The organism is Limnohabitans sp., from assembly GCF_036804465.1.
In the GTDB taxonomy this organism is placed as follows: Bacteria; Pseudomonadota; Gammaproteobacteria; order Burkholderiales; family Burkholderiaceae_C; genus Limnohabitans.
In genome coordinates this window covers 57,092-241,208 of record NZ_DAIRSK010000001.1, presented here as the reverse complement: position 1 = coordinate 241,208, position 184,117 = coordinate 57,092, and the positions used below count along the sequence as shown (strand labels likewise).

At 56.7% G+C, this 184,117-nt stretch carries 172 protein-coding genes and 1 pseudogene (1 of these 173 only partly in view); 91 read left to right on the top strand and 82 right to left on the bottom strand.

Going from position 1 to position 184,117, the window contains the following annotated elements; genetic code table 11:
• Nucleotides 1–583 precede the first annotated feature (583 nt).
• Complete coding sequence (cysM, locus tag V7Q41_RS01130) at nucleotides 584–1,486, top strand: cysteine synthase CysM (protein WP_333841685.1); 903 nt, start codon at nucleotides 584–586, stop codon at nucleotides 1,484–1,486.
• Nucleotides 1,483–1,710 (top strand): sulfurtransferase TusA family protein, encoded by a 228-nt coding sequence (locus V7Q41_RS01125; protein ID WP_333841683.1) that lies wholly within the window; start codon nucleotides 1,483–1,485, stop codon nucleotides 1,708–1,710. The genes cysM and V7Q41_RS01125 overlap by 4 nt, the downstream gene beginning before the upstream one ends.
• Here the strand turns inward: V7Q41_RS01125 and galU are convergent.
• Nucleotides 1,697–2,596: a UTP--glucose-1-phosphate uridylyltransferase GalU gene (gene galU, locus V7Q41_RS01120; RefSeq protein WP_333841681.1), complete on the bottom strand. Its 900-nt coding sequence runs from the start codon at nucleotides 2,594–2,596 to the stop codon at nucleotides 1,697–1,699. The two genes, V7Q41_RS01125 and galU, sit on opposite strands and share 14 nt — an antisense overlap.
• A gap of 39 nt (nucleotides 2,597–2,635) precedes the next feature.
• Nucleotides 2,636–5,704 carry a valine--tRNA ligase gene (locus V7Q41_RS01115; protein WP_333841679.1) on the bottom strand — a complete coding sequence of 1,023 codons (3,069 nt, stop codon included), beginning with the start codon at nucleotides 5,702–5,704 and terminating at the stop codon, nucleotides 2,636–2,638.
• A gap of 138 nt (nucleotides 5,705–5,842) precedes the next feature.
• Between V7Q41_RS01115 and yaaA the strand changes: the two genes are divergently transcribed.
• Both yaaA and queF read left to right on the top strand, forming a co-directional pair.
• The gene (gene yaaA, locus V7Q41_RS01110; RefSeq protein WP_333841677.1) at nucleotides 5,843–6,625 is read left to right on the top strand and encodes a peroxide stress protein YaaA; all 783 of its coding nucleotides are present in this window, start codon (nucleotides 5,843–5,845) and stop codon (nucleotides 6,623–6,625) included.
• On the top strand, nucleotides 6,622–7,467 hold the full coding sequence (gene queF / locus V7Q41_RS01105; RefSeq protein ID WP_333841675.1) for an NADPH-dependent 7-cyano-7-deazaguanine reductase QueF: 846 nt from the start codon (nucleotides 6,622–6,624) through the stop codon (nucleotides 7,465–7,467). The genes yaaA and queF overlap by 4 nt, the downstream gene beginning before the upstream one ends.
• A 24-nt stretch (nucleotides 7,468–7,491) precedes the next feature.
• Here queF and V7Q41_RS01100 read toward each other — a convergent pair whose 3' ends face one another.
• The 7 genes from V7Q41_RS01100 to argH all read right to left on the bottom strand — a co-directional run bounded on the left by V7Q41_RS01100 (nucleotide 7,492) and on the right by argH (nucleotide 16,223).
• Nucleotides 7,492–8,565 carry an HD domain-containing phosphohydrolase gene (locus tag V7Q41_RS01100; RefSeq protein ID WP_333841673.1) on the bottom strand — a complete coding sequence of 358 codons (1,074 nt, stop codon included), beginning with the start codon at nucleotides 8,563–8,565 and terminating at the stop codon, nucleotides 7,492–7,494.
• Nucleotides 8,566–8,567: 2 nt separating this feature from the next.
• Nucleotides 8,568–9,989 (bottom strand): sensor histidine kinase, encoded by a 1,422-nt coding sequence (locus V7Q41_RS01095; protein ID WP_333841671.1) that lies wholly within the window; start codon nucleotides 9,987–9,989, stop codon nucleotides 8,568–8,570.
• A 1-nt stretch (nucleotide 9,990) separates the two neighbouring features.
• Nucleotides 9,991–10,818 carry a phosphate/phosphite/phosphonate ABC transporter substrate-binding protein gene (locus tag V7Q41_RS01090; protein WP_333841669.1) on the bottom strand — a complete coding sequence of 276 codons (828 nt, stop codon included), beginning with the start codon at nucleotides 10,816–10,818 and terminating at the stop codon, nucleotides 9,991–9,993.
• Between the two features lie 83 nt (nucleotides 10,819–10,901).
• Nucleotides 10,902–12,161, bottom strand: coding sequence for a DNA polymerase IV (gene dinB / locus V7Q41_RS01085; protein ID WP_333841667.1), 1,260 nt, complete (start codon nucleotides 12,159–12,161; stop codon nucleotides 10,902–10,904).
• A gap of 34 nt (nucleotides 12,162–12,195) precedes the next feature.
• Nucleotides 12,196–13,350, bottom strand: coding sequence for an alpha-hydroxy acid oxidase (locus tag V7Q41_RS01080; protein WP_333841664.1), 1,155 nt, complete (start codon nucleotides 13,348–13,350; stop codon nucleotides 12,196–12,198).
• A 91-nt stretch (nucleotides 13,351–13,441) separates the two neighbouring features.
• Nucleotides 13,442–14,626, bottom strand: a complete 1,185-nt coding sequence (locus V7Q41_RS01075; RefSeq protein ID WP_333841661.1) for a hypothetical protein — start codon at nucleotides 14,624–14,626, stop codon at nucleotides 13,442–13,444.
• A gap of 148 nt (nucleotides 14,627–14,774) precedes the next feature.
• Complete coding sequence (gene argH, locus V7Q41_RS01070) at nucleotides 14,775–16,223, bottom strand: argininosuccinate lyase (protein WP_333841659.1); 1,449 nt, start codon at nucleotides 16,221–16,223, stop codon at nucleotides 14,775–14,777.
• Between the two features lie 140 nt (nucleotides 16,224–16,363).
• On the opposite strand from argH, the gene hemC reads away from it, so the two are divergent.
• From hemC to V7Q41_RS01050, 4 genes are read left to right on the top strand one after another with little or no spacing between them, the layout of a single operon-like run.
• Nucleotides 16,364–17,275, top strand: coding sequence for a hydroxymethylbilane synthase (hemC, locus tag V7Q41_RS01065; RefSeq protein ID WP_333841692.1), 912 nt, complete (start codon nucleotides 16,364–16,366; stop codon nucleotides 17,273–17,275).
• Nucleotides 17,276–17,290: 15 nt separating this feature from the next.
• Nucleotides 17,291–18,136 (top strand): uroporphyrinogen-III synthase, encoded by an 846-nt coding sequence (locus V7Q41_RS01060; RefSeq protein WP_333841657.1) that lies wholly within the window; start codon nucleotides 17,291–17,293, stop codon nucleotides 18,134–18,136.
• Complete coding sequence (locus V7Q41_RS01055; RefSeq protein ID WP_333841655.1) at nucleotides 18,133–19,233, top strand: uroporphyrinogen-III C-methyltransferase; 1,101 nt, start codon at nucleotides 18,133–18,135, stop codon at nucleotides 19,231–19,233. Before V7Q41_RS01060 ends, V7Q41_RS01055 begins: the two co-directional genes overlap by 4 nt.
• Before the next feature lies 1 nt (nucleotide 19,234).
• Nucleotides 19,235–20,533, top strand: coding sequence for a heme biosynthesis protein HemY (locus V7Q41_RS01050; RefSeq protein WP_333841652.1), 1,299 nt, complete (start codon nucleotides 19,235–19,237; stop codon nucleotides 20,531–20,533).
• Between the two features lie 74 nt (nucleotides 20,534–20,607).
• Here the strand turns inward: V7Q41_RS01050 and V7Q41_RS13325 are convergent.
• A pseudogene (locus V7Q41_RS13325) lies at nucleotides 20,608–20,832 on the bottom strand (hypothetical protein); the annotation flags it as partial.
• 802 nt (nucleotides 20,833–21,634) lie between these two features.
• Between V7Q41_RS13325 and V7Q41_RS01040 the strand changes: the two are divergent.
• The gene (locus V7Q41_RS01040) at nucleotides 21,635–22,189 is read left to right on the top strand and encodes a heme biosynthesis protein HemY (RefSeq protein WP_333841647.1); all 555 of its coding nucleotides are present in this window, start codon (nucleotides 21,635–21,637) and stop codon (nucleotides 22,187–22,189) included.
• 74 nt (nucleotides 22,190–22,263) lie between these two features.
• On the opposite strand, the gene V7Q41_RS01035 is transcribed toward V7Q41_RS01040, so the two are convergent.
• Nucleotides 22,264–25,197, bottom strand: coding sequence for an Rne/Rng family ribonuclease (locus V7Q41_RS01035; protein WP_333841645.1), 2,934 nt, complete (start codon nucleotides 25,195–25,197; stop codon nucleotides 22,264–22,266).
• 124 nt (nucleotides 25,198–25,321) lie between these two features.
• Nucleotides 25,322–25,501 (bottom strand): hypothetical protein, encoded by a 180-nt coding sequence (locus V7Q41_RS01030; RefSeq protein WP_333841642.1) that lies wholly within the window; start codon nucleotides 25,499–25,501, stop codon nucleotides 25,322–25,324.
• A 256-nt stretch (nucleotides 25,502–25,757) separates the two neighbouring features.
• Between V7Q41_RS01030 and V7Q41_RS01025 the strand changes: the two genes are divergently transcribed.
• The 4 genes from V7Q41_RS01025 to V7Q41_RS01010 are packed head-to-tail and all read left to right on the top strand — an operon-like array spanning nucleotide 25,758 to nucleotide 28,809.
• Nucleotides 25,758–26,771, top strand: a complete 1,014-nt coding sequence (locus V7Q41_RS01025; protein ID WP_333841640.1) for an RluA family pseudouridine synthase — start codon at nucleotides 25,758–25,760, stop codon at nucleotides 26,769–26,771.
• Entirely contained in the window at nucleotides 26,768–27,433 is a 666-nt protein-coding gene (locus tag V7Q41_RS01020) for an HAD family hydrolase (protein ID WP_333841638.1), read from the top strand. Before V7Q41_RS01025 ends, V7Q41_RS01020 begins: the two co-directional genes overlap by 4 nt.
• Before the next feature lie 5 nt (nucleotides 27,434–27,438).
• On the top strand, nucleotides 27,439–27,822 hold the full coding sequence (locus tag V7Q41_RS01015; protein ID WP_333841636.1) for a Rieske (2Fe-2S) protein: 384 nt from the start codon (nucleotides 27,439–27,441) through the stop codon (nucleotides 27,820–27,822).
• A gap of 18 nt (nucleotides 27,823–27,840) precedes the next feature.
• Entirely contained in the window at nucleotides 27,841–28,809 is a 969-nt protein-coding gene (locus V7Q41_RS01010) for a S49 family peptidase (RefSeq protein WP_333841633.1), read from the top strand.
• 3 nt (nucleotides 28,810–28,812) lie between these two features.
• Here V7Q41_RS01010 and V7Q41_RS01005 read toward each other — a convergent pair whose 3' ends face one another.
• Both V7Q41_RS01005 and V7Q41_RS01000 read right to left on the bottom strand, forming a co-directional pair.
• Nucleotides 28,813–29,583 (bottom strand): SAM-dependent methyltransferase, encoded by a 771-nt coding sequence (locus V7Q41_RS01005; protein WP_333841630.1) that lies wholly within the window; start codon nucleotides 29,581–29,583, stop codon nucleotides 28,813–28,815.
• Nucleotides 29,580–30,185, bottom strand: a complete 606-nt coding sequence (locus V7Q41_RS01000; protein WP_333841627.1) for a Maf family nucleotide pyrophosphatase — start codon at nucleotides 30,183–30,185, stop codon at nucleotides 29,580–29,582. The genes V7Q41_RS01005 and V7Q41_RS01000 overlap by 4 nt, the downstream gene beginning before the upstream one ends.
• 26 nt (nucleotides 30,186–30,211) lie before the next feature.
• Here V7Q41_RS01000 and V7Q41_RS00995 point away from each other — a divergent pair, with 26 nt between their 5' ends.
• The 20 genes from V7Q41_RS00995 to V7Q41_RS00900 all read left to right on the top strand — a co-directional run bounded on the left by V7Q41_RS00995 (nucleotide 30,212) and on the right by V7Q41_RS00900 (nucleotide 47,149).
• Nucleotides 30,212–30,751, top strand: coding sequence for a YceD family protein (locus V7Q41_RS00995; RefSeq protein WP_333841624.1), 540 nt, complete (start codon nucleotides 30,212–30,214; stop codon nucleotides 30,749–30,751).
• Nucleotides 30,752–30,851: 100 nt separating this feature from the next.
• The gene (gene rpmF, locus V7Q41_RS00990; protein WP_324498126.1) at nucleotides 30,852–31,034 is read left to right on the top strand and encodes a 50S ribosomal protein L32; all 183 of its coding nucleotides are present in this window, start codon (nucleotides 30,852–30,854) and stop codon (nucleotides 31,032–31,034) included.
• 75 nt (nucleotides 31,035–31,109) lie between these two features.
• Nucleotides 31,110–32,141 (top strand): phosphate acyltransferase PlsX, encoded by a 1,032-nt coding sequence (plsX, locus tag V7Q41_RS00985; protein WP_333841616.1) that lies wholly within the window; start codon nucleotides 31,110–31,112, stop codon nucleotides 32,139–32,141.
• 12 nt (nucleotides 32,142–32,153) lie between these two features.
• Entirely contained in the window at nucleotides 32,154–33,155 is a 1,002-nt protein-coding gene (locus V7Q41_RS00980; protein WP_333841614.1) for a beta-ketoacyl-ACP synthase III, read from the top strand.
• A 42-nt stretch (nucleotides 33,156–33,197) separates the two neighbouring features.
• On the top strand, nucleotides 33,198–34,148 hold the full coding sequence (fabD, locus tag V7Q41_RS00975) for an ACP S-malonyltransferase (RefSeq protein ID WP_333841612.1): 951 nt from the start codon (nucleotides 33,198–33,200) through the stop codon (nucleotides 34,146–34,148).
• A gap of 16 nt (nucleotides 34,149–34,164) precedes the next feature.
• Nucleotides 34,165–34,908, top strand: coding sequence for a 3-oxoacyl-ACP reductase FabG (gene fabG, locus V7Q41_RS00970; RefSeq protein ID WP_333841609.1), 744 nt, complete (start codon nucleotides 34,165–34,167; stop codon nucleotides 34,906–34,908).
• A gap of 91 nt (nucleotides 34,909–34,999) precedes the next feature.
• On the top strand, nucleotides 35,000–35,239 hold the full coding sequence (gene acpP / locus V7Q41_RS00965; protein WP_104801359.1) for an acyl carrier protein: 240 nt from the start codon (nucleotides 35,000–35,002) through the stop codon (nucleotides 35,237–35,239).
• A 17-nt stretch (nucleotides 35,240–35,256) separates the two neighbouring features.
• On the top strand, nucleotides 35,257–36,501 hold the full coding sequence (gene fabF / locus V7Q41_RS00960; protein ID WP_333841596.1) for a beta-ketoacyl-ACP synthase II: 1,245 nt from the start codon (nucleotides 35,257–35,259) through the stop codon (nucleotides 36,499–36,501).
• Between the two features lie 10 nt (nucleotides 36,502–36,511).
• Entirely contained in the window at nucleotides 36,512–36,949 is a 438-nt protein-coding gene (locus V7Q41_RS00955) for a hypothetical protein (protein ID WP_333841593.1), read from the top strand.
• A 10-nt stretch (nucleotides 36,950–36,959) separates the two neighbouring features.
• On the top strand, nucleotides 36,960–38,486 hold the full coding sequence (locus tag V7Q41_RS00950; RefSeq protein WP_333841590.1) for a DegQ family serine endoprotease: 1,527 nt from the start codon (nucleotides 36,960–36,962) through the stop codon (nucleotides 38,484–38,486).
• A gap of 457 nt (nucleotides 38,487–38,943) precedes the next feature.
• Nucleotides 38,944–40,752: a translation elongation factor 4 gene (gene lepA, locus V7Q41_RS00945; protein ID WP_333841588.1), complete on the top strand. Its 1,809-nt coding sequence runs from the start codon at nucleotides 38,944–38,946 to the stop codon at nucleotides 40,750–40,752.
• A complete protein-coding gene (gene lepB, locus V7Q41_RS00940) occupies nucleotides 40,752–41,747 on the top strand; it encodes a signal peptidase I (RefSeq protein ID WP_333841586.1) in 996 nt (331 codons plus the stop codon). Before lepA ends, lepB begins: the two co-directional genes overlap by 1 nt.
• Nucleotides 41,744–42,472, top strand: a complete 729-nt coding sequence (rnc, locus tag V7Q41_RS00935; RefSeq protein ID WP_333841583.1) for a ribonuclease III — start codon at nucleotides 41,744–41,746, stop codon at nucleotides 42,470–42,472. The genes lepB and rnc overlap by 4 nt, the downstream gene beginning before the upstream one ends.
• Nucleotides 42,473–42,516: 44 nt before the next feature.
• Nucleotides 42,517–43,476, top strand: coding sequence for a GTPase Era (era, locus tag V7Q41_RS00930; RefSeq protein ID WP_442918767.1), 960 nt, complete (start codon nucleotides 42,517–42,519; stop codon nucleotides 43,474–43,476).
• 16 nt (nucleotides 43,477–43,492) lie between these two features.
• Entirely contained in the window at nucleotides 43,493–44,260 is a 768-nt protein-coding gene (gene recO / locus V7Q41_RS00925) for a DNA repair protein RecO (protein WP_333841577.1), read from the top strand.
• Between the two features lie 8 nt (nucleotides 44,261–44,268).
• Entirely contained in the window at nucleotides 44,269–45,018 is a 750-nt protein-coding gene (locus V7Q41_RS00920; RefSeq protein ID WP_333841574.1) for a pyridoxine 5'-phosphate synthase, read from the top strand.
• Nucleotides 45,015–45,413 carry a holo-ACP synthase gene (gene acpS / locus V7Q41_RS00915; RefSeq protein WP_333841571.1) on the top strand — a complete coding sequence of 133 codons (399 nt, stop codon included), beginning with the start codon at nucleotides 45,015–45,017 and terminating at the stop codon, nucleotides 45,411–45,413. The genes V7Q41_RS00920 and acpS overlap by 4 nt, the downstream gene beginning before the upstream one ends.
• Nucleotides 45,414–45,426: 13 nt before the next feature.
• Nucleotides 45,427–46,509, top strand: a complete 1,083-nt coding sequence (gene nagZ, locus V7Q41_RS00910) for a beta-N-acetylhexosaminidase (RefSeq protein ID WP_333841569.1) — start codon at nucleotides 45,427–45,429, stop codon at nucleotides 46,507–46,509.
• Nucleotides 46,510–46,546: 37 nt separating this feature from the next.
• The gene (locus V7Q41_RS00905; RefSeq protein ID WP_333841567.1) at nucleotides 46,547–46,744 is read left to right on the top strand and encodes a hypothetical protein; all 198 of its coding nucleotides are present in this window, start codon (nucleotides 46,547–46,549) and stop codon (nucleotides 46,742–46,744) included.
• 15 nt (nucleotides 46,745–46,759) lie between these two features.
• A complete protein-coding gene (locus V7Q41_RS00900; RefSeq protein ID WP_333841564.1) occupies nucleotides 46,760–47,149 on the top strand; it encodes a hypothetical protein in 390 nt (129 codons plus the stop codon).
• On the opposite strand, the gene lysS is transcribed toward V7Q41_RS00900, so the two are convergent.
• From lysS to leuC, 13 genes are all read right to left on the bottom strand, one after another.
• A complete protein-coding gene (lysS, locus tag V7Q41_RS00895) occupies nucleotides 47,146–48,687 on the bottom strand; it encodes a lysine--tRNA ligase (protein ID WP_333841562.1) in 1,542 nt (513 codons plus the stop codon). The two genes, V7Q41_RS00900 and lysS, sit on opposite strands and share 4 nt — an antisense overlap.
• 73 nt (nucleotides 48,688–48,760) lie before the next feature.
• Entirely contained in the window at nucleotides 48,761–49,633 is an 873-nt protein-coding gene (gene accD / locus V7Q41_RS00890) for an acetyl-CoA carboxylase, carboxyltransferase subunit beta (protein WP_333841560.1), read from the bottom strand.
• Nucleotides 49,634–49,705: 72 nt separating this feature from the next.
• Nucleotides 49,706–50,527, bottom strand: coding sequence for a tryptophan synthase subunit alpha (gene trpA / locus V7Q41_RS00885; protein ID WP_333841558.1), 822 nt, complete (start codon nucleotides 50,525–50,527; stop codon nucleotides 49,706–49,708).
• Nucleotides 50,524–51,813 carry a tryptophan synthase subunit beta gene (gene trpB / locus V7Q41_RS00880; RefSeq protein ID WP_333841555.1) on the bottom strand — a complete coding sequence of 430 codons (1,290 nt, stop codon included), beginning with the start codon at nucleotides 51,811–51,813 and terminating at the stop codon, nucleotides 50,524–50,526. Before trpB ends, trpA begins: the two co-directional genes overlap by 4 nt.
• An 80-nt stretch (nucleotides 51,814–51,893) precedes the next feature.
• Nucleotides 51,894–52,574 carry a phosphoribosylanthranilate isomerase gene (locus V7Q41_RS00875; RefSeq protein ID WP_333841553.1) on the bottom strand — a complete coding sequence of 227 codons (681 nt, stop codon included), beginning with the start codon at nucleotides 52,572–52,574 and terminating at the stop codon, nucleotides 51,894–51,896.
• Complete coding sequence (gene truA / locus V7Q41_RS00870) at nucleotides 52,571–53,368, bottom strand: tRNA pseudouridine(38-40) synthase TruA (RefSeq protein WP_333841551.1); 798 nt, start codon at nucleotides 53,366–53,368, stop codon at nucleotides 52,571–52,573. The genes V7Q41_RS00875 and truA overlap by 4 nt, the downstream gene beginning before the upstream one ends.
• A 5-nt stretch (nucleotides 53,369–53,373) precedes the next feature.
• Entirely contained in the window at nucleotides 53,374–54,999 is a 1,626-nt protein-coding gene (locus V7Q41_RS00865; RefSeq protein WP_333841548.1) for a type IV pilus assembly protein FimV, read from the bottom strand.
• A gap of 24 nt (nucleotides 55,000–55,023) precedes the next feature.
• On the bottom strand, nucleotides 55,024–56,154 hold the full coding sequence (asd, locus tag V7Q41_RS00860; RefSeq protein ID WP_333841546.1) for an aspartate-semialdehyde dehydrogenase: 1,131 nt from the start codon (nucleotides 56,152–56,154) through the stop codon (nucleotides 55,024–55,026).
• 245 nt (nucleotides 56,155–56,399) lie between these two features.
• A complete protein-coding gene (locus V7Q41_RS00855; protein ID WP_333841544.1) occupies nucleotides 56,400–57,401 on the bottom strand; it encodes an XdhC family protein in 1,002 nt (333 codons plus the stop codon).
• Between the two features lie 24 nt (nucleotides 57,402–57,425).
• Nucleotides 57,426–58,085 carry a nucleotidyltransferase family protein gene (locus V7Q41_RS00850; protein WP_333841542.1) on the bottom strand — a complete coding sequence of 220 codons (660 nt, stop codon included), beginning with the start codon at nucleotides 58,083–58,085 and terminating at the stop codon, nucleotides 57,426–57,428.
• 32 nt (nucleotides 58,086–58,117) lie between these two features.
• The gene (gene leuB, locus V7Q41_RS00845; RefSeq protein ID WP_333841539.1) at nucleotides 58,118–59,203 is read right to left on the bottom strand and encodes a 3-isopropylmalate dehydrogenase; all 1,086 of its coding nucleotides are present in this window, start codon (nucleotides 59,201–59,203) and stop codon (nucleotides 58,118–58,120) included.
• Nucleotides 59,204–59,231: 28 nt separating this feature from the next.
• On the bottom strand, nucleotides 59,232–59,897 hold the full coding sequence (gene leuD / locus V7Q41_RS00840) for a 3-isopropylmalate dehydratase small subunit (RefSeq protein WP_333841537.1): 666 nt from the start codon (nucleotides 59,895–59,897) through the stop codon (nucleotides 59,232–59,234).
• Between the two features lie 23 nt (nucleotides 59,898–59,920).
• Entirely contained in the window at nucleotides 59,921–61,342 is a 1,422-nt protein-coding gene (leuC, locus tag V7Q41_RS00835; protein ID WP_333841535.1) for a 3-isopropylmalate dehydratase large subunit, read from the bottom strand.
• A 125-nt stretch (nucleotides 61,343–61,467) separates the two neighbouring features.
• Here leuC and V7Q41_RS00830 point away from each other — a divergent pair, with 125 nt between their 5' ends.
• Entirely contained in the window at nucleotides 61,468–62,670 is a 1,203-nt protein-coding gene (locus tag V7Q41_RS00830; RefSeq protein WP_333841533.1) for a CaiB/BaiF CoA transferase family protein, read from the top strand.
• A gap of 45 nt (nucleotides 62,671–62,715) precedes the next feature.
• On the opposite strand, the gene V7Q41_RS00825 is transcribed toward V7Q41_RS00830, so the two are convergent.
• On the bottom strand, nucleotides 62,716–63,042 hold the full coding sequence (locus V7Q41_RS00825; RefSeq protein ID WP_333841531.1) for a bactofilin family protein: 327 nt from the start codon (nucleotides 63,040–63,042) through the stop codon (nucleotides 62,716–62,718).
• A 116-nt stretch (nucleotides 63,043–63,158) separates the two neighbouring features.
• On the opposite strand from V7Q41_RS00825, the gene V7Q41_RS00820 reads away from it, so the two are divergent.
• Nucleotides 63,159–63,785, top strand: a complete 627-nt coding sequence (locus V7Q41_RS00820) for a ParA family protein (RefSeq protein ID WP_333841529.1) — start codon at nucleotides 63,159–63,161, stop codon at nucleotides 63,783–63,785.
• On the opposite strand, the gene acs is transcribed toward V7Q41_RS00820, so the two are convergent.
• The 8 genes from acs to recC all read right to left on the bottom strand — a co-directional run bounded on the left by acs (nucleotide 63,786) and on the right by recC (nucleotide 79,245).
• Entirely contained in the window at nucleotides 63,786–65,750 is a 1,965-nt protein-coding gene (acs, locus tag V7Q41_RS00815) for an acetate--CoA ligase (RefSeq protein ID WP_333841527.1), read from the bottom strand.
• A 124-nt stretch (nucleotides 65,751–65,874) separates the two neighbouring features.
• Nucleotides 65,875–67,302, bottom strand: a complete 1,428-nt coding sequence (locus V7Q41_RS00810) for an EH signature domain-containing protein (RefSeq protein ID WP_333841525.1) — start codon at nucleotides 67,300–67,302, stop codon at nucleotides 65,875–65,877.
• A gap of 21 nt (nucleotides 67,303–67,323) precedes the next feature.
• Nucleotides 67,324–68,076, bottom strand: a complete 753-nt coding sequence (locus V7Q41_RS00805; protein WP_333841523.1) for an OmpA/MotB family protein — start codon at nucleotides 68,074–68,076, stop codon at nucleotides 67,324–67,326.
• 17 nt (nucleotides 68,077–68,093) lie between these two features.
• The gene (locus V7Q41_RS00800) at nucleotides 68,094–69,638 is read right to left on the bottom strand and encodes a hypothetical protein (RefSeq protein ID WP_333841520.1); all 1,545 of its coding nucleotides are present in this window, start codon (nucleotides 69,636–69,638) and stop codon (nucleotides 68,094–68,096) included.
• Between the two features lie 24 nt (nucleotides 69,639–69,662).
• A complete protein-coding gene (gene recD, locus V7Q41_RS00795) occupies nucleotides 69,663–71,495 on the bottom strand; it encodes an exodeoxyribonuclease V subunit alpha (protein ID WP_333841518.1) in 1,833 nt (610 codons plus the stop codon).
• A complete protein-coding gene (locus V7Q41_RS00790) occupies nucleotides 71,492–71,824 on the bottom strand; it encodes a type II toxin-antitoxin system HicB family antitoxin (RefSeq protein ID WP_333841515.1) in 333 nt (110 codons plus the stop codon). The genes recD and V7Q41_RS00790 overlap by 4 nt, the downstream gene beginning before the upstream one ends.
• Nucleotides 71,825–71,986: 162 nt before the next feature.
• Nucleotides 71,987–75,601: an exodeoxyribonuclease V subunit beta gene (recB, locus tag V7Q41_RS00785; protein ID WP_333841513.1), complete on the bottom strand. Its 3,615-nt coding sequence runs from the start codon at nucleotides 75,599–75,601 to the stop codon at nucleotides 71,987–71,989.
• Complete coding sequence (gene recC / locus V7Q41_RS00780) at nucleotides 75,598–79,245, bottom strand: exodeoxyribonuclease V subunit gamma (protein ID WP_333841511.1); 3,648 nt, start codon at nucleotides 79,243–79,245, stop codon at nucleotides 75,598–75,600. The genes recB and recC overlap by 4 nt, the downstream gene beginning before the upstream one ends.
• Nucleotides 79,246–79,378: 133 nt before the next feature.
• Between recC and V7Q41_RS00775 the strand changes: the two genes are divergently transcribed.
• Both V7Q41_RS00775 and V7Q41_RS00770 read left to right on the top strand, forming a co-directional pair.
• Nucleotides 79,379–80,308, top strand: coding sequence for a hydroxymethylglutaryl-CoA lyase (locus tag V7Q41_RS00775; RefSeq protein ID WP_333841510.1), 930 nt, complete (start codon nucleotides 79,379–79,381; stop codon nucleotides 80,306–80,308).
• On the top strand, nucleotides 80,301–81,527 hold the full coding sequence (locus V7Q41_RS00770) for a CaiB/BaiF CoA transferase family protein (protein WP_333841508.1): 1,227 nt from the start codon (nucleotides 80,301–80,303) through the stop codon (nucleotides 81,525–81,527). Before V7Q41_RS00775 ends, V7Q41_RS00770 begins: the two co-directional genes overlap by 8 nt.
• Here V7Q41_RS00770 and V7Q41_RS00765 read toward each other — a convergent pair.
• Nucleotides 81,508–82,509, bottom strand: coding sequence for a Bug family tripartite tricarboxylate transporter substrate binding protein (locus tag V7Q41_RS00765; protein WP_333841505.1), 1,002 nt, complete (start codon nucleotides 82,507–82,509; stop codon nucleotides 81,508–81,510). The two genes, V7Q41_RS00770 and V7Q41_RS00765, sit on opposite strands and share 20 nt — an antisense overlap.
• 249 nt (nucleotides 82,510–82,758) lie before the next feature.
• Here V7Q41_RS00765 and V7Q41_RS00760 point away from each other — a divergent pair, with 249 nt between their 5' ends.
• Both V7Q41_RS00760 and V7Q41_RS00755 read left to right on the top strand, forming a co-directional pair.
• Nucleotides 82,759–83,733 (top strand): Bug family tripartite tricarboxylate transporter substrate binding protein, encoded by a 975-nt coding sequence (locus V7Q41_RS00760; RefSeq protein ID WP_333841503.1) that lies wholly within the window; start codon nucleotides 82,759–82,761, stop codon nucleotides 83,731–83,733.
• Between the two features lie 70 nt (nucleotides 83,734–83,803).
• On the top strand, nucleotides 83,804–84,769 hold the full coding sequence (locus tag V7Q41_RS00755) for a cation diffusion facilitator family transporter (protein ID WP_333841501.1): 966 nt from the start codon (nucleotides 83,804–83,806) through the stop codon (nucleotides 84,767–84,769).
• A 16-nt stretch (nucleotides 84,770–84,785) separates the two neighbouring features.
• On the opposite strand, the gene V7Q41_RS00750 is transcribed toward V7Q41_RS00755, so the two are convergent.
• From V7Q41_RS00750 to V7Q41_RS00685, 14 genes are all read right to left on the bottom strand, one after another.
• The gene (locus V7Q41_RS00750; protein WP_333841499.1) at nucleotides 84,786–85,400 is read right to left on the bottom strand and encodes a flavin reductase family protein; all 615 of its coding nucleotides are present in this window, start codon (nucleotides 85,398–85,400) and stop codon (nucleotides 84,786–84,788) included.
• A gap of 69 nt (nucleotides 85,401–85,469) precedes the next feature.
• Nucleotides 85,470–87,071, bottom strand: a complete 1,602-nt coding sequence (locus tag V7Q41_RS00745) for an ion transporter (RefSeq protein ID WP_333841496.1) — start codon at nucleotides 87,069–87,071, stop codon at nucleotides 85,470–85,472.
• Nucleotides 87,072–87,096: 25 nt separating this feature from the next.
• On the bottom strand, nucleotides 87,097–87,669 hold the full coding sequence (locus V7Q41_RS00740) for a DUF4337 domain-containing protein (protein ID WP_333841494.1): 573 nt from the start codon (nucleotides 87,667–87,669) through the stop codon (nucleotides 87,097–87,099).
• A 12-nt stretch (nucleotides 87,670–87,681) separates the two neighbouring features.
• Nucleotides 87,682–87,891, bottom strand: coding sequence for a hypothetical protein (locus V7Q41_RS00735; protein ID WP_333841491.1), 210 nt, complete (start codon nucleotides 87,889–87,891; stop codon nucleotides 87,682–87,684).
• A 14-nt stretch (nucleotides 87,892–87,905) separates the two neighbouring features.
• A complete protein-coding gene (locus tag V7Q41_RS00730; protein WP_333841489.1) occupies nucleotides 87,906–88,865 on the bottom strand; it encodes an ion transporter in 960 nt (319 codons plus the stop codon).
• 8 nt (nucleotides 88,866–88,873) lie between these two features.
• Complete coding sequence (locus V7Q41_RS00725) at nucleotides 88,874–89,785, bottom strand: ion transporter (RefSeq protein WP_333841487.1); 912 nt, start codon at nucleotides 89,783–89,785, stop codon at nucleotides 88,874–88,876.
• A gap of 122 nt (nucleotides 89,786–89,907) precedes the next feature.
• Nucleotides 89,908–91,551 carry an ion transporter gene (locus V7Q41_RS00720; protein WP_333841486.1) on the bottom strand — a complete coding sequence of 548 codons (1,644 nt, stop codon included), beginning with the start codon at nucleotides 91,549–91,551 and terminating at the stop codon, nucleotides 89,908–89,910.
• 8 nt (nucleotides 91,552–91,559) lie between these two features.
• On the bottom strand, nucleotides 91,560–92,135 hold the full coding sequence (locus tag V7Q41_RS00715) for a hypothetical protein (protein WP_333841484.1): 576 nt from the start codon (nucleotides 92,133–92,135) through the stop codon (nucleotides 91,560–91,562).
• A 204-nt stretch (nucleotides 92,136–92,339) separates the two neighbouring features.
• Nucleotides 92,340–93,107 (bottom strand): ABC transporter permease, encoded by a 768-nt coding sequence (locus tag V7Q41_RS00710; protein WP_333841482.1) that lies wholly within the window; start codon nucleotides 93,105–93,107, stop codon nucleotides 92,340–92,342.
• 15 nt (nucleotides 93,108–93,122) lie between these two features.
• Nucleotides 93,123–93,947, bottom strand: coding sequence for an ABC transporter ATP-binding protein (locus V7Q41_RS00705; RefSeq protein ID WP_333841479.1), 825 nt, complete (start codon nucleotides 93,945–93,947; stop codon nucleotides 93,123–93,125).
• A gap of 15 nt (nucleotides 93,948–93,962) precedes the next feature.
• Nucleotides 93,963–94,997, bottom strand: coding sequence for an ABC transporter substrate-binding protein (locus V7Q41_RS00700; RefSeq protein WP_333841477.1), 1,035 nt, complete (start codon nucleotides 94,995–94,997; stop codon nucleotides 93,963–93,965).
• A 185-nt stretch (nucleotides 94,998–95,182) separates the two neighbouring features.
• On the bottom strand, nucleotides 95,183–95,872 hold the full coding sequence (locus V7Q41_RS00695; protein WP_333841475.1) for a TerC family protein: 690 nt from the start codon (nucleotides 95,870–95,872) through the stop codon (nucleotides 95,183–95,185).
• A 197-nt stretch (nucleotides 95,873–96,069) separates the two neighbouring features.
• Complete coding sequence (locus V7Q41_RS00690; protein WP_333841473.1) at nucleotides 96,070–97,557, bottom strand: nucleobase:cation symporter-2 family protein; 1,488 nt, start codon at nucleotides 97,555–97,557, stop codon at nucleotides 96,070–96,072.
• A 150-nt stretch (nucleotides 97,558–97,707) separates the two neighbouring features.
• Complete coding sequence (locus V7Q41_RS00685; protein ID WP_333841471.1) at nucleotides 97,708–98,619, bottom strand: LysR family transcriptional regulator; 912 nt, start codon at nucleotides 98,617–98,619, stop codon at nucleotides 97,708–97,710.
• A 110-nt stretch (nucleotides 98,620–98,729) separates the two neighbouring features.
• Between V7Q41_RS00685 and gcl the strand changes: the two genes are divergently transcribed.
• The 3 genes from gcl to glxR are packed head-to-tail and all read left to right on the top strand — an operon-like array spanning nucleotide 98,730 to nucleotide 102,248.
• Nucleotides 98,730–100,529 (top strand): glyoxylate carboligase, encoded by a 1,800-nt coding sequence (gene gcl, locus V7Q41_RS00680; RefSeq protein WP_333841469.1) that lies wholly within the window; start codon nucleotides 98,730–98,732, stop codon nucleotides 100,527–100,529.
• Between the two features lie 24 nt (nucleotides 100,530–100,553).
• Nucleotides 100,554–101,333 carry a hydroxypyruvate isomerase gene (gene hyi, locus V7Q41_RS00675; RefSeq protein ID WP_333841467.1) on the top strand — a complete coding sequence of 260 codons (780 nt, stop codon included), beginning with the start codon at nucleotides 100,554–100,556 and terminating at the stop codon, nucleotides 101,331–101,333.
• A 12-nt stretch (nucleotides 101,334–101,345) separates the two neighbouring features.
• The gene (glxR, locus tag V7Q41_RS00670; protein WP_333841465.1) at nucleotides 101,346–102,248 is read left to right on the top strand and encodes a 2-hydroxy-3-oxopropionate reductase; all 903 of its coding nucleotides are present in this window, start codon (nucleotides 101,346–101,348) and stop codon (nucleotides 102,246–102,248) included.
• Between the two features lie 139 nt (nucleotides 102,249–102,387).
• On the opposite strand, the gene V7Q41_RS00665 is transcribed toward glxR, so the two are convergent.
• Nucleotides 102,388–103,119 carry an aspartate/glutamate racemase family protein gene (locus V7Q41_RS00665; protein WP_333841462.1) on the bottom strand — a complete coding sequence of 244 codons (732 nt, stop codon included), beginning with the start codon at nucleotides 103,117–103,119 and terminating at the stop codon, nucleotides 102,388–102,390.
• Between the two features lie 230 nt (nucleotides 103,120–103,349).
• Here V7Q41_RS00665 and V7Q41_RS00660 point away from each other — a divergent pair, with 230 nt between their 5' ends.
• Genes V7Q41_RS00660 through V7Q41_RS00635 form a run of 6 tightly spaced genes read left to right on the top strand, consistent with a single transcriptional unit; the run spans nucleotide 103,350 to nucleotide 108,131 of the window.
• Complete coding sequence (locus V7Q41_RS00660) at nucleotides 103,350–104,540, top strand: ABC transporter substrate-binding protein (RefSeq protein ID WP_333841459.1); 1,191 nt, start codon at nucleotides 103,350–103,352, stop codon at nucleotides 104,538–104,540.
• Nucleotides 104,541–104,598: 58 nt separating this feature from the next.
• Nucleotides 104,599–105,474, top strand: a complete 876-nt coding sequence (locus V7Q41_RS00655; protein WP_333841456.1) for a branched-chain amino acid ABC transporter permease — start codon at nucleotides 104,599–104,601, stop codon at nucleotides 105,472–105,474.
• Between the two features lie 13 nt (nucleotides 105,475–105,487).
• Entirely contained in the window at nucleotides 105,488–106,417 is a 930-nt protein-coding gene (locus tag V7Q41_RS00650) for a branched-chain amino acid ABC transporter permease (protein ID WP_333841453.1), read from the top strand.
• Complete coding sequence (locus V7Q41_RS00645; RefSeq protein ID WP_333841450.1) at nucleotides 106,414–107,202, top strand: ABC transporter ATP-binding protein; 789 nt, start codon at nucleotides 106,414–106,416, stop codon at nucleotides 107,200–107,202. Before V7Q41_RS00650 ends, V7Q41_RS00645 begins: the two co-directional genes overlap by 4 nt.
• Nucleotides 107,199–107,933, top strand: coding sequence for an ABC transporter ATP-binding protein (locus V7Q41_RS00640; protein WP_333841447.1), 735 nt, complete (start codon nucleotides 107,199–107,201; stop codon nucleotides 107,931–107,933). The genes V7Q41_RS00645 and V7Q41_RS00640 overlap by 4 nt, the downstream gene beginning before the upstream one ends.
• Nucleotides 107,934–107,963: 30 nt before the next feature.
• A complete protein-coding gene (locus V7Q41_RS00635; protein ID WP_333841444.1) occupies nucleotides 107,964–108,131 on the top strand; it encodes a GntR family transcriptional regulator in 168 nt (55 codons plus the stop codon).
• Here V7Q41_RS00635 and V7Q41_RS00630 read toward each other — a convergent pair.
• Genes V7Q41_RS00630 through V7Q41_RS00615 form a run of 4 tightly spaced genes read right to left on the bottom strand, consistent with a single transcriptional unit; the run spans nucleotide 108,114 to nucleotide 112,905 of the window.
• Nucleotides 108,114–109,364, bottom strand: a complete 1,251-nt coding sequence (locus tag V7Q41_RS00630) for a M20 family metallopeptidase (RefSeq protein WP_333841441.1) — start codon at nucleotides 109,362–109,364, stop codon at nucleotides 108,114–108,116. The two genes, V7Q41_RS00635 and V7Q41_RS00630, sit on opposite strands and share 18 nt — an antisense overlap.
• Before the next feature lie 33 nt (nucleotides 109,365–109,397).
• Nucleotides 109,398–111,188 carry a 2-oxo-4-hydroxy-4-carboxy-5-ureidoimidazoline decarboxylase gene (uraD, locus tag V7Q41_RS00625; protein WP_333841439.1) on the bottom strand — a complete coding sequence of 597 codons (1,791 nt, stop codon included), beginning with the start codon at nucleotides 111,186–111,188 and terminating at the stop codon, nucleotides 109,398–109,400.
• Nucleotides 111,189–111,204: 16 nt separating this feature from the next.
• Nucleotides 111,205–112,182 (bottom strand): allantoinase PuuE, encoded by a 978-nt coding sequence (puuE, locus tag V7Q41_RS00620; protein ID WP_333841436.1) that lies wholly within the window; start codon nucleotides 112,180–112,182, stop codon nucleotides 111,205–111,207.
• Nucleotides 112,183–112,236: 54 nt separating this feature from the next.
• Nucleotides 112,237–112,905: a GntR family transcriptional regulator gene (locus V7Q41_RS00615; RefSeq protein ID WP_333841434.1), complete on the bottom strand. Its 669-nt coding sequence runs from the start codon at nucleotides 112,903–112,905 to the stop codon at nucleotides 112,237–112,239.
• Between the two features lie 108 nt (nucleotides 112,906–113,013).
• Between V7Q41_RS00615 and uraH the strand changes: the two genes are divergently transcribed.
• The 4 genes from uraH (at nucleotide 113,014) to xdhC (ending at nucleotide 118,161) form a co-directional block, all read left to right on the top strand.
• Nucleotides 113,014–113,370 carry a hydroxyisourate hydrolase gene (gene uraH / locus V7Q41_RS00610; protein WP_333841432.1) on the top strand — a complete coding sequence of 119 codons (357 nt, stop codon included), beginning with the start codon at nucleotides 113,014–113,016 and terminating at the stop codon, nucleotides 113,368–113,370.
• 93 nt (nucleotides 113,371–113,463) lie between these two features.
• Nucleotides 113,464–114,936: a xanthine dehydrogenase small subunit gene (gene xdhA / locus V7Q41_RS00605; protein WP_333841430.1), complete on the top strand. Its 1,473-nt coding sequence runs from the start codon at nucleotides 113,464–113,466 to the stop codon at nucleotides 114,934–114,936.
• Complete coding sequence (gene xdhB / locus V7Q41_RS00600) at nucleotides 114,937–117,312, top strand: xanthine dehydrogenase molybdopterin binding subunit (RefSeq protein WP_333841428.1); 2,376 nt, start codon at nucleotides 114,937–114,939, stop codon at nucleotides 117,310–117,312. It abuts the gene before it with no gap.
• Nucleotides 117,313–117,357: 45 nt separating this feature from the next.
• Nucleotides 117,358–118,161 (top strand): xanthine dehydrogenase accessory protein XdhC, encoded by an 804-nt coding sequence (gene xdhC, locus V7Q41_RS00595; protein ID WP_333841424.1) that lies wholly within the window; start codon nucleotides 117,358–117,360, stop codon nucleotides 118,159–118,161.
• Between the two features lie 4 nt (nucleotides 118,162–118,165).
• Here the strand turns inward: xdhC and V7Q41_RS00590 are convergent, their stop codons facing one another.
• Both V7Q41_RS00590 and V7Q41_RS00585 read right to left on the bottom strand, forming a co-directional pair.
• Entirely contained in the window at nucleotides 118,166–118,984 is an 819-nt protein-coding gene (locus V7Q41_RS00590; RefSeq protein ID WP_333841422.1) for a PPK2 family polyphosphate kinase, read from the bottom strand.
• A 30-nt stretch (nucleotides 118,985–119,014) separates the two neighbouring features.
• Entirely contained in the window at nucleotides 119,015–119,524 is a 510-nt protein-coding gene (locus V7Q41_RS00585) for a hypothetical protein (RefSeq protein ID WP_333841419.1), read from the bottom strand.
• Nucleotides 119,525–119,700: 176 nt separating this feature from the next.
• Between V7Q41_RS00585 and V7Q41_RS00580 the strand changes: the two genes are divergently transcribed.
• The 5 genes from V7Q41_RS00580 (at nucleotide 119,701) to V7Q41_RS00560 (ending at nucleotide 124,536) form a co-directional block, all read left to right on the top strand.
• Entirely contained in the window at nucleotides 119,701–120,912 is a 1,212-nt protein-coding gene (locus V7Q41_RS00580; protein WP_333841416.1) for a urate hydroxylase PuuD, read from the top strand.
• A gap of 9 nt (nucleotides 120,913–120,921) precedes the next feature.
• A complete protein-coding gene (modA, locus tag V7Q41_RS00575; RefSeq protein ID WP_333841414.1) occupies nucleotides 120,922–121,668 on the top strand; it encodes a molybdate ABC transporter substrate-binding protein in 747 nt (248 codons plus the stop codon).
• Between the two features lie 9 nt (nucleotides 121,669–121,677).
• Nucleotides 121,678–122,370: a molybdate ABC transporter permease subunit gene (gene modB, locus V7Q41_RS00570; RefSeq protein ID WP_333841411.1), complete on the top strand. Its 693-nt coding sequence runs from the start codon at nucleotides 121,678–121,680 to the stop codon at nucleotides 122,368–122,370.
• The gene (modC, locus tag V7Q41_RS00565) at nucleotides 122,367–123,443 is read left to right on the top strand and encodes a molybdenum ABC transporter ATP-binding protein (RefSeq protein ID WP_333841409.1); all 1,077 of its coding nucleotides are present in this window, start codon (nucleotides 122,367–122,369) and stop codon (nucleotides 123,441–123,443) included. The genes modB and modC overlap by 4 nt, the downstream gene beginning before the upstream one ends.
• A gap of 97 nt (nucleotides 123,444–123,540) precedes the next feature.
• Nucleotides 123,541–124,536: a Bug family tripartite tricarboxylate transporter substrate binding protein gene (locus V7Q41_RS00560; RefSeq protein WP_333841407.1), complete on the top strand. Its 996-nt coding sequence runs from the start codon at nucleotides 123,541–123,543 to the stop codon at nucleotides 124,534–124,536.
• An 85-nt stretch (nucleotides 124,537–124,621) separates the two neighbouring features.
• Here V7Q41_RS00560 and V7Q41_RS00555 read toward each other — a convergent pair whose 3' ends face one another.
• On the bottom strand, nucleotides 124,622–125,512 hold the full coding sequence (locus V7Q41_RS00555; RefSeq protein WP_333841404.1) for an NAD(P)-dependent oxidoreductase: 891 nt from the start codon (nucleotides 125,510–125,512) through the stop codon (nucleotides 124,622–124,624).
• A gap of 149 nt (nucleotides 125,513–125,661) precedes the next feature.
• On the opposite strand from V7Q41_RS00555, the gene V7Q41_RS00550 reads away from it, so the two are divergent.
• Together V7Q41_RS00550 and V7Q41_RS00545 are read left to right on the top strand one after the other, a co-directional pair.
• Nucleotides 125,662–126,828: a mandelate racemase/muconate lactonizing enzyme family protein gene (locus V7Q41_RS00550; RefSeq protein WP_333841402.1), complete on the top strand. Its 1,167-nt coding sequence runs from the start codon at nucleotides 125,662–125,664 to the stop codon at nucleotides 126,826–126,828.
• A 245-nt stretch (nucleotides 126,829–127,073) separates the two neighbouring features.
• A complete protein-coding gene (locus V7Q41_RS00545) occupies nucleotides 127,074–127,361 on the top strand; it encodes an addiction module antidote protein (protein WP_333841400.1) in 288 nt (95 codons plus the stop codon).
• Between the two features lie 3 nt (nucleotides 127,362–127,364).
• Here the strand turns inward: V7Q41_RS00545 and V7Q41_RS00540 are convergent, their stop codons facing one another.
• From V7Q41_RS00540 to V7Q41_RS00530, 3 genes are all read right to left on the bottom strand, one after another.
• A complete protein-coding gene (locus tag V7Q41_RS00540) occupies nucleotides 127,365–128,795 on the bottom strand; it encodes an 8-oxoguanine deaminase (protein WP_333841398.1) in 1,431 nt (476 codons plus the stop codon).
• Between the two features lie 96 nt (nucleotides 128,796–128,891).
• Nucleotides 128,892–130,880 carry a transketolase gene (tkt, locus tag V7Q41_RS00535; RefSeq protein WP_333841396.1) on the bottom strand — a complete coding sequence of 663 codons (1,989 nt, stop codon included), beginning with the start codon at nucleotides 130,878–130,880 and terminating at the stop codon, nucleotides 128,892–128,894.
• Between the two features lie 68 nt (nucleotides 130,881–130,948).
• A complete protein-coding gene (locus V7Q41_RS00530) occupies nucleotides 130,949–131,842 on the bottom strand; it encodes a LysR substrate-binding domain-containing protein (protein WP_333841394.1) in 894 nt (297 codons plus the stop codon).
• A 143-nt stretch (nucleotides 131,843–131,985) separates the two neighbouring features.
• Between V7Q41_RS00530 and V7Q41_RS00525 the strand changes: the two genes are divergently transcribed.
• The 10 genes from V7Q41_RS00525 (at nucleotide 131,986) to V7Q41_RS00480 (ending at nucleotide 142,139) form a co-directional block, all read left to right on the top strand.
• Entirely contained in the window at nucleotides 131,986–132,735 is a 750-nt protein-coding gene (locus V7Q41_RS00525) for an SDR family NAD(P)-dependent oxidoreductase (RefSeq protein ID WP_333841392.1), read from the top strand.
• 63 nt (nucleotides 132,736–132,798) lie between these two features.
• Entirely contained in the window at nucleotides 132,799–133,782 is a 984-nt protein-coding gene (locus tag V7Q41_RS00520) for a TRAP transporter substrate-binding protein (RefSeq protein ID WP_333841389.1), read from the top strand.
• Between the two features lie 67 nt (nucleotides 133,783–133,849).
• Nucleotides 133,850–134,356: a TRAP transporter small permease gene (locus tag V7Q41_RS00515; RefSeq protein WP_333841386.1), complete on the top strand. Its 507-nt coding sequence runs from the start codon at nucleotides 133,850–133,852 to the stop codon at nucleotides 134,354–134,356.
• A 13-nt stretch (nucleotides 134,357–134,369) separates the two neighbouring features.
• Nucleotides 134,370–135,629 carry a TRAP transporter large permease gene (locus V7Q41_RS00510; RefSeq protein WP_333841383.1) on the top strand — a complete coding sequence of 420 codons (1,260 nt, stop codon included), beginning with the start codon at nucleotides 134,370–134,372 and terminating at the stop codon, nucleotides 135,627–135,629.
• Between the two features lie 48 nt (nucleotides 135,630–135,677).
• On the top strand, nucleotides 135,678–136,517 hold the full coding sequence (locus V7Q41_RS00505) for a transketolase (RefSeq protein WP_333841381.1): 840 nt from the start codon (nucleotides 135,678–135,680) through the stop codon (nucleotides 136,515–136,517).
• A gap of 16 nt (nucleotides 136,518–136,533) precedes the next feature.
• On the top strand, nucleotides 136,534–137,538 hold the full coding sequence (locus V7Q41_RS00500; protein WP_333841379.1) for a transketolase family protein: 1,005 nt from the start codon (nucleotides 136,534–136,536) through the stop codon (nucleotides 137,536–137,538).
• Between the two features lie 107 nt (nucleotides 137,539–137,645).
• On the top strand, nucleotides 137,646–138,713 hold the full coding sequence (locus V7Q41_RS00495; RefSeq protein WP_333841376.1) for a tartrate dehydrogenase: 1,068 nt from the start codon (nucleotides 137,646–137,648) through the stop codon (nucleotides 138,711–138,713).
• A gap of 21 nt (nucleotides 138,714–138,734) precedes the next feature.
• Nucleotides 138,735–139,694 (top strand): tripartite tricarboxylate transporter substrate binding protein, encoded by a 960-nt coding sequence (locus tag V7Q41_RS00490; protein ID WP_333841374.1) that lies wholly within the window; start codon nucleotides 138,735–138,737, stop codon nucleotides 139,692–139,694.
• Between the two features lie 31 nt (nucleotides 139,695–139,725).
• Nucleotides 139,726–141,042 (top strand): glycerate kinase type-2 family protein, encoded by a 1,317-nt coding sequence (locus tag V7Q41_RS00485; protein WP_442918765.1) that lies wholly within the window; start codon nucleotides 139,726–139,728, stop codon nucleotides 141,040–141,042.
• A 47-nt stretch (nucleotides 141,043–141,089) separates the two neighbouring features.
• Nucleotides 141,090–142,139, top strand: coding sequence for an adenosine deaminase (locus V7Q41_RS00480; protein WP_333841371.1), 1,050 nt, complete (start codon nucleotides 141,090–141,092; stop codon nucleotides 142,137–142,139).
• Between the two features lie 18 nt (nucleotides 142,140–142,157).
• Here V7Q41_RS00480 and V7Q41_RS00475 read toward each other — a convergent pair whose 3' ends face one another.
• The 5 genes from V7Q41_RS00475 to V7Q41_RS00455 all read right to left on the bottom strand — a co-directional run bounded on the left by V7Q41_RS00475 (nucleotide 142,158) and on the right by V7Q41_RS00455 (nucleotide 147,377).
• Nucleotides 142,158–143,141: a Bug family tripartite tricarboxylate transporter substrate binding protein gene (locus V7Q41_RS00475; protein WP_333841368.1), complete on the bottom strand. Its 984-nt coding sequence runs from the start codon at nucleotides 143,139–143,141 to the stop codon at nucleotides 142,158–142,160.
• A 35-nt stretch (nucleotides 143,142–143,176) separates the two neighbouring features.
• The gene (locus V7Q41_RS00470) at nucleotides 143,177–144,100 is read right to left on the bottom strand and encodes a fumarylacetoacetate hydrolase family protein (protein ID WP_333841365.1); all 924 of its coding nucleotides are present in this window, start codon (nucleotides 144,098–144,100) and stop codon (nucleotides 143,177–143,179) included.
• A 38-nt stretch (nucleotides 144,101–144,138) separates the two neighbouring features.
• The gene (locus V7Q41_RS00465; RefSeq protein ID WP_333841362.1) at nucleotides 144,139–144,912 is read right to left on the bottom strand and encodes an enoyl-CoA hydratase/isomerase family protein; all 774 of its coding nucleotides are present in this window, start codon (nucleotides 144,910–144,912) and stop codon (nucleotides 144,139–144,141) included.
• Nucleotides 144,913–145,003: 91 nt separating this feature from the next.
• Nucleotides 145,004–146,374: an MmgE/PrpD family protein gene (locus V7Q41_RS00460; protein WP_333841358.1), complete on the bottom strand. Its 1,371-nt coding sequence runs from the start codon at nucleotides 146,372–146,374 to the stop codon at nucleotides 145,004–145,006.
• A gap of 28 nt (nucleotides 146,375–146,402) precedes the next feature.
• Nucleotides 146,403–147,377, bottom strand: a complete 975-nt coding sequence (locus tag V7Q41_RS00455; protein WP_333841356.1) for a Bug family tripartite tricarboxylate transporter substrate binding protein — start codon at nucleotides 147,375–147,377, stop codon at nucleotides 146,403–146,405.
• Between the two features lie 118 nt (nucleotides 147,378–147,495).
• On the opposite strand from V7Q41_RS00455, the gene dcd reads away from it, so the two are divergent.
• Nucleotides 147,496–148,071, top strand: coding sequence for a dCTP deaminase (dcd, locus tag V7Q41_RS00450; protein WP_333841353.1), 576 nt, complete (start codon nucleotides 147,496–147,498; stop codon nucleotides 148,069–148,071).
• A 3-nt stretch (nucleotides 148,072–148,074) separates the two neighbouring features.
• Nucleotides 148,075–148,896: a Rossmann-like and DUF2520 domain-containing protein gene (locus V7Q41_RS00445; RefSeq protein WP_333841351.1), complete on the top strand. Its 822-nt coding sequence runs from the start codon at nucleotides 148,075–148,077 to the stop codon at nucleotides 148,894–148,896.
• A gap of 46 nt (nucleotides 148,897–148,942) precedes the next feature.
• Here the strand turns inward: V7Q41_RS00445 and V7Q41_RS00440 are convergent, their stop codons facing one another.
• Complete coding sequence (locus tag V7Q41_RS00440) at nucleotides 148,943–149,755, bottom strand: hypothetical protein (RefSeq protein WP_333841348.1); 813 nt, start codon at nucleotides 149,753–149,755, stop codon at nucleotides 148,943–148,945.
• Between the two features lie 170 nt (nucleotides 149,756–149,925).
• Here V7Q41_RS00440 and V7Q41_RS00435 point away from each other — a divergent pair, with 170 nt between their 5' ends.
• From V7Q41_RS00435 to V7Q41_RS00420, 4 genes are all read left to right on the top strand, one after another.
• Nucleotides 149,926–151,386: a DEAD/DEAH box helicase gene (locus V7Q41_RS00435; RefSeq protein WP_333841346.1), complete on the top strand. Its 1,461-nt coding sequence runs from the start codon at nucleotides 149,926–149,928 to the stop codon at nucleotides 151,384–151,386.
• 179 nt (nucleotides 151,387–151,565) lie between these two features.
• Entirely contained in the window at nucleotides 151,566–151,715 is a 150-nt protein-coding gene (locus V7Q41_RS00430; RefSeq protein ID WP_333841343.1) for a type II toxin-antitoxin system RelE/ParE family toxin, read from the top strand.
• On the top strand, nucleotides 151,712–151,885 hold the full coding sequence (locus tag V7Q41_RS00425) for a hypothetical protein (RefSeq protein ID WP_333841339.1): 174 nt from the start codon (nucleotides 151,712–151,714) through the stop codon (nucleotides 151,883–151,885). The genes V7Q41_RS00430 and V7Q41_RS00425 overlap by 4 nt, the downstream gene beginning before the upstream one ends.
• Nucleotides 151,864–151,998: a helix-turn-helix domain-containing protein gene (locus V7Q41_RS00420; RefSeq protein ID WP_333841337.1), complete on the top strand. Its 135-nt coding sequence runs from the start codon at nucleotides 151,864–151,866 to the stop codon at nucleotides 151,996–151,998. The genes V7Q41_RS00425 and V7Q41_RS00420 overlap by 22 nt, the downstream gene beginning before the upstream one ends.
• 72 nt (nucleotides 151,999–152,070) lie before the next feature.
• Here V7Q41_RS00420 and V7Q41_RS00415 read toward each other — a convergent pair whose 3' ends face one another.
• Nucleotides 152,071–152,928, bottom strand: coding sequence for a symmetrical bis(5'-nucleosyl)-tetraphosphatase (locus V7Q41_RS00415; protein ID WP_333841335.1), 858 nt, complete (start codon nucleotides 152,926–152,928; stop codon nucleotides 152,071–152,073).
• A gap of 13 nt (nucleotides 152,929–152,941) precedes the next feature.
• Here V7Q41_RS00415 and V7Q41_RS00410 point away from each other — a divergent pair, with 13 nt between their 5' ends.
• On the top strand, nucleotides 152,942–154,243 hold the full coding sequence (locus tag V7Q41_RS00410; protein ID WP_333841332.1) for a hemolysin family protein: 1,302 nt from the start codon (nucleotides 152,942–152,944) through the stop codon (nucleotides 154,241–154,243).
• A gap of 30 nt (nucleotides 154,244–154,273) precedes the next feature.
• On the opposite strand, the gene V7Q41_RS00405 is transcribed toward V7Q41_RS00410, so the two are convergent.
• Nucleotides 154,274–155,029: a class I SAM-dependent methyltransferase gene (locus tag V7Q41_RS00405; RefSeq protein WP_333841330.1), complete on the bottom strand. Its 756-nt coding sequence runs from the start codon at nucleotides 155,027–155,029 to the stop codon at nucleotides 154,274–154,276.
• Nucleotides 155,030–155,115: 86 nt separating this feature from the next.
• Between V7Q41_RS00405 and V7Q41_RS00400 the strand changes: the two genes are divergently transcribed.
• Nucleotides 155,116–156,813, top strand: coding sequence for an NADH-ubiquinone oxidoreductase-F iron-sulfur binding region domain-containing protein (locus V7Q41_RS00400; RefSeq protein WP_333841328.1), 1,698 nt, complete (start codon nucleotides 155,116–155,118; stop codon nucleotides 156,811–156,813).
• The gene (gene fdhF, locus V7Q41_RS00395; protein WP_333841326.1) at nucleotides 156,814–159,777 is read left to right on the top strand and encodes a formate dehydrogenase subunit alpha; all 2,964 of its coding nucleotides are present in this window, start codon (nucleotides 156,814–156,816) and stop codon (nucleotides 159,775–159,777) included. It abuts the gene before it with no gap.
• On the opposite strand, the gene purT is transcribed toward fdhF, so the two are convergent.
• On the bottom strand, nucleotides 159,774–160,913 hold the full coding sequence (gene purT, locus V7Q41_RS00390) for a formate-dependent phosphoribosylglycinamide formyltransferase (protein ID WP_333841324.1): 1,140 nt from the start codon (nucleotides 160,911–160,913) through the stop codon (nucleotides 159,774–159,776). The two genes, fdhF and purT, sit on opposite strands and share 4 nt — an antisense overlap.
• Nucleotides 160,914–161,061: 148 nt before the next feature.
• Here purT and V7Q41_RS00385 point away from each other — a divergent pair, with 148 nt between their 5' ends.
• From V7Q41_RS00385 to V7Q41_RS00365, 5 genes are read left to right on the top strand one after another with little or no spacing between them, the layout of a single operon-like run.
• Nucleotides 161,062–162,246: an ABC transporter substrate-binding protein gene (locus tag V7Q41_RS00385; protein WP_333841322.1), complete on the top strand. Its 1,185-nt coding sequence runs from the start codon at nucleotides 161,062–161,064 to the stop codon at nucleotides 162,244–162,246.
• Between the two features lie 2 nt (nucleotides 162,247–162,248).
• Nucleotides 162,249–163,169: a branched-chain amino acid ABC transporter permease gene (locus V7Q41_RS00380; protein ID WP_333841320.1), complete on the top strand. Its 921-nt coding sequence runs from the start codon at nucleotides 162,249–162,251 to the stop codon at nucleotides 163,167–163,169.
• A gap of 22 nt (nucleotides 163,170–163,191) precedes the next feature.
• Nucleotides 163,192–164,166 carry a branched-chain amino acid ABC transporter permease gene (locus tag V7Q41_RS00375; protein ID WP_442918764.1) on the top strand — a complete coding sequence of 325 codons (975 nt, stop codon included), beginning with the start codon at nucleotides 163,192–163,194 and terminating at the stop codon, nucleotides 164,164–164,166.
• Nucleotides 164,163–164,915, top strand: coding sequence for an ABC transporter ATP-binding protein (locus V7Q41_RS00370; RefSeq protein ID WP_333841318.1), 753 nt, complete (start codon nucleotides 164,163–164,165; stop codon nucleotides 164,913–164,915). The genes V7Q41_RS00375 and V7Q41_RS00370 overlap by 4 nt, the downstream gene beginning before the upstream one ends.
• The gene (locus tag V7Q41_RS00365) at nucleotides 164,912–165,622 is read left to right on the top strand and encodes an ABC transporter ATP-binding protein (RefSeq protein WP_333841316.1); all 711 of its coding nucleotides are present in this window, start codon (nucleotides 164,912–164,914) and stop codon (nucleotides 165,620–165,622) included. Before V7Q41_RS00370 ends, V7Q41_RS00365 begins: the two co-directional genes overlap by 4 nt.
• Before the next feature lie 201 nt (nucleotides 165,623–165,823).
• Here V7Q41_RS00365 and V7Q41_RS00360 read toward each other — a convergent pair whose 3' ends face one another.
• The 6 genes from V7Q41_RS00360 to V7Q41_RS00335 all read right to left on the bottom strand — a co-directional run bounded on the left by V7Q41_RS00360 (nucleotide 165,824) and on the right by V7Q41_RS00335 (nucleotide 173,350).
• Entirely contained in the window at nucleotides 165,824–166,765 is a 942-nt protein-coding gene (locus tag V7Q41_RS00360) for a dihydrodipicolinate synthase family protein (RefSeq protein WP_333841313.1), read from the bottom strand.
• Between the two features lie 78 nt (nucleotides 166,766–166,843).
• Nucleotides 166,844–167,857 carry a class 1 fructose-bisphosphatase gene (locus V7Q41_RS00355; RefSeq protein WP_333841310.1) on the bottom strand — a complete coding sequence of 338 codons (1,014 nt, stop codon included), beginning with the start codon at nucleotides 167,855–167,857 and terminating at the stop codon, nucleotides 166,844–166,846.
• A 9-nt stretch (nucleotides 167,858–167,866) separates the two neighbouring features.
• The gene (gene pepN / locus V7Q41_RS00350) at nucleotides 167,867–170,581 is read right to left on the bottom strand and encodes an aminopeptidase N (RefSeq protein ID WP_333841308.1); all 2,715 of its coding nucleotides are present in this window, start codon (nucleotides 170,579–170,581) and stop codon (nucleotides 167,867–167,869) included.
• A gap of 90 nt (nucleotides 170,582–170,671) precedes the next feature.
• A protein-coding gene (gene prfB / locus V7Q41_RS00345) for a peptide chain release factor 2 (protein WP_333841306.1) occupies nucleotides 170,672–171,776 on the bottom strand; the annotation gives its coding sequence in 2 pieces (ribosomal slippage) (nucleotides 170,672–171,694 and nucleotides 171,696–171,776; 1,104 coding nt in all).
• 61 nt (nucleotides 171,777–171,837) lie between these two features.
• The gene (locus tag V7Q41_RS00340; protein ID WP_333841303.1) at nucleotides 171,838–172,392 is read right to left on the bottom strand and encodes a hypothetical protein; all 555 of its coding nucleotides are present in this window, start codon (nucleotides 172,390–172,392) and stop codon (nucleotides 171,838–171,840) included.
• Nucleotides 172,393–172,432: 40 nt separating this feature from the next.
• Nucleotides 172,433–173,350: an alpha/beta fold hydrolase gene (locus tag V7Q41_RS00335; protein ID WP_333841301.1), complete on the bottom strand. Its 918-nt coding sequence runs from the start codon at nucleotides 173,348–173,350 to the stop codon at nucleotides 172,433–172,435.
• Between the two features lie 26 nt (nucleotides 173,351–173,376).
• Between V7Q41_RS00335 and V7Q41_RS00330 the strand changes: the two genes are divergently transcribed.
• From V7Q41_RS00330 to plsY, 3 genes are read left to right on the top strand one after another with little or no spacing between them, the layout of a single operon-like run.
• Entirely contained in the window at nucleotides 173,377–175,188 is a 1,812-nt protein-coding gene (locus V7Q41_RS00330; protein ID WP_333841299.1) for an acyl-CoA synthetase, read from the top strand.
• Nucleotides 175,189–175,239: 51 nt separating this feature from the next.
• Nucleotides 175,240–176,307: an aldo/keto reductase gene (locus V7Q41_RS00325; RefSeq protein ID WP_333841297.1), complete on the top strand. Its 1,068-nt coding sequence runs from the start codon at nucleotides 175,240–175,242 to the stop codon at nucleotides 176,305–176,307.
• 12 nt (nucleotides 176,308–176,319) lie between these two features.
• Nucleotides 176,320–176,961 (top strand): glycerol-3-phosphate 1-O-acyltransferase PlsY, encoded by a 642-nt coding sequence (gene plsY, locus V7Q41_RS00320; protein WP_333841295.1) that lies wholly within the window; start codon nucleotides 176,320–176,322, stop codon nucleotides 176,959–176,961.
• Here plsY and V7Q41_RS00315 read toward each other — a convergent pair.
• Entirely contained in the window at nucleotides 176,958–177,443 is a 486-nt protein-coding gene (locus V7Q41_RS00315; protein WP_333841292.1) for a YajQ family cyclic di-GMP-binding protein, read from the bottom strand. The two genes, plsY and V7Q41_RS00315, sit on opposite strands and share 4 nt — an antisense overlap.
• 39 nt (nucleotides 177,444–177,482) lie before the next feature.
• Between V7Q41_RS00315 and murB the strand changes: the two genes are divergently transcribed.
• A complete protein-coding gene (gene murB, locus V7Q41_RS00310) occupies nucleotides 177,483–178,535 on the top strand; it encodes a UDP-N-acetylmuramate dehydrogenase (RefSeq protein WP_333841289.1) in 1,053 nt (350 codons plus the stop codon).
• Here murB and argG read toward each other — a convergent pair whose 3' ends face one another.
• The 4 genes from argG to V7Q41_RS00290 all read right to left on the bottom strand — a co-directional run bounded on the left by argG (nucleotide 178,536) and on the right by V7Q41_RS00290 (nucleotide 181,280).
• Complete coding sequence (argG, locus tag V7Q41_RS00305; RefSeq protein ID WP_333841286.1) at nucleotides 178,536–179,873, bottom strand: argininosuccinate synthase; 1,338 nt, start codon at nucleotides 179,871–179,873, stop codon at nucleotides 178,536–178,538.
• Nucleotides 179,874–179,888: 15 nt separating this feature from the next.
• A complete protein-coding gene (gene ppnP, locus V7Q41_RS00300; RefSeq protein WP_333841283.1) occupies nucleotides 179,889–180,206 on the bottom strand; it encodes a pyrimidine/purine nucleoside phosphorylase in 318 nt (105 codons plus the stop codon).
• Between the two features lie 115 nt (nucleotides 180,207–180,321).
• On the bottom strand, nucleotides 180,322–180,861 hold the full coding sequence (locus V7Q41_RS00295) for a glycine zipper 2TM domain-containing protein (protein ID WP_333841282.1): 540 nt from the start codon (nucleotides 180,859–180,861) through the stop codon (nucleotides 180,322–180,324).
• Between the two features lie 59 nt (nucleotides 180,862–180,920).
• Complete coding sequence (locus tag V7Q41_RS00290) at nucleotides 180,921–181,280, bottom strand: arsenate reductase (protein WP_333841279.1); 360 nt, start codon at nucleotides 181,278–181,280, stop codon at nucleotides 180,921–180,923.
• A 56-nt stretch (nucleotides 181,281–181,336) separates the two neighbouring features.
• Between V7Q41_RS00290 and folC the strand changes: the two genes are divergently transcribed.
• The 4 genes in view from folC to purF are tightly spaced (at most 12 nt apart) and all read left to right on the top strand, a layout consistent with a single transcriptional unit that may run on beyond the window.
• The gene (gene folC, locus V7Q41_RS00285) at nucleotides 181,337–182,635 is read left to right on the top strand and encodes a bifunctional tetrahydrofolate synthase/dihydrofolate synthase (protein WP_333841275.1); all 1,299 of its coding nucleotides are present in this window, start codon (nucleotides 181,337–181,339) and stop codon (nucleotides 182,633–182,635) included.
• 12 nt (nucleotides 182,636–182,647) lie between these two features.
• Nucleotides 182,648–183,400, top strand: coding sequence for an SPOR domain-containing protein (locus V7Q41_RS00280; RefSeq protein WP_333841273.1), 753 nt, complete (start codon nucleotides 182,648–182,650; stop codon nucleotides 183,398–183,400).
• Between the two features lie 10 nt (nucleotides 183,401–183,410).
• Complete coding sequence (locus V7Q41_RS00275; RefSeq protein ID WP_333841271.1) at nucleotides 183,411–183,905, top strand: CvpA family protein; 495 nt, start codon at nucleotides 183,411–183,413, stop codon at nucleotides 183,903–183,905.
• Nucleotides 183,905–184,117 carry the start of an amidophosphoribosyltransferase gene (gene purF, locus V7Q41_RS00270; protein ID WP_333841270.1) on the top strand. It continues 1,302 nt past the right edge of the window, so the window shows 213 of its 1,515 coding nt (coding positions 1–213); it begins with the start codon at nucleotides 183,905–183,907; its stop codon lies off the right edge, out of view. The genes V7Q41_RS00275 and purF overlap by 1 nt, the downstream gene beginning before the upstream one ends.

Below are 184,117 nucleotides of genomic sequence, written 5' to 3'. Positions count from 1 at the left end.
TAGTACTAAGGGTTTCAACTTTTTGAGTCCCCTGCGTCTACCAATTTCACCACCCGGGCACGGGAGAGAAGAGCGAGATTATGGCATAGATTTTCCAAACACCTTCCTGTGGCTGAGATTGTGGGTCGACTAGGTTGCTCAATGCCGCAGAGCTGAGATGCTTTGCTTTTTAAGAATGTTTATTAACAATGTTTGAGTAGTGGTTAATGGATGTTCATTTTTAATAAAATAATATAAACTGTTTATATCTTTTAAAAGGGGGTTGATGATGACTTCTATCAAATTAGTTTGGATCGCAGTGTTGAGCCTGCATCGCCGTTTGACAGATGCGTTGTATGTTCCCAGTCAGACTGGGTCACACGCCATGGGCGATCAATACATGGGTGACTATGCCAGCTCGTACGTGGAAAACAACAACTTCCCAGAATCTGCCAGGGCACCTTTCAAGGGCGTTCAAATCCACAGGAAGACCTCTTGATTGAGCTAAACAAACTTGCAATCATGTGTGTTGGGGTGAGACGCAAACCCTCTTGAGGAGCGACAAGCGCGACTTGTGGCACAGTAGTGGTCTATGAATTCAGACATGATTTACCCCACGATCGAAGATGCAGTTGGTAAGACGCCCTTGGTGGCTTTGCAGCGCATAGGCGCTGCCGACCGAGCCCTGCGCGGCAATGTGCTTTTGGGCAAATTAGAGGGCAACAACCCCGCTGGGTCTGTCAAAGATCGACCAGCTTTGTCGATGATTCGGCGTGCTCAGGAGCGCGGCGAGATTCAGCCCGGGGACACCTTGATCGAAGCCACCTCGGGCAACACTGGCATTGCCTTGGCCATGGCGGCGGCCATCAAAGGCTATCGCATGGTGTTGATCATGCCCGAGGACTTGTCAATTGAGCGTGCGCAAACCATGAAGGCTTTTGGCGCCGAGCTCATCCTGACACCGAAGAGCGGCGGCATGGAATACGCCCGCGACTTGGCCGAACGCATGCAAACCGAAGGCAAGGGCCGCATGCTCGACCAATTCGCCAACGAAGACAACCCGCGCATCCATTTTGAGACCACCGGCCCAGAGCTGTGGGAACAAACCCAGGGGCGCATCACACATTTCGTGAGCGCTATGGGCACCACAGGCACGATCACGGGTGTGTCGCGCTTTTTGAAAGAAAAGAACTCGGCCATTCGCATCATTGGTGCGCAGCCTTCGGAAGGCTCGCGTATTCCTGGCATTCGCAAATGGCCGCAAGCGTATTTGCCCAAAATTTACGACCCAAGCCACGTGGACGAGTTGGTCTACGTCAGTCAAGACGATGCCGAAGAGATGTGCCGTCGCTTGGCGCGAGAAGAGGGTATTTTTGCGGGCATTTCGGCCGCTGGTGCCTGCTGGGTGGCTTTGCAAATTGCGCAGCAGGTGGAGAACGCGACGATTGCTTTTATTGTGTGCGACCGCGGCGACCGGTACTTGTCAACAGGGGTGTTTCCCGCATGAACATTGACCTAGAGCTAGACACGCGCGGCCTCAACTGCCCGCTGCCTATTTTGAAAGCAAAAAAGGCGCTGACTGCGATGGAGAGCGGTCAGGTGCTCAAGGTGCTGTCGACCGATACGGGCTCAGTCCGCGACTTTGCTGCGTTTGCCAAGCAGACGGGCAATGCGTTGTTGTCTCAAACCACCGAGGGCAGCGACTTTGTCCACATCCTTAAGCGGCGTTGAATGACGCGATGTTGAGTTGCTCGAGGTAGTCACGGAACTCAGCGCCCACTTCGTGGTTTTCTAAGGCCAACTCGACGCTGGCTTGTAAAAATCCCACTTTGCTGCCGCAATCAAAGCGCTTGCCTTCGTAGGCGTAGGCCAATACTTTTTCGGTGGCCAATAAACCAGCGATGCCATCGGTCAGCTGGATCTCGCCTTGCACACCGCGTCCGCCTGCGCGGATGCGCTCGAACACCGCAGGGGTCAGGATGTAGCGTCCTGCCACGGTGGTGCGCGAGGGGGCAACTTCTGCTTTGGGCTTTTCGACCATCTGCTCAATGTCTACCAAGCGGTTCCCAAGGTCCTTGCCAGCTACCACGCCGTAGCGGTGGACGTGCGCAAGGGGGACATCTTGCACCGCCAGCACCGATGACTGGGTACGGGCAAATACTTCAGCCATCTGCTTCAACACGCCAGGGCCGCCAGCTTTGCCGCGCATCAAATCGTCGGCCAGCAGCACGGCAAAAGGCTCGTCGCCCACCAAGTGCTCGGCGCACAGCACTGCGTGGCCCAAGCCGAGTGCACGCGCTTGGCGCACGTAGACGCACTGCATGTCGTCGGGTTGCACGCTGCGCACGATGTCGAGCAGGGCGAGTTTGCCTGCGGCTTCGAGTTCGGTCTCCAATTCGTAAGCCATGTCGAAGTGGTCTTCGATGGCACGTTTGCTGCGACCCGTGACAAAGATCATTTCTCGAATGCCCGCTTCGTAGGCCTCTTCTACTGCGTATTGGATCAGTGGCTTGTCCACCACCGTCAGCATTTCTTTGGGGCTGGCTTTGGTGGCAGGTAAGAAACGTGTGCCCATGCCTGCCACGGGGAAGACGGCTTTTGTGAGTGGTTTTGTCATGGATTTAAATTCTATGTTTGTGACAATTCTAGGGAATCTTTATGACTTTAATTTGACAATTTGGGCTTGCACCTGGGTCAAAGTGGCGGTGAAATCGGCCACTCGTTTCTTGGCTTCGTCAATCACGGCTGGGGGAGCTTTGGCGACAAAGGCTTCGTTTTTGAGCTTAGCGCCTGCCTTTTCGATTTCGTTTTGTAGCCGTTCCACTTCCTTGCCCAAACGAATCTTTTCGGCAGCCACATCCACTTCGATGAACAAACACGCACGCAACTCGCCAATCACCGCCACAGGCGCGGCTTGTGCGGCAGCTGACCAAGCCGCTTCGTCGTCAAACACTTTGACCTCGCTGAGCTTGGCCAAGGCCTGCAAGACAGGCGCCACGTCTTGCATGAAGGCATGTTCTTGTTCGCTGCCCGCGAGCGCAAACAAAGGCATGCGTGTGGCGGGTGACACACCCATCTCGCCACGCAAGTTGCGACAAGCATCCACCAAGGACTTCACGCGCGCGACATAGGCCTCTGCTTGCGCGTCAATGCGATCAGGCTGGCTCACGGGGTAGGCTGCGATGCTGATGGACGCAGTTGCGTCGCCCGCCTTGGCACGACCCGCCACCACCGCCACGGTTTGCCATAACTCCTCGGTGATGAAGGGTGTGATGGGGTGGGCCAAACGCAGAAGGGTCTCTAGCGTGCGAATCAGGGTGCGGCGCGTGGCGCGTTTCTGAGCGTCGTCGCCTGTGTTGATTTGCACCTTGGCGATTTCCAAATACCAATCGCAGAACTCGTTCCACACAAAGTCGTAAATCGTGTTGGCCACGTTGTCCAGTCGGTACTCGGCAAAGCCTTTGGCCACTTCGGCTTCCACACGTTGCAGCTTAGACACGATCCAGCGGTCGGCTTGACTGAACTTCAAATAGCCATGGGCGGGGCCACCCACCACGCATTCGGCTTTGGTGTGCTCTTTCAAGCCGCAGTCCTGGCCTTCGCAATTCATCAAGACAAAGCGCGAGGCGTTCCACACTTTGTTGCAAAAGTTGCGGTAGCCCTCGCAGCGCTTGCTGTCAAAGTTGATACTGCGGCCCAATGACGCGAGTGCGGCAAACGTAAAGCGCAGCGCATCTGCGCCGTAGGCAGGTATGCCTTCAGGAAATTCTTTTTCGGTCTGCTTGCGCACCTTGGGCGCTGTCTCGGGCTTGCGCAAACCTTGGGTGCGCTTGTCGAGCAAAGGCTCCAAGGTGATGCCATCAATCAAGTCCACCGGGTCCAGCACGTTGCCCTCCGACTTGCTCATCTTCTTGCCTTGCGCATCGAGCACCAGGCCGTGGATGTAGACATGCTTGAACGGCACGCGCCCCGTGAAGTGCGTGGTCATCATGATCATGCGGGCGACCCAGAAGAAGATGATGTCGTAGCCGGTCACTAAAACAGATGATGGCAAATACAAATCGTAATCAGAGGATGCACCATGGCTGCTGCCGTGAGCGTGGGGGGCGTAGGCAGGCGCAGCAACAATCTGAGCATCGCGAAGAGGAGCAAGACTGTCTGCGCCCCCCGCGCTCGCGGCATTAGCCTGCCAGCCTAGCGTGGAGAAGGGGACCAGGGCTGATGAGTACCAGGTGTCGAGCACGTCTTCGTCGCGCTTGAGTGTCTTGCCAGGCGAAACCTTGTCCGCTTGTGCTTGCGCCTCAGCTTCATCACGCGCCACATACACCTTGCCGTCTTCGTCATACCAAGCGGGAATTTGATGGCCCCACCAAAGCTGGCGGCTGATGCACCAGTCTTGGATGTTGTTCATCCATTGGTTGTAGGTGTTGACCCAGTTCTCGGGCACAAAGCTCACTTGGCCAGACTGCACCGCGTCGATGGCTTTTTGCGCAATGCTCTTGCCGGTGGCATCGCCTTTGCCGACTTGGTTCATGGCGACAAACCATTGGTCGGTCAGCATGGGCTCAATCACCTGGCCAGTGCGGGCGCAGCGGGGCACCATGAGTTTGTGTTTTTTCACCTCGACCAAATGGCCTGCGGTTTCTAGGTCGGCGACCACGGCCTTGCGGGCCACGAAGCGGTCGAGACCTCGGTATTTTTCAGGGGCGTTGCTGTTGATGGTCGCGTCTAGGTTCAGCACGCAGATCATCTCTAGCTTGTGACGCTGGCCCACAGCGTAGTCGTTGGTGTCGTGCGCGGGCGTGACCTTCACCACGCCCGTGCCAAAGGCTTTGTCCACATAGTCGTCGGCGATCACGGGGATGGTGCGACCGCACAGGGGCAAATTCACTTGCTTGCCAATCAGTGCGCTGTAGCGCTCGTCTTCGGGGTGCACCATCACGGCCACGTCGCCCAGCAGGGTTTCGGGGCGGGTGGTGGCGACGACCAGGCCTTGAAGGCTGTCGCCGTTGACGGATTGCGGGCCATCGGCAAAGTCATAGCGGATGTGCCACATCGAGCCGTCTTCTTCCTCGCTCTCGACTTCAAGGTCAGACACCGCGCTCATCAGCACGGGGTCCCAGTTGACCAAGCGTTTGCCGCGGTAGATCAGGCCTTGCTCATAGAGCTGCACAAAGGTTTCGGTCACGGTTTGGGACAGCTTGGGGTCCATCGTAAAGTATTCACGGCTCCAGTCCACGCTGTCACCCATGCGGCGCATTTGGTGGGTGATGGTGCTGCCAGATTCCTCTTTCCACTCCCATACTTTGCTGACAAAGTTTTTGCGCGCTTCGGCGGGGCTGGTGCCCATGTCGTGGCGACTGATGCCTTGGGCCTGCAGCTGGCGCTCCACCACGATTTGGGTGGCAATGCCGGCGTGGTCGGTGCCCGGAATCCAGGCGGTGTTGAAGCCCGACATGCGGTGGTAGCGCGTCAAACTGTCCATGATGGTCTGGTTGAACGCGTGGCCCATGTGCAGGGTGCCCGTGACGTTGGGTGGTGGCAGTTGGATGGCAAACGCAGGCGCTTGAGCCAAGGGTGTGCCTGTGCCACGGAAGCCGGCCACACCATAGCCGCGCTTTTCCCACTCGGGGCCCCAATGGGCTTCAAGGGCTGCGGGCTCGAACGATTTGGACAGGCGCTCAAGGCCGGGTTGTTCGAGGTGGGGGGCTGGCGTGTTGCTCATGGGACGTGCTTTAGACAATAGAAAAACGGCATACATCAGCTGCCGCTTGGCCCGGTGGGCAAAAAAACACATTTTACCTAGGGGATGATGCCGCCTCACCCGATAATTCAGGCTTCCTTGCAAAGGCCGCTGTCAACGATGTTGTTCTTACTCTCCCCCGCCAAAGCCCTTGACTACGACACGCCCTCGGGTGACGTGCCTCACACGCAGCCCTTGTTTGTGAAGCAGTCGGCTGAATTGATTGACATCTTGCAAGACAAATCACCGCAAGAGATCGCCAGCTTGATGGATCTCAGTGATGCACTGGCCAGCCTGAATGTGGCGCGCTACCAAGCTTGGAGCCCCAAATTCACGAGCAAAAACGCCAAACAAGCTGTGTTGGCTTTCAACGGCGATGTCTACGAAGGCTTGGACGCTAAAACCCTCAAGCCCAAAGATTTGGATTGGGCGCAAGACCATGTGGCCATTTTGAGTGGCCTGTACGGCGTGCTGCGCCCCCTTGATTGGATGCAGCCTTACCGCCTGGAAATGGGCACCACATTGGCCAACAACAAGGGCAACAACCTGTACAAATTTTGGGGCTCGCAGATCGCCAGTTATTTGAATGAACGCCTGAGCGCCGAGCAAGAACCCATCATCGTCAACCTCGCCTCGCAAGAGTATTTCAAGTCGGTAGACCGCAAAGCCTTGAAGGCCCGCGTGATTGAGTGCGTGTTTGAAGACTACAAAGGCGGCAAATACAAAATCATCAGCTTCAACGCCAAGCGAGCGCGTGGTTTGATGACGCGCTACGCCGTCACCCACCAAGTCAAAACACCCAAGGGCTTAGAAGGCTTCAACCTCGAAGGTTATGCGTTTGATGCCACTGTCTCCGAGCCAGACCGCAAAGTGTTCCGTCGTCAATTGGAGGGAGGCAAATGAGCACCCCTGAGCAATCCCAGCTGGGTAAAACATCGTCGTATGCCGATCAATACGATGCGTCGCTGTTGTTTCCCATACCTCGCCAAGCCAAACGTGACGAAATTGGCGTCACGGGGCAGCCGCCCTTTTTTGGCGCCGACTTGTGGACGGCTTATGAACTGAGCTGGCTCAACACGCGCGGCAAGCCCCAAGTGGCGCTGGCGCGCATCACCGTCCCCGCTGAGTCGACGCACATCGTGGAGAGCAAGTCGTTCAAGCTCTACCTCAACAGCTTCAACAACACCCCGATCGACAACATCAGTGATTTACAAGCCCGTCTGCGCCAAGACCTGAGCTCGGCCATTTGGCATGGCGAGCCCATCCAATCAGGCGTGGGCGTACAGCTGGTGCTGCCCGAGCAGTTTGACCGCGAGCCCATTCACGAGTTAGACGGCTTGAGTTTGGACCGTTTGGATTTGGAATGCGATCAGTACCAGCCCAACCCAGAGCTGCTCACTGCTCATTTCAACGAAGCACCCACCACCGAAACCTTGACGAGCAATTTACTCAAAAGCAATTGTTTGGTCACTGGCCAACCCGACTGGGGCAGTGTGCGTATCCGCTACACCGGCCCACAAATTGACCATGCAGGTTTGCTGCGCTACATCGTGAGTTTTAGAAACCACAACGAGTTTCATGAGCAATGCGTGGAGCGCATCTTCATGGACATCACGCGCCGCTGCCAACCGCTACGCTTAGAGGTGTATGCGCGTTACACCCGTCGGGGCGGGCTCGACATCAACCCCTGGCGCACCAGCCACCCGCAAGCCGTCCCAGCCCATGTGCGAACTGCACGTCAATGATCTTTTCGAGCAACCCTTGGCAACTTAAGCACTGCGAAGCGCTTTGATAAAAAGGTCGGCCATCGCAGGGCAAAACAAAATACCCCGGTTGCTGCTGATCACACGCACAGCATCTGCGGGTGTGCTATGCGCTTTGGCGTAGTCGCCTGATTGCAACTCTTCAAAAGCTTCCGCAATGGCCACGATGCGAGCGCCAATGGGGATCGCGTCGCCTTCTAAGGCATCTGGAAATCCTGTGCCATTGAAGTACTCGTGGTGGGAGCGAATGATGGAGGCCACTTCATTCATATCAGGCAGCGCTCGCAAGGTGGCCTCGCCCATGGTGGTGTGGGTACGGTAGACCTTGGCATCGGCTAGGGGGAGTTCAATGAATTTGGTGTTCAAAACCCGGTCACTCAAGCCAATCTTGCCAATGTCATGGAGCAATCCGGCGATGAAGATGACTTGGCATTCATCTTCCTCCAAGCCAGCCAACTTGGCAATTTTCATGGACAAAGTGGCCACACGGCGAGAGTGCGGCAGCAAGTCGGGTCGGCGCAGCTCCAATAAATTGGAGAACGATTTGATCGACGCCACATAGGCATCGCGCAAATCTTTGGTGCGCTCCTTGACGCGCGATTCGAGGGTGTCCACCATCTCATTGAGCGACTCTTTCTGCGCCTCAGTCAGCGCTTGCAGCCGATCGTGCTCATTGACCAAAGTGCCATACACAATGGCCGATTTGATGGTGCTGAGCAGTTCATCATCATTCCAAGGCTTGGCGATGTAGCGGTAAATCGCGCCTTGGTTGATGGCGTCAACCGCCCCCGTCAAATCCGAAGTCCCAGTCAGCAGCAGCCGCATGGTTTGCGGCCATTCCTGGGTGACTCTTTCGAGTAATTCTGCGCCATCCATGTGAGGCATTTGCATGTCAGAGATGATCACATCGATAGATTGCTTCGCGAGTTGCTCTAAGGCCTGTGCACCGCCCTCAGCCGTGACCACCTCGAAGCCCTCAAGAGACAACATTCTGCGCAGCGCAGACAAAATATTGGGCTCATCGTCCACGCACAACACCTTGTATTGGCTAGCGTCAAATGATTCGTTGGAGGAGGTCATGGTCATCCTTGGGCCACATGGCGTTTGATGGGAAGTGTGATCTTGAATGTCGTGCCAACACCCACCGTGCTGATGGCACTCAGCGTGCCACCGTGTTGCTGAATGATGCTGTGAGAGACAGACAAACCAAGCCCTGTGCCCTTGCCTGGGCCTTTGGTGGTGAAAAAGGGATCAAATATTTTTTCCAAAACAGCGGCGGTCATCCCCGAGCCGTTGTCTTGCACTTCGATCCAAGCTTGTTCCTCGTTGCAATCGGTTTTGATGTGAATCAGGCCTTGCTTGCCTTCGGGCATGGCCTGCGCAGCGTTGACGATGAGGTTTAAAAAAACTTGGTCAATTTGTGAGGGAGAACACTCAATCATTGGCAAGTTGCCCAATGACAAATGCACATCGGCCCGATGTTTGAGTTGATTGCGTGCAATGTTCAGGATCGATTTGAGCCCGACGTGAATGTCTGCGCTCACATAGTTTGTCGAGGCATTGGTGCGGGCATAATCTTTGAGGTCTTGGATGATGATCTTGACGCGTGTCAAGCCCTCGAGTGTTTCGTTCATCAGGGCGTGGACTTCCTCGCGGATGAATGCGTATTTATGCTTTTGCTTGAGAGCTGCCATCTCGCTGGTGTTGACTTCAGGCGCATCCAAGACGCGGTCAAAGATGCCTAAGTACTTTTTCAGCGTGTGAAGGTTCGACGACACGTAACCCACAGGGTTATTGATTTCATGCGCCACACCGGCTGCCAATTCTCCGAGTGAGGCCAGTTTTTCAGATTGCATCAAACGCTGCGTGGCTTCGTCTAACTTGACCTCGATTTGGTGTTCGCGCTGGACCACCACAAAATAACTGCGCCACAAAAAAATGCCCAAAAGAAGGATGCCAGACACCACAGATAGCGCTGACAAGATCAAGGTCTGTTGGCGCAAACCCACCAAATCAGCGTTGTCTAGTTCGCTGTAAGTTTGCACACGCGCCCAACCTAAATCTTGCCCCAGACTCACCTTGTTCCAGGTGGTGATGAATTGCGCATCCTGCACCTGCAAGGTGGCTTCTTGCGTGTCTGGCAGGGTCAAGTGGCTGGGTTCAAAGATCAAGCGCGGCTCTTTTTTGGTGTCGCGTTGGAGGTGGGTCAGGACCTTGCCTGTGAGGTCGGTCAACAAGGCCGATGCCACCTGTTCGTTGGACATGGTTTGTGCGATGCGTGACTCCAAGCCCGCGTAGTCTTTGAGCACCACTTGGTCAGCCACCGCCACCACAAGGCCGTGCGTGAGGTTTTGGGCGGTTTGAAATTTACCTTCCCAGAGGATATTTTTGGATTGGTGATAAGTCGCCAAGCCCGAGCCAATCTGCAGCAGTGCCAATGCCAGCCCAATGAAGAGGGCTGGCTTGATGCTTTTCCAGTCTGAGGTGCTCAGGCGTTGGGACATGTCATGGCGCCATCAAGACCAAAAACTTTTCTAGTTGCAAGGACTCCAAGGGCTTGTAGTGTTTGGCGTACGTCACGGCTTGAGGTTTGCTGAGGTTGATGCCGTCCAGCAGCTTGCGACCCTCTTCGTCTTGTGTGAGCTTGAGCATGGCTTTTAAGAATCGCTCGCGCACAGCGCCAGCAACGGAGGGGTGTGTGGCCACAGGATGCGGGGTGTAGGCCTGTGTTTCAAACAGCACGCGCAATTGTTGGCGCACTTCAGGGGCTTCGTTGTCGAGTGTGTTGTTCACGCCACCGCCAGCGATGGCGTCTTTGCCAATGACGGAGCGGTACACATTGCTGTGTGTTTTCACGAACACAGGATTGGTGTCGATTTTTCGTTTCGCCAACTCAGCGCGTATCAACAGCGAGGCTGCAAATGAGTTGGGCGCTGGAAAGGAAATGTTTTTACCCTTGAGTTCATCCAAGCTCTTAATGGGGCTGTCCGCGCGCACCACCAAGATGCCCGTTAGCAAATCTTCACTATCAGCCAACAGTGGTTGGTACTTTTTCTTTTGGTGCGCTAGCACCGCGTGATATGGGTTGAGAAACACAAACTCTGGCTCGCCTTTGAGCAGTTTTTGTTCAAACTCGGGAATGGTGGAAGACACCCGTAATTCAAAACACAAGCCAGCCTCTTGGCCCACGCGTTGCAGCAAGGGTGACCATGTGGTGTAAATTTTTGCAGCTGTCAGCTGCGGCACCACATCAAAGGTGTAGACCTTGGTGCTGCTTTGCTCTCCCAAGCAGGCTGCGTTGGCCGCACCCGTTGCGAAACATACGAGGGACATAAATCTGCATAAATGTCGTCTGAGCGTGTGCATGTGCAAAGTCCAAAGTTATTGATTTTGTTATTTTCGCCTGAGCTTTGCTTTTATTGCTTTCGATGTAAATCGTCCCTAAACAAGGATTCGGTGTAGGGCTGGGGTGGTGACTCTTCGGTTTGGCTGCTTTGCGCTTGCCAGTCTGCGAGTTTCATCAAAGAACCCACGCGTACGCCGAGCAAACGCAAACGGCGTGAAAGGTCCACGCGCTTGAGGGATTGCCCAGCGGCGGCGCGAATGGCATGGGCTTGGTTGGCATAGGTGCTGAGCGTTTGGTCACGCGTGACGCTTTGAAAGTTGTCGTAACGCAGCTTGATGCCAATGGTTTTACCCACATAGCCTTTGCGCTGCAGATCAGCAGCCACTTGCTCGCAGAGCCTAGTGAAGATGGCGCTCAGTGCCTCGCGGTCGTGCACGGCGTGGAGGTCACGCTCAAACGTCGTTTCGCGGCTGATGCTGACGGGTTCACTGGATGTTTCAATGGCTCGGTCGTCTTTGCCGTGGGCTGCATCGTGCAGCCAAGCACCGTAACTCTTACCAAAGTGCTGCATGAGCCAGACGCGATCACGCTGGGCCAGTTCGCCAATGGTGTGAATGTGGTGTGTGGCTAACTTGGCTTCGGCCTTGGGGCCAATGCCATTGATTTTGCGGCAGGGCAGAGGCCAAATCATGGTTTCCAAATCGTCGATGTGCACGATGGAAATGCCATTGGGCTTGTTGAACTCGCTGGCCATTTTGGCCAGCAGTTTGTTAGGTGCCACGCCGACCGAACAAGTCAGACCGGTGTCCTCAAAGATGGCTTTTTGAATCAACCGAGCCAACACGCGTCCGCCTTCGCGTTGGCCGCCAGGCACCTCGGTGAAGTCGATGTAGACCTCGTCCACGCCCCGGTTTTCGATGCGCGGCGCAATGTCGGTGATGATGGCTTTGAAACGCTGCGAATAATGTCTGTATTGCTCAAAGTCGACGGGCAGCAACAGGGCGTCTGGGCACAGCTTGGCGGCCTTCATCACGCCCATGGCCGAGCCCACCCCAAACTGCCGCGCTGCGTAAGTGGCGGTGGTGATGACGCCGCGCCCGCTGTAGCCTGAGATGCGCGGAAAGAAGTCAAGTGGAATTTCGTGCAGCTTGTCTTGTGACCACGGGTAGTCGGGCTGCGCTTGGCGCAAGCGGCTCAGCATGTCGTCTATGCCGCGGCGACCTCCGCCAATCACCACCGGCAAGCCCTTGAGTTGCGGGTATCGCAGCAGTTCGACGGACGCATAAAACGCATCTATGTCGAGGTGCGCAATACGCCGCATGGGGCTCATATGACCCACCCGTGTCCGTGACTCAAGCCACCGTTCAAGCGGTGGGAAACGTGCCTGGCAGCAAGATGTTGGTGTTCACCTGATGAATGTCGGTGTGGCCACAAAACGCCATCGTCACATCCAGTTCTTTGTGAAGGATTTGCAGCACTTTGCTCACGCCCTCTTCACCCATGGCACCCAAGCCATAAGCCATCGCGCGGCCAATCAACGTGCCGCGTGCCCCCAAGGCCCAAGCCTTGAGCACGTCTTGGCCTGAACGAATGCCGCCGTCCATCCACACCTCAATCTGGTCGCCCACCGCGGCCACGATGGCGGGTAGGGCTTCGATGCTGGACTGCGCACCGTCCAACTGGCGACCGCCGTGGTTGCTGACCACCAGGGCGTCCGCGCCGCTTTGCACGGCCAACTTGGCGTCTTCTACGTCTTGAATACCTTTGAGGATCAGTTTGCCGCCCCATTGCGCTTTGACCCAAGCCACGTCCTCCCACGACAAGCGTGGGTCAAATTGTTCATTGGTCCAAGAGGACAAGGACTTCATGTTGCTCACGCCTTTGACGTGACCCACCAAGTTGCCAAAGGTGTGGCGTTTTGTGCCCGCCATGCCTAAGCACCAACGCGGCTTGGTCATGAGGTTGAGGATGTTGGCGATGGTGGGGCTAGGCGGCGCGGTCAGGCCGTTCTTTAAGTCCTTATGGCGTTGGCCAATGACTTGCAAGTCAAGCGTGAGTACCAAGGCGCTGCACTTGACTTGGCGGGCACGCTCAATCATGTTGGCCATGGCCTGACGGTCGCGCATCATGTAGAGCTGGTAGATGAAGGGAGCCGTTGTGTGCGCGGCCACGTCCTCCATGGAGCAAATGCTCATGGTGGACAAGATGAATGGGATGCCAAATTTTTCAGCGGCACGGGCAGCTTTGATTTCCCCATCTGCGCTTTGCATGCCAGTCAGGCCCACAGGGGCAATGGCCACGGGCATCTTCACATCAAGGCCAACCATTTGGGTCGCGGTGCTGCGGTTTTCCATGTTCACAGCCACGCGTTGGCGGAGCTTGATTTTTTGAAAGTCCGTTTCGTTGGCGCGGTAAGTGCTTTCGGTCCAACTGCCAGAGTCGGCATAGTCATAAAACATGCGGGGCACGCGTTTCTCGGCTAACACGCGTAAATCTTCGATGTTGGTAATCACGGGCATAAAAGGACTCCTGTCTATCAGCCGCATGGTAGCCCGTGGTGCGGCAGAGTGCTGTGAAGAGTGCGACAGCTGGGATGAAAAAAATTAAATCTTAGAACTGCAAGCCCAGCCTCAAGCCCAGGGCTTTGCCATGGGATGAAAAGTGTTGGTTGTCAAAGCCGTTTTTTTGCTGGGCTTGAATGAACTGAAGAATGCTGAAAAGCCCTGCTCCCCAGTCGTGTCGCCAAGCTGCACCGAATTGGCGGGTTTCAATGTAGAAGGGCTGGTCCTGCACATGAAAGCTATCATGCAAAAAAAAATCTCTCGCTGTGTCAAAGGTGGTTTGACTCAAGCCAAAGCAGAGCAAATCCACCGCAGTGACTCTGTGGGCCAGTTCTATGGCAGTCGCGCTCTTTTTTTGAACCACTTTTAAATTGCACCAATATCCTGGGTTCAAGGCGGACCAGCATTCAATGTGTTGATGTTGGATGAGTTGGGTCAGCCTTGCAGTGAGTCTTGGCGTCAATGGGGCACTCAACCCCAGGTACAACATGTCGGCCTTTTGTGGGGCTTCACCGAGGATGTTGGGCTCTGGAAGTTGGGCGCCTTGGTTGGCGCGGATGTATGACAAACGCCCCTCGATGCCCGTCACCAGGTTGAGCACGTTGGCATTGACACCAACTTTGTTATTTTTTGTCACTTTGAAATCGGGGCTCGGAAAGTAATTACCAAACTCTCTTTTTGCATAGTTCAGCGCCAGCGGTCGATACATGCCAATTTGGCTTTGAACCAAATAGTCTCCCCAAGCTTGGTGGGTGAAAATTTGCAAGCCTGGCGCACCACCCGTGACATCTCGAAATCCTTTGGTGACACAAATCGTCTCCACCTCTCGAATCCATCCGCTGTCCGGTTCGTAAGTGCGGCACCAGCTGCTTTTGTAATTGACCACGCCAAATCTCAAGCCCAAGGAGGGCGAAATCATGTGTTGGACCATGGCTTCATCCAGCCTTAAACCCATGGTTTGATCCGCCCGGGACTTCAAGCTCACATGGGTGTCTGAGCTAATGGGCTGATAGCCAATGACGCTGGCAAAAGCAGAGCTGGGCTGGTATTGCCATTTGGTGACTGCATTGGGCAGCAGCAAATTGGTGTTTTGTGCGTTCCAAGGTTGTGGGTCTTTTGCCACAGATGCATCGAGTTGCCAGGTGTCCACGCCAACTTGGAAGATCCAATCCCCAGTGGAGCCATCGGTCATCGCGCTGGCAGAGCTGAGGCAGCCTGCCAACAAAAGGCCCATCACCGCTCGCCTGAGACTTGGTAATCGATCACAAATAGTCTTTACAAAAAACATGCATAGATTTTATGCAATGAAGAGTACTAATTTATTAAAAGATGTTCATGCGCAGTCGTTGATTGACCGCATGGTTGACGTGGAAGACTTGGCTTTAGCCCAGTCGTCGGTGATGACGGGCAATTTGTGCCCTTACCTGCACCGGCGCGGTGCCTCCCAAGGTGTTGCGGGCATTGAGTGAGCCGTGCAGGCTCAAACAGTCGTAGACGTCTTTTTCAATGGCGGGGTGAAAACTTTGCAGCACGTCGAGCGGCAACTCTGACAAGTCGCAGTGGTGGCTGGCAGCCGCCTTGACGGCGTGGGCCACGGTCTCGTGTGCATCGCGAAAAGGCTGGCCTTTTTTTACCAAGTAGTCCGCCAAGTCGGTGGCGGTGGCAAACCCCTTTTTGGCGGCTTCTTCCATGGCTTGGGGGTTGACGGTGATGCCACCTTCTTTTTGACCCGTGCTTGGATTGACTTGCCCGCCCACCATTTCGCTGAAGATGCGCAGTGTGTCTTTGAGTGTGTCTACCGTGTCAAACAAAGGCTCTTTGTCTTCTTGGTTGTCTTTGTTGTAAGCCAGCGGTTGACCTTTCATCAAGGTGATGAGACCCACGAGATGGCCTACCACACGGCCTGTTTTGCCGCGTGCGAGCTCGGGCACGTCGGGGTTTTTCTTCTGCGGCATGATGGACGAGCCGGTGGTGAAGCGGTCGGCAATTCGGATGAAACCAAAGTTTTGGCTCATCCACAAAATCAACTCTTCAGACAATCGGCTGATGTGCACCATGCACAGGCTGGCGGCGGCGGTGAACTCAATGGCGAAGTCGCGGTCGCTCACGCCGTCCAAGCTGTTTTGGCAAACTTGGGGCTCGCCGTGCTCGTCCACCATACCCAAGGTGCGGGCCACGCGTTCGCGGTCCAGCGGATAAGTGGTACCAGCCAAAGCAGCGCTGCCCAAGGGCAGGCGGTTGGTGCGCCGGCGCACGTCGCTCATGCGTTCGGCATCGCGGGCAAACATTTCCACGTAGGCCAAGAGGTGATGCGCAAAGCTCACGGGCTGGGCCACTTGCAAATGGGTGAAGCCGGGCATGATGACTTCGACGTTTTTCTCAGCAACTTGCACGAGTGACTTTTGCAAATCGACCAGTAAGTCGATGATGAGGTCCATCTCGCCGCGCAGCCACAGGCGCACATCGGTGGCCACTTGGTCATTGCGGCTGCGTCCCGTGTGAAGGCGTTTGCCAGCATCGCCCACGAGTTGGGTCAGGCGCGCTTCGATGTTGAGGTGCACATCTTCCAAGTCGAGTTGCCACTCGAACTGGCCTGATTCAATCTCGGTCCAAATTTGCGCCATGCCTTTTTCAATGGCAGCTTGGTCGTCTTGGCCGATGATGCCTTGGTGACCCAGCATTTCGGCATGGGCCAAGCTGCCCGTGATGTCGGCTTGCCACAAGCGCTTGTCAAAGAACACGCTGGCGGTGTAGCGCTTGACCAACTCGCTCATGGGTTCAGAAAACAGGGCGGACCAGGCTTGGGATTTTTTGTCGAGTTGGTTTGTCATAGGTATGAGATTTTATCGGGCTGGCAGCGACTTGTTGCTGAGCTGGGCCTGCTAACATTTGTGGCAACTGATGACGCCACGCACTTGGTGGCCCTGAATAAGCGAGTTTTGTTTTGTCTCAAGCTTCTACCCCTCCCGTGATGTTGACCATCGCCACCCGCGAAAGCCGCTTGGCCATGTGGCAAGCCGAGCATGTCAAATCTTTGTTGGAATCGCGGGGGCACCGCGTCACGCTTTTGGGCATGACCACACAGGGTGACCAAATCTTGGACCGCAGTTTGAGCAAAGTGGGCGGCAAGGGCCTGTTTGTAAAAGAACTCGAAGTCGCGCTCGAGGAAGGCCGAGCCAACTTGGCCGTGCATTCGCTCAAAGATGTGCCCATGGATTTGCCCGAAGGCTTTGACCTCGCTTGTGTGATGACCCGTGAAGATCCGCGCGATGCGTGGGTGTCTTCCACTTATGCGCAGCTCAATGACTTGCCTCAAGGCGCAGTGGTGGGCACGTCTAGCCTGCGCCGCACGGTGTTGCTGCGAGCCTTGCGTCCTGATTTGAGGATCGAGCCTCTGCGAGGCAATCTTGACACCCGTTTGCGCAAGCTCGACGAAGGTCAGTATGACGGCATTGTCTTAGCCGCTGCGGGTTTGAAGCGCTTGGGTCTGGGTGAGCGCATTCGCCACATTTTTGAAATCACCGACATGTTGCCTGCGGCTGGGCAGGGCGCGTTGGGCATTGAGGTGCGCAGCCATCGTCTCGACGTGGCCCAAGCTTTGGCACCGCTTGCCGATGCCGCCACTTGGCTGACGGTGACTGCCGAGCGCGCTGTGAGTCGCGCGATGGGCGGCAGCTGTTCGATGCCTTTGGCTGCACACGCTACCTTGACCGATGGTGTGCTGCATCTGCAGGCCGCATGGGGCGATCCATCGGGCGCGCCCGTGTTGTTGCGGGCTGAGGTGAAGCAAGCCTTGGATGCCGCAGACCCTCAGTCACGCCATGCTGCCAACTTGCTCGGCGAATCGGTGGCTGGTCAGTTGCGCGCCCAAGGCGCCCACTGAGCCTCAGCCTCAGCCATGCGCATCGTCATCACCCGACCCGCAGGCGATGTGCAAGTGTGGGTGAATGCCCTGCAAGCCGCAGGTTATGAGGTGCTGGCCTTGCCTTTGATTGAGGTCAGGTCTGTCGCGCAGCGCCAGCCTGTGACGCAAGCGTGGAACCATTGGGCTGACTTTCAAGCGGTGATGTTTGTCAGCGCCCAGGCTGTGCGCTATTTCTTTGCATCTCGGCCAGGAGCCATGCCTGCAGACGCGCAGTGCGCAGGCGATCCAGCGCAAGCCAGCCCTGCGGCGACCTCAACAGCGTGGGCGGATGGCCCGCGCTGCTGGGCCACGGGTCCTGGCACACACAAAGCCTTGCTGCAAGCCGGCGTTCCCGAGGCATGCATTGACAGCCCGTCTGCCGACGCCGCGCAGTTTGACTCTGAGGCGTTGTGGCAACGTGTCGCTGACCAAGTGCAAGTGAGCAAGCCCGTGTTGATCGTGCGCGGCCAAGATGTGGATGCCCAACCCGAGGCTGCGCTGCATGGCACAGGCCGCGATTGGTTGGCCCAGCAGCTCAATGCGGCAGGCGCATCGGCCCAGTTTGTGGTGGCTTATGAGCGATTCACACCCACTTGGACTCGGCATCAAAAAACAAATGCCATCCACGCTGCAACCGATGGCAGCCTGTGGTGCTTTAGCAGCTCGCAAGCCATTGAAAACCTCGCTCAGCTGTTGCCCACACAAAGTTGGGCCACAACCCGCTGCATCGCCACCCATCCTCGCATTGCCCAAACAGCACAGACTTTGGGTTTTGGTGTGGTGCACATGGCGAAGCCGTCATTGCCAGACGTGCTAGCCTCATTAGAATCGTTGGCATGAAGCCAGAGCAAGACGACACCTACCAACTCCCACCTGGGGGCCCAAAGACGGAGCCCCTTGTCAGCGCCAGTGAGCTCAACAGAGCCGATCGCGTTCACGTCACTGGCCCGAGTCCGTGGTGGATGCGCAGCATCGGCGTCTTGGCCGTCGTGGGTGTTGTGGGTTCGGGTCTGATGTGGGTCAAGCTGTCTGGTATCCAAGAGCAGTTGGCACGTCAAAGCGCCGACTCGGGCAGCCAAGCGACACAGGCCCGCATGACCTCCAAACAAGCTGAAGAGCTGGCGCGCGAAACCGCAGCCCGCTTGTCGGTGACCGATGCCAAGCTGAGCGAAGTGGCCTTGCAGCGCAGCCAACTCGAAGAGTTGATGCAAAGCCTCTCGCGTTCGCGTGACGAAAACTTGGTGGTCGACATTGAGTCCGCGATTCGATTGGCCCAGCAACAGGCCCAACTCACTGGCAGCGTGCAGCCTTTGTTGGCAGCTCTCAACTCGGCCGAGCAGCGTTTGATCAAAGTCGCGCAGCCGCGTTTGGCCCCCGTGCTGCGTGCGGTGACTCGCGACATGGAACGCATCAAGGCCACCGCGGTGGCTGACACACCCGCACTGCTGTTCAAGCTTGATGAGTTGGTGCGCGCGGTGGACCGCTTGCCTTTGCTGAACGCGGTGGGTGTGGTCAACACAGAAAAGCCGCCTCAAGTGGTGCCCGCCACGAGTTGGGCCAAAGCCATCAGCATGGGCTGGTGGGAAAAAGTGATGTCCGATGTGTGGGACGACGCCAAAAACCTGATTCGCGTCAGCCGTATCGACAAGCCCGAGGCCAGCATGCTGGCGCCTGACCAAAGCTACTTTGTGCGCGAAAACCTCAAGCTGCGTTTGCTCAACGCCCGCTTAGGCTTATTGGCCCGTCACTTTGATGTGGTGCAGTCGGACATGAAGCAAGCCAACGACGATTTGGCTCAGTACTTCGACATGCAAACCCGCCAAGGCCAAACCACATTGGCACTGGCGCGGGAGGTGCTGGCACAGTCCAAGCAAATTGAGATTCCGCGCGTGGACGACACCATCGCTGCACTCACCACTGCTGCAGCGGGGCGTTGATATGAAAGCCGCTTTGTGGTTTGTGGCCTTGTTCGGTGTGGCGGTGGCATCAGCCTTGTTTGCTGGGGGAAACCAAAGCACGGTCACGGTTTTTTGGTCACCACACCGTGTGGACCTGTCGCTCAACTTGGTGCTGCTGCTGTTGTTGTTGTTGTTTGTCATGTCGCACTTGGCTTGGCGAGCGATGTCGGGCTTGTTTGAATTGCCCCACCAAGCGCGCCGCTGGCGCTTGCAACAAAAAGAGCGAGCCATGCATGCGGCTTTGTTGGATGCGTTGTCTGAGCTTTGGAGTGGCCGCTATGTGCGCGCCGTCAAGTCAGCTGAAAAAGCGTTGGCATTGGAAGCTTTGCTGACCTCGGTGCGCACCGCCGACGATGCGCCTTTGAAATACACACAACAGCTGCGTGCTTTGTCGCATTTGGTGGCGGCAGAAAGCGCTCACGCCCTGCGTGACCGCGATGCCCGAGGCGCGCATCTGCAAGCGGTGATGGCCTTGGGGAACGATCCACAAGACAAGGCGGTGCAAGCCGCTTTGGAGTCGGCCTCTCTGGGTGCTGCCCGCTGGGCCTTGAGCGACCATGATGCGCCCGAAGCTTTGCGCTATTTGGATGGCCTGGGGCAGGGCCCCTCGCGCCGCATCTTGGCGCTTCGCATGCGCCTCAAAGCCACACGTTTGGACCAGCAGCACACCTTGGCCTTGGATGCCGCGCGGTTGTTGGCCAAGCATGGTGCGTTCTCAGCGACGGCTGCTCAAAGTTTGTTACGCGAGCTGGCCTTAGCCAGCTTGAACGAAGCCCACGACAGCGCGCAGTTGCAAGGCGCTTGGGATGGTCTAGAAGACGCCGAGCGCAGCCAACCTGAAGTGGTGCTTCACGCCACCCAGCGCATGCTCAAACTGAGCGGCGAAGCCGCCGCTGTCATGCCTTGGCTTACGCCCATGTGGAACCGCATGGTGCAGCAACCTGACAGTTGCACGCCTGCCATCCGTGAACGCGTGGCCCAAACTTTGGCGCGTGTACTCGTGATGCTGCCTGCCGACCTTGAATGGCTGGCCAGTATCGAACGCGCCCGTCAAACTTATCCACGTTGGGTGGAACTGCAGTATTTGGCTGGCGTGGTGTGCTGGCATCACGCCTTGTGGGGCAAGGCGCAGCAGATACTGGAGCAAGCCGCACCTCAACTCAACAATGCCGACATGCAGCGGCACGCTTGGCGAACCTTGGCTCATTTAGCTGAGCAAAAGGAAGACCAAGCGCGTGCCCAGTTGTGTTGGAAGCGTGCCGCGCAAGTAGCTGCATAAACAGCTAGCGTGTTTGCTTGACTGGCAAGGGGGCGTGCAAAGCATCGCACCACCCCTTGCAGGGCGCTGGCGGTTTACAGATCCTTGCGTGTTTCAACCAAGACCAGGGGACCTTCATCCAAGATCACCAGCGGTGGTCGTTCACGAGGCACATGCACAGGCTTAGGTTCGGCTGCAATGGCGGCTTGCACGGCAGCGATGCTGTCTGGATTGGAATTGACCCATTCCAAACCGCTGCTTTGGGCAATTGCTTGAATCTCGGCCAATGGCAAGGAGAACGATTGAATGAGCGGCATGCCTTGGCGCTTTGAACGCTCTGGGCTGTCACCGTGCGCTTCGCGTCGCGCGCGTGATTCACGCGGTTGACGTGGCTGATGTGGCTCATCGGACGGGTGTGTTTCGTGTGTCTGATGTGGGGCTTGTTCATCAGACGCAGGGTCATGCGCAGCGAGATTGAGCTCGGCTTGTTCAGGCGTGCTTTCATCTCGCGGTCCGCGCTCGCCACGCTCACGGCGGTCACGGCCGTAGCGGTCGCGCGAGCGGCGCTCACGACGTTCACCACTGTTGTCGTCGGTTTGTGGTGCTTGGACTTCTGCGCCTGTCGCATTGTCAAGTGGCAAGGCTTCTGGGTTACCGTTTTCGTCTAAACGAGGGGCGCGTTCGCGTCGGCCATCGTTGCGTTCGCCACGTGGACTGCGTTCGCGACGACCTTGGCCACCTTCACCACGCTCACCACGCTCTGAACGTTCAGCGCGGGGTTCGCGTGGATCGTTACCGTCTTGAGCGCTTTCGCCGCGCTCTTCGCGGGCCATGCGTTCGTTGCGTGCTTTGGCGCGAGCTTCGGCTTGGGCTTCAGGGGAGGCGTTGGTGTCGATGGCGGTTTGCCCTTCGAGTTGGCGGCCCTCACTCGAGCGGCCTTCGCTGCGTCCACCGCGGTTGCGGTCTTGGCGTGGGCCACGGGCTTCACGACCCCCTTCGCTGCGAGTTCCCTCGTTGCGTGACTCCGCATTGCGCTCACCACGCTCTGCACGCTCGCCACGGGCTGGGCGTTCGCCACGGTTCTCAACGCCATCGGCGTTGCGCTCATTGCGGCCTTCGGCGTTGCGTCCCTCTGGACGACGCGAGCTGGCCTTAGCCAGCTTGAACGAAGCCCACGACAGCGCGCAGTTGCAAGGCGCTTGGGATGGTCTAGAAGACGCCGAGCGCAGCCAACCTGAAGTGGTGCTTCACGCCACCCAGCGCATGCTCAAACTGAGCGGCGAAGCCGCCGCTGTCATGCCTTGGCTTACGCCCATGTGGAACCGCATGGTGCAGCAACCTGACAGTTGCACGCCTGCCATCCGTGAACGCGTGGCCCAAACTTTGGCGCGTGTACTCGTGATGCTGCCTGCCGACCTTGAATGGCTGGCCAGTATCGAACGCGCCCGTCAAACTTATCCACGTTGGGTGGAACTGCAGTATTTGGCTGGCGTGGTGTGCTGGCATCACGCCTTGTGGGGCAAGGCGCAGCAGATACTGGAGCAAGCCGCACCTCAACTCAACAATGCCGACATGCAGCGGCACGCTTGGCGAACCTTGGCTCATTTAGCTGAGCAAAAGGAAGACCAAGCGCGTGCCCAGTTGTGTTGGAAGCGTGCCGCGCAAGTAGCTGCATAAACAGCTAGCGTGTTTGCTTGACTGGCAAGGGGGCGTGCAAAGCATCGCACCACCCCTTGCAGGGCGCTGGCGGTTTACAGATCCTTGCGTGTTTCAACCAAGACCAGGGGACCTTCATCCAAGATCACCAGCGGTGGTCGTTCACGAGGCACATGCACAGGCTTAGGTTCGGCTGCAATGGCGGCTTGCACGGCAGCGATGCTGTCTGGATTGGAATTGACCCATTCCAAACCGCTGCTTTGGGCAATTGCTTGAATCTCGGCCAATGGCAAGGAGAACGATTGAATGAGCGGCATGCCTTGGCGCTTTGAACGCTCTGGGCTGTCACCGTGCGCTTCGCGTCGCGCGCGTGATTCACGCGGTTGACGTGGCTGATGTGGCTCATCGGACGGGTGTGTTTCGTGTGTCTGATGTGGGGCTTGTTCATCAGACGCAGGGTCATGCGCAGCGAGATTGAGCTCGGCTTGTTCAGGCGTGCTTTCATCTCGCGGTCCGCGCTCGCCACGCTCACGGCGGTCACGGCCGTAGCGGTCGCGCGAGCGGCGCTCACGACGTTCACCACTGTTGTCGTCGGTTTGTGGTGCTTGGACTTCTGCGCCTGTCGCATTGTCAAGTGGCAAGGCTTCTGGGTTACCGTTTTCGTCTAAACGAGGGGCGCGTTCGCGTCGGCCATCGTTGCGTTCGCCACGTGGACTGCGTTCGCGACGACCTTGGCCACCTTCACCACGCTCACCACGCTCTGAACGTTCAGCGCGGGGTTCGCGTGGATCGTTACCGTCTTGAGCGCTTTCGCCGCGCTCTTCGCGGGCCATGCGTTCGTTGCGTGCTTTGGCGCGAGCTTCGGCTTGGGCTTCAGGGGAGGCGTTGGTGTCGATGGCGGTTTGCCCTTCGAGTTGGCGGCCCTCACTCGAGCGGCCTTCGCTGCGTCCACCGCGGTTGCGGTCTTGGCGTGGGCCACGGGCTTCACGACCCCCTTCGCTGCGAGTTCCCTCGTTGCGTGACTCCGCATTGCGCTCACCACGCTCTGCACGCTCGCCACGGGCTGGGCGTTCGCCACGGTTCTCAACGCCATCGGCGTTGCGCTCATTGCGGCCTTCGGCGTTGCGTCCCTCTGGACGGTCACCGCGCTCGGCGCGGTCACCCCCACGGCCGCCGCGACCCCCACGGCCTCCTCGGCCATTGGTGCTGCGGCCATCGCGGCGTTCGCCACGTTCGCCTGGCTTTTTGTCGTCTAGGGCTGGCTTGGCTTTTTCTGGAGGGTTGGCGCTGAACAAGCCAGTGAACCAAGCCCACAAACCGCCCGATTTGGCTTCGGGTGCCTTGGCCGCAGACTTAGCGCCGCGAGCATGTGCGGGTGAGGCAGCGGTTTTGGCAGCGGCAGCTGGCTTGGGCTCATGTGCAGGCGCTGGTGCATCGGGCAACACACCTTTGATGACGGGCGTTTGCTTATTGGTGGGCTCTTGTGAGCGACGTGTCACGGCGGTGGGGTCTTCAAACTCCTCGGCCATTTTGTAGCTGGCTTCCACGCGGTCGAGGCGGGGGTCGTCATGCTTCAAGCGCTCCAACTTGTAATTGGGTGTTTCCAGCGTCTTGTTTGGCACCAGCAACACGTTCAAGCGCTGTTGGATTTCAATCTTGGCAATCTCCGTGCGCTTTTCGTTCAACAAGAACGAGGCCACTTCGACGGGCACTTGGGCGTACACGGCAGCCGTGTTGTCCTTCATGGCCTCTTCTTGGATGATGCGCAAGATTTGCAGCGCCGAGCTCTCGGTGTCACGCACGTGGCCAGAACCACCGCAGCGTGGGCAAGGAATCGAAGCACCTTCGCTCAGCGCGGGGCGCAGACGTTGGCGGCTCATTTCCATCAGGCCGAACTTGCTGATGGTGCCAAACTGCACGCGGGCGCGGTCATGGCGCAGCGCATCGCGCAAGCGGTTTTCCACGTCGCGGCGGTTGCGGCTTTCGTCCATGTCAATGAAGTCGATGACGATCAGACCACCCAAGTCGCGCAAGCGCATTTGGCGGGCCACTTCGTCGGCGGCTTCGAGGTTGGTGCGGGTCGCGGTTTCCTCAATGTCGCCGCCTTTGATGGCGCGGGCTGAGTTGACGTCCACCGACACCAAGGCCTCGGTGTGGTCAATCACAATCGCGCCGCCAGACGGCAGGTTGACGGTGCGGGCGTAGGCCGACTCGATTTGGTGTTCGATTTGGAAGCGGCTGAACAGCGGGGTTTCGTCGCTGTAGCGCTTCACGCGAGCCGCGTGCTCAGGCATGACGTGGGCCATGAACTGGTGCGCTTGCTCGTAGATGTCATCGGTGTCGATCAAGATGTCGCCGATGTCGTGGTTGAAGTAGTCGCGGATGGCGCGGATGACCAAGCTGGATTCTTGGTAAATCAAGAACGCGCCTTTGCCACCCTTGGCACCGTCGATGGCAGTCCAGAGTTTGAGCAAGTAGTTCAAGTCCCATTGCAACTCTGGTGCGCTGCGGCCAATGCCTGCAGTACGCGCGATGATGGACATGCCCTTGGGGTATTCCAATTGGTCCATCGCCTCTTTGAGTTCTGCGCGGTCGTCGCCCTCAATGCGGCGGCTCACGCCACCGCCGCGTGGGTTGTTGGGCATGAGCACAACATATCGACCAGCCAAGCTGATGAAGGTGGTCAGGGCGGCGCCTTTGTTGCCACGTTCTTCTTTCTCCACTTGGACCAAGAGTTCTTGGCCTTCTTTGATGACGTCTTGGATGCGCGCTTGGCTCACCGACACGCCTTCCATGAAGTACTGCTTGGAGATTTCTTTAAATGGCAAGAAGCCGTGGCGGTCTTCACCGTAGTCCACAAAGCAGGCTTCGAGAGACGGCTCGACGCGGGTGACGACGGCTTTGTAGATGTTGCCTTTGCGCTGTTCGCGGCCTTCGATTTCGATTTCATAGTCGAGCAGCTTTTGGCCGTCGACGATGGCCAGGCGGCGTTCTTCCGACTGGGTTGCATTGATAAGCATCCGTTTCATGATGCGGTTCCTTCACGTGTCAAATCATCACAGGCCCATGACGGGCCAACGATGCCTGAGGGGACGTCAGAGAACGAAGGGAATTGCCGCTGAAACCGGTACCGCCGCGCGAATCAAAAAGTGATCAGCGCAGGGGACGGTGGGTGGGCGCGTGGATAAGGGCAAGAATTCGCGGTTGTCCTGTTGTCGAGTGCGAGGCGTGATCGGCCAGTGCAGGGGAGACAGGGCTGGTCCAGCGGGCATGGGTTTGACGTGCAACGTAGCACACCGTCGGCGGTAAAAGCCACTTGGTGCAGAGTTCCATCAACATCATCATTGCCACAACCATCGTTTTTGCTTCTTGCAGTCATCCGTTATGAAGGCTTTTCAAAAGAGCCTCCACAACTTGGGGTATTCCATTTCGGTGTTTTCTGAGCGTCGGCTCAACTTTTGGGGCGAGGGCCACGCAGTCTCTTGGGTACTGGGTCTGCGTCTCGGGCACAAAAGGGGCATCGACCTTACCGCGTTTGTCAGTACATGGTCTAATCTGTGATAAATCAAGCACTTAGAGCAAAACGCTGGTGAATCACATTATAGGGGCTTCGGCCCCAAACCCCGCTCCTTCGGTAAAAACACTGACGGTCGACGAAGATTCGACCGGTCAGCGCTTGGACAATTTTCTCATGCGCCACCTCAAGGGTGTGCCGAAAACTCACGTGTATCGCATCATTCGCTCTGGCGAGGTGCGGGTCAACAAGGGCCGTGCCTGCGCTGAGCAGCGTGTGGAGACGGGTGATTTGGTGCGTTTGCCGCCTGTGCGCATTTCGGCTCAAGTTCAGGCCAAGGCCGATTCACCGGCCCCAGCCAGAGAGTTTCCCGTCTTGATGGAAGATGAGGCCTTGATAGCCATTGACAAGCCTGCTGGAGTTGCCGTGCATGGAGGCAGCGGCGTGAGCTTTGGCGTGATTGAGCAACTGCGCCGCGCTCGCCCGGCCTCGACCAATTTGGAGTTGGTGCACCGCCTAGACCGCGAGACCTCGGGCGTGCTGTTGGTGGCCAAAAAGCGCAGCGCACTTAAAAACTTGCAAGACCAGTTTCGCGACCGCGAAACGGGCAAAACTTATTTGGCCTTGGTGCTGGGTCTTTGGCCATCCAACAAGAAGGTGATTGACTCGCCTCTGTTCAAGTACACGGTCGAAACGGGAGTGGGCGAGGGAGAGCGCCGCGTCAAGGTGGTGGACAAAGATGACCCCAACGGCATGCGATCCATCACTTTGGTGCGTGTGGCGCGCACGGTGGGGCCTTACACCTTGCTTGAGGTGACCATCAAGACCGGACGCACCCACCAAATTCGTGTGCATTTGGCCAGTCAAGGCCACCCGATTGCGGGTGATGACAAATATGGTGACTTTGATCACAACAAACTGCTGCACAAAATGGGCCTCAAGCGTATGTTTTTGCACGCATGGCAGCTCAAGTTTCAGCACCCACAAAGTCACCGTCCTGTGAGCCTGCAAGCACCGTTGCCGCCGGAGCTCAAAAATTTTGTGGATGGCATTCAACCGCCCATCATTCAACCGCACCCAGACCTATGACCGCACGGCCTCGCCAATTTGATTTGATTGCCTTCGATTGGGACGGCACGCTGTTTGATTCCACGCAAATCATCACCCGCTGCATCCAATCAGCCGTGGTCGATGTGGGTGGGGCCAGGCCAACGGACGCGGCCGCTTCTTATGTGATTGGCATGGCGCTCATGCAGGCATTGGCCCATGCCGCGCCAGATGTGCCGCAAGACAAATACCCGCTTTTGGGCGAGCGCTATCGGTTTCATTACACCAAACACGTCAACGACATTGCCTTGTTTGATGGCGTGCTCCCTTTGTTGGCTGCTTTGCGCGAACGCCAGCACTGGCTGGCTGTGGCCACAGGCAAAAGCCGCCGCGGTTTGGACGAGGCCTTGCAAACGGCCGAGCTCAGAGGCGTGTTTGATGGATCGCGCACGGCAGACGAGACGGCTGGCAAGCCCGACCCACGCATGTTGCATGAGCTGATGCGTGAGTTTGGTGTGGCGCCCGAGCGTACCTTGATGATTGGTGACACCACGCACGACTTGCAAATGGCCGTCAATGCAGGCTGCGCCAGTGTGGGCGTGAGCTACGGCGCGCATGACCATGGCCAGTTTGAACCTCTTCATCCACGCTTCATCGCCCACTCGGTTCCGGCGTTGCAGGACTGGTTGTTGGCGAATGCATGATGGCGATGACTGACTTTGCTTCTCAAGTGACGCCCTTGTGCAACAGCGCCGACTTGACCGAAGGTGGCCGCGCCGTATCTTTTGATGTGGTGTTCGCCGGCCAAACTTGTCGCGCCTTTGCCATTCGCTTTGAAGGCCGACCGCACGCCTACCTCAATCGGTGCACCCATGTGGCGATGGAGATGGATTACCAGCCTGACCAATTTTTTGATGCCTCAGGCCGCTGGCTGCTGTGCGCCACCCACGGGGCCGAATACGCGCCCGACACAGGGGCGTGCGCAGGTGGGCCATGCCGAGGAGGCTTGGTCAAAATTGAGCTTTCCGAAGCTGACGGCGTTGTCCACTGGCATACTGCTTACAACTTGAAACCGTTCGAGTTTTTAGAATAATTTTCGAAAACCACTGACATGTCTGACCAACCCACACACCCCGAAAGCCCCAGCCACAAAACGGTGTGGGAGCGCGATACCTTAGAGCGCTTGGCGTTTGCCACCTTGGCTGAGCAACGAGCGAGTCGCCGATGGCGCATCTTTTTCCGTTTTGCGTGGCTGTCCTTGGTGGCGGCATTGCTTTGGACAGGCATGCACAAAGGTGGCGTGACAGGAGCCAGTCCGAGCCAGCCACACACTGCCGTCGTGGCGATCAAAGGTGAAATCGCTGATGGGGCTGATGCCAGTGCTGAGTGGGTGGTCACGGCCTTGCGCGCTGCGTTTGAAGACGAAGGGTCTCAAGCCGTGGTGTTGCAAATCAATTCGCCTGGCGGCAGCCCTGTGCAAGCGGGCATCATCAACGATGAAATTCGCCGTTTGAAAGCCAAGCATAAAAAGCCGGTGTATGCCGTGGTGGAAGAGTCGTGCGCCTCGGCGGCCTACTACATCGCTGTGGCGGCGGATGAGATTTATGTGGACAAGGCCAGCATTGTTGGCAGCATTGGTGTCTTGATGGATGGCTTTGGTTTCACGGGATTGATGGACAAATTGGGTGTCGAGCGTCGTTTGATGACAGCCGGTGTCAACAAAGGTTTCTTGGACCCCTTCAGCCCACAAACCAAAAACCAACGCACGCATGCGCAAACGCTGCTGGATCAAATTCATCTGCAATTCATCCAAGTGGTTCGCGAAGGCCGTGGCAAGCGTTTGAAAGAGACGCCGGAGCTTTTTAGCGGTTTATTTTGGAGTGGTGAACAAGCGGTTAGCCTAGGCTTGGCCGATGGCTTGGGCAACCTGGACTACGTGGCCCGCGAAGTTGTGAAAGCCGAAGACATCATCGATTACACCCGCCACGAAAACGTGGCCGAGCGTTTGGCCAAGCGCTTTGGGGCTGCGATTGGTGAAGGTGCCGTGCGTGCGATGCAAACCATGCCCGTGCTGCGCTAACCCCTAATTGCCGATCAAAAACACCGTGGGTTCGCTCGAAATTTCAACCTTGCCCGCACTGCGCCAAGCCTGAACAGTTTTGCAGTGCACTTGCATGGTGTCCATGGTCAATCCACTGGCTCGAGCCAGCCTTGTGGTGCCTTGAAGGCCATTCACCAAAGCCTCCCATACCGCTTGGTTGCGGTAGGGCGTTTCAATGAACAATTGGGTTTGTTTGTGTTTGGCAGCAAGGCTCTCCAACTCACGCAAACGCTGGCTTCGAGCCGCACTGTCTTGTGGCAGGTAACCTACAAACGCAAAGTTTTGGCCGTTCAAACCACTGGCAGCGAGTGCCAGCAAGAGCGACACAGGGCCCACCAAGGGCACCACCCGAATGCCCAACTCATGCGCCGCGCGCACCACCGATGAGCCGGGGTCAGCCACCGCGGGCATGCCAGCTTCGCTGACCAAGCCCACATCGTGGCCCGCCAAAGCTGCTTTGAGCATGGGCTTGGCATCAAACTCACCTGTGTGATCGCCCTTTTTGTGCACCTCGCGGGGAAGTTCGGTGATGGTGTTTTCTTGAATGGTGTTGGCCAGTGCAACATGGGCATCGACGCGCTTCAAAAAGGCACGGGTGCTTTTGGCGTTCTCGGTAATCCAATGCGTCACGCCCGCCGCCACATAGAGGGTTTTTTGCGGCAACACATCGGTGATGGCGGCTTGGGCATCGCAGCCAAAATCGAGCGGGGTGGGCACCAAGTAGAGCGTCCCTTTTGGGGTGACTGCGCTCATGGTTTCATGGCTCCCAGTAGTTCAATGCCTGCCGCGCGCAGCAGGCGAGCCGTGCGAATCAGGGGCAGGCCAATCAGGGCGGTCGGGTCATCGTTGTCGATGGCCTCTAGCAGGGCAATGCCCAGGCCTTCGCTTTTGGCGCTGCCCGCGCAGTCGTAGGGCTCCTCGGCGCGCAAATAAGTTTCAATCTCGGCGTCACTCAGGTCACGAAAGCGCACCTTGATTTGCGCGAGTTCGGTTTGTTCAAACTGGGTGTCCACGCAGACCACAGACACGGCGGTTTGAAACACCACCGTTTGGCCACGCATACGCAGTAGTTGCGCAACGGCGCGTTCATGGCTGCCGGGCTTGCCCAGGGGTTCGCCATGGAGGTCAGCCACTTGGTCTGAACCAATCACCACGGCGTTGGGGTGCAGGGCTGCCACGGCCTTGGCTTTGGCTAGACTCAGGCGAGTGGCGAGGTCGTTTGGGGCTTCGTCAGCAAGCGGCGTTTCGTCTACTTCGGGGCTGACCACGTCAAAAGGCACGCGCAGACGTTGTAGCAATTCACGGCGATAGCGGGAGGTGGAGCCCAAAATCAGGGCACGTTGGATGTTCGACATGGCTCGATTCTCTTACACTGGCACGCATGCAAACCCCTAAGAACCTTCACAACCTGGATATCAAAGCCTTTGCCAAAGCGCAGACCCACCTCACGGGCGATACACCCGTGGCAGCGTTCGAGCGCTTGGCGGCTGACTGCAGTGGTGAGTTGACAGGCCATGTGTCGTGGGTAGCGCAAGGTGCTATTGATCCAGAACAACGTGGCAAAGAGGATGTTTGGCTGCACCTAGAAGCCAAAGCCACGGTGCCCTTGACCTGCCAGCGTTGCTTGCACCCTGTGCCCGTGGCGTTGTTGATTGAGCAAGATTTCCGCTTTGTAGCCGATGAGGCCACGGCCTTGGCCCAAGACGATGCGTCAGACGAGGATCTGTTGGTGCTGGAAGACAGCTTCGATTTGATGGCCTTGATTGAAGATGAGTTGTTGATGGGTTTGCCATTGGTCCCCATGCATGAGGCTTGTCTGAGTGAGCGGGCGCCAACTTCTGAGGAAGAAGAGGCCATCTTGGCTGAAGTCAAGCCCAACCCGTTTGCCGTGCTGGCTTCGCTTAAAACGGGCCGGCATTGAAATCCGAGTAGTTGCGCTACAATAGTAGGCTAAGTGCCACGCTAGCCCAAGGTTGGTTTGTGGCCCAACGGTTTAACCTCATCAGTTCTAGGAGCCAACCATGGCTGTTCAACAAAATAAAAAATCTCCTTCCAAGCGCGGCATGCACAACTCACATGCAGCATTGACAGCGCCTGGTACCGCCGTCGAACCAACGACGGGTGAAATCCACTTGCGTCATCACATCAGCCCCACAGGTTTTTACCGTGGCCGCAAGGTGTTGAAGACCAAGTCTGAAGCTTAATTACTTCACTCTTCATTGGCCCGTGGCTGTCTTTGGCGCCTCGGGCTTTTGTTTTTTTGACGAGAAGAAACCTGCATGACCACTCTGGCTGTTGATTGCATGGGTGGCGACCATGGCCCGCGAGTCACACTGTTGGCTTGTCGCCGTTTCTTGGACCTGCACCCAGACGCCAACCTATTGCTGGTGGGCCTGCCAGAAGCACTCTCTTCTTTCGTACACCCTCGGGCTCAGGTGGTTGCAGCCTCCGAAGTGGTGACCATGGATGACTCCATCGAAGTAGCCTTGCGGCGCAAAAAAGATTCGTCCATGCGTGTGGCGATTGAGCAAGTCAAGAGCGGGTCTGCTCAAGCGGTCGTATCTGCTGGTAACACGGGCGCTTTGATGGCTATCGCACGTTATGTGCTCAAAACGATTGATGGCATTGATCGGCCAGCCATTGCCGGTCGCATGCCAGACTTCAAAGGCGGCGGCACCACCATGCTTGATTTGGGTGCCAACGTCGATTGCACCCCTGAACATTTGCTTCAATTTGCCGTCATGGGATCTGCCTTGGTCTCGGTGCTCGATAACGTCGAAAACCCCACCGTTGGTTTGCTCAACATTGGCCAAGAAGATATCAAAGGCAGCGAAGTCATCAAAAAAACTGCTGATTTGTTACGAAATGCAGCTAAATCTGGCGATTTGAATTTTGTGGGCAATGTGGAAGGCACTGACATTTACGAAGGTGTCGTGAATTTGATCGTGTGCGACGGATTTGTGGGCAATGTGGCTTTGAAAGCCAGCGAAGGCTTGGCGCGTAAAATCAGTGAAACCCTTAAAAATTCATTTACGCACAACATTTTCACGAAAATTACAGGTATCTTTGCTTATCCTGTTCTATCTGACTTCAAAGACAGGGTGGACCACCGCCGCTACAACGGTGCAGCGCTGCTGGGCCTCAACGGCATTGTTTTCAAGAGCCACGGCGCAGCAGATGATGTGGCCTTTGGTACTGCTTTGAACCGCGCGTATGATGCAGCTCACCATAACTTGCTCGAACGTGTGCGTTCTCGCATTGCCCATGCGGCTCCTCTGTTAGCCCTAGGACAATCAGACGTTTCGGCCTGAGCCACTTGATTAATGACCCTTTTCTCCCGAATCACTGGCACCGGAAGTTTTCTCCCTCCCCGCCGGCTGACCAACGCAGACTTGGTTGCTGAGCTTGCCACACAAGGTGTGGAAAGTTCAGATGAATGGATTGTTGAACGCACGGGCATCGGTGCTCGCCACTTTGCTGCATCAGACGTCAACAGCAGTGATTTGGCATTTGAGGCCTGCAAGCAAGCTTTGGCTGCCGCTGGACGCCGCCCCCAAGACATTGACCTCATCATCGTTGCCACGTCCACACCCGACATGGTGTTTCCTTCGACGGCAGCGATCTTGCAGCACAAACTTGCCCAGCTAGACGCTGAGGCTTCAGGCATTGCGGGCGCCCCCGCCTTTGACGTGCAAGCGGTGTGCAGCGGCTTCATTTATGCGCTGACCGTGGCTGACGCGATGATTCGTGCTGGCAACGCCAAACGTGCCTTGGTGGTGGGTTCTGAAGTCTTCTCGCGCCTGCTTGATTTCAAAGATCGCACCACGTGTGTGCTCTTTGGTGATGGTGCTGGTGCAGTGGTGTTGGAGGCCTCAGACACCCCCGGCATTTTGGCCACCGACATCCATGCGGACGGCAAATATGTGGGCATCTTGTGTGTGCCGGGCCACGTGTGTAACGGCAGTATTTTGGGCGATCCTGTCCTCAAGATGGACGGCCAAGCCGTGTTCAAGCTGGCGGTGGGCTTGCTTGAAGGCGCTGCCCGCGCCGTGCTCGACAAAGCTGGCTTGACGGAGGCCGACATCGATTGGCTGGTGCCGCACCAAGCCAACATTCGCATCATTCAAAGTACGGCCAAAAAGCTCAAACTTTCGATGGACAAGGTGGTGCTGACGGTTCATGACCATGGCAACACTTCGGCAGCCTCGATTCCGCTGGCCTTGGACCATGCGGTGCGTTCAGGTCAAGTCAAGGCTGGCCAAACGCTCATGCTTGAAGGTGTGGGCGGTGGCTTTACTTGGGGCGCTGTGCTCGTCAAGATGTAAGTCTGTCCCAAACTTGCTTCGTCCATCCTCTAGAGACCTCTTATGAATTCATTTGCCTTTGTATTTCCTGGCCAAGGCTCTCAATCGGTTGGCATGCTCGACGCTTGGGGTGACAACCCTGCAGTGGCTCAGACCTTGGTCGAAGCCTCAGACGCTCTGGGCGAGGACATGGCCAAGCTCATTCACCAAGGTCCTAAAGAGGCTTTGGGGCTGACCACCAATACCCAGCCCGTGATGTTGGTGTCAGCTGTGGCGGCTTACCGTGCGTGGTTGGCTGAAGGTGGCGCTGTTCCTAGCGTGGTGGCTGGGCACTCGTTGGGTGAGTACTCTGCTTTGGTCGCCTCTGGCGTGTTGACACTGACCCAAGCCGCGCCTTTGGTGCGTTTTCGCGCCCAGGCCATGCAAGAGGCTGTGCCTGTGGGTACAGGCGCTATGGCAGCTATTTTGGGTATGACGGCGTCACAAGTGGTGGCGGGTTGCGCCGAAGCACAAGCCACCTTTGGCGCAGGCTCAACCGAAGTGGTAGAGGCTGTGAACTTCAACGACCCAGGCCAAACCGTGATTGCTGGCAGCAAAGCCGCTGTGGAAAAAGCCTGCGACGTACTCAAAGCCAACGGCGCCAAGCGTGCCTTGTCGTTGCCTGTGTCCGCGCCATTCCATTCCAGCTTGATGAAGCCAGCGGCCGAGCGTTTGAAAGAAAAACTCGCTGCCACTGTTTTTGCTGCTGCGCAAATTCCGTTGGTCAACAACATTGATGTGGCGGTGGAAACCGATGCCCAACGCATGCGCGATGCGTTGTATCGCCAAGCGTTTGGCCCCGTGCGTTGGGTTGAGTGTGTGGCGGCTATCAAGGCGCGAGGTGTTAGCACCTTGGTCGAATGTGGACCAGGCAAGGTTTTGGCTGGCATGGTCAAGCGCATCGACGCAGACTTAACGGGCTGGCCTTTGTTTGACCCCGCCACCTTGGCTGACGTCAAAACTGCATTGGCCTAATTCAAAGAGAACAAACATGAGCGACAACACACAACACATTGCCTTGGTCACGGGCGCTTCGCGCGGCATCGGTGCAGCCATTGCGCAAGAGTTGGCCCAGCAAGGCTACTTGGTTATCGGCACGGCCACATCAGATGACGGTGCTGCCAAAATTTCTCAAGCTTTGTCTGCGCACGCGGGTTGCCGAGGTGCCAAGCTGAATGTCAACGATGCAGACGCAATCGACACTTTGTTAGAGCAAATCACCCAAGACCACGGCGCCTTGCATGTGTTGGTGAACAACGCGGGAATCACCCGCGACACCTTGGCCATGCGTATGAAGGACGACGATTGGGACGCCGTGCTCGACACCAATCTCAAAGCTGTGTTTCGCATGTCACGCGCCGTGATGCGCCCCATGATGAAGCAGCGCTATGGCCGCATCATCAGCATCACCAGTGTGGTGGGCGCTTCTGGCAATGCGGGCCAGGCCAACTACGCTGCGGCCAAGGCAGGTGTTGCTGGCATGACCCGCGCTTTGGCGCGTGAGGTGGGCAGCCGCGGCATCACAGTCAATTGTGTGGCCCCAGGCTTTATCGAAACAGACATGACGGCTTCGTTGCCCGAAGCACAACAAAAAGCCTTGCTGGGTCAAATCCCTCTGGGACACCTAGGCAAACCTGCAGACATTGCACATGCCGTGGCCTATTTGGCTGGTGCACAGGCCAGTTATGTGACGGGTCAAGAATTGCATGTCAACGGCGGCATGTTCATGGCTTGAAGCCATTTACGTCAAAACCTCATACAGAATCAATACGGTCAGTCCGTCCGGTTAAAATAGCGGTCTTATTCACAACCCTTAGAGGGAATCCATGAGCGATATCGAACTGCGTGTCAAAAAAATCATTGCTGAACAACTCGGCGTTGAAGAGTCTCAAGTGACCAACGAAAAAGCCTTTGTGGCTGATTTGGGTGCCGACTCTTTGGACACAGTGGAATTGGTGATGGCATTGGAAGATGAGTTTGGTATTGAAATCCCAGACGAAGATGCCGAAAAAATCAACACCGTGCAAAACGCGATTGACTACGCGTTGACTCACAAAAAAGCCTAACCAATAGGAACTACTGCATGAGCCGTCGTCGCGTCGTCGTGACAGGCCTAGGCTGTATCAGCCCCGTGGGTAACACGGTGGCCGACGCTTGGGCCAATCTTTTAGCCGGGCAATCCGGCATTGCCAACATCACGCGTTTTGATGCGTCTGGCATCAACTGCCATTTTGGTGGTGAAGTTAAAGATTTAGATCTTGATCAGTACATCGCCCCCAAAGAGGCGCGTGCCATGGACAAGTTCATTCACTATGGCATTGCTGCGGCGGTCCAAGCGGTTCAAGACTCAGGGCTTGCCACTGGCCAAGCCCTAGGCGAAGAAGAAGCGACGCGCATTGGTGTCGTGATCGGCTCTGGCATTGGCGGCTTGCCCTTGATCGAAAGCATGCATGACGAAATGCTGGCCAAAGGCCCACGACGCATTTCGCCATTCTTTGTGCCAGCCTCCATCATCAACATGATTTCTGGACACGTGTCCATGCGGTTTGGCTTCAAAGGCCCGAACTTGGCCGTGGTCACCGCGTGCACCACAGGCTTGCACAGCATCGGCGAAGCAGGGCGTCACATTGAGTACGGCGATGCCGATGTCATGATTGCAGGCGGCTCTGAGGGTTGTATTTCTCCCTTGGGTGTAGGCGGCTTTGCCTCTATGCGCGCTTTGTCAACACGCAATGATGACCCAGCCACCGCTTCGCGTCCTTGGGATCGCGACCGAGATGGCTTTGTCTTGGGAGAGGGCGCTGGCGTTCTGGTCCTCGAAGAATATGAGCATGCCAAAAAGCGTGGTGCCAAAATTTATGCAGAGTTGGGTGGCTACGGCTTGAGCGCGGATGCAGGTCACATGACAGCGCCCAATATGGACGGCCCCCGTCGCGCCATGCTCAGTGCACTTCGTAACGCGGGTGTCAATGCAGACCAAGTCGACTACTTAAACGCGCACGGCACCTCCACGCCCCTGGGCGACATCAACGAAACCAATGCCATCAAAGCCGCATTGGGCGATCACGCCAAGAAGACGGTGGTTAACTCGACCAAATCAATGACAGGGCATTTGTTGGGCGGCGCTGGCGGCATTGAGAGCGTGTTCACCGTGTTGGCCATCCACAACCAAAAGAGCCCACCCACCATCAACATCTTTAACCAAGATCCCGCGTGTGACTTGGACTACTGCGCCAACACCGCGCGTGACATGAAGATCGATGTGGCCCTCAAAAACAATTTCGGATTTGGCGGCACCAACGGCGCTTTGGTTTTCAAACGCATCTGAGGTTTCTGTCATGCACAACGCCCCATCGGTTTCTTATCCGCTGGGGCGTTGTGCTTTTCAGCGTTGGCTGTATGCGTGTTTTGTCGTGCTGACGTCGGCGGTGTTGTTCGCTTGGGCTATTCACCAAGAGGTGACCTGGGTCTGGGGCATGGCCGCTCTGGCCGCAGCGATGGGCGGCTTGTTAGGTTGGCGTGCACTGGGCCAAGTCGGCATGCTCACATGGAATGGCCAAGTGTGGTGCTTGCAGATCCCGGGCGATGGGTGTCGAGAAGTATGGGGTGAGGTCAGTGTGGCGTTGGATGTGCAAAAAGCCTTGCTTTTACGCTGGCAACCCGCATCTGACACACTGAAGGCAAAACCACTGTGGTTGTGGCTGGGCTCAGAGGGGGCCCGCCACCATTGGCAAGATTTGCGTCGCGCGGTGTATCAACGCGACGGTATGTATTGAAGGAAGAAACATGGCTCGTTCATTCTCATGGGATCGTTCTGTCTTGAAGTCGCATTGGCATGCTTGCCGAGCCTCTTTGGTTGCAGGCCTGTGCGTCTCGGCCCTCAGTGCAGCGCTTGCGCAGCCGGCTTTGGCGCAGAATGCTCAGTCTTCGGGCAGCGGCGCCATGGTCAAAGGCTTGCCAGACTTCACAGAATTGGTGGAGCAAGTCGGCCCTTCAGTGGTGAACATTCGCACGCTCGAAAAAGCAGCGGTGCGTGACCCCCAAGGCGGCGAGCCTGATGCTGAGATGCAAGAGTTCTTCAGGCGTTTTTTTGGCGTGCCCATGCCTTCGCCCAATGCTCCCAATGCGCCGCGTCAGCAGCGGCCTAACCGAGGTCAGCCAGATGAGCAACCCAGAGGTGTGGGCTCGGGCTTTATTTTGTCAGCCGATGGCTTTGTGATGACCAACGCCCATGTGGTCGAAGGTGCTGACCAAGTGTTGGTCACCTTGCCAGACAAGCGCGAGTTCAAAGCCCGCATCGTGGGCTTAGACAAGCGCACTGACGTGGCGGTGGTGAAGATTGACGCCACCGGCTTGCCCGCTGTGAAGATTGGTGATGTGAACCGTCTCAAAGTGGGTGAGTGGGTCATGGCCATTGGTTCACCTTTTGGTTTGGATAACACCGTGACCGCTGGCATTGTGAGTGCCAAGCAGCGCGATACCGGTGACTATTTGTCGTTCATCCAAACCGATGTGGCCATCAACCCCGGCAACTCGGGTGGCCCGCTCATCAACATGCGTGGTGAGGTGGTGGGCATCAACAGCCAAATCTATTCCCGCTCGGGCGGTTTCATGGGCATTTCTTTCGCCATTCCGATTGACGAAGCCGTTCGTGTGAGCGAGCAACTGCGTGCCACAGGCAAGGTGCAGCGTGGTCGCTTGGGTGTGCAGATTGACCAAGTCACAAAAGAAGTGGCCGAGTCTTTGGGCTTGGCCAAAGCGCAGGGCGCTTTGGTCCGCGGGGTCGAACAGGGCTCACCTGCTGAAAAGGCGGGCATAGAGCCGGGCGACATCATTTTGAAGTTTGAGGGCAAAGCCATTGAAAAGTCGAGCGATCTGCCGCGCATGGTGGGCAACACCAAGCCCGGCACACGTAGCACGATTCAGGTTTGGCGCCGTGGCAACCTCAAAGACATGTCCATCAGCGTGGGAGAGTTTGAAGCCGATAAGCCAGTGAAGAAGGCGGCCGCTCCCGAGAAGCCACCAGCCGGCATCGTCGCCAAGGTGCTGGGCCTGACGGTCAGTGAGATGACAGACGCACAGAAAAAAGAACTCAAACTGCGCGGTGGTGTCCGGGTGGATGCTGTGGCTGAGCCGGCCTCGCGTGCAGGCATTCAAGAGGGTGATGTGATTTTGAGCTTAGCGAACATTGAAACCCCCACAATGCAGGCGCTAGAGGCAATGGTTGCTAAGCTAGACCGAAGCAAACCTGTCAGTTTGTTGATCCGGCGTGGCGAATGGGCTCAATACACCGTGATTCGTCCTGTGCGATAAACCCCTTTGCCAGAGTCGGGAATCATGGGAGATAAAAAATATTTTTGTGGCTTCAAAAATTCTTTATAAGTTAGTGTTTACAAACTTAAGTAATGTGCTCAAGCCCTTTTTGTATAGAATCCAATCGCTGAATGCGTTTTTGCGATATATCGCAAGCCTAAAACTCCACGATACGGGATTGGTTGACCGACTCCACAGGTGATCCACAGATCACCCACAAGTTATCCCACCACCCCTTTGTCAAATTGTTAATAAGTTGTGGATAGATTCATGTTGCGAACCCGCAACGAGGCCTCATCCGAGTTGAGACCTCTATTCAAATCGGGGTTTTTGCCTACAATGACCTTCCAACTTATGCAGTTGCCATTGCTTGTTGGTTCTGGGCGCGTCAGCGAATGACGCGCCCTTTTTTCTTGGCGCTCTCCCTTTGAATTCAATCACTTAAGTGTTCCCGTTGATGAACAACATCAGAAACTTCTCAATCATTGCCCACATCGATCACGGCAAATCTACCTTGGCAGATCGTTTGATTCAGCGTTGCGGTGGGCTGGAAGAACGTGACATGTCTGCGCAAGTTCTTGACTCGATGGACATCGAGAAAGAGCGTGGGATAACTATCAAAGCGCAGACCGCTTCGCTGCAATACAAAGCCAAAGACGGTCAGATTTACAACTTGAATTTGATCGATACACCCGGTCATGTGGACTTCTCCTATGAGGTGTCGCGCTCGCTCTCTGCATGCGAAGGTGCGTTGCTGGTCGTCGATGCCAGTCAAGGCGTAGAAGCACAGACGGTTGCCAACTGCTACACCGCGCTCGACTTGGGTGTGGAAGTGGTGCCTGTGCTCAACAAAATGGATTTGCCCAACGCCGATCCTGAGAATGCCAAAGCTGAAATTGAAGACGTCATTGGCATTGATGCCACCGACGCCATTCCGTGCTCAGCCAAAACAGGCATGGGCATTGATGAGATCTTAGAAGCAGTGGTCGCCAAAATGCCGCCGCCACAAGGGCAACAAAACGCGCCCTTGCGCGCCATGATCATCGACAGCTGGTTTGACAGCTATGTCGGCGTGGTGATGTTGGTCCGCGTGGTGGATGGTCGCCTAGGTAGAGGCGAACGCTTCAAGATGATGGCCACCGAGGCCGTCTACAACGCTGACAACTTGGGCGTGTTCACGCCTGCCAACGAGCCACGCCAGTCGCTCGAAGCTGGACAAGTGGGCTACATCATTGCGGGCATCAAAGAGCTGCAAGCCGCCAAGGTGGGCGACACCATCACCTTAGAAAAGAAGCTGCCCAACAACCTAGGCCCGGCCGAGCAAGCCTTGCCCGGTTTTAAAGAAATTCAGCCCCAAGTGTTTGCGGGCCTCTATCCCACCGAGGCCAACCAATACGATGGTCTGCGCGACGCGTTGGAAAAGCTCAAGCTCAACGATGCGTCCTTGCAATACGAGCCCGAAGTCTCCCAGGCGTTGGGCTTTGGTTTTCGTTGCGGCTTCCTTGGCCTGCTGCATATGGAAATCGTGCAAGAGCGTTTGGAGCGGGAGTTTGACCAAGACCTCATCACCACCGCCCCCAGCGTGGTGTATGAAGTGAAGATGCCTGACGGCGAAGTGGTCATGGTCGAAAACCCTGCCAAGATGCCCGAACAAGGCAAGCTGCACGAAATTCGTGAGCCCATTGTGACCGTGCATTTGTACATGCCGCAAGACTACGTGGGCGCGGTGATGACACTGGCCAACCAAAAGCGCGGCGTACAAATGAACATGGCGTACCACGGTCGCCAAGTCATGCTGACCTATGAGATGCCTTTGGGCGAAATCGTGCTCGACTTCTTTGACAAGCTCAAATCGGTCTCTCGCGGTTATGCCTCGATGGACTATGAATTCAAAGAGTACCGCGCCTCAGATGTGGTGAAAGTCGACATTTTGCTCAACGGCGAAAAGGTCGATGCCTTGTCCATCATCGTGCACCGTTCACAGTCGCAGTACCGCGGCCGTGCGGTGGTGGCTAAGATGCGTGAAATCATCAGCCGCCAAATGTTTGACGTGGCAATTCAAGCGGCCATTGGCTCCAACATCATTGCGCGCGAAAGCATCAAGGCCTTGCGTAAAAACGTGCTGGCAAAATGCTACGGTGGTGACATCAGCCGCAAACGCAAGCTGCTTGAGAAGCAAAAAGCAGGTAAAAAGCGCATGAAACAAATTGGTTCAGTTGAAGTTCCGCAAGAAGCCTTCTTGGCGATTTTGCAAGTGGAGGATTGATGGCTACGTTGACCGCATTCGTATTGGCAGCCTTTGTGGGCTACGCTGGGTTTTGGTATGTGGGCATGATTGAGGGCAACTTTTCCTTGCTCATGTTCATGGCCACCGTTGTCACTGGTGTTTACTGGTTGGCCGAAAAGTTTTATTTCTTGCCTCTGCGCCAAGCAGCCGCGGATCGTTTGCAAGCCAAGGCTGACAAACGCACGGCTGAGTTGCATGGCCAAGGCATTACCCAAACCGATCTGAACGTCAAAGAAGCCAAAGAGCGTTTGTACATGCAGCCTTGGTGGCTGGACTGGACGGCGGGATTGTTCCCCGTCATCGCCGTGGTGTTTGTGTTGCGCTCTTTTCTTTTTGAGCCATTCAAGATTCCGTCCGGTTCGATGATTCCTACCTTGCATGTGGGCGACCTGATTTTGGTGAACAAGTTTCACTACGGGGTGCGCCTGCCTGTGATCAACACCAAGCTGACCGACGGCAACCCCGTGCAGCGCGGCGACGTGATGGTGTTTCGCTACCCACCCAAGCCCAGCCTTGACTACATCAAGCGCGTCATTGGCGTACCCGGTGACGAGGTAGCTTACTTAAACAAACAACTCACCATCAATGGCCAAGCGGTCAACAAAGACCCGCGTTCTGACTTCTTTGAGCAAGACAGCATGCGCTACATCACCCAGTTTGAAGAAAAGCTGCCATTGGGCACGCAGCCGACTGAGATGACAGGCGTGCGCTCGCACAACTTGTTGAACGACAAAGACCGCCCATCGTTCATCCCGGGTGCGGAAGACTTTGCCTTCAAAGACAACTGCCAATACACCGTCGAAGGCGTGACCTGCAAAGTGCCTGCTGGCCACTACTTCATGATGGGTGACAACCGCGACAACTCACTTGACTCGCGCTACTGGGGCTTTGTGCCTGAGAAAAACATTGTGGGCAAAGCCTTCTTTGTGTGGATGAACTTTGGCAGCCTTGCGCGCATCGGCGCCTTTCAATGACAGCACGCGCGCGTTCAGACCGACCCAGCCCGTCTCAACAACAAATTCTTGAGACGCTCCAAGCGCGCTTGGAATACACCTTTCAAAATCCAGCGTTGCTCACGCAAGCCTTGACGCACCGTAGCTTCAGTGCCGACCATTACGAGCGCTTGGAGTTTTTGGGCGACTCCGTACTCAATTTGGCGGTGGCCAATTTGCTCTACCAACGTCTGCACACCTTGCCCGAGGGCGACCTCTCGCGTGTGCGTGCCAACTTGGTCAAGCAAGACACCTTGCACCATTTGGCCGTTGAGCTGGGTTTGTCGGGCATCCTTCGCTTGGGCGAGGGCGAGATGAACTCGGGGGGGCAAAAGCGCCCCTCCATCTTGGCCGATGCCTTAGAGGCCGTGCTGGGTGCGGTCTACCTCGATGCAGGCTACGCCACCGCAGATGCTTTGGTGCAACGCATTTTTGCCAAAGTCGAAGTCAACCCCGACATGCAAGCGGTGGGCAAAGACGCCAAAACCGAATTACAAGAATGGCTGCAAGCGCGCAAGTGCAAACTGCCCATCTACCGTGTGGTGGGCACCTTGGGTGCGGCACACAAACAAACCTTTGATGTGGAATGTGAAGTTCCAGAACTGGCCCGCTGCGAGCGCGGCATTGGCGCTTCGCGCCGCGCTGGGGAGCAAGCCGCCGCAGCAGCCATGCTTCAATTCATCAAAGACAACGGGCTCACACCATGACGACTCTTCCCAATCCCGACCAAACGCTTCAAGACATCGACGCCATGCTGGCTGCCAGCAAAGGCAACCGCGTGGTGGCCAGCCAAGCGCTGGTGGCGCCTGCCGACCAGCGCTGTGGCCTGATTGCAATTGTGGGCAAACCCAATGTGGGCAAGTCAACCTTGCTCAATGCTTTAGTGGGTCAAAAAATCAGCATCACCTCGCGCAAAGCGCAAACCACACGCCACCGCATCACGGGCATGCACACCCAAGGCGCGTCGCAGTTTGTGTTTGTGGACACGCCTGGTTTTCAAACCATCCACGGCAACGCCTTGAACAAGTCGCTCAACAAAACGGTGCAAGGCGCGGTGGGCGATGTGGACTTGGTGGTGTTGGTGGTGGAGGCGGGCAGCTTCACACCTGCCGACGAACGCGTGCTGTCGTTGTTGGCCAAAGGTATTCCCACGCTGTTGGTGGCCAACAAACTCGACACCATGAAAAACCGTGCCGACATCATGCTGTGGTTGCAAGCCATGCAAGACCGTCACCCCTTTGCCGAAATCGTGCCCATGTCGGCCAAGAACGACAAAGACGTGCAACGCCTGTTGGGCATTTGCGAAAAGTACCTGCCCGCGCAAGCCTGGATGTATGCGGCCGACGAGCTGACCGACCGCAGCGAAAAATTCATGGCCGCCGAGATGGTGCGCGAGAAATTGTTCCGCTTGACTGGGGATGAGTTGCCCTACACCTCGACCGTCATCATCGACAAGTTCGAAGAAGAAAAGGGCAAAACCAAAGGCGTCAAACGCTTGGTGCGCATTGCCGCCACCATCGTGGTCGAGCGCGATGGCCACAAAGCCATGGTGATCGGTGACAAAGGCGAGCGCTTGAAGCGCATGGGCATGGAAGCCCGTACCGAGCTTGAGAAACTCTTTGACGCCAAAGTGTTCTTGGAACTGTGGGTCAAAGTGCGCTCAGGTTGGGCCGACGATGCAGCGCGGGTGCGTAGCTTTGGCTACGAGTAAGTCCAGCCCGTCCTCTATGTCGCGGGGCATCCCCCGCATCCACGACGAGCCCGCGTTTGTGGTGCATCGCTATGACTGGAGCGAGTCCAGCCTGATTTTGGAAACCTTCACCCGTCATCATGGGCGGGTCGCCTTGGTGGCCAAAGGCGCGAAAAAACCCAGCTCTAATTTTCGACCTGTGTTGTTGCCCTTGCAGCCGCTGAGTGTGAGCTATTCGGGAGACGCCGAAATTCGCACCTTGAAGGGTGCCGAGTGGGTGGGCGGTCACATCATGCCCACGGGTGAGGCCTTGCTGTCGGGCTACTACCTCAACGAGCTGCTGTTGCGTTTGCTTGCGCGGGACGACCCGCACACCCGTTTGTTTGACCTGTACCGCCAAGTCGTGCAAGTGCTGGCCTCGGGACACGAGGGAACCATCAACCCTGCGCTGCGTGCCTTTGAGTTGCTGCTGTTGCGCGACATTGGTTTTTTGCCTCAGCTCAACGTCCAAACGCTGACGCTTGAAGCCCTGCTGGACGATGTTTTGTATGTGCTGGTCCCGGAAGGCGGCCTGCGCACCCACAACTTGCAAGACCGCACGGGTTTGGCAGCCTGTGTGTGGCTGCAGCTGCACGACAGCCTGGCCACAGAGTCGCCATTCACCGCCACGCTGCGTGTGTGTGCCGAGATGCCCACCGAACAGCGCAACGCCTTGCAGGGCCAGCTCAGGGCCTTGCTGCACTACCATTGCGGGGTCAAAACGCTGCGCACCCGGCAGATGATGATTGACCTGCAATCTCTTTGAGTAACTCAATGCCTCACGCCCACACCAAAACTGCCCTGTCAGTCAACCTCAACAAAGTAGCCTTGGTGCGCAACACGCGCCATTTGGGCGTACCCAGCGTCACGCGTGCAGCCACCCTTTGCCTCGAGGCGGGCGCTGCGGGCATCACCGTTCATCCACGCCCTGATGAGCGCCACATCCGCGCTGGCGACGTGCACGACTTGGCTGCCTTGCTCCTAGCATGGCCTGAGCGCGAATTCAACATTGAAGGCAACCCCTTCCACAACCTGATGGACTTTGTGCGCCAAGTGCGCCCCCATCAAGTGACCTTTGTGCCTGACAGCGAAGGCCAGTTCACCAGCGACCACGGTTGGACCTTTGCGCAAGACGCCGAGCGCTTGAAGCCGCTCATTGATGAGGCCAAAGCTTTGGGGGCGCGTGTGAGTTTGTTCATGGACCCCATTCCTGAAGCCATGGCCGCGGCCAAAGCGGTGGGCGCTGATCGCGTGGAGCTGTATACCGAGACCTATGCCTCTGCCTACGGCACATCCAAACAAGCTGAGGTTTTGGCTGCATTCAAAGCCACAGCCCAAGCTGCTTTGGCTGCAGGCCTTGGCATCAACGCCGGGCACGACTTGAACCGCCTCAACCTGCACACGTTTCTCAGCAACGTTCCCGGCGTGCAAGAAGTGTCGATTGGCCATGCTCTGATAGCCGACGCTTTAGAGATGGGCTACACCGCAACCATTCGCGCTTACAACGCGTGCATGCCTGCATGATTTACGGCATCGGCACAGACATTTGCGACATTCGTCGCATCCGTGCGTCGTTGCACAAGCATGGCGAACGTTTTGCGCAAAAGGTACTGAGCGACAACGAAATGCAAACCTACCGCGCCCGCAGCCAACGCTGGCCCGAGCGCGGTGTGCGCTATGTGGCCACACGCTTCTCGGCCAAAGAAGCCTTCAGCAAAGCCATTGGGTTAGGCATGCGCATGCCCATGACCTGGCGCTTGTGCGAAGTGGCCAAGCTGCCCAGCGGCCAGCCCACCCTTGTGTTGCACGGCGTGCTCAAAGAGTGGTTTGAAGCCAAAGGCCTGAGTGCCCACGTCAGCGTGAGCGACGAGTCCGACTATGCCACCAGCTACGTGGTGGTTGAATCACACAACGCCTAAGACCATTCGATTGATGTCTCACCACGCCCCCCTCATACTTGACATTGCGGGTACCCAGCTCAGCGCAGCTGATCACCAGCGCTTGAAACACCCGCTGACTGGCGGCGTGATTTTGTTTGGCCGCAACTGGTCCAGTCGCGCACAGCTCACGCAACTGTGCGGTGACATCAAGACGGTGCGCGACGATTTGCTGATCTGCGTAGACCACGAAGGTGGGCGCGTACAGCGCTTTCGCACTGACGGCTTTACACACATTCCCCCCATGCGCGCTTTGGGCGAGTTGTGGATGAAAGACAAAAAGAAGCAAGCTGGCAGCGGCGCGATGGCAGCCATGGAAGCCGCCACCGCCTGCGGCTATGTGTTGGCCAGCGAGTTGCGCGCGTGTGGTGTGGACTTCAGCTTCACCCCTGTGCTAGACCTAGACCACGGCGAGAGCGGCGTGATTGGCGACCGTTCTTTTCACCGTGACCCACGCGTGGCCACCACCTTGGCCAAGAGCCTCATGCACGGATTGTTGCTGGCGGGCATGGCCAACTGCGGCAAACACTTTCCAGGCCATGGCTTTGTGAAGGCTGATTCGCATGTGGACATCCCCGTTGACAAACGCAGCCTCAAAGCCATCATGGGCGACTGCGCTTTGCCTTACCCTTGGCTCACCACCACGCTCACCAGCGTCATGCCCGCGCATGTCATCTACCCCAAGGTGGATGCGCTGCCCGCGGGCTTTTCAGCGCGGTGGCTGCAAGACATCTTGCGCGGTCAGCTGCATTTCAATGGTGCGATCTTCAGCGACGATTTGTCGATGGCGGGCGCACGCCGCATCGAAGACCGTTCGGTTAGCTTTGCGCAAGCGGGTGTCGCGGCGCTCAACGCTGGTTGCGACTTGGTGCTCTTGTGCAACCAAAGCCTGGGCGACGGACATGGGGTTGACGAGATGCTCGAAGGATTGACCGAATGCCTGTTGAAAAACCAATGGCACGCCAGTGACGCCAGCGAACAGCGTCGCCGCGCACTGCTGCCCACCACTTCGCCGCTAGCTTGGGACGCGCTGATGACTCATCCTGCATACTTGCGGGCATTGGACTTGTTGCCTTAACCTGCACCCATGTTCACCACCACCCACGAAAGCTCTCATGGCAACGCCCAATTACAACTACGAAAAACGCCAACGCGAGTTAGCCAAGAAAAAGAAAAAAGAAGACAAACTGCGTGAGCGGGATGCGCGCAAAACATCGCCCGATGGTGAGTTGGGCGACAACCCACCCATGGACCCCGATCATGCGTCTGGCCCTGAAGGCGATTCGCCTGAGTCGGGTGTAGAAAAAATTTAACCAAAGGTTTTTTCAATGGCAATCCCTTGGCTCTCCGCGCTCAAAGTCATCCCTTGGGGTGACGTCATTTCTCACGCACCCAGCGTGCTTGAAAAAGCCCGTGATCTCATGTCCCGCAAGCCAGCCGATGCAGCACCGCCGCCGCCCATGGCCACGCCCAATGCGCATGATGAAGTGCCGAGTTTGGGCGAGCTGAAAAACCGTTGGCTGGCTGCGAATGTGCAAATTGACGCGCTGCAACATCGCCAAACGCAGCTCATGCAAACCGTGAGCGCCTTGGCCGAGCAAAACGCCGCTTTGCTGTCTGCCGTGAGTGGCTTGCGTCAAACGCTTCGCTGGGTGGTGCTTGGCTTGACCCTGGCTTTTGTGGGCTTGGGCGCTGTGGTTTACACCCAGTTGTTTTAATTTTCCCGGCGCAACGCGGGGAACAAAATCACGTCGCGAATACTTGGGCTGTCGGTCAGCAACATCATCAAGCGGTCAATGCCAATGCCGCAGCCGCCCGTGGGAGGCATGCCGTATTCGAGGGCACGCACAAAGTCGTGGTCATAGAACATGGCTTCGTCGTCGCCGCTGTCTTTGGCGGCCACTTGGGCGTGGAAGCGGGCGGCTTGGGTCTCGGCGTCATTCAACTCACTAAAGCCGTTGCCAAACTCGCGGCCTGTGATGTAGAGCTCAAAGCGTTCGGTCACATCAGGCTTGCTGTCGCTGGCGCGGGCCAAAGGTGAAATTTCTACCGGGTGCTCGCAAATGAAGGTGGGCTGCCACAGCTTGTCTTCCACCGTCTCTTCAAAGTACATCACTTGCAGGCTGGCCAAGCTGCGTGTGCTGAGCTTGTCTTTTTCTTCTTTGAAACCGAGTTGTTGCAAGGCGTTGATCAACCAGGTGGTGTTGTCCACGTTCTCGCCCGCTTCGGTGTGCTTGAGGATGGCTTCACGAATCGTGAGGCGCTCAAAAGCTGGAGCCAAGTCCACGGCCTTGCCGCCGTAGGTCAGCAACAAGGTGCCAGCGGCTTTCATGGCGGCGTCGCGCACCAGCTCTTCGGTGAAATGCATCAGGTCTTGGTAGTTCCAATACGCCGCATAGAACTCCATCATGGTGAACTCGGGGTTGTGACGCACCGAGATGCCTTCGTTGCGGAAGTTGCGGTTGATCTCAAACACCCGCTCAAAGCCACCCACGATCAAGCGCTTCAAATACAACTCAGGCGCGATGCGCAAGAACATTTCTTGGTCCAGCGCGTTGTGGTGCGTGGTGAACGGCTTGGCGTTGGCCCCGCCTGGAATGGGGTGCAGCATGGGTGTTTCCACTTCGAGGAAGTTGTGTTGCACCATGAAGTCGCGAATACCGCTGACCGCTTTGCTGCGCGCCACAAAGCGCTTGCGTGCGGTCTCGTCTGTCATCAAATCGACGTAGCGTTGGCGGTATTTGATCTCTTGGTCAGCCACGCCGTGGAACTTGTCGGGCATGGGGCGCAGGCTCTTGGTCAGCATGCGGATGCTGGAGGCGTGAATCGACAGCTCGCCTGTGCGTGTTTTGAACAACTTGCCTTCGCACGCCACGATGTCGCCCAAGTCCCAGTGTTTGAAATCGGCGTAGAGGTCTTCGCTCACGTCATCGCGTGTCACGTAAATCTGAATGCGGCCCGTGCTGTCTTGCAGCGTGGCAAAGCTGGCCTTGCCCATCACGCGCTTGAGCATCATGCGGCCCGCTACTTTGGCGAACTGACCCTCTTCGGTCAACACCTCGGCGGTCTTGTCGCCATGCAACTCGTGCAAGGTAGCGGCATGGTGCGCGGGCTTGAAATCGTTGGGAAACGCCACGCCAAGGCCTGCAGCCTGACGCTCACGCATGACCTTGAGCTTGTCGCGGCGCTCGGCCACGAGTTGGTTTTCATCGACGGGAGCGGCTTCGGGCGTGGCGGGGGTGTGGTTGTTGGACATCTAAAGGGGCTGAGTAGGGGAGGGGCTGCCTAAAAGAGGAAGAGCAGCAAATATTGGAATAAAAAAACCAGCGTCAAGCCACCGCATCCGCAGGCTGGCGCTGCAACATCGCCAAAGTGCTGGCAATGGTTTTGCGCAGTTCGCGGCGGTCGCAAATCATGTCGATGGCGCCTTTTTCTTGCAAGAACTCGGCGCGTTGGAAGCCTGCAGGCAGGGTCACGCGCACGGTGCTTTCAATCACGCGGGGGCCGGCAAAGCCAATCAGGGCGTTGGGCTCGGCGATGACGATGTCACCCACAAACGCAAAACCTGCCGACACGCCGCCCATGGTGGGGTCGGTCAACACGGCGATGTAGGGCAAGCCTTTTTTGGCCAAGCGGGTGAGCGAGGCGTTGGTTTTGGCCATTTGCATCAGCGAGAGCAAGCCCTCTTGCATACGCGCGCCGCCGGTGGCGGTGAAGCAGATGAACGGCACTTTTTGTTCGATGGCAGCGTGCACACCGCGCACAAAGCGCTCGCCCACGACCGAGCCCATCGAGCCACCCATGAAGTCGAATTCAAAACAGGCCACCACCACATTGATGTTGTGGACCGCGCCGCCCATGACCACCAAGGCGTCTGTTTCGCCAGTGTTTTGCATGGCTTCTTTGAGGCGCTCGGGGTACTTGCGGCTGTCTTTGAATTTCAAGGCGTCCACAGGCAGCACTTCTTGACCGATTTCATAGCGGCCTTCGGCGTCGAGGAACATGTCCAAACGGTCGCGCGCGCTCATGCGGTGGTGGTGGCTGCAAGTGGGGCAAACATTTTGGTTGGCTTGCAAGTCGCTTTTGTACAGAACCGTCTCACAGCTGGGGCACTTGACCCAAACACCTTCAGGCACGCTGCGGCGGTCCGAGGGGTCGGTGTGTTGAATTTTTGGGGGCAGCAGTTTTTCGAGCCAACTCATGGTGAGCCTTTCGTCAGTTCTCTTGGAATACTTTGATTTTAACGGGCCAGTTAGGTGTGGCTCAAAAGGCGCTTAAGACGCGCTTGATGCATCCAAAGCGCTGCGAATACCTGTCAAAAACGCATGTGCAGCCGCCACTTCCTGGCCAGCTGGGGCGGCTTCTAACAATTGAATGATGCGGCTGCCAATCACCACCGCATCGGCCACGCGGCCCACAGCAGTTGCGGTGGCCGCGTCGCGAATGCCAAAGCCCACGCCCACGGGAATGTGCACATGCTGGCGAATGCGCGGGAGCATGGCCTCCACGGCGTCGGTGTCGAGGTTGCCTGCGCCGGTCACGCCCTTGAGCGAGACGTAATACACATAGCCGCTGGCAATGCGAGCCACTTGCGCCATGCGTTGGTCGGTGCTGGTGGGTGCGAGCAAGAAGATCAAGTCCATGTGGTGCGCATGCAGGGTGGCGGCGAACTCTTCGCATTCTTCGGGGGGGTAGTCCACCACCAGTACGCCGTCCACGCCAGCAGCCGACGCGTCTTTGACAAATGAGTCTGCACCGTGCTTGAGGTTGTAGCATTCCACAGGGTTGGCGTAGCCCATCAGCACCACGGGGGTGGTGGTGTTGGTTTGGCGGAACTCGCGCACCATATCCAGCACTTGGGTGGTGCCAACGCCAAAACGCAGGGCGGCTTCACCTGCTTTTTGAATCACGGCGCCGTCGGCCATGGGGTCGCTGAACGGAACGCCCAGCTCAATGATGTCTGCACCCGCATCCACCATGCCGTGCATGAGTGCTGGCGTGATGTGGGCTTGTGGAAAGCCTGCCATCACATAAGGAATGAGGGCTTTGCGGCCTTGGGTCTTGAGGTTTTTAAGCGTAGGTTCGATGCGGCTCATTTCACAACTTTCATGATGTGTTCGGCAGGGCCACCTTTGACCGATTGGCCTTGGCAGCTGGGGCGGCAGAAAAAGTCTGCGCCGCTCAGATCGGCCACGGTGCCAATGTCTTTGTCGCCACGGCCCGAGAGGTTGATCAAGATGGACTGTTCGGGCTTCATGGTTTTGGCCAGCTTCATGGCGTAGGCCACGGCATGGCTCGATTCCAGCGCAGGGATGAGGCCCTCGGTGCGACAGAGGTAATGAAAGGCGTCCAGCGCCTCGGTGTCGGTGATGCCCACGTACTCGGCGCGGCCAATGTCTTTGAGGAACGCGTGTTCAGGGCCCACGCCAGGGTAGTCGAGGCCAGCGCTCACGCTGTGCGTTTCTGTGATTTGGCCGTTTTCATCTTGCAAGATGTAGGTGCGGTTGCCGTGCAACACGCCGGGTGCACCCATCTGCAACGAGCACGAGTGACGGTCGGTGTGCATGCCTTCGCCTGCGGCTTCGACACCAATCAGGCGCGTGTTGGCATGGTTGATATAAGGGTAGAAGATGCCCATGGCATTGCTGCCGCCGCCCACACAGGCCAGCACCGCATCTGGCTGTTGTTCGGCCATCTGCAAACTCTTGAACATGGCTGGCATTTGCGTGAGGCATTCCTCGCCAATCACGCTTTGAAAATCACGCACCATCATCGGGTAGGGGTGTGGACCAGCCACTGTACCGATGATGTAGAAGGTGTTGTCCACGTTGGCCACCCAGTCGCGCATGGCTTCGTTCAGCGCGTCTTTGAGGGTGCGGCTGCCACTCTCCACGGGTACCACCGTCGCGCCCAGCAGCTTCATGCGGTACACATTGGGACTTTGACGTTTCACGTCTTCTGCACCCATGTAGACCACGCATTCCAGGCCGTAACGAGCACAAATGGTGGCAGTGGCCACGCCATGTTGGCCCGCGCCTGTTTCGGCAATCACGCGCGGCTTGCCCATGCGCTTGGCCAGCATGGCTTGGCCAATGGTGTTGTTGATCTTGTGTGCGCCTGTGTGATTCAAGTCTTCCCGTTTGAAGAAGATTTGCGCCCCGCCCATTTCGCGGCTCATGCGGGCGGCGTGGTAGATGGGTGAGGGGCGGCCCACAAAGTGCGCCAACTCGTTTTTGAATTCGGCGATGAAGGCTGGGTCGTGTTGGTATTTGGCGTAGGCCTCTTTCAGCTCTTCGATGGCGTGGGTCAGGGTTTCGCTGATGAAGCTGCCACCGTAAATGCCAAAGTGGCCGCGTGCATCGGGTTGTTGGTAGTTCGACATAGTTGCCTGCTAAAAATGTGTTGGAAGAACTGCGTTAGCAACAACGCGTCCCCATGTTTCAAACAAAAAAGGGAGAGGGCTTAGAGCGGGTGCTCTGCGTCGGCTGCGCGGACGGCTCTGACGAATTCAACCATCTTGGCCACATCTTTGATGCCTTTGGCCGATTCCACGCCCGAGCTCACGTCAACTGCCAATGAAAGGCCGTGGTGACGCAGCGCGCGAATGCCATCGGTCACGTTGGCAGCGTTGAGTCCACCAGACAAGACGAGGTGAGCGTTGACGTTTAGAGGCAGCTGTGACCAATTGAATGTTTTGCCGCCGCCGCCGTAGCCGTCGACATGGGCGTCGAGCAGCACAGCTTGGGCGTCTGAGTAATCTTGTGCGTATTTTAAGAGGTCAAAGGGTTCTTCGCCCGCTGGGGTTTCTAGCGGGATGCGGGCCGCGCGAATCCAGCGTCGACCCAAGGCACGGGCAATTTTGCGGCAGTGGTCGGGCGTTTCGTCGCCATGAAACTGCAGCCATGCGCCCGGGACTTGGGCTGCCGTGTGTGCGATGGTCTCGGAGGTTTCGTTGACAAACAGCAGCACGGGTGTGACAAAGGTCGGTAGGCGTTTGGCCAATTCGACTGCGCGTTCCACTGAGACTGCACGTGGACTGGGCTCGTACATGACAAAGCCAATCGCGTCCACACCCGCGGCCACCGCATCGGCGACGTCTTGTTCACGGGTGAGTCCACAAATTTTGATACGTGTGCGGTTCATGGCAGCCCATCATACGCAGGGGTTCGGTCGGGCAAATCCCAGTGCGCGTCATAGCGGGGGCCCAAAAAGTACAAACCATCGGGGCTGAAGGTGGGGGCCGCAGCATCGCGATCGCGGGCGGCCAGCACGTCGGCCATCCACTGTGGCGGTTTGTCACCTGTGCCAATTTTGACAAAGCAGCCCATGAGGTTACGAATCATGTGGTGCAAAAAAGCAGTGGCTTCAAACTCAAAGCGCCACACCGCCGAGCCCGCGTTCGTGCTTTTGCGGGTGATGGCAATATGCGTCATGTTTTTGATCGGCGTGAGGGCCTGACAACTGGAGGCGCGAAATGAGGTGAAGTCATGCTCACCCATCACATGCTGTGCAGCTTGTTGCATGGCTTGAAGGTTCAGCGGTCGGTACACCCAGCCCACGCGGCCGAGCTCAACACTGGGGCGCACGGCTGATTCGAGCAACACATAGGCATAACGTCGCGAAATGGCGCTGCTGCGGCAGTGAAATTCGCGCGGCACCTCGCGCGCCCATTGAACCGCAATGTCGAGTGGCAAATAGCGGTTGGTACCGCGCAACCAAGACTGTGGGGTGCGCGCAAGCTCCGTGTCAAAGTGAATGACTTGCATCAGGCCATGCACGCCAGCATCGGTGCGACCTGCACACAACGTGGAGATGGAGGTTTGGGTGAACTTGGCAAGCGCATTTTCTAGCTTGTCCTGTACTGTTTTGCCTGAAGACTGGCTCTGCCAACCTTCGTAGGCTTGGCCGCTGTAGCTCAAGCCCATCGCCATCCGCATGGGGTTTAGCCTCGTTCAGCCAGCCACTGGAGGGCTTTTTCTTTGTCAGCGCCAGAGGCTTCGTTAGCCACCTCTTCCATCAAAGCACGGCTGGTGTGCAGCTGCCCCAAGTTCCACAACTCGTCAGCCAAGTCAATACGCACTTGGTAGGGGCCTGGGTTGCCCATATCGTCCAAGTCCAGAGAAATGTTAGGCATTTCCATCGTGGGGCGAGCAGGGGGTGCGCTGCTGCGGGTGTGTTGTTCCCTTAGGTCATGCTCATCCAGGTCATGTTGTTCATGGTCGTGTGCATGCATGGCCACATCGTGGATGTAGGCGCGTTCAATTGGTTCTTGGCGATCATGCTCTGGCAAGTCCAAATTGAACTTCACATTCAATGGGGGCAAGCCTTGGATGTCGTCTTGTTGCGAACCCACAGCACGACGGCGCCACAGACCCAGCAACACCAACAGCGCAATCAAGGCACCAGCACCCACAGGTGTGAGGCTGTGTTCGCGTAGCTCATTGATCCAATCGTTGCTGGTCTGTGCGGCGCTGGCTGGCACATCTGCAGCGATGACGCCGCCTGCAGATGCAGCATCAGTTGCGCCGGTCACTGTGGCGGCTGCAATTTTGCCAAGTTCGGCAATGTTGCGGCTTAATTCGGCAGCGCGGCTCGCCACATCTTGGGCTTCGCGTTGCTGCGCAATGTTGTCTTCAACGGCGGCTTCTTTGCTGCCGGGTTTGGCCAAAGTCAACTTGTCTTGGTTGGTCTTGGCATTTTTGTTTTGAACTTTGGCGTCGAGCTTGCCAGCAGTGTCGCGGGCCACTTTGGGCACGGTTCCACCCGGGGCGCGAGCTGCCAGTTCGGCTCGGTAGGCGTCAAAGTCTTTGGTTTGAATTTGAATTTCGCGGCGAGCCTCGTCGCGTGAAATAGCTTTGGCCTCTTGCTCGGTGGGCAAGGTCAGCAAAGCGCCCGCTTTCATGCGGTTGACATTGCTGTCCACAAATGCATCTGGGTTGCTGCGTAGCAAAGCCACCAACATTTGATCGAGTGAGACCCCCTCGGGTGTCTTGCTCACTGCCAGTTCACTTGCCGTGTCACCTTTTTTTACTGTGATGGGGCCTGAATTTCCATCCACAGATGTTTGTGAATTGGACGGTTTGGAAGTCGTTGCAGTGGCTGCCAGGCTCGGCATGACAGGGCTGACTTTTTTGCTGGCGCTGGCATCGTCCAAAGATAAATTGAAGTCGCGTAACAAACGCCCTGTTGCCCAGCGCAAATCAATCAGCAAATCGATGGTGTTGCCATTGATCGGCTGTTTGCTGGTAATTTTGAGATATGGTTTTCCGTTGTCACGGCGCAACAGTTGAACCTGAATATCGACAGGCATGCCGTTATTGGCAGGTATTTCGATTTTGGCGGCCTTATAAATCTCTTGACTGGCCAAGTCGGCTTGAAAGTCGACTTGCTCCGTTGGGGAGATGTCACTGATGTCGATTTCGGCGCGCAAAGCTTCGCCCTGCTTGCTTTGCACCACAGGACGGCTCAAAGTGAGCGCCTGCGCACTGCCGAAAACCGACAGGCACAGGGCTGCCCACAAAGCAGTTCTCTGGAACAAACGTGAAGCGTTGCGTGTAGCTTGGGTCATAGCCAGAGATATTACTTTGTTTTATCAAGCTTCTAAAAGGATGCGCAACATTCGTCGCAAGGGCTCGGCGGCCCCCCACAAGAGTTGGTCACCCACGGTAAAGGCACCCAGATAGTCGTTGCCCATGGCCATTTTGTGCAGACGGCCCACGGGCACGGTCATGGTTCCCGTCACAGCTGCAGGGGTGAGGTGGCGTTCGCTGAGTTCACGTTCGTTGGGCACGACTTTGACCCAGTCGTTGGCTTGCGCCAAGATACTTTCGATCTCGTCCATCGGCACGTCTTTTTTCAGCTTGATGGTCAAGCCTTGAGAGTGGCAGCGCATGGCGCCAATGCGCACACACAAACCGTCGATAGGAATCGAGCCCGCAGAGCGGAACGCGGGCTTACCCAAAATCTTGTTGCATTCTGCGCCGCCCTTCCACTCTTCCTTGCTTTGGCCGTGCTCTACAGGCACGTCAATCCAAGGAATCAAGCTGCCAGCCAAGGCCGTGTTGCGAAAGTTTTGGGTGGGAAACGCTGCGCTGCGCATGGTGGCCGACACTTTGCGGTCAATGTCCAAGATGGCAGAGGCGGGGTTGGCCAAGTCGTCTTTCACGGCAGCGTGCAAAGCGCCCATTTGGCTCAGCAACTCGCGCATGTTTTGTGCACCCGCGCCCGAGGCTGCTTGGTAAGTCATGGCGCTGACCCACTCCACCAGATTGTGTTGGAACAAGCCACCCAAGCCCATGAGCATCAAGCTCACGGTGCAATTGCCACCAATCCAATTTTTACCGCCTTGGCCCAGGGCTGTGTCGATGACGTTGCGGTTGACTGGGTCTAAGATTATGACCGCGTCATCCGCCATGCGCAGGCTAGAGGCTGCATCAATCCAGTGGCCGTTCCAGCCCGCTGCGCGAAGTTGGGGGTAGACCTCTTTGGTGTAGTCACCGCCTTGGCAAGTGAGCACGATGTCGCACTTCTTTAAGGCCTCAATGTCGTTGGCATCTTTGAGCGTGGTTTCGTTTTTGGCTTGCGCAGGGGCTTGGCCACCCGCGTTGGAGGTAGAGAAGAAAACGGGCTCAATCAGATCAAAATCATTTTCTTGAACCATGCGGTCGATCAATACCGAGCCGACCATGCCGCGCCAACCGACTAAACCCACTAACTTGCTCATTTTTTAACGCCTTTTCAAATTAAAAACAGTGCCAGACCTGACTGTTTGCCCGGCTCGTCTGGCCGGGAGGCGCACGACGAACCAGAGCTGCTTAGCCCTTTGTGATCGTGGTTTTGATGGTGATCACGCGCGCGCATGCCGCCAGCGTTGCTGGGGATGGTGAGTTCGCAGAGAAACAGCGGGCGTGAATCATGGCCAATATTATATCGGATGGGGCCTTGCGCCTAAATGACCCAATGAAATGATTAGGCCAATCCACACCATGTTTTTGAGCTTTCCCAATTGCTGAGTGTTTGGCTCAAGTCCACACCGTGTCGCATGGCGGTCATCTCGGCCACGATGCTCATGGCGATTTCTGGGGGGGTCAAGGCGCCCAAATTCAAACCCACGGGGCCACGCAATTGGTCGGCCTCGGCTTGCGACACATCAAAGTCCAACAAGCGCTTGCGGCGTTGTGCGTTGTTGTGGCGCGAGCCCAAAGCGCCCACATAAAACGCAGGCGTGCGCAACGCTTCCATGAGAGCCAAGTCATCGAGCTTGGGGTCATGCGTCACCGCCACCACAGCGCTGTTGTGGTCCAGGTTCATGGCCAGCACCAAGTCGTCGGGCATTTGGGTGGACAAGGTCACGCCGGCCAGGGCTTGCCAGCCCTCGTGGTACTCGGCACGCGGCTCGCACACCGTGACTTGGTAATCCAGCATGACGGCCATGGCAGCCAAATAACGCGACAACTGCCCCCCGCCAATGATGAGCAAACGCAAGCGTGGCCCATGCACGGTGGTGAGGCTCTCGCCATCAAACTGCACCTTGTCGCCCTCGGTGGCAGCTTGCATCTTGACCACGCCTGTGGCCATGTCTAGTCGGCGCTCCACCCGCTGGTGCTGCTCAATCAGCACCAACAATTCGCGCAAGTGAGACTGAGGCGACAAAGGCTCGAGCACCACTTGCACTGAGCCGCCACAAGGCAGGCCAAACCGGCGCACCTCTTCAGCCGTTTGACCATAGGTGGTGGTCTCAGGCATGCGCATGGCCAACTCGCCTGCGGCCACCCGGCGAATCAAATCGTCTTCAATGCACCCGCCCGACACCGATCCAGCCACTTGGCCATCGTCGCGAATGATCATCAGCGAGCCCGGTGGTCGCGGCGCTGAACCCCAGGTGCGCACCACGGTGCCCAACACCACACGGTGGCCTTTGTGTTGCCAGTCCAGGGCCGTGCGAATCACGTCAATGTCGATGCTGTTCATGGGAGTGGGTGAAATCAATGGGTATCAATTGGGGCGATGGGGCCAGCGTAATTGGAGGCCTGTGTGCTGCTCTAGTGTTTGTATGTCCTGCGGAGTATCCACATCCCAGCGGTAATGCGGGTTGGTGTTTACCCAGTGGTGGACCTGGTCGGGGTGGCGCTGTTGCCACTGGCGACAGCCAAAGTTACTGTCAGCAGCCAAGATGTGTTGACGCACCTTGGCGCTGAACATCACGGGATTGCCGGGTAATCCGTCCACCAAGGGTTGAACCACTTGCATGCCGCTCGGGCGTTGTGCATAAGCACGCATCAGATCGGCGATATCTTGAGACACGATCAGCGGTTGATCGGCCAAGGCAACCACAACGGCCGAGTGATGGGGTGACAAAGCCCTCAGCCCCACATGCAGTGACGCGTTTTGTCCGTCGTCTGGTTGCGGGTTGAGAACCTGCTTGATCGGCCATTGTGTGATGGCACGCTGAATATCTTGCGCGAAATGCCCCAAGACCACCACCACATCCTCTACCCCAGCGTGCGACAAGGCCATCAGCTGTCGGCAAATCAGTGGCACGCCGTTGAGTTCGAGCAGGCATTTGGGCCGATGCCCCATGCGTGAGGCTGAGCCAGCAGCCAAGACGACCGCACCGACGGTGTTTGGGGCGTTGGGGCCGCGATCGGTCGCCATGTGCATCAGCAAATGGGCTGGGTCAGGTTGTTTTAACCCAAGGCCTTCACCACCGCATCACCCATTTGCGCGGTGCCCACTTTCGTGGTGCCAGCGCTGTAGATATCGCCCGTGCGCAGCCCTTGTGCCAGCACGTGTTGCACGGCTGCTTCGATGCGGTCGGCGGCTGCGGCTTGGTTCAAGCTAAAGCGCAGCATCATGGCGGCGCTCAAAATAGTGGCCAAGGGGTTGGCCACGCCTTTGCCCGCGATGTCAGGGGCACTGCCGTGGCTGGGTTCGTACAGGCCTTGGTTTTTGCTGTTCAACGAGGCGGAAGGCAACATGCCAATCGAGCCCGTGAGCATGGAGGCTTCGTCGCTCAAGATGTCGCCAAACATATTGCCCGTCACCACCACGTCAAAGCGCTTGGGCTCTTTGACCAGTTGCATGGCCGCGTTGTCGACGTACATGTGGTCCAGCGCGATGTCTGGGTACTCATGGCCCACTTCGCTCACCACGTCTTTCCAGAACTGGAAGGTTTCCAGCACGTTGGCTTTGTCCACGCTGGTCACGCGGCCCTCAAAGCCTGCCGCTTTGCGTTTGCGGGCAGCTTGAAAAGCCACATGGGCAATGCGCTCGATCTCGGGCTTGCTGTAGCGCATGGTGTCAAACGCTTCTTCAGCACCGGGAAAGTGGCCGTCCGTGGCCACGCGGCGGCCGCGCGGTTGACCAAAGTAAATGTCGCCTGTGAGCTCGCGGATGATCAAAATGTCCAAGCCCGAAATCAACTCAGGCTTCAAGCTCGAAGCGCCCACCAACTGCTCGTAACAAATAGCTGGGCGAAAGTTAGCAAACAGCCCCATGTTTTTGCGCAAACCCAAAATAGCTTGTTCGGGGCGCAGCGGACGGTCGAGGGTGTCGTATTTCCAGTCGCCCACCGCGCCGAACAACACGGCATCCGCATCCATCGCCAGTTTCAAGGTGGCTTCAGGCAACGGGTGGCCGTGCGCGTCAAACGCGGCGCCGCCCACCAAGGCGGTTTCCATCTCGAACTTCAAGTCAAGCGTGTTCAAAACCTTGACGGCTTCTGCGACGATTTCGGTACCGATGCCATCACCGGGGAGAACTGCAATTTTCATGTGGGCTTTCTAGATTCTTGAACAAGCATTACATCGTGTGCGCCAACCAAGGCTTGGTGGCCAAGCGCTCGGCTTCAAAGGCTTTGATCTTGTCGGACTGGCGCAGGGTCAGGCCAATGTCGTCGAAGCCGTTGAGCAAGCAGTATTTGCGAAAAGCTTGCACTTCAAACGCAATGGTCTCGCCTTGGGGGCGCACGATGACTTGGTTCTCCAAGTCAATCGTCAACTCATAACCAGGGAAGGCGTGTACTTCGTTGAACAACAGGTCGATCGTGGCTTCGGGCAACACGATGGGCAGCAAGCCGTTTTTGAAACAGTTGTTAAAAAAGATGTCGGCAAAGCTCGGTGCAATCACCGCGCGAAAACCGTATTGGTCAATCGCCCAAGGCGCGTGCTCGCGTGACGAGCCACAGCCAAAGTTCTTGCGGGCCAACAACACCGATGCGCCCTCGGGGCGGTACGCACCTGGCAGGTACCGCGGCTGGTTCAGCACAAAGTCAGGGTTGGGTTTGCGGCTGGCGGGATCTTGGCCAGGTTCGCCGTGGTCGAGGTAGCGCCACTCGTCAAACAAGTTGGGACCAAAGCCCGTCTTGCGGATGGACTTCAAAAACTGTTTGGGGATGATGGCGTCGGTGTCGACGTTCTCGCGGTCCATGGGGGCCACGATGCCTTTGTGGAGGGTGAATTTCTGCATATTTTTATCCCTTAACTGGCCGGTTACGCGAACTTGCGCACGTCCACAAAGTGGCCGTGAATCGCGGCGGCAGCCGCCATGGCGGGGCTGACCAAATGGGTGCGACCCCCGTTGCCTTGACGACCTTCAAAGTTGCGGTTGCTGGTGGAGGCACAGCGCTCACCTGGCTCGAGCTTGTCAGCATTCATGGCCAAGCACATGGAGCAGCCTGGCTCGCGCCATTCAAAGCCCGCCGCTTTGAAGATTTCGTGCAAGCCTTCGCTTTCCGCTTGGGCTTTGACCAAGCCAGAGCCAGGCACCACCATGGCCAGCTTGATGTTCTTGGCCACTTTTTGGCCGAGTTTTTTCACTACCGCAGCAGCTTCGCGAATATCTTCGATGCGGCTGTTGGTGCATGAGCCAATGAACACTTTGTCCACAAACAAATCGTTCAGCGCTTTGCCCGGTTGCAGATTCATGTATGTCAAGGCGCGTTCGATGGCGCTGCGCTTGTTGGCGTCTTTTTCTTTGTCGGGGTCGGGCACGATGCCGTTGATGTCCAAGACCATTTCGGGCGAGGTGCCCCAAGTGACTTGCGGCAAGATGTCCTCGGCCTTGAGTTCGACCACCGCGTCAAACTTGGCATCGGCATCGGAGTGCAAGGTTTTCCAATACGCCACGGCGTGGTCCCATTCAATACCTGTTGGTGAGAGCGGACGGCCTTTGACGTACTCGATGGTTTTGTCATCCACCGCCACCAAACCCGCGCGCGCGCCGCCTTCGATGGCCATGTTGCACACCGTCATGCGGCCTTCCATGCTCAGTGCGCGAATGGCAGAGCCTGCGAATTCGATGGTGTAGCCTGTGCCGCCTGCCGTGCCAATCTTGCCAATGATGGCCAGCACCACGTCTTTGCCGGTCACGCCTTTGGCCAAGCTGCCTTCGACTTTGATGAGCATGTTTTTGGCTTTTTTGGCCAACAAGGTTTGGGTGGCCATGACATGCTCGACCTCTGAGGTGCCGATGCCGTGGGCCAGAGCAGCAAACGCACCGTGGGTGGAGGTGTGGCTGTCGCCGCACACCACGGTCATGCCGGGCAGGGTGGCGCCGTTTTCAGGGCCAATCACATGGATGATGCCTTGGCGCTTGGACATGAACGGAAAGAACGCGGCAGAGCCAAACTCGGCTATGTTGGCGTCAAGCGTGGTGATTTGTTCTTTGCTAACGGGATCGGTGATGCCGTCATAGCCCAGCTCCCAGCCGGTGGTGGGGGTGTTGTGGTCGGCGGTGGCCACGATCGAGCTGACACGCCAAACTTTGCGACCCGCTTGGCGAATGCCTTCAAATGCTTGGGGGCTGGTGACTTCGTGCACCAAATGGCGGTCAATGTAGAGGATGGAGGTGCCATCTTCTTCGGTGTGGACGACGTGTTCGTCCCAAATCTTGTCGTAAAGGGTGCGTCCCATGTGTGTTCCTTTGTGCAGCATTTGATTTTATGCGGTCTTGTGCAGCTTGTACTCCGCGTTGGACGTGTCTCGTGTGTGCCGCTGCGTTTGAAGGTGAGTAGCCAGTCTTGGCACAATCTCAGCGCATGATCAGTCCATCCCAAACTCCCCTTCACGGTCTTCGCGTGGTCGAACTCGGCCAACTCATCGCGGGACCTTTTGCTGCCAAAACGCTGGCCGATTTCGGTGCCGACGTGGTGAAGATCGAAACCCCCAAGACAGGCGATCCGTTGCGCAAATGGCGCTTGCTCAAAGACGGCACCTCGGTGTGGTGGCAAGTGCAGTCGCGCAACAAACGCTCGGTGGCACTGGACCTCAAAGACAAAGCCGCACAAGACATCGTGCGCCAACTTGTCAAGGACGCCGATGTATTGATTGAAAACTTTCGCCCCGGCGCCATGGAAGGCTGGGGCTTAGGCCCCGACGACTTGTTGGCCCTCAACCCACGCCTCATCATGTTGCGCATCAGTGGCTACGGGCAAACGGGGCCGTATCGCGACAAGCCTGGCTTTGGTGTGGTGGCCGAGGCCATGAGTGGTTTGCGCCACCTCACCGCCGAGCCAGGCCGCGTGCCCGTGCGCGTGGGGGTGAGCATTGGCGATACCTTGGCGTCGCTGCACGGCGTGATTGGCATATTGACAGCCTTGCACGAGCGCGAGCGAAGTGGGCAAGGCCAAGTGATTGACGTGGCTTTGTACGAGGCGGTGTTCAACTGCATGGAAAGTTTGTTGCCAGAGTACAGCGCGTTTGGTGCAGTACGCGAAGCCGCTGGCAGTGCTTTGCCTGGCATTGCGCCCAGCAACGCGTATCGCTGCCAAGACGAAGGCTATGTGCTGATTGCAGGCAATGGCGACAGTATTTTCAAACGCCTCATGCACACCCTTGGCCGTGACGATTTGGGTGCTGACCCCGCGCTCGCCGACAACGCAGGCCGTGTGCAACGTGTGGCCGAAATTGACGCTGTCATTGCTGCGTGGACGGGGCAAATGACGGTGGCACAAGTGCTTGATGCGCTAGACAAAGCAGCCGTGCCAGCAGGCCGCATTTACACGGTGGCTGATATTGCCGCCGACCCGCACTACCAAGCACGCGGCATGATTCAACAGGTGCAGATGGAGGATGGCACATCGCTGGCAGTGCCTGGCATCATTCCCAAACTCTCCCGCACCCCAGGCAGTCACCGCCGCAACGCACCTGCCATCGGGCAAGACACGGATGCGGTGTTGAGTGAGATCGGTTTAACCGCAGCGCAAATTCAAGCGCTCAAGGACAAAGGCATCGTGGCTTGATGACCCTTGTTGCTAGGGGCATGCCGGCAGCGAAGTTCGAGCCGCTCAGACCTGTTTCATGGCGCCTTTGACTTTGCCGCCACGTTCGATCTCGATCTCTCCGTAAGTCACATCGCCCGTTACTTTGCCACTGCTTCGCACAATCAAGACATTCTTGCTGGTGATCGATTGGTTTAACTCGCCTTTGACATCGATGAAATCGGCCTCTGTGGTGCCAGTGACGACGCCTGCAGCGCCAATCAGCACGTCTTTGGCCACCAACTCACCCTCCACCGTGCCAGAAATAATGGCTTGGTTGGGCGCGTTGATCGAGCCTTTGAAGACCACGCCAGCGCCAATGAAAATGCTTTTGTCTTTGTTGCCTTCGCTCATAAGCTTGTCTTTCTGGAATATGAATGCTTTTGAGTTTATATCGATATTGTCAATTTTTCCAATTAAATACGTCATTTGGCGTATTTGAAGCTATTTATCAGATGAAAATAACAACTATGAAAGTCATCGTCGTTGCCAATCCAAAGGGTGGTGCTGGCAAATCCACCTTGTCCACCAACATCGCAGGTTACTTTGCGTCGCAAGGCCATCAGGTCATGCTGGGCGATGCGGACACCCAGCAGTCCTCCAAATTTTGGCTGACTCAGCGGCCCGACACGCTGCCGCGCATTGCGACTTGGGAGTTTCAGCCTGACTTGGTGCTCACGGCCAAGCCGCCGCGTGGCACCACGCATGTGGTGATTGACACGCCGGGCGGCATCCATGGCTGGCGTTTGCAAGAGGTGATTGAGCGTGCCGACAAAGTGATCGTGCCCGTGATGCCCAGTGTGTTTGACATGCAGGCCACCAACGAATTCTTGAATCAATTGGTGCAAATCACGGCCAAGTTACCCACACAAGTGGGCGTGGTGGGCAACCGCGTGGACACGCGCACCATCTCAGCGGGGAACTTGCGCACTTTCATCGAGTCATTGCAAGTCCCTGTGCTGAGCTATCTGCGTGACACCCAGTACTACTTGCACATGGCGGCGCACGGTTTATCCATGTTTGACGTCACGCCCTCCAAAGTCCAAAAAGATTTAGAACAGTGGGGGCCTATTTGCCACTGGCTTGATCAAGATTGATCAGTGGTTGTCTGTCAACTGGTCAAGAATGGCTGGATTTTCCAAGGTTGAGGTGTCTTGAGTAATCGCCTCGTTCTTGGCCAAGCTGCGCAACAAGCGGCGCATGATCTTGCCAGAGCGGGTCTTGGGCAAGTTGTCACCAAAGCGGATGTCTTTGGGCTTGGCGATGGGGCCAATTTCTTTGCCCACGTGGTCGCGCAAGATTTTGGCAATCGCTTTGGCTTCGTCGCCCACAGGACGCGAGCGCTTTAACACCACAAACGCGCAGATGGCCTCGCCCGTGGTGTCGTCAGGACGGCCCACCACCGCGGCTTCAGCCACCAATTCGGTGCAGCTGACCAAGGCCGATTCAATTTCCATGGTGCCCATGCGGTGGCCCGACACATTCAACACGTCGTCGATTCGGCCGGTGATGGTGAAGTAGCCGGTTTTCTCGTCGCGGATTGCGCCGTCGCCAGCCAAGTAGTATTTGCCCTTGAATTCTTCGGGGTAGTAACTTTTCTTGAAGCGCTCTGGGTCACCCCAAATGGTGCGAATCATGGAAGGCCAGGGACGCTTGACCACCAAGATGCCGCCTTGGCCATTGGGCATGTCATGACCTGCTTCGTCTACCACTGCGGCTTGAATGCCGGGGAAGGGCAAGGTGCAAGAGCCGGGCACCATGGGCGTCACGCCAGGCAGAGGTGTGATCATGTGGCCACCCGTTTCGGTTTGCCAAAAGGTGTCGACCACAGGGCAACGGCTGGCGCCCACGTGTTTGTAATACCACTCCCAAGCAGCAGGGTTGATGGGTTCGCCAACGGAGCCCAACAAGCGCAGGCTCGACAAGTCGTAGCTTTTTGGATGCACCGCATCGTTGGCTTCTGCCGCTTTGATGAGTGAACGGATGGCGGTGGGCGCTGTGTAGAAGATCGAGACTTTGTGGTCTTGAATCATCTTCCAGAAACGGCCAGCGTCTGGGTACGTGGGCACGCCTTCAAACACAATTTCAGTGCCGCCCAAAGCCAAGGGGCCGTAGGTGATGTAGGTGTGGCCAGTGACCCAGCCGATGTCGGCGGTACACCAAAACACGTCGTTGTCCTTCAAGTCGAAGGTCCACTTGGTGGTCAGGGCTGCATGGAGCAAATAGCCGCCGGTGCTGTGTTGCACGCCTTTGGGTTTGCCTGTCGAGCCTGAGGTGTAGAGCAAGAACAAGGGATGCTCAGCGCCTACCCATTCGGGTTCGCAGGTGCTGGCTTGCAGGGCCGCCAAGTCGCCCAACCATTGGTCGCGTCCTGCGACCATGGCCACGTCACCACCGGTGCGCTTGACCACCAACACGTTTTTCACAGAGTCGCAGCCACCCAAGCTCAGGGCTTCGTCGACGATGGCTTTCAAGGGCAGGTGCTTGCCACCGCGCACCTGTTGGTCCGCTGTGATGATGGCCACCGCGCCAGTGTCTTCCACGCGGTCACGCAAAGACTGGGCAGAAAAGCCTCCGAACACAACAGAGTGGGTGGCACCGATACGGGCGCACGCTTGCATGGCGGCCACGCCCTCGATGGACATGGAGATGTAGATCATCACGCGGTCGCCTTTTTTCACGCCGACAGATTTCAGGGCGTTGGCGTATTGGCAAGTCTTGGCCAGCAATTGGCTGTAGGTCGTGCGGGTCACTTCGCCGCCATCGGCTTCAAAGATGATGGCGGTCTTGTCGCCCAAGCCTTTTTCGATGTTGCGGTCCAAGCAGTTGTAAGAGGCGTTCAAGGTGCCGTCTTCGAACCATTTGAAAAAGGGTGCGTTGCTCTCGTCGAGTACTTTCGTGAAGGGGGTCTTCCAGCTCAGCATCTCGCGCGCTTGCTCGGCCCAAAAGCCTTCGTAATCTGTGTCAGCTTGTTTGCACAGCGCTTCGTAAGCGGCCATGCCGGACACGTTGGCTTGTTTAACGAATTCAGCTGATGGCTGGTGAATGGTGATCTCGCTCATGAACCTGTCTCCTCTTGATTGGCAGTATTTGTCAAAACCCCGTGACTGTGGGGTGGTGCTCTTACAAGGGTCTGACTGATTCGAAGCTGACAAACCCTGGCTGTTGTCTGTCGACAATGTAGTGTTAATTAGCTCCTAAATCGCTGGGCATCAGCGCCTTGAGCTCTAGGTGAATACCCAGGTGCAGCGCGATGAAGTGCCGAGCCGCGTCCTGCCAGCCACCCAGTTCGGACTGGAGGTGCAGCAGACCCGGGTCGTCCAACAAACCATCGTTGAAATCCAGCGGTGTGGCAAAGCGCAGTTGGAAGAGTTCATATTCAGACTGGTACAGCTTGGGCGCTTGTTTGGCCGCGCTGGAGATGGCGCGCAAGCGGCCTTGGTGGCTCCAGTCACAAAACACGATGTGGCCCATGCGCAGCATCAGCACACACTGGTTGGGCGCGATTTTGCCCAAAATCTTGGCGTAGTTCAGCTCGCCCGTCGGGTCGATTTTTTGCAGTTGTTCAACCGCTTGCTCGCCCAAGGCAATCCAAGCTTCCAAAATATGGCCAGCATGGAAATAGGCTTCCCAAAAGCGGCGGCGGTAGGGGCCGATGTCGTCGTCGGTGTGGCGCAAGATTTCAAAAAACGCGTCCATGGTGCGGCTGGTCAACCAGCGGCTGGCGGTTTCGATGGCTTCGCGGCGCACACCCAGCCAGCCTGCGTGGTTGTGGCGCGGGTCGCCTAGGGTGCGCAGCAGCTCAGACAACAACGCGTTCTTCAGGGCTTGCGGCGGGTTGCGCTCAAACCAAGGCGAGAGCAGGCTGTAGGCAAACTCGTCGCGGCACAGCGGGTAGCGCAGACGTTGCGAGGGCAGGCCCTTGTCGTGTACTGCCCATTCACACATGCGCAACACGTAGCCAAGGGTGCTGCGCACCTCTTGAGGCGCTTGCAGGGCTTCTAAAAATGCTTGCTTGCAAAATTTGTTCAGCCAAAAACCTGGGGTCAGTGCATGGCGCTCTTGCCATTGCGTCAGGCTTTTATCGGCGGGCATACCCAGAATATCGTTGGCCACACGCACGGGGCCATTCAGTGGGTCCAGCACATCGAGGGTGCTGATCAGCCGCTCCAAGCCATTGGCTTCGGTCTGCGACAAAGAAGCCAGCACGCGCGGGTCTAAAAAGAAGGCACGGGCCGTGTGAGCCAGCTTCATGAACACGGGCTTGTCTGGGCTGAAGCTCTGTAAATACGTGTGCAGCAAACCGCGCCCCCACTTGAGGGGGCGCCTTGAATGGAGCGCCTCGGGCACAGCGACCTCAAAGTAGCGGTCGGTCAGCGTGGTGTGGGCGTGCAGGCCACGTTCGGCATTGAGCCACAGCGCGTAGGGAATGTGGCGCCAATCGCGTTGTCGTGGTGCCGTGCTGTTGGGCGCAAACTGCACGCGTTCAAACGCGCTGAAGGTGCGCTCACCCACGGTGCGCAAATCGGGGTCTTTGCCCAAGCCGCCGCCGCGTTTGGTTCGCGCGGCATGGGCCAGTTGGTCAAAGTCGGGTGGCAGGGGGGCGAAAAACATGTGCATTTTTTGAGCGCGGGCTTAGCGCACAGTCTCTTGCATCTTCTTCAAGGTGCTACTCGGGCCTTTGGTCGCGCCTGTTTCGGTGGGTTGAAACGCCAACACAAAGCGAAGCTCCACACGTCGGTTTTGGCTGTCGTTGTCCTTGCGGCTGGGGCGCTCATTGGCATAAGAGCTGATACCAAACACCGGCTGCTCACGCTCGTTGCGGTAGCTTTGCATGCCTTCTGAGCCCAGCACTTTGTAGACCGCACGTGCGCGGTCAAGGCCCAAGTGCCAGTTGTTGTAGTCGCCGCGGTTGAGCGGGACCGAGTCGGTGTGGCCCTCGATCAAAATGGTTTCAATCTCCACTTGCTGCGGGTTGGGCGGACAGTCTGGGGGCAACTGGCGGCGCTGTGAGTAGATGTAGCAAGGCAAAACTTGCTGCAGTTGCTCGGCCGATTGGCGCAGCGTGCGCACGCCCAAGCCTTCTAGCTCGGCGCTGCCGCGCGCAAACAGCGTGTCAGCAGGCAAGCTGATGACGCCTGAGACTTGGTTGATGGTCACGGGCACGCCTGCGTTTTGCAGCTTGGTGCCAATGGTGTGCACGACAGTGGCCAGTGGATCGGCGGGTGGCTCGGGCGGCTGCTCGGGTTTGCGTGAGAGCAGCACCATCACCATCACGATGAAGATGAACAGCAAGCCAATCATCAAGTCACTGGCCGAGGCCATGTAACCCGATTCCTCCACCTGCTCATGGGTGGCGGCGGTGTGGCGGCGTGATTTGATGAACATGGTGGATGCGCCCAGGGTTAAGCCTTGGGAGGCAATGCTTCGATGAACTCGTCCAACACCTCTTCGAGGTTGGTAATGCTGCCGCCAAGTTGGTTCACCGCGCTGGCCAAGTGTTGGTCCATCTTGGTGTGCAGGTTGGCAATTTGGGTGCTGTAGCCCGACACGCCTTGGGTGAGTGCGTCCACCGTGCCAGTGAGCGCTTTTTGTGCGTCTTGCAAATGCGTTCTCACATGGCCCAGGGCTTCTTCGGCAGACGCCGTGCTTTGTTTGAGCGTGTCCACGGTTTGGCCCAAGGCTTGGTTCATGGGCACCAAGGCCTCTTTGAAGTCATTTGCGGCGGAGCGTTGCAAGTGGACCGAGCTTTCAATCGCGCTGGCACTGTCTTTGAACTTGTCAGCCACTTGGTCAATTTGGTCAACCGTGCCTTGCAAACCCGACACAGCGCCTTGCACGCTGGCAAGGGTTTGGCCAAAGCTGGCGAGCAAGGTTTCTAGCTGTTGCGTGCCCTGGTTGCCCGCCGTGGCAGCACGGCCAATGGCCCCGTCGAGTTCGGTCACGGTGGCGCGCGTGGTCTGAATGGTTTGTGCCAAAGTGCTGACCGCGTTGTTAAATGAGGCCAAGCCGTTTTCAATGCCTTGCGACATGGCCGCGCCCGCTTTGCTCAGCTCGCCAGCCGCTTGGCTACCAGCATCGCCAAAACTTTGGCTTGAGGTTTGAATGCTGTCGGCCAGTTGGGCCAGCTTGTCAAACGCGGGCTGCATATTGCGCGCCAGCGCATCACCGATGGCGTTGGCAAAGTCCCCCTCGAAGCGGCGCAGCTGGCTCACCTGTGCGCGGTTCTCGTCCAAGATGTCTTGGAACAAAGCCAGCTGCATGCGCACACTGGCTTCGGCTGCGTTGTCTGGCACGCGTGCGCGCAGCGTGTGACACAGCGTGTCAATGCTGGATTGCAAGTTTTCCAGCGCCACTTTGGCGCGCCAGTTCCACACCAGCGAACACAACAAGCCTGCGATGGAAGTGATGAACTTACCGCCCGCCGTGGCGATGAGCGACTGCAAGGCTTGGTCTTGTTGGCGTGCCGACACATCCAGCGCATTGAGCGCCAAGCCCGCTTGCTGCAAAGCCACGGCCAAGAAGATAAAGGTGCACATCAAGCCAAAACCAATCAACAAGTTAGGCATGGTTTCGAACAAGGCCAAGTTCATGCGGCCACCGAGCACGCTGCGCACCGTCCAGGTGTCGGCATGGCTGCGAAAGCTGTAGCTGATGCGAGGCCCTGGGCTCATGCCGTGTTGCGTGGGCAGGTCAATCAAGCCCGCCTCGGTTTCCCGCAGCAAGAACTTCAACTCGATGTCGGTGGTTTGGGCCTCAGCCAAAGTCAGCGCGTCGCGGCTGCTGCCTTTGCTTGATTGCAGTCGGGCATCCAGCCCCACCACATCGGCACGCACTTGGCGTATGCGCCAAGCCCACACGCCAAAGCTGATGAGCGAGAACACAACAATCACGGCCGCAATGGCCAGGGGCACAGCCAACTGTTCGAGCTGAAGGAGGTATTGATTCATAGGCATGGCGCTATTGTGAACAAGTTAATCCCCCAAACCCCCACTGCGCAACACGCGTCTCGCACAGCCGTTCCACAACACGCCCAGCTGCGGGGCCCACAGCGTGAGGCGCTGTTTGGCGCGTGTGAGGCCGGTGTACACCAGCTCGCGGGTGAGCACGGGCGACTCTTGGGCGGGAATGATGAGCAACACATGCGCAAACTCTGAGCCCTGCGATTTGTGCACCGTCATGGCAAACACAGTCTCCACGCTGTCAAGGCGCGAGGGCATGACCCAACGCACGCCAGCGTCTGGCGCAGGGAAGGCCACGCGCATCACGCCATCTGGGCTGGGCAGGCACAGGCCAATGTCGCCATTCATCAGCTCTAGTGTGTAGTCGTTGCGCGTCACCATCACGGGGCGGCCTGCATACCAAGTGCTTTTGCCCAAGCCCAGCGCTTGCTCAACCTGTGTGTTGAGCTGCGTCACACCCAGCGGGCCTTCGCGCACGGCACACAACACGCAAAATTCGGTGAAGGCCTTGAGCAAGGCCAAGGCTTGTGCATCGTTGCAGGGCGCGGCTGGCGCAGTTTTGCTGGGGCGGTGCGCATCGAGCAAAGCCAACCAGTTGTGCCAACCGTAGCGCAGGCCCACGGCCAGCTTGGGGTCGCTGGCGCTGCTCAGTTGCAGGCGTGTGACGTCTGGCTCTGATGCGTCACCAACTGGGTCAAGGTGGATGCTTTGTTGCAGGGGCAGGGTGGCTAGCCAATCGGGTGCGTTGTTCCACAGTGCTTGGAGGGCGGGCGTGTTGTCGGTCGCGTCTGCATTCACGGCGCGTGCCCATTGGCCAATGCCGCTCTTGGCATCGAAGCGATGGCTGTGCGTGAGGGTGACGGTTTGGTGCTGCAGCAAGCTGCCTGTGCACAGTTGTGACATCACCGCACCCGCTTCGACAGAGGCCAGTTGGTCTTTGTCACCTAGCAAAATCAAGCGCGCTGTGGGCGGCACAGCCTGCAGCAAGCGGGCCATCATTTCTAGGTCAATCATGGACGCTTCGTCGACCACCACCACATCGGTGGCGAGCTGATGCACCTGCGATGTGGTGCGGTGGGTTTGTAGCAGTCGGTGCAGCGTTTGCGCTTGGGTGGGGATACGTGTTTGCACATCTGCTGGCATTTGGGTCAGCGCGTTGCTGATCGACTCGCTCAAGCGCGCCGCCGCTTTGCCTGTGGGCGCGGCGAGGTGAATTTGCAATTCGTTTGAAGACGTGCCTACCAAGAGCGACAGCAGCTTGACCACCGTGGTGGTCTTGCCCGTGCCGGGCCCGCCGGTGATGAGCGTGATGCGGTTTTGTGCAGCCACCTCGCAGGCCAAACGTTGCATGTCGGGCTCGCCATCGGTGGTGGGTGTGAACAACGCATCCAAGCGTTGCTGCAAATCAGCAGGCACATCGCAAGGCAGTGCCAAACGCTGCGCGATGTTGCGTCGAATGTGTTGCTCTGCCGTCCATGCGCGGCGTAAATACAAACGTGCGCCTTGTTTGTCTTCGGTCAGCACCAGCGGCGAAGCATCGCCTTGCGTCCACGGCAGGGTGGCGGCGGCCTCATGCAGTTTGCTGGGGAGTGTGGCGGTGTGTTCGTCGGTCCAGCCCAGCAGCTCAGCGGCTTGCGTTTGCAAAGCGGCAAGGTCTAGGCATGCATGGCCGCGCCCCCATTGGTGGCTGGTGAGGGCTGCTAGCCAAAGGTGGCGCGGGTCATCGCTGGGTTGTTTGCTTTGGAGCAAGTTGGCCAGTGATTTGTCCAAGCCCGTCAGGGGCGTGGATTGGGCCCATGACGCTTGCAACAGAGGCAGCATGGTGGCGGTGGCGGCTTGGGTCATGCAGCCACGCGTTGAACCAAAGCCTCTTGCGCCACAGTGTTGATGCTCTTGCCTTCTGCTTGTGCGACGATGGCCAGCTTTTCGTGCAGCTCGGTCGGAATGCGCAAATTGAACTTGCCCGAGAAATTGCGGCGCGGCTCAATGCCTTTTTCGCGGCACACCTCTAAAAACACTTCGAGCGATTTTTTAAATTCAGCGCGCAGCTCTTTGGGGTTCTTGCCGTAAAAATCTGCACCTCCTGTGAGGCCTAAGATTTCACCTCTGAACATGTCCAGCTCGGCGTCGTATTCAATCTTGGCGTTGTAGCCGTCGTAGGTCATCAAATTCATGGGGCGACTCCGTGTTGCTCAAACCACTTGCTGGCGTCTCAGGTTTTCTGGTGTTTTCGTTTCATTTGTATGGTACCAGTATTTAGTACTGGATGCATGGGATGGATGAAGCAAATGGTTTGACCAGTGCGTGCAGTTTAGTGCTGGTGCGGCTTAGGATTTTTACAAGCCGTTTGCAAACAAATCATCCAGCGCTTCAATCAGCGCCTGCGGTGGGCGCTGCAAATGCACACCCGCGCCTTCGGCGTGAATGCCACGCAAGAACATGTACACCGCACCACCCATGTGTTGGGCGTAGTCGTAGCCAGACAAGCGAACTTTGAGCAAGCGGTGCAGCGCCAAGGTGTAGAGCACGTATTGCACGTCGTAGCGTTTGTGCAGCACGGCGTCTTGCAAAGTCGCGCTGTCGTAGCTGGGTAGTTTGTTGGATTTGTAGTCCACCACCCAGTAGCGGCCATCGTGTTGCAGCACCAAATCCATCGACCCCGTGAGCATGCCTTGCATCACACGTGCTTGCAGCGCAGGGCGGGGCGAGCCCTCCAACACATGGGCTTGAATGAGTTGGTCCAGTGCGGCAGCGCTGACGTGGGCCACCTCGAGGTTGAACTCCATCTCGGGCCACATGTGCTCGGTGCTGAGTTGGCACAGCGTGAGTGGTGCAGCGTTGAGCGTGTGCAAGGGCAGCGGGGTTTGCACCACAGCTTTGAGCCAAGGCTCTAGTTGCGCACGTGGCGCGTCTTCGAGTTGCAGCCAGTGGGCCTTGTGCGCCAGCAAATCGCTCCACGCCGATTGAGACCAAGCAGGCGCGTTGTGATGGGCCAGGGGCCAATCGTTTTGTGACAGCCATTCCAGCAAGTCGTGCAGCAGTGTGCCGAAGCGCGCACCGGCCGGAAAGGTTTGCCACGCGCTGATGCTTTCGGGCTCTGGCGCAGGGGCGGCTACAGCTACGGCATAGGGCTGCGCTTCGGCTACCCCGTCACTGGCGTCTGTGATGGCGTCGGCCACCGACTCGTCGCGTTTCGATTCAGACACCAGCCCGCGCGTGATGGCACTAAAGCTCGCCGTCCACCACAGGCTGTGGTGGGTGCGTGTGGGTGTCAGGGCATCTTTGGGTGCGCTGATGGCAGCGGGTGCGTGGTAGTGAATGCCTTGCAGCTCTGGCAAGTCTGCGACTTGGATGTGATCACATGTGCCCCACAAGGCGTGCAACTGATTGCCTAGATCACCGCGTTCTTTGCGCATCAGCAATTGCGACAAGGCGCTCAGTTTCAAATCACTCTTGGAGCTGGCCTTGCTCAAATCATGTTTGGTTTCGGCCACGCCCATCCACAAACCACGTTGCGCACGGGTGAGGGCCACATACAACAAGCGCATGTCTTCTTCTACCGAAGTGGCGCTTGGGTCGCTGTCGTCGTCGCCTTCGTCGTCTTGTGCGAAGTTGGTCTTGGCTTTTTTCTCCACCGAAAATGCGCCTGCAAATGGCACAAACACCAGTGGATACTGCAAGCCCTTGCTCTTGTGATAGGTGATGACTTTCACGCACAGCGCATCGGTTTCTAGGCGGGCTTGTTGGGCTTCTGTGTCGTGGTGCTGGTTTTGAATTTGTTCGCCTAGGTAGCGCACCAGCGCATGTTCGCCTTGCAGGCTTTGCGCGGCATGTTGCAGCAGTTCGCCTAAGTGCAACAGGTTGCTCAACCGCCGTTCTCCATCGGGCTGGGCCAACATGCGCTGCGCCACCTGTTGGCTGTGCAGCCACTGGTGCAGCATGGGCAGCACGCCGTGTTGTTGCCACAGACCGTGCCATTGGTGGAACTGTTCTAGCAGTTGCTCCCACTGCGCTTCGTCTTGGGTGGTGGCCAGTACCTCGTGCAAGTCCAGCGCCCATAGTCGGCTGCCCACTGCGGCACGCACCCAGCCCGTTTGGCGGGGCGAAGCCACTGCGCGTAACAAACGCCACAAGTCGGCGGCCTCGGTCGCTTGGTACACGCTGGTGTGGTCCGATAAATACACGCTCGGTATGTGTCGCGCACGCAGGGCGTGACGCACGGCATCGGCTTGTTTTTGGTTGCGCACCAAGACGGCCATCTCGCCGGGGGTGGCTACTTTCTTGTTGAGCAAGTCAGCCATTTGGTCGGCAAACACTTGGGCGGTGTGGTGCAAGTAGCTGGTGCTGCTCACTACATCTGCTTCAGTTTGCGGGTGCATTTGCCACACGGTGAGAGGCGGGTATTCTTCGCCGTTCACCACCAAAGCAGGCTCTTTGCCTTGGGCGGATACCTCTACAAATTCAATCTCGCCTTGCGCCGATGCAAAAGGATGCGGGGTTTGCATGAACACATGGTTGACAGCTTGGACTAGGCCCACGCTTGAGCGGTGGTTGCCGGTGAGGGTGTGCAACGCATCATCATTTGTCGCTTGTGCATCGCTGCGCGCTTGCAAGTAGGTGCCCAAATCCGCACCACGGAAACTGTAGATGGCTTGCTTGGGGTCGCCAATCATCACCAACGCGTTGGCTTGGTTGCAGGCGTCTGGCGCATAAATGCGGTTGAGCGTGCCGTATTGCCAAGGGTCGGTGTCTTGAAACTCGTCCACCAAGGCCACAGGGTATTGCTGGCGAATGGCGGTGGCCAATCGGCCATCGTTGGCCATCACCGCGTGATGCAGGTTTTGCAACAGGTCTGAGAAGTCAAACGCGGCGCGTTGTGTTTTGGCGGCTTGATAGGCTTCGCCCACCGCGTGTGCGGCGTGCAGGGCAATGTGCTTCTCGGTGCTTGGCGTGGCGTCAAACAATTCAATATAGGTTTGCATCGCCGCAAAGAAAGCAAAGCCCTCCGCCTCGGCCCAGCCTTTGTCTTTGAGGGCTTGGGTGGTGAAGCGCTCTAGCACTTTGAATTCTTCTTTGCTGACTTGAGCCTTCGCACTTTGCGTGGCCCACGCTTGCAGCGCTTTGAGCCAGTTGGCAAAGTAGTCGGCGCGCAAGCCTTTGATTTTTTTCTGTGCTCCTGCTTCTTGCAGCGCTTGCAACACGGCGTCGCTCCAGGCCTCACGCGCAGCAAGTGCCACAGCTGTTACTTGTGCCTGCCACGCCATGTGTGTGTCAATGGCTTGCGTGGGCGTGATGTCGGGCGCAACCAATGCGCGTGGTTTGCGCTCTTGTTCCTTCCACATCTCGCTCAAGGTTTTCAGCAGCTTGTCAGGGTCTTGGCCCATCAGCGGTGTGATGTGTTGCAGCGTGTCGCCACTCAGTGGGTAAAACCATTCGCGCCAATAGTCTTGCACCAGGGTGAGCTTGAGTTGGTCAGCATTCTCAAGCCGGGTTTGCTCAAACAGGTTGTGGCTCTCTAGCGCGTGTTGTGTGAGCATGCGGCGCGACCAACCGTGAATGGTGTAGATGGCCGCATCGTCCATCCACTCGGCCGCACAGTTGAGCTGCAAGGCGCAGCGCGGCCAAAGCGTCTGATCAAAACTGTCACGCAGTGTGATTAAAAAAGCATCTACTTTCAAAGAGGCGGGACAGTCACGGCCTTGTGCGCTCAAGTCAAAGAAGGTGGCGGCTTGGCTGAGGCGGGTTCGAATACGGTCACGCAACTCGGCGGTGGCGGCGTCGGTAAACGTCATGACCAAAATTTGCGGCGGCAACAAAGTCTCGGTGCGTTCGTGACCTAACACGAGGCGCAAATACAGTGCAGCGAGTGTCCAAGTTTTGCCCGTGCCAGCGCTGGCCTCAATCACTTGTCGGCCTTGCAGCAGCAGGGTGTGTGCGTTGAGGGCTTTCATGCGTCCGGCTCCTGGGCACGCTCGTCACTGTCGTCTCTGTCGGTACGCAGGTGAATCACTTGAGCGGCTGTGAGCATGGGCGCGTAGAGGCGAACCGCCCAATCAGCCAATGTGGGTTCGATGTCTTCAAAGCGGGTGAACACGCGTTGCAGTGCGGGGGAGTCTTGGTACTCACCGCGTTTTTGGTGTGCACCATTGAATGCGGTTTGTGCTTTGACCATGGGGTCTTTGTGTTGTGCGGCCACACCCGACACATACGCGCACGCTGTTTTGGCAGCCACGGGCAAGGGCTGGGCCCAAGCTTGTAAATAAGCATCGCAGAGGTTTTGCAAATGGGATTGGGCCGTCTCGGCGGGGATGGGTGCAAGTTCAACAGCGGCATCCAAGCCAATTTGCACGCTGGTGGTGGGCACGCCACTGGCACATGCAGCCAAGTGGTGCAGCCACAGTTGGCTGAGTGTGTCGAGCCGCACATATTGGTTTTCTTTTTTGCCTTCTGTCACCGCGCCAGGGCGCAGGCTGACTTGCAGCCAAGTGCTGTGTTTGGCTGTGTCCGCGCTAGATGCTGCGGGGTTGCTGCGCCACAGGTGGTGGCCATTGGCCCACTCGGCGCTCAGGCGTGTGTGACCCATTTGCCAGTGTGCTGACTGCACGCTCAAGGTGTGCGGCCATTTGAGCAGCAGCGCATCGAGTTGTTTGCGCAAGGTGTCGCGGTCACGCAGCAGGGCGTTTTGTTGGGCTTGACCAAAACCTGCCAAAGCCAGTTGGCCGCTCAAGCGCAGTTGGGCCAAGGCGTGTGTCGCATCGTCGGCTTGTGCAAGGCTTTGGTTGAGTTTGTATTTCTCTAAACCGTCGAGCGCGAAGGGTTCTTCCTCCTGTGCGGCCTCTTGCGGCTGGTCTAAGCGCAGACGCAAACGCGCTGTCAAAAACACCTCGACGGGTTGACGCAGCAAGCGCTGCAAATCTTGCAGCGTCAGCTCGGTAGGGGCGATGGCAAAGGCCGGCACAGCGTTGCTGTGCGCTGACGCGGTGCGACTGTCCATGGTGGCTGCGCTGGACGACAGAGCGCTTTGCCAATCGTGTGCATAGGTTTGAAACGGGGAGGCTTGCGTGAAGTACTGGTGCGAAAACGCATGCAGCGGTTGCAGCGGTGCATCGCATGCGGGTATGGCGTCGCCCTTGTCATTGCGCTGTGTCCACACCGCATCAAGGTAGTCCATCAGCTGCGCCACCAGCACTGATGGGGGTTTGATTTCATGGTCGGTCGTGCGGCGACCTTGCCAGCTGATGTAGAGCTTGTGGCGGGCCGAGAGCAGTGCTTCTAAAAACAAATAGCGGTCGTCTTCGCGGCGCGAGCGGTCGCCAGCGCGCCAGTGTGACTGAGCGCTGCCTGCGTGTGCGGCCTCGCTCATCAAATCAAAGTCGCGTGGGGTTTGGCTGCGTGGGTAGTCGCCATCGTTCATGCCCAGCAAGCAAACGCACTTGAACGGTATCGAGCGCATGGGCATGAGTGTGGCGAACTGCACGCCACCGCCAAAAAAGCGGCGTTGCATGGCGGGCTGTTGCAGCTGCGCCATCCAGTGTTCGCGCACCACCACCAAGGGCAGCGGGGTATCGAGACGGGCCAGTTGGCATTCGGCCAACCAGGTTTCGAGTGGGGCCATCACGCGCTCTATCAATCGCTCGTCGGCTTCGTCGCTGGGCTTGAAGAATAAGGCCAGCAACTGCTGCAACACCGCCACCCATTCGGTGGGTGTGTGGTCTTGGCGCAGTTGCAGCAGCGCCATTTGTGTGTGGCGCAGCCATTGCAACAGGCCATCCATCACGCGGGCGTCGAGGCCGCCCACGCCGGCTTGCGGCAGTGTGTTGGCCCACGGCGTGGCCAGCTCGTCTGTTGAGCCCGTGGCGTAGCCCAACAGCAAACGCTCGATGCCAAACAGCCAACTGTTTTGGTTGGCGTCGGGCATGTCGGGCGCAATGCCCCAGGGCTTGCGTTGTGATGCGTCCAGGCCCCAACGCACGCCTGCGTCGGCCAACCAAGTGTCGAGCAGTGCCACGTCGTGTTCTTGTAGGCCAAAGCGTTTGCGCACGGCGGCCACTTCAAACAGGCTTTGCCACTCCACGCGCGTCACGCGCAGCTGGGGCAGTTGCAGCAGCGTGTCGAGCGCTTGCACCAAGGGCTCGGTGCGTGGTGTGGTGTCGGCCACGCTGTAGGGCAGATGGCGCGGATCATGGCTGGCAAAGCGGCTAAACACCGCATGGATGTGCGGCGCAAAGTTGGCCATGTCGGGCACCATCACCATGATGTCGGCGGGCGTCAAGGTGGGGTCGGCATCGAGCCACGCCAGCAGGCGGTCGTGCAGCACCTCGACCTCGCGCTGGGCCGAGTGCGTTTGCACAAAGCTCAGGCTGGTGTCGTGGGCGGGCACCTGTGTGGGTGTGTCTGGCAGAGGTTCTAGGTGGAGCAGGGCCGACTGCAAGTGCTCCAGCATGGTGGGCGCACGGCCTTGGCTGGCGGCTGCCTGGGCAGGATCGACAAACACATCCACGCGACTGAACTGGCCTTTGTATTGGTCTACATCGTCAAAGCCATCGAGCAAGTGCAAATAGTCGCGTCCATGTTTGCCCCATGCAGCCAGCAGCGGGTGCGTGTCGGTGTGCAGGGTGTATTGGTCGGCTTCGCTCAGCGAGCCATCGTCTTGCGGCACGGGCAAACCAGCTTTGTGTGCTTGGCGTTGCTTGGCGAGTTTGGCCAATGGCACACGGCTTTCCACCACATGGCCCCAGTAGTGCTGACAGGGGTTTTGCACCAGCATCAGCACTTGGCATACGCGGCCCAACGCAGCCAGCGCTTGCACGGTTTGCATGGGCAGCGAGGTCACGCCAAACACCATGATGCGATGCGGCACACCCGCAGGGCGATGGCCCTCTGGGATGGATGCCATCTTGACCATGAAGGCCTCGTGCACTTTGGCGCGCGAGCTGAAGCTGTGCGGCGCATGGGCACTGAGAGCGGCTTGCACCTGGGCATCAGCGGCGAGGTCAGCCAGCAATGCGCGCCACAGCAAGGGCTGCCAGCTTTGTGAGACGGGCAGCGGTGTGGTGAATGCGCCCGCGTTTGTGCCCGCTTGTGTGCGCAGTTGGTCTCGGGCATGGGCCCAGTCTTCTAGCCAATCGGCGCGGTAGTTTTGGTAGCCGTCCAGCACGTCGGCCAATTGCGCGGCCAGCTGATACGCGCGGCGGTTCATCGGGGAGGCATCGCCGTCGGCTTGGCCGAGGTAGTTGTTGAGCGGCGCAAAGCTGGGCTGTGCCAATAAATGGGGCAGCAAACGCATGATGCGCCACACCAGTGGCGACTTGTCGAGCGGCATGTGCGCGGGCACATGGCTGGGGCCCAGCACAGCACGGTAAATCTGCCAGAGCTTGGTCGACGGCAGCTCGAGTTGTGTGGCGGCGCAAACCCCTAAGTCTTTGGCCAAGGCCAGCTCGAGCCAATGCTTCATGCCGTTGCTTTGCACCAGCAGCACCTCGGGCGCGAGCACGGGCAGCGGGTGGTTGCGGATGAACTGCACCGCCAACTCGCGCAGGCCCTCTAGCTGGTTGCTATGAAGCACCATAAAACCGGTGGCGTGGGGGCTAGACATGGGGGGCAGAACGAGCGAAAAAGGGGGCTAAATATTTGGGGGTGTCAGTGAGCATACTGGGTGCCTTGGCCGTCCACGTTACCAAAAAGCGCTGACAATCATTTGATCGTTCGCTTCTACCAGGAAAAAAACTGTGTTGCCTCAGTCCGTTTTAATCAGCGAAGTCGGCCCGCGTGATGGCTTGCAAAGTGTCAAGGCCACCATGCCCACGGCACACAAGCTGGCTTGGATCACCGCGTTGCACGATGCGGGCTTGCGCGAAATCGAGGTGTGCTCGTTTGTGCCGGCCAAGCTGCTGCCGCAGATGGCCGATGCGGCTGAGGTGGTGCGTCATGCCGTGGCTTTGCCCAACTGGACGGTGATGGCTTTGGTGCCCAACCTCAAAGGCGCTGAGGCCGCATTGGCAGCGGGGGTGCACAAGCTCACCATTCCTGTGTCAGCCAGTGAGGCGCATTCGTTGGCGAATGTGCGCAAGTCACGCGCCGACATGGTGGCCGAGGTGCGCAGCATCGTGGCCATGTCGCACGAACGTGCACCCCATATCAAAGTAGAGGTGGGCATATCCACCGCATTTGGCTGCACCTTGCAAGGCCATGTGGCCGATGACGATGTGATGTGGCTGGCCACCGAATTGGCCGAGGCGGGTGTGCACGAGGTGGGCTTGTCCGACACCACGGGCATGGCCAATCCAGCGCAGGTGCGCCGCTTGTTTCAAAAGCTTCAGCAGGCCGTTGGCCCCAAGATGGGCGCAGCGCACATGCACAACACACGCGGTTTGGGTTTGGCCAACTGCTTGGCTGCTGTCGATGTGGGCGTGACCACGTTTGACAGCTCGCAAGGCGGCTTGGGTGGCTGTCCTTATGCGCCAGGTGCGTCGGGCAATGTGGTGACGGAAGACTTGGTGTTCATGTTCGAGGCCATGGGTGTGCGCACGGGCGTGGACCTCGACAAGCTCATGGCGGCACGCGTGCACTTGCAAACGGGCCTGCCCAACGAACCCATTTACGGCATGACCCCGCTGGCGGGCTTGCCCAAGCACTGGAAGACCCACACACATGCGTGATGCCAAGACCTTGCCCCTAGCGGGTATTCGGGTGGTGGAGTTCACCCACATGGTGATGGGCCCCACCTGCGGCATGATCTTGGCCGACTTAGGCGCCGAGGTCATCAAGGTCGAACCTTTAAGCGGTGACAGCACACGCAGGCTGATGGGCTCAGGTTCTGGGTTTTTTGGCATCTTCAACCGCAACAAAAAAAGCTTGGCGGTGGATGTGAAAAGCGCCCAAGGCCAAGAACTGGTGCTGCGCTTGGTGGCTGGGGCAGATGTGTTCAGCGAGAACTTCAAAACAGGCACGATGGACAAACTTGGCTTGGGCTACGCAGCCTTGTCCAAGCTCAACCCGGGGCTGATTTATGTGTCGCACAAAGGCTTTTTGCCAGGGCCCTATGCGCACCGCACCGCACTGGATGAAGTGGTGCAAATGATGGGTGGCTTGGCCTACATGACGGGGCCTGAGGGTCGCCCCTTGCGCGCAGGCGCGAGCGTGAACGACATCATGGGCGGTATGTTTGGCGCGATTGGGGCTTTGGCTGCACTCGCGCAGCGCCATCAAACGGGCAAAGGCCAAGAGGTGCAAAGTGCCCTGTATGAAAACAATGTGATGTTGGTTGCGCAGCACATGATGCAGTTTGCTGTCACGGGCAAAGCCGCTGCGCCCATGCCCAGCCGCATCAGCGCATGGGCGGTGTATGACGTGTTCACGGTCCAAGACGATGCGCAAATATTCTTGGCGGTCGTGAGCGACACGCAATGGCATGTGATGTGCGATGCGTTTGGTTTGGCCGATCTCAAGGCCGATGTGCGTTTGGCCTCAAACAACGACCGCGTGAAGGCACGTGATTGGATGATGCCCATCTTGCGTGAGCATTTTGCAAAGCTGAGCGCCACAGAGCTGAGCTCGCGTTTTGAAGCTGCTGGTTTGCCTTATGCGCCCATCACCAAACCGCAAGATTTGTTTGAGGATCCGCATTTGCTCGCCACAGATGGCCTCACGCCGATCACGTTGCCCAGTGACGCCAGCAGTGCGGGGCAAGAGGTGCACACACGCACCCCTTTGCTGCCTTTGCGCATGGATGGCGAGCGTTTGCCAATGCGCCACGCGCCCCCCAGCATTGGCCAAGACACCGAGGCACTGCTGCGTGAACTGGGCTACGACAGCGCCCACATTCAACGCATGGTGCAAGACGGTGTGGTGAAGGTGATCACACCCCCTCAGGCTTGATCTGTGCACGAGCAATGACGGGCTTCCAACGCGCTTGCTCAAGTTTGATGAAGGCTTCAAATTCCGCATGCGTGTTGCCCACTGCCAAGGCTGTGTCTTGACTGAGTTTTTCTTGCACCAGTTTGCTGCGGGTCGCAGCAATGGCTTCTTTCTCAAGCTTGTCGAGGTTGGCCTTGGCCATTTTGCTGGGGGCCATCAGGCCGTACCACTGCGTCATCTCGAAGCCTTTGAAACCTTGCTCTGCCACGGTGGGCACGTCGGGCAACTGCGGCAAGCGTGCGCTGGTGCCGGTGGCAATGCAACGCAGCTTGCCCGCTTTGATGAACTGCAACAGCGCAGGGGCGCCGACAGACGCCGCATCTAAGCGGCCTGCCATCAAGTCGGTGAGCATGGGGCCTGTGCCACGGTAGGGCACGTGCAAGATGAATGTCTCTGACACCATCTTGAGGTATTCAAACGCCAAGTGGCCCGCGCTGCCGTTGCCTGCCGAGCCGTAATTGAGCTTGCCAGGGTTGGCTTTGGCGTAGGCCACAAATTCTTTGAGGTTCTTCACCGGCAAGTCGGGGTGCACCACATAGAGGCTGGGCACTTTTGAGATGAGCGTGATCGGCGTGAAGTCTTTGGCTGCGTCATACGACAGCTTCGAAAAGATGAAGGGGTTCACGGCCAAGGTGCCAATGTGGCCCAAGATGAGCGTGTGCTCATCGGTTGAATTGGCTACTTCTTGCATGGCAATGTTGCCAGCCGCACCGGGCTTGTTGTCCACAAACACGCTTTGTCCAATCGTTTTGCCCATCTCGCCTGCCAAGGCGCGCGCCACAATTTCAGAGCTGCCGCCAGGTGCAAACGGCACGACCAAGCGCAAAGGTTTAGAAGGCCAAGCAGCTTGTGCATGGGATAGCGCGGGCGAAAAAGCCAGTGCGCTGGCTGCGGTACTGGCCAGCAGTTGGCGGCGCGTGAGGGTGGGGTCGTTGAAGTTCATGTGTCTCTTTCGCTTGGGTGATTCGGTGGCAATATCGCGTTCTTTGATGACGCGGCTGCACTGGTTGATCTGCTACGCAATGAATTTTTGCGTCATCGGGTGAACCCTTTTGGATGTCACCACCCAACTATGCCACACGGGCTTTCACCTCGGGTGAATCTCAAGCCTGTTGCAAAATTCCCAGAATTAGCACTGGCGTGACGTCAGTTCGCTGTAGCATCTGTCGGCAAAACTTATTGGAATTGAATGATGAAACGATCGACGTTCTTGATAGCACTCGCCAGCTTGGCTAGTGCCCCCGCTTGGGCTGACCCCAGCTATCCCAACAAACCGATTCGCATCATCGTGCCATTCACACCGGGTGGCAGCCCTGATGTGTTGGCGCGCACCATTGGCCAAAAAATTTCTGAGAGCACGGGCGCACCTGTGGTGATTGAAAACGTGGCTGGCGCGGGCGGTACGGTGGGTGCTGATCGTGCTTCCAAAGCGGCGCCTGATGGTTACACCTTGCTCATGGGCCACGTGGGCACTCTGGCCGTGGCGCCTGCCGTGTACCCCAATTTGCCATATGACCCCATCAAATCGTTTGTGCCCGTGGCCTGGGTGGCCAAGGTGCCCAATGTGTTGGCAGTTCATCCTTCCATGCCTGTCAACAACGTGACCGAGCTGGTGAAATACCTCAAGGCCAATCCAGGCAAGGTCAACTACGGCTCGGGTGGCAATGGCAGTGCGGCGCATTTGGCCATGGAGTATTTCAAACTCTCCACCCAAACCTTTGTGGTGCATGTGCCTTATCGCGGCACCGCCCCCTCGGTGACCGATGCCATCGCCGGACAAATTCAAATGGTGTTCACCGGTGCGCCTGCGCTGGTGCCGATGGTCAAGGCTGGCAAATTGCGCGCGATTGCCGTCTCTAGCCCCAAGCGTTTGGACTTGTTGCCGGATGTACCGACATTGGCAGAGTCGGGCGTCAAAGGCCTAGAGGGTTTTGAAGCGGACCAGTGGTATGGCTTGGTGGCCCCTGCGGGCACGCCCGCTGCCGTGGTGCAAAAACTCAACCAAGTGGTCAATGCCAACTTGACGGCACCTGAGATGGTCGCCCGACTCAAAACCGAAGGGGCCACTGCCACGCCCGCATCGCCTGAGGCCTTTGGGCAACTCATTCAACGCGAGATCAAGCGCTGGCGCCCCGTGGTGTTGAACGCAAAAATCTCTGCAGATTAAGCGGCGGCTTGTTCATTTTTAGGTGTTGAAAACCAAGCCACCAATATTTGAATTGAATGGGCCATAAGACATGCGCTTGCACGAACACCACCACCCACATGGTCATTCATCAGGCCATTCTCATGTCCACGCGCCCAAAGACTTCAGTGGTGCATTTGCTTTGGGTATTGCATTGAATTTGGGCTTTGTGGCGGTCGAGGCGTTTTATGGCTGGCGCGTGGACTCACTGGCGCTGCTCGCTGATGCCGGCCACAACCTCAGTGATGTGGCAGGCTTGGTATTGGCTTGGGCAGGCGTATGGGCCACCAAGCTGCGGCCCAATCCGCGGCACACCTATGGCTGGCAACGCGCCACCATCTTGGCAGCTTTTGCCAATGCGTTGTTGCTCTTGGTGGCCATGGGTGGTTTGGCTTGGGAGGCAGTGGGTCGCCTGATGTCTGCCGAAGTGCTGAGCCTGCGAGGGCAAAGTGAAACTGTGATGTGGGTGGCCGGCATCGGTATTGGCATCAATGCCGCCACGGCGCTTTTGTTCATGGAAAAAGGCAAGGGCGATTTGAATATTCGTGGTGCGTTTGTGCACATGGTTGCCGATGCTCTGGTGTCTTTGGGTGTGGTGATCACTGGTGCATTGGCATTTTTTGGCGGCTGGAATTGGCTTGACCCTGTCGCGAGTTTGCTGATTGCTGTTGTGATTGTGCTGAGTACATGGAGTCTGTTCAAGCAGTCACTGCACTTGTTGTTTGATGGCGTGCCGCATGAGATTGATCCAGGGGCGGTGCATGATTTTTTAGGCTCGTTAGAGGGCGTGACCGAGGTGGTTGATTTGCACATCTGGGCGATGGGCACTTCCAAGGTGGCGCTGACAGCGCATCTGATTGTTCCTACGGGCTATCCAGATGCCGCATTTTTTAAAAACGCCCAAGCGCGTTTGCATGAGGCCTTTGACATATCGCATGTGACTTTGCAAGTCACCCAAGAGGCGGTGATGACTTCATGCCAAGCCCACCATCCAATTTTGGGCGAGCGTGTCACTTGACGCTGCCAATGGTTTTTTATGCCTTGGGGCGCGACATCTTGAACAGTTGCTCCGGTCCAATGCTGAAGTAGTCGGCTGGGCCGCCGCCGCGCAAGATGTGGCCTGCATTGGCGGTGTCGTAAATGCCGTCTTTGAGCAAGTGGTCGGCAATGTGCACGCCCACCACTTCGCCTAGCACCAGCCAGGTGGGCACTTTTTGTTTGTCCAAGCCTTCGAGTTGAATAATTTGCGTGCTGCGGCATTCAAACGACACAGGGCTCTCGGCCACGCGCGGCACGTCCACCACGCGTGAAGGGGCGGTGGTCAGCCCTGCCAATTCAAACTCATTCACTTCTGGGCCCACGGGGGCGCAGGTTTGGTTCATGGCCTCGGCCAGCGGGCGGGTGACGAGATTCCAGACAAAGATGCCGTTTTCTTGCACATTGCGCACCGAGTCTTTCAGGCCGGTGCTTGAGAAGCCAATGATGGGCGGGATGTAGTTAAAAGCGTTGAAGAAGCTGTAGGGGGCGAGGTTCAAAATGCCGTCGTTGCTGCGGGTCGATACCCAGCCGATGGGGCGTGGGCCAACGATGGCATTGAAGGGGTCGTGGGGCAGGCCGTGGCCGTGGCGGGGGTCGTAAAAATGCGTCATGTGGGTACCTTAAACGCAAAACCGCGAGCAGGCTGTCACCTACTTGCAAAGCTGCTGCTTGTGTGCAACCTAGAGATGGCGCTTGGCCACAATGGCCAAGACATCTAGCTCGGCCTGGGAGTCGGTTTTGATGTGTGCCAAGCTCTTGCGCAAGGCGTCTTCGCCCGTGGCTTGGGCAATCAAGCTCAGTTGATCAACCAGCAGTTTGAACTGCGCAGCGGCCAAGGCAGGGTGTGCTTTGGCATCTAGCACCAAGCCGTTGGCGTGGGTGTGGTTTTCGGCTTCTTTGGCTGCAAACTCTGCGCGGGCTTCGTTGGTCAGGCGTGTGACCTCTTCGTGCGACAAGTGCAAACGCTCGGCCTCGGCAATGATGAGCTCGCGCTCCGCACCGTTGAGCATGCCGTCTTCAAAGGCCAGCATGAGGCGCTGTTTGAAGGCGTCGCGGTCAATGCGCAACTGGTCGGTAAAGGCCGAAGCCAACAAGCCCGCAGGGATGGCAAAAATACCAATGCCCACCAGCGCCAACACCACCGTCAGGGCGCGGCCCATGGGCGTGATGGGGGAGATGTCGCCATAGCCCACCGAGGCCAACGTGATGATGGCCCAGTAAATGGATTGGGGAATGTTTTCAAACTTGTCAGGCTGTGCCTCATGCTCAAGCAAGAAGCCCAAGCTGGCGGTTAGCACCACCAACAACATCATCACAAACACCGAGGCAAAGATAACTTGCCACTCGCGTTGCACCACTTTGTAGAGGGTTTCCAGCGCTGAGGTGTAGCGCGTGAGCTTGAGCATGCGCACCAAGCGAAACACGCGCAAAAAGCGCAGGTCCACATGTTGGCTCAACAGGCTTTCTAAGACAAACGGCAAAATCGCCAGCAAGTCGATGATGGCGGGGCCCGAACGAATGTGCGCCCAGCGTGCCATGCGGTGGTGGTACTTTGGGTTTTCAGGCGCTGAGTACACGCGTGCGATGTACTCAATGGTAAAAATGGTGAAAGCCATCACGTCGATGACATGAAACTCCACCGCAAACAAGGCGCGCATCGATGCCACCGATTCAAAGATCACGCAGAAGATGGACAAGGCCACCCAAAACACAATGAAGTTGTCGAGGTAGGCATGCAAGCGGCCCGAGTGACCGGTGGGCTCGAGCAGGGCAAACACTTTGGCGCGAAATGTGCGGCCTTGGTTGAGTTCTTGAAATTCGCGCCAAGCAGGAATGATTTGACGTGACAGCTTGAACATCCGAGCCAGCCGCATGATCCGCAACACGCGCAACATTTCCACGTCTACATCCACAAAACGTGCGAAGTAAAAAGGCGCAATGGCGATCAGGTCAACCAGCGCATAAAAGCTCAAGGCGTAGCGCAAGCGCGGCATGCTTTTGCCAGCGAAGTCGGGGTGCAAATGCGCCGTGGCCACACGCATCACATACTCAACCGTGAAGATGCCCACGGTGATCACGTCAAACCAATGGAACCAACCCGCATAGCTGTTGTAAATCTCGGGCGTGTTTTCGATCAGCACCGCAAAGACGCTGGCCACAATCAGGAAGGCGATGCAGCGCTCCACCGTGTGGTTAAAGCCATGCTTGAACTCGGGGTCAAACAGCCACTGGTAGGCGAGAGCCAGCAAGGATGTTTGGGGTTTATGGGCGTGTTCGGTCATGGACTTTGCATCAGATTCATTGCTGTTAGATAAACAGCAAGAACCCGTTGATGGTTGAAAAAATGCCCACTAGTCCGAGCACGCAAGGCACCCAAAAAAGCACCACAGCGCCCGTCAAGATGGCCACCGAGGTCAACACGATGGCGATTTGTAAAAGTGCTTCAGCGGAGTCAAACCAAGGGTCTTGGCGCAGCGCAATGTCGCGCTCATGTTCATGTGCCTTGGCTTTGGCCATGAGCTCTTTTTTGCCATCACCCGTTTCTGGCTCAGATTCGTAGCGGGCGATGTTTTTTTCGTAGCCTTCTAGCTTTTTCTCTGCCATGGCTTTGGCCGCGGGGGAGAGCTTGTCATGGGTCAATTGAATGCGCAGATCGTCAGCCGCAATTTTGTAGTCGGTCTGACGGATGTTCTTGGCTTGGTAGAAGGCAAAGGCGTTGGCAGCCAAGATGTTGTTGCTCATGCTCTCCTTAGCAGCGTTGTTGCCGCCTAAGCTGGCAATCGCTAAGCACATGGCCAGCAGGGATACCAGCATGGCGCAACGGGTGCGAAAAGGGTCATTGCCATGGTCTGGCAATTCAGTTTCTGGAACTTCGCTCATGGTGTTTTCCTCTTACTCTTTGTGATCGTCGGAATGTTTGTCTTTTCGTTTGGTGAAAATTTTAAACACGGCCAACACAGCCAACACGGCTGCGACCACGCACACCACCAATTCGGCGTTGGTGAGTTGGTGGACGAATTGGTCCACGTAGTCATAGGTAGAAAGCGGTGTGTAAACATCCGGATTTTCTTGCTTGTATTTTTCGTAAGCACGGTTGTCCATGGTGGCTTTCGTTATTAGTTGAGTCGATTGTTGTTGGCTTCGGCGATTTGCTTTTCTTCTTCCATCTGGTGCTTGATGGATGCAACTTGCTCATCAGACATTCCCAGCTTGGCTTGCATGAGTTTAAGTTGGGTCAGTTCTGCCTCTGTGACAACACCATCGGCCAGCACATTGCGCACCTCCATCTCATAAAGAGCTTGGCGGCGTTCCACTTGTGCGCTATAGGCTGTAGCGACCACACCTGTCAAGATGGCAGCCAAAGCAATGGACAGCACTTGGGTGAGGATGACCAAGATGGTGCCTACAAACGTCACAGGGTCGACGTTGCCCCAACCCGCGACGATGGTGATGACAAACCAATGCATGGCTGCGGGGATGGAGGGGAACACCTCAGGCTGGTCATGGCCTTCGATGATGTAGATCAGGGACGAGAAAAGCAAGCAGCTGATGAACAGCAAAAACACGGCAGAGGAGAAAGAATCTTTTTCAGCTTTGACGGCGGCCACCATGTCATCGAACGCGCTGTTGTAGCGCGAGAGTTTGAAAATTCGTAGCAATCTGAACATGCGCAAGACACGGAGGTCTGCACCCGGGAAGAGCAATTGCAAGTAAAACGGCACCGTACTCAAAAAGTCGATGATGCCGTAGAAGCTAAATAAATACGCTTTGCGGCCTTGCCAAGCTGTGCCACCGCTGTGGATGTATTTTTCGCTGTTGCACCAAACGCGCAGGATAAATTCAACCGAGAAGACGGCAACACTGAGCATGTCAAACAAGTGAAACTCATGCAGGTAAGCGTCATGAATTTCTGGCACTGACTCCAAAATGATGCCAATCACGTTGGCCACCACCAAAACGGCAATAAATATTTCTACAAAGTGGCTGTACTTGTCAGGCACCGCACCTTCCAATATTTCGAAGGTGCGGCGTTTGATGCGCTGGTATGTGGAGTGGCTGACGGCTGAGGAATTCATGGAAGCGCTCATGGTTTGCCGGACAATTTATTTTGGGCGCGCAGCAGCATGGCTTCGACCTGCTCATCTGACAGTCGGTAGTGCGCTTGCAAGTTTTTGAGTGTTTCTTGCTCTTCTTCAGACATATTGCCGTCTTTGAAAACTTCGCGAAGCTGCGCCTCGAACGCGGCTTTTTTGCGTGCCACTTGGTTGGAGAAAGCTGAGGCCACGATGCCAGTCATGATCGCGGCCATGCACACACCCAAAAAGCCTGTGATGAGTGCAATCGCCTCACCTGCTTTGGTCAAGGGTTCAACGTTGCCATAGCCTGAAGTGATGGTGATGATGGCCCAGTAAATGGAATGCGGAATCGTGCCAAACAACTCAGGTTGCGCATGGCCCTCAGCAAAGTGCATCAGCGAAGCCGACACAACCGTGGCGATGGTCAGCAAAAACACCGCAGAGCCAAACGCTTGACGCTCGGAGTGAATGGCATGAAACAAGTCTTGCAGCGCGGTGTTGTATTTGGAGAGTTTCAAAATTCGCAGCAGTCGCAACACGCGCAGGATGCGCAAGTCCAGCGTGGGGAAGAACACATGCAAGTAGTAGGGCATGGTGGCAAAGAAATCGATCAAGCCAAAGGGGCTGAATATGTATTGAAAGCGGCCCTTCCAAGTGCCGCCATTCGCGGGACCGTACTTGGCACCCAGCGACCACACGCGAGAAATGTATTCGGCCGTGAAGAACATCACACTCCAAAACTCCAGCTCATGAAAGAAGTCTTTGTATTGGGCGTGAATTTCGGGAACGGAATCAAGAATCACCGCAGAGCAGTTGACCAGTACCACCAAGGTGATGGCCCATTCAACGTAATGGCTCGCCGCATGTTTGGGCGAGCCATCCAAAATTTCCATCAGTGTTTTCTTGAAACCTGTTGTCATGGCGAAGATCTAACGCTATTGAAAGCTATGAAGTGTCTGAAAAAACAAGCGGTCACACAACCCGTGCGTGACCGCTTGTGATGGGGCTTGCCAAATCAAGCCAAGCGGCGCTTAGACCTTGCTTAAGCTTTGCCTTGAATCTTTTGCCACAAGGCAAATTCTTTCTCGGTCAAGCGTTCGCCAGATTGGGCGATTTGGTCAAATTGTGCGGCATCAACTTGCACACCCAACTGGCGTATTTGACCCAACAAGACTTTGTAATGTTCCACAGCCAAGGCTGGATTTTCGGCAATTTTGTGGATGGGCAGCGGGTTGCGCTCTTCGAGTTCGTGCTCTTTGATCACTACCTCAATCAATTGGTTGACTTCTTCTATCGTCAAATGCAAGCGCTTGGCTTCTGAACGAATGATGGCGGCTTCTGCATCGCTGATGTGACCGTCTTTCAAGATCGCAAACAACTTGGCTTTCAGCAGGTCGCGCTCTTTCACCAACTCATCGCTGAAGGCCGAGGCCAACAAAGCAGCGGGGATGGCAAAGATGCCAATGCCCATCAAAGCCAAGATGCTGGTCACGGCGCGGCCCATCGGTGTGACGGGTGAAATGTCGCCATAACCCACAGAGGCCAAAGTGATGACCGCCCAATAAATGGAGGTGGGAATGTTTTCAAACTTCTCAGGCTGCGCGTCGTACTCAAACAAGTAACCCAAGCTGGCAGTCATCACCAACAACAGCATCATGATGAAGGTGGCAGCGCCCATCACAGGCCATTCGCGCACCACCACTTTGACCAACACGGCGGTGGCATCGCTACCACGGGTGAGTTTGAGCAATCGTGCCAAACGGAACACCCGCAAGAAGCGCAAGTCGATCAGGTGGTGCAAGAACACTTCAAGGAAGAAGGGCAAGATGGCCAAGAAGTCAATCAAGGTGGAGGGGTTTTTGGCCTGACGGAAGCGACCGATGAAGGCGCCTTTGTAGCCTGGCTCTTCCACGCAAGCGTACATGCGCATGCAGTACTCGACAGTGAAGATCGCCACTGCCACCGCATCTAAGATGACGAATTGCATATGCAGGATGTAGTTGATGCCCTTGACCGATTCCAAGATCACGGCCAACACAGACAAGATCACCCACACACCAATGAACACATCGAACATGTGTTGCAAAGTGCCGCCGTAGTTGCTGGGGAACACCAAAGCGTGGACCTTTTGACGGAAGGTGCGGCCTTGGTTGAGTTCTTTGAATTCTGCGATGGCAGGAATCAAGACGCGAAACAGCTTCATGATTCGCAGCAGTCGCAGGAATCGCAACACGCGCAAGTCGATTGGGATGAAGGCCTGCAAGTAGAAAGGTGCAATCGCCAAGAAGTCGATGATGGCAAATGGGCTGGTGGCAAAGCCTAGGCGTGCATTTTTGCGATGCTTGAATTCTTCGTCTTCAGGCGCGAGGTAGAGGCGCAGGGCGTATTCAATGGTGAACACAGCCACCGAGAAAATATCAAAGCACTGAAACCAAAATTGGTAAGGTTCGAACACCGCAGGCACATGTTCAAACATCAAGGTGAACAAGTTGACGATGATCAGAATACTGACCCACTTGTCCAAGTCTTTTTGAAAGTTACCAGGAATGTTGGGATCGAGCAGCCATGAGTACAACCACTTGCGCATGGGCAGGTTGGGGTCGATGTTGGCTTCTACGTCTTGGCCCAGAATGGCTTTGATGTCGAGGTCTTCTAGGAATTTGTCTTGTTTGGATTGTGTTTGCATGTCAGACCTCAGAATTCAAACTCGGCAACTTTGATGGCGGAGCCACCCTTGTCACACACAGAAAGACGCAGCTGCATCTTGTAGTCAATGCTGTCGGTTTCCAACAGTTGTGACGCCACGAAGGGCGTGGCTGAGCCTGGGGGGGTAGGCATCAAGTCTTCCAGCAGCAAGGCACCCATCAACGTGCGGTCTTTGGGGTCGCAAGCGGCCACAAAGTGAGGGGGCTTGTTGAAAAACGTGTTGACTTGGTCTTTCAGCTCCGTGTTGGCCATGATGTGGGCCAAACAAGCGCCCCAAGTGCCAGGGGTGTCGGCCTTGGCATCGGCAGCGGGTTTGACGCCACCCTTGCAGGCGATGAGTTTGGTGTCGGCTTCAAAGCGCGTGGTGCCCGCTTCGGTCAACCATGCCACCCAAGCTTCACCATGGCTTTTGGCGGTCTCGACTTTGAGCGCTTCTTTGTAGTTGACTATGCCCAGCCACGTGACAGCGGCGATGACAGCAACCAAAAAAGCCAAGAAAATCTTGTCCGACGAAGTGGGGCCGAGGTTTTGATGTTCGGTACTGGGGACTGAGGAAGATGCCATAAGTTGCGCCATTCAGTGAGTAAGGGAATCGGCAGATCTGTGCCGAAAAACCCGAAAATAATAAGGATTATGATATTCGCAAATTAAATGAATTTGTAGATTTATATCTATAAATTCGATGAAGTTTTTGCCACTTTTAAGGGGTAAAGACGTTAAAAAGCCGCTTCACGAGCGGCTTTTTGAATGGGTTTGAAAGCTCAAAACTCAGTTATTTTGTGAGCCTCGGTGCGCCCAACCCGTGGTGTGTTTTTCAATCATGCTGAAGAGTTCATACATGATCATGGCCATGGCGCCCACCACCACAAGCCCAGCAAACGCCAAGCCCATTTGCATGGCAGAGCCCGCAGAAATCAACAAGTAGCCAATGCCTTCGTTGGCCGCGGTCATCTCTGACACAGTGGTACCCACAAACGCCAAAGTGATGGCTACCTTGAGTGAGCCATAAAAGTAAGGCATGGAGCGTGGCAAACCTACCTTGACCAGCACGTCCCAGCGCTTGGCACCCAAGACGCGCAGCACATCTTCGAGCTCTGGCTCTAGCGTGGCCAAGCCTGTGGCGATGTTGACCATGATGGGAAAAAAGCTGATCAAGAAGGCGGTCAAGATGGCTGGCCCCACGCCAATGCCAAACCACACCACCAAGATCGGCACAAAGGCGGCTTTGGGCAGCGCATTGAAACCCGTCATGAGTGGATAAACAGCGGCATAGGCCAAGGGCGAACTGCCAATGACAAAGCCCAACAACACGCCCACCACGATGGCAATGCCAAAACCGACCATGGTCACCCAAAAGGTGCGCCAGGCATGGCCTGCAATGACGTCGCGAAATTCCACCATTTGTTCCCAAATGCGCAGCGGCGAGGGGAAGATAAATTCAGAGACATTGAACAGCGAACACGCGGCTTGCCACAAGAGCAAGGTGGCCACGAGCAAGCCCCATGGCGCCCAAGTTTCGAGTTGTTTTTTATTCATGGTCTGGGGTTGAAGTTACTGCTGAATGGCTGCGCCGGTTTTGCGCATGGCGCCAATGTAGCCGCGCAGCTCGTGGACGATGTGGGTGAACTCGGGGGTGTAGGTCACTTCCAAATCACGCGGGCGGGGCAGATCGATGTCGCGCTGGACCACAAAGCGGCCAGGGCTCTTGCTCATCACATACACCTTGTCGGCCAAGAAGACCGATTCGCGCAAATCGTGGGTGACCAAGATGACGTTGAACTTTTGCATCGCATGCAAGTCGCGCAAGATGCACCACAGCTCTTCGCGGGTGAAGGCGTCAAGCGCACCAAATGGCTCGTCCAACAACAGCATTTTGGGTTCATGAATCAACGCGCGGCATATGCTGGCCCGTTGTTGCATGCCGCCCGACAGCTCCCACGGAAACTTGCGCTCGTAGCCGCCCAAGCCCACGGTTTGCAGCAATTGGATGGCGCGCGCTTCGTATTCTGGCTTTTTGGTTTTGAAGTTGGAACGGTAAGGCTCCACGATCTCCAACGGCAGCAACACGTTGTCCAGCGTGGTGCGCCAAGGCAAGAGCGAGGGCGATTGAAACGCCATGCCGCTGATTTTGAGCGGGCCGTTGACGGGCTGGCCATCCACATAAATGTTGCCAAGGCTGGGTTTTTTCAAACCCGTGGTGAGCTTCATGAAGGTGGATTTGCCGCAACCCGAGGGCCCCACAATGGCAATGAATTCACCTTGTTTGACCTGCAGGTTGATGTCTTCAACCGCAAAGTGTTTGTGCGCCAACAACTCATCGTTGTAGGCCAGCCAGACGTTTTGAAAGTCGACGAAGTGTTCAGGTGCAGCGCTCATGCAGAAGTGCCTAGATTACTTCTTACCCTTGGGCAACACGTCGAGTTCTTTGGCTGTAGGCAGGAAAGATCCGTTCCAAATGTCGTCAGCCTTCACGCGCGTTTTGGTGTTGAATGCGTCCGACACTTGAGAGGCCATCAGGCTCAGGCGAGGGCCTTTGATTTGTCCAAACCCTTCCGCGCGGGCGTCGGGGCTGTTGATGACGGTGTCGATGGCCAGCTTCAAGCGGCGTGCTTCGAGTTCGCTGTTGATGATGCCGTCACGTGCTTTGACGCTTTCGATGGCTTTGGTGGGGTCCGCGATCACGTCTTTCGCGCCTTTGGCAAAAGCGGACAAGAAGGCTTTGAGCGCGGCGGGGTTTTCTTTGATCAGCTTGGGTGATGCAATGATGGCGTTGCCATAGAGCTTCACGCCGTAGCTGGGGTACTCCATGACGACCACTTCTTCAGCTTTGACGCCGCGGGCTTCGATGTTGAGCAGTGAGGTAAAGGTAAAGCCCGTGATGGCGTCCACATCGCCACGCACCAACATGGTTTCGCGCAAAGGTGGGTCCATGGACACCCAGTTCACAGCGCCTACGTTGTTTTCCTTAGAAAAAATGGGGAAGGCCCGACGGCCCGCGTCAAACACAGGTGCGCCTAGCTTTTTGCCCGCCAGATCAGCGGGGGTTTTGATGCCCGATTTTTTAAGGGCCATCACGGAGGCTGGCGTGTTGTTGTAGACCATCATCACGGCCACAGGCTTGTTGGGCGCATCTGGGTTGTTGGCGTGGAATTCCATCAGGGCTGCCAAGTCAGCAAAACCAATGTCGTAAGCACCAGAGGCTACGCGGTTGACTGCTCCGCCAGAGCCGTTGCCCGCGTCCACGGTCACATCGAGTTTGGCGTCTTTGAAATAGCCTTTCGCCACGGGGACCAAGAAAAAGGCAGAGGGGCCTTCAAAGCGCCAATCGAGTTGGAATTTCAAGGGCGTGGTTTGGGCCGAGGCGCTTGCAAAGCCAGCAACCAGTGCCAAGCCAAGGGTGGTTTTGATGAAGGTGCGTTTGATCATGTGAGCCTTTGAAAATCAATTTGAAAAAGTGATGATGTATTCAAGCTTGCAATATGGGTGCCTATGGATAGGTGCCTGTTTGCAGGGCCTTTGGATCAAATTGTGCGCGAATTTGGTTTGTATACAAAAAGGGTTTGCACCAATCTGGTTTAGCGCACCGCCGCGGTGCGCCCATGCTTGCTTGCTTATTGGGCAGCCGCTGGTTTGTGTTTTCGGCTTTGGTTGAATTTACCCCAGGCAAATACCAGCACAGCACCGCAGACTGCAGCAGTGAGGTGAAACCATGGGTTGGCAGCGCTGAAATCGCGCAGCACAGCATCGCTGGCCACCGTCTCTCCACCCACCCAGCCAATCAAAGCTGCGCCCAAGGTGATGATGATGGGGAAGCGCTCCATGAGTTTGATCATCAGCGTGCTGCCAAAAATCACCATGGGAATGCTGATGGCCAAGCCCATGATCAGCAACACTTGGTCGCCTTTGGCTGCCGCCGCCACGGCAATGACGTTGTCCAAGCTCATCACCAAGTCGGCAATCAAGATGGTGCGGATGGCTGAAAACAAGCTGCTGTGTTCGCTGCCTTCGCCTTCGTCCTCGTCTTCACCTGCCAAGAGTTGCGCGCCTATCCACAAAAGCAAGACGCCGCCCACGATTTGCAGGTATTCCAAATTCATCAGCATGGCGGCCACCACGGTCAAGCCGATGCGTAGCACCACGGCCGCACCAGAGCCAAACAGGATGGCTTTTTTCTGCTGTTCAGGTGGCAAGCTGCGTGCTGCCAAAGCGATGACGACCGCGTTATCTCCAGACAAGATGATGTTGATCCAAATGATCAACAACAATCCTAGCCAAAAGTCGGTGCTTTGTAGTAATTCCATTATGTTGCTCCAGACAAAGGGGGTGTTTTTCTGCGTCCTGTGAGGCGCAGAGCATTTTTTTGCTGGGTCAGTGTAACGGGCGGTCCATTTGGCTTGGTTCGTAATAGTGCTTATGTATCTCTTTGAAAACAGCCTAGCGCGAGGTGTCCAAAAAAAAGCCCGCCATGAAGGCGGGCGGTGCAAAAGCATTGAGCTGATCAGTGGCTGTCGGCTTGACGGGCTGCAGCCACTGCGGCTGAGTCGTCTTCAGACGCGCCGTTGAAGAATAGGTTCAGCCCGACGGCAGAGATGGAGGCCAACAAAATGCCAGACTCAATCAGTGGGTGGAGGTTGTGTGGCATCCATTGCTTGAAGTTGGGTGCGATCAGCGGAATCATGCCGATGCCAATCGAGATGGCGACGACCAAGCTGTTGAAGCGGTTGTTTTTAAAGTCCACGCCTGCCAAGATGCGAATCCCGGTGGCGGCTACCATGCCAAACATCACCAACCCAGCACCGCCTAAAACCACAGTGGGCAAGGACTCCACCAAAGCAGCCATCTTAGGGATGACGCCCAAGAAGATGAGGATGATGCCGCCCGCCACGCACACAAAGCGGCTCTTCACGCCCGTGACGGCGACGAGACCGACGTTTTGCGAGAAGCTGGTGTAAGGAAAGGTATTAAAAATTCCGCCAATCAGCGTGCCCAATCCATCGGTGCGCAAACCGCGGGTGAGCGCGGCACGGTCCACATGGCGGTCAGTCATTTCCCCCAACGCTAAGAACATACCGGTGGACTCGATCATCACCACAATCATCACCAAGGTCATGGTGAGTATGAGGACGGGGTCAAACACAGGCACACCAAATTGAAACGGCGTGACAAAGCCAAACCACTCGGCACTGCCTACTTTGTCAAAGTTCATCAGACCCAGGCTGGTGGCCACGACGCCACCGATCACGATGCCCAAGAGCACAGAGATGTTGGCAATAAAGCCCTTGGCAAACTTTGAAATCATCAAGATAGACACCAGCACCAAAGCAGCGATGCCAACCCCAGTCAGGTCGGCGTATTTTGGGTTGGGCATTTTGGCCATCAGGGCCAAATCTTTGGGTACTGCTGGTAAGGTTGATCCGGGAACAGAGGCCACACTCGCTGCATCCGACAACCACTTGGCGTGTTCTGGGTTGACGATGGAAGGTGCGGTAGGGCCAAAGGGGTTGCCAAAAATCCAGTTGATGCCGATGCGCATCAAGCTGATGCCGATGACGGCAATGATGGTGCCCGTCACCACGGGCGGAAAGTAGCGCAGCAGGCGGCTGACCAGCGGCGCGATGAGGATGGAGATGGCACCTGCGCCCATGATGGCGCCAAAAATAAGCTGTGCACCAGCATCGCCTGGGTTGGCGTTGGCCATAGACACCATCGGTGCCACGGCCGCAAAAGTCACGCCCATCATGACGGGCAATCGAATGCCAAACCACTGTGTGGCCCCCAAGGATTGAATGAGAGTGACCAAGCCGCAGACAAACAAGTCGGCTGAGATCAGCATGGCCACTTGTTCAGGGCTGAGCTTCAAAGCGCGGCCCACGATGAGGGGCACCGCCACAGCGCCCGCGTACATCACAAGCACGTGCTGTAAGCCCAGGGCGGTGAGTTTGCCCGTCGGGAGATGTTCGTCGACAGGATGGGTGGATGAGGTCATAGTTGCTCCTTGGTTGATTTTTGCATACAAAACTGTATGCAAAAAAACCATAGTTTGTTTTCGGGACAAACCCTAGCGTTGAGGTTCTGGGGGCCATGTTTCGCTTGGGCTGGATGGGGCTTGAGTCCGCGCACACCACCATCCAATGGGTCAGCCTTCCATGTTTTTCCACCACTCAGGGCCAAATTGCCCTTGCAACCAGCTGATAAAAAGTTTGACCTTGGCGGGCACCAACCTGGGTGAGGGGAAAACGGCGTGCACTTCTTGCTGCGGAAGTCGCCAGCCCTCCAAGAGGTTGACCACGGCCTTGGTTTCTAGGGACTTGTGCGCAACATACTCAGGCAAAGCCGCGATACCAAAACCATGGCGAGCTGCAACCAGCAGCATGGACAGGTTGTTCGAGCGCAGGCGACCGCGCACGGCAATGCTGGCCAATTTGCCATCGCTGCCTGTCAACTGCCATCGTTCATCGCCCTGAACAGAGCTGTAGATCAGGGCGTCATGCGCGCTCAAATCACGAGGCTTTTTGGGTCGGGCATGTTCTTTGAGGTAGGCCGGAGATGCCACCAAGACCCACGGATTGACCCCCAGATAAGCGGCCCCCAACGTGGAGTCGGCGAGTTTGCCCAAGCGTATAGCGACATCGACGCCTTGCTCCACCAGATTGACATAACGGTCATCGCAATGGAGCTCAATTTGCAAATGTGGATTGATCTTCATGAATTGCAAAATCAGCGGAGCCATGACGCGGCGACCAAAAGCCACAGATGAGCTGATACGGATGGACCCTAGTGCCTGCGTTTGCAAAAGTGTCCCCACAGACTCTGCCTCTTCGACATGGTGGCAAATCAGTTTGCATTTTTCGTAATACAGCAAGCCAATTTCGGTCGGACTCACGCCGTGAGTTGTCCGATGCAGCAGGCGTGCACCGAGGCGTTGTTCCATGCGATTGATTTGCTTGGTCGCAGCAGGTTGACCAATGCCCGCTTCGCTTGCCGCTTTGCTGAATGAGCCGAGGTCAACGACGCGGATGAAGAGTCTGATTTCTTGTATGCGTTCCATGCCCATATTCCACCATGGAATAAGCATCATGATCAATACATGCATTCCAAATCGTTGGTGGCTGTTGCACCATCGCCAACCTTGAAACCCCCAACCTGAGGAGCTTGATCATGGCAAAAATGAAGGCCGCAATGGCCGCCGTTCTGGTGATGGAAAAAGAAGGCGTCACACAATCGTTTGGTGTGCCAGGCGCAGCGATCAACCCGCTTTATGCCCAGCTCAGGGAGCGCGGAACCATCGGGCATATTTTGGCGCGCCATGTCGAAGGTGCATCCCACATGGCTGAAGGCTACACACGTGCGAAGGCGGGCAACATCGGCGTGTGCATTGGCACTTCGGGACCCGCCGGAACCGACATGATCACGGGCCTGTACTCAGCCCAAGCTGATTCCATTCCGATTCTGTGCATCACCGGTCAAGCCCCTCGGGCCCGCTTGCACAAGGAAGATTTTCAGGCGGTTGATATCGCCTCTATTGCGAAACCCGTCACCAAGTGGGCCACCACCGTGATGGAAGCCGCCCAAGTGCCGGGTGCTTTTCAGCAGGCGTTTCATCTGATGCGTTCTGGTCGACCCGGCCCTGTGTTGATTGATCTGCCTTTTGATGTGATGCAGACAGAAATCGAATTTGATGCAGACACCTACGAACCGCTGCCGGTCTACAAACCTGCCGCCAGCCGAAAGCAGATTGAAAAGGCCATCGCCATGCTTTGCAGCAGCGAGCGCCCATTGATCGTGGCGGGCGGAGGCGTCATCAATGCGGATGCGAGCGAGCTGTTGGTTGAATTCGCAGAAATCCTTGAAATCCCCGTGATTCCCACGCTCATGGGCTGGGGCAGCATGGCCGATGACCACCCCTTGATGGCGGGCATGTGCGGCTTACAAACCAGTCACCGCTATGGCAACGCCACCATGCTGGCCAGCGATTTTGTGCTGGGCATCGGTAACCGCTGGGCCAACCGCCACACTGGTTCGACCGATGTGTATTGCAAGGGCCGTCGATTCATCCATGTGGACATTGAGCCGACCCAGATCGGTCGTGTGTTTGCGCCCGATTACGGCATCGTCTCCGATGCCAAAGCCGCGCTGCAACTGTTTGTTCAAGTCGCGCGTGAATTCAAAGAGAAAAAAGCCCTACCAGACTGGTCTGCATGGGTTCGGTCATGCCAAGACCGCAAATCCTCTCCGCAGTACTTGCGCAAGACCAACTTCGCCAGTGCGCCCATGAAGCCGCAATTTGTTTACCAGTGCATGAACCAAGCCTTTGGGCGGGACACCACCTACGTCTCGACCATCGGTTTGAGTCAAATCGCAGGCGCCCAGTTTCTACACGTCTATCACCCACGGCACTGGATCAACTGTGGTCAGGCCGGCCCATTGGGATGGACCATTCCTGCGGCCTTGGGGGCACGCGCGGCAGATCCCCAGCGAGAAATTGTGGCGCTGTCAGGTGACTACGACTTCCAATTCATGATCGAAGAATTGGCTGCAGGCGCGCAGTTCAATCTTCCCTACATCCATATTTTGGTCAACAACAGCTACTTGGGACTGATTCGACAATCTCAGCGTGGATTTTCGATGGATTACTGCGTGCAACTGGGCTTTAACAACATCAACGCCAACATGCACGAGCCTGCTGCCCAAGGCTATGGCGTGGACCATGTGAAGGTGGTCGAAGGTCTGGGCTGCAAAGCGATTCGTGTGATGCAGCAAGAAGAAATTGTCCCCGCCATTGCGCAAGCCCGTTTTTGGATGGCTGAGTACAGGGTGCCTGTTGTGATCGAAATCATCTTGGAGCGTGTCACCAACATTGCCATGGGCACTGAAATTGACAACGTGACCGAGTTTGAAGAATTGGCCAACGGCATCTCCGATGCTCCGACCTCCATGGCAGCAGCCATGTTGGATTAAGACCGATCAAAGGGAGTGCCTGAGATGCCTAAATTTGCAGCAAATCTGACCATGCTGTTCACTGAGCGCCCATTTTTGGACCGTTTTGAAGCAGCCGCGCAAGCGGGTTTCAACGCTGTGGAGTTCTTGTTTCCTTATGCGTGGCCTGCCGCCGAAATCAAAAGCTTGCTTGAAAAGCACCAATTGCAGCTGGTGCTCCACAACCTGCCCGCTGGCGATTGGGAGGCTGGCGAGCGAGGAATCGCCTGCCACCCCCTGCGCACAGATGAATTTCGCGAAGGCGTGCTTCTCGCCATTGCCTACGCCCGTGAACTTGGCGTCATGCAACTCAATTGCCTGATTGGCAAAGTGCCGGAGGGTGTAAGCCAACAACAAATAGACCAGACGGTGATCGAGAACCTTCGCTTTGCTGCGCATGAGCTCGAAAAGCACGGCATTCGTCTGTTGATTGAAGCGATCAATACCTTTGATATTCCCGGCTTTTATTTGAACCACACGGCTCAGGCTTTGGCACTCAGAGAGGCGGTAGGGTCCGACAACCTGCTGCTGCAGTACGACATCTATCACATGCAGCGCATGGAAGGCGAGATTGCGGCAACTTTGGCGCAACAGCTGGCCCACATTGGCCATGTGCAGTTGGCAGATAACCCTGGACGCCATGAACCTGGTACGGGTGAACTCAACTACCGATACCTGTTCAAACACCTCGACGCCATTGGCTATGCAGGCTGGATTGGCTGTGAGTACAAACCTGCAGCCAAGACCGAAGACGGGCTGGCTTGGATACAAACGCTCACCACTTAATGGAGAAATGCAATGACTCAAACAGCAAAGAAAATTGGGTTTATTGGCCTAGGCATCATGGGAGCGCCCATGGCGCTCAATCTCATGAAATCTGGCTACAAGCTCTTGACCCATTCGCGCGGCCAAACGCCAGAACTCTTGAAGCAGGGTGGGGTCACTTTGTGCACCAACAACAAAGATGTAGCCGAGCGTGCAGACATCATCTTTCTCATGGTCCCCGATACACCGCAGGTGCAAGAGGTGCTTTTTGGTCCCAACGGGGTGGCAGAGGGCTTGACGCCCGGAAAAATCGTGGTGGACATGAGCTCCATTTCACCGATTGCCACCAAAGAGTTCGCCGCCAAAATTCGCGCCAAAGGTGGCGAGTACTTGGACGCACCGGTCTCGGGTGGTGAGGTCGGTGCCAAGAACGCAAGCTTGTCCATCATGGTGGGTGGCAAACAAGAGGTGTTCGACACGGTCAAGCCCTTGTTTGAGGCCATGGGCAAGAACATCACCCTGGTGGGTGAGGTGGGCGATGGTCAGACTGCCAAAGTGGCTAACCAAATCATCGTGGCTCTGAACATCGAGGCGGTTTCTGAGGCACTGTTGTTTGCCGCCAAAGCCGGGGCTGACCCTGCCAAGGTGCGTCAAGCCCTGATGGGTGGCTTCGCCTCGAGCAAGATTCTTGAAGTCCATGGCGAGCGCATGATCCATCGCACGTTTGATCCGGGTTTTCGCATCGAGTTGCACCAGAAAGACTTGAACTTGGCACTGTCAAGCGCAAGAGCCCTTGGCGTGGCGTTGCCCAACACGGCCACCGCCCAAGAACTCTTTAATTCTTGCGCTGCCCATGGCGGCAAATCGTGGGACCACTCGGCCATGGTTCGCGCGCTCGAGAAAATGTCCAACTTTGAAATCGGTCAAAAAGCATGAGTCTAGATGCCGTCGCCATCAACACCCATGCCTTCTTCATGCTTCAGGCTTTTTTGCCCTCGGCACACATCGAATCTGTGCGTGAGGGTGTGTTGACTTTCGGGCCAGGCTGATCAACGCGCAAAATTGAAACTGAGTTTCAAGGCGCCCATGCGGCAACCATGCCCTTGTAGTTCTTGGCGAGTGGTTTCGCATAGTCACCGAGTTTGCTGGTGGACAGGCCGGCGCGAATCAGGCCTTGCGCTGTCGCTGTTGCTGCTGCCACACCGTCAATGACGGGAACCCCCAACTGCAACTGCAGTCGCTCATATAGATCAGCCATGCCTGCGCAGCCGAGCACGATGGCACCACTGCCGTCTTCGAGCAAGGCTTGCTGGCATTCGCGCAAGATGCTTGCATAAGCATGGCTGTTGGGGTCTTCCAATTCGAGTACGGCAATGTCGCATGCCCTGACACGGCGGCAATGGCTGCGAACACCGTACTTATTTACCAAATGCTCAGCAATCACCAATGTGCGCGTGAGTGTGGTGACCACTGAAAAACCAGTGGCCAGGTAGCAGGCTGTTCGCATGGCAGCTTCTGCAACGCCAATGACAGGACCTCGCGCAATTTCGCGTGCCGCATCCAGTCCAGGATCGCCGAAGCAGGCAATGACATAGGCATCTACCCCTTGCGATTCGCCTTTGCGAATTTCTTCCATCAGGCCCAAGCAGGCCATTGCCTCGTCGTAGTGGCCTTCAATGGATGCTGGCCCATGGTCGGGGCTGACGGCAATGATTTGCACATCGGGCGCACAGACACTGCGGGCCGCCTCTCCAATGGTTTGCGTCATGGACCAGCTGGTGTTGGGGTTGATGACTTTGATTTTCATAGTGCATGCAATTTAAATCAAAAATTGTAGATAAAAAATAATTAAATAATGAGTATTTACACCAATTTTTGAAATCAAAAATATTAGTTACTGTGCACCATGTGCTTGGAAGTCGCTGAATCAAATCATTTTGGTGTGATCCATTTCAGTGTGCTGAGTGCATGAGAAATGGATGGGTTTTGTCAAACCGCGCTGAGGCGCTCACTTTTTCAATTTGGAAGGAAAGTTCAATGAACAAAAGAAGCTTGATCCGTGCAAGTCTGGTGACTGCCTTGGCACCTTGGGTGCTGGTGGGCGTTGCTCAGGCGCAAGAGGTTTTAAAGATTGGTGTGAATGGCGTCATGTCGGGCGAAGCGGCGTCCTGGGGCTTGGTCAACAAATATTGCGCTGAAACCACTGCCGATATGTACAACGCCAAGGGCGGCGTGGACATCGGGGGTAAAAAGTACAAGATCGAGGTGATCTCGCTCGATGACAAGAACGATCCCAAAATTTCGGTGACCAACGCTGAAAAACTCACCAGCCAAGGCATCAAATTCATCATTGGTCCCAACGTCGATACCACCGCATTGGCGGTCAAGCCGGTGATGGAGAGGGCCAAAGCGCTGCACTTTCCTTATGCTTTTGCCAAGGAGTTGTACAAGGCGCCAGCTCATGCTTCGGTGCTTGGCATGGTGGCCAGTTACCAGGTTGGCCCGATCGTGTACGAACACCTGAAAACCACAAAAGGCGTCAAGCGCATCGCTTTCTTGGCGCGCAACGAGTCGGACGCTAAAAATCAACAGTCGGAAGGGGTTGAAGCAGCCAAAAAATTGGGTCTGAATGTTGTGGCTACCAGCGACAGTTACGAGCCTGGTACCAAAGACTTTATGCCGGTGATGACCAAAGTCATCAAGGTCAAACCCGATCACATCGTGTTGTCGGGTGTTGCCCCTGCGGATGCGCCTTTGTTGAACAAGGCCGCGCGAGACCTTGGCTTCAAGGGAACGATCTCAACTGAAACAGCGCAGGATTCCAAAATCTTGGCGCAGGTGGCGGGTGACAAAGCCAAGGGCTTCATGAGTGTGGGCGGCGCCTCCACCCCTGAAATCCAGTCGGACTACATGAAAGAGTTCATTGCGGCCTACAAAAAACGTGTGGGCGAATGGAACGATGAGGCGGGTACCAAAGCTTATGCATTGGAGTTGATCTTGGCTGTCATGAAGAAAAATCCTGCGGCTTTGAACGACGTGGCTGCCTTCCAAAAGGAAATGCAGACCTTCTCTATGACCAACCCCTTCGTCAAAGGGGGTTCGACCAAACTGGAATTCACGGGCAACGCCGATTTCGGTCGTCGTAGCCAAGTGGGTGTTCCCTTGGTGGTCAATGAATTTGATGGCAAGGAATTCAAAACCCTGTTTGTAGGCACGATCAAAAACTGATCGTTTGGTGGCCCTGCGCAAGACAGCGCAGGGTTTTTTAATTTTTTAGGAAACCTGCATGCTTCAAGTGCTCATAAACGGCATGGTGCTGGGTTCGGTGTATGCGCTCATTGCACTGGGACTGACGATGGTCTTTAGCATCATGCGTGTGGTGAACTTCGCGCACGGCCAGATGTACATGGTGGGCGCGTTCATCGTCTATTACGTCTATGGCCAATTCGCAATGCCCTTCTGGTTTGCTTTGATGTGTGCGGCCGTGTTGCTCGGACTGATCGGGGTGTTGTTCAACCAAATCTTCTTTCAACCGGTGCTGGCCAATGCCAAGCGTGAAGAAAACTCCATGCTGATGGCAGTGGGTACCGCCTTGTTGCTGGAAAACCTTGCATTGACCTTTTTTGGTGAAAAACAGCGCGGCGTGCCGCCAGTGGTGGATGGCGCCTTTATTTATGGAGACATCACCGAGGGCGGGGCGATTTTGACGTATCCCAATGCCATGGTGACCGTGCTGTCGATGGCGTTCATTTTGGCGCTGTTGCTGTTTGTTCAGTACACCCGACCGGGCCGGGCCTTGCGGGCTGTGGCGCAGGACAAGGAGGCGGCAAGGCTGCAAGGTGTTGATGTGAAAGCCACCACCACATTGGGCTTTGCCATTGGCGCGGCATTGGCGGGTTTGGCGGGCGCGTTGCTGGTCACCGTCTATGGCGTGAATTCGGGCGTAGGCACCAACATCTCCACCAAGGCTTTCATCATGATCATGATCGGCGGTGCAGGCGTGACTTCGGGCGCCATCGTTGGCGGTGTGTTGTTGGGTTTTGCCGAAGCCATCGGTTACGACTTGCTGCCCGGTAGCCTGACTTACCTGTTGATTTTTATCGGAATGATTGTGTTCCTGGTGTTCAAGCCCAATGGTCTGTTTGGCAAGCCTTGGGGCTGATGGGAGTAATGAAGTGAATATAAAAAAACGAGACTTGGTGGTTGGCCTCGCCCTCATGTTGTTGCTGCTTGTGCTGCCCGCTGTGGTGGGTGAATCACGCTATTTGCTGTCTGTGCTCATGAACTGCATGGGTTTGTCGGTCATTGCCTTTGGCGTTTGGTTGACCTTCACCATTGGGCGCATCAACATTTGCCAAGCAGGATTTGCCTTGATTGGCGGCTATGCCACGGCGATATTTTTGTCGCGCTTTGGTTTGAGCTATTGGTTGGCTTTGCCCCTGTCGGCCTTGGTGGCTGCCTTGATTGGCATGTTGATTGGCAGTTTCATTCTCAAGCTCAAAGGCATCTATTTCTCTATGCTGACCATCTCGCTGACCGAGGCAATTCGGCTGGCTTTTCTCAACGGAGGTGATTGGACGCAAGGCTCCAAGGGCATCACTGGCTTGCCTCAGCCCTTCGGCGACTCTGCGATCGGCTTGTACTACCTTGCGCTGGCTTTGCTGGTGCTGGGGTTCGCGCTGACTTGGCGCATTCACTACTCGCGCATTGGCCGCATCTTTCGGGCCATGCGCTTGAACGAAGATTTGGCAGAGAGTTTTGGTACCCATGTGTGGCGTTACCGAGTGATGGCTTTCGCTGTGGCTTGCGGATTGGGAGGGTTAGGAGGGGCGTATTTTGCGGTCTTTACGCAAAGCATTTACCCACAAAGCTTTTCGGTGGAGCACAGCATCTACTACATGCTCTTTTGTTTCCTTGGCGGCTTGGAGTTTGTGAGCGGTGCCATTGTGGGAGCGTTTGCGCTGACCATCTTGTTTGAACTTCTCAGTGAATTCCAACAGTACCAGACCTTGATATACGGCATGTTGATGATCGTTGTGATTTTGCTGCTGCCCAATGGTCTGATCGCCCTGAACTTTCAGCGCAACAAGGAGGCCAAAGCATGAGGCAACCCATTCTTGAAGCGCGCAACATCACCAAACGTTTCGGTGGTCTGACGGCCAACGAAGACGTCAGCCTGCGCATCGATGCCCCCATCGGACAAGTCGTCTCTGTGATTGGACCGAACGGCGCTGGAAAGAGTACTTTATTCAAAATGTTATCGGGCTTTCTCAAGCCCACATCCGGACAGATTTTGCTTCACGGGCAAGACATCACCGGTTTGGCGCCACACCGCATTGCGCAGTTGGGATTGGTTCGAACATTTCAAGAGACGACGATCTTTCCGGATTTGACCGCGATGGAGCATGTCTCGTTGGCGCATCAATTGCACCGCAATGCGAGCGACTTAGAGGTTGTTTTGGGATTGCCGCGCGCCATCCAAGACGAGCAAACCTTGGGTGCCAGCGCCCGAGAGATTTTGGCCTTGATGGAGTTGAGCGCGGTGGCGGACACCCAAGCGCGTCATTTGCCCCAGGGTTTGCTGCGTTTGCTGGGCATGGCCATGGGCTTGGCAACGCGTCCACAGGTGCTGTTGCTGGATGAGCCCTATGCCGGTCTGAATCCCGAGGAGACGAATCGCGCTGTGGCGATCACGCGCAAGGTCGCCGCTGGGGGCGTATCGGTGTTGCTGGTTGAGCACGACATGAAGGCTGTGATGGCGATCTCTGATCGCATTCATGTGCTGTATTTCGGTAAAAAAATTGCGGAAGGCACACCTGCCGAAATTCGCAACAACCCCCAGGTGATCGAAGCCTATCTGGGGCAAGAAGACGAGGAGATCGGCTTGTGAGTGCAATCCCCCATTTGGAATTGAGTGGTGTGTCCCTTCGTTATGACGAGGTGCGTGCGCTGGAAAAAGTCAACCTCAAGGTGCCTGTAGGCGACATCGTTGCACTGATCGGTGCCAACGGCGCTGGCAAGTCCTCCACTCTGCGGGCGATTACAGGCTTGTGCAAGGTGGTTGAAGGCGAGGTGCACCTGAACGGCCAGGTGATCAACTCAACCAGCGTGCAGGAGCCTGCACACAAACTGGTCGGTCAAGGCGTTGCCATGGTGCCTGAAGGACGTCATGTTTTTCCCTACATGAGCATCAAGGACAATTTACTCATGGGTGCTTACACACGTCGCGACCATGCCGCAATTGCACATGATCTCGACGCGGTCTGTGAGCGTTTTCCTCGCCTCAAGGAGCGGTTTCATCAACAAGGCTCTAGCTTGTCCGGTGGGGAGCAGCAGATGGTGGCTATCGGGCGGGCTCTGATGGCCAAACCCAAGCTTCTTTTACTCGATGAGCCATCACTGGGCATAGCGCCTCAGATCATTCGGTTGATTGCGCGAAGTTTGGTGGAAATCAACCGCAACGATGGCATCACCATCGTGCTGGTGGAGCAAAACTGCCGCATGGCACTGGCGCTTTCAAGTTATGCCTATGTGCTGGAAACAGGCCGAATTGCACTGGAGGGCCCATCCAAGGGGTTGATAGACAATGAGCGGATCAAAAGCCTTTATCTGGGTGGGTGATGGTGTTTGCCAGCCGAGCGCTGAAGGTGGATGCGTATGAAGCTGAGCAATCAAGACATCTACGAACGCATTTATAACGCGATCAGTGATCAGCGGCTCTTGCCAGGCATCAAGTTGAGCGAGGAAAAACTCGCTCAAGCGCTGCACGTCAGTCGCACCCGGGTCAGTGCAGGTGTGTCTTTAATTCAACAGATCTAGCAGGGTCCTTGCAACGACCTTAGTCGCTCGGCGCACGTCTTCGAGTTGCACATGCTCGTCTGCGCGTTTGGCGTTGGACTCGCGCACGGTGCGCGGGCCTGCGCCGTAAATCACACCTGGAATGCCGCGCTCCACATACAAGCGCACATCGGTGTACAGCGGTGTCCCCACTGCGGGGATGGGTTCACCAAACACGTGTTCGCCATGTTTTTGAATGGCATCAACCAAGGGTTTGTTGCCCGCCAGCGGAACCATAGACTTAGCCAGCAAGATGCGTTTGATATCGATTTTGAGCAGCTTGCCACCCCTGGGTGGGTTGAACGAGGCGGCGGCATCTTGAATGGTTTGGCGAATGGATGCTTCGACTTCGACAGGATTTTCCTCGGGGATCATGCGGCGATCGAGTTTGAATACGACTTTGCCAGGGAGCACGTTGGTGTTGGTGCCACCGCTGATTTGGCCCACATTCAAATACGGGTGTGAGATGCCTTTTACTTTGGAGCTGATGTGCAAGTAATCCGCGTTGAGCGCGTGCAAGGCGTTCAAGATATGAACCGCGCCTTGCAGCGCATCGGTGCCGCTGTCGGGGATGGCTGCGTGGGCCATTTCGCCGTTCACGCTCACTTCCATTTGTAGGCACCCGTTGTGGGCGGTGACAACATGGTAGCTAAAGCCTGCAGCAATCATGAGGTCGGGTTGGGTCAGGCCTTGAGACAACAACCAACCTGGGCCTTTTTCTCCGCCAAACTCTTCGTCGTAGGTGAAGTGCAGTTCAATGCCACCTTTCAAAGGCAGGCCTAATGACTCGAGTGCGCGTGTGGCAAACGTGAAGGTCGAGAAATCACTCTTGCTCACTGCAGTGGCGCGGCCATACATGGCGCCGTTTTCTATCTCGCCGCCATAGGGCTTGTGTGTCCATTCGTCGCCGGGCGGGACCACATCACCGTGGGCGTTGAGCGCGATGGTTTTGCCGCCGTCACCAAACTTGCGTCGCACGATGAGGTTGGTGATGCTCTCAAGGCCATAAGCTTTCACCTCGTCTGCAGGCACCTCATGTTTTTCAGCCAAGTAGCCAAAAGTGTGAAGCAGTTCGGCGGTGCGCTCGGCGTGAGGGGTGTTGTTGCCTGGCGGAGTGTCGGTGGGGACTTGAACCAATGCTTGCAAGAAGCGCACTTGTTCGTCAAAGTGGGCGTCGATCCAAGCGTCGAGTTGGGCGTATTGGGTGTGGCTCATGGTGGTGTCTCAGATTGTCTTAAAGGGAGTGGCTTAGGCTTGCAAGTTGTGCAGCAGGTGCATGAAGGCGTCGATGGCAAGTTGCATGTCGTCGCTGGTGGTGGATTCAAGTGGGTTGTGGCTAATGCCAGCGTTTTGACCGCGTACAAACAGCATCGCTTGAGGCATGCGCTCGTGCAACTTCATCGCATCGTGGCCCGCGCCGCTGGGCAAGTGACATATGGGTAAGCCAAGTGACTGAACAGCCTGTTCCCACTTGACTTGTAGCTTGGCATCGCTTGGTGCGGCACTGGCGCGCATGGTTTCTTCGAGCTTGAAGTGCAGTCCACGGCGAAGGCAAATGGCTTGGAGCTCGAGCAGCACATCGTGCATCAGACGATCGCGCAATTCATTGGTGGTGGCCCGCAGATCAAGACTGAATTGGCAGCGGCCGGGCACCACATTGATAGAACCATTGGGCACGGTGAGCATGCCGATGGTGCCTACCAAGTTGGGTTGTTGGGCAGCGCGTTGTTCTAGATACAAGGCCAGTTCGGCGACCGCTGTGGCGGCATCGCGGCGGCGGTCCATGGGCGTGGTGCCTGCATGGCTGGCCATGCCGATCACTGTGCCCACAAAGCGCACGCTCCCGTTGATGGAGGTGACGACGCCCAAAGGAATGTCCAGCTCGTTGAGCACGGGGCCTTGCTCGATGTGCACTTCCACAAAGCCCAGGTACTCAGCCGCGTTGCGAGTGATTTTGGGGATGTCGTGGATATTCAAACCTGCTTGCTGCATGGCTTGGCGCATGGTGATGCCGTCCGCATCTTTTTGGTCGAGCCACTCTTGTTTGAAGTCCCCTACCAATGCACCGGAGCCCAGGAAGGTCGCTTTGTAGCGTTGGCCTTCTTCTTCGGCAAAGGCCACCACTTCAAGGTGAAAGGGCAAGCGTTTGCCCGCACGGACCAGCTCGCGCACGCAGGCCATGGGCACGAAGATGCCTAAGCGGCCGTCGTATTTGCCGCCGTTGCGCACCGTGTCATAGTGGGAGCCGGTCATCAAAGTTTTAGCGCTATGAGATGCTGCTTTGTAGATGCCAACCACATTGCCCACGGCATCCATGCTCACCTCGTCAAAGCCACAGGCCTTCATGCCCAGCTCAATTGTGCGGGCGCATTGGCGGTGGGCGTCGGTCAGATAAGTCACGGTGAGTTCTTCGCGCGCCGCATGGGGGTGGTGTTTGTTGACCACGCTCGCATCGCTGAACTGGGCCAGCCATTCGTGCCAGTCCCACACCTCGTGGCCCAGCGTGGGTTCGTAAGCTAGCTTGTCGTTCAAGCGAATCTCTACGATGCGGTGGATGTTGCGCAAGCACTCGGCCAGTTCGTAGTCGGGGTGGTTGTGCAGTCGGCGCTCAAAGGTGCTGATGATCTGCTGCTTGTTCAAGCCCGTGCCGCGAGGCCCACGAACAGCCAAGATAAAGGGAAAACCAAACTTGTCGTTGTAGCTGGCGTTGAGCTGCTGGATGTGCGCAAGCTCATCTGGCGTGCAATGGGTCAAGCCAGCTTTGGTTTGTTCGTTGGTCGATTCAGCGGTGAGGCTTTTGCTCACCATTGCTTTGCCTGCTAACTCGGGGTGGGCGCGTACCAGAGCGAGTTGGGCTTCGTGGCCTGCTGTTGCCAGCACCTTCACCATGGCGTGCTTGAGTGCGCCAGCCGATGCAAAGGGGCGGGCGTTCAGTGCTTGCTCGGCAATCCAGTCCGAGTGTTCGTACAAGCCTGCGAGCAAGGCCGCAGCCTCAGCGCGGGGCAGGGTGTTGATTTGATTCAGCGTGATGGTGTTCATGACAATGTCCTGCTGTTTAGTTGCCGCTGTAAGGATGCGTTTGCTTCCAATGGCGCGCGATGTCGATGCGCCGCGCCACCCACACGCGGTCGTGTTTGGCTATGTGGTCAAAAAACTTTTGCAGGGCCACAATGCGGCCGGGCTTGCCGAGCAAGCGACAGTGCATGCCGATGCTCATCATCTTGGGCGCGTTGTCACCGTCTGGGTCGCCCTCGGCATACAGCGCATCAAAGCTGTCGCGCAAATACACAAAGAAGTCGTCCGCTTGGCTAAAGCCTTGGGGCAGGGCAAAGCGCATGTCGTTGCAGTCCAGCGTGTAGGGCACGACGAGTTGAGGCACCACTTCTCCGTTGGTTTTTTTGACCTTCATCCAAAAAGGGAGGTCCTCGCCGTAGTAGTCGCTGTCGTATTCAAAGCCGCCAAAGTCTGCCACGAGGCGGCGGGTGTTGGGGCTGTCGCGGCCGGTGTACCAGCCAGCCCCGTGAATGCTGTTGCCGTGTGTGGTGTGGGTCAGGCGTTCGATGATCTCGATGCCTGTGTGCATATGCGCACGCTCGGTGGCTTCGTCGGTGGTTTGGTAGCTGATCCAGCGGTAGCCGTGACAGGCAATTTCATGGCCCAACTCGACAAATGCGGTGGTGAGTTCGGGGTGACGCTCTAGCGCCATGCTCACGCCAAAGACGGTCAGGGGCAGGCCTCGCTTTTCAAATTCGCGCAAGATGCGCCAAACGCCCACGCGTGAGCCGTATTCGTAAATGCCTTCCATGCTCAGGTGACGGTCGGGAAAACTGGGCGGGTTGAACATCTCGCTCAAAAACATCTCGCTGCCGGCGTCGCCATGCAAGGTGGCGTTTTCGCCGCCTTCTTCGTAGTTCAGCACAAACTGCACAGCAATTCGTGCTTGATTGGGCCATTGCGCATGCGGCACTTGGCGGCCGTAGCCAACCAAGTCGCGTGGGTAAGTCGCGGTGCTGTCGTAAGGGGGGTTAGACATGCGGGGTCTTCCTGTAAGTGAGAGCGCGAAGGATCAGCGGCCTAGCTCTGGCGCTCAGGCCAGCGCCATGGCAATGTCGTTGCTCGGCACTTTGCGGTCGAGTGCCAAACCCTCTTCCACGTGGCACAAGTGGTCGTGCATCAGCTGGACTGCTAAGTCTTCGTTTTTGGCGGCGATGGCTTTCAAAATTTCGGCGTGTTCCTCTGCCGAGTGTGCGGCGGCATTGGTGCTTTGGTACATCAGGGTGATGAGTGCGCACCTCGAAATCAACTCGCTCAAAATCTCAGCCAGAACCTCGTTGCCCATCAACTCGGCCATGCGCACATGAAAGTCGCCCAACAAATCGGTGCGTCCAGCCACATCACCGCGCTGAACGGCGGCTTTTTCCTCAGCCACGTGGTCTTTGAGGGCTTTGATTTGTGCGGGGGTGACGTGGCGCACAAAGTTGCGCGTCATCTCAGCTTCCACCATTCGTCGAACGGCAAACACTTGTCGCGCTTCGTCGCACGAGGGTGTGGCCACAAAAGCGCCTCGCGCGGGCTCCATACGGATGAGGCGCTTTTGCACGAGTTGAAACAGTGCTTGACGAATCAGGGTGCGAGACACACCGAAGTGATCGGCCAGTTTTTGCTCGGCCAATTTGGTGCCCGGGTGCAGACGGTGCTCCACAATGGCCTTGGTGAGAGCGTCCACAATGCTGCGGGTGGCGGTTGAGCTGTCCATGTTGGGTCTCCGGCTGAATGACTTGGGCACCATCATAGGCCCTTGCTTAAAAATTGTATACACTTTCTGTAGACCAAATCGGTCGCTAACCAATTTTCGGAGCACCTCATGGGATTGAGTACGCACGTTTTAGACACCATGCACGGCGGCCCCGCAGCCGGCATGAAAGTGTCGTTGTTCACCACCACCGAGGACGGCCAAGCCAATTTGGTCAAGTCGTTCACTTTGAACCACGATGGCCGCAACCCAGATGGCCCGCTTTACGACAATGACAGCCTTCAACGCGGCACCTACCGTTTGGTGTTTGATGTGAAGGGCTACTTCGCTTCAAAACATGTGCAGTTGCCTGAGCCCAATTTTTTGAACCTCGTCAGCTTGGACTTTGGCGTGGCGCACACGGATCAGCACTACCACGTTCCGCTCTTGGTCAGCCCTTGGAGTTACTCGACATACCGAGGGTCTTGAGTATTTTTGTAGACGCAGCGGCATACCTGCTGCATGAATGGGGTGCATGTCATTAAAATCTGAGTTATTACTCAGATCTCTACATCCCACACCATGACCCAAGTCACCAACACCGTGCGCTTTGTGCTCGACGGCCAGATCGTCGAAGCCCAAGGTGCGCGTCGCACCACCACCGTTCTTGATTACCTGCGCGAGCAGCTCCACCGCACAGGCACCAAAGAGGGTTGCGCCGAGGGCGACTGTGGCGCCTGCGTGGTGATGGTGGGTGAGCTCAACGCCGCAGGCACGGGTGTGGACTATGTGGCCACCAATGCTTGCATTCAGTTGTTACCTTCGCTCGATGGCAAATCCATCAAGACGGTCGAGAGCTTGAAAAAGGCCGACGGTACCCTGCATCCCGTGCAAGAAGAGATGGTCAAGTGCCACGGCTCGCAGTGCGGCTTTTGCACCCCTGGCATTGTGATGAGCTTGGTCAACATGGTGCAAACCAACACCGCGCCCGTGCGCCAAGACATCACCGACGCCCTGAGCGGCAACTTGTGCCGCTGCACCGGCTACGCGCCCATCATCCAGGCCGCTGCCAAGGCTTGCGAAAAAAAATCAGCTCTGAAATTAGACGACAGCGCCGACTTGCCGCTGCTCAAAGAAATCAAGCGTGCCAGCACACCCACCCTAAGCCTAGACGGCGACATCATCGTGCAGCCCGTGGTTCGTACCAAGAAGGGCAACGAGTTTGTCTCGCCAGCCACCTTGGCAGAGGTGGCAGACTACTTGGTTAAACACCCAAGCACGACCTTGCTTGCGGGAAGTACCGAAATTGGTTTGCAAGTGAACAAACAGTTCGCCCGCCCTGACCACATCATGTATTTGGGTAATGTGGCCGAGCTGCGTCAGGTCAAAGAGACCGACAAGGCTTGGCGCATTGGCGCAGCGGTGTCGTTGACGCAAGTCGAGGCGTTGGTCGCCCCTGCCTACCCCGACTTTGCCGAAGTGCTGCGCCGCTTTGGCTCGCCGCCCATTCGATCGACAGCCACGCTGGCCGGCAACATCGCCAATGGCTCGCCGATTGGTGACACCATGCCTTGCCTGATGGCGCTGGGTGCCACACTGCTGCTGCGCCGAGGCGATAAGACCCGCCATGTGTTGCTCGACAACTTCTACACGGGCATGAAGAAAAACGTGCTCGAAGCGGGTGAGTTCATTGAAGCAGTGGCGTTGCCCAAGCCCTTGGCCGGTCAGGTGTTTCGCGCTCACAAAGTCAGCAAGCGGTTTGAGCAAGACATTTCGGCGACCTGCGCAGCCATCAGCTACACGCTCAAAGATGGCAAATTGAGTGGTGTGAAACTGGCCTACAACGGCCTGGCACCCTCGCCCTGCCGTGCACCCCAACTCGAAGCCGTGCTGGAGGGCAAGTTCCCCGCAGAGGTGAAAGCGGCCGAACTGGACGCCGCCATTGCGGCCAGCTTTACTGCCCGTGACGGCCTGCGTGCCACATGGGCGTATCGCGCACTGGTGGCGCGCAACTTGGCCTTGGAATTCATCGAAGAACAGAAAGAGGTGGCTTGAATGAACGCTCCGACCGCACTCAAAAACCTGTTGCCTGTATCAGGTGTTCAGCAGGGCAAAGAGCTGGTGCACGAATCTGCGCACCTTCATGTCACGGGCTCAGCCACCTACATCGACGACATTCCCGAGCACGCGGGCACTTTGTATGCTGCGCTCATCTTGTCGCCCGTGGCGCATGGTGAGCTGATTGGTGACGGCATTGACCGCGAAGCCATCTTGCGAGAGCACGGTGTGGTGGCGGTCTACACCGCCAAAGACATCCCTGGCGAAAACAACTGCGGCCCCATCGTGCACGACGATCCGTTCTTGGCTGCTGGCAAGGTCGAGTTCATCGGCCAAGCCGTGGCCGTGGTGGTGGCGCGCGACATGCTGTATGCCCGCGAAGCTGCCCACAAAGCCCAGGTGTTGGTGAAAGAACTCACGCCCATCTTGACGGTGGAAGACGCGATGGCCGCGGGCAGCTTCATCATGCCGCCCAAGGGCATCACCCGTGGCGACGCTGGCGCAGCCATTGCCAACGCACCCCACACCATCAAGGGCACGACCCGCACCGGCCAACAAGAGCAGTTTTACTTGGAAGGCCAGATCACCTACGCCGTGCCCAAGGAAGACGGCCAGCTCACGCTGTATGTTTCAACCCAGCACCCCGACGGCAACCAACGTGAAGCCGCACACGCCCTGAACCTTCATACCAATGATGTGGAGGTGATTTGCCGCCGCATGGGGGGTGGTTTTGGTGGCAAAGAAGGCAACGCCAGCATCTTCAGCCAGAGTGCTGCGTTGGCTGCGTTCAAGTTACAAAAGCCGGTCAAGCTGCGCGTCAACCGCGACGATGACATGACCATCACCGGCAAGCGTCACGATTTCCGCATCGACTACGAAGTGGGTTTTGACGACAACGGCCGCGTCTTAGGCGCAGACATCACGCTGATGTCGCGCTGCGGCTACAGCACCGATTACTCCGGCCCCGTCAACGACCGCGCTTGCCTGCACATCGACAACACCTACCACCTGCCCACACTCAAGCTGGTCAGTCACCGCTGCAAAACCAACACGCAAAGTGCCACCGCGTTTCGAGGTTTTGGTGGCCCACAAGGCATGTTTGGCATTGAAACCGTGATGGATGAGATTGCGATGACATTGGGCAAAGACCCCTTGGAAGTGCGCAAGCTCAACCTCTACAAAGACCCCGCCATCAGCGGCACGCCTGACACCATGACCACCCAATACAACCAGCTCATCGAAGACTGGGTGGGCGACCAAGTGATCGATCAGGTCGAGCAGGAATCCAAATATGCCGAGCGCCGCCAAGCGGTGCAAGCCTTCAACTCACAAAGCAAAACCCGCAAGCGTGGTTTGGCTTTGGTACCCTTGAAGTTCGGTATCAGCTTCACCGCCACGCATCTGAACCAAGGCGGCGCGTTGCTGGTGATTTACATGGACGGCTCGGTCAGTTGCAACCACGGCGGCACCGAAATGGGCCAGGGCCTGAACACCAAGATGGCACAGGTCTGTGCCGATGGACTTGGCATCAGCGTGGACAAAGTGCGCATCACTGCCACCGACTCGCAAAAAGTGCCCAACGCGTCGGCCACTTCGGCGTCGAGCGGTGCCGACATCAATGGCGCGGCCATCATGAACGCGACCATGCAAATGCGTGAGCGTTTGAAGCCTGTGGCCGCGCGCATGTTGGGTTGCGCTGAAGCTGATGTGACGTTTGCCAACAACGCGCTGCATGGTGGCGGCCAATCGGTCAAATGGGCCGATGTGACCAAGCAAGCTTGGCTGGACCGCGTGGGCCTCTCCGTCACGGGTTTCTACATGACGCCCGAAATCAAATACGACTTCACCACCCTGAACGGCCGTGCGTTTTATTACTACTGCTACGGCGCGGCCGTGAGCGAAGTAGAAATTGACACCCGCACCGGCGAATGGTGGCTCAAAGCCGTAGACATCGTGCACGACGTGGGGCGCAGCATCAACCCCGCCATTGACAAAGGTCAGATCGAAGGCGCTTATGTTCAGGGTATGGGCTGGCTCACCATGGAAGAGTGCATTTGGGACAAGAAAGGCAAGCTGCTGACACACGGCCCCAGCACCTACAAAATTCCTGTGGCGGGTGATATTCCAGAGCACTTTCAGGTGAGTTTGTTTGACAACCAAAACCACAAGCCTACGCCTTTCAACAGCAAGGCCACGGGCGAGCCACCGTTGATGTTGGGACTGTCTGCCTTCTTCGCCTTGCGCGATGCTGTGGCCGCCAGCGCTGACCATCAGGTGGTGGTGCGTATGGACGCACCAGCCACGCCTGAGCGCATTTTGATGGCGTGTGAAGCTGCGAAAGCGAAAGCGCAAGTGCAAGTGGCCAAGGCCTAAGCGCTGTGCCATTTTGCTGTCATTGCCTCTCTCGCTACAGCCTTCGTGCCACGCCAAACTGCTGAGCTATTGAACCAGCTCCAACTCGCAGATGGCGTGTTGGTGTCGGTCGAGCGCGTGCAAGGCTCTGGCCCGCGCGAAGTAGGGGCTTGGATGGCGGTGTTTCCTCACACGCTGGTCAATACCATTGGTGGCGGACATTTGGAATTTCAGGCCATCAAAGAAGCGCGTGCATGGTTGGCGGACGAACACAAAGCGCTCACCACCCGCTACCCCCTAGGTCCCGCGCTGGGCCAGTGTTGCGGCGGGGTGGTGGATCTAAAGTTTGAGCGCATCAGCGACGCTCAGGCGCCTACCCTCAAACATCGTTTGCTGGGCAATGGCCAACCGCTTGCACTGTTTGGCGGCGGGCATGTCGGCCACGCTTTGGTGAATGTGCTCAGCACCTTGCCATACTGTGTTCAGTGGGTAGACAGCCGCGACGAAATCTTTCCCGAACAACTCGCCCCCAATGTGGTGTGCGAGCACTCCGACCCGGTGCATGCAGCCGTGGACGATTTGCCCTCTGGTGCAAGCGTGCTCATCATGAGTTTTAGCCACGCCGAAGATTTAGACGTGGTGGCCGCCTGTCTCAAGCGACAGCGTTTGCATGGCGATTTGAAATTTGTGGGCCTTATTGGGAGCAAAACCAAGTGGGCCACGTTTCAACATCGCTTGGAGGCCAAGGGCTTTACTGCCCAAGAGTTAACCCTCATCACTTGCCCCATCGGCCTCAGTGGCATCAAGGGCAAAGAGCCTGAAGTCATTGCGGTATCCGTGGCGGCGCAGCTTTTGCAGTTGCGGGCTTGAAGATTCATTCGAGTTTGGCTTGCGAGAGGTCAAACGAAGGCTTGGGTAATTTGAGCTTCATGTTTTCCAGGGTTTGCACCAGCAAGCTCGCCACAAACAAATCCCGGTAGGGCTTGGAGTCGGCGGGCACGACGTACCAAGGTGCATCGGAGGTGCTGGTGGCCGAGAGTGCATCTTGGTAGGACTCGGCAAACATGTGCCAAAGTTTGCGGTCTTCGAAGTCGCTAGCTTGCAGCTTCCAGTGCTTGAGTGGATCGTCCAAGCGAGATTGCAAGCGTTTTTTTTGCTCTGCTTTGGAGATGTGCAAATAGCATTTGAGGAGAGTGATTCCCTCGTCATGCAACATCGATTCAAAGTTTTTAATGTGTTCGTAGCGCTCTTCGCAGGTGGCTTTGCTCACCCAGCCACGAACCCGCGTGACCAACACGTCTTCATAGTGGCTGCGATTGAAAATCACCATCTCGCCCAAGGCCGGTGTTTTTTGGTGGATGCGCCATAAAAAGTCGTGGCTCTTTTCTAAATCACTCGGCGCACCAAATGCTTCGGCACGCACACCCAAGGGGCTGATGTGGGTGAACACACTGCGAATCACGCCGTCTTTGCCTGAGGTGTCCATGCCTTGGAAGATCAGCAGCAAACCTTTGTGCTTGCCAGCATGCAAAGTGCCTTGCAGCTTGTTGAGCTTGTCGCCTAGTTTCTTGAGATTGTTTTTCCAATCTTGTTCGGTGGGCAAATCTTTGGCTTCGGGCAAGGTGTCGATGTCATTGAGTTTGAAATCGCCCTTGGGTTTGACGCGCCATGGTGAAAAGTCTTTGAGTTCCATTGTTTGAGTGTAGGCACCTCAAGCCCCGTTTTAAAAGCAAGGCATCAGGTGTTTTGTTTCAGTGGGTTTGGAGAGATAGCCGACTGCGGGAAAGTGTTTGCCAATGCAGCTTTGCATGCTTGATTCATCGGCCACCACATACAAATGGCTTTGAACAATGTTGCTTTTGCGCGCCAAAGCTTGAATGGCTGAAGCCTGTAGTCCGAGGGCTTTCAGTGCAGGTGCGGTGTCGGCGTCGTTGGCTGATCTGAAACATGCGGAAAGTACTTGGCCGCCAACTTTGACAGGAACGCCTGAGTACACGTCCATCAAGTCGCGAATCGACACACCAATGACTTCCTGTGGGTTGCTCATGGAGGCAATGAAAAATTGGTCATCTTGGCTGATGGCATTTGCATTCAAAGAGGCGCCTTGACGAGAGCAATGCCACACAGGATCGGCCCAGCTGGTGCTGGCACCCAAAAGCGCAGCGAGCCAAAAAAAACGACAAACCAGTGAACGCACTGCCGCGTGGTGGATACATGAGTCGTGGCTTTTCATCGATCTGCCCCCAGACATTTTTAAAGAGATATTTTCTTGTCGAGAAAAATTGTATACACTTATTTCACCTGTCGCAGCGGAGCAGGGCAACCTCAGCCCTTGTTCGCGACCCTCATGCCATTCACAGCGCCCGCAGTGGTGAAGGCAACTTTGTTCCAAGTGACTGAGGTTTTGACATGGATACCTATTTTTTAGACTGGGCCAACCTGCTGCTGCGTTGGGTGCACATCATTACTGCCATCGCGTGGATTGGCTCTTCGTTTTATTTTGTCTTTTTAGACAACAACCTCATCAAACCCAACTCACCCGACTTGCTGGAAAAAGGTGTGGATGGGGCCATGTGGGCCGTGCATGGCGGCGGTTTTTACAACCCGCAAAAGTACATGGTGGCGCCAAAGAAAATTCACACCAAGTTGCACTGGTTTTATTGGGAAAGCTATTCAACCTGGCTCACGGGCTTTGGCTTGTTCACTGTGCTGTACCTGTGGAACGCGGGCACGTTTTTGATTGACAAATCGCTGATGGACTGGTCGCCAGCCGCCGCCATCACGGCCGCACTGAGCTTCTTGGTGTTGTTTTGGTTGATTTATGACGTGGTGTGTCGCGTGTTTGGCTTTCGTCAACACGCAGAGCGTTGGGTGGCCCTGAGCATGATTGTGGTGGTGGCGTTTGCGTCTTGGTTGTCATGTCAGTTGTTTGCTGGCCGCGCTGCCTTTCTTTTGGTCGGGGCGATGATCGCCACGGCCATGAGTGCCAATGTGTTTTTTTGGATCATTCCTGGCCAACGCAAAGTGGTCGCGGCTATGACATCTGGCGTCGCGCTGGACCCCAAAGAACTGGCCACGCACGGCAAGCGCGGCAAGCAGCGTAGCGTGCACAACACCTACTTCACGCTGCCGGTCATCTTTGCGATGCTCAGCAACCACTACAGCTTCCTTTATACCCACAAAAACAACTGGATCATCTTGGTGATGATGATGCTGGCGGGTGCCTTGATTCGCCAATTCTTTGTACAGCGCCACGGCTATCACTTAGGCCGTGCCAAAAACCCGTTGCCATTTGCCATTGCGGGTGTGGTGGTGCTGCTGAGTGTGATTGTGTGGATGCGTCCTGCACCTTCTGCCGCAGTGGCCCCAAGCACAACACCTGTGACTTTTGCTGAAGTCAATGCCATCTTTGAGCAGCGCTGCAACAGCTGCCACGGCGCACAAGTGCAGATGAAGAACGTGCGCATGGACTCAGCCGAGGGCATCCAGCAACACGCTTTGGGCATTTACCAGCAGGTGGTGGTGACCCAACAAATGCCCATGAACAACGCCACGGGTATCACCGAGGCTGAACGTGCGGTGATCAAGCAGTGGTACGAGGCAGGCGCTGCGCTGAGATAATCAGCGCCTATGAAGTTTCGACTGATGCTGGCAATCGCCAGCACCTTGTTTTTTTCTACCGCTCAAGCCGGTGAAGTCACGGTGGCTGTAGCCGCTAACTTCATCGCGCCCATGCAAAAAATCGCTCAAGCATTTGAACAAGACACGGGCCACCGCGCCCAGTTGGCATTTGGTGCAACGGGCAAGTTCTATGCACAAATCAAAAATGGCGCACCGTTTGCCGTGCTGCTGGCCGCGGATGAAGCAACGCCCGAACGCTTAGAAAAAGAAGGTTTGACTGTCCGTGGCACACGCTTCACCTACGCCACAGGGCGCTTGGCGTTGTGGAGCAAAAACGCCAACTTGGTGGATGACAAAGGTGATGTGCTGCGTGGCAGCGGCTTCAACAAGCTGGCCATTGCCGACCCCAAACTCGCCCCCTACGGTGCCGCGGCGATGCAAGTGATCCAGCACTTAGGTGTGCAAGCCAAGGTCATACCCAAGCTGGTGCAAGGTGAAAGCATTGGCCAAACTTACCAGTTCGTCAGCACAGAAAATGCGCAGCTCGGTTTTGTGGCCTTGTCCCAAATTTCGCTGGATGGCCGCATCACTCAAGGCTCGGCCTGGGTGGTGCCGCCCAGCATGCACACGCCTTTGAAGCAAGATGCGGTGTTACTCAATGCGGGCAAAGACAACCCAGCCGCCATCGCGCTGCTGAAATACCTGCAAGGCGACAAGGCCACCACCTTGATGCGGCAATACGGTTATGCCCTGTAGAGTGTGACCATGAATTTAAGCGCTGAAGATTTCCAAGCCATCTCGCTGACGCTGCAACTCGCCAGCATCACCACCGTGTTGCTGCTGTTGCTTGCCACGCCCGTGGCGTGGTGGTTGGCGCACACACACTCGGTTTGGCGTGCGCCTGTGGCGTCGCTTGTTGCACTGCCTTTGGTGTTGCCGCCCACGGTGTTGGGTTTTTATTTGCTCATTGCCTTGGGGCCCCATGGTCCAATTGGTCAGCTCACGCAGTGGGCGGGTGGGGCTAGCTTGGCCTTTAGCTTTTGGGGCTTGGTGTTGGGCTCAATCGTGTACTCGTTGCCATTTGCCGTACAGCCCTTGGTCAATGCGTTTGAAGCGATGGGGCCGCGCCCCATGGAAGTGGCCGCCACCTTGCGTGCCAGTCCATGGGATGCTTTCTTCACTGTGGCGCTGCCCTTGGCCAAGCCCGGCTTTGTCATGGCTGCCATGCTGAGTTTTGCCCATACCGTGGGCGAATTTGGCGTGGTGTTGATGATTGGCGGCAATATTCCCGACCAAACGCGCGTGGTATCCACTCAAATTTACGGCCATGTGGAGGCCATGCAATACAGCCAAGCACATGGCTTGGCGGGTGTGATGTTGGCGTTCTCGTTTTTGGTGTTGTTGGGGCTGTCGTGGTTCAACCGTCGCACCAAGCGTGGTGCAAAAGCAAGCGCATGACCATCCATTTGCAGCTAGAACTTGCCCGTGCCGACTTTGATTTGTCGGTGGATGTGCAGTTGCCAGCGCATGGCATCACCGTTATTTATGGCCCCTCGGGTTGCGGCAAAACCACCTTGCTGCGCTGCGTGGCGGGTCTAGAGCCGTCAGCGCAGGGTGTGGTTCAGCTAGGCCACGAGGTGTGGCAAGACGATCAACATCAGGTGCGTCTGCCCACCCACCAACGCGCCTTGGGCTTTGTGTTTCAAGAGGCATCTTTGTTGGCACACCTCAATGTGGCGGGCAACTTGGCCTATGGCTTGCAACGAAGCCATCACCCTATCAGCCGCACCGTGCTCAAGCAAGCCACCGCGTTGCTGGGTATTGAGCACTTGCTCAAGCGCCGCAGCCACGAGCTGTCGGGGGGCGAGCGCCAACGCGTGGCCATTGCCCGTGCCTTGGTCACGCAGCCACGCTTGTTGTTGCTGGACGAACCCTTGGCCGCGTTGGACCATGCCCGTCGGCAAGAAGTGTTGCCGTGGCTCGAAAAACTGCGTGATGACTTGAACATTCCCATGCTCTACGTGACCCATGCCGTTGACGAAGTGGCGCGCTTGGCCGACACGCTGATGGTGATGAATGCAGGTCGGATTCAAGCCAACGGTCCTGTGGCCCAAGTGCTGACCCAAGCCAATTTGCCCGTGGTGTTGGGTGAAGATGCTGGGGCATTGCTCACGGGCAAGGTGCTGAGCATCGATGCCCCATGGCATTTGGCTCTCGTGGGCTTTGCCGGTGGCGCGCTCTGGGTGCGCGACAGCGGCTTAGCGCTCGGTCAAACCGTGCGCCTGCGCGTGCTGGCTCGCGACGTCAGCGTGACGCTGAGCGAAGCCACACACACCAGCATTCAAAACCACGTGCCCTGCGTGGTGGAACACATCAGCCCCGAGGCCCACCCCTCACAAACCTTGCTGCGCTTGCGTTGTGGCGAAACTTTGCTGTTGGCACGACTGACTGCGCGCGGGACGCATGCGCTGGGGCTTCAGGTGGGCATGCCCGTATGGGCGCAGGTCAAGTCGGTGGCGCTGGTGAAATAAGGCTTGTCACTTTGGTGATGCGTGTGATCTTAGGCCTTGTGCGATAGTGTTTCAGCCCCACTTCAGCCAACAGAGGGCGATCACACAAGGAGACATCATGCGTTCATTTTTTGCACAATGGCGACAGACATGCGCCGCAGCCCTGCTGGGACTTTTCGCCCTGGCGCTTCATCCACTCGCCATGGCTCAGGCCTATCCCAACAAACCCATCAAGATGATCGTGCCCTTTGCAGCAGGAGGCACCACCGACATCGTGGCCCGTCTGGTGGCCCAGCGCATGAGCGAGTCCATGGGGCAGCCCGTCACAGTTGACAACCGCGGCGGAGCGGGTGGCGCGATTGGTGCAGACCTGATGGCCAAATCGGCCCCCGATGGCTACACCATCATGATGCACAACCTGTCGTTCCCACTGGCCTCTGTGGCGCAAACGCTGGCCAACCGCTCGCCGTTTAACGTCGATACCGACTTTGCGGGTGTGTCCATTGCGGTGTATGTGCCCTTTGTATGGACCGCCAGCCCCAGCGTGCCTGCCAAAGACCTCAAAGAGTTGGCTGCGCTGTTGCGCGCCAACCCCTCGTTGCAATACAACTACGGCTCCACCGGCCCAGGCTCCACCATGCATGTGCTGGGCGAGGCGTTTAAAAAAGAAGCCAAGGTTGACATCGCACACATCCCATTCAAAGGCGCTGCACCGCTCAAGCAAGAAATGCTGGCGGGCCGACTGCAAGTCGGCGGCGATCAGTTGTCATCCTCTTTGGCCGAAATCAAAGCGGGCACCTTGAAGGCCTTGGCCACCACCGCTTCTAAGCGCATCCCTGGTCTGCCCGATGTGCCAACGGTCAAGGAATTGGGTTATCCAAATTTGGAGCTCGAAGGCTGGAACGGCGTGTTTGCCCCTGCCAAAACACCCAAGGACATCATTGACCGCTTGAACAAAGAAGTCATTGCTGCGGTGCGTCACCCCGATGTGGTCAAACGCCTGAACGACTTAGGCGCGGAAGGCGTGGGCTCAACCCCTGCCGAGCAAGACGCGATGTTGCGTCGTCAGATGGATCAATTCCGCGCCATCATTCGAGAAATGCGCCTCGAATAACGAGGCCTACAGGGCGCTGTCAGTGCCAGCGGCCGTCAGCTGACGCAGGCAGCCGCTGGGCACCGCTGGCCACCACTGGCCAACATTAAGCGCGGTTGCCTTGCGACAACCACCACACCAAAAGTTCAGTGCAATCTCGGTCGTCCAGCCCGCTGTGCGCCGCTGACTCAAACTGCTGCAACGCCAGGGCGGTGAGGGGCAACTGCTTGTGCGTGGCATGGCCTTGGTCGAGCATGGCTTGCATGTCTTTGCGCATCGTTGACACATTGACCGTGACCTGATCGCTTTTGTGTTGGCTCAGCGTTTGGGCAATCATGCTGCCGCGCACCTTCAACATATTCGGTCCACCCGAGGTGTCCGAAAAAATATCAATCACCCGCTTGGGGTCTAGGCCCAAGGGTTCAACCAAAGACAGGGCCTCGCCCAAGGTTTGCCAATACACCATCAACGGCAAATTGATAGCCAGCTTCATCGTGGCGCCTGCACCATGCGGGCCCACATGCTCCACACGGCGACACATCACATCCAGCAAAGCTTTGACTTGGAGCAAGTCTTGCGCATCACCCCCCACAAAGCCCAGCAACTTGCCCTCTTTGGCCGGGCCCACGCTGCCGCCTACGGGACACTCTAAAAAGCGAGCCTTCACCGCTTGTGCGCGCTGAGCCAACTCTTGCGGTTTGGCAGGTCGAACGGTGCTCATGTCGATGAACATCTTGCTCTCTACATGGCCCGCCAGCAAGCCTGAAGCAGAGCCATACACCTCATCAATCGCGGCCTCGTTGGTCAACAAGGTGATGACCACATCCACCGACTCGGCCAATGCTTTGGGCGAGTCCGCCCATGTCGCGCCTGCATCCAGCAGAGGTTGAGCGCGCGCTGCACTGCGGTTCCACACGATGAGGGAATGCCCCGTCGACAACAGTCGAGCGCCAACAGCTGCGCCCATCTTGCCAATGCCTGCGATACCAATTTGCATGTTTGTCTCCTGTTATGAAAATAGATACATCAGATTTTGCGTGAACTCAACCACACGTGCTGTCACCTCCATTCACACCTGGGCGTTAGGCAAGAAAAATTACCTTAGCATTCCTTTCCTGACAACTTTGAATGTTTGAGGAATAAAAAATGAAGATCGTAGAAATCCGAGAAGTCACCCTGCCAATCAGCTCACCGATTCGCAATGCCTACATCGACTTCAGCAAAATGACGTTGAGCCTGGTTGCAGTCATCACCGATGTGGTGCGCGATGGCAAGCCTGTGGTGGGCTATGGCTTTAACTCCAACGGTCGCTACGGGCAAGGCATGTTGATGCGTGAGCGATTCATTCCGCGCATTCTGCAAGCCCAAGCCGACACCTTGCTGGACGACTCGGGGCATAACTTTGATGCCCACAAAATTTGGACCACGATGTTCACCAACGAAAAGCCCGGTGGCCACGGCGAACGCTCTGTGGCCATGGGCACCATCGACATGGCGGTGTGGGATGCGGTGGCCAAGATTGAGGGCAAACCGCTGTTTCAGTTGCTGGCCGATCGCTATGGCAATGGTCAAGCCAATCGCCGCGTGTTTGTGTATGCAGCAGGGGGTTATTACTACCCCGGTCAAGACCACGAAAAGCTCAAAGACGAAATGCGCAGCTACATCGACCGTGGCTATTCGGTGGTCAAGCAAAAAATTGGGGGCGATTCCTTGGACGAAGACTTGCGCCGCATCGACTCGGTCTTGAGCGTGCTGCAAGACGGCCAAAAGCTGTGTGTGGATGCCAACGGGCGCTTTGACCGTGACACCGCCGTGGCCTATGCCAAAGCCTTGTCGCACTACGATTTGTTTTGGTACGAAGAGGCGGGTGACCCGCTTGACTATGAGCTGCAACAAACCCTGCGCGGCTACTACAAAAACCCCATGGCGACCGGTGAAAACTTGTTCTCCATGCAAGATGCCCGCAACCTGATTCGCTATGGCGGCATGCGCCCCGACCGCGATTGGTTGCAGTTTGACTGCGCGCTGAGCTACGGATTGGTGGAGTACCTGCGCACATTAGACATGCTCAAAGAGCACGGTTGGTCAGCCAGTCGCTGCATCCCGCACGGCGGACACCAAATGTCTTTGAACATTGCGGCGGGCTTGGGGTTGGGCGGCAATGAAAGTTATCCCGATTTGTTCCAACCCTTCGGCGGTTTCCCAGATGGCGTGAAAGTGGAGAACAGTTTCATCACCATGCCAGACCTGCCGGGCATTGGCTTTGAAGGCAAGTCTGATTTGTTCAAGGTGATGCAGGATTTGTCTAAATAAAAAATGCGCCTGTACCGCGCAGGCGGTTCACTGGCCGAAGTGTGACCAAGGCTTCAATGGCCACTTTGGGTGAGGCTTGCACGCCTTCGATACTGCCCATCGCCATGGTTGCTGTGAACGATTCATGAGGTTTGTAAAGCTTTTCACAGTTCACTATCAGATTATTTTGTTGCTTGCAGGGGGCGACAAATCAACGCAGCAGCGAGACATCGTTCGCGCTCAACAATGGGTCAAGGAGCAAATGCATGGGTAAGACAACAGAATTCGACGCAGCCAGCTACCTCGATAGCGAGGAAATGATTGCCGAGTTTTTGAACCAAGCGCTGGCTAGCGGCGATGCCGATTTATTGCTTAGCGCGATTGGCGATGTGGCGAAAGCGAGAGGCATGGCGCAGATTGCGCGTGATACGGGCTTGGGGCGTGAAAGCCTTTACAAAGCTTTTGCCGTTGGGGCTAAGCCACGGTTTGATACGGTATTGAAGGTGTTAAGGGAATTAGGCGTTGAAATGCACGCCTATCCGCAGGCTCATTAGTCTTTACTTCGCCCCCAAGGCCAGCTGCATCGCCAGCTGGTTGTGCCGCTCGATCAGCGGCCCCATGTCCACCGTGGTGATCTCGCCCTGGCGCACCACCACGCGTCCATTCACGATCGTGTAGTCGGCCTTGTCGCTGGCGCACAACAAGAGCGCGCCCACCGGGTCGTGCACCGCGCCGCCGGCCATGCCCAGGGTGTCGGTGCGAAACATTGCGATGTCGGCGCAAAAGCCAATTTGGATTTGCCCCAGCTCGTGCGCGCGTCCCAGCACTTCGGCGCCGCCACGGGTGGCCAGGCGCAGGGCGTCGCGCGGGGTCATCTCGGATGGACCGTGGTCACAGCCAAATGTTGTACGCCCGTCTTCGACGCGCGGTGGCTCCATCGCTCGCCTGACCCGCGCCAGCAGCATGGCTTGGCGGGCTTCGTTGAGCATGTGTGCCGCGTCGTTGCTGGCGCTGCCGTCTACGCCCAAACCAATCGGCACGCCGGCGTCCAGCATTTTGCGCAGGGGCAAGATGCCGCTGGCCAATCGCATATTGCTGCAGGGGCAGTGGGCAATGCCGGTGCGGGTGCGGGCAAACAGGTAGGTGCCTTCTTCGTCGAGCTTCACGCCGTGGGCGTGCCACACGTCGTGGCCCACCCAGCCGAGGTCCTCGGCGTATTGCGCGGGGGTGCAGTTGAACTTCTCGCGGGTGTAGGCCACGTCGTGGTCGTTCTCTGCCAAGTGCGTGTGCAATCGCACGCCGTGGGCGCGGGCCAATTTGGCAGATTCGCGCATCAGGTCTTGGCTCACGCTAAAGGGCGAGCAGGGCGCCACGGCCACATGCGTCATCGACCCAAAGCTCGCGTCGTGCCAAGTCTCGATCAGGCGTTGGGTTTCTTTCAAGATGGCGGGCTCTTTTTCGACCACGCGGTCGGGCGGCAGACCGCCTTGGCTCTCGCCCACGCTCATGCTGCCGCGTGTGGCGGTGAAGCGCATGCCGATGGTGTGCGCGGCTTCGATGCTGTCGTCCAGCCGCACGCCATTGGGGTAGATGTAGAGGTGGTCGCTGCTGGTGGTACAGCCGCTTTGCAGCAGTTCGGCCATGGCCACTTGCGATGAGACGCGCACCATCTCGGGCGTGAGGCCCACCCAGATCGGGTACAGGCCTTGCAACCAACTGAACAGCTCGGCGTTTTGCACGCCCGGGATCGCCCGGGTGAGCGACTGATACATATGGTGGTGTGTGTTGATCAGGCCGGGCACCACCACATGGTGGCGGGCGTCGATCACCTCATCCACTTGCTGGAGCAGTTCGTCGGTGTTGTCGGTGGCCGGGATGATGCGCTCGATGCGGCCGTCGCGGATCAAGAGCGAGGCGCCTTGGAGTTCGGTCTGGGCATCGTCTTGGGTGGCGATGCAGCGGGCGCGGTGGATCAGCAAGGTGGTCATGGACTTGTCCTGATTAGCAATGAAACAAGTCGTGGCCGAGTCCCCTTGGATTGGGCGAGCACCACGTTGCCGCGCATCCCGGGCTTTTGCAGTGATTTAGATTTTAAGCAGACGCTTGGCCTGAGCCACCATCGCTTCGGGCGTGATGTTGAAAAGTTTATACAGCTCATCGGCAGGACCAGAGGCCCCAAATCCTGTCATACCTACAAAGCCACCGTCGATGCCAAGGTAGGCATCCCAGCCCTGGCGAACGGCCGCCTCGATGCCCACGCGCACGTTTGTGCCCAACACGCTTTGCCGATAAGCCGCATCTTGTGCGTTGAACAATTCCCAGCAAGGCATGGACACCACAGCCGCACCAACACCTACAGCTTCGAGTTGTTCACGGGCTTGCACCGCCAGCAACACTTCTGAGCCAGTGGCCAATAGCGTGACTTGGCGAGGACCGCAGTCGGCTTCGTGCAACACGTAAGCACCGCGACGCGCGAGGTTGTCTGAGGTGTGTGTGTGACGAACCAAGGGCAAAGACTGGCGTGCAAACACCATGCTGACGGGACCGTCTTGGTGAGCCAATGCCAGCTCCCAACACTCTGCCGCCTCCACCGCATCAGCTGGTCGCATGACCCACATATTGGGCATGGCACGTAATGAGGCCATGATTTCGACGGGTTGGTGCGTGGGACCATTGCGGCCAATGCCAATCGAGTCGTGGCTGAATACAAACTTCACGGGTAATCCCATGAGTGCAGCCATGCGCATGGCGGGTCTTTGGTAGTCGGCAAATGCGAGATAAGTGACTGTCAGCGCAATCACGCCACCATGAGCGGCCATGCCATTGGCCATCGAACCCATCACATGTTCACGTACACCGCAGTGCACATAAGCGCCTAAACGGTCTTGCGCATTGAACGCAGTCAGGCCGCGCTTGTGACTGGTGGGGGCTTCTAGGTCGGCGCAAGCCACCATGCGTTCGGGCAGTAGGGGGGTGAGCAGGTCGTTGATTTCGGCTGAGATAAAGATGCCGCTCGGTCCAGGTGGCGTGAGTAGGGCTTTGTGTTTGTAGTCCATTAGCACCTGTTTCCAGTGCGCAGGTAGCTCACCGCGCATCACGCGTTCAAACTCAGCGCGTTGCGCGACCGGCAGGGCCGCAACGCAGGCTTGCCACGCTTGGTATTGCGCTGCACTGCGTTGGCCCGCGGTGTGCCAAGCTTGTTGCACATCGGCTGGAATATGAAAGGGGCCATGCCTCCAACCTAGCAGTTCGCGTGCGGCTTGGGCGTCTTCTTCAAACAAGCGTGCACTGTGGCCGCCGCGTTGGCCTTGCAACCGCGCAATACCTTTGGCAATCACGGTGCGACATGCCAGCATCGAGGGGCGCGGGTCAAGCCTTGCAGCATCGAGTGCGGCACTGACGGCTTCCATGTCGTGGCCGTCGAGTTCAATCACATGCCAACCCGCCACACGAAAACGCTCGGCCACGTTTTCGGTGATGGAGAGCTCAGTGCTGCCGTCATCAGTGATTTGGTTGTCGTCCCACAACAGCACGAGCTTGCCCAATTGCAGATGGCCGGCCAGCGATATCATTTCTTGACCTACGCCTTCTTGCAGGCAACCGTCGCCCACAAAGGCGTAGGTGAAGTGGTTGACAACATCGCTGCCAAATCGAGCATTCAAAAAGGCCTCGGCCACGGCCATGCCAAAAGCATTAGCGATGCCTTGGCCCAACGGGCCTGTCGTCACTTCAATGCCATTGTGAGCATCGTGTGCTCGCTCGGGATGGCCTTCACATACCGAACCCAACACGCGAAAACGTTTGATTTCATCCAACGTAAATGCGGGGTAGCCCGTCAGATGCAACAGTGAATACAGCAGCATGGAGCCGTGTCCGTTTGACAGCACCACGCGGTCACGGTCAAACCAGCCCGCGTCCTGCGGGTTGTATTTCAGGTGGCGGGTGTAGAGCGCAGTGGCAATTTCGGCCATACCCAGTGGCACGCCTTGGTGGCCTTCTTGGGCTTTGACGATGGCGTCAATCGAGAGAAAACGGATGGCGTGAGCCATTTCTTGTTGCGGATGTGCATTCATGTTGTGTATTTTTGGCATGCCAATACATGAATGCAAGCGATGAATATTCAGCTTCAGATGAACCTAATTCAAGCCTCGCGGGAAATGGGTGGGGAGGATTCTTCTCTAAGCCATTCCAAGAAGCACTTAACTTCTGGGCGAGACGTGTGACGAGCGGGGTAGACCATGAAGTGCGCTTGCACCTCCAAGCTGAGTTTGTCGCCAAAGATGGGTTGCAGCTTGCCCGAGTCAATCAATGCTTGGCCCACGCTAGTGCTTTCGAGCGCAACGCCCAGTTTTTGGACGGCGGCGTCTAGGCTCATCATGGCGCGGTCAAAGCGCAGCCCCATACGTTCGGGACGTTCACTGGCGTAAAAGCGTGCAAACCAGTCGGGCCACTGCACCAAGTTAACGCTGGACTGGATCAAGGGCACGCGCATCAAATCCTCGGGTCCGTGCAGCGCATGGGTGCGGATGAACTCAGGGTTGGCCAGCGGCATGATGCGTTCGGTGAAGATCGACTCCACCTCGAGGTTGGGCCAGTTCGGCATCCCGTAGCGAATGTCAACATCCATTTGTCCGAGCTGAAAGTCCGAGTGAACATGGGACGCCGACAACACCAACGAGATGTTGGGGTGCAGTTCTGTGAAGCGGGCGATGCGTGGCATCAACCAAAGGCAGGCAAAGCTGGGGCTGCTGTGCACGTACAACGTGTCTTGTACGCCATGGCGCAAGTCTTCGGTGGCTGTGTTGATAGCGCCTAACGCGCTGGCCACACGTTGCAGGTATTGCTGACCTGCTGGGGTCATTTCTACTCCACGCGCGGAACGTTCGAACAAGCGCACATGCAAGAGTCCTTCGAGTTTGGCCACTTGGTGACTCACCGCCGAGGGTGTGAGATGCAACTCTTCGGCAGCCAGTGCAAAGCTCTTGCGCCGCGCAATGGTTTCAAAAGCTTGCAAAGCAGCAAGAGGAGGGATCATGGCGTGAAAATTGTTCAATTGTTGCGCTGCAACATGAATGAAATTAAATTGTTGCTGAGTTTATATCGTTTGTGTTCAAGCACAACTCCGCCAAACAATCACGCCACTGGATCAACAACATGCAATCAAAAAAGGAGAAAAGCATGCTTCTCAAGGACAAAGTGGCCGTCATCACGGGCGGTGCAGGTTTAAATGGTTTGGGCTTTGCCACTGCACGCATGATGTCCGAGCAGGGCGCGAAGGTGGTCATCCTCGATTTGGAGGTGACCCACCCACAAGCAGCGGCTGCACAACTCGGAGCCGAGCATTTGGGTCTGGTCGCTGACGTGACTATCAAAGCGTCTTGCGAAGCTGCCGTGGCTCAGATCAAAGCCAAGCTTGGCCGCATTGACGTGTTGGTCAACAACGCGGGCATCACACAGCCTGTGAAGTTCTTGGACATCACAGGTGCGGACTACGACCGCATCTTGGATGTGAGCTTGCGCGGCACGCTCTACGCCTCGCAAGCGGTTTTGCCTTTGATGATCTCGCAAAACAGTGGCTCTATTGTGTGTATTTCATCTGTGTCTGCGCAGCGCGGCGGCGGTATTTTGGGAGGTCCTCACTATTCCGCAGCCAAGGCGGGTGTGCTAGGTCTAGCCCGTGCCATGGCGCGCGAATATGGTGGCAACAACATCCGCGTTAACTGCGTGACGCCAGGGCTGATTGCCACTGACATCAACAAAGGCAAGATTCCTGAAGACAAACGACAAGCCATTTTGGATGGCATACCTCTTGGCCATATCGGTGAACCAAACGATGTGGCGGGTTGCGTGGTGTTCCTGGCCAGCAGCCTTTCCAAATACTGCACGGGTGTCACGTTGGACGTGAACGGCGGTATGTTGATCCATTGATCAGATTTTTATCCAGTGCTATCCCGGGCAAACCGCCCCTTTATTAAACCCAAGGAGACATGTATGACAAGTTTTAACACCTTACGTCGCACGTTGCTGGCAACTGCCGTGCTTGCAGCGACGGCACTCGCGCAAGCACAAACCGTCAAATTGACGCTGGGCCATGGTGCAGCACCAGGTAATCCACGTCACGAGGCAGCGCTGAAGATGGCGGAAGTGGCGAAGGCAAAATCTGGGGGGCGAATTGAAATCCAAGTTTCGCCTTCTGCGCAACTGGGTGATGACGCTGCCATGGTGACAGCTTTGCGAACGGGTGCCTTAGACATCAGCGCAAACTCGCAAGGTGCTGTGGCGACGACAGTGCCTGAGTACGCTGCTTTTGGCATGCCGTTTCTCTTCACTGATTTAGCTCAAGTTTGGAAAATGCTAGACGGCCCACTGGGTAAAGAGCTTTCCGACAAGTCTGCTGAAAAAGGCTTGGTGGTGTTGGGTTACTGGGATAACGGTATTCGTCACATGAGCAACAGCAAGCGTGCGTTGAGCAAACCCGATGACCTCAAGGGTCTGAAAATGCGGACACCGCCAGATGCCGTGACGGTGGACATCATGCAAGCACTAGGCGCTGAAGCGCAGCAGATCAAATTTGCAGAGTTGTATGTTGCCTTACAACAAGGCGTTGTTGATGGTCAAGAAAACCCCTTGATGAACATTCACGCTAGCAAGTTGTATGAGGTCAACAAGTTCATTTCCTTGACAGGCCATAAGTACGAAATGACCCCCTTGTTGATGAGCAAACGCACCTGGGATCGCATGAGCGATGCAGACAAGAAGGTGTTGCAAGAAGCGGCCGCAGAAGCCACACAACTTCAGCGCAAGCTGTCTAAGGAAAGTGATGACAAGTTGGTCGCTGAACTCAAGGCCAAGGGCGTACAGATCAACACCGTCGACAAAGCTGCTTTTGCCAAGGCGACTGGCAATGTGGATGACAAATGGTTGGCATCACCCATTGGACCGTTCCTGAAAAAAGTGATCGCAGCCGCGCGCTGATCCTAAAGGCGTTGAGCCTTTCTTTGTCCTAGCCCCGCACGCCCATGCGTGCGGGTTGGAGAACCTCATGAATTTAATTGAACGGGCCATCTCGCTCTTGTGCCAGGTGTTGCTGTGGATAAGCACGGTGGTGATTTTTGCCATTTTGGCTAGCAACACCATCTTGCGTTATGCCACAGGCGCCAGTTTGCAATGGGCCAACGAAGTGCCTGAATTGCTGTTTCCTTGGCTCGTCATGTCGGGTGTAGTGATGGCAGCCCTGCATGGCGCGCACATCACCACGGGTTTTTTGATGGACAAGATGCCGGGCCATGCACGTCGGCTCTGGGGCGTCTTGGGGTGGGCCGTGGTCTGCGTCTTGTATGGCACTTTGACGCTGGCTACTTGGCGTATGTTGGACATCGTGCACGACGAAAAGTCCCCTATTTTGCAAATACCAGGTTCGATCACCTATGCATGCGTGATGGTGGGCATGGCGTTGCTAGCTGTGCTGGCAGTGATTTCAGCGTGGCGGGCTTGGATCGCAGATCCGAATGCGTCTATGTCGACTGAACCAGCACCGGTTCATTGGTGAGAAAGATAGAACCATGACTGCATTGATATTGCTTGTTTTCTTGGGCGCTGCAGTGATCGCCATTCCGATCGCGCATGCCTTGTTGCTAGCTGCCATGGCAGCTGCTGCAACTTCTGACCGAATACCACTGGATTTACTGGTGCAGCAAATGGTGGGGCAAGTGCAAAGTTTTCCTTTGATTGCTATTCCATTTTTTATGTTGACAGGCTCTCTCATGATGGGCGGCAAGCTGGGGGAGGCGCTGATTGGCGTGTTGTCCACCTTGATCGGACGCTTTCATGGTGGCCCTGGTCAGGTGGGGGTGTTGTCGTCAACCATTTTTGGAGGGGTCTCTGGCTCTGCTGTGGCTGATGCTTCGGCCATTGGGTCATTGTTGATTCCTTGGCAAAAGCGCTTGGGTTATCCGCCCGCTTTTTCTGCCGCTACCCTGGCCGCTGCAGCCACCATCGACATCTTGATTCCGCCTTCTATACCGATGATTTTGTTTGCCCTATCCAGCAATACATCGGTAGCTGCCTTGTTTGTGGCGGGCATCATGCCGGGGTTGCTCATGTGCGGTGGTTTCATGGTTGTGTGTTGGTGGGTTGGGCGTCGGCGTAACTTCCCGCGTGAAACCCGCAAATTCAACTGGGGCATCTTTGGACAACAGTTGTTGTACGCCGCCCCTGCACTTGTTTTGCCAGTATTGATTGTGATTTTTTTGCGCTTTGGTATTGCCACGCCTACCGAGGTGAGTGTGTTGTCAACGCTTTATGCCGGCGTGGTTTCTGTCGTGGTTTACCGTGATTTGGGCTGGAAGCGTTTGCACAAGGCTGTTATGGAAGCTGGCTTGTCAACAGGCGTGGTGCTGTTGGTCATCATGGCCTCGTCTGCCATCGGTTGGTTGCTCACATTTGATCGCATGCCGGATGGTGTGGTGGGTTGGGTCCAGACCCATTTATCCAGTGCTTGGGCCGTTATTTTGATGATGAACCTGCTGATGTTGGTGTGTGGCATGTTCATTGACCTACCTGCTGCCGTGTTGTTATTGACGCCCGTGTTTGTGCCCCTTGCTAATTCGATCGGCATGGATCTGACGCAGCTGGGCATCATGATGACCGTGAACTTGGCCATCGGCTTGTACACACCTCCCGTAGGCACCACTTTGTTTATCACCAGTTCTTTGGCAAAGGTCAAAGTGGGTGAGACCGTACGCGAGCTCGGACCTTTTTATTTTGTTGCTTTCTGTGTGTTGTTGCTGGTGTCTTATGTGCCTGAAGCCATCTTCAAATAGACGATTTTTGATTCAACGTCGATTGCATAGTGTTGATTGGAGAACTGAATGAATTCCACGCCTGACAAGTTGTCTTCTATCGCTCAGTGCGCCTACCGCATACGCCGCTATGCCTTGCGCATGGGCGAAGTGCAAGGCCAAGGCTATGTCGGTCAAGCGCTGGGCTATGCCGATGTGCTGGCCGTGGCCTATGGCCATGCAATGAACTTTCGCCCCGACGAGCCCGAGTGGGAAGGGCGTGACCGGTTTTTGCTTTCACATGGCCACTACGCCATTGCAGCTTATGCAGCCATGATCGAGGCAGGCATCATCCCTGAGTCTGAACTTGAAACCTACGGCAGCGACGACAGCCGATTGCCTATGTCGGGTATGGCCACGTACACCCCCGGTATGGAAATATCGGGGGGATCACTTGGACAAGGCTTGCCCATCGCTGTGGGCATGGCGCTGGGGTTGCGCCACCAAGGTAGCTCAGCGTTTGTTTACAACTCCATGTCAGATGGCGAGTTAGACGAGGGCTCCACATGGGAGGCTGCCATGTCTGCCGCTCATCATGGCTTGGGCAATTTGATTTGCATGGTCGACATCAACAACCAACAAGCTGATGGACCATCGACCAAGGTCATGGGCTTTGAGCCCTTAGCCGACAAGTGGGCGTCTTTTGGTTGGCATGTACAGCGTGTCGATGGCAACCATCTGCCAGCCGTGCTGCGTTCGTTTGACACCGCACGAGGATTGCTCGATGCCAAGCCTCGCGTGATTTTGTGCGACACCTTGATGGGCAAGGGTGTGCCTTTCTTAGAGACCCGTGAGAAAAACCATTTCATCCGTGTGGATCCACCCGAGTGGCAGCAGGCGCTCGATGTGCTTGATGCCAATCGCCCGTAAGAAAGTCAGAAAAGATATGAACGCCTTGACTGAAAAAAAACCTCGGCTGACCACCTCGGCCATGATCGCTTCAATTGCGTCTGAAGGCCAGCGCGTTAAAGCCGCACCATTCGGCAAAGCCTTGGTGGAATACGCAGCAAACCACCCCGAAGTGGTGGGCATGACGGCCGACCTCGCCAAGTACACCGATTTGCATTTATTTGCTCAAGCCTACCCCGAACGATTTTTCCAAATGGGGATGGCCGAACAGTTGCTCATGGGCGCTGCAGGTGGCATGGCCAAAACTGGCTTGGTGCCGTTCGCCACAACCTATGCCGTCTTTGGCACTCGCCGTGCATATGACTTTATTCATCAAGTGATCGCCGAAGAAAACTTGAATGTCAAGATTTGCTGCGCCCTGCCTGGCCTTACCACAGGTTATGGCCCCAGCCACCAAGCCACCGAAGACCTTGCCATGATGCGCGCGATTCCTGGCATGACCTTGGTGGACCCTTGTGATGCGTTGGACATTGAACAAGCCGTGCCACAAATTGCCGCACACCCCGGTCCTGTATACATGCGCTTGTTACGAGGCAACGTGCCGTTGGTACTGGACGAGTACAACTACAAGTTCGAGCTTGGCAAAGCCAAACTGTTGCGCGATGGAGCCGATGTATTGGTGATTTCTAGCGGCTTTATGACCATGCGCACACTGGAAGTGGCCAAGCAACTCGAAGCCGACAAGATCAACGTAGCCGTGTTGCATTGCCCGACCATCAAGCCGCTCGATGAGACCACCCTCTTGGCCGAGGTGCGAAAGCCAGGTCGTTTGGTGGTGGTAGCTGAGAACCACTCTGTCATTGGCGGTTTGGGTGAAGCCGTGGCGGGCTTGTTGTTGCGCGAAGGTGCTGCACCTGCCAAGTTCCGCATGTTGGGTTTGCCCGATGCATTTTTAGACGCTGGCGCATTGCCCACCTTGCATGATCGCTATGGAATTTCTGCTGAAAAGGTGTCAGCTTCTCTGAAGGCCTGGCTGACTTGAGTGATCCTCGTATGAGCCGCTTGGCCACTGTCGCCACTTTAACTCTGTCAGCTTGCCGCCTCGACTTAAACGCTTAAAGTGGGGCAGAACTTATTGAAAGAGAGCCCATGAAAACCTACAACATTGCCTGCATCCCCGGAGACGGCATTGGCAAAGAAGTGATCCCTGCAGGCGAACACGTGCTGCAAGCCTTGGCAGCGGCCAGCCATGCATTCAAATTCGAGTTCACCAGTTTTGGTTGGGGCGGCGACTGGTACCGAGCCCACGGCGAGATGATGCCTGCCGATGGGCTGGATGCGCTGCGCCACATGGACGCCATTTTGTTTGGCTCGGCCGGTGACCCGCACATTCCCGACCACATCACCTTGTGGGGCCTGCGCCTGAAGATTTGCCAAGGCTTTGACCAATACGCCAACGTGCGCCCCACGCGCATCCTGCCTGGCATTGACGCGCCGCTCAAGCGCTGCACCCCCAAGGATTTGGACTGGGTCATCGTGCGTGAAAACTCTGAGGGCGAATACTCTGGCGTAGGGGGGCGTGCCCACCAAGGTCACCCGATCGAGGTGGCCACCGATGTGTCGATGATGACGCGTGCAGGCGTGGAGCGCATCATGCGCTATGCCTTCAAGCTGGCCCAGTCGCGTCCCCGAAAACTGCTGACCGTGGTCACCAAGTCCAACGCGCAGCGCCACGCGATGGTCATGTGGGACGAGATTGCGGTGCAAATCTCCAAAGAGTTCCCCGACGTCAAGTGGGACAAGGAACTGGTCGACGCCGCCACCGCCCGCATGGTCAACCGACCCGCCACACTCGACACCCTCGTGGCCACCAACTTGCACGCTGACATCCTGAGCGACCTGGCCGCAGCGCTGGCGGGCAGCCTGGGCATTGCGCCCACCGGCAACATCGACCCCGAGCGTCGCTACCCCAGTATGTTCGAGCCCATCCACGGCTCGGCCTTTGACATCATGGGCAAGGGGTTGGCAAACCCTGTAGGGACTTTCTGGAGTTGTGTCATGCTGCTGGAGCATTTGGGCGAGCATGCTGCTGCGCACAAGCTGATGCAGGCCATCGAGCAAGTCACTGCCAATCCCGCCTTGCACACGGGCGACTTAGGTGGCAAAGCCACCACCGCGCAAGTGACCCAGGCGGTGTGCGATTTGATGACCTCATAAATTCAAACAGGAGACAAAACCATGCGAATCAATTTACCTTTGCGCGCCTTCATCGCCGCGTCTGCCCTCTTCAGCGCAGCGGCTTGGGCTCAGCCTTGCCCCGATAAAAATGTGCAGTATTGGCAGGCCTTTCCGCCTGGGGGCGAGTCTGACTTGTCAGCCCGTCACCAACAAATGGTGCTCAAGAAAAAATGTGCTGCCATCGAAACCGTGGTCCAGTACAAGGCGGGTGCTGGCGGCGCGCTGATGTGGACTCAGATGAACACCTTGCCTGGCGATGGCGTCAACGTGGTGGGCATCAACTTGCCACACATCGTGTTCCAGCCGATTGAGGGCCAAGTTCAATACAAGACCTCAGACGTCACGCCCGTGTATTGGTTCCACTACACGCCCGACATCTTGGTGGTGCCCGTGGCCAGCCCGATCAAAAACTTTGCCGAATTCTTAACCGCTGTGAAGAAGGATCCTGGCAAGTTTTCGCTGGGGGGCTCGGGTTTGAACTCGGCCAACCACGCCGCCCATGAGCGCATGAATGCGGCCTTCAATGTGAAGACGATTTACATTCCTTTCAAAGGCACGGGTGACATGACCACGGCGGTGCTGGGCAGCCAAGTCGACGGGGCCATGACCTACACGCCCTTTGCCATCAACAACAAAGGGCGTGTGCGCCCCCTCGCCGTGGCCATGGAACAGCGCCACCCGCTGATGCCCGAGGTGCCCACTTTCAAAGAGTTGGGTGTGAACTGGGTCGACGGCGCTTACCGTGGCATTGGCGTGCCAAAATCAACCACGCCCGAACAGAAGAAGCGTTTGTCTGATCTGTGGGCGAATTTAAACAACGACCCCGAGATGAAAGACCTCGCAGCGAAAAACGGCTTTGAGCTGGTCAATGTGGGGGTGGAGCAAATGGATGCCTTCATGAAAGAACGCACCCAGATCTACACCGAAGGCGCTGCTCGACTGGGGTTAGGAAAAAAGTGAGTTAACTCTGTCTACTTCAACTGCTATTTCATTGACGAACCCTGAGGCTGTGACTGCGCAGCCTCAGGTTTTTTTACGCCAGCTCTTCGATGCCGCTGTGCTGCGTGCCTTACCGATTCACAACACCGCGGCCTATTTGCCGCCGCCACCCAAGGGCCGCACTGTGGTGTTGGGTGCTGGCAAAGCGGGTGGCGCCATGGCGCAAGCGGTGGAGGCGCTGTGGCCGAGCGACAAACCAATGTCCGGCTTGGTCGTCACACGTTATGGCCACACGCCACCGCGCCCCGCGGGTGTGCCCGAGCGCATTGAGGTGGTTGAGGCCTCGCACCCCGTGCCCGATGCAGCAGGCCTTGCCGCTGCCGAGCGCATCTTGGCATTGACGCAAGGTCTGACCGAAGACGACTTGGTGTTGTTCCTCATTTCTGGCGGAGGCTCTGCCTTGCTCACACTGCCCGCCGATGGGCTGACCCTGGCGGACAAACAGCGCATCAACAAAGACTTGCTGAGCAGCGGCGCAGGCATTGGCGAGATGAACTGCGTGCGCAAGCACCTCTCGCGCATCAAAGGTGGCCGCTTGGCCGCCGCATGTGCGCCAGCTCTTGTGGTGACCCTCACCATCAGCGATGTGCCAGGGGACGACCCGTCGGTCATTGCCAGCGGGCCCACTGTGCCCGACATCACAACCTGTGCCGATGCCTGGGCTATTTTGCAACGCTACAACATCCAAGTGCCTGCCGTGGTGGAGGCGGCGCTGAAAGCCGGCGCACTCGAGACCCCCAAGCCCAGCGCTGTGTGGGACAAGCAGCCCGTGCATTTGATTGCCACACCCCAACAGTCGCTAGATGCCGCCGCCGCGCTGGCGCGCGCCGCAGGACTGAACGCGTATGTGTTGAGCGACGAGCTAGAGGGTGAGTCACGCGAAGTGGGCAAGGTGCACGCTGCGCTGGCGCGTGCGGCTGCGCGCGGCTTGGGACCATTCCAAAAACCGTGCGTCATCTTGAGCGGTGGTGAAACCACGGTGACCATTCGCAAACAAGCGCCGGGTACACCCAAGGGCCGAGGCGGTCGCGCAGGGGAGTTTTGCCTCGGCCTGGCCGTGGCCTTGCAAGCGCAGGCCGGCGTGTGGGCCATCGCCGCTGACACCGACGGCATTGATGGCATCGAAGACAACGCAGGCGCATGTGTGTCGCCCAACACCTTGGCCCGTGCCGAAGCAGCAGGTGTGAAAGCCGCCGATTGTCTGGACCGCAACGATGCCTATGGTTTCTTTGAGGCCTTAGGCGATTTGGTGGTCACGGGGCCCACGCACACCAATGTGAATGACTTTAGAGCGATGTTGGTGTTGTAAGCGGGGTGTTTTTCAAGCTAGCATGAGATCCTCACAGGAGACATCCCATGTTCAAAGTTCACGCTGTTGCCGCTCACCGTCTACCTCAGCTGTTGCGCGAAATGCCCAAAGCCGAGTTGCACATCCACATCGAGGGTTCCCTAGAGCCCGAGCTCATCTTTGCACTGGCCGAGCGCAATGATGTAGAGCTGCCGTATGCCAATGTCCAAGCCTTGCGTGCGGCTTATGCTTTCTCTGACCTGCAAAGCTTCCTCGATATTTACTACGCTGGCGCGAGTGTGTTGCTGCACGAGCAAGATTTTTATGACATGGCGTGGGCCTATCTGCAACGTGCAGCGGCTGATCATGTGGTGCACGCAGAAATTTTCTTTGACCCGCAGACGCATACCGAACGCGGTGTCTCTATGTCCACCGTCATCCATGGATTGCACCGCGCTTGTGTCGATGCGCAAGCGCAGCTGGGTGTGAGTGCCCAGCTGATCTTGTGCTTCTTGCGCCACCTGAGCGAGGAGGCCGCGCTGCAAACTTTCAACCAAGCACTGCCGTTCAAAGATAAATTCATTGGCGTGGGTTTGGACTCCAGCGAAGTGGGTCACCCGCCCGAAAAATTCAAAAACGTGTTCGCCTTGGCTCACGCGCACGGCTTGCACCTTGTGGCCCACGCGGGCGAAGAGGGGCCCCCCGCTTATATCTGGAGTGCCTTGGATGTGTTGCACGTGGCGCGCATCGACCACGGCGTGCAGGCCGTGCATGATGCAGCATTGATGGCGCGCTTGGCTAAAGACCGCACGCCACTCACGGTGTGCCCACTGTCCAACCAAAAGCTGTGTGTTTTTTCTGATTTGAAAAGCCACAACATTGGCCAGCTACTTGACGCTGGCCTGTGCGTGACCATCAATTCAGACGACCCCGCCTACTTTGGTGGTTACATCAATGACAACTTTGTGCAAACTTTCGAGGCGACAGGGCTGACAGCGCAGCAAGCCTATGTGCTGGCCAGCAACAGTTTTGAGGCCAGCTTTGTCAGCGAGCAGCAAAAGAACCAATGGTTGCATTTGCTCAAGCTGAGTTTTCAACGATTTTCAGAGCAGGATTGATGCAACATGGATGATCGTTTATTCGATCACGATGTTGGCGTCTTTCATTAACTTGGTCCATTTGCTCTGTTCTTGTTTGATGAAGCTGGTGAACTCGCTCGCCGAGAGGCTCCCAGGTTCAGCGCCTTTTTCGTGCATCGCTTTGCGAACTTCAGGCATATTCATCACGCGCTGAATATCGTCATGGAGTTTTTTCACGATGTCATTGGGCGTATTGGCATGGGCCAGCAATCCAAACCAACCAATCGCCTCGTACCCAGCAAGACCTGAGTTGGTGATGGGGGGAACGTTTGGCAGCGCCTCAATTGATTTTGTGCCTGTGACACCAATGGCTTTAATTCTGCCTGTTTGAATTTGTGCCATCGCCGTCTGGGTAGGCGCAAACATCAATTGGATGTGATTGGCTAACAGGTCGTTCAATGCTGGACCCGTGCCCTTGTAGGGCAAGTGCAGCATGTCAACTCCCGCTCTGGCTTTGAAAAGTTCACCAGACAAGTGCGAGGCAGCCCCTATGCCCGAAGAGCCAAATGAAAGCTTTTTCGGGTTGGCCTTGGCATAGGTGATGAGGTCAGCGGCGTTGTTGACGGGCAAACTGGGGTGGACGACCAAAACATATGCATCAGCGGAGACCAATGAAACCCCCGTGAATTTAGAAACATTCTTGTCATTGATAACCGCTGTGGTGGCCATGAGCAATGTGTAGCCGTCAGGGTTGGCTCTGGAAACAAAATCGGCGCCTATTTGTCCGCTTGCACCGGCTTTGTATTCCACAATGACACTTTGACCCCAAAGTGAACTCAGCCTGGGAACCAAGATGCGCGCTAAATTATCTGCCCCACCCGCAGGCGTAAAGGGCACGACGATGGTGACCGTCTTAGCCGGAAATGTTTGAGCAAACGAAGGTCGAAGCGCAAAGACACAAATGAAGAGGCTTGTAAAAATAAGTCCAATTGACTTGGATGCGGCGTTGCTTGTGGAAAAAGCATATTTAAAAAAATTCATAAAAAATCCTTTTTTCAGTCTTTGATGCGGGCAATTTAGACAATGGTTGTTTTTAATGAAGCAATGCCTTCGATCGCACATTCAACGACATCACCTGGTTTTAAAAATAGCTCTGCTGCGTTTGGTTTTCCAACCGCAACGCCGCCCGGTGCGCCTGTCGAGAACATATCGCCAGGTTCAATTGGAATAAATCGTGAGAAGTGTTCGATGATATCTGGCAGTTTCCAAATCTGATCCACGGTATTGACCCTCATGCGCTCTTCACCATTGACTGAACAAGTCATCCATAAGTTGTAGGGATCAGCTATTTCATCCATGGTGATAATTTCAGGACCCAACGGGCCAAAACCTGGAATATTTTTGGCAGTCCAAAAGCGTGAGCCAGAAGCAACTTCCCTTTGCTGAAGATCGCGGCAAGTGAGGTCATTGAGAATCGTGACACCTGCAACATACGCAAACGCATCCGCTTTTTTGACGCCTAGCGCTCTCTTGCCCATCACAAAAACCAGCTCTGGCTCGTAATCCAGCCGCACAATACCTTCTGGTTTTTTTACAATCGCTTCATGCCCCACCAAACATGAATTTAATTTAATAAATCCAGTGGGCTCTTCAGGGATCTCTTTGATCAACGCAGTGCGTTGAAGTTCCTCTAAATGCTGACGGTAATTTTTACCGACACATAAAAATTTATCAGCGTCGGTGATGGGCGCAAGATAGCGAATGGATGTTTTGTTTAGCCAAGCACCTTCAAACTTGTTGAATTCATTCAAAGCTTTTGCATTTAAATGGCGCACACGGCTCATGCTCTCAGCGCCGCCTGCAAGCAGCTGTTTCATGCTTGTCGGAAAGTTGGATTCCCCTTCAATTGTGGCGGCATGATGGATATCAAGAATTTGATCATCCGTGCGTACGCCTAATCGTGGTTCTGAGTTGTTGTGGGTAAATGTAAGTAGACGCATGAATTGCAGCTTTTAAAAAAATGAAACCTAAGGTTTATTTAAACTTTGCCATTAGAGTTATGTGTGGCAGCCAGGCCTTCTAGCGCCAAGCCATAGCCATGTAAATCAAGAATTTTCTTTTTCAAATCTTGGGTGGTCAATACTCTTGAATAACGCCTCAAAAGAGGGCTTCTCATTTTGAGATAGTGTGCAAGTTCCCAAGCTCTTGGGAGCAAATTTTCCAAGGGAAGTATCTCGTTAATCAGCCCGACCTCTTTTGCCTCTTGTGCATTGATGGTTTGACCCGTCAGTAAAAAATACCTGCCTCTGTTGGAACCCATGAGGTGGGGGAACACAACGTGAACGCCGTCCCCTGGCACCAATCCCCCCCAGAAGTGCGCTGAATCTTGAAATGTTGCTGTATCGGAAGCGATGACAATGTCTGAGAGAAGCGGAATCTCGGCATGCCGAAGGGTCGGCCCGTTGATGGCGGCAATGATGGGAACTTCAATATTCAACAGATTTAATAATAAATGCTTGCCTTCAAAATAAATCTTGTCCCATTCCATGGCCGTCACAGGATGCCGCACATGGTTATGACCGTTGGGGCCTAAAGCTGGGCCACTGAATGCCTCGCCTGTTCCAGTGAGAATGATCACTTCATTGTCGTAATCTTGCCCAACGTCATGAAACGCTCGGGTAAGTTCTCCGTGAGGCAAAAGACTCCACTGGAGTGGTCCTCCATTGGTGTGGAGTCGCATTTCAAGTATCCCGTCAGTTCGACTCATTTGAATCGTCTGGTATTTTTTTGAGTAATCATCAAAACTCAGCATGGATCAACCTTATATTTAAATAGCGCAAAACTTCTTGCCATCACCCATCTTTTCAATCTTCAGGTTGGCTGCCATTGGAAATAAGCGGGTTTTAGGGTTTCAGCAGCGCCAACACCTCTTTCAGGTGAGGCGCTTTGCTTAAATTCCAGCAGGCTTGGATGATTTGGTGGCTGCGCTCAGCCCCCAAGATCGGGTCAGCCAAGTCGTGGAACTTGCGCTCCAACATGGCATCAGTCATGGGGCGTTGCAGTGAACCAATGGCGTGCTCGACATGCACGTCCACCGTGCGGCCGTCTTTCAAGTGGGCGGTCACGTACACACTTTCTTCGCGTACCGAGGGGTCGACCACGGCGTTGACCTTGTCGCGCAAAGTCACCACGTCGTCACGGCGCACGATGTGGTCAGAGAATTCTTCTTCGCCTGCTCGACCAAAGATCAAGCCCACCGCGCAGCCGTGGTAGACGCTGAACTTGCCTTGCAGCCCATCTTGCGGTGTCTTCTTGCCTGTCAACTCCAACACCAAGGGGTGCACACGCAGGTCAATGCGGGTCACGTCTTCGGCCTTGACGCCTTGCTCGCGCAGTTGCGCGCAAGCGTCGATGCTGGGATGAATCACGATGCCGCATGCGAAGGGCTTGTAGGCGTTGAAGCTGATTTCAAAGCGCTGGCCCAACTCGTCTTGCGCTTCGCGCCAGTCGTATTTGGTGGACACCACTTGGGCCCAGCCGCGGGGTGCTTCGAGTGCGCGCGCGCTTGAAGTGAAACCGTGTTGCGCCATCAAGGCAGACATCAGGCCTGCACGAGCTGCGCCACCCGGGTGAAAGGGCTTGGTCATGGTGCCAAACTGTTCACGCAATCCAATGGGCTGAGAGGCGGCAATGCCCAAGGCCATGGTGGTTTGTTGTTCGTTGAGGCCCAGCAAACGAGCGCAAGCTGCAGCTGCGCCCAGCGTGCCTGTGGAGCCGGTGATGTGCCAGCCGCGGTCATAGTGCTCGGGGTAGACCAAGTTGCCCATGCGGCACGCCACATCAATGCCCAACACCAGGGCGTCAATCACTTGGCGGCCTGAGCTGCCTTGGTGTTCGGCCAAGGCCATGACCGCGGAGGCCACAGGGCCAGCGGGATGGATGATGGTTTTGAGGTGGGTGTCGTCGTAGTCAAAGGTGTGTGAGGAGATGCCGTTGATCAACGCAGCGTTGGCCATGTCCACGCGCTCAGTGCGGCCAGCCAAGGTCGCTTGGGGTGCTGGGGCAAGCATTTGCACGGCGGCCAAAGCCGCGTCAACCGCCTCGTGGTTGGCTGCGCCTATCGCGCAACCCAACCAGTTCAAAAAGGTGCGGTGTGCTTCGTGCTCGACGGCATCGCTCCAGCCTTGAGACGGGTGCTGTGACACAAAGTGCGCGAGTTGCGCAGTGATGGCCGGCGCGTGGTGGTCTGCCGCAACGGCTGTGTTGACTGTCATGTGGAATGGTCCGTTTCAGTTGTAAAAATCAGGTGTTGTCTAAGTTGATGTTGCGTTCGCGCGCGAGGGCGGTCCAGCGCGCCAAATCTTTTTTCATGTACTCGCCGAATTGGTTGGACGTCATCGGCGTCAGCTCCACCGCTTCGGCGCTGAGCTTTTCGCGCAAATCGGGCATCGCCAGCACTTGGGCCATGGCGTTGTTGAGCTGAGTGACCAAGGCGGCTGGCATGCCGGCAGGTCCCACCACGCCATACCACTGCTGTGCATCAAAGCCTTTGAGACCTGCCTCTTCAAGGGTCGGCACATCCTTCAAAGCGGGGTGGCGCTGTGTCCCTGTGACCGCAAGGGGGCGAAGACGCCCGCTGCGAATATGCGGCAGCGCCGCTGCCAAGCCAGGAAACATGGCTTGGGTTTGGCCCGCGATCAAATCGGTGGTGGCGGGGGCGATGCCACGGTAAGGAATGTGCACCATGAAGGTGTTGGTTTGCGCTTTGAACAACTCAGCGGTCAAGTGCGTGAGTGAGCCTGCGCCAGCTGAGCCGTAAGAGATTTGTCCAGGATTTTTCTTGACGAAATCAATGAACGATTTCATGTCAGTGGGAGAGAGTGCGGTGTTGACCACCAGCACATTGGGTGTGCTGCCAATCATGCCAATGGGTGTGAAGTCTTTGATGGGGTCGTAGGCTAATTTGCGGGTGGCCGGCGCAGTTCCGTGTGTCGCCACGTAGCCTTGCATGAGGGTATAGCCATCGGGGGCAGCACGCGCTGTGGCTTGCGAGGCGATCACGCCACCGCCGCCACTTTGGTTGTCGACCAACACGTTTTGCCCCAGCACTTTGCTCAATCGTTCGCAAAAGGTGCGTCCAATCATGTCAGAGCCACCGCCTGCGGCGACGGGCACGATGTATTTGATGGGCTTGTTTGGATAGGCGGACTGGGCTTGAACTGACTCAGCTAAACCGAACAGCAAAGGTGATGCTTGCAAGAGCGTGCGACGTTTCATAGTGACTCCTTGATAAACCGAAGAATGATCGTATGCGATGGTGTGGGTTCAAGGTGTCTCCAAAAGTCCACAGGGTGACAGCAGGTTTAAAATAATTGACTAATTCAAAGGTAAAGAGATGAGCATCAAGAGTGACAAGTGGATCCGCCGCATGGCGCAAGAGCACGGCATGATCGAGCCCTTCGAGCCGGGTCAAATTCGCCAAAATGCAGCGGGTGAAAAAATTGTCAGCTACGGCACCAGCAGCTATGGCTACGACATTCGCTGCGCGCCCGAGTTCAAGGTGTTCACCAACATTTACAGCACGGTGGTGGACCCGAAAAATTTTGATCCCAAAAGCTTTGTGGACATCGAATCGAATGTCTGCATCATTCCGCCCAACAGCTTTGCGCTGGCCCGTACCGTGGAGTACTTTCGTATTCCACGCAATGTGCTGACCGTGTGTTTGGGCAAGAGCACTTATGCCCGCTGCGGCATCATCGTCAACGTCACCCCTTTCGAGCCCGAGTGGGAGGGTTTTGTGACCTTGGAGTTCTCCAACACGACGCCGCTGCCCGCCAAGATTTATGCGGGCGAGGGCTGTGCCCAAGTTTTGTTCTTTGAGAGCGACAAAGACGACGTGTGTGAAACCAGCTACAAAGACCGTGGCGGCAAGTACCAAGGTCAAGTGGGCGTGACGCTGCCCAAGACTTAACACTTGAAATCGCTCAACGTCATTGGTTGCGGCCGTGTGGGTCAAACCCTCGCGGCCTTGTTTCATCAACAGGGCCAGGTGCGGGTGCAAGACTTGTACTCCCGCAGTTTCAGCAGCGCACAGCAAGCCGCGCAATTTGTGAAGGCGGGCGAGCCTGTGGCAGAGCTTGCCCAGATGCGCGCCAGCGATGTGTGGCTGCTCAGCGTGCCCGATGCCCAAGTGGCTGATGCGGCCCAGGCTTTGTGCCATGCGCACGGCGCCAAATTAGCGGGTGCCATTGTTTTTCACAACAGTGGTTTTTTAAGTGCCAGCGTTCTACAGCCCTTGCGCGATCTGGGCTGTCATGTGGCCAGCGCGCATCCGGTGCTTAACTTTGCCAGTCCCCATACAGGTGTGCGCCAATTTGCGGGCACGCCTTGCGGGCTAGAGGGTGATGCGCCAGCGCTGGCATGGCTGCACACCGCGCTGGCTGCCTTGGGTGGACGTTGTTTCGAGATTGCCAGCGCTGACAAGCCGCTGTACCACGCAGCTGCCGTGTTTTGCAGCAACTTCACCGTGGTGTTGCAAGGCCTGGCGCAAGACGCATGGCACAGCGCAGGCGTGCCGCCAGAGCTGCTGCGTCCTTTGACCGAAGCCTTGCTCACCAGCACAGTGAACAACGTGCTGGCCATGGGCCCCGCACAGGCCTTGACAGGCCCTGCCGCTCGCGGCGATGCGTCTGTGGTGCAGGCGCAGGGCCAAGTCGTTGCGCAGTGGCATGCCCCAGCGGGCGAGGTGTACGCTTTGCTCAGCCAATTGGCCGCCGAGCTGAAGCAGCGCACATAAAGCAGCGCACTTAAAGCAGCGTACTTCAGCACCCGTGTGAGCATGCTCACAAACTGCCGCGACCTTCTTTGGCATGGAAGGCTCGCGCTGTTTCCCAAGCCACTTTTTGCAAATGGGTGGCCACTTCTTTGGGCAAGCCCGCGGTGTAGGTGTTGCCCATCGGGTTTTGTTGGTAGACCGATGCCATCACGGTGCTGGCTGCGAGGTAGGTGCCCATCAGGCTGGGGTGGCGCTTGTCGGCCACGTACAAATTCAAGTCAGGGCGTTGCGCGATGGAGTTGGCAAACGCCAAACCTGCAGGCACCACCAATGCCTTGTTTTGTTGGCCAGCCTTGATGTATTCGTTGGCCAGTTGCAGGGTCATTTCTGGCTTGTCAGCATAGGCCCACGACATGAACAAAATCGGTTCTGCACCATATTTGCGCACGGTGTCGCTGTGCTTTTTGGCGAACTCATAAAAGATAGCTTGCAGCTTGGGGTGCACAGGGCACTGGCTGCAATCCATCATCATCACGCCATCAAAGGGTTTGTCAAAGGTGTTGAACACCACCTCGTTGTCGCCCACAAATGAGTAGCTGGCCACACCGCCTGGTTTGAAATGGGCCTCCATGTCATGCCAGTTGATACCCGAGCCACTGATGGTGGCCGATGTGGCTCTGTAGCCTTTGCCTCCTGCTGCGCTCAGAAGCAGGCCCACATGGCCATGCATGGAGTTGTTGTAATAAAAGAAGCTGTTGCCCACCCACAGCAGCGTTTTAACGTCGGTCGTTTTGGCGCGCTGGGGGGTGGATGTGAGGCTTGCGCAGCCGGCCAAACCGAGTGTGAGTGCGAGCGCCAAAATGAAGCGGATCAACGGCATAGAGCTTTCTTTCAAATAGAAAAATTCTCGTCTCACGCGGATCAAGAGGCAATCGGGCAACACCCTAGATGAATCCAGCTTGTGTTGTTTGTATGAAGACTAAGGGATTCATATTGTTTTGTCTAAGGACTTTTTGGCTTGCCGCCCACAATGCGACAATAAGCGCAGACATGACGACCTCTTTTTCCAATTTGCAGCTAGCCCCCGCGCTGGCACGTGCCGTAGCCGAAATGGGCTACGAAACCATGACCCCCATCCAAGCCCAAGCCATCCCCGTGGTGTTGACAGGCCAAGACGTGATGGGCGCCGCGCAAACCGGCACCGGTAAAACAGCCGCGTTCTCGCTGCCGTTGCTGCAACGTTTGCTCAAACACGAAAACAGCTCCACCTCGCCCGCACGCCATCCCGTGCGCGCCTTGGTGCTCTTGCCCACGCGAGAGTTGGCCGACCAAGTGGCCCAGCAAATCAAACAATATGCCGTGCACACCAACCTGCGCAGCATGGTGGTGTTTGGCGGCATGGACATGAAGCCCCAAACCTTGGAGCTGAAAAAAGGCGTCGAGGTGTTGGTGGCCACGCCTGGCCGTTTGCTCGATCACATCGAAGCCAAGAACGTGGTGCTCAACCAAGTTGAATATGTGGTGCTCGACGAAGCAGACCGCATGTTGGACATTGGCTTCTTACCCGACCTGCAACGCATCTTGAGCCACTTGCCCAAGACGCGCACCACGCTGCTGTTCTCTGCCACTTTCTCGACAGAGATCAAGCGCTTGGCAGGTAGTTATTTGCAAAATCCAGTCACCATCGAAGTGGCACGTCCTAACGAAACCGCTGCCACCATCACGCAGCAGTTCTACAGCGTGAGCGTGGACGACAAGTACAACGCCTTGCGTCACCTCATCAAATCCAATGGCATGAAGCAGGCCTTTGTGTTTTGCAACAGCAAACTCGGCTGCGCCCGTTTGGCCCGCTCGCTCGAGCGCGATGGGTTTCGCACCAGTGCCTTGCACGGCGACAAGAGCCAAGACGAACGCTTAAAAGCCCTAGAAGGCTTCAAGCAAGGCGAGGTTGATTTGTTGGTATGTACCGACGTGGCCGCCCGCGGCTTGGACATCAAAGACGTGCCTGCGGTGTTCAACTTTGACATTCCTTTCAACGCCGAAGACTATGTGCACCGCATTGGCCGCACAGGCCGAGCGGGTGCTTTGGGCCAAGCCATCAGCTTTGTATCAGGCAGCGACCAGCGTTTGGTGGCTGACATTGAGAAATTGCTCAAGACCAAAATCACTTTAGAAAACGTCAGCGTTGAGCCAGACCGCTCGCGTGAGCGTCGTGAACCCCGTGCTGATTCGCGCGAGTCGCCTGGTGAGCGTTCGGATGCTTCCAGCCGACCGCGTGAGGGCTTCGCCCCGCGCGACGCTCGTCCTCGCGAGCAAGACAGCCGCCGCAGCCGCGAAGTGGGTTATGTGCCTGCACCGCGCATCAAGAACGATCCGTTTTTTGACAAGCCTTACGAGGCTACCGTGCGCAGCGCTGAAACCGCTGCACCAGCTGCGCCCGATCCACTGCGCAAATCAGCCAATATCAAATCCAAGCGGGTGATGGCGGCTTTGTTCAAGTCGACCACTTAAAAAAACGCGCCATCAAATGGGTGACCCTGCATCCACTGGCGGCGCATGAATGACAGACCATTCCGGCCGATATGCAAGCTCGTTTTTTGCACATCGGTGAAATGCTGGTGGACTTGGGGCCGCATCGTGTGGGCTTGCCGCACATTCGACCACTAGAAAGCAAGCTGTGGGAAATGTGAATGACGGGCCGCGACGGTATTGCCCGTGCTGTTTACGCCGCCGTGCAGGGGCGCACTTTGCTGGTCCTGCATGTGTTTAAAAAAAAGACGCAGACCACACCACGAAGGGCCATTGAAACCGCATTGAAACGCTTGGAGGAATCGACATGAAAAGCCTGAAAGACCTGAAAGCCGAACTGCTGGTCAACCCTGCCGTTCGCCAAGCCTATGACGCACAAGCGCCCGAGTTTGAGCTGGCCCGTGAACTGATTGCAGCACGTACGCAAGCGGGCCTAACGCAAGGTGATGTGGCCGCCGCATGGGTACAACCCAAAGCGTGATTGCACGCATCGAAAGTGGCAGGGGCATGCCATCCATGCGAACAGTCCAACGTTTTGCCAATGCCGTGGGAGCGCGTGCCGTGGTGCGCATGGAGCCTTTGACAGCTGCATAAATTTTTCGCTTCAGCAAGTCCCGCCACAAAGGTACTACTTCAAAAAAATGCATAAGAGCATGCCAGAGTAAGCTAGGTCAGCGGGTCCAGCGTCTGTGGGCACTTCACGCTGAGGCGCTCCCACGCAGGTGCATCGTTCACGCTAAGTAACGTGTCCTTGGCTTCTAGCTTGGCCGCACTCAGGCAACCACCCCACACGCACCCATCATCTAGGCACACCACATCTGGGCGGTTGGCCGAGTCCAGGGTGGACCAATGGCCAAAGGCCACGCGCACATCGGCCGTCAATCGGCCCGGCACATCAAACCACGGCAGCAGGTGCGCGGGTGCTTTGTCGGCGCTCTCTTTCACACTGAAATCCATCGCGCCGTGTGCATCACAAAAGCGCAAGCGGGTCAGGGCGTTGACGATCACGCGCAAGCGGTCTGCGCCTTCTAGGCCATCACGCCACACATTGGGCAGCCCGCCATACATTTGCGGCATGAACTGCGTCCAATCGTCGCTGCGCAGCACAGCTTCTACCTCGCCCGCCAGTGCGAGGGTTTGTTGCGCTGTCCATTGCGGCAACACGCCTGCATGCACCATCAGCACCTGGCCCACTTGTATCGCCATGTGTTGGTGGCGCAGCCAGTGCAGCAGCTCGGCGCTGTCGGGTGCGGTCAAGATGTCTTGGGTGGTGTCTTGTGAGCTGGGTTTGCGCACGCCGCACGACACCGCCAACAAATGCAAATCGTGGTTGCCCAGCAGGCATTGCGCGCTGGCGCCGTAGCCCATCAAGCGGCGCAGCACGCCCGCGTTGTCGGGGCCACGGTTGACCAAGTCGCCCAACAAATACAGCGTGTCGCGGCTGGGAGAGAACGCGATGTGCGCCAACAAACGTTCTAGGGCTTCGTCGCAGCCTTGGATGTCGCCAATCAAGTAAAGTGCCATGCAGGAGATTGTGATGGATGTTTTACTGATTGTTTTCTTAACGCTGCTCAATGGCGTGTTTGCCATGTCGGAGATGGCGCTGTCGTCTAGCCGCAAAGCGCGTTTGGCGGCATTGGCCGAGGCAGGCGACAGCGGCGCTCACGCGGCACTGCGTTTGATGGAGCAGCCCACCCAGTTTTTGTCGACCGTGCAAATCGGCATCACCTCCATTGGTGTGCTCAACGGCATTGTGGGCGAGGCCGCGTTTAGCCACGACTTTTCAAATTGGTTGCTGGCCCAAGGCGTGCCTGACAACTGGGCCTCAGGCTTGGCCACTGCGTTTGTGGTGACCCTGATCACCTTCAGCACCATTTTGTTTGGCGAACTGGTGCCCAAGCGCATTGGCCAGCTGTTTCCAGAATCGGTGGCACGTTTGACTGCGCCTGCCATGTTGGCCTTGGCGACGTTGGCCAAGCCGTTTGTCCATTTGTTGTCTGCCAGCACCAGTGGCATGTTGAGGTTGTTGCGGGTGGATGTGCACGGCGCACGCACCGTGACGGAAGAAGAAATTTCAGCCAGTTTGGTGGAAGGTGTGGACGCTGGTCTGATTGAATTGCATGAACACCAAATGGTGCAAAACGTGTTCAACCTTGACGAGCGTGCGCTGACCTCGATCATGGTGCATCGCTCCGACATCGAGTGGTTAGACGCCAAATTGCCCGTGCCGCAAGCCTTGGCCCAAGTCGGTGCGAGCGGCGCACACTCGTGGTACCCCGTGTGCCGTGGCGACCTAGACAACGTGGTGGGTGCGGTCAGTGTGTCTCAGCTGTTGCGCTTGCCACCCGGTACCGACATGACGGTAGAAGCATTGGCCAAGCCCGTGGCCTTTGTACCCGAAACCTTGAGCGGCATGGACTTGCTAGAACAATTTCGCAAACCCGCCGAACGCGCGACCGCGCATGGACGCATGGTGTTGGTGGTAGACGAATACGGCGTGGTCCATGGCCTTCTCACACCGCGCGATTTGCTCGAGGCCATCACGGGCGAATTGCTGCAAGCCACCCCCACCAATGAAGCGTGGGCTGTGCAACGTGAAGATGGTTCGTGGCTGGTCGACGGCATGATGCCTGTGAGTGAATTCAAAGCCCGCTTGGGGATCAAAGAATTGCCCGATGAAGACCGTGGCATCTACAACACAGTGGCGGGTTTGGTCATGGCCATTTCTGGCGATCTGCCCACGGTTGCCGATGTCGTGGAATTTGGTGAGTGGCGCTTTGAGGTGATGGACCTGGATGGCCGACGCATCGACAAGCTGCTGATCAGCCGCATCAGCTAACGCTGTTTCAAAACCGCTTTGATAAGCGACTTATAAATCGCCTCTTTTGGCACGGTGGTTAAACGGCACCTGGTACATCCACACCGGTCGACCATCACGGCAGGTCAGGATGGCGCTGGGTATCAGCGCTTGGGCTTCAAACTCTAGGCTGATCAGCCACGCGCCGCGGCGCAATTCGGCTTCGGCTTTTTCCACAGCACGGGGCATGCTCTCGGGACGCTGAAACAGATAAACCATGTCAAAGCTGCGCCAGTCCACCAGCCAAATATCGCCTTGGCGAATTTTGGCAAACGAGCAGCGCATGGCGCTGAGTACGCGCAGCGGCCAGCTCATCTCGACCCCGTGAAGCTCGGCACGCGGAAACGCATCACGCAAAGCCAGCAAGCCGTCGCCCAGGCCACTGCCTGCATCCAAAATGCGTGCGCCTGCGGGCAGGGTGATGTGCTGTTGCATTTCACGCAGGGCGCGTTTGGGCGTGGGAAACAGCGGGGCATCGCGCCACGCTTTGCGTGGGTAAACCAACACGATGAGCCCCAGCAACAACAACCATCCGATGGGCGGCACACTGAGGGTGGACGACGAAGCCAGCATCGACAGCGGAAAACCCAGCACGATCAGGGCCTTGCGCATGGGGGTGCCGACCAAGGTGCTTAAAAAACCGCCTAAAAAAGTGCAGCCGATGAAGGCCATCGTCTCACTCACCCCAAGGGTTTGCACACCCTTGAAGATCAGCCAAGAGGCACCCCAAACAAGCAACGCGGGGATGGGCCAAGTCATGAATTTCATGAGAAAGAATCATAGAGCCTACGTGACAGCTTGGGGCGGGCACATGAATGAAAATCCAGACACTTGGATTTTGTTCAAAAGCTCACATGACTCAGTCGTCCACCCACACCCTCAGCACCGTCGATGAAATGCGTCAAACCTTGCGTCGCATTGGCAGTTTGAAGGGGCGCCAGCCCGATGCCCAGTCTTTGCAAGACGTGCGGGCATTGGTCAGCTTGGCCGAACGACGTGATTTGTTGATCGAGCACTTACATGCCCTCAACGACACCTACAGTGGTTTGTTTGAACGCCATCTGGTGGCCTTGGCACACATCATGAAGTTGCCTCTGGCCGAGGTGTTTGAAGTGGCCACTTTTTATCACCACTTCGACGTGCTGCCCGACGATGCACAACCTGCCGCATTGACTGTTCGCATCTGCAGTGGGTTGAGCTGTGAAATGCGTGGGGCCCAACCACTGTTGGCGAATTTGCCCAGTCTCTTGGGTCCTGATGTCAGCGTCATCCCTGCACCATGCGTGGGACGCTGCGAACAAGCGCCCGTTGCCGTGGTGCATCAAAATCCTGTGCCGCATGCCACGCCACAAAGGGTGCTTGCCGCTGTGCAAACCAAACAAACCCAACCAGCCATGACCGAACATGTCGGTTTGGATGACTATGTGGCTGATGGCGGCTACCAATTGCTGGTTGATTTGCATGCAGGCCAAGCGGATGCCGAACATGTGCTCCAGGCCATGGAAGACTCAGGTCTGCGCGGCTTGGGTGGCGCAGGCTTTCCGGCAGGGCGCAAGTGGCGCATCGTGCGCGAGCAAGCTGCGCCGCGCTTGATGGCCGTCAACATTGACGAGGGCGAGCCTGGTACCTTCAAAGACCGCACCTACTTGGAGCGTGACCCGCATCGATTTTTAGAAGGCATGTTGGTGGCGGCGCACGTGGTGGGTATTGACGCGGTCTACATTTATTTGCGAGACGAGTACCACGGCTGTCGTGAACTGCTCACGCAAGCGCTGGCGCATTTGCATGCCCACCCGCCTTGCCCCTTGCCGCACATCGAGTTGCGCCGAGGCGCAGGTGCCTACATCTGCGGTGAAGAGTCCGCGATGATTGAGAGTATTGAAGGCAAACGCGGCGAGCCCCGTATGCGTCCCCCCTACATTGCGCAAGTGGGTTTGTTTGGCAGGCCTACCCTCGCGCATAACTTTGAAACGCTGTATTGGGTGCGCGACATCGTACAAAAAGGCGCAGACTGGTTCAGCGGTTTTGGCCGCCATGGCCGCCAAGGTTTGCGCAGTTTCAGCGTGAGCGGCCGCGTCAAGCAACCCGGTGTCAAGCTCGCACCTGCGGGCATCACGATTCAAGAGTTGATTGACGAGTATTGCGGCGGCATGCTGGATGGCCATGAGCTCTATGCCTATTTGCCAGGCGGTGCCTCGGGCGGCATCTTGCCCGCGCGCATGAACGACATTCCTTTGGACTTTGACACCTTACAGCCCTTCGGTTGCTTCATTGGTTCTGCGGCTGTGATTGTGTTGAGCCAACACGACTCGGCGCGTGATGCGGCCATCAACATGATGAACTTCTTTGCACATGAAAGCTGCGGCCAGTGCACACCGTGTCGTGTGGGCACCGCCAAGGCTGCCCAACTCATGCAAGCCAAGGTGTGGGACAACACGACCTTGGAAGACTTGAACCAAGTGATGACCGATGCCTCGATTTGTGGCTTGGGACAAGCTGCGCCCAACCCTGTGCGTTGTGTGCAAACGTATTTTCCAGAGGAGATCGTTTAAATGAACGCCCCGATGAAATCCGCAGACTTGATGCCGCAAACCATTGAGTTCAAGCTCAACGACCAAGCTGTGCAAGCCTATGCTGGCGAGACCATTTTGAAAGCCGCACAGCGTCATGGTGTGGACATTCCGCACCTTTGCTACCAAGACGGCCTGCGCCCCGATGGCAACTGCCGTGCGTGTGTGGTCGAGATCAAAGGCGAACGTACCTTGGCGCCCAGCTGCTGTCGCTTGGCGACAGTAGGGCTGGAGGTGATGGTGAGTGAACGGGCTGTGAAGAGTCAGAAGATGGTGTTGGAGATGTTGCTGTCGGATATGCCGGATGTTGGGTACAAGTGGAACGATGCTGCCTCTCTCGCCGCTGCGACGGGAAATACGCCGGGCTCCTCATGCGGCGAGCCAAAGTCGTTACCCGGCGCATCTCCCATCGCAGCGGGTGGTGGCGATCGTGATGCCGCTGGCCAGCATGGTGAGTTGAGTGACTGGGCGTCTCGTTTGAATGTGACTGTGCGCCCTGAGTTGCGCGCGTTGCGCCGCGAGCAAGCTGCACGCGATCTGTCACACCCCGCCATGGCAGTGAATTTGGATGCATGCATTCAATGCAACCGCTGTGTGCGTGCGTGCCGTGAAGAACAAGTGAATGATGTGATTGGCTATGCCAATCGTGGCGCACAGAGCCAAATTGTGTTTGACTTGAACGATCAGATGGGCAGCAGCTCGTGCGTGGCGTGCGGTGAGTGTGTGCAAGCATGTCCCACAGGGGCCTTGATGCCCAAGTCTCAGATTGGCTCGCAAGTGGTCGACAAAAAAGTGGACTCGGTGTGTCCGTTCTGCGGCGTGGGGTGCTTGCTGACCTACAACGTCAAGGACAACCAAATTGTCAGTGTGCAGGGGCGCGATGGCCCTGCCAACCACAACCGCTTGTGTGTCAAAGGTCGCTTTGGCTTTGACTACATTCACAACCCGCAGCGCTTGACCAAGCCGCTGATTCGCAAGTCTGGTGTGCCCAAAGACCCATCAATGATTGACCAACTCAACCGCGATACAGCGGATTGGTCTGAGGTGTTTCGCGAAGCCACGTGGGAAGAGGCCTTGGCTTTGGCCGGCGGTCAACTCAAAGCGCTGCGCGACACCCATGGCAAAAAATCATTGGCTGGTTTTGGCTCGGCCAAAGGCAGCAACGAAGAGGCGTATTTGTTCCAAAAGTTGGTGCGCACCGGCTTTGGCTCGAACAACGTGGACCACTGCACACGCTTGTGCCATGCATCGAGCGTGGCCGCCCTGCTAGAAGGCGTGGGTTCGGGCGCGGTGAGCAACCAAGTGAACGATGTAGAGCATGCGGGGCTGATTTTTGTGATTGGCTCCAACCCAACCACCAACCACCCTGTGGCGGCCACATGGATGAAAAACGCGGCCAAGCGCGGCGCCAAAATTGTGCTGGCCGACCCGCGTATCACGGACTTGGGCAAGCACGCGTGGCGCACCTTGCAGTTCAAGCCCGACACCGATGTGGCGATGCTCAATGCGTTGATACACACCGTGATTGACGAAGGCTTGGTGGATGAAGACTTCATCCTTCGCCGCGCCAACAACTATGAGGCCTTGAAAGAAAACGTCAAAGGCTACAGCCCCGAGGCGATGGCGCCCATCTGCGGCATTCCTGCAGAGACCTTGCGCGAAGTCGCGCGCGCGTTCGCCACCTCCAAGGGTTCGATGGTGTTGTGGGGCATGGGTGTGAGCCAGCATGTGCACGGCACAGACAATGCGCGCTGCCTGATTGCCTTGGTCACGGTGACGGGCCAAATTGGCAAGCCTGGCACGGGCCTGCACCCCTTGCGCGGGCAAAACAATGTGCAAGGTGCCAGCGATGCGGGCCTGATTCCCATGATGTACCCCAACTACCAACGCGTCACCGACAAAGCGGCGCATGATTGGTTTGAAAAATTTTGGGACTCACCGCTGGACGACCAACCCGGCTACACCGTGGTGGAAATCATGGGCAAGATCTTGTCGGACGATGCTGACCCACACAAGATTCGCGGCATGTACATCATGGGTGAGAACCCCGCCATGAGCGATCCTGATTTGAACCACGCACGCCACGCCTTGGCGTCGCTGGAACATTTGGTGGTGCAAGACATCTTCATGACCGAAACCGCTTGGCTGGCGGATGTGGTGTTGCCTGCCACTGCATGGCCCGAAAAAACCGGCACGGTCAGCAACACCGACCGCATGGTGCAATTGGGCAAGCAAGCTATTGATCCACCAGGCCAGGCGCGTGCGGATTTGTGGATCATTCAAGAAATTGCAAAGTTAGTTGGCTTAAATTGGAACTACCCAGGTGAGCACCACGGCGTGGCAGAGGTCTACGATGAAATGCGTCAAGCCATGCATGCGGCCATCGGGGGCATCACCTGGGAGCGGTTGCAGCGTGAGTCGAGCGTGACCTACCCCTGCTTGAACGCTGACGACCCTGGCTCACCCACAGTGTTCATTGACAGTTTTGCCACCGACGATGGCCGCGTGCATTTGGTGCCCGCCGATATCATCCCTGCCAACGAACGCCCAGACAGCGACTATCCCTTTGTGTTGATCACGGGTCGGCAGTTAGAGCATTGGCACACGGGCAGCATGACCCGACGCGCCACGGTGCTTGACGCATTGGAGCCTACAGCGACCGCTTCGATGTGTGGTGCAGACATCGCGCAATTGGGCGTGGAGGCGGGTGATGTGATCACCATTGCCTCACGCCGCGGCCAAGTGACGCTGCGCGTGCGCCGTGATGACGGTACGCCACAAGGTGCGGTGTTTGTGCCATTCGCCTACTACGAAGCTGCAGCCAACAGGATGACCAACCCAGCGCTGGACCCGTTCGGGAAAATTCCCGAGTTCAAGTACTGCGCGGTGGCCATTCACGCAGGTGGCGAGTTGCCAAGCGTTGCAGGCTTTGGTGTCAACGCTTAAAGCGTGACCACGCCGATTTTCTGGGCCGCTGCACGCGCACGCTCTAAAGCGTTAGGGCCTTGGGCCAAAGCCACCGCCATGCGTCGGTAAGGGCGCGTGGTGGGCTTGCCAAAAATGCGCACATCGGTGCCAGGTTCGCGCATGGCTTCAGCCACGCCTGTGTAGCTGGGAGAAGTTCCGTCGCGTGTGGCCAGCACCACGGCGCTCGCACCTTCGACGGTGTCGATGTGAGGAATCGGCAAGCCCAAAATGGCCCGCGCGTGCAAATCAAACTCGCTCAGGTTTTGGCTGATGAGGGTCACCATGCCCGTGTCGTGTGGGCGAGGGCTGAGCTCGCTGAAGATGACTTCGTCTTTCGTGACGAAGAACTCCACGCCAAACAAGCCAGCGCCACCCAAGTCTGACGTGACCTTTTCTGCCATCTGTTCAGCGGCCTTCAAGAAGTCTGGCTTCATGGCTTGTGGCTGCCAGCTGTATTGGTAGTCGCCGCGCTCTTGCACGTGGCCGATGGGTTGACAAAAAATGGTTTGACCATTGCGCTGGCGCACAGTGAGCAGCGTGATTTCAAATTCAAAGTGGATGAACTCTTCTACGATCACTTTTTGTCGGTCGCCCCGCATGCCTTCGCAGGCGTAGTTCCAACTGGTTTGAATGTCGGCTTCGGTCTTGGCCACGCTTTGGCCTTTGCCCGATGAGCTCATCACGGGCTTGATGACCACTGGAAACCCAATCGCTTGGGCTTGGCTCAACAACTCAGCGGCTGATTCGGCATAGCTGAACTTGGCGGTGCGCACGCCCAAGCCCACTGCGACATCACGGATGCGGTCGCGGTTCATGGTCAAGTTGGCTGCGCGGGCGCTGGGTATGACTTCAAAGCCTTCCTTTTCGACGTCCAACAACACCTCGGTGCGGATGGCCTCAATCTCGGGCACGATCAGGTCGGGCTGGTGCAAGGCAATGGCGGCGCGCAGGGCGGCTTCGTCCAACATGCTGAACACGCTGCAAGCGTCTGCCACTTGCATGGCCGGTGCGCCTGCATAGCTGTCACAGGCCACCACATAGCAGCCCAAGCGCTTGGCGCTGATGACGAATTCTTTGCCGAGCTCACCTGAGCCCAAGAGGAGGATTTTTTTCATCGCAAGACCTTCAACAGTTAAATCGGCCCTATTTTCTATAAGCCTGCAAGCAAGACGTATACAAAAGAATGGCAATGAGGGGGCTGGTTTCGCTTTGCAAGCCCGCTGAAGGTTTTAAAATCAAGCGCTAATCTAAGGAGACATGTTCATGCACGCTTTTCAACGTTCTTTGATTGCCCTGAGTTTGGGCTTGGTTTGCGCTGGTGGTTTCGCCCAAAACGATGCGACGGTGAAGGTCGGTTTGCTGAGCACTTTGTCCGGCCCTGGTGCTGGTTTGGGTGTGGACATTCGTGACGGTTTTCAGTTGGCGGTCAAGCTCTCGGGGGGCAAGTTCAGCGGCAAGAGCGTGGATGTCATCGTGGCCGATGACCAAGCGAGCCCCGATGTGGGCCGCCAAACTGCAGACCGTTTGATCAAGCGCGACAAGGTTGACTTCATGACGGGCATTGTTTTTTCAAATGTCATGTTGGCGGTGGGCGCGCCCACTTTCCAGGCTAAAACTTTCTACATCAGCGCCAACGCGGGGCCTTCGCAACTGGCGGGCGAGCAGTGCAACCCTTACTTCTTCAGTGCTTCCTATCAAAACGACAACATGCATGAAGCTGTGGGCAAAGTGGTGACCGACAAAGGCTTTAAAAATGTCGCCTTGATTGCGCCCAATTACCCGGCTGGCAAAGACGCGATTGCTGGCTTCAAGCGTTTTTACAAAGGCGATGTGGCGTCTGAGACCTACACCACCTTGAACCAACTTGACTACGGCACCGAGCTCTCCAAGTTGCGCGCCACCAAGCCAGACGCGGTGTATATTTTCTTGCCCGGCGGCATGGGCATCAACTTCATCAAGCAGTTTGTGGGGGCAGGCTTGTCCAAAGACATCACCTTGTTTGGCCCAGGATTCTCAGGCGATGAAGACGTGATCAAAGCCGTGGGTGAGCCCATGCTGGGCATGTTCAATACCTCGCAATGGGGCCACGACATGGACAACGCGGCCAACAAGAAGTTTGTGGCTGAGTTTGAAAAAGCCTATGGTCGCTTGCCCACGCTGTATGCGGCACAGGGCTATGACGCCGCACGCTTGATTGAAGCCGCGGTGCGTGACAGCAAAGGCAAGCTCGACGACAAAGCTGCGGTGCGCAAAGCCTTGGAGGCCGCCAAGTTTGATTCGGTGCGTGGCGCCTTCAAGTTCAACACCAACCACTTTCCGATCCAAGACTACTATTTGCGCATCATCACCAAAGACGCCAAAGGCCGTGTGACCAACCGCACCTTGGGGACGGTGTTCAAAGCTCACTCTGACGCGTATGCAGCCAGCTGCAAGATGCCTAGCCTGTAAGCATGGATGGGATATTGCTGTTTGAGCAATCGCTCAACGGCTTGCAGTTTGGGTTGATGTTGTTCTTGCTGGCCGCAGGCTTGACGCTCGTGTTCGGCATCATGGACATGATCAACCTCGCGCATGGCTCGCTCTACATGGTGGGCGCTTACCTGATTGCCACGGTGGCTGCGGCCACCGATTCTTTTTGGCTGGGGCTGGGTGCGGGTGTGATGGGCGCTGCGTTGTTTGGTGTGTTGCTGGAGGTGACCATCTTGCGCCGCCTGTATGAGCGTGACCACCTCTCACAAGTGCTGGGTACTTTTGCCATTCTCTTGATGTGCAACGAAACGGTGCGGTTGATTTGGGGGGCGCAGCCCATCAGCTTGAATCCTCCCGCTTCAATGAGTGGTCCTGTGGAATTGCTCAATGGTTTTTCCTATCCTGCGTATCGTTTGTTCATCATCGGCATGGGTTTGGTGGTGGCTTTGTTTTTGTATGTGCTCATCACGCGCACACGCGTGGGCATGCAAGTGCGTGCGGGCGCCGCTAACCGTGAGATGGCCTTGGCCATGGGCAGCAACGTGAAGCGTTTGTTCACGGCGGTGTTTGGTGTGGGGGCAGCGCTGTGCGCGATTGCTGGGGGCATGCTGGGGCCGCTGCTGGCCGTGCAAGTGGGCATGGGCGAGAGCATTTTGATTTTGGCTTTTGTGGTCATCGTCATTGGCGGCATAGGGTCGATTCGCGGTGCGTTCTTGGGTGCGATGTTGGTGGGTGTGGTGGACACAGCTGGACGCACCTTGGTGCCTATGGTGTTTGACTCGTTGCTCAGTGCCGAGGCGGCCTCGAGCGCTGGCCCTGCTGTGGCGTCGATCTTGATTTACATGCTCATGGCCACGGTGTTGTTCTTCAAGCCACGCGGCTTATTTCCTACGCACGGTTAACCAGGACTCGGCTGATCAACGCATGGCGAATTCATCTTCACGTACCTCGCTCGACCACGCTTTGCAGTGGCGCTGGAGCGTGCCTGCGCTGATGCTGTTGGTGGCCTTGCCATTCATCGCCAACTCAGTGGGCGAAGGTTTCTACATTGCCTTGGCCAGTCGCATGTTGATATTTGCCTTGGCTGCTACCAGCCTGAATTTCATTTTGGGTTTTGGCGGCATGGTGAGTTTTGGTCATGCGGCTTTTGTGGGCGTGGGCGCTTACAGCGTGACCATCCTCACGCAAATGGGCATCACCGATGCTTGGCTGTTGTGGCCTGCGGCAATGGTGGTGAGTGCGGTGTTTGCATTGATCATCGGGGCCATCAGCTTGCGCACACAAGGCGTCTACTTCATCATGATCACGCTGGCATTTGCCCAGATGATTTACTACCTCACAATTTCCCTCAAGGCCTATGGCGGTGACGATGGCTTGCCATTGGCGGGGCGTTCGCAAATTGCGTTTTTGAATATCAATGACGAGACCACGTTTTATTACGTGGTACTGGCCGTGTGCGTGGCTTCGCTCTACGCTGTGGCGCGTGTGTTGAACGCACGCTTTGGCCATGTGCTGCAAGCCATTCGCGAAAACGAAGTACGCATGCAAGCGCTGGGTTACGCGGTGTATCGCTACAAGCTGATCGCGTTTGTGTTGGCAGGGGCCCTAGCAGGTTTGGCGGGTGCGTTGCTGGCCAACCAGGGCGGCTTTGTCAGTCCTGCGCTCATGCAGTGGAGCCAGTCGGGCCTGTTGATGATGATGGTCATCTTGGGGGGTGTGGGCCACTTGTATGGCGGTGTGTGGGGTGCGGTGGTGTTCTTGGTTTTGGAAGAAGCCTTGAGTCACTTCACCATCCATTGGCAGCTGGGACTTGGCGCTTTGCTGCTGCTGGTGGTGCTGTTGGCCCCCAATGGTTTGACCAGCGTGTTGCAACGCTTGCAGCGAAAGAGCCAGCCATGAGCGTACCCTTGCTGCATGTGGACAACTTGGTCAAACGCTTTGGTGGCTTGGCCGCCACTGACCACGCCTCACTGCAAGTCAAGCGCGGTGAAATTCACGCGCTGATTGGCCCCAATGGCGCGGGTAAGACCACACTCATTCATCAAATTTCAGGTGCATTGCAACCCGACGAAGGCCGCATTGTGTTTGATCAGGCAGACCTCACACACACGGCTATGCACCAGCGTGCGCGTATGGGTCTCGTGCGGTCCTACCAAATTACCAGTGTGTTCACTCGCCTCACAGTGCAAGACAACTTGGCCTTGGCTGTTCAGGCGGGTGAGGGAAGTAGCTTTGAGTTTTGGCAAGCCGCACGCAGCCAACACGCGCGTTACGCACGCGCCGCCGAGGTGGCCGAGCGCGTGGGCTTGCAGGCGCAGCTCATGCAGACCGCAGGTGCGCTGTCGCACGGCGAGCAACGCCAGTTGGAAGTGGGCTTGGCCTTGGCCACCTCACCGAAGTTGATGCTGCTCGACGAGCCCATGGCTGGCATGGGCCCCGATGAATCCGAACGCATGCTGCTACTTCTGCAAAGCCTGCGCCAACACACCACGCTTTTGCTGGTCGAGCACGACATGGATGCGGTGTTTCGCTTGGCCGATACCATCTCGGTGTTGGTGTCGGGCCAAGTCATTGCGTGTGGCACCGCCGATCAGATCAAAGCCGATGCCGCTGTCAAGCGCGCCTACCTAGGCGACGAATTACCGTGAGTGCCTTGTTAGACGTTCACGATTTACACAGCGGCTATGGCAGCAGCCGCGTGTTGTTTGGCGTCAGCCTGTCGATTCAAGCAGGCGGTGTGTCCACCTTGTTAGGTCGCAATGGCATGGGTAAAACCACCACGGTGCGAACCATCTTGGGGCTCACGCCTGCATTGGCTGGCACAGTGCATTTTTGTGGCGAGCGTGTGGACGGCTTGAGCCCTGACCGCATTGCACGCATGGGCTTGGCTGTGGTTCCTGAAGGGCGACAAATCTTCTCCACTTTGTCTGTGCAAGAAAACCTGCTGGCCTTTGCGGCCAATCGCAACTGCAGTTCAAACCCTTGGACGCTGGCACGCGTGTACCACTTGTTCCCCCGTTTGGCAGACCGTCACCGTCACATGGGCAACCAGCTATCGGGGGGGGAACAACAAATGTTGGCCATTGGTCGCGCCTTGATGACCAACCCCCATTTGCTGGTGTTAGACGAAGCCACCGAGGGTTTGGCTCCGCTCGTGCGCGAGGACATTTGGCGTTGCTTGCATACGCTGCGTGGTGAAGGCCAAAGTATTTTGGTGATCGATAAATATGTTCAAAAGCTGATCAAGTTGGCCGACCAACACACCCTCATGGAGCGTGGGCAAGTGGTGTGGCAGGGCGATTCTGCTGCGTTGGAGGCTGACCACGGGCTGTGGCATCGCTACATTGGCGTTTGAGCCGCAGTTAGCCGCCCAACTTTTGTTTCATATCTTCAATGGCAAGCTTAACCAAGCGCTTGTGCTCTTGCTGCGCCTCATGATGTGTTTCAAAGTTTTGAAGCATCACAAAACTTCCCTCTGGCAATTTCGACATGGCCTCGTGCGAGATCGTTTCAAGGTGGTGATTTCGTTCGATCAGGTACCAAGTGTTTGCGAAGTTCATTCGTTGGCCTGCAAGTTGAAGGTTTTGAACGACCCCAAGAGCGCGACGCTGAGCTCTTGAGTCATTGTGGGCTGGGGTGGCCGAACATGTTGCCAGCTTTCTATTCGGTAATGCTGAGATAGCATCAATTTCAGGGCGGCAATGGCGGGGTAGTTCCCCAAGAGCGTCATCAATTCCATCATGCGGTCGTCAGGTTTAGCCACTTTCATGCCTGCGATTTGGACAGCCTGCGTCGTTGTCTCTTTGACCATGAGGTGTTGCATGATCTTGGGAATCACATTGGCCAGTGCCGATACGCAAACAGTGGGTTTGAGAATGCTTAAGTTGGGCTCGTGGCAGGAGGCAATGGCCAGCTCAGTGCCAAATGTGCGCATCAAATCTACCGTGTGGTTGACGTGGATGTCTTGATCGACGATGCCGACGAAGGTATGCGGATGCGTCTTTCGCAAATCGGCAAGGCTGACCTCTGGCAAGTCGGCCGAATGGTTGTTCCCACCCAGCTGATGAATGAACAGTTGCCAATCATGGAGATTGACCTGTTTGATGAGTTGATCAAAGTAGTCAAACAGCGCAATGTGGCTGAACGGCAGCCCATATTGCGGGGCTGACACCAAGAACTTACGCACGCCTAAAGCATGCGCTTTGTGAATGAATTGCGCCACTTCGCTGAACGAAGACGATTGCACGCCTAGCAACAGGTGGGTGGTTTCAACCCCGATGCTGATGACATGTGCGGCAGCAGATAATTTTTCATCAGCAGAAAAGGAGGACCCTTCACCTGCTTGACCAAACAGCACAAAGTGTTCTAAGCCTTTTGCACTGAGGTTGCGCAGGTGTGCGCAAAGTTTGGTTTCGTCAATTTTCAGGTCTTCTTGAAGAGGTGTTAAAACATCTACCCAGACACCCTGAAAGAGAGTTGCATTTAAATCGTTTGGCATGTTTTACTTTCTAAAAACAAGCGGACTTTGATGGCAAGTCTAGCAACTCTCGTGCGCGTTGTGTCGAATTTTGAAAGCTTACTTTTCGGCGTGATAGCCCGTCACACGTTCCACTTCGTTCTTAGAACCCAAGACCACGCTCACACGTTGGTGCAGTTGCGTGGGCTGAATGTCCAAGATGCGTTGACGGCCGTCGGTGGCAGCCCCACCCGCTTGTTCGACCAACCAACTCATAGGGTTGGCCTCATACATCAAACGCAGCTTGCCTGCTTTGCCCGGCTCGCGCTTGTCCCACGGGTACATGAACACGCCACCGCGTGTGAGGATGCGGTGCACATCGGCCACCATGGAGGCGATCCAACGCATGTTGAAGTTTTTGCCGCGTGGGCCTTCAACGCCTGCCAAGCATTCGTCGATGTAGCGCTTCACGGGCTCATCCCAGTGACGCATATTGCTCATGTTGATGGCGAACTCTTGGGTGTCGGCAGGGATCTTCACGTTCTCTTGGGTCAACACAAACGAGCCTTGTTCGCGATCCAGCGTGAACATGGCCACACCGTCACCCACCGTCAGCACCAAGGTGGTTTGTGGGCCGTAGACACAGTAGCCCGCTGCCACTTGTTGCGTGCCTGGCTGCAAGAAGTCGTCTTCGCTCACGCCTTTGCTGGGGTCCACTTTTTTGAGCACGCTGAAGATGGTGCCAATGCTCACGTTGACTTCGATGTTGCTCGAACCATCGAGTGGGTCAAACATCAACAGGTATTCGCCTTGGGGGTATCGGTTGGGCACGATGTGGATGCTGTCCATTTCTTCAGACGCCATGGCCGCCAAGTGGCCGCCCCATTCGTTGGCTTCGATCAGCACATCGTTGGCGATGATGTCGAGTTTCTTTTGCACTTCGCCTTGCACGTTTTCGCTGCCGGCAGAGCCCATGACGTCGCCCAGTTCGCTGCCCAAGGCGCCTTTGTTCACGGCGTGGCTGATGCTTTTGCATGCACGGGCCACGACTTCCAGCAACAAGCGCAGTTCAGAGGGGATACGGCCTTTGGCGCGTTGTTGTTCGACCAGATAGCGGGTGAGGGAAACAGGCATGGCAAGTCCTTAGTTGGCGAGCGCGCGCGAAACCACTTCGCGCACGTCGTTGCTTAAATCGGTTTTGGCAGCGACGCGTTTGATGGCCTCGTGCGCGGCGGTGCGGTAGGGCTCGGCCAGTTTGCTCCAACGGTCCAAGGCGCGCGCCAAACGGGCAGCGACTTGAGGGTTGAAGGCATCGAGCTCCAACACACGCTCACTCCAGAACACATAGCCCGCGGCGTCGCTGCGGTGGAAGGCGCCAGGGTTGGCACTGCAAAAGCTAAAGATCAGGCTGCGTGCGCGGTTGGGGTTCTTGATGTGGAAGTCAGGGTGTAGCATGAGGTTGCGCACCAGCGACACCATGTTGCCACCCCGGTCGGCGCTACTGGCTTGCAGGGCAAACCATTTGTCCATCACCAAGGCTTCGTTGCGAAAGAGGTTGTAGAAGCGTTGCAGCGCATCGCCTGCCAGTTCGTGTCCTGCACCGACCAAGGCGCTCAGGGCATTGAAGCGGTCGGTCATGTTGTGCGCGTCATTGAAGCATTGGAAGGTGCGGCCTGGCCACGCCATGTCGCCTGTTGCGCGTGCGTCAAGACACAACATGCTGAGGGCCTTGCCACTCAAGGCGCGGCGTCCACTGGACAAGGTGTCAGGGCTGTAGGCGCCGTTGTCCTTGTGCGCCTCAAAGGCCCAAGCCCAATCGTCGTGCAACGCGCGCGCGAGTTGGGCGCGCATGGCTTCTCGCACCGCGTGGATGCGTTGTGGGTCCACCACTTCCAGTTGTTCGGCGATGTAGGTTTCAGAAGGCAAGGTCAAAACCAAATCTTTGAAGGCAGCATCCAAAGCTGGGTTGCGCAGCACGGTACGCAGGGCTTGCACCAAGGCAGCGTCCAATACCTGCTGGGGGTCTTCGTTGGCCGCCACAGCGCTGAGAGCTGCACCCAAGCACAGGCGTTGGGCGGCTTCCCATTGGTTGAACGGGTCGGTGTCGTGTGCGAGGAGGGTGAGCAGCTGTGTGGGGGTGAAGTCTTTTTCCAACACCACGGGGGCGCTGAATGAACGCAAGATGGAAGGCACGGGCTCTTCGCCCGCTTGCAATGACAAGTCTTTGAACTCAAAGCTTTGGCTGGCTTCGGTGAGCACCAACAGCTGTGTGGGCAGGACCTCACGACCATCGTCAGACAGCAAGCCAAATTGCACGGGAATGACAAACGGTTCTTTGTGGTCTTGGCCAGGGCTGGGTGGGCAGCTTTGGTTCAAACGCAGGGTGTAGCTGCGGGTGTCGGCGTTGTAATGGCCTGCGGCTTGCACGCGCGGAGTGCCTGCTTGTGCGTACCAACGCTTGAACTGCGTCAGGTGCGTGGCGAGTGCAGAACCAGGGTTGGCATCGGCTATTGATTGTGCGAAGTCGTCGCACGTCACCGCTTGGCCATCATGGCGCTCGAAGTAGAGCGACATGCCTTTGGCAAAACCTTCACGTGAAGTCAGGGTCTGCATCATGCGTACCAGCTCTGAGCCTTTTTCATAAATCGTGACGGTGTAGAAGTTGTTGATTTCTACATAGCTGTCAGGACGCACAGGGTGGGCCATCGGGCCTGCGTCCTCTGGGAACTGCGCGGTGCGCAGCAGGCGCACGTCTTCGATGCGCTTGACGGCTTTGGCTGAAGCCGCGGCTGATAAACCATGCTCGTTGCCAAGCGTGTTGTCTCTCAAGGCTTCAGCCGCCAAGTCTTGGCTGAATTCTTGGTCGCGAAAAACTGTCAGGCCTTCTTTGAGCGAGAGTTGAAACCAGTCGCGGCAGGTGACGCGGTTGCCGGTCCAGTTGTGAAAGTATTCATGGCCCACCACGCTCTCAATATTGGCGTAGTCCATGTCGGTGGCGGTGGCAGAGTTGGCCAACACAAACTTGGTGTTGAAGATGTTGAGGCCCTTGTTCTCCATCGCGCCCATGTTGAAGTCGCTGGTGGCCACAATCATGAAGCGCTCCAAGTCCAGGCTCAAACCAAAGCGCTGCTCGTCCCACTTGATGCTGGCCATGAGCGAGTTCATGGCGTGTTCGGTCTTGTCCAAATCGCCTGAGCGCACAAACACTTGCAGCAAATGCTCTTTGCCTGACGGCGCTTTGACGCGCTGCTCGCGGCACACAAACTGGCCAGCCACCAAGGCAAACAGGTAGCAAGGCTTTTTGTGTGGATCCACCCACTTGGCAAAGTGACGGCCTTCTTCAAGCAAACCTTCTTCGACCAAGTTGCCATTGCTCAGCAGCACAGGAAACGTCTTTTTGTCTGCGCGCAGCGTGACGCTGTAGTGGGACATGACATCGGGGCGATCCAAGAAATAGGTGATGCGTCTAAAGCCCTCGGCCTCACACTGCGTGAAGAAAGAGTCGTTGCTGACGTACAAACCCGAGAGCATGGTGTTCTTGGCAGGCAAGCAAGTGGTGAAAATTTCTAGATCGAACGCTTCCGTGCCTTCGGGTAAGTTTTCTAGCACCAACTTCTTGCCGTCCATCTTGAACGAGGTGCCTTGGCCGTTGACCAACACGCGGGCGAGGTTGAGCTCGTCGCCGTCCAAACGCAGGGGCTGCGCCTCTACGGCGGGGTTGCGGCGCACACGCATTTGGTTGAGCACGCGGGTTTTGGTGGGGTCCAAGTCAAACGTCAAATGGACGGTGTCGATCCAAAACGCGGGCGCTGCGTAGTCGGCGCGTTGAGTCAAAGTGGCTGTGCCTTCACGGAACATAGATGAGGTCTCCTGCTGGGCCGCCCCGAAGGAGGCCGCGCCCCCTTGGAGGGGCAGTGAATACATGAAGTGATGAACGTGGCGGCACGGTCAGATGCCTTGCTTGAGGGAGGCTTCGATGAAAACATCGAGGTCACCGTCTAAGACTTTTTGTGTGGCCGAGACTTCGACGTTGGTGCGCAAGTCTTTGATGCGGCTGTTGTCGAGCACATAGCTGCGAATTTGATGGCCCCAACCCACATCGGTTTTGGTGTCTTCGAGCTTTTGCTGCTCTTCTTGACGCTTGCGCATCTCAAAGTCATACAAGCGCGAACGCAGGCGCTTCCACGCCACGTCACGGTTGCTGTGCTGGCTGCGGCCGTCTTGACACTGCACCACGATGCCCGTGGGCAAGTGGGTCAGACGCACGGCTGAGTCGGTTTTGTTGATGTGCTGTCCCCCCGCACCAGAGGCGCGGTAGGTGTCGGTGCGCACGTCGGAGGGGTTGATGTCGATCTCAATCGAGTCATCAATCTCAGGATAGACAAACACCGAAGCAAATGAGGTGTGTCGCCCGCCAGAGCTGTCAAACGGCGACTTGCGCACCAAGCGGTGCACGCCCGTTTCGGTGCGCAACAAACCAAAGGCGTAATCACCTTCAATTTTGATGGTGGCGCCTTTGATGCCAGCGACGTCTCCCGCAGACTCATCTTCGACGGTGGTTTTGAAGCCTTTGCGTTCCGCGTATTTGAGGTACTGACGCAGCAGCATGCTGGCCCAATCGCAGGCTTCGGTGCCACCGGCGCCGGCTTGGATGTCGAGAAAGCAATTGAGCGGGTCCGCTTCGTTGCTAAACATGCGGCGAAATTCGAGTTCTTCGATGGTTTTGACCAGGCCTTGGGTGTCGCTCTCAATGGTCAACAAGCCGTCTTCGTCGTTGTCGGCTTTGCTCATTTCAAACAACTCGGCGTTGTCTGTCAGCTCTTGGGTCAGTCGGGTGAGTGTGACGACCACGCCATCCAGGGTTTTCTTTTCACGACCCAGCTCTTGTGCTTTTTTGGGGTCGTTCCAAACAGTGGGGTCTTCTAGCGAGGCGTTGACGGTGCGCAGGCGCTCAGATTTGGCATCGTAGTCAAAGATACCTCCGCAGATCCACCGTGCGCACGCTCAGGTCTGCAAGGGTGGAGCCAATGAGGTTGATGCGTTCTGCTTCCATGATGATGTCTTCTTTATGTGTCTGAGGTAAAACATAGATTTTCTCACGTTCGCACGCTGGCTCAAAAGCTGCGAACGTAGGAGAAGGTCAGACCTGCGGTGCCGAGCATGAAGACTTGCGCGGAATCTTGGGGTGAGAAGGCGTAACCCAGAGAAGGAATGATGGCGGGGGCTATGCCTGCAGCGTTGAAGTCGATGGCATCTTTGTGCTTACCCTTGTAGCCGTAAATAAAGCCTGCCGATACTTTGGTGAATAACTTGGGGTGACCCAAAATATTGTTCCATTGTTGGCCGACATAGCCGTAAGCCGAGGGCTGACCAAAAGAGTTGGTAAAAAGGGCAAGTCCACAAAACCTGCCGCCTTGAAGTTGACGGTCTAGCGCGACGAGCTTGACTGGCTTGTGTTCTGGGCTGGGGCCGTTCCAATGAAAAGTGTAGGGTGACAAAGTCAAATCCCATCGCCTAGAGGGTTCTTGACCACCTTGCACAGCCAAACTGTCGGGGCAGGGTTGTAAGTTGTACAAGCTGGTGTCGGCTGCTTGTGCAGCGCATGACCCAAAAGTACCAATGAGTGCAAAAGCGGCGAGGGTGGCGCGAAGTTGGCGAATAAGGGTCATGACTTTTGGTTTGAAAAAGTGAACGCGCGATTTTAGTGGTTCATGTGACAGATGGAAGACTTAAGAATTCCTCTATCAACTGAGCCAAGGCTTCAGGCTGGTCGTGATGCAGCATGTGGCCCGCCTCCTCAATCACCGCATGGGAAATATGGGGCACCGCAGCAATCCGTTGCATGAACTCGTCCAAGCTGTAGCGGCCTTTCCACCATTGGCTCATGCTGTCGGTGCTGGCCACCACGTTCAAGACGGGCGCGGTGATGCGTGCATAAATGGCCTCGGTCTCGTCGGTTTTGAACAGTTGGGCGTTAACCACCTTGTGTGCCGCATGGCCCAAGATGTGCCATTCGCCCTGTTCGTTGGCACTTGCCCAGTGTTGGGCAAGCCAGCGTGCTTTGTCAGCACCCAAACGGGGGTTGGTTTTCATGAGGCGTTGAGCAACGGCGTCGAGGCTGGGGTAGGGCTTGAGCTCGATCTCGCCGCGCTGCAAGGCTTTGAGCTCGTCCATCCATTGGGCCAAGCGCCCTGGCGCTTGGGATGGGCGCGTGGCGGGCATGCCAAAACCCTCTAAGTTGATGAGCTTGCGGATGCGCTCCGGGCGAATGCCTGCATACATCGTGGCCACATGACCTCCCATGCTGTGGCCCAGAAGATGAACGGGGCGAGTGCCCACGAAATGGTCAAGCAGTTGATCGAGGTCGGCCAAATAGTCTGGAAACCAAAAATTGTCGGTGTTGGGCGCATCGGTCAAGCCAAAACCGCGCCAATCGGGGGCAATGACCCAATGGTCTTCTTTGAAGGCGTCGATGATGAACTGAAACGACGCAGCCACATCCATCCAGCCGTGCACCATGACGATGGGCGTTGTGTTGGGCGCGGGCGTGCCCCACTGCAAGACGTGATAGCTGAGGTGACGAATTGGGACAAACGCGCTTTGCGCAGGCTTTTGGATTGGGTACATTGTGATGAATCATAAGGACACGAGACATGCCCGATTTTTACGAAGCGATGCAACAAGGCTTTGGCTGGCAGCTGCCAGAGCAATTCAACATGGCACAGGTGTGTAGCCGACGTTGGGCGCAACAACAGGACGCCTCACAGCGGGTGGCTGTTGTTGAACATGCAGCCCCTGACACCCGTGGGCGCGCGGTGGCCCCGCGCTGCTACAGCTTTGCCCAGTTGCAGCAAGCCGCCGATGCGCTGAGCCATGTGTTGGTCAGCCAAGGTGTGCAACGCGGTGACCGCGTGGCCATTGTGCTGCCGCAACGCTTTGAAACTGCCGTGGCCTACATGGCCGTGATGCAAATGGGCGCTGTGGCCATGCCCTTGTCACTGCTGTTTGGCCCCGAAGCGTTGGCCTACCGATTGCAAGACAGCGAAGCGGTGGTCGCCCTCGTGGATGGCTCATCCGTACGTCATGTGCTGACTGTGCGTGCCCAATGCCCTGCGTTGCGAAAAGTGATCGGCATGGACTTGGGGCAGGACGAGGGCGAAGACACGCTGCGTGTGGATGTGGACTACGCCAGCGCCATTGCGGCGCAGCAACGGGCTTTTACAGCGGTCAATACCAAAGCGGACGAGGGCGCGGTACTGATCTACACCAGCGGCACCACAGGCCCACCCAAGGGCGCGCTGATTCCACACCGAGCCTTGATGGGGAATTTGACGGGGTTTGTGTGCAGTCAAAATTGGTTTGGTTTTGCCACGGTGCATGCGTCGGTGAGCGATGACACTTTGCCAGCGAACCCCTTGCCCACAGGCAGCGCCGCTGTGTTTTGGTCACCCGCTGATTGGGCCTGGACGGGCGGCTTGATGGATGCCTTGCTGCCCACCCTCTACTTTGGGCGCCCCATCGTCGCGTGGAATGGCCGCTTCAGTCCTGAGCTGGCTTTCACGCTCATGCAGCAGCACGGTGTGACGCACACGTTTTTGTTTCCCACCGCACTCAAAGCGATGATGAAAGCCTACCCAGAGCCGCGCCATCTGTTCAAGCTCAAACTTCAAGCCATCATGAGTGCTGGCGAGGCCGTGGGCGATGCTGTTTTTGGCTACTGCCAAGAGCACTTGGGTGTGACGGTGAACGAGATGTTTGGCCAAACCGAAATCAACTACATCGTGGGTAACTGCGCGATGGAGTGGTCTGTCAAGCCTGGCTCAGGTGTGGCAGCGCATCGCACCAATGTCGGCTGGCCTGCCAAACCCGGCAGCATGGGCAAGGGCTACCCTGGTCACCGCGTCGCGCTGATTGACGAAGAGGGCCAAGAGTGCCCCGTGGGTGTGCCGGGCGATGTGGCGCTTCACCGCTTCAATCAGCACGGCCAGCCCGATCCAATTTTCTTTTTGGGGTATTGGAAAAATGACACCTCTACCCAAGGCAAATACACCGGCGACTGGTGCCGCACAGGCGATATGGCGGTGCGCGACCAAGACGGCTACCTGTGGTACCAAGGCCGCGCAGACGATGTGTTCAAGTCGGCGGGCTACCGCATTGGTCCGAGCGAGATTGAAAACTGTTTGGTCAAACACCCCGCCGTAGCCAACGCCGCCGTGGTACCCAAGCCCGATGCCGAGCGCGGCAATTTGGTGAAAGCCTATGTGGTGTTGTCAGCAGGTCATGCAGCCAGCGATGCGCTGGTGGCCGAGCTGCAACTGCATGTGCGCGGCAAGCTTGCGCCTTACGAATACCCCAAAGAAATTGAGTTCACCCCCGAGTTGCCCATGACCACCACGGGCAAGGTGCAACGTCGCGTGTTGCGCCTACAAGAAGAAGAGCGCGCCAAAGCGAATCAGTCACTTTGAGGCTTTAGACTTGTCAGGTTTTGACAGACCTAGATGGTTGGAGTTTTTCACATGACTTTTCCTTTTGTTCAGCTGGGCACCAGCGATTTGCAAGTCACGCCCATTTGCTTGGGCACCATGACCTTTGGCGAGCAGGTGAAGGAAGTCGATGCACATGCCATCCTTGACCATTCGCTGGCGCGGGGTGTGAACTTTATCGACACGGCAGAGATGTATTCGGTCCCTCCCAAGGCGCAGACCTTCGGCCACACCGAGACCATCATTGGCAACTGGTTTGCCAACAACCCAGGCGTTCGTCAAAAGCTGGTGCTGGCCACCAAAGTGGCTGGCCCCTCACGCGGCATGCCTTGGATTCGCAACCACCCCAGCCTCACAGCCAAAGACTTTGTTGCATCCTGTGAAGCCAGTTTGCGCCGCTTGCAAACCGAAGTGATTGATCTCTACCAAATCCACTGGCCCGCGCGTCATGTGCCTGCTTTTGGTGGGGTGTATTACGACCCCCAGCAAGAGTCCGCAGAGATCACCCTCCACGAACAGCTCGAAGCGCTGACGCAGTTGGTGAAGTCAGGCAAAGTGCGTCATGTGGGCCTGTCCAACGAAACGCCTTATGGCGTTCACGAGTTTGTGCGTTTGGCTGAGCAGCATGGTTTGCCGCGCATTGCCACCACGCAAAACCCGTATTGCCTGATCAACCGCACCTTTGAAAACGGCCTGGATGAGACCTGTCACCGTTTGAATGTGTCTTTGCTGGCATATTCGCCTTTGGGCTTTGGCTTGCTGACTGGCAAGTACGACGCCAGCGGTATCAGCGGCCCCGACGCGCCCCAAGGCGCGCGTATTTCTGGCTATGAAAGCGTGCGCAAGCAACGCTGGGGCCGTCCAGAATCGTTGGTGGCTGCTCGCCGCTACAACGCCTTGGCCATTGAAAATGGCATGACGCCCTCGCAAATGGCGCTGGCGTTTTGTTACACCAAGTGGCAAGTGGCCAGCACCATCATTGGTGTGACGTCGCTTGCGCAACTGAATGCCGATTTGGATGCCTGGGGCACCACCCTGTCCCCTGACGTGCTGGCATCGATTGATGCGATTCGCTGGGAAATGCGCGACCCTGCGCAATAAAAGGACCCATGGATGTTGAATGATTCTTCAATGGTGATGGTGCTCACCGTGGCCGCTTATTTGATGGGTTCTTTGTCCTTTGCGGTCATCGTGAGCCGCGTCATGGGCTTGCATGACCCACGCACCTATGGCAGCCAAAACCCAGGCGCCACCAATGTGCTGCGCTCGGGCAACAAGCAAGCGGCTGTTGCCACCTTGCTTCTTGATGCGCTCAAGGGCTACTTTCCCGTGTTGTTGGTCAAGTGGTTTGGGCCAGACTTTGGTTTGGACGATCGCGCGGTGGCCTTGGTGGCCATCTCTGCATTTATCGGTCACCTTTGGCCCGTGTTTTTTGGTTTTAAGGGCGGCAAGGGCGTGGCCACGGCAGCAGGCATTTTGTTTGGGGTAGAGCCCTTGCTTGGGTTGGCCACCATGGCCACTTGGGTGATCGTGGCGTTCTTCTTTCGCTACTCATCCTTGGCTGCATTGGCCGCCTCACTGTTTGCGCCGGCCTACTATTTGTTCGGTGATCAATTGGCTTGGCAAACCAGCCAAGCCGAGTTGCTGGCGCTGGCGGTGATGAGCGGCTTGCTGCTGATGCGTCACAAAGACAACATCATCCGCTTGGTGTCTGGTCAAGAGACCAAGATTGGGGCGAAGAAAGAAGAGATTTAATCGCGGAAGTTGTTGAACGACAAAGGCAAGTCGGTCATGTCTTTGCGAATCAAAGCCATGGCAGCTTGCAGGTCGTCACGCTTGGTGCCGCTCACGCGCACCGCATCGCCTTGGATGGCAGCTTGCACCTTGATCTTGCTGTCTTTGAGTAAGCGCTGAATCTTTTTGGACACTTCGGTTTCGATGCCGTTGCGGATTTTGATGACTTGTTTGACCTTGTCACCGCCGATTTTTTGCACATCACCTTTGTCGAGGAAGCGCACGTCCACTTCGCGCTTGGTCAGCTTGTTGCGCAACACGTCTTCGACTTGCACCAGCTGAAAGTCGGCATCGCCAAAAAGGGTGATTTCTTTGTCTTTGAGTTCAACAGCGGCAGACGTGCCTTTGAAGTCAAAGCGCGTGACGATTTCTTTGGCTGTGTTTTCAACGGCGTTTTTTACTTCAACCAAATTGGGTTCGAGGACGGTGTCAAAAGAAGGCATGGCAGTCGGCTTTCAAAATCTGAATGAGACAATGGCCTTATGTTAGTGGAACCCAACACCCCCCTTCAAGCGCACAACAGCTTTGGTATTTCGGCCAAAGCCCTGCAGCTGGTGCGTGTGCGTACCGAGGCCGATGTGCTGGCGGTGTTGGCCGATGCGGCCTTGCGCCACTTACCCAAATTTGTGCTGGGTGGCGGCAGCAACATTGTGTTGACGGGTGATGTGAAGCCTTTGGTGTTAAAGGTGGAAAGCAAAGGCATGCGCTTGGTCGAGGAGACCGACAAGGCGTGGGTGATTGAGGCCGCCGCTGGCGAAAACTGGCACGAGTTGGTGCGTTGGACTTTGGACAACGGCTGGCCTGGCCTAGAAAACTTGGCCCTCATCCCCGGCAGCGTGGGCGCGTCGCCCGTGCAAAACATTGGCGCTTACGGCGTGGAACTGCAAGACCGCTTTCATTCGTTGGACGCGATGGACCTCACCACGGGGAAAGCCTTCAGCCTTGATTCCGCGCAATGCGCTTTTGGTTACCGTGATTCGGTGTTCAAGCACGAGAGCAGTGGTGCCAATGGACTGGGGCTGGCGGGCAAGGCCCTGATCACCCGCGTGCGGTTTTTGCTGCGCAAAGACTGGAAGCCCGTGGTGGGCTACCTCGACCTTGAACGCAAAATGGCCGAGACGGGCATCAGCTCTCCCACCGCGCGGCAAATTTTTGAATGGGTGTGCGCCATTCGCCAGGCCAAGTTGCCCGACCCGGCGCTCATTGGCAATGCAGGCAGTTTCTTTAAAAACCCGACCGTCACGCAAGACCAGTGCGACGACATCATTGCGCGCGAGCCCAAGGTGGTTCACTATCTTCTGGACGATGGCCGCATCAAACTGGCGGCTGGCTGGCTGATTGACGCCTGCGGCTGGAGGGGCAAAACCGTGGGCAACGCGGGCGTGTACGAAAAACAAGCCTTGGTCTTGGTCAACGTGGGCGGCACCGAGCATCCCTGCACAGGCGGCGAGGTGATGACCCTGGCCAAGGCGATTCAGACCAGCGTGTATGAGCGCTTTGGCATTCGCCTAGAACCAGAACCCGTCGTGGTTTGATTACGTCTTCCCACCTTCCAACTTGATCATGTCCGCGCCTTCGCCCAGGGACAGCAAGCCTGTGTGTGCGTAAATTCCCAGCTTGGCACGTGTGTCCACGATGTCCAAGTTGCGCATGGTCAGTTGGCCAATGCGGTCCAGCGGCGTGAAGGGTGCGTCTTCGACCTTTTCCATGCTCAAGCGCTCAGGGGCGTAAGTCAGGTTGGGCGACTCGGTATTGAGGATGCTGTAGTCGTTGCCACGGCGCAGCTCCAGCGTCACGGTGCCAGTCACGGCGCGCGCCACCCAGCGTTGGGCGGTTTCGCGCAACATGATGGACTGCGGATCAAACCAACGGCCTTGGTACAACAAGCGGCCCAAGCGCAGGCCGTTGATGCGGTACTGCTCGATGGTGTCTTCGTTGTGGATGCCGGTGACCAAACGCTCGTAGGCGATGTGCAGCAGCGCCATGCCGGGGGCTTCGTAAATTCCGCGGCTCTTGGCTTCGATGATGCGGTTTTCGATCTGGTCGCTCATGCCCACACCGTGGCGGCCACCGATGTCGTTGGCTTTCAAAAACAGCGCAACGGGGTCGGCGTAGTCCACGCCGTTCAAGGCAACAGGTTGGCCCTCTTCAAACCGGATGGAGATTTCTTCGGCTTTGACCACGCAGTCTTCACGCCAGAAGGGCACGCCCATGATCGGGTTGACGATCTTCATGCCGCTTTGCAGGCTTTCCAAATCTTTGGCTTCGTGGGTCGCGCCCAGCATGTTGCTGTCGGTGCTGTAGGCCTTTTCGGCGCTCATCTTGTAGCCAAAGCCGTTGGCCGTCATGAAGGCGCTCATTTCGGCGCGGCCACCGAGTTCGTCGATGAACAGTTGGTCCAACCAAGGCTTGTAGATTTTGAGGCTCGGGTTGGTCAACAAACCGTAGCGGTAAAAGCGCTCGATGTCGTTGCCCTTGAAGGTTGAGCCGTCGCCCCAGATGTTGACGTCGTCTTCCTTCATCGCCGCCACCAACATGGTGCCTGTGACGGCGCGGCCCAGCGGCGTGGTGTTGAAGTAGGTGATGCCCCCTGTGCTGATGTGGAACGCACCACACTGAATGGCGGCAATGCCCTCAGCCGCGAGTTGTTTGCGGCAGTCGATGAGGCGGGCTTTTTCGGCGCCGTATTCCATGGCTTTGCGTGGAATCTCGTTGTAATCCGACTCGTCGGGCTGGCCGAGGTTGGCGGTGTAAGCGTAGGGCACAGCGCCCTTTTGCTTCATCCACAGCAAGGCAGCCGAGGTGTCAAGGCCACCTGAGAAGGCGATACCGACTTTTTGGCCCTTGGGCAGATGTTGGAGGATGGTGCTCATGGCGTGGCCCGTCGATTAACCAAAATGGCAGATGTAGTGGTAAGGCTCAGTCACCCGGATGTCGAACTTGGAGTTGCCTGGCACGTTGAATTTCTCGCCAGCACTGGACTTGACCCAGTCGTGGCTGCCGTCAAGTTTGTATTCACAGAAACCCGCCACGCACTCCATCACTTCGGGTGCGGCAGTGTTGAAGGTGAGGGTGGCAGGCAAGATGACGCCGACCGACAACTGGGTGCCGTTGGCTGTGGTGATGGCGTGGCTGATGCACTTGCCGTCAAAAAACACATTGGCTTGGGTGGTGATGCTGATGTTGTCGATTTTTTCTGTGGCCATGGTGTGCGCTCGGTATGAATTGCAAAACACGTGATTTTAGGTGAGTCAAAACAACAAAAGCCGCTGACAGCGGCTTTTGCTAAAGAATCACGCCCAAGCTCGCGTGATCGAAGGGTCAGTAGCGAGGTGCTGAGCCAGCTGGCGGCACATTGCTGTAGCCCGTGTTGACAGCGGGCACCATGGGTGTGATTTGCAAACGCACGGTGGGGCCTGGGTCTTGGGGCATTTGCACGGTGTATTGCTTGCCTGCGAATTCGTACACCACGTTGTAAGCCATGGTGCGGTTTTCGTAAAACATTTGCTGGCTGCAGCTTTGCACGTTTTTCACTTCAGGGGTGCCTGGGCCTTCAATCTTTTCGCCCAACAGTGCACCACCCACCAGTCCTGCCATCGTGGCTAAAGCATTGCCCGTGCCCTGACCCATTTGGTTGCCAATGACGCCGCCAGCAATTGCGCCCATTGCGGCCCCGGCGCCAGATTTTTGGCCACCCGTGACCACTTGTTGCGTGTTGCACACCTGACGTGGCACAGCCACTTGTTGAATGATGGGGGTGCTGGAGATGACTTTACCCACTTCTTGTGCTTGAGCGCCGATGGAGGTCAGCACAGAGATCAAGCCAACGAGGAGGGTGCTTTGGGTGAAGATTTTTTTCATGGGATTTTCTTTTCTAAGAGTGAATCAGAGTGTAGTGGTTCGTCAGCGTGGCGGTGCATTTAAATGACAACGTTTGCCCAAGCCTCTGGGTTGACGCCCACCATGACCGTTTGCCCTTTCACCACCACCGGCCGCTTCACCACACTGGCGTGCGCGAGCATCAAAGCACGGGCCGAGGTTTTGTCCACCACGCTGGCTTGCTGTGCGGGGTCGAGCTTGCGCCAAGTGGTGCCTTTGCGGTTGACCAGCACCTCCCAGTCCACATGCTGGAGCCAGACATCTACCGCTTCTGGCGGAATGCCTTGCTTTTTGAAGTCGTGAAACACATGGTCCACGCCGTGGTCGGTCAACCACACGCGGGCTTTTTTAACACTGTCGCAGTTGGGAATGCCGTAAACGGTGATGGTCGTAGTGCTCATGGGGCTGAATCATGCCGCAAACCGAATGGCCTAACGCAGTGGGCGACAATTGACGCATGAATTCACTCGAAAGTTGGCTCGCGCACTGCGAGCGTTTACACCCCAAAAACATCGAGATGGGCCTAGAGCGTGTGCGCACCGTGGCCGAGCGCATGGCGTTGAAGTTTGTTTGCCCCGTCATCACTGTGGCAGGCACCAACGGCAAGGGCTCGACTTGCGCCATGTTGGAGGCTTGCCTGTTGGAGGCGGGCTACCGGCCCGGCGTCTATACCTCGCCGCATTTGGTGCATTTCCAAGAGCGTTGCCGCGTGCATGGCGAGACGGTGCAGCCCGACGATTTGCTGCCGCACTTTGAACGCGTGGAGGCGGCTCGCAAGCTTGGCAGTGAGCTGTCGCTCACTTACTTTGAGTTCACCACCTTGGCCATTTTGAGTTTGATGGCGGCGTCACCCATTGATGTGGCCATTCTCGAGGTGGGCTTGGGTGGCCGTTTGGATGCGGTGAATGTGATTGAGCCGTCCTGCTGCATCATCACCAGCGTGGACTTGGACCACATGGAATTTTTGGGCCACGACCGCGAAACCATTGGCCGCGAGAAGGCGGGCATCATGCGCACGGGTCGCCCTGTCATCGTGAGCGATCCCGCACCGCCTCAAAGTGTGCTGGATCACGCCACCGAAATTGACGCCAACTTATGGCTTTTGGGTCGTGACTTCAACTTCACCGGCGACAAGCAGCAGTGGGGTTGGGCAGGCCGAGGTCGTCGCTACAGTGGTTTGGCCTATCCCGCTTTGCGCGGGGCCAACCAGCTGGCCAATGCCAGCGGTGTGTTGGCCGCCTTGGAGGCTTTGCGCAGCGAGATACCCGTGACGGCACAAGCCATTCGTAACGGGCTCGGGATGGTGGAGCTGCCAGGCCGCTTTCAAATCGTGCCAGGACAGCCCGCCTTGGTGTTGGACGTGGCGCACAACGCCCACGCGGTAGCGGCATTGGCTGAAAACCTCGATGCCATGGGTTTTTATCCCACCACCCATGCTGTGTTTGGTGCGATGGCTGACAAAGACGTGGCGCCTATGTTGGGACGCGTGGGTCCCTTGGTGGACCGCTGGTACTTGTGTGATTTGCCCACCGAGCGCGCTGCCAAGGCGACGCGGCTCAAGGAGATTTGGCAGATGGGCAACACCCGAAAAGACGTCCAAGTCAGCACCCACAGCGACCCGCAAACGGCACTGGACGCAGCGGTGGCTGCGGCAGACCCCGCTGATAGAATCGTGGTCTTCGGCTCGTTTTTCACAGTCGGGGGGATTTTGGCCCATGGCATACCCCGTCTAGACGCCCCACATTTGAGCTCCTGAGACCGCATTTACATGGCTTTTTTCAAGTTCCGACTGCCCGGTCAACCGACCCCTGAGCCCCAAGGCAGCTCCAGCAATAGTCCTGCTGAGAGCGTGGACGTCATGCGCCGCCGAGCTCGTCACCGCTTGATCGGAGCATCTGTGTTGGTGGTGTTGGGGGTGGTCGTATTTCCCTTGTTGTTTGACACGCAGCCGCGCCCCGTGGCGGTGGACATTGCGGTCGACATTCCAGACCGAGCGACGGCCAAGCCTTTGGTGGACACCTCCAAACCCAAGCCTTTATCGGCTGCTGCAGGTTTGGACGCGAAAGAAGAATTGGTGCCCGAGGCGAAACCCAATGTGGATGTGAAACCCAGCCTTGCAGTGGCCCCAGTCATCCCAGTCGCCCCTGTCGCCCCAGTGGCCAACCCTTCAGCCCTAGGGTTGGGAATGCCAAAAGCGCCAACCCCACCCGAACCCGCCAAGCTGGAAGCAAAAGCTGACGCCAAGGCTGAAAACAAGACAGAGCCCAAGGCCACTGAAAGCAAAGACAGCGGCGCTCGATTCGTGGTGCAAGCGGGTACTTTTTCGGATGATGCCAAGTTGCGGGAAGTGCGCAGCAAACTTGAAAAAGCGGGCATCACCACCTACACCCAAGTCATTGAGGGCAAAGAAGGGCGTCGCGTGCGTGTGCGCGTGGGGCCCTTCAGCAAACGTGACGATGCCGACAAAATAGCAAACAAGATCAAGCAGTTGCAATTGCAGCCGCAAGTCTTGACGCTGTGACGCGTTCGCTATGCAATTGCTTTCGGCTGTAGATTGGATTCTGCTGGCTGTGTTGGGCTTGTCCTTGCTGCTGGGATTTTGGCGAGGCATTGTGAAAGAGCTGCTCTCACTGGCGGGTTGGGTGGCAGCTTTTTATGTCTCGCAGATGTATGCCCCGCAAGCGGCAGCTTGGTTGCCCATGGCGGGCAGCAGCCAAATGTTGCGCTATGCCGCTGGTTTTGTGGTGGTGTTTGTTGCAGTGCTGGTGGCCACGGTGTTGGTCAGTTTTGTGGTCAAAAAGTTGGTCTCAGCCGTAGGCTTGGGGCCTTTGGACAGGCTGCTGGGCAGCGTGTTTGGATTGATGCGCGGCGTGGTCATTTTGTTGGCCGTGACGATCTTGGTAGGCATGACGCCCATGCGTGAGACCATGGCATGGAAGCAGGCCCAAGGCGCCATTTGGTTGCAACAGTTGTTGCATGTGTTCAAGCCTGTGTTACCGGCTGATTTTGGAAAGTACCTACCCTAATGTGTGGCATCGTCGGCGTTGCAAGCAACGCACCTGTGAACCAGTTGATTTACGACGCCCTGTTGCTCCTGCAGCATCGGGGTCAAGATGCCGCGGGCATCGTCACCCAACTGGACCGTAAATTTTTCATGCAAAAAGCCAAGGGCATGGTGCGTGACGTGTTTCGCACCCGCAACATGCGCGCCTTGCCCGGCAACAACGGTTTGGGCCAA

Excerpts from the sequence above, each read along its gene's own strand:
- cysM (WP_333841685.1), top strand. The coding sequence starts at position 584 with ATGATTTACCCCACGATCGAAGATGCAGTTGGTAAGACGCCCTTGGTG.
- V7Q41_RS01125 (WP_333841683.1), top strand. The coding sequence starts at position 1,483 with ATGAACATTGACCTAGAGCTAGACACGCGCGGCCTCAACTGCCCGCTG.
- galU (WP_333841681.1), bottom strand. The coding sequence starts at position 2,596 with ATGACAAAACCACTCACAAAAGCCGTCTTCCCCGTGGCAGGCATGGGC.
- V7Q41_RS01115 (WP_333841679.1), bottom strand. The coding sequence starts at position 5,704 with ATGAGCAACACGCCAGCCCCCCACCTCGAACAACCCGGCCTTGAGCGC.
- yaaA (WP_333841677.1), top strand. The coding sequence starts at position 5,843 with ATGTTGTTCTTACTCTCCCCCGCCAAAGCCCTTGACTACGACACGCCC.
- queF (WP_333841675.1), top strand. The coding sequence starts at position 6,622 with ATGAGCACCCCTGAGCAATCCCAGCTGGGTAAAACATCGTCGTATGCC.
- V7Q41_RS01100 (WP_333841673.1), bottom strand. The coding sequence starts at position 8,565 with ATGACCTCCTCCAACGAATCATTTGACGCTAGCCAATACAAGGTGTTG.
- V7Q41_RS01095 (WP_333841671.1), bottom strand. The coding sequence starts at position 9,989 with ATGTCCCAACGCCTGAGCACCTCAGACTGGAAAAGCATCAAGCCAGCC.
- V7Q41_RS01090 (WP_333841669.1), bottom strand. The coding sequence starts at position 10,818 with ATGTCCCTCGTATGTTTCGCAACGGGTGCGGCCAACGCAGCCTGCTTG.
- dinB (WP_333841667.1), bottom strand. The coding sequence starts at position 12,161 with ATGAGCCCCATGCGGCGTATTGCGCACCTCGACATAGATGCGTTTTAT.
- V7Q41_RS01080 (WP_333841664.1), bottom strand. The coding sequence starts at position 13,350 with ATGCCCGTGATTACCAACATCGAAGATTTACGCGTGTTAGCCGAGAAA.
- V7Q41_RS01075 (WP_333841661.1), bottom strand. The coding sequence starts at position 14,626 with ATGGGCCTTTTGTTGGCAGGCTGCCTCAGCTCTGCCAGCGCGATGACC.
- argH (WP_333841659.1), bottom strand. The coding sequence starts at position 16,223 with ATGACAAACCAACTCGACAAAAAATCCCAAGCCTGGTCCGCCCTGTTT.
- hemC (WP_333841692.1), top strand. The coding sequence starts at position 16,364 with ATGTTGACCATCGCCACCCGCGAAAGCCGCTTGGCCATGTGGCAAGCC.
- V7Q41_RS01060 (WP_333841657.1), top strand. The coding sequence starts at position 17,291 with ATGCGCATCGTCATCACCCGACCCGCAGGCGATGTGCAAGTGTGGGTG.
- V7Q41_RS01055 (WP_333841655.1), top strand. The coding sequence starts at position 18,133 with ATGAAGCCAGAGCAAGACGACACCTACCAACTCCCACCTGGGGGCCCA.
- V7Q41_RS01050 (WP_333841652.1), top strand. The coding sequence starts at position 19,235 with ATGAAAGCCGCTTTGTGGTTTGTGGCCTTGTTCGGTGTGGCGGTGGCA.
- V7Q41_RS01035 (WP_333841645.1), bottom strand. The coding sequence starts at position 25,197 with ATGAAACGGATGCTTATCAATGCAACCCAGTCGGAAGAACGCCGCCTG.
- V7Q41_RS01030 (WP_333841642.1), bottom strand. The coding sequence starts at position 25,501 with ATGGAACTCTGCACCAAGTGGCTTTTACCGCCGACGGTGTGCTACGTT.
- V7Q41_RS01020 (WP_333841638.1), top strand. The coding sequence starts at position 26,768 with ATGACCGCACGGCCTCGCCAATTTGATTTGATTGCCTTCGATTGGGAC.
- V7Q41_RS01015 (WP_333841636.1), top strand. The coding sequence starts at position 27,439 with ATGACTGACTTTGCTTCTCAAGTGACGCCCTTGTGCAACAGCGCCGAC.
- V7Q41_RS01010 (WP_333841633.1), top strand. The coding sequence starts at position 27,841 with ATGTCTGACCAACCCACACACCCCGAAAGCCCCAGCCACAAAACGGTG.
- V7Q41_RS01005 (WP_333841630.1), bottom strand. The coding sequence starts at position 29,583 with ATGAGCGCAGTCACCCCAAAAGGGACGCTCTACTTGGTGCCCACCCCG.
- V7Q41_RS01000 (WP_333841627.1), bottom strand. The coding sequence starts at position 30,185 with ATGTCGAACATCCAACGTGCCCTGATTTTGGGCTCCACCTCCCGCTAT.
- V7Q41_RS00995 (WP_333841624.1), top strand. The coding sequence starts at position 30,212 with ATGCAAACCCCTAAGAACCTTCACAACCTGGATATCAAAGCCTTTGCC.
- rpmF (WP_324498126.1), top strand. The coding sequence starts at position 30,852 with ATGGCTGTTCAACAAAATAAAAAATCTCCTTCCAAGCGCGGCATGCAC.
- plsX (WP_333841616.1), top strand. The coding sequence starts at position 31,110 with ATGACCACTCTGGCTGTTGATTGCATGGGTGGCGACCATGGCCCGCGA.
- V7Q41_RS00980 (WP_333841614.1), top strand. The coding sequence starts at position 32,154 with ATGACCCTTTTCTCCCGAATCACTGGCACCGGAAGTTTTCTCCCTCCC.
- fabD (WP_333841612.1), top strand. The coding sequence starts at position 33,198 with ATGAATTCATTTGCCTTTGTATTTCCTGGCCAAGGCTCTCAATCGGTT.
- fabG (WP_333841609.1), top strand. The coding sequence starts at position 34,165 with ATGAGCGACAACACACAACACATTGCCTTGGTCACGGGCGCTTCGCGC.
- acpP (WP_104801359.1), top strand. The coding sequence starts at position 35,000 with ATGAGCGATATCGAACTGCGTGTCAAAAAAATCATTGCTGAACAACTC.
- fabF (WP_333841596.1), top strand. The coding sequence starts at position 35,257 with ATGAGCCGTCGTCGCGTCGTCGTGACAGGCCTAGGCTGTATCAGCCCC.
- V7Q41_RS00955 (WP_333841593.1), top strand. The coding sequence starts at position 36,512 with ATGCACAACGCCCCATCGGTTTCTTATCCGCTGGGGCGTTGTGCTTTT.
- V7Q41_RS00950 (WP_333841590.1), top strand. The coding sequence starts at position 36,960 with ATGGCTCGTTCATTCTCATGGGATCGTTCTGTCTTGAAGTCGCATTGG.
- lepA (WP_333841588.1), top strand. The coding sequence starts at position 38,944 with ATGAACAACATCAGAAACTTCTCAATCATTGCCCACATCGATCACGGC.
- lepB (WP_333841586.1), top strand. The coding sequence starts at position 40,752 with ATGGCTACGTTGACCGCATTCGTATTGGCAGCCTTTGTGGGCTACGCT.
- rnc (WP_333841583.1), top strand. The coding sequence starts at position 41,744 with ATGACAGCACGCGCGCGTTCAGACCGACCCAGCCCGTCTCAACAACAA.
- era (WP_442918767.1), top strand. The coding sequence starts at position 42,517 with ATGCTGGCTGCCAGCAAAGGCAACCGCGTGGTGGCCAGCCAAGCGCTG.
- recO (WP_333841577.1), top strand. The coding sequence starts at position 43,493 with ATGTCGCGGGGCATCCCCCGCATCCACGACGAGCCCGCGTTTGTGGTG.
- V7Q41_RS00920 (WP_333841574.1), top strand. The coding sequence starts at position 44,269 with ATGCCTCACGCCCACACCAAAACTGCCCTGTCAGTCAACCTCAACAAA.
- acpS (WP_333841571.1), top strand. The coding sequence starts at position 45,015 with ATGATTTACGGCATCGGCACAGACATTTGCGACATTCGTCGCATCCGT.
- nagZ (WP_333841569.1), top strand. The coding sequence starts at position 45,427 with ATGTCTCACCACGCCCCCCTCATACTTGACATTGCGGGTACCCAGCTC.
- V7Q41_RS00905 (WP_333841567.1), top strand. The coding sequence starts at position 46,547 with ATGGCAACGCCCAATTACAACTACGAAAAACGCCAACGCGAGTTAGCC.
- V7Q41_RS00900 (WP_333841564.1), top strand. The coding sequence starts at position 46,760 with ATGGCAATCCCTTGGCTCTCCGCGCTCAAAGTCATCCCTTGGGGTGAC.
- lysS (WP_333841562.1), bottom strand. The coding sequence starts at position 48,687 with ATGTCCAACAACCACACCCCCGCCACGCCCGAAGCCGCTCCCGTCGAT.
- accD (WP_333841560.1), bottom strand. The coding sequence starts at position 49,633 with ATGAGTTGGCTCGAAAAACTGCTGCCCCCAAAAATTCAACACACCGAC.
- trpA (WP_333841558.1), bottom strand. The coding sequence starts at position 50,527 with ATGAGCCGCATCGAACCTACGCTTAAAAACCTCAAGACCCAAGGCCGC.
- trpB (WP_333841555.1), bottom strand. The coding sequence starts at position 51,813 with ATGTCGAACTACCAACAACCCGATGCACGCGGCCACTTTGGCATTTAC.
- V7Q41_RS00875 (WP_333841553.1), bottom strand. The coding sequence starts at position 52,574 with ATGAACCGCACACGTATCAAAATTTGTGGACTCACCCGTGAACAAGAC.
- truA (WP_333841551.1), bottom strand. The coding sequence starts at position 53,368 with ATGCGGATGGCGATGGGCTTGAGCTACAGCGGCCAAGCCTACGAAGGT.
- V7Q41_RS00865 (WP_333841548.1), bottom strand. The coding sequence starts at position 54,999 with ATGACCCAAGCTACACGCAACGCTTCACGTTTGTTCCAGAGAACTGCT.
- asd (WP_333841546.1), bottom strand. The coding sequence starts at position 56,154 with ATGAGCAAGTTAGTGGGTTTAGTCGGTTGGCGCGGCATGGTCGGCTCG.
- V7Q41_RS00855 (WP_333841544.1), bottom strand. The coding sequence starts at position 57,401 with ATGAACAGCATCGACATTGACGTGATTCGCACGGCCCTGGACTGGCAA.
- V7Q41_RS00850 (WP_333841542.1), bottom strand. The coding sequence starts at position 58,085 with ATGGCGACCGATCGCGGCCCCAACGCCCCAAACACCGTCGGTGCGGTC.
- leuB (WP_333841539.1), bottom strand. The coding sequence starts at position 59,203 with ATGAAAATTGCAGTTCTCCCCGGTGATGGCATCGGTACCGAAATCGTC.
- leuD (WP_333841537.1), bottom strand. The coding sequence starts at position 59,897 with ATGCAGAAATTCACCCTCCACAAAGGCATCGTGGCCCCCATGGACCGC.
- leuC (WP_333841535.1), bottom strand. The coding sequence starts at position 61,342 with ATGGGACGCACCCTTTACGACAAGATTTGGGACGAACACGTCGTCCAC.
- V7Q41_RS00830 (WP_333841533.1), top strand. The coding sequence starts at position 61,468 with ATGATCAGTCCATCCCAAACTCCCCTTCACGGTCTTCGCGTGGTCGAA.
- V7Q41_RS00825 (WP_333841531.1), bottom strand. The coding sequence starts at position 63,042 with ATGAGCGAAGGCAACAAAGACAAAAGCATTTTCATTGGCGCTGGCGTG.
- V7Q41_RS00820 (WP_333841529.1), top strand. The coding sequence starts at position 63,159 with ATGAAAGTCATCGTCGTTGCCAATCCAAAGGGTGGTGCTGGCAAATCC.
- acs (WP_333841527.1), bottom strand. The coding sequence starts at position 65,750 with ATGAGCGAGATCACCATTCACCAGCCATCAGCTGAATTCGTTAAACAA.
- V7Q41_RS00810 (WP_333841525.1), bottom strand. The coding sequence starts at position 67,302 with ATGTTTTTCGCCCCCCTGCCACCCGACTTTGACCAACTGGCCCATGCC.
- V7Q41_RS00805 (WP_333841523.1), bottom strand. The coding sequence starts at position 68,076 with ATGTTCATCAAATCACGCCGCCACACCGCCGCCACCCATGAGCAGGTG.
- V7Q41_RS00800 (WP_333841520.1), bottom strand. The coding sequence starts at position 69,638 with ATGAATCAATACCTCCTTCAGCTCGAACAGTTGGCTGTGCCCCTGGCC.
- recD (WP_333841518.1), bottom strand. The coding sequence starts at position 71,495 with ATGACCCAAGCCGCCACCGCCACCATGCTGCCTCTGTTGCAAGCGTCA.
- V7Q41_RS00790 (WP_333841515.1), bottom strand. The coding sequence starts at position 71,824 with ATGAATTTGATGACCTACGACGGCTACAACGCCAAGATTGAATACGAC.
- recB (WP_333841513.1), bottom strand. The coding sequence starts at position 75,601 with ATGAAAGCCCTCAACGCACACACCCTGCTGCTGCAAGGCCGACAAGTG.
- recC (WP_333841511.1), bottom strand. The coding sequence starts at position 79,245 with ATGTCTAGCCCCCACGCCACCGGTTTTATGGTGCTTCATAGCAACCAG.
- V7Q41_RS00770 (WP_333841508.1), top strand. The coding sequence starts at position 80,301 with ATGCGTGATGCCAAGACCTTGCCCCTAGCGGGTATTCGGGTGGTGGAG.
- V7Q41_RS00765 (WP_333841505.1), bottom strand. The coding sequence starts at position 82,509 with ATGAACTTCAACGACCCCACCCTCACGCGCCGCCAACTGCTGGCCAGT.
- V7Q41_RS00760 (WP_333841503.1), top strand. The coding sequence starts at position 82,759 with ATGAAACGATCGACGTTCTTGATAGCACTCGCCAGCTTGGCTAGTGCC.
- V7Q41_RS00755 (WP_333841501.1), top strand. The coding sequence starts at position 83,804 with ATGCGCTTGCACGAACACCACCACCCACATGGTCATTCATCAGGCCAT.
- V7Q41_RS00750 (WP_333841499.1), bottom strand. The coding sequence starts at position 85,400 with ATGACGCATTTTTACGACCCCCGCCACGGCCACGGCCTGCCCCACGAC.
- V7Q41_RS00745 (WP_333841496.1), bottom strand. The coding sequence starts at position 87,071 with ATGACCGAACACGCCCATAAACCCCAAACATCCTTGCTGGCTCTCGCC.
- V7Q41_RS00740 (WP_333841494.1), bottom strand. The coding sequence starts at position 87,669 with ATGAGCGAAGTTCCAGAAACTGAATTGCCAGACCATGGCAATGACCCT.
- V7Q41_RS00735 (WP_333841491.1), bottom strand. The coding sequence starts at position 87,891 with ATGGACAACCGTGCTTACGAAAAATACAAGCAAGAAAATCCGGATGTT.
- V7Q41_RS00730 (WP_333841489.1), bottom strand. The coding sequence starts at position 88,865 with ATGAATTCCTCAGCCGTCAGCCACTCCACATACCAGCGCATCAAACGC.
- V7Q41_RS00725 (WP_333841487.1), bottom strand. The coding sequence starts at position 89,785 with ATGACAACAGGTTTCAAGAAAACACTGATGGAAATTTTGGATGGCTCG.
- V7Q41_RS00720 (WP_333841486.1), bottom strand. The coding sequence starts at position 91,551 with ATGCAAACACAATCCAAACAAGACAAATTCCTAGAAGACCTCGACATC.
- V7Q41_RS00715 (WP_333841484.1), bottom strand. The coding sequence starts at position 92,135 with ATGGCATCTTCCTCAGTCCCCAGTACCGAACATCAAAACCTCGGCCCC.
- V7Q41_RS00710 (WP_333841482.1), bottom strand. The coding sequence starts at position 93,107 with ATGAATAAAAAACAACTCGAAACTTGGGCGCCATGGGGCTTGCTCGTG.
- V7Q41_RS00705 (WP_333841479.1), bottom strand. The coding sequence starts at position 93,947 with ATGAGCGCTGCACCTGAACACTTCGTCGACTTTCAAAACGTCTGGCTG.
- V7Q41_RS00700 (WP_333841477.1), bottom strand. The coding sequence starts at position 94,997 with ATGATCAAACGCACCTTCATCAAAACCACCCTTGGCTTGGCACTGGTT.
- V7Q41_RS00695 (WP_333841475.1), bottom strand. The coding sequence starts at position 95,872 with ATGGAATTACTACAAAGCACCGACTTTTGGCTAGGATTGTTGTTGATC.
- V7Q41_RS00690 (WP_333841473.1), bottom strand. The coding sequence starts at position 97,557 with ATGACCTCATCCACCCATCCTGTCGACGAACATCTCCCGACGGGCAAA.
- V7Q41_RS00685 (WP_333841471.1), bottom strand. The coding sequence starts at position 98,619 with ATGGAACGCATACAAGAAATCAGACTCTTCATCCGCGTCGTTGACCTC.
- gcl (WP_333841469.1), top strand. The coding sequence starts at position 98,730 with ATGGCAAAAATGAAGGCCGCAATGGCCGCCGTTCTGGTGATGGAAAAA.
- hyi (WP_333841467.1), top strand. The coding sequence starts at position 100,554 with ATGCCTAAATTTGCAGCAAATCTGACCATGCTGTTCACTGAGCGCCCA.
- glxR (WP_333841465.1), top strand. The coding sequence starts at position 101,346 with ATGACTCAAACAGCAAAGAAAATTGGGTTTATTGGCCTAGGCATCATG.
- V7Q41_RS00665 (WP_333841462.1), bottom strand. The coding sequence starts at position 103,119 with ATGAAAATCAAAGTCATCAACCCCAACACCAGCTGGTCCATGACGCAA.
- V7Q41_RS00660 (WP_333841459.1), top strand. The coding sequence starts at position 103,350 with ATGAACAAAAGAAGCTTGATCCGTGCAAGTCTGGTGACTGCCTTGGCA.
- V7Q41_RS00655 (WP_333841456.1), top strand. The coding sequence starts at position 104,599 with ATGCTTCAAGTGCTCATAAACGGCATGGTGCTGGGTTCGGTGTATGCG.
- V7Q41_RS00645 (WP_333841450.1), top strand. The coding sequence starts at position 106,414 with ATGAGGCAACCCATTCTTGAAGCGCGCAACATCACCAAACGTTTCGGT.
- V7Q41_RS00635 (WP_333841444.1), top strand. The coding sequence starts at position 107,964 with ATGCGTATGAAGCTGAGCAATCAAGACATCTACGAACGCATTTATAAC.
- V7Q41_RS00630 (WP_333841441.1), bottom strand. The coding sequence starts at position 109,364 with ATGAGCCACACCCAATACGCCCAACTCGACGCTTGGATCGACGCCCAC.
- uraD (WP_333841439.1), bottom strand. The coding sequence starts at position 111,188 with ATGAACACCATCACGCTGAATCAAATCAACACCCTGCCCCGCGCTGAG.
- puuE (WP_333841436.1), bottom strand. The coding sequence starts at position 112,182 with ATGTCTAACCCCCCTTACGACAGCACCGCGACTTACCCACGCGACTTG.
- V7Q41_RS00615 (WP_333841434.1), bottom strand. The coding sequence starts at position 112,905 with ATGGACAGCTCAACCGCCACCCGCAGCATTGTGGACGCTCTCACCAAG.
- uraH (WP_333841432.1), top strand. The coding sequence starts at position 113,014 with ATGGGATTGAGTACGCACGTTTTAGACACCATGCACGGCGGCCCCGCA.
- xdhA (WP_333841430.1), top strand. The coding sequence starts at position 113,464 with ATGACCCAAGTCACCAACACCGTGCGCTTTGTGCTCGACGGCCAGATC.
- xdhB (WP_333841428.1), top strand. The coding sequence starts at position 114,937 with ATGAACGCTCCGACCGCACTCAAAAACCTGTTGCCTGTATCAGGTGTT.
- V7Q41_RS00590 (WP_333841422.1), bottom strand. The coding sequence starts at position 118,984 with ATGGAACTCAAAGACTTTTCACCATGGCGCGTCAAACCCAAGGGCGAT.
- V7Q41_RS00585 (WP_333841419.1), bottom strand. The coding sequence starts at position 119,524 with ATGAAAAGCCACGACTCATGTATCCACCACGCGGCAGTGCGTTCACTG.
- V7Q41_RS00580 (WP_333841416.1), top strand. The coding sequence starts at position 119,701 with ATGGATACCTATTTTTTAGACTGGGCCAACCTGCTGCTGCGTTGGGTG.
- modA (WP_333841414.1), top strand. The coding sequence starts at position 120,922 with ATGAAGTTTCGACTGATGCTGGCAATCGCCAGCACCTTGTTTTTTTCT.
- modB (WP_333841411.1), top strand. The coding sequence starts at position 121,678 with ATGAATTTAAGCGCTGAAGATTTCCAAGCCATCTCGCTGACGCTGCAA.
- modC (WP_333841409.1), top strand. The coding sequence starts at position 122,367 with ATGACCATCCATTTGCAGCTAGAACTTGCCCGTGCCGACTTTGATTTG.
- V7Q41_RS00560 (WP_333841407.1), top strand. The coding sequence starts at position 123,541 with ATGCGTTCATTTTTTGCACAATGGCGACAGACATGCGCCGCAGCCCTG.
- V7Q41_RS00555 (WP_333841404.1), bottom strand. The coding sequence starts at position 125,512 with ATGCAAATTGGTATCGCAGGCATTGGCAAGATGGGCGCAGCTGTTGGC.
- V7Q41_RS00550 (WP_333841402.1), top strand. The coding sequence starts at position 125,662 with ATGAAGATCGTAGAAATCCGAGAAGTCACCCTGCCAATCAGCTCACCG.
- V7Q41_RS00545 (WP_333841400.1), top strand. The coding sequence starts at position 127,074 with ATGGGTAAGACAACAGAATTCGACGCAGCCAGCTACCTCGATAGCGAG.
- V7Q41_RS00540 (WP_333841398.1), bottom strand. The coding sequence starts at position 128,795 with ATGACCACCTTGCTGATCCACCGCGCCCGCTGCATCGCCACCCAAGAC.
- tkt (WP_333841396.1), bottom strand. The coding sequence starts at position 130,880 with ATGAATGCACATCCGCAACAAGAAATGGCTCACGCCATCCGTTTTCTC.
- V7Q41_RS00530 (WP_333841394.1), bottom strand. The coding sequence starts at position 131,842 with ATGATCCCTCCTCTTGCTGCTTTGCAAGCTTTTGAAACCATTGCGCGG.
- V7Q41_RS00525 (WP_333841392.1), top strand. The coding sequence starts at position 131,986 with ATGCTTCTCAAGGACAAAGTGGCCGTCATCACGGGCGGTGCAGGTTTA.
- V7Q41_RS00520 (WP_333841389.1), top strand. The coding sequence starts at position 132,799 with ATGACAAGTTTTAACACCTTACGTCGCACGTTGCTGGCAACTGCCGTG.
- V7Q41_RS00515 (WP_333841386.1), top strand. The coding sequence starts at position 133,850 with ATGAATTTAATTGAACGGGCCATCTCGCTCTTGTGCCAGGTGTTGCTG.
- V7Q41_RS00510 (WP_333841383.1), top strand. The coding sequence starts at position 134,370 with ATGACTGCATTGATATTGCTTGTTTTCTTGGGCGCTGCAGTGATCGCC.
- V7Q41_RS00505 (WP_333841381.1), top strand. The coding sequence starts at position 135,678 with ATGAATTCCACGCCTGACAAGTTGTCTTCTATCGCTCAGTGCGCCTAC.
- V7Q41_RS00500 (WP_333841379.1), top strand. The coding sequence starts at position 136,534 with ATGAACGCCTTGACTGAAAAAAAACCTCGGCTGACCACCTCGGCCATG.
- V7Q41_RS00495 (WP_333841376.1), top strand. The coding sequence starts at position 137,646 with ATGAAAACCTACAACATTGCCTGCATCCCCGGAGACGGCATTGGCAAA.
- V7Q41_RS00490 (WP_333841374.1), top strand. The coding sequence starts at position 138,735 with ATGCGAATCAATTTACCTTTGCGCGCCTTCATCGCCGCGTCTGCCCTC.
- V7Q41_RS00480 (WP_333841371.1), top strand. The coding sequence starts at position 141,090 with ATGTTCAAAGTTCACGCTGTTGCCGCTCACCGTCTACCTCAGCTGTTG.
- V7Q41_RS00475 (WP_333841368.1), bottom strand. The coding sequence starts at position 143,141 with ATGAATTTTTTTAAATATGCTTTTTCCACAAGCAACGCCGCATCCAAG.
- V7Q41_RS00470 (WP_333841365.1), bottom strand. The coding sequence starts at position 144,100 with ATGCGTCTACTTACATTTACCCACAACAACTCAGAACCACGATTAGGC.
- V7Q41_RS00465 (WP_333841362.1), bottom strand. The coding sequence starts at position 144,912 with ATGCTGAGTTTTGATGATTACTCAAAAAAATACCAGACGATTCAAATG.
- V7Q41_RS00460 (WP_333841358.1), bottom strand. The coding sequence starts at position 146,374 with ATGACAGTCAACACAGCCGTTGCGGCAGACCACCACGCGCCGGCCATC.
- V7Q41_RS00455 (WP_333841356.1), bottom strand. The coding sequence starts at position 147,377 with ATGAAACGTCGCACGCTCTTGCAAGCATCACCTTTGCTGTTCGGTTTA.
- dcd (WP_333841353.1), top strand. The coding sequence starts at position 147,496 with ATGAGCATCAAGAGTGACAAGTGGATCCGCCGCATGGCGCAAGAGCAC.
- V7Q41_RS00440 (WP_333841348.1), bottom strand. The coding sequence starts at position 149,755 with ATGCCGTTGATCCGCTTCATTTTGGCGCTCGCACTCACACTCGGTTTG.
- V7Q41_RS00435 (WP_333841346.1), top strand. The coding sequence starts at position 149,926 with ATGACGACCTCTTTTTCCAATTTGCAGCTAGCCCCCGCGCTGGCACGT.
- V7Q41_RS00430 (WP_333841343.1), top strand. The coding sequence starts at position 151,566 with ATGACGGGCCGCGACGGTATTGCCCGTGCTGTTTACGCCGCCGTGCAG.
- V7Q41_RS00425 (WP_333841339.1), top strand. The coding sequence starts at position 151,712 with ATGAAAAGCCTGAAAGACCTGAAAGCCGAACTGCTGGTCAACCCTGCC.
- V7Q41_RS00420 (WP_333841337.1), top strand. The coding sequence starts at position 151,864 with ATGGGTACAACCCAAAGCGTGATTGCACGCATCGAAAGTGGCAGGGGC.
- V7Q41_RS00415 (WP_333841335.1), bottom strand. The coding sequence starts at position 152,928 with ATGGCACTTTACTTGATTGGCGACATCCAAGGCTGCGACGAAGCCCTA.
- V7Q41_RS00410 (WP_333841332.1), top strand. The coding sequence starts at position 152,942 with ATGGATGTTTTACTGATTGTTTTCTTAACGCTGCTCAATGGCGTGTTT.
- V7Q41_RS00405 (WP_333841330.1), bottom strand. The coding sequence starts at position 155,029 with ATGAAATTCATGACTTGGCCCATCCCCGCGTTGCTTGTTTGGGGTGCC.
- V7Q41_RS00400 (WP_333841328.1), top strand. The coding sequence starts at position 155,116 with ATGACTCAGTCGTCCACCCACACCCTCAGCACCGTCGATGAAATGCGT.
- fdhF (WP_333841326.1), top strand. The coding sequence starts at position 156,814 with ATGAACGCCCCGATGAAATCCGCAGACTTGATGCCGCAAACCATTGAG.
- purT (WP_333841324.1), bottom strand. The coding sequence starts at position 160,913 with ATGAAAAAAATCCTCCTCTTGGGCTCAGGTGAGCTCGGCAAAGAATTC.
- V7Q41_RS00385 (WP_333841322.1), top strand. The coding sequence starts at position 161,062 with ATGCACGCTTTTCAACGTTCTTTGATTGCCCTGAGTTTGGGCTTGGTT.
- V7Q41_RS00380 (WP_333841320.1), top strand. The coding sequence starts at position 162,249 with ATGGATGGGATATTGCTGTTTGAGCAATCGCTCAACGGCTTGCAGTTT.
- V7Q41_RS00375 (WP_442918764.1), top strand. The coding sequence starts at position 163,192 with ATGGCGAATTCATCTTCACGTACCTCGCTCGACCACGCTTTGCAGTGG.
- V7Q41_RS00370 (WP_333841318.1), top strand. The coding sequence starts at position 164,163 with ATGAGCGTACCCTTGCTGCATGTGGACAACTTGGTCAAACGCTTTGGT.
- V7Q41_RS00360 (WP_333841313.1), bottom strand. The coding sequence starts at position 166,765 with ATGCCAAACGATTTAAATGCAACTCTCTTTCAGGGTGTCTGGGTAGAT.
- V7Q41_RS00355 (WP_333841310.1), bottom strand. The coding sequence starts at position 167,857 with ATGCCTGTTTCCCTCACCCGCTATCTGGTCGAACAACAACGCGCCAAA.
- pepN (WP_333841308.1), bottom strand. The coding sequence starts at position 170,581 with ATGTTCCGTGAAGGCACAGCCACTTTGACTCAACGCGCCGACTACGCA.
- V7Q41_RS00340 (WP_333841303.1), bottom strand. The coding sequence starts at position 172,392 with ATGACCCTTATTCGCCAACTTCGCGCCACCCTCGCCGCTTTTGCACTC.
- V7Q41_RS00335 (WP_333841301.1), bottom strand. The coding sequence starts at position 173,350 with ATGTACCCAATCCAAAAGCCTGCGCAAAGCGCGTTTGTCCCAATTCGT.
- V7Q41_RS00330 (WP_333841299.1), top strand. The coding sequence starts at position 173,377 with ATGCCCGATTTTTACGAAGCGATGCAACAAGGCTTTGGCTGGCAGCTG.
- V7Q41_RS00325 (WP_333841297.1), top strand. The coding sequence starts at position 175,240 with ATGACTTTTCCTTTTGTTCAGCTGGGCACCAGCGATTTGCAAGTCACG.
- plsY (WP_333841295.1), top strand. The coding sequence starts at position 176,320 with ATGTTGAATGATTCTTCAATGGTGATGGTGCTCACCGTGGCCGCTTAT.
- V7Q41_RS00315 (WP_333841292.1), bottom strand. The coding sequence starts at position 177,443 with ATGCCTTCTTTTGACACCGTCCTCGAACCCAATTTGGTTGAAGTAAAA.
- murB (WP_333841289.1), top strand. The coding sequence starts at position 177,483 with ATGTTAGTGGAACCCAACACCCCCCTTCAAGCGCACAACAGCTTTGGT.
- argG (WP_333841286.1), bottom strand. The coding sequence starts at position 179,873 with ATGAGCACCATCCTCCAACATCTGCCCAAGGGCCAAAAAGTCGGTATC.
- ppnP (WP_333841283.1), bottom strand. The coding sequence starts at position 180,206 with ATGGCCACAGAAAAAATCGACAACATCAGCATCACCACCCAAGCCAAT.
- V7Q41_RS00295 (WP_333841282.1), bottom strand. The coding sequence starts at position 180,861 with ATGAAAAAAATCTTCACCCAAAGCACCCTCCTCGTTGGCTTGATCTCT.
- V7Q41_RS00290 (WP_333841279.1), bottom strand. The coding sequence starts at position 181,280 with ATGAGCACTACGACCATCACCGTTTACGGCATTCCCAACTGCGACAGT.
- folC (WP_333841275.1), top strand. The coding sequence starts at position 181,337 with ATGAATTCACTCGAAAGTTGGCTCGCGCACTGCGAGCGTTTACACCCC.
- V7Q41_RS00280 (WP_333841273.1), top strand. The coding sequence starts at position 182,648 with ATGGCTTTTTTCAAGTTCCGACTGCCCGGTCAACCGACCCCTGAGCCC.
- V7Q41_RS00275 (WP_333841271.1), top strand. The coding sequence starts at position 183,411 with ATGCAATTGCTTTCGGCTGTAGATTGGATTCTGCTGGCTGTGTTGGGC.